The organism is Pseudomonas sp. PKS (assembly GCF_051913525.1).
Lineage (GTDB): Bacteria > Pseudomonadota > Gammaproteobacteria > Pseudomonadales > Pseudomonadaceae > Aquipseudomonas > Aquipseudomonas guariconensis_D.
Map to the genome: position 1 here is coordinate 57,672 of NZ_JBEGDO010000007.1, position 188,761 is coordinate 246,432.

Genomic DNA, 188,761 nt, shown 5'->3' on the forward strand with positions numbered 1-188,761 from the left:
ATGACGTTACGCCAGAAGGTATCGGCCATGGCGGAGCCAACAGGCAGCGAGAGCAGGGCGGCGGCTGCGATGGCGGTTTTGAGACGCATGGTGCATTCACCTCGAGTGGTGAGGGTTGTGGGAGTGGCCGTTTGGATCGTGTCTGAGTGACGCAAGTTCCCTGAATACAAGGGAATTTTCCTCAGGAGCAGACCCTGAGCACCTCCGCCAGGCTGGTCTGCCCGGCGCTGATTTTCACCTCACCGCAGTGGCGCAGGTCCTGTAACCCTTCCGCCAGAGCCATCCGACGCAGGGCGGCCAGATCACTGTTGGAGCCGATGCTGGCGCGTAGCCCTTCGCTTGGGACCAACAGCTCGAACAGCCCCGTGCGGCCATGAAACCCCGTCCCCCGGCATGCACGACAGGCAAGACCGTCGAGGGCTGCCGTGCCCTGGCAGTCGCAGCAGAAGGTACGCACCAGACGCTGAGCCATGACGCCGAGCAGCGTGGCTTTGAGCAGGTAGTCCGCCACACCCAGCTCCTGCAGGCGGGTGATCGCGCTGCAGGTGTCGTCGGTGTGAAGGGTGGAAAGCACCAGGTGCCCCGTCAGGGCTGCCTGCACCGCGACCTGGGCGGTCTCGCGATCACGTATCTCACCGATCATGATGATGTCCGGGTCCTGGCGCAGCAGGGCGCGTACGCCATTGGCAAACCCCAGGTCGAGGCTTGGCTGGACCTGCAGCTGGTTGAACGCAGGTTCCAGGCGCTCGATGGGGTCTTCGATGGTGCACAGGTTGACCTGGGGTGTAGCCAGTTGACGTAGGCTGGCATAGAGCGTGCTGGTCTTGCCCGAGCCTGTGGGGCCTGTGACCAGGACGATGCCTTGGCGGTGGTTCAGCAGCCCTTGCCATTGGCGTAGCAAGTCGCCTTCCAGGCCCAGGTGGTGAAAGTCCTGGTGCGATTGCTGGGAGTCGAACAGCCGCAGTACCAGTTTTTCGCCGAAAGGCGTGGGCAAGGTGGACAGTCGCAGTTCCACGTCGCCACCGCCCGGCAGGCGGCTTTTCAGCCGGCCGTCCTGGGGGCGGCGCTTCTCTGCGACATCCATGCGCCCCAGGTGCTTGAGGCGGCTGACCAACGCCAGGATGACACCTGCCGGGAATGCATAGACCGTATGCAGCAAGCCATCTATGCGGTATCGCAGCTGGCCCTGTTCCCGGCGCGGTTCGAGGTGGATATCGCTGGCACGCTGTTCGATGGCGTACTGCAGCAGCCAGTCGACGATGTGCACGATGTGGGCGTCGTCGGCGCTGGCCTCGGTGTGGCGCTGGCCGAGCTCCAGCAGATGCTCCAGTTCGCCCAGGCCAGTAGTCTGCTGGCGCTGTGCGCCCTTGACCGAGTGGGCCAGGCGAACGAAGGTCTGGGCCAATTGGCGAACCTGCACGGGGCTGGCCAGGACGCGGCGGATCGGCTTGCCCAGGCTGCGGGCCAAGTCGGCCTCCCATTCGCACTGGTAGGGCTGGGCGCTGGCCACTGTGACGCAACTGTCATCCACGGCCACGGCAAGGATGCCGTGGCGCTGGGCGAAGGCCGGCGACATCAGGCCGCTGACCTGCTGCAGGTCGACGTGCAGCGGGTCTATGCGCATGAACGGTTGGCCGGCCCGGTTGGCGAGCCATTGGCAGAGGGTGTCCAGGTCCAGGCGTCGGTCGGAGTGGCGACGGTCTTGGAGGTCGAGGCTGGCGATGGTCTCCAGCGGATGCTGGTCTGGGTGGCGATGGGCCTGTTCGAGGACGCGTAGGGTGTCGCTGGCGTCCAGGTGCTGTTCGATGAGCAGGGCGTCTAGCAATCGACTCAGGTCGAGGGCGTGGGTGTCGTCGGTGTACATGGCGGCTTCCTTGCCAGGGTGGATCGGTCCCGGGGAAGGCTAGCCGGCATCGGGTCAAGGCGTCGGGGCAAAGAGTGTCTGGATCTTGCTCAGGAAAAGCCGAACGAGGCCAACACCATCTGGCAGCCCTCAACTTGCAGCCACCTCGGCCATCCGCGGCATGTTCTCAAGGCGCACTTCACCGACACACACCAGGTTGCGCAATTTCTGTGCAATGACTTCGGCCCGATGCCAGCTCAGGCCGTCCACACCCACTTCGATGTCCAGCAGATCGTCCTGCTGCTCCACATGAACGCTGTGCGGGGTGAGGAACTGCAATGCGAACAGATTGAGCACCCGGCACAGGCTGTCCGGTTCGACCTCGGCCTGCAGACGATAGCGTGCGGTGCAGTGAGCGGCGCTGGCGGCCCAGGTGTCGGTGCGTTGCGGGGTGTCGGGGCGTTCGAGTGCGTTCATGCCGGTCTCCATCGTCGAGGGAGACATTCTGGCAGGTCGAGGGGGGTATTTTTTCGCTATGATTCCAACGAATGGCCCCTTATGCAGCTATTTCTATTCGAATACGTGCGAAATGGAGAATTGTTCATGCAAAGCGAACTTGACGCTTACGATCGCCGCATCCTGGAGCTGTTACAAGAGGATGCGTCGCTGTCCAGCGCGCAGATCGCCGAGCGCATCGGCCTTTCCCAATCGCCGTGCTGGCGGCGCATACAGCGCTTGAAGGAAGAGGGGATCATTCGTGGCCAGGTGACCTTGCTCGACCGCAAGAAGGTTGGCCTCAACACGCAGATCTTCGCCGAGGTGAAGCTCAACGCCCATGGGCGTTCGAACTTCACCGAGTTCACCGAGGCGATCCGGGGCTTTCCGCAGGTGCTGGAGTGTTATGTGCTGATGGGATCGGTTGATTTCCTGCTGCGCATCGTCACGCCGGACATCGAAGCCTACGAACGGTTCTTCTTCGAGAAGTTGTCCAACGTGCCGGGGATCCAGGAGGTCAATTCGATCGTGGCCTTGTCCGAAATCAAGTCCACGACCAGCCTGCCATTGTCGAGGTGACGCACTCGCGAGTGAACCCCTTCTCACAGGGCTGCGCACAGCCTGCGGCGCACCTGTAGGAGCGGGTCCACCTGCGAACCAGACGACTCGGTATCAGGCCTTGAGCAGATGCTTCCAGCCGCGGCTCTGATCGATGGCGCGAGCCTGCTCGATTCGAGCCTCCAGCAGTTCATCGCTGATCGGCAGTTCCGCCAGCTCATGCAGTTTCTTCAGGTCGCCATACAACCGGTCCATCTGCGGCGCCTCGAGCACGTGGCGAGCATGGTGCAGCCAGGCCAGCAATTGCTCGATGCGCGGCAGTTGCTCGGCAAGGTCTTCCGGACGTTGGGCATACAGGGGCAACTTCAGTGAACGGCCTTCCTCGCCCAGCAGGTGCGCCAGCCAGCTGGTCAGGTGCGCTTTGCCCTGGCGCTCGCCCCGGCCGGCGCGATCGACGGTCCAGGTACGGGCCAGCAGCCAGCGCGAGGTTTCCAGGGAGAACTGGCCCCAGCGGGTATCTTCGAGCTCGTCGGCGAACTGCTCGGGGGCGGCGCGGCGGACGTCTTCGTCGTCATTGCCGGCCTGTACCAGCGGACGCCAGTCTTCCAGCAGGGCGTCCAGGCGCAGACGCAGGTCACGTGTGGTCGCGCGGGGGGCGGCCTGGCCCAGGGTGCTGACCAGCGCGCGCAGTTCGACCAGGCACTGCACCCAGTCCTGCAGCAGACGCCAGTGACCGCTGTGACGGTACTGTTCGGCCAGGCGCTGGCTGCTGCCGAGCAACTGCCAGGCCAGCGCCGCGAAGGCGTCATCCACCGAGGTTTCGGCTTCAAGCTCGGTGTTTGGCAAGCTCAGCTCATAGCTGTCGGGCTCGAGCAGGCGGTAGCCACGCTCGGCTTTGCTGATGTCGCAGGGCATCAGCGGCAGGCTGGCGGCCAGTTCGGCGGCCAGTTCCAGCAGCGCTTCAGGGGCACCTTCGCGCAGCTCCAGCTCCAGCTCGCAGATTTCTTCCTTGCGCTTGCCAGCGATGACGAAGCCCTGGTCAAGGGCGGCTTCGATCACCACCTTGGCTTTGCCGCGACCCCAGGCGATTTCGGCGAACTCGCGGGTGAAATCGGTGGTGAACAGCGGCTTGATGGTCTTTTTGTCCAGCCCCGCCAGTTGCTCTGGCCAGCAGGTGTCGTCGAGCTTCTTGAGGTCCAGCTTGACCTTGTCCAGGTGCCATTCGTGTTCGTTGCGCTCGGACAGCCCGGCCACGCTCTGGCCGCGGCACTTGAGGGTCTGGATGATGAGCTCGCCGTCCCGGCGCAGGCGCAGGGCGACTCGGGCGGCCGCGAGGTCGCGGTCCGGGGTGTCGAAGTACTGGTTGAGCAGTTCGCGGGTCTGCCAGCCGGACTTGTTGCGCTTCTTCAGCAGGGGGTGCTCGCGCAGGGCGGCAAGGGTCTCGCGGCTGGCGCGGAGCTTGAGTTCGGTTTCTTTGTGCATCGCAGACTCGAAGGAGGGGGCATCGTTGCCGTGCAGTCTACAGGAGTCGGCTCCCGGCTGTTGGGTCACGGTAGGTTCTTCGCGGGTTTACCCACGAAGAGGTCACCACAAGGTTGTTCCGAGGTCGGGATGCATTGCTATGATGGGCCTCGAGCCCGAGGAGAGCGCCTATGCCCCTGCCGTCGCTGAAAGACCAGTTCGCCGCCCTGATCGCCGCACCGTCGGTCAGTTGCACCCAGGCTGCGCTGGATCAGTCCAACCGCCAGGTCATCGACTTGCTGGCCGGCTGGCTAGGCGACCTTGGCTTTGCCTGCGAGATCCGCCAGGTGACGCCTGGCAAGTTCAACCTGCTGGCCAGCCGTGGTACGGGCCCCGGCGGCCTGGTGTTGGCCGGACACAGCGATACCGTGCCCTATGATCCGCAACTGTGGGCCAGCGATCCGCTCAAGCTGACCGAGGTCGATGGCCGCTGGGTGGGCTTGGGCAGTTGCGACATGAAGGGTTTCTTTGCGCTGGTCATCGAGGCCGTGCTGCCGCTGTTGGAACACGATTTCAAGCAACCATTGCTGATTCTTGCGACCTGCGACGAGGAAAGCTCCATGTCCGGCGCCCGCGCCCTGGCCGAGGCCGGTCAGCCCCTGGGCCGCGCGGCGGTGATCGGTGAGCCCACGGGCCTGCGGCCAATCCGCATGCACAAGGGCATCCTCATGGACCGTATCGACATCCTGGGACGCAGCGGCCATTCCTCGGACCCAAGCCTTGGGCACAGTGCCCTGGAGGCGATGCACGCGGTGATGGGCGAGCTGATGGGCCTGCGCCAGCAATGGCAGCAGGCCTACCGCAACCCGCAGTTCAGCGTGCCGACCCCGACGATGAACTTCGGCTGCATCCATGGCGGCGACAACCCTAATCGTATCTGCGGCCAATGTGCCCTGGAGTTCGACCTGCGTCCGCTGCCTGGCATGGATGTCGAACAGCTGCGCGCGGCGATCCGGGAAAAACTCGTGCCGGTGGCCGAACGCCACGAAGTGCGCATCGACTATGCACCGTTGTTTCCGGAAGTCCCGCCGTTCGAGCAGGCCGCCGACGCCGAGCTGGTGCAATTGGCCGAACGTCTGACCGGCCATCGCGCCGAGGCAGTGGCCTTTGGCACCGAAGCGCCTTATCTTCAGCAACTGGGCTGCCAGACCATCGTGCTGGGCCCGGGCGACATTGCCTGTGCCCACCAGCCGGGCGAATACCTTGAAATGTCACGTATCGAGCCTACCGTGCGTCTATTGCGTGACCTGATCCGGCACTATTGCCTGAGCTAGGGTCTGTATGAAATGTGTTCGCGCGCGAGTACAAGCGCATTCGAGCCCTGTTTCAACGCAGCATGGGCGAGAGCGGATACATTTCGTACAGCGCCTAAACGTCCATTGACCTGATTCGTCCCTGCCTAGAGGAGACCGCGCGTGACCGCAAGCCTGTTCCGACGATGATTTTGAACGCCGCCGTTTGTTCGCCGTTCTCCGTTCACTTATCCACAGGCCTTGTCATGCCCGATTACGTCAACTGGCTGCGCCATGCTTCTCCCTACATCAACGCTCATCGCGACTGCACCTTCGTGGTCATGCTCCCAGGCGATGGCGTGGAACACCCCAATTTCGGCAACATCGTCCATGACCTGGTGCTGCTGCACAGCCTCGGCGTGCGGTTGGTGCTGGTCCATGGCTCGCGCCCGCAAATCGAGAGCCGCCTGGCCGATCGCGGCCTGACGCCTCACTATCATCGCGGCATGCGCGTCACCGACGCGGCGACCCTGGACTGCGTGATCGATGCCGTCGGCGCCCTGCGCCTGGCTATCGAGGCGCGCCTGTCGATGGATATCGCGGCCTCGCCGATGCAGGGCTCGCGCCTGCGGGTGGCGTCGGGCAACCTGGTCACCGCCCGGCCGATCGGGGTGCTCGAAGGGGTCGACTATCACCACACCGGCGAGGTGCGGCGGATCGACCGCAAGGGCATCAACCGCCTGCTCGACGAGCGCTCCATCGTGTTGCTGTCGCCCCTGGGCTATTCGCCTACCGGCGAGATCTTCAACCTGGCCTGCGAAGACGTGGCGACCCGCGCCGCCATCGAGCTTGGCGCCGACAAACTGCTGCTGTTCGGTGCCGAGCCTGGATTGCTGGACGAGCACGGCAAGCTGGTGCGTGAACTACGTCCGCAGCAGGTGCCTGCCCATCTGTTGCGTTTGGGCAGCGACTATCAGGGCGAACTGCTCGATGCCGCCGCCGAAGCCTGCAAGGGCGGTGTGGCGCGCAGTCACATCGTCAGCTATGCCGAAGACGGCGCGCTGCTGACCGAGCTCTTCACGCGTGGCGGCGGGGGCACGCTGGTGTCCCAGGAGCAGTTCGAGGTGGTGCGTGAGGCGACCATCGACGATGTGGGCGGTTTGCTGGAGCTGATCAGTCCGCTGGAGGAGCAGGGGATTCTGGTGCGGCGCTCGCGTGAAGTGTTGGAGCGAGAGATCGAGCAGTTCAGCGTCGTCGAGCGCGAGGGCATGATCATCGCCTGCGCGGCGCTGTATCCGATCGCCGATTCCGATGCAGGGGAGCTGGCGTGCCTGGCGGTGAACCCTGAGTATCGTCATGGCGGGCGTGGTGACGAGTTGCTGGAGCGGATCGAGAGCCGGGCACGCCAGCAGGGCCTGAGCACCTTGTTCGTGCTCACCACCCGTACCGCGCATTGGTTCCGCGAGCGAGGTTTTGCGCCCAGCGGCGTGGAGCGGCTACCGGCGGCGCGGGCGTCGCTGTACAACTACCAGCGTAACTCGAAGATTTTCGAGAAGCCGCTTTGAGTCTGTGCTGAGCTCTTCGCGGAAACCCGCCCCCACGGGGACCTGCGTGGAACTCGCGCGTTGCCTTCGAGGGGGTGGGAGGACGGCCCCCGGAATGAAAAACGCCGCCCATTGGGGCGGCGTTTTCGTTTACACGGTATGCAGGTACCAGTTGTACTCGAGGTCGGAGATCGAGTGTTCGAACTCCTCCAGCTCGCTCTCCTTGCACGCGACGAAGATGTCGATGTACTTCGGATCGATGTACTTGTTCAGGATTTCGCTGTCGTCCAGCTCGCGCAGGGCATCGCGCAGGTTGTTCGGCAGGCTCTGCTCCAGCTGTTCGTACGAGTTGCCTTCGATCGGCTCACCCGGCTCGACCTTGTTGGTCAGGCCATGGTGCACACCGGCCAGCACGGCGGCCATCATCAGGTACGGGTTGGCGTCGGCACCGGCCACGCGGTGTTCGATGCGCACGGCGTCCGGCGAGCCGGTCGGCACGCGCAGGGCCACGGTACGGTTGTCCAGGCCCCAGCTCGGCGCATTCGGCACATAGAACTGCGCGCCGAAGCGACGGTACGAGTTGACGTTCGGGCACAGGAACGCCATGGACGCGGGCAGGGTCTCGAGCACACCGCCGACAGCGTGACGTAGCGCGGCGTTCTGCTCGGGATCCTCGCTGGTGAAGATGTTGTTGCCATCTTTGTCCAGCACGGAGATGTGTACATGCAGGCCATTGCCCGCCTGGCCCGGGTAGGGCTTGGCCATGAAGGTGGTGTCCATCTCATGGTCGTAGGCGATGTTCTTGATCAGGCGCTTGAGCAGTACGGCGTAGTCACAGGCCTTGAGCGGGTCGGCGACGTGATGCAGGTTGACTTCGAACTGTGCCGGGGCGCTTTCCTTGACGATGGCGTCGGCGGGAATGCCTTGCTCCTTGGCGCCTTCGAGGATGTCCTGCAGGCAATCGGCGTACTCGTCCAGGTCGTCGATCAGGTACACCTGGGTCGATTGCGGACGCTTGCCGGAGATCGGCGAGCGCGGCGGTTGTGGACGGCCGTTCACGTTTTCCTGGTCGATCAGGTAGAACTCGAGCTCGAAGGCTGCGCAGATCGTCAGGCCCATCTCGGTGAACTTGTTCACCACTTGGCGCAGGACCTCGCGCGGGTCGGCGAAGAACGGCTCGCCTTCCAGTTCGTGCATGGTCATCAGCAGTTGGGCGGTGGGGCGCTTCTGCCAGGGTTCGTTGGAGAGGGTGCCGGGGATCGGGTAGCAGATGCGGTCGGCATCGCCGATGTCCAGGCCGAGGCCGGTGCTTTCGACGGTGGAACCGTTGATATCCAGGGCGAAGAGGGAGGCGGGCAGGTTGATGCCTTTCTCGTAAACCTTGTGGAGGCTGGTGCGCTCGATGCGCTTGCCACGCACCACACCATTCATATCTGCAATCAGAAGGTCAACGTAGAGAACCTCAGGATGTTCCTTAAGGAACGCGTTCGCTTCGTTAAGCTGAACGGCACGCGGGGGTACCGACATGATGCAACACCTTTGTTGTTAAAAATATCAATCAAGGGGGGCTTGCAAGCCCAGTCAATCGGAAAGACCTGGCGAAGTCAAGCCAACCCCATGATGCCCCGAAATGGCACAGCAACGGCAGAAATGCTGCATCTGGGGGCAACTCATTATCCGCTATTTTGGCCCCAAAGGGCTATCGCAGGCTGAGCGTGGTTTATTTTTTACGGAGTGGTTGTGTAAAAAAATGAACAAGGCTAAGCTCGGACTCAACCCAGAACACAATAATACGAGGGTCACATGGTCCGCCTGCCGAGACCTGAAAGCGCTGCCTGCGCCGCGCACACAGGTATTCCCAGCATTCGCCGCGAAGGCATCGCACGCATCGAGTCCTGCGCGCGTGCTCTGCTCGCAATAATTGACGGCTGGTCAGGTCCATCCTCCGTTCGTAGCAGTTTCCTGCACGTCTTTTCGCTTCTCTGCCCTTTGTTTGTATCGCGGACACGCTTGTTTCGAGTGTATCTGCTGTCGTCTTGCGCGTGGGTTTTTGCTTTAGCCAAGCACTGCATCCAGAATCAAGGCGCGGGTCTGCCATGGCATTTGCGGCCAGGCAGCGTCCGTCTTGATCGACGCCAGGCGTCAGCGGCGCCCGACTATCATCAGCCGGGCCACATTACCTCCTGAGGTATTTATGAGTACCAACCTCGACCAGCTCACCGATTGGTTGAAAGAGCACAAGATCACCGAAGTGGAATGCCTGATCAGCGACCTGACCGGCATCACCCGCGGCAAGATTTCGCCGACCAACAAGTTCATCGCCGAAAAGGGCATGCGCCTGCCCGAGAGTGTCCTGCTGCAGACCGTGACCGGCGACTACGTCGACGACGACATCTATTACCAGCTGCTGGACCCGGCCGACATCGACATGATCTGCCGCCCCGACGAGAGCGCCGTGTTCCTCGTGCCATGGGCCATCGAGCCGACTGCCCAGGTCATCCACGACACTTACGACAAGAAGGGCAACCCGGTCGAGCTGTCGCCGCGCAACGTGCTCAAGAAGGTGCTGAAGCTGTACGCCGACAAAGGCTGGCAGCCGATCGTGGCGCCTGAGATGGAGTTCTACCTGACCAAGCGCAGCGAAGACCCGGACTTCCCGCTGCAACCGCCAGTGGGCCGCTCCGGTCGTCCGGAGACCGGGCGCCAGTCGTTCTCCATCGAGGCCGCCAACGAGTTCGACCCGTTGTTCGAGGACGTCTATGACTGGTGCGAACTGCAGCAACTGGACCTCGACACACTGATCCACGAAGACGGCACGGCGCAGATGGAGATCAACTTCCGTCACGGCAACGCCCTGCACCTGGCCGACCAGATCCTGGTGTTCAAGCGCACCATGCGCGAGGCGGCGCTCAAGCACAACGTGGCCGCGACCTTCATGGCCAAGCCCATGACCGGCGAGCCGGGCAGCGCCATGCACCTGCACCAGAGCGTGGTGGACGTGGCCACCGGAAAGAACATCTTCTCCAACGAGGACGGCAGCATGAGCGAGCTGTTCCTCAACCACATCGGCGGCCTGCAGAAGTTCATCCCTGAAGCGCTGCCGCTGTTCGCCCCCAACGTCAACTCGTTCCGCCGTTTCCTGCCGGACACCTCGGCACCGGTGAACGTCGAATGGGGCGAGGAGAACCGCACCGTTGGCCTGCGTGTGCCTGATGCGGGCCCGCAGAACCGCCGTGTGGAAAACCGTCTGCCAGGCGCCGACGCCAACCCTTACCTGGCCATTGCCGCAAGCTTGTTGTGCGGCTACATCGGCATGGTCGAGGGCATCGGCGCCAGCGCGCCGGTCCAGGGCCGAGGCTACGAGCGGCGCAACCTGCGCCTGCCGTTGACCATCGAGGATGCCTTGGAACGCATGGAAAACTGCCGCGCGCTGGAGCAGTACCTGGGCAAGAAATTCATCAGCGGCTACGTGGCCACCAAGCGGGCCGAGCACGAGAACTTCAAACGGGTAATCAGCTCCTGGGAACGTGAGTTCCTGCTGTTTGCCGTCTGATCAAAGTTGGGGCCGCTGGAGCGCGGCTGTCGGATAACGGAGAAGCACATGAGCGTCAACAACCCGCAAACCCGTGAATGGCAAACCTTGAGCGGTGAGCACCACCTGGCGCCTTTCAGCGACTACAAGCAGCTGAAGGAAAAAGGACCGCGCATCATCACCAAGGCCCAGGGCGTGCATTTGTGGGACAGCGAGGGTCACAAGATTCTCGACGGCATGGCCGGCCTGTGGTGCGTGGCTGTCGGTTATGGCCGTGAAGAGCTGGTACAGGCGGCGGAAAAACAGATGCGGGAGCTGCCGTACTACAACCTGTTCTTCCAGACCGCTCACCCGCCAGCCCTGGAGCTGGCCAAGGCGATCACCGACGTGGCGCCCAAGGGCATGACCCATGTGTTCTTCACCGGCTCCGGCTCCGAAGGCAACGACACCGTGCTGCGCATGGTCCGTCACTACTGGGCGCTCAAGGGCAAGCCTGGCAAGCAGACCATCATCGGCCGCATCAATGGCTACCACGGCTCCACTGTCGCCGGCGCAAGCCTGGGTGGCATGAGCGGCATGCACGAGCAGGGCGGCCTGCCGATCCCGGGCATCGTGCACATTCCACAGCCGTACTGGTTCGGTGAAGGCGGCGACATGACCCCGGATGAGTTCGGTGTATGGGCTGCCGAACAACTGGAAAAGAAAATCCTGGAAGTGGGCGAAGACAATGTCGCGGCGTTCATCGCCGAGCCGATCCAGGGTGCCGGCGGGGTAATCATTCCACCGGACACCTACTGGCCGAAGATCAAGGAGATCCTCGCCAAGTACGACATCTTGTTCGTCGCCGACGAGGTGATCTGCGGCTTCGGCCGTACCGGCGAGTGGTTTGGCTCGGACTACTACGGTCTGGAACCCGACCTGATGACCATCGCCAAGGGCCTGACCTCCGGTTACATCCCCATGGGTGGTGTGATCGTGCGTGACACCGTGGCCCAGGTTCTCAGCGAAGGCGGTGACTTCAACCACGGCTTCACCTACTCAGGCCACCCGGTGGCCGCTGCCGTGGGCCTGGAAAACCTGCGCATCCTGCGCGATGAGAAGATCGTCGAGCGCGCCAGGACCGAAACGGCACCTTATTTGCAAAAGCGTTTGCGTGAGCTGCAAGACCACCCGCTGGTGGGCGAGGTACGCGGTCTTGGCCTGCTCGGTGCGATCGAGCTGGTCAAGGACAAGGCGACCCGCACCCGTCACGAGGGCAAGGGCGTCGGCATGATCTGCCGTACGCACTGCTTCGAGAACGGGCTGGTGATGCGTGCGGTGGGCGACACCATGATCATCGCGCCACCCCTGGTGATCAGCCACGCGGAGATCGACGAGTTGATTGAAAAGGCGCGCAAGTGCCTGGATTTGACGTACGAAGCGATCAAGTGACGGTCTGCTAGGCTGGCAAAGCGACATTAAGCGGTTACAGGGCCTTGCTTTCCTTGAAACAGCGCCTTGTAACTTGCCAGACTAGCGGCTGTTTCAGTCGCCCAGCGCTGTACCGTGGGATCTTGGCTGCTGAACAGATGGCTTGATAATAAATTCTGGAGCATTACGCATGAAGAAAATGGGCAAGACGTTGCTGGCCGCGGCCCTGATGGGTGCCATGGCTACCGCTGTTCAGGCTGACGACAAGACGCTGCACGTCTACAACTGGTCCGACTACATCGCGCCGGACACCATCGCCAACTTCGAGAAGCAGACCGGCATCAAGGTGGTCTACGACGTCTTCGACAGCAACGAGACCCTGGAAGCCAAGCTGCTGGCCGGCAAATCCGGCTACGACGTGGTCGTGCCGTCGAACAACTTCCTGGCCAAGCAGATCAAGGCGGGTGTCTACCAGGAGCTGGACCGCTCGAAGCTGCCGAACTGGAAGAACCTGGACGAAGACCTGCTCAAGGCCGTGGGTGATGCCAGCGACCCGGGCAACAAGCACGCCTTCCCGTACATGTGGGGCTCGATCGGCATCGGCTACAACCCTGAGAAGGTCAAGGCTGCGCTGGGCGTGGACAAGATCGATTCGTGGGACGCCGTGTTCAAGCCTGAGAACATCGCCAAGCTCAAGAGCTGCGGCGTGAGCTTCCTGGACGCGCCGACCGAAATGATCCCGGCGGCATTGCACTACCTGGGCAAACCGTCCAACAGCACCGACAAGAAAGACCTGAAGGCTGCCGAAGACCTGTTCCTGAGCATTCGTCCTTCGATCACCTACTTCCACTCTTCCAAGTACATCTCTGACCTGGCCAACGGCAACATCTGCGTGGCTGTCGGCTACTCGGGCGACCTGGAGCAATCCAAGGCCCGTGCCCACGAAGCCGGCGACAAGGTCAAGCTGAGCTACGTCATTCCGAAGGAAGGCGCCGGTACCTTCTACGACATGGTCGCCATTCCGAAGGATGCCGAAAACGTCGAAGCCGCCTACAAGTTCATGGACTTCCTGATGCAACCGGAAGTCATGGCGGGCATCACCAATGCCGTGCGCTTCCCGAACGGCAACAAGGCGGCGACTCCACTGGTGGACAAGGAAATCACCAGCGACCCAAGCATCTACCCGCCGGCTGACGTGAAGAAGAAGCTGTACGCGATCGCTGACCCGGGAGCCAAGGCCCAGCGTGAGATCACCCGCAGCTGGACCAAGATCAAGTCGGGCAAGTAAGCCCGTCTCGAAGCCCTCTGGGCCGGGGTTTCCCGGCCCGGAAGGCGTGTAAGGCAATTTTGTTTGCGGCATCGATGCAGCGAAGGTAAGTTGCGCGCCGGTTTTGCGTGTACGGCGGCGTCGCCGTCACCCAGAGGCACTGATTGTGAGGACCATCCACTTGTCTATTTCCGTATTTCGCAAGGCCATGATGGCTGGAGCGGGTCTGACGCTGGCATTCGGCGTCCAAGCAGCGCCCACGGTGCATATCTACAACTGGTCGGACTACATTGGCCCGACAACCCTCGCCGATTTCCAGAAGGCAACCGGCATCGAGGCCAAGTACGACGTCTTCGACTCCAACGAAACCTTGGAAGGCAAGCTGCTGGCCGGTCGCACCGGCTATGACGTGGTCGTGCCGTCCAACCATTTCCTGGGCAAGCAGATCAAGGCGGGCGCCTTCCAGAAGCTCGACCGCAGCCTGCTGCCGAATTATTCCAACCTGGACCCGGCACTGATGAAGCGCCTCGAGCGCAATGACCCGGGCAACCAGTACGCCGTGCCGTATCTGTGGGGCACCAACGGCATCGGTTACAACGTCGAGAAGGTCAAGGCGGTGCTGGGCACCGACAAGATCGACTCCTGGGCCGTGCTCTTCGAGCCCGAGAACATGAAGAAGCTCTCCCAGTGCGGCGTGGCCTTCCTGGACTCGGCCGACGAAATGCTGCCGGCCGTGCTCAACTACATGGGCCTGGACCCTAACAGCAGTAATCCCAGGGACTACCAGGCGGCTGAAAAGAAGCTCCTGGCCGTGCGTCCCTACGTGACCTACTTCCATTCCTCGAAATACATCACTGACCTGGCCAATGGCGATATCTGCGTCGCTGCCGGCTTCTCCGGTGATGTGTTCCAGGCCAAGGCCCGCGCCGAAGAGGCCGGCAAGGGCGTGAAACTGGCCTACGCCATTCCCAAGGAAGGCGGCAACCTCTGGTTCGATGTGCTGGCGATTCCCAAGGACGCCAGCAACGTCAAGGAGGCCCACGCCTTCATCAACTATCTGCTGAAACCTGAGGTCATCGCTCAGGTCAGCGATTATGTCGGTTACGCCAACCCGAACCCCAAGGCTGGCGACCTGATGGATCAGGCCGTGAGGACTGACGCTGCGGTCTACCCTCCGCAGGAAGTGCTGGACAAGATGTTCGTCAATGCTGAGTTGCCACCGAAGGTGCAACGTCTGATGACCCGTAGCTGGACCAAGGTCAAGTCGGGCAAGTAATCATCCAGACCCGCTACGTTCCCTGCCAAAACAGGTCGTGTGGGCATAAAAATCTTGTTGGGAGTTTCACTCATGGCAGTTGCCTCCGGTGCCTATAAAAAAGCCCTCGAGGGTGGCCAGCAACCCAAGCAGGTGCTGGTCAAAATCGACCGGGTCACAAAAAAGTTCGACGAAACGGTAGCCGTGGACGATGTGTCCCTGGAAATCCGCAAGGGTGAGATCTTCGCCTTGCTGGGTGGCTCCGGCTCCGGCAAGTCCACCTTGCTGCGTATGCTTGCCGGCTTCGAGCGTCCGACCGAAGGGCGGATCTTCCTCGATGGCGTCGACATCACCGACATGCCGCCCTACGAGCGGCCGATCAACATGATGTTCCAGTCCTACGCGCTGTTCCCGCACATGACCGTGGCGCAGAACATCGCCTTCGGCCTGCAGCAGGACAAGATGCCCAAGGCCGAGATCGACGCCCGCGTGGCCGAGATGCTCAAGCTGGTGCACATGACCCAGTACGCCAAGCGCAAGCCGCACCAGCTTTCCGGCGGCCAGCGCCAGCGTGTGGCCCTGGCCCGTTCGTTGGCCAAGCGTCCGAAGCTGCTGCTGCTGGACGAACCGATGGGCGCCCTGGACAAGAAACTGCGCTCGCAAATGCAGCTGGAGCTGGTTGAAATCATCGAGCGGGTCGGTGTGACCTGCGTGATGGTGACCCACGACCAGGAAGAGGCCATGACCATGGCCCAGCGCATCGCCATCATGCACCTGGGCTGGATCGCCCAGATCGGCAGCCCGGTGGACGTGTATGAGACCCCGACCAGCCGCCTGGTCTGCGAGTTCATCGGCAACGTCAACCTGTTCGACGGTGAAGTGGTCGAGGATGCCGAAGGCCATGCGCTGATCGCAAGCCATGAGCTCGAACGCAATATCTACGTGGGCCACGGTGTCACCACCTCGGTCGAAGACAAGCACATTACCTACGCCCTGCGTCCGGAAAAACTGCTGGTGACCTCCGAGCAGCCGACCTGCCAGTACAACTGGTCGCGTGGCAAGGTCCATGACATCGCCTACCTGGGTGGTCATTCGGTGTTCTACGTGGAGCTGCCGAGCGGGAAAGTGGTCCAGTCCTTCGTCGCCAACGCCGAGCGCCAGGGCACCCGCCCGACCTGGGGCGATGAAGTGTACGTCTGGTGGGAAGATGACAGCGGCGTGGTACTGCGCTCATGAACATTCGCAAGCTCAAGCGAGCATTCAACAAGGTCAAACCGGAGGGCCGCCATCTGGTGATCGGCGTCCCGTTCATCTGGCTGTTCCTGTTCTTCATGCTGCCGTTCTTCATCGTCCTGAAGATCAGCTTCGCTGAAGCCGACGTGGCGATCCCGCCCTACACGGAGATCTACAGCTACGTCGAGGACAAGATCCAGCTGGTGCTCAACCTGGCCAACTACGGCCTGTTGACCGAGGATGAACTGTACATCTCGGCCTACCTGGGCTCGCTGAAGATGGCCTTTTTCAGCACCCTTCTGTGCCTGTTGATCGGCTACCCGATGGCCTACGCCATTGCCAACGCCCGCAAGGAAACGCAGACGGTCCTGCTGCTGCTGATCATGATGCCGACCTGGACCGCGATCCTGATTCGCGTCTATGCGTGGATGGGCATCCTCAGCAACAACGGCCTGCTCAACAGCTTCTTGCTGTGGATCGGCTTGATCGACCAGCCGCTGCAGATCCTCAACACTAACCTGGCGGTATACATCGGTGTGGTCTATTCGTACCTGCCGTTCATGATCCTTCCGTTGTACGCGAACCTGGTCAAGCACGACCCGAGCCTGCTCGAGGCTGCAAGCGACCTGGGTTCGAGCACCTTCAACAGCTTCTGGAAGATCACCGTGCCGCTGTCGAAGAACGGCATCATCGCTGGCTGCATGCTGGTGTTCATCCCGGTGGTGGGTGAGTTCGTGATTCCTGAACTGCTCGGCGGCCCGGAAACCCTGATGATCGGCAAGGTGCTGTGGCAGGAATTCTTCAACAACCGTGACTGGCCGGTGGCATCCGCCCTGGCGGTGGTGATGCTGGCGATCCTGATCGTGCCCATCCTGCTGTTCAACCGCAGCCAGGCCAAAGAAATGGAGGGCAGAGCATGAAGCGCTTCGGTTTCTCCAAGCTGATGCTGGTGCTCGGCTTGCTGTTCATCTACCTGCCGATGCTGATCCTGGTGATCTACTCGTTCAACGCCTCCAAGCTGGTGACGGTCTGGGGCGGCTGGTCGGTGAAGTGGTACGTCGGCCTGCTCGACAACAGCCAGTTGATGGGCTCGGTGATGCGCTCGCTGGAGATCGCCTGCTACACCGCGATCGCCGCGGTGGCCCTGGGTACCCTGGCCGCCTTCGTGCTGACCCGGGTGACCCGCTTCAAGGGCCGTACCCTGTTCGGGGGCCTGGTAACAGCGCCCCTGGTGATGCCCGAGGTGATCACCGGTCTGTCGCTGCTGCTGCTGTTCGTGGCCATGGCGCAGATGATCGGCTGGCCGCAGGAGCGGGGCATCGTCACCATCTGGATCGCCCACACCACCTTCTGCGCAGCCTATGTGGCGGTGGTGGTGTCGGCGCGCCTGCGTGAGCTGGACCTGTCCATCGAAGAAGCTGCCATGGACCTGGGCGCCAAGCCGTGGAAGGTTTTCTTCCTGATCACCATCCCGATGATCGCGCCATCGCTGGCGGCGGGCGGCATGATGTCCTTCGCCCTGTCGCTGGATGACCTGGTACTGGCCAGCTTCGTGTCCGGCCCAGGCTCGACCACCTTGCCGATGGAAGTGTTCTCCGCCGTGCGCCTTGGCGTGAAGCCGGAGATCAACGCCGTGGCCAGCCTGATCCTGCTGTCGGTGTCGCTGGTGACCTTCCTGGTGTGGTACTTCAGCCGCCAGGCCGAAGAGCGTCGTCGCAAGGCTATCCAGCAAGCCATCGAAGAGGGCGCCGCGGCGAACGTTTCGCAGCCGCAGGTCAAGCGTCCGGTTCAGGCCACCGCGTCGGTCTGATCCACCCGGGGGCCGCTTTGCGGCCCTTCGCGGGTAAATCCGCTCCTACAGGGGCTGGCATGCCTCGATAGAGGCGAACGACTCAGTCTTGCGGGAGCGGGCTCGCCTGTGAACACCGGCGAAGCCGATGCCAGACATCGGTGCGCTCCGTGAGAGCGACCCGCTCAATCCGGCCAGTTCCAGGCCGGCTCATCGAGCATTCCCTGCCCAGCCATCAATATCAGCCCCGGATCTTTATCCAGGCGGATCGAGGGGCAGTTTTCGTCTTCCTCCAGTGTCGCCACCTGTCAGGGACAGGGCGAGTCATATCGATCTGCTCGGTTCTGGCAGACGAGGCAGATTGTTTTCCTTGTCCTGTGAGGGGGCAGTCTCCCTGACCTGTATGCCGAAGTTTTGATGGATCTGCGTCAGTGCCAGTTGCGCGAGCCTGATCTACGCTTTCACTCGCGTCCCTCAATCCACTTGGCACAAGCAAGGAGCCTGCATGACGTTAGCGCGTCCGCTCATGGTCGTTTGCCTGGGGCTGCTGTCCATGCTGTCGGGCTGTAGCAAGGAAGAGTCGAAAGCCGAACTCCCCAGGGTGGGTGTAATCCAGGTCAAACCTACCGATTTTGCCGCCAGGGTGACCCTGACCGGCGATGTCCAGGCACGGGTGCAGACCGACCTGTCGTTCAGGGTCGGGGGCAAGATCATTTCCCGGAGCGTGGATGTAGGCGATCACGTCAAGGCCAACCAAGTGTTGGCGCGCCTGGACCCCAAGGACCTGCAGAACAACGTCGATTCGGCCAAGGCCGAAGTGTTCGCTGCCCAGGCGCGGGTCACCCAGACCAGCGCGGCCTTCGTGCGTCAGCAAAAGCTGCTGCCCAAGGGCTATACCAGCCAGAGCGAGTACGACTCCGCCCAGGCGTCGCTGCGCAGCGACCAGAGTGCGCTCAAGGCTGCCCAGGCGCAGTTGGCCGATGCCCAGGAGCAGTTGAGTTATACCGCGCTGGTGTCAGAGGCCGACGGGGTGATCACCGAGCGTCAGGCCGAGGTCGGCCAGGTGGTGCAGGCGACCATGCCGATCTTCAGCCTCGCCCGCGATGGCGACCGCGATGCAGTGTTCAACGTGTATGAGTCCCTGCTGGTGGCGCCGCCGAGCGATGCAGGCGTCATCGTCAGTCTCCTGGACGATCCGAAGATCCAGGCGCAAGGGTTTGTCCGGGAAATCACGCCGACTGTCTCCGCGCAAAGTGGCACGGTGCAGGTCAAGGTGGGTTTGCGCAACGTACCTCCCGGTATGCAGCTGGGAGCGCCGGTCACCGCCACCACCAATGCCCAGGGACGGCCGAGTGTCGAACTGCCCTGGTCAGCCTTGACCAAGGCGTTGCACGAGCCGGCGGTCTGGGTGGTGGGCGAAGGGGACAAGGTCGAATTGCGCAAGATCGAGGTCACACGTTACCTGACCGGCAAGATCGTGGTCGCCAGCGGCCTGAAGAGTGGTGAAACCGTCGTGGTCAGTGGTGGGCAATTGCTGCACCCGAACATGCAGGTGCACAAGATCGATGCCAAGGACGGGGGAGGGGCGCCATGAAGCGCGTGCTGCTTTTGTTGCCGGCCGGCCTGCTGCTGGCCGCCTGCTCCAGCGAGGAGCAAGCCCCCGAGCCGATCCGGCCGGTGCTGTCGATGACCGTCGAACCCCAGGTGCAGTCGCAGTTGGGGCGCTTTGCGGGCAGCATCCAGGCCCGCTTCGAAAGCACGCTGGGGTTTCGTGTGTCCGGGCGTATCGCCCGACGCTGGCTGGACGTCGGCGCCCAGGTAAAGCCCGGCGATACGTTGGCCACCCTCGATCCGACCGATCAGCAGAACCAGCTGCGCGCTGCCGAAGGCGACCTGGCCAAGGTGCAAGCGCAGTGGATCAACGCCCAGGCTGACGCACGGCGGCAACAGCAACTGTTTGATCGAGGCGTAGGCGCCCAGGCGCAACTGGACATCGCCCAGACTAACCTCAAGACCACCGGCGCTGCGCTCGAACAAGCCCGTTCGGCAGTGAGCCAGGCCCGTGACCAGCTCGACTACAGCACGCTGCGCAGCGACCACGCCGCCGTCATCACCGCCTGGCAGGCCGAGGCCGGGCAGACCGTGACGGCCGGGCAGGCCGTGGTCACCCTGGCCCGACCGGACGTCAAGGAAGCGGTGATCGACCTGCCGATCGGTCTGGCCGAGCAACTGAACAAAGGCCTGACGTTCACCGTCGCCTCGCAACTGGACCCCACCATCAACACCACCGCTACCTTGCGCGAGCTGGAGCCCCAGGCCGATGCCACGACGCGTACCCGTCGTGCGCGGCTGACCCTGGCCAGCACGCCGGCCGCCTTCCACCTGGGCACTGCCATCAGCGTCACCCTGAGCTCCGCGGTTTCGCCGCGCAGCCAGTTGCCGCTGAGCGCTTTACTCGAACGTGATGGCAAGACCCAGGTGTGGGTGATCGACCCGAAACAGAAGACCGTGGCCATCCGTGACGTCGCCCTGATCGAGCGCACGCAGGACAGCATCGTCCTGACGTCCGGCGTTCAGCCAGGCGAGCGGGTGGTCACAGCCGGCGTGAACAGCCTCAAGCCGGGCCAGAAGGTCACATTCGACGAGGATGCGCAATGAAAGGAAGCTTCAACCTGTCCGAATGGGCTCTCCGGCATCAATCGTTCGTCTGGTACCTGATGTTCGTCGGGCTGCTGATGGGGATCTTTTCGTACTTCAACCTGGGGCGTGAGGAAGACCCGTCCTTCACTATCAAGACCATGGTGATCCAGACCCGCTGGCCAGGGGCGACCCAGGACGAGACGCTGTACCAGGTGACCGACCGGATCGAGAAGAAGCTCGAGGAGCTCGACTCGCTCGATTACACCAAGAGCTATACCCGCCCTGGCGAGTCCACGGTCTACGTCTACCTGCGCGACACCACCAAGGCCAAGGACATCCCGGAAATCTGGTACCAGGTGCGCAAGAAGATCCAGGACATCCGCGGCCAGTTCCCCTCGGGCATCCAGGGGCCTGCCTTCAACGACGAATTCGGCGATGTGTTCGGTTCCATCTATGCCTTCACCGCCGATGGCCTGACCTTGCGCCAGCTGCGCGACTACGTGGAAGTGGCGCGGGCCGAAGTGCGCGATGTGCCCAACATCGGCAAGATCGAGCTGATAGGCACCCAGGACGAAGTGCTCTACCTGAACTTCTCCACCCGCAAGCTGGCGGCCCTGGGCATCGACCAGCGCCAGGTGATGCAGGCTTTGCAATCGCAGAACGCAGTCACCCCGGCGGGCGTGATCGAAGCGGGCCCCGAGCGCATCTCGGTGCGTACGACCGGGCAATTCGCCTCGGAAAAGGACCTGCAGACCGTCAACCTGCGGATCAACGACCGCTTCTTCCGCCTCGCGGATATCGCCGATATCGAACGAGGCTATGTCGATCCGCCTTCGCCGATGTTCCGCTATAACGGCCAAACGGCCATCGGCCTTGCGATCGGCATGAAGGCCGGTGGCAACATCCAGGTGTTTGGCGCCGCGCTGAAGAAGAAGATGGACAGCGTCGTCGCCGACCTGCCGGTGGGCGTGGGCGTGCACACCGTGTCCGACCAGGCCGTGGTGGTCAAGCAGGCGGTAGGCGGCTTCACCAGCGCGCTGTTCGAGGCGGTTGTGATCGTGCTGGGGGTGAGCTTCGTGAGCCTGGGCGTGCGCGCAGGTCTGGTGGTGGCGTGCTCGATCCCGCTGGTGCTGGCCATGGTGTTCGTGTTCATGGAGTACAGCGGCATCACCATGCAGCGGATCTCCCTCGGGGCGCTGATCATCGCCCTGGGCCTGTTGGTGGATGATGCGATGATCACGGTGGAGGTCATGGTCACGCGGCTCGAGATGGGCGAGAGCAAGGAGCAGGCGGCGACATTCGCCTACACCTCCACGGCCTTCCCCATGCTCACCGGCACGCTGGTGACCGTGGCCGGCTTCGTGCCGATCGGGCTCAACGCCAGCTCCGCGGGTGAATACACCTACACCTTGTTCGCCGTGATCGCGGTGGCGTTGCTGGTGTCTTGGGTGGTGGCGGTGTTCTTCGCGCCTGTGCTGGGCGTGCATATCCTGAGCAGCAGCAAGCTCAAGGCCCACGAGGCCGAACCCGGCCGCGTGGGGCGAGCGTTCGAGCACAGCCTGCTGTGGTGCATGCGTCATCGCTGGCTGACCATCATCGGCACGGTGCTGCTGTTTGTCCTGGCGCTGATCTGCGAGCGCTTCGTGCAGAACCAGTTCTTTCCCTCGTCCGACCGTCCCGAGATCCTGGTCGACCTGAACTTGCCCCAGAACGCCTCGATCGAGGAAACCCGCAAGGTCGTCGACCGGTTCGAGGCCAGGATCAAGGACGACCCGGACCTGGTGCGCTGGAGCACCTACATCGGCCAGGGGGCGATTCGCTTCTACCTGCCGCTGGATGCGCAATTGCAGAACCCCTACTACGCGCAGCTGGTGATCGTCAGCAAGGGCTTCGAAGAGCGCCAGGGCATGATGAAGCGCCTGGAGAAGATCCTGCGCGAAGAGTTCGTGGGTATCGGTACCAACGTCCAGTCGCTGGAAATGGGCCCGCCGGTGGGACGTCCGATCCAGTACCGGGTCAGTGGCAAGGACATCGACCAGGTGCGCAAGCATGCAATCGAGCTTGCCACCCTGCTCGACGCCAACGAGCACATCGGCGAGATGATCTACGACTGGAACGAGCCCGGTAAGGTGCTGCGCGTGGAGATCGCCCAGGACAAGGCGCGCCAGTTGGGGCTGTCGTCCGAGGACGTGGCCAATGTGATGAACAGCATCGTCAGCGGCACGCCGATCACCCAGGTCAACGACAACATCTACCTGATCAACGTGGTCGCCCGCGCCGAAGACAGCGAACGTGGCTCGCCCGATACCCTGCAGAACCTGCAGATCCTCACCCCCAACGGCACCTCGATCCCGCTGCTGGCCTTCGCCACCGTGCGCTACGAGCTGGAACAGCCCCTGGTATGGCGCCGCGACCGCAAGCCGACCATCACCATCAAGGCCTCGGTCAACGGCGACATCCAGCCCACCGACCTGGTGGCCCAGCTCAAGCCTGAGATCGACCAGTTCATCGACAAGCTGCCGGTCGGCTATGAAGTGGCCACTGGCGGTACGGTGGAAGAGAGCGCCAAGGCCCAGGGGCCGATTCGCAAGGTCATTCCGCTGATGCTGTTCCTCATGGCGACCTTCCTGATGATCCAGCTGCACAGCGTGCAGAAGCTGTTCCTGGTGGTCAGCGTGGCGCCGCTGGGGCTGATCGGCGTGGTGCTGGCGCTGGTGCCTACCGGCACGCCCATGGGCTTCGTGGCCATTCTCGGTATCCTGGCCCTGGCCGGCATCATCATCCGCAACTCGGTGATCCTGGTGACCCAGATCGACGAATTCGAGGCGCAAGGGCTCTCGCCCTGGGATGCCGTCGTGGAGGCGACCAACCACCGTCGCCGGCCGATCCTGCTCACCGCCGCGGCGGCGAGCCTTGGCATGATCCCGATCGCCCGGGAGGTGTTCTGGGGGCCGATGGCCTACGCGATGATTGGCGGCATCATCAGTGCAACGCTGCTGACGCTGTTGTTCCTGCCGGCGCTCTACGTGGCCTGGTACAAGATCCGCGAGCCGCAGACACAACGTTAGGGCACGCAACGGGTCTGCGGGAGCGGGTAAACCCGCTCCCGCAGACCCGTTGCCACCTTCGGAATCGGCGCGGAATTTTAGTTATATAAAAATTCTTAAACAGTATTTTTCAGAATAAATGCGCGTCTCTAAGATTGCCCTCAAGCCAGGCGCAATCACCTTCCTCTGCCCGGCACTTCATACCCAAGGAGAACGAGCATGAGTGCATCTGTGCGTAGCATCGACGGTCAGGACGAAACCACCATTCTGCGTGAGATCCAGAGCGCGCTGCGCGATCTGCGCTTCGGTGCGGTGGAGATCACCGTGCACAACGCCCAAGTCGTGCAGATCGAGCGCAAGGAGAAATTCCGCCTCCAGCAGCCAGGCAACAAGTCCGGCTGATACCGCCCCCTCTAACAAACTAGAAAAATGCCAATCGGGAGCTTCACCATGTCCATCCGCCGTTATGCGCTTGCCGCTCTGGCCAGTGCCGTTTTTGCCGGTTCCGCGATCGCCAAGGACTACGAACTGCTGAACGTGTCCTACGACCCGACCCGCGAGCTGTACCAGCAGTACAACGCCGAGTTCATCAAGCACTGGCAGGCCGCTCATCCCGGCGACAAGGTGAAGATCCAGCAATCCCATGGCGGCTCGGGCAAGCAGGCCCGTGCGGTGATCGATGGCCTGCGCGCCGACGTGGTGACCCTGGCCCTGGCCGGCGACATCGATGAAGTGGCCAAGCTCGGCAAGAGCCTGCCGCAGGACTGGCAGAAACGCCTGCCTGAGGCCAGCACGCCCTACACGTCCACCATCGTGTTCCTGGTGCGCAAGGGTAACCCCAAGGGCATCAAGGACTGGGGCGACCTGATCAAGAAAGACGTCTCGGTCATCACCCCCAACCCCAAGACCTCCGGCGGCGCCCGCTGGAACTTCCTCGCCGCCTGGGCCTATGGCCTGAAGACCGGCGGTAGCGAAGACAAAGCCAAGGCGTACGTTCAGGAGCTGTTCAAGCATGTGCCGGTACTCGATACCGGCGCCCGTGGCTCGACCATCACCTTCGTCAACAACGGCCAGGGCGATGTGTTGCTGGCGTGGGAGAACGAAGCGTTCCTGGCCCTGAAGGAAGACGGTGGCAGCGACAAGTTCGAGATCGTCGTGCCGTCCCTGTCGATCCTTGCCGAGCCACCGGTGGCCGTGGTCGACAAGAACGCCGAGAAAAAGGGCAATACCGAGATCGCCACCGAGTACCTCAAGCACCTGTACAGCCCGGCCGGCCAGAAGATTGCCGCCGAGAACTTCTACCGCCCGCGTGACGAAAAAGTCGCTGCCGAGTTCGGCAAGCAGTTCCCGAAACTGGAGCTGGTGACCATCGACAAGGACTTCGGTGGCTGGAAGACTGCACAGCCCAAGTTCTTTAACGATGGTGGTGTGTTCGATCAGATTTATCAGGCACAGTGATCGGCCATGAAAACCAGCGGGGCTGCGGTGCGGCCCCGAGAAGCAACACCCTTCAGTAGCCTGCACCAGCCCGGGATCACGCCCGGGCTTCGTGCGTTCAACCAGGGAACTTTATGTCACGTCGTATTTCCCCCGTCATACCCGGCTTCGGGCTGACACTGGGCTACACCTTGGTGTATCTCAGCCTGATTGTGCTCATACCGCTGGCCGCCATGTTCGTGCATGCCGCGCAGCTCACCTGGGAACAGTTCTGGAGTATCGTCAGCGCGCCACGGGTTCTGGCCGCGCTCAAACTGAGCTTCGGCACCGCCCTGTTCGCCGCCCTCATCAACGGTGTGATCGGCACCCTGCTGGCCTGGGTGCTGGTGCGCTACAGCTTTCCCGGCCGCAAGATCATCGACGCGATGATCGACCTGCCGTTCGCCCTGCCCACCGCTGTGGCGGGTATCGCCTTGACCGCCCTGTATGCGCCGGCCGGCTGGGTCGGGCAGTTCGCGACCGACCTGGGCTTCAAGATCGCCTACACCCCACTGGGCATCACCCTGGCGCTGACCTTCGTCACCCTGCCGTTCGTGGTGCGCACGGTGCAGCCGGTGCTGGCCGATATCCCGCGTGAAGTCGAAGAGGCCGCTGCCTGCCTGGGTGCCAAGCCGCTGCAGGTGTTCCGCCACGTGCTGGCCCCGGCGTTGCTGCCGGCCTGGCTGACCGGCTTCGCCCTGGCGTTCGCCAGGGGCGTGGGCGAGTATGGGTCGGTGATCTTCATCGCCGGCAACATGCCGATGAAGACCGAGATCCTGCCGTTGCTGATCATGGTCAAGCTCGACCAGTACGATTACACCGGTGCCACCGCCATTGGCGTGCTGATGCTGGTGGTTTCCTTCATCCTGCTGCTGCTGATCAACCTGTTGCAGCGGCGCATCGAAACCCCTTGAAGGAGGCCCGGTAATGTCTTCGTCATCCCTTGGCGCAGCGGCCGCCGCCAACGCCGCCCGCCGTGGCAGCGCCACCTCAAGGCGTGTGCTGATCGGCCTGGCCTGGCTGGTGTTCGCGCTGTTCCTGTTGCTGCCGCTGTTCATCGTCGTGTCCCAGGCCCTGAAGAATGGCTTTGGCACGTTCTTCGAGGCCATCTTCGAGCCCGACGCCCTGTCGGCGCTGAAGCTCACCCTGTTCGCCGTGGTCATCTCGGTGCCGCTGAACCTGGTGTTCGGCGTCAGCGCCGCCTGGTGCGTGAGCAAGTACACCTTCCGCGGCAAGAGCCTGCTGGTGACCCTGATCGATCTGCCGTTCTCGGTCTCGCCGGTGATCGCCGGCCTGGTCTATGTGCTGATGTTCGGGGCCCAGGGCCTGTTCGGCCCCTGGCTGCAGGACCACGACATCCAGATCGTGTTCGCCCTGCCGGGCATTGTGCTGGCGACCATCTTCGTCACTGTGCCTTTCGTGGCCCGAGAGCTGATCCCGCTGATGCAGGAGCAGGGCACCCAGGAGGAGGAGGCCGCGCGCCTGCTAGGCGCCAACGGCTGGCAGATGTTCTGGCACGTGACGCTGCCGAACATCAAATGGGGCCTGATCTACGGCGTGGTGCTGTGCACCGCGCGGGCCATGGGTGAGTTCGGCGCCGTGTCGGTGGTGTCCGGGCATATCCGCGGCGTCACCAACACCTTGCCGCTGCACGTGGAGATCCTCTACAACGAGTACAACCATGTCGCGGCCTTCAGCGTGGCCAGCCTGCTGCTGATCCTGGCGCTCTTCATCCTGCTGCTCAAGCAGTGGAGCGAGAACCGTATTAACCGCCTGCGCCACAGCGCCGCGGAGGAATGATTCATGTCGATCGAAGTTCGTAACGTCAGCAAGCGCTTCAACGCCTTCCAGGCCCTGGACAACATCAACCTGGATATCAACAGCGGCGAGCTGGTGGCCCTGCTGGGCCCGTCCGGCTGCGGCAAGACCACCCTGCTGCGCATCATCGCCGGCCTGGAAACGCCCGACCAGGGCAATATCGTGTTCCATGGCGAGGACGTGTCCGGCCATGACGTGCGTGATCGCAACGTCGGTTTCGTATTCCAGCACTACGCGTTGTTCCGCCACATGAGTGTGTTCGACAACGTCGCCTTCGGCCTGCGCATGAAGCCCAAGGGTGAACGCCCGAGCGAGAGCAAGATCGCCGAGAAAGTGCATGAGCTGCTGAACATGGTGCAGCTGGACTGGTTGTCCGACCGCTACCCTGAGCAGCTGTCCGGCGGCCAGCGCCAGCGTATCGCCCTGGCCCGTGCCCTGGCCGTGGAGCCCAAGGTGCTGCTGCTCGATGAGCCTTTCGGTGCGCTGGACGCCAAGGTACGCAAGGAGCTGCGCCGTTGGTTGGCGCGCCTGCACGAGGACATCAACCTGACCTCGGTATTCGTCACCCACGACCAGGAAGAAGCCATGGAAGTGGCGGACCGCATCGTGGTGATGAACAAGGGTGTGATCGAGCAGATCGGCTCGCCGGGCGAGGTGTATGAACACCCTGCCAACGACTTCGTCTACCACTTCCTGGGCGACTCCAACCGCCTGAGCCTGAGCGAGGGGCAGCATGTGCTGTTCCGTCCGCACGAAGTGTCGCTGTCGCGCCATGAGACCGAAGGCCACCAGGCTGCCGAAGTGCGCGACATCCGGCCACTGGGGGCGACCACGCGTGTCACCTTGAAGGTGCCGGGGCAGAGCGAGTTGATCGAGGCGGAAGTGGTCAAGGATCATGACAGCCTGACGGGGCTGGCGCGAGGGGAGACGTTGTTCTTCCGGCCCAAGGTCTGGCAGAAGGTGGCGGACATCTGAGCCATCGCGCACACCAATAACCCGGGCATCGTCCCGGGTTTTTTTGGACTGCAGGAATCTGTGGGAGCGGGTTTACCCGCGGCTGCGAGGTGAATAGGCGAGCGTATTCGACGAGTGAACCCGCTCCCAGAGGGATTGTGCAGACCGGATCTGTGCGTCAGGTCCATGCCTTGTCGCTATATTTCGTATGCCGGGCAGGCATCGGTTTTTCGGAGCACTGCTGCAGCCCTTGAGCGACGCGGCCTGGGCGTAACCATAGGTTCTCTATATTCAAAAAAGATCTATTTTTAATTTTAAATATTACTTTCTGGGATAAGCCTTCGCGCCCGATGATTCAGCCATGAATCACGCCCCCAGGGAGTTCTATCGATGGGTAATGTCCAGACGGCCGTCAGGGCCTACGACCAGCCATGGCGTCCGGCATCGGGCGACCTGGTCGAGCTTGGACGCACGCTTCGCCTGCCATTGGGCAAACTGCGCCTGCAGCGCACGCCCGTCAGTGGCCTCAAGCGTCGCGACACGCTGGCGCTAGGGCTGCTGGTGTTGGCCCTGCATGGCGCTGCGGCCTACTGGATCAGCCAGGCGCCGACACCGGTGCTGCCCGTGGTACCCCCACAGATTCCGCCGATGACCATCGAGTTCGCCGCGCCCGCACCGCCTGCGGTCGAGCCTCCCCCACCGGCTCCGGCGCCGCCGGTGGTCGAGCCGCCACCCTCCCCAGTGGTGGATGAGCTGGCGGCTAAGCCTGCGCCAAAACCAGTACCCAAGCCCAAGCCGAAACCTGCGCCCAAGCCTGTGGCCAAGCCGCAGCCCAAGCCCGTCGAGACGCCGCCCGCGCCACCCGTGGCAGCTCCCGCGCCCGTGGCTCCACCGGCACCGGTGACGCCACCTTCGGCCAGCGCCGCCTACTTGAAGAACCCCGCGCCGCAATACCCACAAATGGCCCATCGCCGGGGCTGGGAGGGTTCGGTGCTGCTGCGTGTCGAGGTGCTCGCCAGCGGTAAGCCTGGGCAGATCCAGATCCAGAAGAGCAGCGGTCGCCAGGTGCTGGATGACGCGGCCCTCGCCGCAGTGAAGCGCTGGAGCTTCGTGCCGGCCAAGCAGGGCGAGGTGGCCCAGGTTGGCTGGGTCAGCGTGCCGATCGATTTCAAGCTTCGTTAATTTGCGCCCATCGACGTACATAGGAAGACTTCATCATGAGCCTGTTGGCATCCCCACTCGAATCCGTTGAAAGCGCCGTCATCTGGTTGCTGGTTGGTTTTTCCGTGGCCACCTGGGCGTTGGCCTTGGTCAAGGTCGTGCAGTTCGTGCGCCTGAAGCATCAGGACCGGCGCTTCCATGAGCAGTTCTGGGCGGCCTCGAGCCTCGATGCAGCGGCCCAGCCCAGCCACGATCTGCCCGGTCCCGCCGCCCGGGTGGCCCAGGCAGGCTACGCCGCGATTGCCGTCGGGGAGCCGGGCCAGGCCAATGACCTGAGCCATGCCATCAATCACCAGGACCGTCTGGAGCGCGCGCTGCGTCAGCAGATCGTGCGTGAACGCCGCTCCCTGGAAACGGGCCTGGCAGTGGTCGCCAGTATCGGCAGCACCTCGCCTTTCATCGGCCTGTTCGGCACCGTGTGGGGCATCATGGAGGCGCTCAAGGGCATCAGCGCGGCAGGTTCGGCGAGCCTTGAAACCGTGGCCGGGCCGATCGGCGCGGCGCTGGTGGCCACCGGTGTCGGTATCGCCGTCGCGGTGCCTGCGGTGCTGGTCTACAACTACTTCCTGCGCCGTCTCAAGCTGACCGCCGCCGACCTCGACGATTTCGCCCATGACTTCTACAGCCTGGCGCAGAAGAGTGCCTTCCGCGTACTGGTACACCCTGCGGTGCACAAAGCCCAGGCAGGATTCACCCAACCAGTGAAGGAGGCTTCCTGATATGGCCTTCTCGACCCAGGACAGCGACGAAGTCCTCAGTGAAATCAACGTCACGCCCTTGGTGGACGTCATGCTGGTGCTGTTGGTGGTGTTCATCGTCACCGCGCCGCTGCTGACCAACGCCATCCCCATCAACCTGCCCAAGACCGAGGCCGTGGCCCCGGTCGAGCAGAAGGACCCGCTGGTGGTGAGCATCGATGGCAGCGGCAAGCTGTTCATCAACAAGGACGAGATCCAGCCCGATCTGCTGGAAACCAACCTCAAGGACGCCAAGGCCAAGGACGCCGAGTTGCGCGTCCAGCTGCAGGCCGACGATGGCGTCAATTACGGCGAAGTGGCGCGGGCCATGGCTGCCATCGAACGCGCCGGGATCAGCAAGCTGGCGGTGATCACCGCGCGCTGACCGGCAACCCCTCTTCAGGCAAGTGCTTCAGGGCCATTTTCCTTGGCAGGGGATGGCCCTTTTTTTTTGGTTGCACGTTTTGAGCTTCAAGCGGCAAGAGGACACGAGTTAGCGACTTGAAGCTTGTCATTTAAAACTAAAGGATATTAATAAATAGCTTCTTATTCCTTTACTGATATAAACGTCTCCTCAATACTTGTCCCAAGCACGCAAACTTCCAGGAGGCGTCCCCATGCGCAATGAGTCGATCCGTTACCTGATTGTGCCGGGCTGGCAAGGATCGCCAGACAACCATTGGCAAAGTCACTGGCAGCGCAGTCTGCCCAACAGCGTCCGGGTCGAGCAGCGCGACTGGCTCACGCCACAGCGGCGCGACTGGGTCCAGGCGCTGGAGCAGGCGATCGCCGCCGAACGCTCGCCGGTGATCTTGATCGCCCATAGTCTGGGCTGCATCACCGTCGCTCATTGGGCCGCCCAGGCCCACCCGGCCTTGCTGCGCCAAGTGCGCGGCGCGTTGCTGGTGGCTCCGGCGGATGTCGAGCGGCCCACCTGCTCGCCCGCGCTGTGCAATTTCGCACCGATCCCGCTGCAGCCGCTGCCATTCCCGAGTCAGGTGGTCAGTTCGGACAACGACCCGGCTGTCAGTGTACCGCGTGCATTGCACCTGGCACGGGCCTGGGGCGCCGAGGCGGGGCTGCTGGCCAATGCCGGGCATATCAACGTCAAGTCCGGCCATGAACGCTGGGAGCAAGGCTTCGCCTACCTCTATCGCCTGCAAGGCCGTATCGAACAGCGGGCCTTGCGCCGCGCCTGATCCGCGAACCGTTCACGTACACCAAGTCGCCCGGCCGGCAACGGCCTCGGGCGGGAGCGCGTCATGACCCTTCACAACACTTTCGGTCAGCCTTTACTGACCTTCCCCGAGCAAGACAAAAGCCCATTGAGCATCCGCGCCAAGGCGCTGGTGTTCATCGACCCCCGTTCGCAACAGCTGCGCGATGCCCTGGAGCGCCTGGCACCGCAACCGGTGCCGGTGCTGATCCGCGGCGAGACCGGTACCGGCAAGGAACTGCTGGCCCGCCAGGTCCATCGGGCCAGCGACCGCAGTGGGCTGTTCGTCTCGGTGAGTTGCGCGGCGATCAGCCCGACCTATGCCGATGCCGAGTTGTTCGGCTACAGCGCCGGCACCCTGGGGGGGACCGCCAGCGGCCGGGCGGGCTGGTTCGGTTCGGCCAACGGCGGCACCTTGTATCTGGACGAGATCGCCGACCTGCCGCTGGCGATCCAGGGCAAGCTTCTGGCGGCGCTGGAAAACCGCGAAGTCACCCGCGTCGGCGCCCAGCGGCCACAGCCGGTGGATGTGCGCTTGGTCGCGGCGTCCAGCATCGACCTGGCCCAGGCCGTGCGTGCGGGGCGCTTCAACGAGCGACTCTACCTCTACCTGCGCGAAGGCCAGCTGGAGCTGCCGGCGCTGCGCGAGCGGGTGGGGGACATCCTGCCGCTGGCCGAATACTTCGTCGGAATCTACAGCGTACGCCTGGGCGTACCGGTGCCGCTGATCAGCGAAGCCGCCCAGCAGGCCCTTGAGGCCCATGCCTGGCCCGGCAATACCCGCGAGCTGGAAAACGTCATCCACTTTGCCCTGTTGGTGAGCGAGGCCGGGGAAATCCTCCCGCAGCACCTGGACCTGCCCGACACCACGCCGCTGGCCAGCCTGGCGCGTCAACTCGCGCAACTGGGCCAGAGCCAGGAGCTGCAAACGAAATCGGCGCTGCGCCAATTGCTGGCTTCGACGTTGGCGAGCCTGGGGTAAACCCTGTGCTAGAGCGGGTAACCGTTGGTCAGAAGCGAATGCGGTAATGGCAATTTGTTTTGGTTATAAGCGGCTAAGCAAAAGATATTGTTCCGGAATAAAAATTCCCGGTATCGTCCGCTTCACGCCCCCATTCAAAGGGTGGGCACCGACTTCGCCATCATCAATGGCTCCAGCTTGATAACAAGGATCACCATGAAAAAAACTCTGCTGACCACTGCCCTGGCCGCTGCCCTGTCGCTGGCCGGTTTCGCCAACGCCGCCGAGAAGCTGGTCGTGGCTGCTACCCCCGTACCCCACGCCGAGATCCTCGAACTGATCAAGCCAACCCTGGCCAAGGAAGGCGTGGACCTGCAGATCAAGGTCTTCACCGACTACGTCCAGCCTAACGTGCAGGTCGACCAGAAGCGTTTGGACGCCAACTACTTCCAGACCCTGCCGTACCTGAAGAACTTCAACGAAGGCAAGGGTACTCACCTGGAAACCGTGATCGGCGTACACGTCGAGCCGTTCGGTGGCTACTCCAAGAAGGTCAAGAGCCTGGCTGAGCTCAAGGACGGCGCCACTGTCGCCATCCCCAACGAAGGCAGCAACAGTGGCCGCGCGCTGATCCTGCTGCAGAAGGCAGGCCTGATCACCCTGAAAGATCCGAAGAATGCCCTGGCCACGCCCAAGGACATCGCCGAGAACCCTAAAAACCTGAAGTTCCGCGAGCTGGAATCGGCCATGCTGCCGCGCGTACTCGATCAGGTCGACCTGGACATGATCAACACCAACTACGCCCTGGAAGCCGGTCTGAACCCGGCCAAGGACGCCCTGGTGATCGAAGGCAGCGACTCGCCGTACGTGAACTTCCTGGTTGCCCGCCCGGACAACAAGGACAGCGAGGCCATCCAGAAGCTCGCCAAAGCCCTGACCAGCCCGCAGGTGAAGGAGTTCATCGCCATGAAGTACAGCGGTGCGGTGCTGCCGGCGTTCTGATCTTCACGCCTGGCAAAGAAAAAACGCCGACGCATATTTGCGTCGGCGTTTTCGTTTATGCCCCCGATTTGGCCAGCGCCCGACGCAAGGCCAGGAGCCATTGAAGTTGCTCGTTCGAAACGGGTGGGCAGGCGCTGTTCATCGGGGGAGTCCTGAAGGCTGTCTGAATGCCCTTTGAGAGGCCATCGACAGGAAAGATCCCAGGCCAGGACGAAATTTCCGGGCCCGCCGACGAAGGGTGCGCGTTGCGGCCGATCGCAGGCTTGGCCTGCGCCCATCGCCGCCTCGGCGATTTCAGCTGTTGCGCGGCAACCAGTTCAACAGAAACTCATTCACCACCTGCGGGTTCTCGAGGCTCGAGATGTGCCCTGCGAACGGAATCTGCGCTGCCAGGCAGCCGATCAGTCGGGCCATTTCGTTGGACTCTGCCGGTGGCCGGGGAATGTCCTGGTCGCCACACAGCACGATAGTACGTTCACCTGGCAGATCGCCCAGTCGCATCAGCAGGTCTGGCCGGCCGAAAATCACCCGGCCCATCGGCTCGAGGCTTTCCCGGATCACCTGGGCGCTGCTGGCCTTGAGCTGGGCGCGAAACTGCTCACGGATCTCGGGCACCGTCTGGCCGCCGGCATGGAAGAAGATCGGCACGACGATGTCGAGCAGGGCATCGCTGAACCCGCCCGCCGTGCTCGCGGCATCGAGCAGGCCGAAGTATTTCAGGCGGGTGGCGTCCGGCTCGGCGCCGAGGTAGGTGTCCATCAATACCAGGCGGTCGATGCGCTGGGGATGCTCGATGGCCAGTTGCGCGCCCCACATGCCGCCGACCGACAGGCCGACCAGATGGCATTTCGGGATATCCAGGGCATCGAGCAATGCCAGGTGCTGGCGGGCCAGCGCGCTCATGTCGGTGGTGGTGGACGGTGGCGCTGCGGAGTCGCCGTGGCCCCAAAGCTCGGGCACGATCACCCGGTAGTGTTTCGACAGCGCCTCGATCTGCGGCTGCCACATGGCCGCCGACCACAGGTAGCTGTGGCCCAGCAGTACGGGGAAACCTTGGCCGTGGTCGACATAGCTCATACGGGCGCCGTCGATTTCAATGAAGTGCTTGTGCATCGGGATCCTCGGGAGCGGATTGAAGGTCATGGCTCGGGCCGTCACTGTACCGGCAGCAATCGCAAGGTGCTTTGCGCTGGAATCACACCCATCTGCGCCCGTTGATAACGCCCATGGATGTAATCATCGGCCTGGTCGCCATAGTGCCGGTCGAACAGTACACCGCTCTGGCCTACCGGGTTGATGGTCAGGGCCGCGCCGGGATCTGCGAAATCGATCAGGCGCCGGGTTGAGGGGCCGTAGTTGACTGCCCAGGGCGCCGGACCGATCTTCGCCGAGAGGTTGTTGGGCACCTCATGGGTACCGGGCGCGGCGAAGGGGCCGACGTTGAACAGCAGGTTCAGTGGCTTCTTCACTCCCAGCGGGTGGTTGTGGGTCAGGGTGTGGGCCTTGCCCCATTGCCAGCGGGCCGGGTCCTTGCCGAACGTCTCGCGCAGGTGCGCGAGGCTGCGCTGCCAGGCCAGCTTGACGATGGCGGTGCGGTCGGTGTGTTCGCTGGCGCCGCGTAGCGCCCACCAAGGCGACTCGGGATCAGCGGCCAGGCGCGGCAGGGCTGCATCGATGACGCGGGTGTTGATCAGGACCGGGAACCAGGTATCTCCCAGTTCGTCGTGCAGGGCCGCGAAGGCCAGTTCGTACAGGAACTGGTTGAACAGGGTCGCACTGGTCGAGTCCAGCGGGTAGTCGCCCCGCCAGGCGGCCAATTGTTCCACCAGTTCCTTCTCCTGCTCGCCCTGAGCGATGGCGCGCAAAGTGCCCAGCAGCGGTGCCAAGGTGCGTGGGCCGTAGTCGGTGGCGGTATCGAGCTGCAAAGCTTGGGTGTTTTGGGTGTCCCACTGGATGCCTGGCGCGGCCAGGTGTCGGTCGAGCTGGCGACCGCGGTCGGGCAGGTTGTAGTAGCCAGGGACCGGCACGACGGCCGGAGGCTGGAAGTTGGCCGAGACGATGTAGCCGCTGGCAGGGTTCTCTTGCTGCGGGTTCACGCTGAACGGGTAGAAGCCGGGTTTGTCGGCCTGGGACGTGCTGCCATCGAGAATGAACGACGGATTGACCCCTTCTGGGCGCACCGGCAATTGCGCCGCTGCCCACCAGCCGATGTCGCCCCGGCCATTGGCCCAGACAAGGTTCAGGCCGGGGGCGTGGATCTTCGCTGCCGCGTCGCGCATCTTGACCAGGGTATCGGCGCGGTTGACCTGGTAGAAGCCGTCGAGCAGGGGGTTGTCGGTTTCCAGGAATGCCCACCACATGGCAATCGGCCTAGGCCCGGCGGTGGCGCCGATCACATCGTTGACGATCGGGCCGTGGGGCGAGCGACGCAGGGTGATGGAGGCAGGGGCCTGGCCTTTGACAGCGATCTGCTGCTCGACTTTTTCCAGCGGCTGCCACCTGCCATCGACCCTGACCTGTTCGGCGTTGTTCGGGTTGACCTGCTCGGCGATCAGGTCCACGTCGTCGTTCTGGAACATGGTCAGGCTCCAGCCGAAGTCGAGGTTGTGGCCGAGCAGGGCGAAGGGGTTGAGCGCCTGGAAGTAGCCATACAGGTTGAACCCCGGTGCCGACAGTTCGGCCTCGTACCACACTGCCGGGACGGCAAAGCCAATGTGTGGATCGCCGGCCAGCAATGGGCGGCCGCTGCGCGTGCGGGTGCCAGACACGGCCCAGGCGTTGCTGCCTTCGAACTGAGGGATGCCCGCCTCGCCCAAGGCGTCGTGACTCAAGCGTGCCAACTGCTCCAGGCTGCGCCAGTCCGCGGCGGCCAGGGGCGCGGCCAGGGCGCCGTCCGGTTGCCAGTCGAGGTCGAAGACCTTCAGGTACTGGGGGCCGAGCTGATCGCGGATGTAGGTCAGCGCAGGCTCGGTGCGAAAGGCGGCGGCGAAACTGTATGCCAGGTAGCCGGCGATGCTGAGCGTGTCCTCGGCGGTGAAGGGGCGTGGGTTGATGCCCAGCAGGTCGAACTCCATGGGCTTGGGGTGGCTGGCCTGCCATTGGTTGACCCCGTCCAGATAGGCCTGCAACGCCTGCCAGGCCGGCGACTGCTTGTCCTGGCGCTGGGCCATGCGTGTGGCCTGTTCGCGGATGCGCAGGCTACGGAACAGGGTGTCGGTGGGGATCAGGTCGGCGCCCAGCACTTCGGCCAGTTCTCCGCGGGCCAGGCGCCGCAGGATCTCCATCTGGAACAGCCGATCCTGGGCATGCACATAGCCCAGTGCTCGGTACAGGTCAGACTCGTTCTGCGCCTGCAGGTGAGGAACGCCCCGAGCGTCGTAGCGTACGCTGACCGGCGCCTCAAGGCCGGCAACACTCACCTGGCCCTCGCGCTGTGGCTGCTTGCCTTCCACGTACCAGTAACCGGCGCCCACAGCAGCGGCAATCACCACTGCCAGCAGGGTCAGGCTGCGCTTCATCAAGACTCCTTGTGCATTCGAGCGAAAAGTGTGGTCCGATCATCGACGGATTCGCGAACTGAGCATAGTCCCCTGGAAGGAGTCTCCATGTCCCTCAGCGAAAAACAGAAAATGCTGACTGGCCAGCTCTACCATGCTGGCTGCCCTGAACTGCAAGCCGAGCAGATCGCCAACAAGCACTGGATGCACCGCTACAACAGCAGTGTCGAGCTGCTCAACGACGCCCGCCACGCGCTGTTGGTCGAACACTTCGGTCATGCCGGCCAAGGCGCGGTGATTCGTCCGCCATTTTATTGCGACTATGGCTACAACATCAGCGTGGGTGCCAACACCTTCATGAACTTCAACTGCGTGATTCTCGATGTGTTGCCGGTCCATATCGGCGAGGACTGCCAGATTGGCCCTGCGGTGCAGATCTACACCGCTGACCATCCGCTGGACCCTGAGGTGCGTCGCAGCGGGCTGGAGAGCGGCAGGCCGGTGCGCATTGGCAACAACGTGTGGATCGGTGGCGGGGCGATCATCCTGCCGGGCGTGGATATCGGCGACAACGCCGTGGTGGGCGCCGGCAGTGTGGTCACCCGCGACGTGCCGGCCGGGACGATCGTGGTGGGCAACCCGGCGCGGGTGCGTCAGTCGGCCCAAGGGCAGTAGCAGCCCTGGGACAGGGTGTTGGACGCGTTGACCCTGCGACCCTCGACCAGTGCCTTGAGGACCGGCTCGATGAAGCTGTTGCTGGCATTGCACACGGCGCCCTCGCTGTAGGGGCCGAAATAGGCCAGGCGGCCTTCACGGTCCCAGATGGCCACCGCAGGAGATGCCGGCAGGTGCTCGCTGCCCGGCAGCGCGGTCAAGGGCTGGAGCGCTGCCAGATTACCGGGCAACTGACCTTGGCTACTGGGCTTTTGCACCACATGAAAGCGCACGCCTTGGGGGGCGAAATGTTCGATCAGCTCGCCCAGGTGCTGCTGGTTGCCGACGTTGCAGGGGCAGGCCGGGTCCCAGAAATGCACCACCCGGATCGGACCTGGGCCCGCCAGACCGGCGGGCAACTGCAACTGGCTGCCCTCGAACAGGGTCGTCTGGTCGTCGAACGTGCGCAGGTAACGCGCCTGGAAACTGGCGTAGGCCCACCACAGGACGACAGCGCAGAGCAGCAATGCGAGGGCGGTGAGCAGGGATTTTCGGGTGGGCATGGTGTGTCCGCAGGACTTGAAGCAGCGAAAACCCTGTGGGAGCGGTCTGTTCGTGGCAAAGGGTCTAGCTTGCCACGATGACGCCGAGAGCTGAATATCACAGGTCAATACTCGCTTCGCTGTGGATCCGTCCGATGCCCGCCACCTTTCACCCCGACCTTCTGCGCGCCAGCCTTGCGCCCTTGGCGGCCCGCCAACCTTTGTCGTCCCAAGGCCTGGACTACCAGCGTTTCTATGGCCTGGACCTGCCGGTGCGCCAAAGCTGGCTGGGCGGCTTCAAGGCGGCGGGCTTCGAGTTGGTGGGGCAGGTGTGGTTGCCGGAGCGGCCTGTGGCGACGCTGTTTCTGCTGCACGGCTACTACGACCACATGGGGTTGTACTGCCATGTGATTGAATGGGCGTTGGGTCAGGGGTTCGCGGTCATCAGTTGCGACCTGCCGGGCCATGGGCTGTCGAGTGGCGAGCGGGCCAGCATCGCTGATTTCGCCGTCTACCAGCAGGTGCTCGACGCCCTGTTCGAACAGGCCCGTCTGCTCGACTTGCCACGCCCGTGGCACCTGTGTGGGCAGAGCACCGGCGGGGCGATCGTGGTGGACCACGTGCTGTACCACGGCGAGCAGAGCCCGGCCGATGGCCAAGTGATCCTGCTGGCGCCTTTGGTGCGGCCACGCTCGTGGTATTGGTCGAAACTCAGCTATTGCGTGCTGCGCCACTTCGTCAACGGCATCGAGCGGCGCTTCAGCGAGAACAGCAACGATCCGGCGTTTCTGCCGTTCCTGGAGGCCGACCCGCTGCAACCGCGGCGGTTGCCGACGGCCTGGGTCGGGGCCCTGGTGGCCTGGGTCAAGCGTATCGAGGCCGCGCCGCGCAGCGTGCGGCGGCCCGTGATCGTGCAGGGGGAGGCCGACGCGACGGTGGATTGGCCCTACAACCTCAAGGTGCTCAAGGCCAAGTTCGCCGAGCCGCAGATTCTCATGCTGCCCGAGGCGCGTCATCACCTGGCCAACGAACTGCCGGACATTCGCCAGCGCTACTTCGCCTTCATCGACCAGCGCCTTGGCTGATCACTGCAGGTCCGCAGCGTTCTGCCCCACCGCCAGCCCGGCGCGCACCGCTTCCAGGGCGGCCTTGTAGTAGGCCTTGCCCTCGGCGGATTCGGCGAAGGTGGCGAATTCTTCGAGCTCGGCGTCGGACAGGTCCCGGTAGACGTATAGCAGGGTGTTGTTCAGGTCTTCGCCGATCTGCTGCATCAGGCGCTGGCGCTGGCCATCGAGCAGGCTGCTGGCCTGACCTGCTCCGAACAGGCCGGGGATCATGGAACTGAGGCTATCGGCCGCGACGCCGGCGATTGCCAGGCTCACCTCGGCACCGGCTTCCCGGGCAGGCAGGGCCTGGGCCAGGTGGCCGATGATCAGCATGCGGTTGTCGCTGGCCTGGATCTTCGGCAGACCCTTGGCGTTCTTGGCCAGTTGATCCTTGCGCGTGGCCAGCAGCTCGGCGGCCACGACCTTGCGCCCAAGCGGCGACTGGAAGAAGGCCAGCGCAGGCGTAGGGTTGGGCAGGTTGGCGCGCAATTGCGCCCGGGCCCGGCGGTCCATGGCCTGCGCCTGGAAGCGCTGGTTACTGTTGTTGACCAGCGCCTGGTAGACCGCAGGCGGCAAGCTGTTCTTGTAGCGCTGCTGGGCAGCACTCACGGCATCGGTGAAGTGGGCGCGCTGGTCGGGCCAGCCGGCGACCTTGTACAGCTGATCGAGACTGTCTGCCCAGACAGGCATGGTGCAGATCATCATCAGCAGCAGGGAAAACAAACGGCGCATTCAGGACTCCTGTCGGCAGGCCGCTATTGTCCTTGGGGCGGCGTGGCTTTGTCGAGACGCCGATGACGGTTGGCGGCCAAGTGGCGCTGTCGGTTTTCACGGCGAGTCGATACTATGCGCCATGCCCATCTCTCCTGAATATCCGATGCTTTCTACCATCGTCGACGACCTGGCCAACCGTGGTTGGTCCCGCCAGCCTTTTTTCCTGCCCGAAGCATTGATCAGTGTCTTGGCGGCCGAGTGCCGACAGCGTGCCGCCGAGGGCGAATTGAGCCCGGCCGGCGTGGGGCGCGGCACTGGACAAGAGGTGCGTGAAGCGATCCGTGGCGACCGCATCCAATGGCTGGAGCCGGGTGAGTCCGAGGCCTGTGACCGCTACCTGGCGGCCATGGACAGCCTGCGCCAAGCGTTGAACCAGGGCTTGTACCTGGGCCTTGAGGACTTCGAGTGTCATTTCGCCCTGTATCCACCAGGCGCTTTCTATCGCCGCCACGTGGACCGTTTCCGCGACGATGACCGACGCGCGGTTTCGGCCATCCTCTACCTCAACGAAAATTGGCAACCACAGGACGGTGGCCAGTTGCGCATGTTCCTTGCCGAGGATGCGGAGCTGGATGTGCAGCCGGAGGCGGGCAGCCTGGTGGTGTTCCTGTCTGGCGATATCCCCCATGAAGTCCTGCCGGCCAGGCGCGATCGCCTGTCTTTGACCGGCTGGTTCCGCCGTCGTGGCAATGAACCGTTCTGACTTGCCCAAGGTCCTGGTCAGCGCCTGTCTGCTGGGGCAGGCCGTGCGCTACGACGGACGTGACAGCGGGCACCCGGATCTTCTTCAGCGCTGGCAGGCCGAAGGCCGCGTAGTGCCGCTATGTCCAGAAGTGGCGGGCGGCCTGCCGACACCCCGCCCCCCAGCGGAAATTCCGGGCGGGCAGGGGGCGGCGGTGCTGGACGGGCAGGCCCAGGTGGTGACGGTGACCGGGTTGGACGTCAGCGAAGCCTTTCTTGCTGGCGCCCGGCAGGCCCTGGCGTTGGTGCGTGAACATGGCATCCGTGTGGCGGTCCTTAAGGCAGGCAGCCCCTCATGCGGCAACCGGTTGACCTACGACGGGACTTTCAGCGGCGTGAAGGTCCCGGGAGAAGGGGTGACCACAGCGCTGTTGCGCCGCGAAGGCGTGCAGGTGTTCAGCGAGCTGGAGCTCGAAGACGCACAGCGAGCGCTGGAGGGTATGAGCCACTAGTAAGGATTCGCCAGACGATAAAGGTCGATGCCCCCGGCAGCGTTTGGCAGGCCATCACTGGCTCGCTGCCTGGTTCTTGAGCCACTTCTGTTCCAGCGCCGTCAGACGGCCGTCGTCCTTGATGCGCTGCAGGGCATTGTTCACCGCGCTTTCGAACGCCGGGTTGTCCTTCTGGAACGTGATCACCCGTGCGTCGGCGCCATAGGGCTGGCTGACATCCAGTTGCCCGTCGAGTGTCTGCTTGGCATCGAGCTGATCGAGGGCGATGTCGAACTTGCCGCTCTGAACGCCAGGCAGCAACTGGTCCGCGGGGGCCTCGACGAATTGCGCACGCACGTCCAGTTCCTTGGCGATGGCCTGGCCCAGCTCGATTTCAAAGCCGGTCAGGTGTTCGTTTTCCTTGTAGGCGTAGGGCGGGGTATCGGATTGCACGGCAATGCGCAGCTCGCCCCGATCGTTGACGTCGTCTATCAGCTCGGCTTGGGCCAATGGACTGATCAAAAGTGCCAGCAGTACGCCAGTGCTCAAACGCATGAATGCCCCCATTCTTTTTGACAGTTGAATATGTTTCGCCGCGACTTTCTGACTTGTGACGGTCGAATGCAGGCTATGACCTTACCTGCGCTGCAATGTTTTGAGCGGCGATAATTTTTTTCTGGCCCTGTCCGGCAAGACCTTGGCGCTCAATTGAACTATGTTGATTTATCGCTGCGGTTCGTTAATGGACAGTAGTCAATGAAAGTGAAACACAGGAGATGTGAATGAACAGCCTATTTTCGCGTGCTGCCGTTGCTGGCTTGTTGATGGGGGTGTCGGTGTTTGCGGGCGCCGCGGACGCGCTGAAGAGCCAGGACCCCCCCCAGGGCGCCAAGGTCTTCATCGTTTCCCCCGCTGACGGTGCGACCGTCGACAAGACCTTCACGGTCAAGTTCGGCATCGAGGGCATGGGGCTCAAGCCTGCGGGCGATGCGACCCCGCACACGGGCCACCATCACCTGCTGGTCGATGTCGACAAGGAACCTGCGGCTGACCAGCCGCTGCCGACCACCTTGATGCCGGAGAACAACGCGCCACTGCCGGCCGGCCCGCAAGTGCTGCACTTCGGCAAGGCGCAGACCGAAGCCACCATCACCCTGGCGCCAGGCAAGCACACCCTGCAACTGGTCCTGGGGGACCGGTTCCATGTGCCGTTCAAGCCAAGCGTCGAGTCGCAGAAGATCACGGTGCAGGTGAAGTAAGTTTCGACTTGTTCGCGGGCCCTCTGGCACAGCGAGATGTTTGAGAGCGACACATGACCTGTGGGAGCCGCGGTTCGGCGCTCCGACTTACCCGCGAAACAGACACCGTCGATACACAGGCAAAAAAAAGGAGGCCACCCGGGCCTCCTTTTTTATGCAGCGCAGTAACTTAGAACAGCACGCGAGAGCGGATGGTGCCCTTGACCTGCTGAAGTTTTTCCTGCGCCAGGTCCGAGTATTCGGCATCGACGTCGATGACCACGTAACCCACTTTCTCGTCGGTCTGCAGGAACTGACCGGAGATGTTGATCCCGTTTTCGGCGAAGACTTTGTTGATCTCGCTGAGTACACCGGGGATGTTTTGGTGGATGTGCAGCAGGCGGTGCTTGCCTGGGTGCGCCGGGAGGGCAACTTCCGGGAAGTTGACCGACGATACGGACGTACCGTTGTCGCTGTACTTGACCAGCTTTTCGGCCACTTCCAGGCCGATGTTGGCCTGGGCTTCGGCGGTGGAACCACCGATGTGTGGGGTCAGGATCACGTTGTCCAGGCCGCGCAGCGGGCTTTCGAACTGCTCGTCGTTGGAGCGCGGCTCGACCGGGAAGACGTCGATGGCGGCGCCGATCAGGTGCTGGTCCTTGATCGCGGCGGCCAGGTGGTCCAGCTCGACCACGGTGCCACGGGCGGCGTTGATCAGGATCGAGCCCTTCTTCATCGCACGGATTTCCTTCTCGCCGATCATCCACTGGGTGGACGGCAGCTCAGGCACGTGCAGCGAGACGATGTCGGCCAGGCCCAGCAGCTCGTGCAGGCTGGTCACCTGGGTGGCGTTGCCCAGCGGCAGCTTGGTCAGCGGATCGTAGAAGTAGACCTGCATCCCCAGGCTTTCGGCCAGGACCGACAGCTGGGTGCCGATCGAGCCGTAGCCGACGATGCCCAGTTTCTTGCCACGGATCTCGAAGGAGTTGGCCGCGCTCTTGATCCAGCCGCCACGGTGGCAGGACGCGTTTTTCTCGGGGATGCCGCGTAGCAGCAGGATGGCTTCGGCCAGCACCAGTTCGGCAACGGAGCGGGTGTTGGAGAACGGTGCGTTGAACACGGCGATACCGCGCTCGCGGGCTGCGTTCAGGTCGACCTGGTTGGTACCGATGCAGAAGCAGCCGACAGCGACCAGCTTCTTCGCGCAGTCGAAGATCTCTTCGGTCAGCTGGGTGCGGGAGCGAATGCCGATGAAGTGGGCATCAGCGATCTTTTCCTTCAGCTCGGCTTCCGGCAAGGAACCAGTGAGGTACTCGATATTGGTGTACCCGGCAGCCTTGAGGGTATCGACCGCATTCTGGTGCACACCTTCAAGAAGAAGGAACTTGATCTTGCTCTTGTCGAGAGAAGTCTTGCTCATCTGCGTAAACCTGTATCCCGGAGAAAAAATGGCAGGGGGGTAAAGCGGCGCGGCGTCGGCCTTAGCACGAACGGCGGGAGCGCTATGCTAGCATACGCGACAGAATCTGAGCTTATCCCGACAGGTGAAGAGTGCTCAGGGTGACTATGAATAGTTCGAGAGTTCAGCCGATGACCAACACAGCGGTACTTGATGAGCTGATGACCCTGGTCGACCCGAGCAAGGTTCTTACCGACCCGGCTTCGCTGGAGGCCTACGGCAAGGACTGGACCAAGCACTATCCACCGGCGCCCTCGGCGATCGTCTTCCCTCGGTCCATCGAGCAGGTGCAGGCCATCGTCGCCTGGGCCAATCGCCACCAGGTTGCGTTGGTGCCGTCGGGCGGGCGCACCGGCCTTTCTGCCGCCGCGGTGGCCGCCAACGGCGAGGTGGTGGTGGCCTTCGACTACATGAACCAGATACTCGACTTCAACGCCTTCGACCGCACCGTGGTGTGCCAACCGGGCGTGGTCACTCGCCAGTTGCAGCAGTTCGCCGAGGACAACGGCCTTTATTACCCGGTGGACTTCGCCTCCTCTGGCTCCAGTCAGATCGGTGGCAACATCGGCACCAATGCCGGTGGTATCAAGGTCATTCGCTATGGCATGACCCGGAACTGGGTGGCGGGTCTGAAGGTGGTGACCGGCAAGGGTGAGCTGCTCGAGTTGAACAAGGGCCTGATCAAGAACGCTACCGGCTACGACCTGCGCCAGTTGTTCATCGGCGCCGAAGGCACCCTGGGCTTCGTGGTCGAAGCCACGCTGCGTCTGGACCGCACGCCGCGCAACCTGACCGCCATGGTGCTGGGCACGCCGGACTTCGACTCGATCATGCCGGTGTTGCATGCCTTCCAGGGTCGGCTCGATCTCACCGCGTTCGAATTTTTCTCCGACAAGGCCTTGGCCAAGGTCATGGGCCGGGGCGACGTGCCGCCGCCGTTCGAGACCGATTGCCCGTTCTATGCCCTGCTGGAGTTCGAAGCCAGCACCGAGGATGTGGCTAACGAAGCCCTGGCCACCTTCGAGCACTGCGTCGAGCAGGGCTGGGTGCTCGATGGCGTGATGAGCCAGAGCGAGACCCAACTCAAGAACCTGTGGAAATTGCGCGAGTACATCTCCGAGACCATTTCCCACTGGACCCCCTACAAGAACGACATTTCCGTCACCGTTTCGAAGGTGCCGGCGTTCTTGCGGGACATCGATGCCATCGTCGGTCAGCACTATCCGGACTTCGAAGTGGTCTGGTACGGCCATATCGGCGACGGCAACCTGCACCTGAACATCCTCAAGCCCGATGACATGGCCAAGGACGCGTTTTTCGCCACCTGCGCCAAGGTCAACAAATGGGTGTTCGAAATCGTACAGCGCTACAACGGTTCGATCTCCGCCGAGCATGGGGTGGGCATGACCAAGCGCGACTACCTGGGCTACAGCCGCTCGCCTGAGGAAATTGCCTGCATGAAGGCAATAAAGGGAGTGTTCGACCCGAACGGCATCATGAATCCGGGTAAGATCTTCGCTCCTGAATAAGTACGCAGTATCCAGAGGAGTCGGCCATGAGTTACCAGCACCAGTACCTAGACGGCACGCGCATCCACTTTCCCCTGGGCAAGGTGGTCTGCATAGGCCGTAACTACGCCGAACATGCCAAGGAGCTGGACAACCCAATCCCCAGCGAGCCCCTGCTGTTCATCAAGCCGGGCAGTTGTGTGGTGCCCTTGGAGGGTGGTTTCAAGATCCCGACCGAGCGGGGTGCCGTGCATTATGAAGCGGAGATCGCCGTGCTGGTCGGCAAGCCGCTGTCGACCCACCCCAGCGAGGAAGAAGTGCGCGATGCCATTTCCGGCTTTGCCCCGGCCTTGGACCTGACCCTGCGCGACGTGCAGGCCAAGCTCAAGGAGAAGGGCTTGCCGTGGGAGCTGGCCAAGAGCTTCGACGGTGCCTGCGTCCTGCCACCGTTCGTGGTCGCCGACAGCGTCGAGGACCTGACCGATATCGGCATTCGCCTGTCGATCAACGGCGAAGTCCGCCAGGACGGCAACAGCGCGATGATGCTCAACCCCATCGTGCCGATCATCCAGCATATCGCCGCCCACTTCTCCTTGCTCCCGGGTGATGTGATCCTCACCGGTACACCTGTGGGCGTTGGCCCTCTGAATGTGGGCGATGAGCTGGTGCTGGAACTTCCCGGCGCAAGCCGCTTCGAAAGCCGCGTGTTGTGAACCGCTGACGATGGCAGCCTTGCGGGGCTGTCATCGTATTCACCGCGATATTTACCGTTTTTTTCACAACTCATCCGGATAATGCCCCGGATATTTTCATTAGCCGAAGTTATGGAGAGCTCGGCGATACCAGGAAGCGCTCTTTTATGGCATTTACCTCCAGTGTTCCACGCCTACTTCGCAAGCGCGGTATTTTCCGGCGCTGGCAGGTATGGGTAGGGGTGGTTGCAGTGTTGGGCTATGCCCTGGCGGTGATCATGCACTGGGATGATCGCGCCGTGCTGTGGGTCAAGGAGCGCTTCGAGAGCAAGGCCGAGCGCGGCGAAAGCGTCTGGCTGCCGGACTACGTGGCGGACATCGATGCCAAGGTATTGCCGGGCATGTCGGACGACGAGCCATCGGACTTGGCATTCAATCCGTTTACCCGCACCCTGTTCGCGGTGATGGGGAACAACCCTTTCCTGGTCGAGCTGAACCTTGAGGGCGATGTGCTGCGCAAGATCCCGCTGCTGGGCTGGGCCAACCCCGAAGGGGTCGCGGTGTTGGCCGATGGCCAGATCGCGATCGTCGACGAGCGCAAGCATGACATGACCCTGGTGACCGTGGATGCCAGCACCTCCAGCTTGACCTATGCGGACCATCCGCACCACGACCTGGGCAAGTCAGCCAACCGCAACAAGGGTTTCGAGGCCATCGCCTGGGACCCGGTACGCCAGCGCCTGCTGTTGGGTGAAGAGCGTCCGCCCAAACTGTATGCCTGGAGCACCGATGGCAAAAGCCCGCTCAAGGGCGAAAAGCAGGTCCTGGCCAGCGACCAGCTCGATGTGCGCAATCTCTCCGCCTTGTGGGTCGACCCCCGCACCGGCCATTTGCTGGTCTTGTCGGCTGATTCCCACCTGCTGCTAGAACTGGGCGAAAAGGGCGAGCAGGTCAGCTTCATGACGCTGCTCGGCGGTTTCAACGGCTTGAAACACACCATTCCGCGCGCCGAGGGCGTGGCGACGGATGACCAGGGCAACCTGTACATGGTGAGCGAGCCAGACCTTTTCTATCGATTCAAAAAGAACTGACGGCATTTAGTTTTATTTCGGTCGACCCTGATTAGATTCCGGCCTTTCTTATCGGATCTATCTTCATGTGTCGTCGTTCACGCCTGTTCCTTGTTCTGGTGTTGTGCCTTGCGCTACCTCTTCAGGCAATGGACAGATTGAAGGCGGGTCGCGAGTAGGTCGGAACCTGAGGTCGCCAGTTTCCAGCGGAAACCGCTGGAAACTGGCGAGCCTGCGATGGGCTGCAAAGCAGCCCCAGAAGGGTTACTCGGCCTTGAGCGTCTTGACGCCTTCGGCGGTGCCGAGCAGCAGCAGGTCCGCCGGACGCGCCGCGAACAGGCCGTTGGTGACCACGCCGACAATGGCGTTGATCTGCGACTCCAGGCCGACCGGGTCGGTGATCTGCAGGTTGTGCACATCGAGAATGACGTTGCCGTTGTCGGTCACCACGCCTTCGCGATACACCGGGTCGCCGCCGAGCTTGACCAGCTGGCGAGCAACATGGCTGCGGGCCATGGGGATCACCTCGACCGGCAGCGGGAAGGCGCCCAGCACGGGCACCAGCTTGCTGGCGTCGGCAATGCAGATGAAGGTCTTGGCCACCGCCGCGACGATCTTCTCCCGGGTCAGGGCCGCACCGCCGCCCTTGATCAGGTTCAGATGCGCGTCGCTCTCGTCGGCACCGTCCACATAGAACTCCAGTTCGCTGACGCTGTTGAGTTCGTACACCGGGATGCCATGGGACTTCAGGCGCTCGGCGGTGGCTTCGGAGCTGGCGACGGCGCCGTCGAAGGCGGTCTTGTGCTTGGCCAGGGCATCGATGAAGAAGTTGGCGGTCGAACCGGTGCCGACGCCGACGACGCTTTTCTCATCCAGCTTGGGCAGAATGAAGTCGACGGCAGCCTGGGCGACGGCCTGTTTGAGTTGGTCCTGGGTCATGCGGGCTCCGAGAGGGGCGGGATTTCAAAGCTCAGTATTATAGACGCAAGCGCCGGTAAAACCTTGGTTTCGCTGTGGTCGCCCGACGTAGCGCTGCGGTAGACTCCCAGGCCTTGTCCCGCGGCCAGTGATGCTTTCCCGATGCTCGAACAGTACGTCAAGAAGATCCTCACCTCGCGCGTCTACGACGTCGCGGTCGAAACCCCGCTGCAGAGCGCTGGCCAGTTGAGCAAGCGGCTGGGCAACCAGGTCCTGCTCAAGCGCGAGGATCTGCAGCCGGTGTTCTCCTTCAAGATCCGCGGGGCGTACAACAAGCTGGCGCAGCTGAGCCCAGAAGAACTGGCTCGCGGCGTGGTCACCGCCTCGGCTGGCAACCATGCCCAAGGTGTGGCCCTGGCGGCGCGCGAACTGGGTATCAAGGCAACCATCGTGATGCCTAAGACCACCCCGGAGATCAAGGTCGAAGGCGTGCGCTCGCGCGGCGGCAAGGTGGTGCTGCACGGCGACTCCTTCCCCGAGGCGCTGGCGTATTCGCTCAAGCTGGTGGACGAAAAGGGCTTCGTTTACATCCACCCCTATGACGACCCTCACACCATTGCCGGTCAAGGCACAGTGGCCATGGAGATCTTGCGCCAGCACCCTGGGCGCCTGGACGCGATCTTCGTGCCCGTCGGCGGCGGTGGCCTGATCGCCGGCATTGCCGCCTACGTGAAGTACCTGCGTCCCGAGATCAAGGTGATCGGCGTCGAGCCGGACGATTCCAACTGCCTGCAGGCCGCGATGGCTGCCGGCGAGCGCGTGGTGCTGCCGCAGGTCGGCCTGTTCGCCGACGGCGTGGCAGTGGCACAGATCGGCCAGCATACCTTCGATATCTGCCGACACCATGTGGACGAGGTGGTGACGGTCAGTACCGACGAGATTTGCGCTGCAATCAAGGATATCTACGACGATACCCGCTCGATCACCGAACCTGCAGGCGCCTTGGGCGTAGCGGGTATCAAGAAGTACGTCGAGCTGTACGGCGTATCCGGCCAGACCCTGGTGGCGATCGACTCGGGCGCCAACGTCAACTTCGACCGCCTGCGCCATGTGGCCGAGCGCGCCGAGCTGGGTGAGAAGCGCGAAGCGATCATCGCCGTGACCATTCCGGAGCGTCCGGGCAGCTTCAAGGCATTCTGCGAGGCCATCGGCAAGCGCCAGATCACCGAGTTCAACTACCGTTACCACGCCGATAAGGAAGCGCACATCTTCGTGGGCGTGCAGACTCACCCCGAAACCGATCCGCGGGCGGTGCTGGTTCAGCAACTGACCGAGCAAGGCTTCCCCGTCACCGACCTGACCGACAACGAACTGGCCAAGCTGCATATCCGCCACATGGTCGGTGGGCACTCGGCGGGCGCCAGTGACGAAATGGTGCTGCGTTTCGAGTTCCCCGAGCGGCCAGGGGCGCTGTTCAATTTCCTCAACAAGCTCGGTGGTCGCTGGAACATCTCCATGTTCCACTATCGAAACCACGGTGCAGCCGATGGCCGAGTGGTCGCGGGCCTGCAAGTACCGGATGACGAACGTCACCTGGTACCGGCGGCACTGGCCAAGATCGGCTACCCGTACTGGGACGAGACCGATAACCCGGCCTACAAGCTGTTCCTGGGCTAAACGACTAAGCTTGCCCTATCGCTCAAGGACGTGAAGACATGGAATACCTGACCACCCTCAAGGCCCTGCACATCGGTGCCACCGTGTTGTTGCTGCTGGGCGCGCTGGGCCTGGCGACCTGGACCGTCGTCGCCCGCCGTCGTGGCGATGCCGAGGCCTACGGCAAGTTGCTGCGCCGGCCGCTGGTGTTCGTCTGGTTATTGATGGGGGTGTGTCTGGTGAGCATGCCGTTCACCGGTTGGTGGTTGGTGCACTTGATCGGGTGGCCCCTGGGGCAGACCTGGGTACTGGCTTCCAGCGTCATCTACACCGTGGGCGCGTTCAGTGTCTGGTGGTTGCTGGTACGCCTCAACCGGCTGCGCAAGGCCGAACCCACGGGGTTGCGCTTTACCCTGGCGCTGGCATTGATCAGTGGGGTCTGCTTCCTCTCCATCGCCGGGCTGATGGGCGCCAAGCCGATCTGACCCTCAGGGGCCGTTTCACGGCCCATCGCGGGCTTCACGCAGATCCACTTTCGACTGTAGGCGCTGGCGCCGCCCCGGTGCTTCGTCACCAACCCTTCATGAAACCGCGGTATATCGTTACCAGACTCTCGGCGGCGTTCATGCGCCGGGCCCCGGCAAGACCCCATCGAACACAGAGTTTTCACCTCGCCGCACATAAGCTTGGCGGGCGCGTTGCTGCGCTCGTGAGCTTTGTGGAACAATGCGTTGACATGCGTTTGCGAGGTTGCTGCCGTGATCGACCCGGATGGTTTTCGCCCCAATGTCGGGATCATTCTCACGAATGATGCCGGGCAGGTGCTATGGGCTCGGCGGATCAACCAGGATGCCTGGCAGTTTCCCCAGGGTGGCATCAACCCTGACGAGACGCCGGAAGATGCCCTGTACCGCGAGCTGAACGAAGAAGTAGGCCTGGAACGCGAGGATGTGGAAATTCTTGCCTGCACCCGTGGCTGGTTGCGTTATCGTTTACCCCAGCGCCTGGTGCGCACCCACAGCCAGCCCCTGTGCATTGGCCAGAAACAGAAGTGGTTCCTGCTGCGCCTTGTGAGCAATGAGCAGCGGGTACGCATGGACCTGACCGGCAAGCCGGAATTCGACGGCTGGCGTTGGGTCAGCTACTGGTATCCCTTGGGCCAGGTGGTGACATTCAAGCGTGAGGTCTATCGCCGCGCCTTGAAAGAGCTAGCCCCGCGCTTGTTGACGCGCGACTGACGACGGAGTCCGACCCCGAGCCATGCTCAATACGCTGCGCAAGATCGTCCAGGAAGTGAACTCCGCCAAAGATCTCAAGACGGCGTTGGGGATCATTGTCTTGCGCGTCAAGGAAGCCATGGGCAGCCAGGTCTGCTCGGTCTACCTGCTCGACCCGGATACCAACCGTTTCGTGCTCATGGCCACCGAGGGCTTGAACAAACGCTCCATCGGCAAGGTCAGCATGGCCCCCAACGAAGGCCTGGTCGGCCTGGTCGGTACCCGGGAAGAGCCGCTGAACCTCGAAGACGCCGCCGCCCACCCCCGTTATCGCTACTTCGCCGAAACCGGCGAGGAGCGCTTCGCCTCCTTCCTCGGTGCACCGATCATCCACCACCGTCGCGTGGTCGGGGTGTTGGTCATCCAGCAAAAGGAGCGCCGCCAGTTCGACGAAGGCGAAGAAGCCTTCCTGGTCACCATGAGCGCCCAGCTCGCGGGCGTTATCGCCCATGCCGAGGCGACCGGCTCCATCCGAGGCCTGGGCCGCCAGGGCAAGGGCATCCAGGAGGCGCGCTTCGTCGGTGTGCCGGGCTCGCCGGGCGCTGCCGTCGGCAAGGCCGTGGTGATGCTGCCGCCGGCCGACCTGGAAGTGGTCCCGGACAAGACCGTCGAGGACATCGACACCGAACTCAAGCTGTTCAACACCGCTCTGGAAGGTGTGCGCGCCGACATGCGCAAGTTGTCGGCCAAGCTCGCCACCCAGCTGCGCCCGGAAGAGCGCGCGCTGTTCGACGTCTACCTGATGATGCTCGAGGATGCGGCCCTGGGCGGCGAGGTGGCGCAGGTCATCAAGACCGGCCAATGGGCCCAGGGCGCCTTGCGCCAGGTGGTGGGCGAGCACGTCAGCCGCTTCGAACTGATGGACGACGATTACCTGCGTGAGCGGGCATCGGACGTCAAGGACCTGGGCCGGCGCCTGCTGGCCTATCTCCAGGAGGCGCGCTCGCAGACGTTGGTCTACCCGGACAACACCATTCTGGTCAGCGAGGAGCTGACCCCGGCGATGCTTGGCGAGGTCCCGGAGGGCAAGCTGGTCGGTCTGGTGTCGGTACTCGGTTCGGGCAACTCCCACGTGGCGATCCTGGCTCGGGCCATGGGCATCCCGACGGTCATGGGCCTGGTCGACCTGCCGTACTCGAAAGTCGACGGCATCGAGATGATCGTCGACGGCTACAAGGGTGAGGTGTTCACTAACCCTGGCGAGGTGCTGCGCAAGCAGTACAGCGACGTGGTCGAGGAGGAGCGCCAGCTGGCCCAGGGGCTGGATGCCCTGCGTGAGCTGCCGTGCGTGACCCCGGATGGCCACCGCATGCCGTTGTGGGTCAACACGGGGCTGCTGGCCGATGTCGCCCGTGCCCAGCAGCGTGGTGCCGAAGGCGTGGGCCTGTACCGCACCGAAGTGCCCTTCATGATCAACCAGCGCTTCCCCAGCGAGAAGGAACAGCTGACGATCTACCGTGAGCAGCTGCAGGCGTTCCATCCGCTGCCGGTGACCATGCGCAGCCTCGATATCGGCGGTGACAAGGCGCTGTCGTACTTCCCGATCAAAGAAGAAAACCCCTTCCTGGGCTGGCGTGGCATCCGTGTGACCCTCGACCACCCGGAAATCTTCCTGGTGCAGACCCGCGCCATGCTCAAGGCCAGCGAGGGCCTGAACAACCTGCGCATTCTGCTGCCGATGATCTCCGGCATCCATGAGCTGGAGGAGGCGCTGCACTTGATCCATCGCGCCTGGGGCGAGGTACGGGACGAAGGCACCGACGTGCCGATGCCGCCGGTCGGGGTGATGGTCGAGATTCCTGCCGCGGTGTACCAGACCCGCGAGCTTGCGCGCCAGGTGGACTTCCTGTCGGTCGGTTCCAACGACCTTACCCAGTACCTGTTGGCGGTCGATCGCAACAACCCGCGCGTCGCCGATCTCTACGACTACCTGCACCCAGCGGTGCTGCAGGCCTTGCAGACCGTGGTCAGCGTCGCCCATGAAGAAGGCAAACCGGTGAGCATTTGCGGTGAGATGGCCGGCGATCCGGCTGCCGCCGTGCTGCTGATGGCGATGGGCTTCGATAGCCTGTCGATGAACGCCACCAACCTGCCGAAGGTGAAGTGGATGCTGCGTCAGATCAACATGAGCAAGGCCAAGGAACTGCTGGTCGATGCCATGAGCCATGATAACCCGCAGGTTATCCACAGCTCGCTGCAATTGGCCCTGAAGAACCTGGGGCTGGCGCGGATGATCGGGCCTGGGGCCAACAAGACCCTCTGACATCACTCCTGACCTCTTCGCGGGTAAACCCGCGAAGAGGCCGATACACCAACGCCTTTCAGACCAGCAGCTCAACCTCTCCCAAGTGCCCGCCAAAGGGCCCGAAACTGCGCTCGATGATTCGCCGACGCCCTTGGTCATCGACCAGCAATACCGTACTCGCCCGTGTTCCATAGTTCTGGCTGGCAATGAACACGCTCGACAGCAGCTTCTCGGTCGCCAGCCCCACGCCAGTTTCCGGCAGGTCGCTGTCATGGGCCGGCGCTGCATCGGCGAGCAACGTCAGCAGATGCTCTGGCTGAGGATCCTCAAGTAACGCCTCCAGCCCACTACGCGCCTTGACCAGCTTGGGCCAGGGCGTATCCAGCCCGGCATTGGACAGCCCGTACACACCAGGCTCCAGCAGGCGCGGCGAGGTCTGGCGCGCATTCAGGTAACCCAGCTGCCCGGCATCGCCCACCAGTAGATTGAATCCTGAGTACTGGCTGCTGCGGTTGGCCACCTGGTCGAGGTAAGCCTCCACGCCGAGGTCCCCGCGCAGATACGCCGCCACCAGCTCGCCGCGTGAGCGTGGCCCGAGTGGCTGCTGTGGGTCACGGATGTTGGTCAGCGCCGCGAAGCGCCCCTGGGGGCCGATGCCCAGCCAGGTGCCGCCGGCTTCCAGGTCGCGACCGGCATACACGCCGGGGACGTCCTCCCAGACGGCCAGGGCCTGGGTCGGGCGGGCGTAGAACTCGTCACGGTTGGCCGCGACGATCAGCGGCAGGGCGTGCCCCGGCCGCCAGGCGAAAACGATCAGGCACATGTCAGGGCCTCGGTTGTTTTGGCCACTCTACCCACTAGGCCTGCGTCTATCCATCACCTGACAGAGAGTTCACTAGAGCCACGGGGCTGGCTTCCGCTACCATGGCGGATTGTTTCCATGGGGGGCGACGAATGGAATTCGTACTCTATCTGCTGTTGGGGGCCTGCGCCGGTGTGTTGGCCGGGCTGTTCGGTGTGGGCGGTGGCATCATCATCGTGCCGGTGCTGGTGTTCAGCTTCACCCTGCAGGGCTTCGACCCGTCGGTACTGACTCACTTGGCCGTCGGCACGTCGCTGGCGACCATCGTCTTCACGTCGATCAATGCCGTGCTCGAGCATCAGCGCAAGGGCGCGGTGCAGTGGCCGATTTTCGCCTGGATGACCCTGGGCATCCTGCTCGGCGCGCTGGTCGGGGCCAAGACCGCCTCGCTGATCCAAGGCCCGATGCTGCAGAAGATCATCGGCGTGTTCGCCTTGGTGATCGCCGCGCAGATGGCCCTGGACCTCAAGCCCAAGGCCAGCCGCGGTATCCCCGGCAAGCCTGGCCTGACCGCTGCGGGCAGCGTGATCGGCTGGGCCTCGGCGATCTTCGGTATTGGCGGCGGCTCGCTGACCGTGCCGTTCCTGACCTGGCGCAGCCTGCCGATGCAGCAAGCAGTGGCGACCTCGTCGGCCTGTGGTTTGCCGATTGCCGTGGCCAGTGCCCTGAGCTTCATGTGGCTGGGCTGGCACGAACAGCACCTGCCGGCTCACAGCGTCGGTTACGTCTATCTTCCCGCGCTGGTGGGCATCGCGGTCACCAGCATGTTCTTCGCCCGATTCGGTGCACGCCTGGCGCACAGGTTGTCGCCACGTTTGCTCAAGCGTCTGTTCGCCGCGCTGCTGTTTTGCGTCGGTCTGAGCTTTTTGATTTAACCCGAGAGGAATGACAATGCTGCCTTACCCGCAGATCGACCCCGTGGCCGTGGCCATCGGGCCGCTGAAAATCCACTGGTACGGCCTGATGTACCTGATCGGCATCGGCGGCGCTTGGCTGCTGGCCTCGCGCCGGTTGAACCGCTTCGACCCCACCTGGACCCGCGAGAAACTCTCCGACCTGGTGTTCTGGCTGTCCATGGGGGTGATCGTCGGGGGGCGCCTGGGCTATGTGCTGTTCTATGACCTGCACCAGTACCTGGCCAATCCGACGTTGATCTTCGAAGTCTGGAAGGGCGGCATGTCGTTCCACGGCGGCTTCATCGGCGTGATGCTGGCGGCACTGTGGTTCGGCAAGCGCAACAACAAGTCGTTCTTCGAGCTGATGGACTTCGTTGCCCCGCTGGTGCCGATCGGCCTGGGCGCCGGGCGCATCGGCAATTTCATCAATGCCGAGCTGTGGGGCAAGGCCACCGACCTGCCATGGGCGATGGTCTTCCCGCCGTTCAGCGACCCGGCCCAACTGCCGCGTCACCCGTCGCAGCTGTACCAGTTCGCCCTCGAAGGTGTGGCATTATTCGTCATCCTTTGGCTGTACTCGCGCAAGCCGCGTCCGACCATGGCCGTTTCCGGCATGTTCGCGCTGTTCTACGGGATTTTCCGCTTCATCGTGGAATTCGTGCGGGTACCCGACGCCCAGCTGGGCTACATCGCCTTCGGCTGGTTGACCATGGGTCAGTTGCTCTGCGTGCCGATGATCGCCGGCGGCATCTTCCTGATCTGGTGGGCCTACAACCGCAAACCTACGGCCAAGGCCACCGTTTGACACTCACGGCAGGGGCGATCCCCCTGCCGTTCTTGCTACAGGTAAGCCATGAAACAGTATCTAGACCTGGTCCGCGACGTCATCGAGAACGGTACGTTGCAGGAAAACCGCACCGGCATCCGCACCATCAGCCTGCCGGGCGCCATGCTGCGTTTCGACCTGCAGAAGGGCTTCCCGGCCATCACCACGCGCAAGCTGGCGTTCAAGTCGGCGATCGGCGAGATGGTGGGCTTTTTGCGCGGCGTAAAGAATGCCGGGCAGTTCCGTGAGTTGGGCTGCAAGGTCTGGGACCAGAACGCCAACGAGAACGCCCAGTGGCTGGCCAACCCCTTCCGCCAGGGCCACGACGACCTGGGTGAGATCTACGGGGTGCAATGGCGCCAATGGCCGGGCTACAAGCGCATCCCGCTGAGCAACCCGGCGGCCATCGAGATGGCCGAGAAGGCAGGCTTTCGTCGCATCGCCCAGGATGAGGAAGACGGCCAGGCGTTCGTCATCCTGTACAAGGCCATCGACCAGGTGCGCCAGTGCCTGGACACCATCGCCCACGACCCGGGCAGCCGCCGCATTCTGTTCCACGGCTGGAACTGCGCCCAGCTCGATGAAATGGCTTTGCCGCCGTGCCACCTGCTGTACCAGTTCCATCCCAATGTCGAGACCAAGGAAATTTCCCTGACGCTCTACATCCGTTCCAACGACCTGGGCCTGGGGACACCGTTCAACCTCACCGAAGGCGCCGCGCTGCTGTCGCTGTTCGGCCGCCTGACCGGCTATACCCCGCGCTGGTTCACCTACTTCATCGGCGATGCCCATGTGTATGAAAACCACCTGGACATGCTGAGCGAGCAGATGAAGCGCGAGCCATTGGCGGCGCCGAAACTGGTGATCAGCGACCGCGTGCCGGCGTTCGCAGAGACGGGCAAGTACGAGCCCGAGTGGCTGGAGAAGATCGAGCCGAGCGACTTCTGGCTGGAAGGGTACGAGCACCATGCGCCGATGACCGCGCCGATGGCGGTCTGACCCTTAGAGGGCTGGGGCTGCTTCGCAGCCCATCGCAGGCTTCTCCCACAGGTACAGCGGTGTTCTTGAGAGCGCCGGGAAACTGTGGGAGCGGGTTTACCCGCGAATGCGATTGCAGCGGCCCCCCTCAATGCCCGTGACTGCGGCCCACATGGGAATGCTCGGTTTCGGGTACTGATACCGCCCCGTTCGTCTCCAATTGCTGAAGGATTGCGCACTCCGATCCTTTGGCGTTGCACTGCTGGCGCAATTCCACCAACTGCGCTTGCAGCGCCATCAACCCGTCGATTCTCGCCTGCACATGCTCGATATGCTCGTCGATCAGCGCATTGACGCTGCCGCACGAGTCGTCGGGGCTGTCGCGCAGGCGCAACAGGCTGCGGATTTCGTCCAAGGTCATGTCCAGGGTGCGGCAGTTGCGGATGAAGGTCAGGCGCTCCACATGGGCCTGGGTGTATTGCCGGTAGTTGCCTTCGGTGCGGGCGGGTGCCGGTAGCAATTGCTCGCGCTCGTAGTAGCGGATGGTCTCCACGGCGCACTCGGTGGCCTTGGCCAGTTCTCCGATCTTCATGGCAATCTCCAGGAAAGGGGCTTGACCCTATAGTGGCTACAGGGTGTTCACTTGGCAACAACCCGCTCTGTGGATACCTGCAGAGGTCAGCGCTCACGTTAAGGATGATTCCATGAACCAGCCTGTCAGCCCCGAACATCAGCATGACCACGGCCATGATCACGATCATGGCGACAAGGCGCACAGCCATGCCTCCCATGGTCACGGTTGCTGCAGCTCCAGCGCCGCGCCAGCCAGGGTGCAACTGACCGAGAGGGCCAGTGGACAGGCACGGCTCAGCCGTTTCCGTATCGAGGCCATGGACTGCCCCACCGAGCAGAGCCTGATCCAGGACAAGCTCGGCAAGCTGGCGGGCATCGAACAACTGGAATTCAACCTGATCAACCGCGTGCTCGGCGTGCGCCACACGCTGGAAGGTACTGCCCAGATCGAGCAGGCCATCGACAGCCTGGGGATGAAGGCCGAGCCTATGAGTGCTGAGGGTGATGATGCCCCAGCCGCGCCCCAGGCCCACAAGCCCCGTTGGTGGCCGCTCGCGCTATCGGGTGTGGCGGCGATTGCCGCCGAGCTCGTGCACTTCTCCGGCAAGGCTCCGGAGTGGGTCGTGGCGGTGTTGGCGCTGGCGGCCATCCTCGGCTGTGGCCTGGGCACCTACAAGAAGGGCTGGATCGCCCTGAAGAACCGCAACCTCAACATCAATGCGTTGATGAGCATCGCCGTGACCGGTGCCGTGCTGATCGGCCAGTGGCCGGAAGCGGCCATGGTCATGGTGCTGTTCACGGTCGCCGAACTGATCGAGGCACGCTCGCTGGACCGTGCCCGTAATGCCATCGGTGGGCTGATGCAACTGAGCCCGGACCTGGCCACGGTGCAGCAGGCTGACGGCCAATGGCGTGAGGTCGAGGTGCGGGATGTGGCTATCGGCGCCTTGGTGCGCGTGCGTCCCGGTGAACGCATCGGCCTGGACGGCGAAGTGGTCAGTGGGCAATCGAGCGTCGATCAGGCGCCGATCACCGGCGAAAGCCTGCCGGTCGAAAAGGCTGTCGGCGACAAGCTGTTCGCCGGCACCATCAACCAGGCCGGTGCCCTGGAGTACCGGGTCACTGCCGCGGCAGGGCAGTCGACCTTGGCGCGCATCATCAAGGCCGTCGAAGAGGCCCAAGGCGCCCGGGCGCCTACCCAGCGCTTCGTCGACCAGTTCTCGCGCATCTACACCCCGGCGGTGTTCGCGGTGGCCCTGGCGGTGGCGATCATCCCGCCGTTGTTCATGGCCGGCGCCTGGTTCGACTGGATCTACCGCGCGCTGGTGTTACTGGTCGTGGCTTGCCCGTGCGCCCTGGTGATCTCCACCCCGGTGACTATCGTCAGTGGCCTGGCGGCAGCGGCGCGCAAGGGCATCCTGATCAAGGGCGGCGTGTACCTCGAAGGCGGGCGCAAGTTGGACTTCCTGGCCCTGGACAAGACCGGCACCATCACCTATGGCAAGCCGGTACAAACCGACAGCAAGGTGCTCGACCCGTTGTTCGAAGGCCGCGCCCAGGCGTTGGCGGCAAGCCTGGCGGCGCGTTCCGACCACCCGGTGTCGGGCGCAATCGCCCAGCATGCCCAGGCGCAGGCCCTGGAGCTGAGCGACGTGCGTGAGTTCACCGCCCTGGCTGGTCGCGGCGTGCGGGGCGAGATCGACGGCACCCTGTACCACCTGGGCAACCATCGCCTGGTCGAGGAGCTGGGCCTGTGCTCGCCGGCTCTGGAGGCCGAACTGGACCAGCTCGAGCGCCAGGGCAAGACCGTCGTGCTGCTGCTCGATGGCTCAGGACCGCTGGCGCTGTTCGCCGTGGCGGACACGGTCAAGGACAGTAGCCGCCAGGCCATCGCCGAGCTGCATGCGCTGGGTATCAAGACTGTCATGCTGACCGGCGATAATCCCCATACCGCACAGGCCATCGCCGCCCAGGTGGGCATCGACCGCGCCGAGGGCAACCTGTTGCCTGCGGACAAGCTTGGCAGCATCGAGGCGCTGTATGGCCAAGGGCATCGTGTCGGCATGGTCGGTGATGGCATCAACGACGCGCCGGCCCTGGCCCGCGCCGAGATCGGCTTTGCCATGGCGGCGGCTGGCACCGACACCGCCATCGAGACCGCCGACGTGGCGCTGATGGACGATGACTTGCGCAAAATTCCCGCCTTCGTCAGGCTGTCGCGCCAAAGTGCGGCGATCCTGACGCAGAACATCGTTCTGGCATTGGGCATCAAGGCGATTTTCCTGGCGATCACCTTCGCGGGCATGGCAACCATGTGGATGGCGGTGTTCGCAGATATGGGCGTAAGCCTGCTGGTGGTGTTCAACGGCTTGCGCCTGTTGCGCAAATAGAGGTAACCCGATGCTGAGCGCCGAGCTCAAAGCCTTCTACATGGTGGCCCGCCTGGGCAGTATCACCTTGGCCGCGAAGAAGCTCGGGCTCAGCCAGCCCACGGTGACCACGCAGATCCGCAACCTGGAGAGCCAGTACGCGGTGGAGCTGTTCTACCGGGGTGGGCGGCGCCTGGTGTTGAGCGAGGAGGGCGGGCGGCTGTTGCCGATGGTCAAGGCCCTGTTGCAACAGGAGGCCGAGATCGAGTTCGAGCTGCGCAACAGTGGCCAGGCCCAGGGTGGTTTGCGCATCGCCGCCACCGCACCCTACTACATCCTCGATCTGGTGAAGATCTTTCGCGAGCGTCTGCCACAGGTGGAGCTGACCGTGGAAATCGGCAATTCCCAACAGGTGCTGGAGATGCTCGAGGACTACCGGGTGGACATCGCTGCCTCGTCCCAACTGGTGGAGGACAACCGCTTGGTACGCCGTGCGCTGGGCAGCGACCCGCTGGTGGTGGCGGTGCACCGCAACCACCCGCTGGCCCATCGCCAGGCGGTTTCCATCGACGCCTTGGCCGGGCACTGCCTGTTGATGCGTGAACCCGGTTCGACCACCCGCAAGCTGACCGAGCGCATGCTCGAGGAGGCCGGGATCAACGGTGGGACGCTGCTGGAAATCGGCAGCCGCGAATCGATCCGCGAGGCGGTGCTGCGCAACATCGGCATCAGCATCATTGCCCGCCATGAAGTGCCGCATAACCCTGAGCTGCGCGTGCTGACACTGGAGAATGCACCGGTGATGCACGAGTACCTGTACTGCCTCAAGGAGCGGCGTCAGGCCAGGTTGCCGGCGGCCTTCCTGGGCGTGGCGCAAGAGGTGGTTGGGTCACAGTTCTAGATCGGTGTTGGCTTCTTCGCGGGTAAACCCGCGAAAGGGCCGTTGAGTTCACTACAAAAATTCGTGAATGGCACTATCGGCAGCTTTTGCTTACCAGCCACATAACCTTCGCATTGAGTTCCTAGCATGGCCCCATCTGTTCGATGAGGCCCTGTCATGAACAACGCTATCCCCGCTCCGGGCGCACAAATGAAAGTGCGCAATATCCACAAGCGTTTCGGCGCCTTCACGGCCCTCAACGATGTCTCCCTGGACATCGCCGCCGGTGAGCTGGTCTGTCTGCTGGGCCCTTCCGGCTGTGGCAAGACCACGCTGCTGCGCTGCATCGCCGGTCTAGAGCGCCAGGACCGTGGCGAGCTGTACATCGGCGAGCGCGATATCTCCCACTTGCCGCCCCAGGCCCGTGACTACGGCATCCTGTTCCAGTCCTATGCGCTGTTCCCCAATCTGACCGTCGAGGCCAACATCGCCTATGGCCTGACCGGCAGCAGCCGCGAACAGGCCCGCCATCGTGTGGCGCAGATGCTCGAACTGGTCGGTCTCTCGGGCAGCGAGAAGAAATACCCCGGCCAGCTGTCCGGCGGCCAGCAGCAACGCGTGGCCCTGGCCCGCGCCCTGGCTCCGTCGCCTTCGCTGTTGTTGCTCGACGAGCCCATGTCGGCGCTCGATGCGCGTGTTCGCGAGCACCTGTGCGCCGAGCTGCGCCAACTGCAGCGCCAGCTGGGCATCACTACCTTGATGGTGACCCACAACCAGGACGAAGCCATGTTGATGGCCGACCGCATCGCCGTGATGAACAACGGTCAGGTCGAGCAGTACGCCACCCCGCAGGAAATCTACGACCAGCCCGCCACGCCGTTCGTGGCCGAGTTCGTCGGTCAGGGCAACTGGCTGCCCTTCCAGCGCAGCGGCGACAGCCATGCCCAGGTGGGTGGCATGAACATGCGCCTGGCCCCTGGGGCGGTGCACAGCAGCAGCGGCCGACTGTTCTGCCGCCCTGAGGCGATCACCGTCAACCCGGTGGTGCATGAGGAGAACCTGTTCCCGGCCATGGTCCAGGAGATCACCTTCCTGGGTAACCGCTGCCGCATGAGCTTCGAGCTCAAGGCCCTGCCTGGCCATTCGCTGCTGGCGGAGCTGGCGCCAGAGGCCATGCCACGCCTGGGGTCCCAGGACATCTGGGTGGCCTTGCCGCCGCGCAGCCTGCAGGTCTTTGCCTGAGATGGCCGCGCCCCTGTCCGTCGCGATCCCCCAGGCCAAGGCGGCACCACGCACTGGTGTCGCCCTGGGCGATCGACTCTTCGTCGTCGGCGGCAAGTGCTTGCTGCTGCTCCTGCTCATCCTCGCCGTACTGATGCCGCTGCTGGCGATCTTCTGGCGTGGCTTCAGTGGTGAAGCCGGTCAGGGTGGTGGCCTGGTCGCCGCCCGTGAACTGTTCGCCAGCGAGAACTTCCACTGGCTGTTGGGCAACAGCCTGAAGGTGGCCTTCAGTGTCGCGGCCATTGTCGTGCCGCTGGCCTATCTGTTCGCCTATGCCTTGCAACGCACGCTGATCCCCGCCAAGGGGCTGTGGCGAGGCATCTCGCTGCTGCCGCTGCTGGCACCGTCGATGCTGCCGGCGATCGCGCTGGTCTACCTGTTCGGCAACCAGGGCCTGCTGCGCGGGCTGCTGACCGATAACGTCTATGGCTTCTGGGGCATCGTGCTGGGCGAGGCGATCTACACCTTCCCCCATGCTTTGATGATCCTGCTGTCGGCCTTGTCGTTGGCGGATGCACGTCTGTTCGATGCCGCGTCGAGCATGGGCGCCGGGCCCTGGCGCGCGTTTCGCAGCATCACCTGGCCCGGCACGCGCCAAGCGGTTTTCGCCGCGTTCTGCCTAGTGTTCACCCTGACCATCACTGATTTCGGCGTACCGGTCGTGGTAGGAGGCGACTATCAGGTGCTGGCACTGGAAGCCTACAAGGCGGTGGTTGGCCAGCAGCAGTTCGGTCGGGGGGCGCTGATCGGCATGGTACTGCTGGTGCCGGCGCTGCTGAGCTTTACCGTCGATGCCTGGCTGCGCCGACGCCAGGGCGATGCCATGAGTGGCCGTGCCCAGGTGTTCCAGCCCCAGCCGTCGCGCCGCCGTGATGCGTGCTTCCTGGCCATCGTGCTGCTGGTCTGCGCGGTGCTGCTGGTGGTCATCGGTATGGCGGTGTACTCGTCGCTGGTCACATTCTGGCCGTACAACCTGTCGCTGTCGTTCAAGCACTACCTGTTCGACGACACTGCCGGTGGCGGCTGGCTGGCCTACCGCAACAGTGTAACCATGGCCCTGGCCACGGCATTGATCGGCAGCCTGGTGATCTTCACCGGCGCCTACCTGATGGAGAAGACCCAGGGCCAGCGCCTGCTCAACCAGTCCCTGCGTCTGCTGAGCTTCATTCCCATGGCGGTGCCGGGCCTCGTCCTGGGCCTGGGCTATGTGTTTTTCTTCAACCTCAACGGCAACCCGTTGCACGTGCTCTATGGCGGCATGGCGCTGTTGGTGGTGTGCACCATCGCCCACTACCTGACCACGGCGCAGATGACCGCGACCACTGCTCTGCGCCAGCTCGACGGTGAGTTCGAAGCCGCCGCGCTATCGCTCAAGGCGCCGCTGTACAAGCACTTCATGCGGGTGACCGTGCCGATCTGCCTGCCGGCGCTGCTGGACATCATCCGCTACCTGTTCGTCTCGGCGATGACCACCGTGTCGGCAGCGATCTTCCTGTACAGCCCCGACACCATCCTCGCCGCCGTCGCCGTGTTGAACATGGACGACGCCGGCAATGTGGGCGGCGCCGCCGCCATGTCCACCTTGATCCTGCTGACCAGCGCGACCGCTTCGCTGCTGCTGGCCGGTGCTTCCCGCGGCCTGCTGCGCCGCTCCCAGGCCTGGCGCCAGCGCGCGCCCGGCCATTGACCGACTGCCAACCCTGTAAGGAACCGCATCATGTTCAAGCCCCTCGCACTTGTCGCTGCCGTATCCGCCGTGTTCAGCCTGCAGGCTTCGGCCGCCGGGACCCAACTGACCGTCTACACCGCCCTGGAAGCCGAGCAGCTCAAGAGCTACAAGCAGGCCTTCGAGAAGGCCAACCCGGACATCGAGATCAAGTGGGTGCGTGACTCCACCGGTATCATCACCGCCAAGCTGCTGGCCGAAAAAGACCGCCCGCAGGCTGACGCGGTCTGGGGCCTGGCTGCCTCCAGCCTGGCCATCCTCGATCAGAACGGCATGCTCGAAGCCTACGCGCCCAAAGACCTGGGCAAGATCTCCGCCAACTACCGCGACGCCGCCAACCCACCTGCCTGGGTTGGCATGGACGTCTGGGCCGCCACCCTCTGCTTCAACACCGTTGAGGCCGAAAAGCAGGGCCTGAGCAAGCCGGTGAGCTGGCAGGACCTGACCAAGCCTGAGTACAAGGGCAAGATCGTCATGCCGAACCCGGCCTCGTCCGGCACCGGCTTCCTGGATGTCAGTGCCTGGCTGCAGACCTTCGGCGAGCCCCAGGGCTGGGCCTACATGGACGCCTTGCACCAGAACATCGGTCAGTACGTCCACTCCGGGTCCAAGCCATGCAAGCTGGCTGCGGCCGGTGAGTTCCCGATCGGTATCTCCTTCGAGTACCCGGCCGTGCAGCTCAAGCGCCAGGGTGCGCCGCTGGATATCGTCCTGCCCAAGGAAGGCCTGGGCTGGGAAATCGAAGCCACCGCGGTCATCAAGGGCTCGCCGAAGGCCGAGGCCGCCAAGCGCCTGGCCGACTTCTCGGCAAGCCCCGCGGCCATGGAGCTGTACAAGGAAAACTTCGCCGTGCTTGCCGCCCCTGGCATCGCCAAGCCGCAGACCGAGCTACCGGCGGACTACGAGCAGCGCCTGATCAAAAACGATTTCGCCTGGGCCTCGAAGAACCGCGACGAGATCCTGAGCGAGTGGCGCAAGCGTTATGACGGCAAGTCGGAGAAAGTCGCTCAGCAGTAATCGCGGCTAGTCTCTTGCGAGGGCCGCTGGCCCTCATTCGCGGGTAAACCCGCTGCCACAGGGATCATGCTGAACCTTGTGGCAGCAGGTTTACCCGCGAATGTATTGGTACCTAATTCTGGAGATGAGCAATGCCCACCCCCGAACAGATCATCCATACCACTTTCACCCTCTACGAACGCCACGGCGCCGACGACTACATCGGCGAGGCGATCACCCAGATCGAGCACATGTCCCAGGCCGCCGAATTGGCCATGGCCGAGGGCTTCGACGATGAAGTGGTGTTGGCCGCGTTCTTCCATGACATCGGCCATCTGTGCGGGGAGGGCGAAGGTGACATGGGCGGCTATGGGGTGGTCAGCCACGAGCGGATCGGGGCCGAGTACCTGCGTCGCTGCGGTTTCGGCGAGCGCATGGCGCGGTTGGTGCAGTACCACGTCGAGGCCAAGCGCTACCTGACCTTGCGCCAGCCGGGTTACTACGACCGCCTGAGCGAGGCGAGCCGGCGCACGCTCGAATATCAGGGCGGGGTGATGAACGATGCCGAGGCCGATGCGTTCGAGCAGGACCCGTTGTTCAAGGTCAGTCTGCGCATGCGCGAGTGGGACGAAATGGCCAAGGAAGTCGGGGTACCGGTGATCGACCTGGCGCTGCTCAAGGAAAAGGCCCTGGCGTTGCTCTGACGGACCCCTTCGCGGGTAAACCCGCACCCACATGGACCTGCATGTATCGCCTTGTGCGAACGACTCAAGCCTGTGGGAGCGGGTTTACCCGCGAAGGGATCTAGAGGTCGTTCACCAAGGTTTCGAGTTGCTCCTGCCGCTCGGCCTGGTTGACCCGCGCCCCAGGGTTGAGCGTCGACCACTGGGGGTGTGCCCGGGCGCGCTTGAGGGCCTCGGGCAGCTTGCCCTCACGCCAGGTTTTTTCATCCGGCTCGCCTAGGCGGATGCTGTCTTGCGCGGCATGCCCGCGGCTGTCGAGCGCCACCCTCAACTGTTGTTGGCGCAGCGCCAGCAGGCGCAGCACTGTGTCGTCCACGGTCAGCTCGCGCTGGCCTTTGAGCTTGCCCATCAGGCGCGACCCGTAGTTGCGCGCCGTTTGCAGTGCGCCGCCGGCAATGGCCCCGGCCAGGGCGGCGGCGCCCAGGGTCAGGCCGCCCACCAGCAGGTCCACGCCGGCCCCGGCGGCAGCCCCGGCCGCCACGCCGCTGCCCAGGCGCACGCCTAGCAGCTTCAGGGTCTCCGGGTTGAACAGGTCATCCCCCCAGCGCCCGTCGAGCAAGGGCAGTTCGCCGGCATGGGCGTCGTCGCGACGGAAGGCATAGAGCTTGAGCAGCGCTTCGACGCAGCGTTGCTCGTGCTGGCGCACCTCATGACGCAGGGCTTCGATGGCTTGGGCTTCGGCGGCAGGTTCGGCTTCGACGCTGCGTCGGCAGGCGGCGCAGTCGAGCAGCAACTCGGCGATCAAGCGCTTGGCACTTTGCTGGCGTGCCTTGCGCTGGGCCTGCTGGTCGTCGATCAGGCGTTGCAGGGCGGGGCGGGCGTCCTCGAGCAGCAGGGCCAGGCTCTCGTACAGGCGCCGTTCGCCATCCTCGGGCGGCGCCACGCTGTCGAACCGCACCAGGGCGTGCAGACCAAGACGGGCGAGGGCTTCGCGCCACTGAGGCTCGCGATGCTGCTGGCTGGCGACGAAGTTGAGCACGGGCAGCAAGGGCTTGCCGCAACTGGCCAGGACTTCCAGCTCATCGCGGTACTTGGCCAGCACCGGCTCGCGGGCATCGATGACATAGAGCCCGGCATCGCTCGCCAGCAGTTGGCGCAGGACCTTGGCTTCCTGTTCGAAACGCTGGCGCGCCTCGCTGCCCTGGAGAAACCGCTCCAGCCGTGCCGGGCCGTCCAGGCGTTCGCCGGGGCGTTCCAGGCGTTCCAGGTAGTCGAGCAGGGCGATGGCATCTTCCAGGCCGGGCGTGTCGTACAGCTCCAGCAGCGGCACGCCATCCACCGACAGCCGCGCGCCCTCCACGTGGCGGGTGGTGCTCGGCCGGTGGGAGACCTCGCCGAAGCTGACGTCACGGGTCAGGGTGCGCAGCAGTGAGGTCTTGCCGACATTGGTGTGGCCGACCACGGCCAGCTTCAGGGGCTCAGTCATGGCCGTGCTCCAACCAGGTCATGGGCGAGGTGTCGGCGTGGGGCAGGCCGACGCGATCCAGGGCGTCATGCCAGTCACCCAGGCGATCGGCGTCCAGCGGCTCGCCTGGGAGGGCCTGGAGCAGCCAGATGCGTGTGGCCCCTGCGTTACGTGCCAGTTCGGCCAGCAGCGCGAGGCTGCCACGGTCAGGCGAGCGACGGGGGTCGCAGGCGATGGCCAGGCGGGCTGGCGGGAAGCGGCTCAGTTGCTCCAGCAGCTTGTTGCGCGATTCGCGGCTGTCCAGCACGCCTGCGTTGGCCACGCACTTGGGCAGGCTGGGCGGCCAGGGGCGCTGGTCATCCAGCTCCAGGCCGACCAGCACGGCGCCGCCATCCTGGACGTCCAATTGGGCGGCCTGGAACGCGTGCAGGGCATCAGGCGCGGCATCCTGCACGCCGAGCCGTTCGCTGCTGGGCATCAACACCTCGCGCAGGTGGCTGTAGCCGGGCAGGTTCAGGTCCAGGTTCAAGCGCGCGCGACCCTGGCGCCAGCGCCACAGGCAGAGCAGGGCGAGCAACAGGCGCGGCAGCAATCCGTACACCAGCACCACGCCGAGCAACCAGCTGGCCCAGGCCTGGCGTGCCAGGTCGAGCGCGGGCAGGGTGTCGCCGCTGGCGCGGATCAGGGTTTCGTCGGGCACGGCGAAGCCCAGCAGCGAGGGCAGAGCGCCGAGGGCCTGGGTCAGATGGATGAACGGTTCGGCGGCGAGCAGGGTGGTTTCCCAGACGAAGCCGTAGCGCCGGGTGGCCAGCAACGCCAGAAGCATGCCCACTGCGGCGACCATTGCCAGCAGCCACAGGCCATGCACCAGCGCGCCGAGCAGCCAGCGGTTGAGCCGTTGGCGTTGCAGCATCACCAGCAGGGCCGGGGCCAGGTGCGCGGCCTGAGCATCACGGGCCAGGCGTTCGCTGAGCCATAGCCACAGGCGCCCAAGGCCGGCGTCGTGCTCGCCTGCCAGCAACAGCCCGGCGGCCCAACCCAGCAGCATCAACAGGTTCAGCCCCAGCAGGCTGCCCAGGGCCCAGAACACATTCACCGGGCGCTGCCCGTCGCCCAGGGCCGCCAGCCCCAGGCTGGCGCCGCTGAGAGCGGCCAGTACCATCAGGGCCAGCAAGGCTAGGCGCGCGCCCTGTTTCCAGTGGCGCAGGGCCTGGGTCATACCATCGCGTTCGGCCAGCCACAGCGCGCGCGTTTCGATGCGCGCCGCCAGGTCGCCGCCTTGTTGGCGGGCGCGGCGGTTGGCTTCCTGATCCTCCAGGGTGCCGGCCTGTTCCTCGCGCAGGCGCACCGCTTCGGTGAGCCAGCGTTTGTCGAATAGGGTGGGTGCAGTCACGAGCTCTTCCATTGCACAAGTCAGGGCAAAGCATAACCCAGGCGTCGGGTGCTATCCTCGCCACCATGAATACATCACTCCCCCTCAGCCTGATCGCGGCGCTCGCCGAGAACCGTGTGATCGGCATCGACAACACCATGCCCTGGCACCTGCCGGGGGACTTCAAGTACTTCAAGGCCACCACCCTGGGCAAGCCCATCATCATGGGGCGCAAGACCTGGGATTCGCTGGGCCGCCCCTTGCCGGGTCGCCTGAACATCGTGGTCAGCCGCCAGCCGGGCCTGCAATTGCAGGGCGCCGAGGTGTTTCCCTCGCTGGAGGCAGCTCGGGTACGGGCCGAGCAGTGGGCGCGGGAACAGGGCGTCGGCGAACTTATGTTGATCGGCGGGGCGCAGTTGTACGGGCAGGCGCTGGAGAAGGGCTTGGTCAGCCGCATGTACCTGACCCGGGTGGAGCTGTCGCCGGAGGGGGATGCGTGGTTCCCTGAGTTCGACAAGGCTCACTGGCGTTTGGTGTCGAGTGAGCCGCAGGCCGAGGAAGACAAGCCTGCGTATCACTTCGAGGTGTGGGACAAGGTTTGAGATGGCTGGGCTGCATTGCAGCCCTTCGCAGGTGAACTCGCTTCCCAAGGATCACCGCCAACCTTGTGGGAGCGGGGTTGTCCGCGAAGCAGTCGCCCCTTCAGCGTTTTTCAGGAATGGCTCAGCTCGGCATGGGCATCATCGGCCAGCACCTGCTGGTCGGTCTGCTTGAGCAATTGGCTGGTGACCACGCCTGCGGTCATCGAGCCGTTCACGTTCAATGCAGTGCGGCCCATGTCGATCAGCGGCTCCACGGAAATCAGCAACGCCACCAGCTCCACCGGCAGGCCCATGGCGGGCAGCACGATCAGCGCAGCGAAGGTCGCGCCGCCGCCTACACCGGCCACACCTGCCGAGCTGAGGGTGACGATGGCCACCAAGGTGGCGATCCACAGCGGGTCGAAGGTATCGATGCCCACCGCCGGTGCGACCATCACCGCCAGCATGGCCGGGTACAGGCCGGCACAGCCGTTCTGGCCGATGGTGGCGCCGAACGAGGCGCTGAAGCTGGCGATGGACGGCGGCACGCCCAGGCGCCGGGTCTGCGCTTCGATGTTCAGCGGGATGCTCGCTGCGCTCGAGCGGCTGGTGAAGGCAAAGGTCAGTACAGGCCAGACCTTGCGCAGGAAGCGCAGCGGGCTGACGCCGGTCGCGGCCAGGATCACGCCATGCACCACGAACATCAGCCCCAGGCCGAGGTACGACACCACCACGAAGCTGCCCAGCTTGAGGATGTCCTCGAGGTTGGAGCTGGCGACCACCTTGGCCATCAGCGCCAGCACGCCATAAGGTGTGAGCTTCATCACCAGGCGCACCAGGCGCATCACCCAGGCCTGTAGGGTATCGATGGCCGCCAAGGCGCGGTTGCCCTTGTCGGCGTCATCCTTGATCAGTTGCAAGGCGGCCAGGCCCAGGAACACAGCGAAGATGACCACGCTGATGATCGAGGTCGGCTTGGCCCGCGCCAGGTCACCCACCGGGTTGGTGGGGATGAACGACAGCAGCAACTGCGGGATGTTGAGGTCGGCGACCTTGCCCGCGTAGTCGCTGTGGATGGTTTGCAGGCGCGCGGTTTCCTGGGCGCCGGCCACCAGGCCGTCGGCGCTCAGGCCGAAGAGGTTGGTCAGGGTGATGCCGATCAGCGCGGCGATCGCGGTGGTCAGCAATAGGGTGCCGATGCTCAGCACGCTGATCCGGCCAAGGGAGGATGCGTTGTGCAGGCGAGCCACGGCGCTGAGGATCGAGGCGAAGATCAGCGGCATCACGATCATCTGCAACAGGCCCACGTAACCGTTGCCGACCAGGTCGAGCCAGGCGATCGTCGCCTTGAGCACCGGATGGCCCGCGCCATAGAGCGTGTGCAGCACCAGGCCGAACGATACGCCCAGCACCAGGCCGAGCAGGACTTTCCGGGCCAGGCTCCAGTCGGTACGGCGGGTTTGCGAAAGGCCCAGCAGCAAGACCAGGAAGGCCAGCAGGTTGAGTGACAACGGCAGGTTCATTGAAGCTCCAGGGTAAAGCACAAGAGGCATCGCCTCTGATTGAGCGATTGCGAACGCAAATGCTAACAGCCTGAAAACAAACGAATTTATACCCAAATAGAATGTGCTTAGTCGTTTCTGGAATATAAAGGCGTCGCGCCTGGAACATCGCGTGGCGCGTGGAGAAGGTTCGACGTCGTTGTCGGGCCCTTGTGGTGGCGGGGGTTTGTCTAGCGTTGCAGGTCCACTGTTCAGGAGAACTTGCAATGAAGTCTGCTCCGAAAGTACTCGCGGCGGGCCTGGCCCTGCTGCTGAGCGTCGAGACCTGGGCCACCGAGCTCAAGCACTGGCCCGCAGAGGCCGCCAAGCAGTTGGACAGCATGATCGCCGCCAATGCCAACAAAGGTAACTACGCGGTGTTCGACATGGACAACACCAGTTACCGCTTTGACCTGGAAGAGTCCCTGCTGCCGTTCATGGAAAACAAAGGGCTGATCACCCGCGACAAGCTCGACCCCTCCCTGAAGCTGATCCCGTTCAAGGACACCGCTGATCACAAGGAGAGCCTGTTCAGTTACTACTACCGCCTCTGCGAAATCGACGACATGGTCTGCTACCCCTGGGTGGCCCAGGTGTTTTCGGGCTTCACCCTCAAGGAACTGAAGGTGCAGGTCGATGAGCTGATGGCCTCCGGCAAGCCGATCCCGACCACCTATTACGACGGCGACCAAGTCAAGCAGATGGAGGTGCAGCCGCCGAAGGTCTTCACCGGGCAGACCGAGCTGTACAACAAGCTGATGGAGAACGGGATCGACGTGTATGTGATCTCCGCAGCATCCGAGGACCTGGTGCGCATGGTCGCCTCCGATCCCAAGTACGGCTACAACGTCAAACCGCAGAACGTGATTGGCGTCAGCCTGTTGCTCAAGAACCGCACCACCGGGCAATTGACCACGCCTCGCAAGCAGATCAGCGAAGGCAACTACGACGCCAAGGCGAATCAGGACCTGGAGCTGACGCCCTACCTGTGGACCCCGGCCACCTGGATGGCAGGTAAACAGGCCGCCATCCTCACCTACATCGACGAATGGAAAAAACCCGTGCTAGTCGGTGGCGACACCCCCACCAGCGATGGCTACATGCAGTTTCACAGCGTCGATGTGAACAAGGGCGGCATCCATCTGTGGGTCAACCGCAAGGCCAAGTACATGGACCAGATGAACGGGATGATCGCCAAGAACGCAGCGGCCCAGGCCAAGGAAGGGCTGCCGGTGACGGCGGACAAGAACTGGGTGATCGTGACGCCGGAGCAGATTCAGTAGTGCTTGTCTTGCTTGTTCCGGTTCGCGGGTAAACCCGCTTCCACAAAGGTTCAATGGCTGTGGGGCGGGGTAGCCGCGAAGGGCTACCGCAGGCAAAAAAAACCGGCGCACGGGGCGCCGGTTTTTTATGCCTTCAGGCCTTACAGCCCTTCGAGCATCGCCTTGTTGCGCACAGCGCCTTTGTCGGCGCTGGTGGCCAACAGGGCGTAGGCCTTCAGGGCGGTGGTCACCTTGCGTGGGCGGGCTTCGGCAGGCTTCCAGCCTTTCTTGTCCTGCTCGATGCGACGGTGGGCCAGTTCCTCGTCGCTGACCAACAGGTTGATGGTGCGGTTAGGGATGTCGATGAGGATCTTGTCGCCGTCGCGCACCAGACCGATGGCGCCGCCTGCGGCAGCTTCCGGCGAGGCGTGGCCGATCGACAGGCCCGAGGTGCCGCCTGAGAAGCGGCCGTCGGTGAGCAGGGCGCACGCTTTGCCCAGACCTTTGGACTTCAGGTACGAAGTCGGGTAGAGCATCTCTTGCATGCCCGGGCCGCCTTTGGGGCCTTCGTAGCGAATGATCACCACATCGCCGGCCTTCACTTCGTCGGCCAGGATGCCGCGCACGGCGCTGTCCTGGCTTTCGAAGATCTTCGCGTTGCCTTCGAACACCAGGATCGAGTCATCGACACCGGCGGTCTTCACCACACAGCCGTCCAGGGCGATGTTGCCGTACAGCACGGCCAGGCCGCCTTCCTGGGAGTAGGCGTGCTCGACGCTGCGGATGCAGCCTTCGGCGCGGTCGGCGTCCAGGGTGTCCCAACGGGTCGATTGGCTGAAGGCGGTCTGGGTCGGGATGCCGGCAGGGCCTGCCTTGAAGAAGGTGTGTACCGCTTCGTCATCGGTCTGGGTGATGTCCCACTTGGCGATGGCTTCTTCCATGCTGCGGCTGTGCACGGTCGGCAGGTCGGTGTGCAGCAGGCCGCCACGGGCCAGTTCGCCGAGGATACTGATGATGCCGCCGGCGCGGTGCACGTCTTCCATGTGGTACTTCTGGATGTTCGGCGCCACCTTGCACAGCTGCGGGACTTTACGCGACAGGCGATCGATGTCGCGCAGGTCGAAGTCCACCTCCGCTTCCTGGGCGGCGGCCAGCAGGTGCAGGATGGTGTTGGTCGAACCGCCCATGGCGATGTCCAGGGTCATGGCGTTCTCGAACGCCTTGAAGCTGGCGATGCTGCGCGGCAGGACGGACGTGTCGTTCTCGCCGTAGTAGCGTTTGCACAGCTCCACGATGGTGCGGCCAGCGGTCAGGAACAGCTGTTCGCGGTCGGCGTGGGTGGCCAGGGTGGAGCCGTTGCCCGGCAGGGCCAGGCCCAGGGCTTCGGTCAGGCAGTTCATCGAGTTGGCGGTGAACATGCCGGAGCACGAACCGCAGGTCGGGCAGGCGCTGCGCTCGTACTCGGCGACTTTCTCGTCGCTGGCGGACGAGTCGGCGGCGATGACCATGGCGTCGACCAGGTCCAGGCCGTGGCTGGCCAGCTTGGTCTTGCCGGCTTCCATCGGGCCGCCGGAGACGAAGATCACCGGGATGTTCAGGCGCAGGGCGGCCATCAGCATGCCGGGGGTGATCTTGTCGCAGTTGGAGATGCACACGATGGCGTCGGCGCAGTGGGCGTTGACCATGTATTCCACGGCGTCGGCGATGATTTCGCGGCTCGGCAGGGAGTACAGCATGCCGTCATGGCCCATGGCGATGCCGTCGTCGACCGCGATGGTGTTGAATTCCTTGGCCACGCCACCGGCGCGTTCGATTTCGCGGGCGACCAGCTGGCCCAGGTCCTTCAGGTGCACGTGGCCTGGGACGAACTGGGTGAACGAGTTGGCGATGGCGATGATCGGTTTCTTGAAATCTTCGTCCTTCATCCCGGTGGCGCGCCACAGGGCACGGGCGCCGGCCATGTTGCGGCCCTGGGTGGAAGTCTTGGAACGATAATCAGGCATGAAGCACTCCTGGCGGCTTAATCAGGTCACAAAATGGGGAGTGAGCTTGTCTTTCCTTTGCGCCGAAGGCCGGTTGCCGCTGGCACGGATGAGGCCGAAAGCGTCACGGGATCGCCGTGTGCTCGACCAGAGCTCATAAACCCGCCGGGGATGTCTGGCGATGAATAGGCCGATTCTACACCGCTGGCGCGGCGAGGGAATGGTTCAGGTACAGGTGGTGCGTTTTGAGCTTGGAGCTAGAGCTTGGAGCTACAAGCTGCAAGACGGGGCGGTGGGGCTACCCTCTTGCAGCTTGCAGCTTGCAGCTTGCAGCGGTCAGCTGTTGGGCAGCAGGCGGCAGGTGATGCTCTTGATGTAGCGGGTCTCGGGGATCGCTGGGTGCACGGGGTGGTCTGGGCCTTGGCCGCCGCGTTCGAGCAACTGCAGGTTGCGGTCCAGGTGGCGGGCGCTGGTCAGCAGGATGTTGTGCAGGTCGTCCTCGGGCAGGTGCATCGAGCAGGAGGCGCTGACCAGGATGCCGTCCTTGGTGAGCATGCGCATGGCTTGCTCGTTGAGGCGACGATAGGCTGCCTCGCCGTTTTTCAGGTCCTTCTTGCGTTTGATGAAGGCGGGTGGGTCGGCGATGATCACGTCGAAGCGTTCCTCGGCGGCCTTGAGCTCGCGCAGGGCCTCGAACACGTCGCCTTCGATGCAGGTCAGCTTCTCGCTGATGCCGTTGAGTGCGGCGTTGCGCTCGACGCCGTCGAGGGCGAAGCCCGAGGCATCGACGCAGAACACTTCGCTGGCGCCGAACACACCGGCCTGCACGCCCCAGCCACCGATGTAGCTGAACAGGTCCAGTACACGCTTGCCCTTGACGTAGGGGGCCAGGCGCGCGCGGTTCATGCGGTGGTCGTAGAACCAGCCGGTCTTCTGGCCATCACGCACTGGCGCTTCGAACTTCACGCCGTTCTCCTGCAGCGGGACCCAGTCCGGGACTTCCCCGTAGACCGTCTCGACATAGCGCTCCAGGCCTTCGGCATCGCGGGCGGCGGAGTCGTTCTTGAACAGGATGCCGCTGGGCTTGAGCACCTGAACCAATGCGGCGATCACATCGTCCTTGTGCGCCTCCATGGTGGCCGAGGCCAGTTGGACCACCAGCCTGTCGTAGAAGCGGTCCACCACCAGGCCCGGCAGCAGGTCGGAGTCGCCGTAGACCAGACGGTAGCAGGGCTGGTCGAACAGGCGCTCGCGCAGGGACAGGGCGACATTGAGGCGGTGAACCAGCAGCGACTTGTCCAGGGGCAGCTTGGCGTCACGGGACAGCAGGCGCGCGCAGATGAGGTTGTTCGGGCTCATGGCCACCACGCCCAGGGGCTTGCCGTTGGCGGCTTCGAGGATGGCCTGCTGACCGGCCTTCAGGCCTTGCAGCGGGGTCGCGGCAACATCGACTTCATTGCTGTAGACCCACAGGTGGCCGGCGCGCAGGCGGCGGTCGGCATTGGCTTTGAGGCGAAGGCTGGGCAGGGACATGACGTCGCTCCGGGAAAAAAGAGCGGGATTATAGCGTGTTGGCCATGCGCTGAGCGTTGCCCCGTCGGTTTTCCGCTGCCCGGACAGGCGCTTTTTCGGGTCAACCCCTCCCACAGGGTTCAGTGGTGTCCAGCAACACCGCTTAGCCTGTGGGTACGGGGTTGCCCGCGCCTCAGGCCAGCGCCTTGACCAGCTGTTCGCTGAATGCCGGAATATCGTCGGGCTTGCGGCTGGTGATCAGGTTGCCATCCACCACTACGGCGTCGTCGACCCACTCGCCGCCAGCATTGCGGATGTCGTCCTGCAGGGTCTTGTAACTGGTCAGCCGGCGCCCCTTGGCCAGGCCACAGGAGACCAGCAGCCAGGCGCCATGACAGATTACGGCGAGCGGCCTGCGCGCCGAATCATGGCTTTTCACCAGATTCTGGGCGGCCGGGATGATTCGGATGGTGTCGGAGTTCTGCACACCGCCTGGCAGCACCAGGGCGTCGTACAGGTCCAGGCTGGCGCCTTCGAAGGTGGCGTCCACGGCGAACTCATCAGCGGGTTTGTCATGGTTCCAGCCGCGCACCGTGCCTTCCTTGTCGCTCAGGATATCGACCACCGCGCCGTTGCGTTCCAGGGCCTCGCGCGGGCCGGTCAATTCCACCTGCTCGAAGCCATCGGTGACCAGGAAAGCCACGCGCTTGCCGTTCAGTATTGCACTCATGGGAAGTTCTCCTTTGAGGGTGGGGCTTGAGAAAGGAGGCCGGTGGCGTGAGGTTAAAGTTCCGGCGCGATGCGCCAGTGGTGGATGCCCTGCCGGGCGGACGACGGTAGAATTCGCCGTCCTCAATGTATGTGTGCACCATGTCCCAGGAACTCAGCCCCGAACAGATCCAGCAGGTCCTGCAAGGAATCAGCATCGCGCCGCAACCGCAGATCATGGTCGATCTGCAGTTCGAGCAGTACATGCCTGACCCGGACCTGGACACCATCTGCCGGCTGATCGCCCAGGATCCGGGGCTCTCGGGGGCCTTGCTCAAACTGGTGAATTCCCCGCACTTCGGGCTGGCCGACAAGGTCGGTTCGATCCAGCGCGCCGTGGCGCTGTTGGGCAGCAGTTCGATCATCAACCTGATCAACGCCCTGTCGATCAAGGGCGAGATGAGCGATGAAACCATCGTCACGCTCAATCGCTTCTGGGACACCGCCCAGGACGTGGCCATGACCTGCCTGACCCTGGCCAGGCACGCTGACATTCCGGCCGTGGACGAAGCCTATACCCTGGGCCTGTTCCATGATTGCGGCGTGCCGCTGATGCTCAAGCGCTTCCCCGACTACATGAGCGTGCTGGAAACCGCCTATGCCCAGGCCAGCGAGCAGACACGGGTGGTGGACACCGAAAACCGCATGTTCAACACCAACCATTCGGTGGTGGGGTACTACACCGCCAAGTCCTGGCGCTTGCCGGAGCACATCACGGCGGCCATCGCCAACCATCACAATGCCCTGGCGGTGTTTCGCGACGACGCTTCGCGCGATACTCAACTGAAGAACCTGCTGGCGGTGTTGAAGATGGCCGAGCACATCTGCGCCTCTTACCGGGTGCTGGGCAACCAGGCCGAAGACCATGAGTGGCAGGCGGTCGGCCCCTTGGTGCTCGACTACATCGGCCTGTCGGAGTACGACTTCGAGCACCTCAAGCAAACCATTCGCGAATTGGGCGGACACTGAAAGACCATGCCGGAACTACCTGAAGTCGAGACTACCCGGCGCGGTATCGCGCCTTACCTGGAAGGTCAGCGGGTCAGCCGCGTGGTGGTGCGTGACCGGCGCCTGCGCTGGCCGATCCCGGAGGACCTGGATGTGCGTCTTTCCGGGCAGCGTATCGTTACCGTCCAGCGGCGCGCCAAGTACCTGTTGATCAATGCCGAGGTCGGCACCTTGATCAGCCACCTGGGCATGTCGGGCAACCTGCGCCTGGTGGAGCAGGGCTTGCCGGTGGCCAAGCACGAGCACGTAGACATCGAGCTGGAGTCGGGGCTGGCCCTGCGCTACACCGACCCGCGTCGTTTCGGCGCGATGCTCTGGAGCCTGGACCCGCTCAATCATGAGTTGCTCGTGCGTCTGGGGCCGGAGCCGCTGACCGACCTGTTCGATGGCGAGCGGTTGTTCCAGCTTTCCCGTGGGCGGAGCATGGCGATCAAGCCGTTCATCATGGACAACGCCGTAGTGGTGGGGGTGGGCAACATCTACGCTACCGAGGCGCTGTTCGCGGCCGGCATCGACCCGCGGCGCGAGGCCGGAGGCGTCTCCCGGGCGCGTTATGTGAGGTTGGCGATCGAGATCAAGCGGGTGCTGGCGGCGGCGATCGAGCAGGGCGGCACGACGCTGCGCGACTTCATCGGGGGCGACGGGCAGCCGGGTTACTTCCAGCAGGAGTTGTTCGTGTATGGGCGCGGGGAGCAGCCATGCAAGGTCTGCGGCACAACGCTCAGGGAGGTGAAGCTGGGGCAGCGGGCCAGTGTGTACTGCCCGCGCTGCCAGCGCTGATCATCCATGGGGCCGCCTTGCGGCCCTTCGCGGGTGAACCCGCTCCCACCTGTCTTGCACAGGGTCTCCAGAACTCTGCTGTGCTTGTGGGCGCGAGCTTCAGGCCTTGCCGGTGATCCGCTTGTACTTTTCCATCAGCTCGTCGTGGGTCTCCGGGTGAGCTTCATCCAGAGGGATGCAGTCGACCGGGCAGACCTGCTGGCACTGCGGCTCGTCGTAGTGACCTACGCACTGGGTGCACAGGTTCGGGTCGATCACGTAGATCTCTTCGCCTTGGGAGATGGCGGCGTTCGGGCACTCGGGTTCGCAGACGTCGCAGTTGATGCAATCGTCGGTGATGATCAGGGACATGGGGGCTCCGGCCGGGGCTCTTGGCCCGGGCATGTATCAAACCAGTGGGCACAATTGTGCCGCATTCGCGCCCGCAGTGCACGCCGGCGCGATGATCAGGCGGTGGGTGTCACTTCTTGAAGCGTAGGGTCAGCGCCTCGGCCACCACCGGGTGGACGAATTTGCTGATGTCGCCACCCAGGGCGGCGATTTCCCGGACCAAGGTCGAGGAAATGAACGAGTAGCGCTCCGAGGGCGTCAGGAACAGGCTTTCGACGTCCGGCGCCAGTTGCCGGTTCATGTTGGCCAGCTGGAACTCGTACTCGAAGTCCGAGACCGCACGCAGGCCGCGCAGGAAGACATTGGCACCCTGCTCCTTGGCGAAATGCGCCAGCAGGCTGGAGAAACCGATGACCTCGACATTGGGCAGGTGCTTGGTGACCTCACGGGCCAGCTCCACGCGTTGTTCCAGCGGGAACAGCGGGTTTTTCTTCGGGCTGGCGGCGACTGCGATGATCACGTGATCGAACAGACGCGAGGCGCGCTCGACCAGATCGCCGTGGCCTTTGGTAATGGGGTCGAAAGTACCCGGGTACAACACTCGGTTCATCGCGTCATCCTGGCTGGAGTGCGTTGGGGAGTCGGATGGTAGCGCAGCGACTGCTGCCCGGCCAAGTCGCACGGCCGAATGAGGGCACTATAGACAGCCCGGCCATGCATTGTCATGTGCCCCGTGCCAGGCGGGTGGCCAGGGCATCGCTGAGCTGGGCGGCGAGGGCGTAGACCGACAATTGCGGGTTGGCGCCAATGCTGGTGGGGAACAGCGAGCCGTCGTGGATCGACAGGTTCTCCAACTGGTGGTGCCGCCCCAGGCTGTCGCACACGGCCTGGCGTGGATCCTCGCCCAGGGCGCAGCCGCCCATCACGTGGGCACTGCCCAGGCGCGTGCGAAACGGCTCCAGGCGCAATTCGTCGATCAAGGCCTGCGCCTGGGGCAGGTCGGTGGTGTAGCGGGCATCGCTGTGCACCGGCATCACCTGGGTAGCGCCGGCGGCGAACTGGATGCGCGCCATGCTCAGGTAGGCCCGGCGCAGGCCATCGCGCAGGTAGTCGGTGACGGGGTAGTCGAGCACCGGCGAGCCGTCGCTGCGCAGCTCCACCTGGCCGCCCTGGCTCTGGGGGTGGAAACCATCGCGTAGCAACGCCAGCATGACATGGGTATGCGGCAGCCCAGCCATGCGTCGTGCGCTTTCCTGGCCATGGCCGCCCAGCAGCGTGCTCGCCAGCGCCGGGTGCAGCGGCGGCACTTCAAGTTTGTAGCCGATCGGCCCATCGACACCGTCGCGCCATTGGAAGTGGTCGCTGTAGATGGACTGAGGCGCGCCATAGAACGGATCGATGCGCTCGTCGAACAAGGCTGCGCTGAAATTGACCAGGTGCAGGAAGGTGCGCTTGCCCAGCCGTCGGTGCGGGTCGGGCGCCTCGGAGCGCAGCAGCAGGGCCGGGCTGTTGATGCCGCCGCCGGCCAGCACATAGTGTCGTGCGCGGACCCGTACCTGGTGCCCGGTCGGCGCCACGCCCTGGCGGTCCAGGGCCTGGCACAGCAGTTGGGTGATGCGCTTGCCGTCATGTTCGAATCGCTGCGCACGGGCCAGGTAGAGCAACTCGCCGTGATTGTCGAGGGTGGCCGGAATGCTGGTCACCAGCATCGATTGCTTGGCGTTGACCGGGCAACCCATGCCGCAGTAGCCCAGGTTCCAGCAGCCGCGCACATTGCGCGGGATCACTGCCCACCGGTAGCCGAGCACCTCGCAGCCCCGGCGCAGCACGTCGTTGTTGGGGTTAGGCGGCAGGGCCCAGGGGCTGATGCCCAGGCGTTGCTCGATGCGCTCGAACCAGGGGCGCAGGTCTTCGCTGGCGAGCCCTTTGACGCCGTGCTCCCGGGCCCAGTGCTCGAGGGTTTGCTCAGGCGTGCGGAAACTCGAGGTCCAGTTGACCAAGGTAGTACCGCCCACGGCGCGTCCCTGGAGGATGGTGATGGCGCCATCCTTGCTCATGCGCCCGAGCCCTTCCTGGTACAACTGGGCGTAGGCCTCGCTTTCCTGCAGATGGAAATCGCTGCTGGTCTTGAGCGGGCCTTCCTCGATCAGCAGCACCTTGAAACCTGCGGCGCTGAGCAGCTCCGCGCTGGTGGCGCCGCCAGCGCCACTGCCGATCACGGCGATGTCGGCCTCCAGCGTCAGGTCCTGGTCCAGACGCGAACCATCGTGGGTGATCCAGCCTCGGGCGAGGCCTTGGCGAAACGGGTCGGCGACAGGCATGGGCAAGACTCTTGGTCAGATCTTCGGTGGGCCGGGGTAGCCGCAGGCCGCCCAGGCCTCGGGGCGTTCGTACCAGGCCATGAGCAGCAGTTGCAGCAGCGAGGCGTGGCCCATGCGCAGCATGTCCAGCGAACTGTCGCGCCAGCGCCGCAAGAAGGTGTTCACCTGGGCACTGCTGGCGCTTTCCCACCCCCCCCAAATACCCGTCAACGGCCCACGGGTCAGCGGCAGGCTGAGCACGTCGAACAACTGGCGGGTGAGCTTGAGCATTTCAGGCGAGAGCGCTGCCAGCGTGTGATCCAAGCTGTGCAGCACCAGTGCTTCGCTGGCCTGGGTGCCGGCGAGCACCACCGGAATCACTGCAGCCAGCATCGGCAAGTCGTCTTCGCGCAGTACCGAGAAACCTGCGGCGGAGGTCTGCGGCGCACAGCCGATCAGGCTGGCGGTGCTCAGGAAAACGCTGGCGCCCAGGCTGAACCGAAGTAGGTCTCGGCGGTGCATGGCATCACCTCGCTCAACGGATGAACAGCTTGAAGATCAGGCGCTGCAAGGCTTTGCCATAAGGGGGATAGATCAGCCGGGCGGTGTTGAGGCGTTGCTTGGCCAGCACGGCCTTGGCCTTGCTGAAGGTCAGGAAGCCTTCATGACCATGGTAGTGGCCCATGCCCGAGGGGCCGATGCCGCCAAAGGGAAGGTCGTCCTGGGCCACATGCAGCAGCGTGTCGTTCAGGCACACGCCGCCGGAATGGGTGTTGCGCAGCACATGGGCTTGCTCGGCGCGGTCGTAGCCGAAGTAGTACAGCGCCAGGGGCCTCGGGCGCTGGTTGATGTAGGCCAGCGCCTGGTCGAGGCTGTCGTAGGGCACCAGGGGCAGCAAGGGGCCGAAGATCTCGTCCTGCATCACCTGCATGTCGTCATTCACCGCCATCAGCACGTGGGGCGGCAGGCGACGGCCCTGGCGGGGCTCGTCGGCATACAGGTCGAGCACCCGGGCGCCCTTGTCGCGGGCATCGGTGAGCAGCCGCTCCAGGCGTTGCAGTTGCCGGGAGTTGATGATGGCGCTGTAGTCGGAGTTGTCGGCGATGCGCGGGTACAGGCGGCGCATGGCGCATTGGTAGGCTTCGGCGAAAGCGTCGAGGCGCTCGCGAGGAACCAGCACATAGTCAGGGGCGACACAGGTCTGACCGGCATTGAGGCCTTTACCGAAAGCGATGCGCTCGGCGGCGGTTTCCAGCGGCACGCTGGGGGAGACAATGGCGGGCGACTTGCCGCCCAGTTCCAGGGTCACCGGGGTGAGGTTGGGGGCGGCGGCCAGCATGACTTGTCGGCCCACGCGGGTGGACCCGGTGAACAGTAGGTGGTCGAAGGGCAGGCGCGCGAAGGCCTGGCCGACTTCGACCTCGCCGAGCACGACGCTGACCAGGTCCGCCGGGAACACGCGCTCGAGCAGGGTCTTGAGGGCCAGCCCGCTGGCCGGTGTGGCCTCGCTGAGCTTGAGCATCACCCGGTTGCCGGCGGCCAGGGCGCAGGTCAACGGGCCGATGGCCAGTAACAAGGGGTAGTTCCACGGCACGATGACCCCGACCACGCCCAGTGGCTGATAGAGCACCTGGGCGCTGGCCGGCTGGAAGGCCAGGCCGACCGTGCGGCGCGAAGGTTTCATCCAGCGTTGCAGGTGACGCTCGGCGTGGCGCAGGCCCTGGATCGACGGCATCAGCTCGGCGAGCAGGGTTTCGTCGGCGCTGCGGCCATCGAAGTCCCGGTCGATCGCCTCGATCAGCGATTGCTGGTCTTGGAGCAGCGCTTCGCGCAGGCTCCTGAGCCATTGCCGACGTTGGGCCGCTGGCGGCATGGGATTGCTTGCGAAGGCTTGGCGCTGGGCGTCGAACAACGCGGCCAGGTCGAGGTCGGAATGCACAGGAAGCTGAGTGATCGGCGAGGTCATGGCTGCTCCGCTGGGGTGCTCGGTGACTAGAGCATATACTCTAATCCGTTGCCTGGACATTCAATAGGGTGCGCCAATTGGATAATTTATCGGCATTGCGGGCTCCTCTCCGTGTCATGCAGCGTGTCGAACTTTTTGCGGATAAACCCGTTCCCACCGACGTCGGCAGCTCGCTGCCTGTCTAGCGCCGCCCAAACCAACCGTGCATCGGCTGGTCGATACACCGTAAGATGACCCATCAACGAACCTGGAGCTGAGCATGGCCCCGCGCATGAAGACTCGCGAGCGCATCGTGCAGAACAGCCTGGAGCTGTTCAACCAACAGGGCGAACGGAGCGTCAGCACCAACCACATCGCCGCGCACATGGAAATTTCGCCCGGCAACCTCTACTACCACTTCCCCAACAAGCAGGCGATCATCGCCGTGCTCTTCAACCAATACGAAGAGCTGGTGGACAGCTTCCTGCGTCCGCCACAGGGGCGTGTCGCCACGGTCGAGGACAAACGCTTCTATCTCAAGGCCTTGCTGGCGGCCATGTGGAACTACCGATTCCTGCACCGGGACCTTGAGCACCTGCTCGACAGCGACCCGGAACTGGCTGCCCGTTACCGCCGTTTTTCCCAGCGTTGCCTGCAGCAGGGCCAGGCGATCTACCGGGGCTTCGTCGATGCTGGCATTCTTGCGATGGATGCCGCGCAGGTCGAGTCGTTGACCATCAACGCCTGGATCGTGCTGACATCCTGGGTACGTTTTCTCAGTACTACACGCGAACATTCCGCGCATCTGGGAGAAGAAGCCTTCAAGCGCGGTGTCTACCAGGTGCTGGTGCTCGAACTGGGCTTCGTCACTGCCAGCGCGCGTGCCGCCGTGGATGCCCTCTGCGAGGAGTTCCACGTTCCGTTCAACCAGGCCCTGGAGCAGTGACCCCGGGCTTTCGTGCTATCGATCAGGAGATTGTCATGCCTCTTGCGCAATTGATCACCCCAACGCAGCTGGCCGAGCGCCTGGGCGCGCCTGGGTTGGTGATCCTCGACTGTCGCTTTGCCCTGGAAGATGTGGACTACGGCCAACGCAGCTACGCCCTCGGGCATATCGCCGGCGCGCATTTCGCAGATCTGGAGCGAGACCTGAGCGGGCCGGTGATCAAGGGCGTGACGGGCCGTCACCCGTTGCCGGATCCGCAACGGCTGGTCGAGCGTCTGCGTGGCTGGGGTGTGGACAACGACAGCCAGGTGGTGCTGTACGACGACGGCCCGGGTGCCTTCGCTGCCCGCGCCTGGTGGCTGCTGGCCTGGCTGGGCAAGCGCGAGGGGGTGTCGATTCTCGACGGAGGCCTGAAGGCCTGGCACGCCGCGCATCAGCCGCTGAGCCTGGACCCTCCGGCCAAGCGTGAGGGCACCTTTACCGGCGCGCCGGACAACAAACTGCTGATTGACGCCGAGCACCTGGCCAAGGGGCTAGGCAATCCAGAAATGACCCTGATCGATGCCCGTGGCCTGCCGCGTTTTCGCGGTGAGGTCGAGCCGATCGACCCAGTGGCCGGGCATATTCCCGGGGCTCAGTGCGCGGCCTTCACCGACAACCTGGGGCCGGACGGGCACTTTTTGCCGGCCGAGCAGCTCAAGCAGCGTTTTGCCCAGACACTGGCAGGGCGGGCGCCAGAACAGTTGGTGGCCTACTGTGGGTCGGGCGTGACCGCCTGCCACAACTTGTTCGCCCTGGCATTGGCGGGGTACCCGCTAGGCAGACTCTACGCCGGCTCGTGGAGCGAGTGGATCAACGACCCTGGCCACGGTGTGGCGACCGGTGATTGACGCCACCTGAGGAAAGCCGGGGCGTGATACAGGCCAATCCCTTCGACGATCAAGCCCCTTGCACCAACCACTGCGGAATCCTGCGCTCCAGGTAATACCCTGGATTGCGCAGGCTCCCTTCCACGAAGCCCACATGCCCGCCCCTGCTGTGCAGTTCCAGATGCGTGTCGCGTGCCAGTTCACTCGCGGTCGGCAGGCTATGGTCGAAGACGAAAGGGTCGTCGCTGGATTGGATGATCAGCGTCGGGGTGCGGTTTTCGCCCAGGTAGTAGCGACTCGACGAGCGCCGGTAGTAGTCGTAGGCATCGCTGAAGCCGTTCAGGGGCGCGGTGACCTTGCCGTCGAAGTCCCAGAAGTTGCGTAGGTTGCGCAATGACCCGAGCCGTTCCAGTTCGGCCAGCCGCTCCACATGGCCGTTATCGCGAAAGTGCCGCTGTTTTCGTTGCACATAGGCCAGTAACTCGCGCATGAAATGCGCTTGGTAGACCTTCGAGAAACCCATCCCGATACGGTCGGCGCTTTGGTCCAGGCGAAATGGCACCGATACTGCGACCGCCGCTTGCAGTTGGCTGGCCGAGCCGCTTTCCCCCAGGTACTTGAGCAGCACATTGCCGCCCAGCGAATACCCCACCGCATAGAGCGGTGCCAACGGTCGCTGGGTACGCAGGTGGCGGATGGTCTCGGCCAGGTCCTCGCTGGCGCCGGAGTGGTAGCTGCGTGTCAGCAGGTTGGGTTCGCCCGAGCAGCCTCGCCAGTTCACTGCGACACTGGCCCAGCTATGGGCCTGCAAGGCCTGCTGCAAGCCTTTGACATAGGGGGAGTGGGACGAGCCGGTCAGGCCATGCAGCACCAGGACCACGGGGGCGTTGACTTGGTTGGGGCCGAGCCAGTCGAGGTCGAGAAAATCTCCGTCGGAAAGCCACATCCGCTCGCGGGTGCGATACAACTCAGGTGTTTTGCGCCAGAGCGGCCCCCACAAGGTTTGCAGATGTGGATTGGAGAGGCCGATGGCGGGCGTGAACTGGGCGGTAGGACTTGGCATGCTGGACAACTCGTCATGTGCTCGCCTAGCTTGCCATGAAGCGCCTCTTCAGGGGTTGCCCTATACGCCTATGGTCGGTGGCTCGGGCAACGGTTGCTGATCGACGGCAGGGCCAAGGGTGGCGAAGAAGGCCTTTTTTATATCGAGCCAGCCCCGAGCGGCTTGTCGAATGTCCTCGGGCGTCAAGGCTGCGAGTTTCTCCCGGTAGCTCGCCAGATGATTCGCTGGCAGCCCCTGATGGCTGAATGCCGCCAACCCCTTTGCCAGCACCGCATTGTCGGCCATGCCACGCATCAGCTTGCCCGCCAGCTGGTTCAGGGCCAGGTCGCATTCGGCCTGGGTGGGCCCATGGGCGATGAAGCATTCAAGCACGTTCGACACCAGGACCCTGGAGGCATCCCGGTGTTCAGGTGCGATATCCCAGCTCACCTGCCACAGGCATCCCGCATCCATCGGTTCTAATACAGCATAGATGCTGTAGGTCAGCGCGCGACGTGTGCGCAGCTCGGCGGTCAACCGGGACTCGAAGCCCGCACCCAGGATTTCATTGGCCATTAACAAGGCTGGGTAATCCTCGTCCTGTGGCCAGACATGCAGCGGGAGTGTCAGCAGCACTTGGGTGCTGGCGCCTGGACGCCCAAGATGCAGGGAGCCTGCGGTGGGCGCTGGCAGCGTCGGCGGGGGCACGGCGGCCCACTGTTGCGGCAGCGCTTGCACAAGATCATTCACCAGCGCTTCGGCCTCTTCACGGGACAGATCGCCAACCAGGCCGATGTCGAGATTGTTGGCGGAGTAGGCTTGTCGATGGAAGGCGCGCACATCGTCTGGCGCCAGGGAGCCCAGGCCATCGAGTGTTCCGGCCAGCGGGGTGGCATAGGGGTGACCTGCGAGCAGTTGCCCCATCGTGGCGTCGAATAAGCGTACATGGAGGGGCTGCAGGCTACCTTGCTGGGCACCGACAAGGCGTGCGCTGATCTTGGCGACATCGTCAGGGCGGAAGGCGGGGCGGGCGACCATCTCTGTGATCAACCGCAAGGCGCAGGTGCGCAGGTCCGGCGTGTTCAGGCTGCGTAGCGTGACGATGGCGCAGTCTTGGGTCACCTGCCGGCTCATGATCGCGCCCAGCCCCTCCAGTTGCTCGGTGAATTGGGTGGCGTTGAGCTGGGCGGTGCCTTGGTCCAGCGCGTAGAGGGCCAGGGCTGCCAGACCGGGCGTATCGCCGTCCAAGGCGCTGCCAGCCTTGAAGCGCAGCACCAGGTCGAACATCGGCCGTTCGTGGGAAGCCAGAAAACGCACGCGAGAGCCTTCTTTTGTATGCCAATGCTGTACGTCGTGCTTCACGAGCAGGAACGGGTCGAGGTCCAGGGCCTGCGCCGATGCGAGGTTGGCCAGCGTCTCGGTGAAGGTGTCCGGCGCAAGAGGGTTGCAGGTTTCGGCGTTCGCCGAGGGGGAAGAGAGATCGTTCATGCTGGCACTCCGTGCTGCAGGTAGGTTGTCGTCAGCCGCTCCCGGCTCAGGTATTCGCTGGCGACACGTTGCAGGGTGGCGCTGGTGAGGTCGCGGATGATTCGTGGCTCTTCAACGTGCCGTGCCGGATCCAGGCCGGCCGCGGCCGCATGGCCAATGAGCGTTGCCTGGTGCGCGAGGTCGTCGCGCTCGTAGAGCTGCCTGGCCAGCAGGCGCAGCTTTGCACCCTCGAGCTCTGCTTCTGGTAGTGCTGCGGTTCGAAGCGTGTCGATCAGTTGCCATACCTCGGTAGCCGCCTGCTGGACCGTGGCCCTGTCCGGGACCGTGGCGGTCGAAAGTGTCAACAGGGTGTCGCCCCGTACATGGTGGTCATAGGTGAGTTGAGTGCGTTTGAGGATGCGCTTGTCACGGACCAGTTGGCTGTACAGCCTGGCACTGTAGCCAGTGCCCAGAATTTGACAGAGCAAGCGCAGCGCCAGGTCGGTTTCCCGAGAAGGGGCGGTAGCCTGGCTCGGGACGTTGAATGACATGAACAGGCCATCCACAAGCGTGGGTTGAACGAGCGTCTGGCTGCGTTCTGCAAGCACGCCGCTGTGCCGAGGAGCGGTTTTTTCACGAAGGGGGGCGGGTGGCAGGGCCGCGAAGTAAGTCTCTACCGGGTGGCGCAGGGCTTGCGGATCGATCGCACCCGCGACCACCAAGGTCGCGTTGTTCGGTTGATACCACGTCTGGTACCACGTCCGTACCGATGCCAGGCTCATCTCTTGGAGGTCGATCGAATATCCGAAGCTGGGCGTGGCATAGGCGTTGTCCCCGTGGGCGAGCATTCGGTGCTGTTCAAATGCCAGCTGGATCGGTGAATTGTCCACCCTGAGGCGGCGTTCGTCGGCAACGGTTTTGGCTTCCTGCTCGAATGCTGCCGGGTCCAGGTTCGCGTTCTTCATGGCATCGGCCATGATCTCCAAGGCGACGGGTAGCCGTGTGGCAGGCAAGGTCATCTCGAACGAGGTGGCGTCGTCATGGGTGGTGGCATTGGCCACGCCGCCCAGGCGGGCGATCAATCGGGAGTATTGCCCAGCCGGGAGTTTGCTGCTGCCTTGGAAAATCAGGTGTTCGAGCAGGTGCGAGAGATTCGAATGCCCTGGCGGCTCATGGCTTGAGCCGACGTGGTACCACAACTGGACGACTGCCAATGGGGCGCTGTGGTCTTCATGCAGGTAGACCGAGAGGCCGTTGTCCAGCCTGAAATGATGCAAAGGGGCAGGCTTGGCTGATGCCAGTACGTCGAGACTGACGCAACCTGTGTGGGCCGGACTAGGTGGAGTTGGGGAAGGAATCATCGCTGAAGTGCTCCTCATGGGCGATAAGCCGGAGCAGCTTCAGCGAAAGAAAGGGCCCATCTGCGTTACATAAATAGGCAGACCGTCGGTTCAGCCCCGTTGCCAGAGCGCGTAATGCACCTGCCCGGTCTTTTTCTCCCGGTGCAAGCGCCAGTTGCCGGGCATCTGCAAGGTGGAAGGCGCCGCTTCGCTCTCGGTGTAGACCCAGGCGCTGTCGCTCAGCCACTGGCGATCTTCCAGCAGGTTGCAGGTGTCCGCCAGCAGGTCCTGATGGAAGGGCGGGTCGAGGAACACCACGTCGAACTGTTGTTTGGCCGGACCTTGCAGGTAGCGCAGGGCATCGGTCTGCAGGATCTGGCCACGCGGGCAGCGTAGCACTTCCAGATTGTCCTTGAGGTTGGCGATGGCCGCTGGGTTGCTGTCCAGGGCGACTGCATCCTTGGCACCGCGCGACAGGGCCTCGAGTACCAGGGCGCCACTGCCGGTGAAGGCATCCAGCACCAGGGCACCCTCGATATAGGGCGCCAACCAGTTGAACAGGGTTTCGCGGACCCGGTCCGGCGTCGGCCGCAGGCCTTCACCTTCCGGGACCGTCAGACGGCGGCTGCGCCACTCGCCGGCGATGATGCGCAGGTGTCCTGGGCCCTTGCTCTGGGCCTGGCCCGGACGGGTAGGGGTCGATGGCTTGGCCATTAGTGCTCCGGTATGCCGAGCTGCTGCTCGGCGGGTTTGTCAGTGGGCGGCGGCAGCGGTTTCTGCGCCACGGTCGGGCCGACAGTGACGATCACCAGCTTGTCCGCTGCCAGGTGCTTGTTCATGGCAGCCTTGACCTGCTTGACGGTCAAGGCCTGGGACTGCTGCATGAAGTCCTCGAGCCAGGTCAGCGGCAGGTTGTAGAAACCGATGGCGCCCAGTTGGCCGACGATGCTCGAGTTGCTGGCGTTCGACAGCGGGAAGCTGCCGGCCAGCTCGCGCTTGGCATCGTCCAGCTCTTGCTGGGTGGGGCCGGTCTCGAGGTAATCGGCGAGGATGTCCTGGACCAGCTTGAGCGTGCCTTCGCTCAGTTCGGCGCGTGTCTGCAGATTGATCATGAACGGTCCGCGCACCTGCATGGGGCTGAAGGCCGAGTACACGCCATAGGTCAGGCCGCGCTTCTCGCGCACTTCGCTCATCAGGCGGGTGCCGAAAGCGCCGCCGCCGAGGATCTGGTTGCCCAGGGACAACGCCGGCCAGTCCGGGTCCTGGCGGTCGATGCCCAGCTGCGCCAGCATCAGGTGGGTCTGCTTGGACGGGAAGTCGATGTGGGTCAGGCCCGGCTTGGGCTCTGTCGGCTGAGCAGGCTTGGCCAGCGCCGGCCCCTTGGGCAGCGCGCTGGAGACCTGGGCGGCGATGGCTTCAGCCTCGGCCCGGCTCAGGTCACCGACCAGGGCGATCACGGCATTGCCGGCAGCATAGGCCTTGGCGTGGAAGGCCCGCAGCTGCGCCAGGGTAATGCCAGGGATGCTTTCGGCGCTGCCATCGCTGGAGTGGGCGTAAGGGTGGTTGCCGTAGAGCTGGTTGAACAGGGTCTTGCCGGCGATCTTGCCCGGGTTCTGCTTTTCGTACTCGAAGCCGGCCAGCAGCTGGTTCTTGATGCGCTTGAGGGCGTCATCCGGGAACGTCGGCTTGCCCACCACTTCGGCGAACAGTTTCAGAGCCGGCTCGCGCTTGTCCGGGGTGCTCAGGCTGCGCAGGGTGGCCACGGCCATGTCGCGGTAGGAGCCGTTGCCAAAGTCTGCCCCCAGGCCTTCGAAGCCTTGGGCGATGGCGGTCACGTCCTTGCCGGCCACGCCTTCGTTGAGCATGGCGTTGGTCAGGGTCGCCAGGCCCGGCACATCGCCATCCTGGCTGCTGCCGGCCGCGAAGGTCAGGCGCAGGTCGAACATCGGCAGCTCACGCGCTTCGACGAACAGCACCCGCGCGCCCTCGGCGGTACTCCAGCTTTGGATGTTCAGTTGTCGCCGACTGGGCGCCTTGCCGTCCAGCTCGGCCAGCGACTGCAACGTATTGGCCGGGCGCGCCGCCGTGTCCTGGGCCTTTGCGGCGTTGTCCGACTGGGCCGGGCGGGCCAGCACGAGGGCCAGGGCCACGACCAGGGTGATGATCCCGAGGCCGAACAAGGTGTAGCGGGGGGCGCTGCGATCACTCATGAGCGGACTCCTCGGGCAGTACATGGGCAACGCTCAGGCGTTCGCGGGTGAAATAGGTGCGTGCGGCGTCCTGGATGTCCTGCGGGGTCACGCGCTTGAGCTCGTCCAGCTCGCTGTCGATCAGCTTCCAGGACAGGCCCACGGTTTCCAGCTGGCCGATGGTGGTGGCCTGGCTGCTGATGGAGTCACGGTCGTAGACCAGCCCGGCGATCACTTGGGCGCGCACGCGTTCGAGCTCTTCGGTGGTGGGCGGGGTGGTCTTGAGTTCGTCGAGCAGTTGCCAGACGCCTTTCTCGACGTCGGCCAGGGTTTTCTGTTTCTGCACGTTCGGCGTGGCCGAGATCATGAACAGGCTGTCGCCCCGGGTGAAGGCGTTGTAGCCCGACGAGGCGCCGGCCACCAGTTCCTGGCCGCGCTCCAGGCGCGACGGCATGCGCGCGCTGTAGCCGCCATCGAGCAGGGCCGAGATCAGTCGCAGGGCATTGACCGCGCGTGCATCCTTGGCGGTGGCCAGGCTGGGCACGTTGAAACCGTAGATCAGGCTTGGCAACTGGGTGCGTACGTGCAGGGTCAGCTGGCGCAGGCCAGGCTTGGCCAGTTCCAGGGGCAGCTTGGCGGGTGGAACGGCCCGCTTGGGGATGGCGCCGAAGTACTTCTGCGCCAGGCCCTTGACCTCGTCGAGGGTGACATCGCCGACGACTACCAGCGTGGCATTGTTCGGTGCGTACCAGGATTCATACCAGTGGCGCAGTTCCTCGACCTTCATGCGCTCGAGGTCGGCCATCCAGCCGATGGTCGGTGTGTGATAGCCACTGGCCGGATAGGCCATCGCGCGAAACAGCTCATAGGCCTTGGCATTGGGCTGGTCGTCCGTGCGCAGGCGGCGTTCTTCCTTGATGACTTCGATTTCGCGGGTGAACTCATCGGCCGGCAGGCGCAGGCTCGCCAGGCGGTCGGCTTCGAGCTCCAGGGCCACCGGCAGGCGGTCGCGGGCCAGCACTTGGTAGTAGGCGGTGTAGTCGTCGCTGGTGAAGGCGTTTTCTTCAGCGCCCAGGTCGCGCAGGATGCGTGAAGCTTCGCCCGGACCGATCTTGGCACTGCCCTTGAACATCATGTGCTCGAGAGCATGGGACAGGCCGGTCTGGCCTGGCGTCTCGTAGCTGGAGCCGACCTTGTACCAGATCTGCGAGACCACCACCGGTGCGCGATGGTCTTCGCGCACGACCACTTTCAGGCCGTTGTCGAGGATGAACTCGTGGGTGGGTTGCGGATCGGCGGCAAGGGCCGCGAACGGCAGGCAGAGCGTGCTGAGCAACAGGCCAGCGGCGCGGCGGGCTAGAGCATTCATACGTTGGATAACCTGTACGGCGGCCCGCAGGGTTTAGCGTCGGCGGGCCAGGAGGTGCTAGGATACTGATCCGGTTGCCTGGCGACCATGCCTGTCGCCGTTCTGGCCCGCAGGCCTGACGACAAAATATTGCGCATGAACCAGCCGGATTCAAAATAGTCTGTTCTGCGTTTAGAGAATTCCCGATGCGCCGCTGATGGCCCATCGCTACCCTGAGATAGCCGTCTTCCATGTTTGGTTCCAACGACGACAAAAAAGCGCCGGCCGAGGCTGGCGAAAAGAAAGGCCTGTTCAGCTGGTTTCGCAAGAAGCCGCAGCAACCTGTCGCCGAACAGCCGCAAACCCCTGAACCGCAAACCGTAGAACCGGCCGCGCCGCAGGCTTCCGTAGAGCAGCCCGAGGTTGTTCCGGCCGAGCCGGTGGCCCCGGTCATTACAGCACCGACCCCAGAGCCGGTCGCATCCGAGCCTTTGCAGGCCCCGCAGCCTGAGCCGGTCGCGTCCATGCCGCTGCAGGCGCCTGCTCCGGAGCCGGTCGCCTCCGCGCCTGTACAGGCCGTGCCGCCAGTGGTCGCGCCTGCGGCGCCGGTGAGCAACCTGGTGCTGCCGGTGGCCGAAGAGCCCGTGGCCCTGGTCCCGGACCTGGAGCCCAAGGCCCCGCCCGTCATTCCTGAGCGTCCAGTGGTCGAGGTGGCCCCGGTGGCCACTCCCGAGGCGCCCAAGGCACCCGTCGAGCCAGCACCGACACCGCGTGAGCCCGAACCAGAGCCGGCCGAGGCTCCCGCGCCGGCTGTCGCCGAACCCGCCAAACCCGGCTTCTTCGCCCGCCTCAAGCAGGGCCTGTCCAAGACCAGCGCCAGCATCGGCGAAGGCATGGCCAGCCTGTTCCTGGGCAAGAAGGCCATCGACGACGACCTGCTCGACGAGATCGAGACCCGTCTGCTGACCGCCGACGTCGGCGTCGAAGCCACTTCGGTCATCGTCCAGAACCTGACGCAGAAGGTCGCCCGCAAGCAGTTGGCCGACGCCGATGCCCTGTACAAGTCACTGCAGGAAGAACTGGCCGCCCTGCTGCGCCCGGTCGAGCAGCCGCTGAAAGTCCAGGTCCAGAACAAGCCGTACGTGATCCTGGTCGTGGGCGTCAACGGCGCCGGCAAGACCACCACCATCGGCAAGCTGGCCAAGAAGCTGCAGCTTGAAGGCAAGAAGGTCATGTTGGCCGCTGGCGATACCTTCCGCGCCGCGGCGGTGGAGCAGTTGCAGGTGTGGGGCGAGCGCAACCAGATTCCGGTCATTGCCCAGCACACCGGTGCGGATTCCGCCTCGGTGATCTTCGACGCCGTGCAGGCCGCCAAGGCACGGGGCGTCGATGTACTGATCGCTGATACCGCCGGTCGCCTGCACACCAAGGACAACCTGATGGAAGAGCTCAAGAAGGTCCGTCGGGTCATTGGCAAGCTCGACGCCGAGGCGCCCCACGAGGTGCTGCTGGTGCTCGATGCCGGCACCGGCCAGAACGCCATCAGCCAAGCCAAGTACTTCAACCAGAGCGTCGAGCTGACAGGCCTCGCCCTGACCAAGCTGGACGGCACCGCCAAGGGCGGGGTGATCTTCGCCCTGGCCAAGCAATTCAACCTGCCGATCCGCTTCATCGGTGTCGGCGAGGGCATCGACGACCTGCGCACCTTCGAGGCCGAGCCGTTCGTCAAAGCCCTGTTTGCCGAGCGGGAGCACCCATGATCCGATTCGAACAGGTTGCCAAGCGCTATCCCAATGGCCATGTCGGCTTGCATGAGCTGAGCTTCCGGGCGCGCCGGGGCGAGTTCCTGTTCGTCACCGGGCACTCGGGCGCGGGCAAGAGCACCTTGCTGCGTCTATTGCTGGCCATGGAGCGTCCGACCAGCGGCAAGCTGCTGCTGGCCGGGCAGGACCTGGGCCAGATCAGCAATGCGCAGATCCCGTTCCTGCGCCGGCAAATCGGCGTGGTGTTCCAGAACCACCAACTGCTGTTCGATCGCACCGTCTTCAACAACATCGCCCTGCCGCTGCAGATTCTCGGGCTGTCCAAACCCGAGATCGCCAAGCGCGTGGACTCGGCCCTGGAGCGTGTGTCCCTGAGCGACAAGGGCGAGCTGTTCCCGGCCGACCTGTCAACGGGCCAGCAGCAGCGGGTGGGTATCGCCCGTGCCATCGTTCACCAGCCGGCCTTGCTGCTGGCAGACGAACCTACCGGTAACCTGGACCCGCGCCTGGCCGCGGAAATCATGGGCGTGTTCGAGGACATCAACCGCCTGGGGACCACCGTATTGATCGCCAGTCACGACCTGGCGCTGATCGCGCGCATGCGGCACCGCATGCTGACTCTGCAGCGCGGTCGTCTGATCGGCGATGGGGAGGCCGGGCAATGACCACTACACGTACGCCTAAGGTATCCGAGCGTGTTGCGCCGAAGGCTGCCGATCCGCAGCCGTCCAAGCAGCGCGGCGGTCACGATGACGATGGCCCGGATTTTCGCAGCCTGCTGCACGCCTGGCTGGAGAGCCACCGCGCCAGCCTGATCGACAGCTTGCGCCGCCTGGGCAAGCAGCCGATCGGCAGTTTCTTCACCTGCCTGGTGATGGCCGTGGCCCTGAGCATGCCCATGGGGCTGTCGTTGCTGCTCAAGAACGTCGAGAAGCTCGGCGGCTCCTGGCAGCGCGCCGCGCAGATTTCCTTGTACCTCAAGCTCGATGCCGGCAGCCGTGAAGGCGAAGCGCTGCGCGACGAGATCAAAGGCATGCCCGGTGTGGCCGATGCCCAGTACGTCAGCCGCGAGCAGGCGCTGGAGGAATTCCAGCAGCAGTCCGGTTTGGGCGAGGCCCTGCGCGAGCTACCGGACAACCCGCTGCCTGGCGTTGTGGTGGTGACTCCGACAGAGGTCGACAAGCCGGCTCTGGAAGCCCTGCGCCAACGGCTGTCGGAATTACCGCGAGTCGAAGTGGCACAGCTGGATCTGGTCTGGGTCGAGCGTCTGGCGGCGATTCTCAAGTTGGGTGACCGGTTTGTCTTCGGCTTGGCTGTTCTGCTGATTTCGGCGCTGCTGTTAGTAATCGGTAACACAATTCGTCTACATATTGAGAACCGCCGCATCGAGATCGAAGTGATCAAGCTGGTGGGCGGCACCGACAGCTATGTGCGCCGGCCTTTCCTCTACATGGGTGCGCTCTACGGCCTGGGTGCCGGCGTGTTGGCGTGGGGGATCCTGGCGTTCTCGCTGGACTGGCTCAACGACGCGGTTGTTGACCTTTCCGGGCTGTACGGGAGTGATTTCGCACTGGCAGGTGTGCCGGGGTCAGATGGACTTTCGCTCTTGATCGGTGCTGTACTGTTGGGGTATATCGGTGCGTGGATCGCGGTCGCTCGTCACCTGAACGAGCTGGCACCACGATAATGTTTTTGCGCCAGCATTGACTTTTTTACCATTCTGGGAACTTTTTTTGTGGTTCCCGGTCAATGTTGGCAGTGCCCACAAGGCGCGAGTTTAGTAAGTCGGAGGTTCTTGAATGACCAATTCGTTGCAGCCTGCATATGCCCTGGTTCCCGGTGCAAACCTGGAAGCCTATGTGCACACGGTCAACAGCATTCCCCTGCTGACGGCCGAGCAGGAGCGTGAACTGGCCGAGCGTCTCTACTACGAGCAGGATCTCGAGGCCGCTCGGCAAATGGTGATGGCCCACCTGCGTTTCGTCGTACATATCGCTCGTAGCTATGCTGGCTACGGGCTGGCCCAGGCCGACCTGATCCAGGAAGGTAACGTCGGCCTGATGAAGGCGGTAAAGCGTTTCAACCCGGAAATGGGCGTGCGTCTGGTGTCCTTCGCGGTGCACTGGATCAAGGCCGAGATCCATGAGTTCATCCTGCGCAACTGGCGCATCGTCAAGGTGGCCACCACCAAGGCCCAGCGCAAGCTGTTCTTCAACCTGCGCAGCCAGAAGAAGCGTCTGGCCTGGCTGAACAATGAAGAAGTCCATCGCGTGGCCGAGAGCCTGGGTGTCGAACCCCGTGAAGTGCGCGAGATGGAAAGTCGCTTGAGTGGCCAGGACATGGCTTTCGACCCGGCGGCCGAGGCCGACGACGACAGCGCTTTCCAGTCGCCTGCGCATTATCTGGAAGACCACCGCTACGACCCGGCCGTACAGCTGGAAGATGCAGACTGGAGCGACAACTCCACCAGCAACCTGCACGTTGCGTTGCAGGGTCTTGATGAGCGCAGCCGTGACATCCTCTATCAGCGTTGGCTGGCCGAGGAAAAGGCAACGCTGCATGAGTTGGCGGACAAGTACAGTGTTTCGGCCGAGCGGATTCGCCAGCTGGAAAAGAACGCAATGAACAAGGTCAAGGCGCTGATCACAATCTGATCAAGTCCTGGCCGTACACGAAAAGCCGCTTGCCTTTGGGCATGCGGCTTTTTTTTGGCTTCATGAAAGGGGCGGGTGGTCTTCGCTGCGGATTCTCAAGGGCGCAGTTGCATCAGGTAGCTCGGCCCACCCAGTTGGCTCATCTGCCGGCGAATCCACCCAGCGCGGCTGGCGACATAGGCGCTGGGCCGGCTGGCGCTCCATTTCAGCGGGCTGGGCAGTACGGCAGCCAGTTGAGCGGCCTGCTGGCGGGAAAGACGGTTGGCATCGACGCCAAAGTGGTAGCGGGCAGCAGCCTGTGCCCCGAACACACCCTTGCCCCATTCGGCGCTGTTCAAATAGACCTCGAGAATCCGCTCCTTCGACCAGAACAGCTCGATCAGCCCGGTGAACCAGGCCTCCAGGCCTTTGCGCAGCCAGCTGCGGCCGGACCAGAGGAACAGGTTCTTGGCGACCTGCTGGGTCAGGGTGCTGGCACCCCGGATCTTGCCGCCGCGCTCGTTGTAGGCCAATGCAGCCTGGATCGCCGGCAGGTCGAAGCCCCAATGGCTGGCGAACTTCTGGTCCTCGCCAGCAATGACTGCGACTTTGAGGTCGTCGGAGATCCGTTCCCAAGGCGTCCATTCACGCTGCAGGTCGATCGGCTCGCCGTTGACCCAGGAATGCACCTTGCGCTCGACCATCAGCGCCGTGCCCGGTGGCGGTATCCAGCGCAGGGCCAGCACCACGACGATGCTGCCGGCGGCGAACCAGAGCAGGGCGCGGGCGAGGCGACGGATAAGGGATGACAGCATGGTGATGGCTTGGCCGGACCGTTGGAACCGGCCATTATACAGACCCCTTCCGAGGAGTCGTCCCATGCTTCGCAGCTTCCTGATGCTCGCCGCTTTCTTCGGCTTCACCGGGGTCGGTTTGGGTGCCTTCGCCGCCCATGGACTGAAGAGCCGCCTGACGGCTGACTACCTGGCGATCTTCCATACCGGCGTGACCTACCAGTTGGTGCATGCCCTGGCGTTGTTCGGCGTCGCGCTGCTGTCTGTGCACCTGCCAGGTCGGTTGGTCGGTTGGGCCGGTGGTCTGTTCGCCGTTGGAATCGTGCTGTTCTCCGGTAGTTTGTACGTGCTGACCCTCAGTGGCCTGGGCAAGCTTGGCATCATCACGCCCATCGGGGGTCTGTGCTTTCTGGCCGGTTGGTTGTGTCTGGGGCTGGCGGCCTGGCGCCTGAGCTGACCAAGTGGTCCACAATCGCGACTAATGGCGTCGGCTGGCCTTGGGTTGAAGTGCGGATCAGGGCTAGAATGCCGACCCCCAAAGCACAATGGTGGCCGTGCGCATGCGCATTCAACTGAACGGTGAACCTTACGAATTGCCCGATGGCGAGAGCGTCGCTGCCCTGCTGGGCCGGCTGGAGCTCGCTGGTCGCCGGGTGGCGGTGGAACTGAACCTGGATATCGTCCCGCGTAGCCAGCACGAAAGCACGCGGCTCAGTGAAGGCGACCAGGTCGAAGTGGTCCATGCCATCGGTGGCGGCTGATCCGACCGGTGATTCACCTGCAAGTCCCGTAACCTTTTCCCGAGGATCCACGATGAGCAACGTTCGTAGCGACAAGCCCTTTACCCTGGCCGGGCGCACTTTCCAGTCGCGCCTGCTGGTTGGCACCGGCAAGTACCGTGACATGGAAGAAACCCGCCTGGCCATCGAGGCCTCGGGTGCCGAAATCGTCACTGTCGCCGTGCGCCGTACCAACATCGGCCAGAACCCGGGCGAGCCGAACCTGCTCGACGTGCTGCCTCCCGATCGCTACACCATCCTGCCGAACACTGCCGGTTGTTACGACGCGGTCGAGGCAGTGCGCACCTGCCGCCTGGCCCGAGAACTGCTCGATGGCCACAACCTGGTGAAGCTGGAAGTCCTGGCCGACCAGAAAACCCTGTTCCCCAACGTGATCGAGACCCTCAAGGCCGCCGAAGTGCTGGTCAAAGACGGTTTCGATGTAATGGTCTATACCAGTGACGATCCGATCATCGCCCGCCAGTTGGCTGAAGCCGGCTGCATCGCGGTGATGCCGCTGGCAGGTCTGATCGGCACTGGCCTGGGTATCTGCAACCCCTACAACCTGCAAATCATCCTGGAAGAGTCCAAGGTACCGGTGCTGGTCGATGCGGGCGTCGGTACGGCCTCTGACGCGACCATCGCCATGGAGATGGGATGCGAGGCAGTGCTGATGAACTCGGCCATCGCTCATGCCCAGCAACCGGTGCTGATGGCCGAAGCCATGAAGCACGCAATCGTCGCTGGTCGCATGGCTTACCTGGCCGGGCGCATGCCGAAGAAACTCTATGCCAGCGCCTCGTCGCCGCTGGAAGGTCTGATCAAGTAAGAGCCTCTGATGACTGAATCGCAAGAAACGCCGATTACCACCGACGGCGAAGCGCGCCCACACCGCCGCATCAAGAGCTTCGTGATGCGCGCCGGGCGCATGACCGAAGGCCAGCAGCGTGGTCTGGAACAGGGCGGTCCGCTGTTCATCCTGCCCCTGGCCGATAGCCCGGTGGACTACGACCAGGTGTTCGGGCGTTCGGCGCCCCGTACCCTGGAGATCGGCTTCGGCATGGGTCATTCCCTGCTGGAAATGGCTGCTGCCTCGCCTGAGCTGGACTTCATCGGTGTCGAAGTACACCGTCCTGGTGTCGGCGCGCTGCTCAACGGTGTGCTCACCCAGGGCCTGAAGAACCTGCGCGTGTATGATTGCGATGCCATCGAAGTGCTCAACCGCTGCGTGGCCGACAACAGCCTCGACCGCTTGATGCTGTTCTTCCCTGACCCATGGCACAAGGCGCGCCACCACAAGCGTCGTATCGTCCAGCCGGAGTTCGCCGAGCTCGTGCGTCGCAAGCTCAAGGTGGGCGGTGTGTTCCATATGGCCACCGACTGGGAGCCCTATGCCGAGCATATGCTGGAGGTGATGAGCGTCGCCCCGGGCTACCGCAACCAGGCCGCCGACGGCACCTATGTCCCGCGCCCAGAGGAGCGCCCGATCACCAAGTTCGAGCGCCGTGGCGAGCGACTGGGGCATGGGGTGTGGGATTTGAAGTTCGAAAAGCTGGCCTGATCCTTCAGAGGAGGCGCTGCATGCCTCTTCTTGTATGTCTGTTTTGACATGTTCATAGCCCATGATATGTCACCACAGCCCATGCGCTATGTGAGCCTCCTGTGCTCGGGTAATGACGCCCGGAAAGGCCAGGAGGCTCAACATGTACACAAAGCATTATCTCTTGTCTCTACTGCGTTCGCTGTTGGTCGGTGCCCTGCTGGGTGCTCCGACGGTGGTCAGCGCTGAATCCACTTCCAGTGGGGGCGGGCTGGATACCTCCGCCCTTGCGATGTACCAGCGCCCGCTCAGCGACAGTGGCCTGGATTTCGGTTTGCACAAAGTCGAGAAGAGCACTGCATTTCTGATCGACAGCGGCAACGACGCCGCGCCTGCCTTGCTGGTGGGCAGCGGGCATGCAGTGCTCGACGTGTTCGATCAAGTCGCTACGCAACTGGCGGGGATCGGCCTGGTCAGGTTCAGGGGCCTTCCAGACGCAACCTTCGAGGTCGCCCATGTGCGATACGCATCACGTCGAGGTCTGGACTTCGCCATTTTCGAATTGCATCAGACCCAAGGCGCGCTCAAGGCATTGGGCGTAACGCCTTTGGCGCTGGCGGGACGCAAGGCAATCGATAACGAAACGGTCATTGCCGCGACGCGCCAGAACGGTGTCAGTCAAGGTGTCGCCAGTTGGCCGGAACAAGCACTGCCATGGATCGACATGCTGACCGGTGAGGGAACCTTGTTTCGACACCTGTTGATGTTGGACGACGTGAGCCTGCACGACGGGGACTCCGGTAGCCCGATCGTGGATGCCATCAATCATGGTGTCCTGGCGGTCGTGCATAGCAGTGTGGCAAGGGGTGCCCATGCAGCGGACCTGAGCTTCCTTCCAGCGTGCTTGCATCAAGGGCGTTTCAGCGCCGAGGCCCAGGGTTGTGGGTTGGGCAATGTCTTCAATGTCGAGGTGGAGAAAGACGAGGATGTTCGTCTGATCTACAAGCAATCCGATCAAGCGGCAATGCTCATCGACTCTTCGGTGTATTCGACGACTTCTCTGTACCAGGCAAAGCTCGCGCAGTGGCCGGAACAGTGCGAGGAATCGGATGGGTATGGCGCGCCGCAAGCATCAGGGGCTGCACTGAATCTCCCCTTGGAGGGATTCACCCTTTCGCCGACCAATCCGACGGTGCTGGCGTTATGCATTTGGGGACTTGAGCCCGGTGTTCTCGCGCCTGCCAACCGCAACGCCGTGGCTCTGCCGGTGGTAGTGCACCAGCCGGGGCCGGCTGCGCAGCCGAAGCTGAAGATCAGCACGCCCTACTACGACCCTTACGGAGGCAAGACTTACCGAGTGCGTTTTCCCTCTAAGCACCTCTTGTTCCGGGGGGTGGAATTCAAGCTGGGCCCTTGGCAGGGCACTGACTGCGCCAACCCTCGGAGTTACGGAGATTTACCCGCTACGGCGACGGGAAAGATCGTGGTCAGGCAGGATACACGGCTGTGTGCGGTGGGCATTGATCATGCCGGACAGCGTTCAGTCCCTGTAGAGGTACGGTTGCAACCCTGATTTGAATGAGGCGCAAGCAGCCATGCAGCCGCGCGCCCCTGCCTTTACCCCCGCCGATCAGCCACCACGCCGATCAATACCAGTACGACCAACAATACCGGCGCCAGAGCATAGTTGTTGAACTGGGCCAAGCCTTTCACCACCCACGGCGTTGCGTAGATCAGCGCCGCGCCGCTGCCGATCATCACCAGCAACGCCATGAAGGGGACGCGCAGGGCGCCGGCCAGGCCGCCCAGGCGTTGTTCCACCCAGCCCTTGATGTCGGTGCCAAACAGCACCAGCATGCAGCCTACCAAGGCCAGGGAAATCTCCGACAGGTTGCTGCGGCTCCAGCGGGAGACGGTCGCGAGCAGGTCAAGTACCAAATCCATGGGTCATCCTTAGGTCAAGAAATACTGCAACAGGTCATTGAGGAACAACTGGCCTCGTGGTGTGGCCACCAATCGATCCGGTTCGACCTGCAAAAGGCCCTTTCGTTCTGCCTCACGCCGGGCCTCTGCCAGCTGCGACAGGGGCAAGCCGGTACGCTGGGTGAATAGCTCGGCTTCCACGCCCTGGGTCAGGCGCAGGGCGTTCATCAGGAACTCGAACGGCAACTCCTGCGCTGGAAGCAGCTTTTCGCCGGCCTTGAACGGCTTGGCCAGGTTCAGGTAGTCCTTGGGTAGGCGGGTCTTCCAGGTGCGCAGGATGCGGCCGTCGGCAAAAGTCAGTTTGCCGTGGGCCCCGGCACCGATGCCGATGAAGTCGCCGAAGCGCCAATAGTTGAGGTTGTGGCGCGCGGCCCGGCCCGGCTGCGCATACGCCGAGACCTCGTACTGCTGGAAGCCGTTCGCCGCCATCAGGGCCTGGCCGGCCTCCTGGATGTCCCAGAGGATGTCGTCTTCGGGCAGTTCCGGCGGCTGGTTCCAGAACACCGTGTTCGGTTCCACCGTCAGCTGGTACCAGGACAGGTGCGTCGGCGCCAACTCGATGGCCTGGCGCAGGTCGGCCAAGGCGTCGTCCAGGGACTGGTCGGGCAGGCCGTGCATCAAGTCCATGTTGAAGTTGTCGAAGCCCGCTGCGCGTGCCATGTCCGCGGCGCGGATCGCCTCGTCGCCGTTGTGTATGCGCCCCAGGGCTTGGAGCTTGGCGGGCTGGAAGCTCTGTACGCCGATGGACAAGCGATTGATGCCGGTTTGCCGGTACTCCTTGAATTTCTCCTGCTCGAAGGTCCCTGGGTTGGCTTCCAAGGTAATTTCGATGTCGACGGCGAACGGGATGCGCTGCTCCACGCCGCGCAGCAAACGCCCCAAGGCCTTGGCGCTGAACAGGCTTGGAGTGCCGCCGCCGAAGAAGATCGAGCTGATGGGGCGCCCCTGGACCGCAGCCATCTCCTGATCGAGGTCGGTCAGCAGCGCATCGACGTAGGCCTCTTCCGGCAGATCAGGCCCGGCAGCGTGAGAATTGAAGTCGCAGTAAGGGCATTTGCGCACGCACCAGGGGATATGGATATACAACGCCAGGGGCGGGAGTGCGGCGAAACCTGCCGCGCCGCAATGGCGCAGCTGGGTGGACAGCGTTTCGGTCATGCCAGGCCCAGACGTTGACGCAGCAGGGCCATGGCGCGGGCGCGGTGGCTGAGCTGGTTTTTTTCGACAGGGCTGAGGTCGGCGCTGGAGCACTTGCGCTCCGGGACCCAGAACAACGGGTCGTAGCCAAACCCGTGCTCGCCGCTGGCCTCGAACAGAATGCTGCCATGCCACAACCCTTCGCACAGAATCGGCAGTGGGTCATCGGCGTGACGCACCAAGGCCAGCACGCAGACGAACTGCGCGCCGCGTTCTGCGGCGGGCACATCCTGGAGGGCTTCGAGCAGCTTGGCGTTGTTCGCCGCATCGCCCTTGCCGTCGGCATAGCGCGCCGAGTAGATACCCGGTGCTCCGCCAAGAGCGTCCACCGCCAGGCCCGAATCGTCGGCCAGGGCTGGCAGGCCGGAGATGCGAGAAGCGTTGCGTGCCTTGAGGATGGCGTTCTCGACGAACGACAGGCCGGTCTCCTCCGGCTCGACCTGGCTGAACTCACCGATCGAACGCAGTCGCACGGACTCGCCGAGCATGGCCTGGAGTTCCTTGAGTTTGCCGGCGTTGTGGCTGGCCAATACGAGTTGTTGGAAATTCATCATTCGCCTGGGAACACTTCCTGATTGAAGCTGAGTTTGTGGCTGACGCCGCCGGTCTCGACGTTCAGGTCGAAGGTCAGGGTTTCTGCCTGGTCGATCTTGAACTGGGCGATGTAGTAAACCGCGCCCTGGTCGGTGATCTGCTTGAACGACAGCGGGCTGCTCCGCCCGGTGAGGTCCTTCACGGTGCCGCTGACCACTGCCATGCCTGGCTTGCCGGCCTTGAGCACGGCGATGTTGAGCACGCCCTGGTTCTTGCTGCGGGTCAGGCCCGTGGCCGCGGCCACTTCCGGTTGCAGCATGCTTGAGGTAAAGGCGCTGTAGTGGACCGTCACGTCGCCGAAGACTTCCTTGCGTTCCGGCCTGGCGGGGTCTGCAGCCAGTACTGGCAAGGCCAGGCACAGGCTGATCAAGAAAAGTGCTAGGCGACGCATGGTGCGATCCTCCAGTGGGATGGGCTCGAGGTCAGACCGCGACCTGATGTTCCTGCAGGCCTCGGCTGCTGACGCGATAGATACCGATTTCTCCTAGAAGATTAGGCCAAAGCCGGCCTGCCCACCCATTACGGTGCAGACGGTCGACCGCCAGGCGGTCGATCACCTTGGCGTGACGCTCGTGGCACAGGTCCTCGAAGTCGGCGAAGGTGCAGAAGTGGATGTTTGGCGTGTTGTACCAGGTGTACGGCATGAAGTCCGAGACGGGCATGTGGCCCTTGGTCGCCAGGTACCAGCGGCAACGCCAGTGGCCGAAGTTGGGGAAGGTGATGATGCACTCGCGGCCCACGCGCAGCATTTCGTCGAGGATGCGGTCAGGGTACTCCACGGCCTGCAGGGCCTGGGTCATGACCACCACGTCGAAGCTGTTGCTGGCGAAGTTGCCCAGCCCTTTGTCCAGGTCCTGCTCGATGACGTTGACACCTTTGGCCACGCAGGCGGCGATGTTGTCGGCGTCGATCTCCAGCCCGTAGCCGGTGACGTTCTTGCGATCGCGCAACGAGGCCAGCAGCTCGCCGTTACCGCAGCCCAGGTCGAGTACCCGGCTGCCGGCGGGGATCCAGTCGTGGATGATTTCCAGGTCGGCTCTCATGCTGTCCTCAGATGACGATGCGGTTCATGTAGTTCGCGAAACCTTGCATGTAGCGAGGCGTGGGGATCAGGAAGGCATCGTGCCCGTAAGGTGAGTCGATCTCCAGGTAGCAGACGTTCTTGCGCGCGGCCATCAGGGCATCGACGATTTCCCGAGAACGTGCCGGCGAGAAGCGCCAGTCGGTGGTGAACGACATGATGCAGTAGTCCGCCGTGACATGCTCCAGCGTCGCCGCCAGATCCCCCCCATGGGTAGCGGCTGGGTCGAAGTAGTCCAGCGCCTTTGTCATCAGCAGGTAGGTGTTGGCATCGAAGCGACCGGAGAACTCCTCGCCCTGATAGCGCAGGTAGCTCTCGACTTGGAACTCGACGCTGTGGAAGTCGTAGTTGAGTTTGTCGCTCTTGAGCTCGCGACCGAACTTCTCACCCATGGAGTCATCGGACAGGTAGGTGATGTGACCCACCATGCGCGCCAGCATCAGGCCGCGCTTGGGCACCACGCCTTTGTCCTGGAACGAGCCACCGTGGAACTCGGGGTCCGTGAGGATGGCCTGGCGGGCGACTTCGTTGAAGGCGATGTTTTGTGCCGAGAGCTTGGGCGCCGAGGCGATGTCCACGCAGTGGCGTACTCGGTCCGGGTAGCTGATGGTCCATTGCAGGGCCTGCATGCCGCCCAGGCTGCCGCCGACCACCGCCGCCCACTGCTGGATGCCGAGGCGGTCGGCGAACCGCGCCTGGCTGTGCACCCAGTCTTCGACGGTCAGGACCGGGAAGTCGGCGCCATAGGGCTTGCCGGTGGCAGGGTTGACGCTGCTCGGCCCCGTGCTGCCGTTGCAACCGCCGAGGTTGTTCAGGCTGACCACGAAGAAGCGATTGGTATCGATCGGCTTGCCGGGGCCGATGCAGCTGTCCCACCAGCCGGGCTTTCGGTCGGTGGGGGCGTGATAGCCTGCGGCATGATGATGGCCGGAGAGCGCATGGCAGATCAGCACGGCATTGCTGGCGGTGCTGTTGAGGGTGCCATAGGTCTCGTAGATCAGCTCGTAGCCGGCCAGCGAACGGCCACAGGCCAGCGCCAGCGGCTCATCGAACCGGGCAATTTGCGGTGTTACCAGACCAACGGAATCTTCGGGAAAGACAGTGGACATCGACCCTGCTCACGCTTGACGGAGGCGTAAGTCTAAAGAGCGCTATCCCCAGCGGCAAGCAAAGGCTTGCCGCTGGAAACACCGGGGTCAGATCATGCGCCAGAGGATCTCCGGCATGCCGACATATTCGGCAAGTACAGGCATGGCGTAGGACTGGATGACCTGGATCGCCAGGAAGGCGAAGATCGGCGAAATATCCAGCCCGCCCAGGTTAGGGATGAGCTTGCGGAACGGCGCCAGCACCGGCTCGCTGATCTGGTAGGCCAGCTCGGCGGCAGGGTTGTGGCTGTTGGGCGCGACCCACGAGACGATCACCATGACGATCATCGCTACCCAGAAGATCTTCAGAAACAGCGAAGTCACGCCGATGATCGCCCAGATCACCAGTTGCAGCGGGCTGTAGCTGTAGAGCACGAACATCATCACGAAGGCCATCAGCAGCGCCTGGATGGCCACCGACAGCAGCAGGGACGAGGTGTCCAGGCCGCCAATGCTGGGGATGATGCGGCGCAGCGGCTTGAGCAGCGGCTGGGTGGCGCGCACCGCGAACTGGCTCAGGGGGTTGTAGAAGTCGGCCTTGACCAGTTGCAGCACGAAGCGCAGCAGGACGATCACCAGGTACAGGCTGACCAGGGTTTGCACCACGAAGATCATGGCGCCGGACAATGCATTCATCGACAGCTCCTTATTTGCCCAATTGCTCGGCCAGCTCGGCGGAACGTTTTGCCGCGGCCTCCAGTGCCTGCTCGACGAGCGCCTCGAAACCGTTGCCCTGGAACGACTTGATCGCCGCTTCCGTGGTGCCGGCCGGCGAGGTCACGCGCCGACGCAGCTCGGCGGCGTCCACGTCGCTGGAGACAGCCATGCGTGCGGCGCCCAGTGCGGTCTGCAAGGTCAACTGCGAGGCGGTTTCACGCGGCAGGCCAAGTTTTTCGCCGGCTGCGGTCATCGCTTCGATCAGCAGGAAGAAATAAGCCGGGCCACTGCCGGAGACGGCGGTGACGGCATCGAGTTGCTGCTCCTGGTCCAGCCACAGGGCGGTGCCCACGGCGCGCAGCAGTTGCTCGGCCTGTTGGCGTTGCTCGGCAGACACCTCGGCGGTGGCGTACAGGCCACTGGCGCCTTCGCGCAGCAGGGCCGGGGTGTTGGGCATGCAGCGAACCACCGGGCACGGGCCCAGCCAGGCTTGCAGGCTGGCGCAAGTGATGCCGGCGGCGATGGAGACGATCAGTTGCCCAGGCGCCAGATTGGGCTGCAGGGCCTGGCACACGGCTTTCATGACCTGCGGCTTGACCGACAGGACGATCACATCCGCGCCGGCGATGGCCTGGGCGTTGTCTTCGAAGGCTTCGATGCCGTGCTCGGCCTGGATCTTGGCCCGGGTCTCGGCGCCCGGGTCGCTGGCGCGGATCTGCGCGGCGTCCAGACCCTGGGCACGCAGGCCGCCGATCAGGCTGGCGGCCATGTTGCCGGCGCCGATAAAGGCAATACGTGTCTTGCTCATGTCAGGTCCTTGAAGGAAAGAGTGAGTAAAGCATGGAATCAGGGGCGTCCGTAGTCGCGGGCACCGAACAGGGCGGTACCGATGCGGACCCAGGTCGCTCCCTGTGCAATGGCCGCTTCCAGGTCATGGCTCATGCCCATGGACAAGGTGTCCAGGCCCAGTCCAAGGCCCTCCTGCAACTGGCGCAGGGTGGCGAAGGCCGCCTCTTGGGCGACATGGTCCTCGGTGGGTTCGGGAATCGCCATCAAGCCCCGCAGACGCAGGCCGGGCAGACTGGCAATGGCGCTGGCCAGGGCCGGCACATCGGCTGGCTGGCAGCCGGACTTGCTGGCCTCGCCGCTGACGTTCACCTGCAGGCAGACATTCAGCGGTGCCAGGTTGGCAGGGCGTTGTTCGGACAGGCGTTGGGCGATCTTCAGGCGGTCCACGGAGTGTACCCAGTCGAAATGTTCGGCGATTGCACGGGTCTTGTTCGACTGGATGGGGCCGATGAAGTGCCAGGTCAAGGGCAGGTCGCGCAATGCTTCCTGCTTGGCCAAGGCTTCCTGGAGGTAGTTCTCGCCAACGTGGAGCACGCCGGCGGCGTGGGCTTCACGCACGGCATTGGCGGGTTTGGTCTTGCTCACCGCCAGCAGCTGGATGCTGGCCGGGTCGCGTCCGGCAGCCTTGGCCGCGCTGTCGATGCGGGCGGCGAGGGCGGACAGGTTGTCTGCTATGGTGGACATGGAATCGATGCCGACGGCTCAGTGGTCTGCGGCATTCTACCTGCTTGATGGCCTTTGGGGAGTCTCATGGATGTGACCGACCTGTTGGCCCGGGCCGTGGCTGCGGGCGCTTGCGACCTGCACCTGGCGACGGGCGAAGTACCGGTGCTGCGCCTGGACGGCGAGCTGCAGCGCCTGGATCTGCCGCCACTGGCGGCTGCGACCCTGAGCGAAGGGTTTGCGCCGGTGCTCGATGAAACCCAGCGCCGCCAGTGGGCGCAGGGCGATGAGTTGGATATTGCGTTGACACTGCCAGGCGCCATGCGCGTGCGCGCGAACCTCTATCGCCAGCACCGTGGGCCAGGTGTGAGCCTGCGACTGCTGCCGGCCCGCATCCCCAGCCTCGACGAGTTGGACCTGGAGGAAGTGTTTCGAACTATTGCCCAGTGGCACGACGGCCTCGTGCTGGTCGGCGGGCCGACAGGCAGCGGTAAGTCATCGACCTTGGCAGCCCTGATCGATCAGCTCAATCGAACGCAGGCGCTGCACATCGTCACCCTCGAAGACCCCATCGAAGTTATCCACAGCGGCCAGCGCAGTTTGGTCAACCAGCGCGAGATCGGCCGCGATTGCCGGAATTTTGCCCAAGGCCTGCGCAGTGCATTGCGCCAGGACCCGGATGTGATCGTGATCGGCGAGCTGCGTGATCTGGAAACCATCCGCCTGGCCCTGCGCGCTGCGGAAACGGGGCACTTGGTGTTGGCGACGGTGCATACCCGCTCGGCGGTGAACAGCATCGATCGCCTGGTGGAGGTGTTTGCGCCGGAGGAAAAGGCTCTGGTGCGGGGCATGCTGGCGGAGTCGCTGCGCATGGTGGTAGCTCAGACATTGATCAGGCGATTGGATGGCGGGCGTGTGGCGGCCAGGGAAATGCTGGTGGCCACGCCAGCTGTGCGCAACCTGATCCGCGAAGGTCGCATGGCGCAGCTGCATTCAGTGATGCAGACCGGAGCGGCGGTGGGGATGAGGACGATGGAGATGGCGGTGCAGCAGTTGCAGGGGGCGGGGCTGATCGCGTCAGGCTGAGGTTGAATCTTTGGCCCATTCGCGGGTAAGCCCGCCTCCACCCACCGCGCGGAGCTGGGACTGGTGCGGTTTTTGTGGGAGCGGGTTTACCCGGGAATGGGCCGCGCAACAGCCCCGGCGATGTCAGGCAGTTCGAAGAGCCTGGCTCCACCGGGGGCAGGTCAGCGCTTGGCCAGGGCCAGGGTCTGCTGTTCTTTAGGCAGTACGCGCTTGGCGACCACGTAGTGCTTCTGCCAGTACGGCTTGCTCAGGGTGTCGATGCTCACCCGCTTGCCGGTGCGTGGCGCGTGGATGAAGCGGTCATTGCCCAGGTAGATGGCGACGTGGTTGACCCGGCGGCTCTTGATGTTGAAGAAGATCAGGTCGCCAGGCTTGAGGTCGCTTTTCGCCACTTTGACGCCATGCCCTTGGGCCATGGCATTGGAGGTGCGCGGTAGGTCGACGTCGGCGACATCGGTGAAGGCATACTTGACCAGGCCACTGCAGTCGAAGCCTTTGCTCGGGCTGCTGCCGCCCCAACGATAGGGCGTGCCAAGCACATTCACTGCGCGGCTGAGCACGTTGCTGCTCTGCTTGGCCGACATGGCCACGACGGGCAGGTTGCTCGTGGCCTTGGCGGCATTGCTCGGGCGGGCGCGCAAGGTGCTGTACTTGACCGGCGCGTGTTTCACCGAGGCGTTGGTGGTGTAGCCGGTGAAACCATTGGGAAGACGTTGCTCACGATTGGTGGCGTGGGCGGCCAGGGGCAACAATAGGCAGAGGGTCAGCCATGTCTTGAACAGAGGCGGCATAGTTGAAGCTCTTTTTAGGTATGTGTTGGCTGTGGCGCGCAACTCTATAACAGCTTCGGGTGGTTTTTTGCTCCGTTGGTCGATTGTGCGGGTACCATACGTCGGCTTCCCGCGGAAAAGTCACATTTTCCGTTAGAAAATTTTTTGCTAACCCACGGAGGACAAGCATGAACGGTTATCAACAGGGTGGGCTGCACGACACCCACAGCAAGGTCCTGGGCTACCTCTTGTGGATCTTCGGTTTCACCGGCTCCCACCGCTTTTACTACGGCAAACCCATCACCGGGACGATCTGGTTCTTCACCTTGGGCCTGCTCGGCATCGGCTGGTTGATCGACCTGTTCCTGATTCCGTCGATGGACCGTGAGGCGGACATGCGCTTCGAGTCCGGTCGCGTGGACTACAACCTGGCCTGGATCTTCCTGACGTTCCTCGGGATCTTCGGCGTACACCGGCTGTACCTGGGCAAGTGGATCAGTGCCCTGATCTATCTGCTCACTGGGGGCTTGTTCCTGATTGGCGTGCTGTACGATTTCTGGACCCTGAACAGCCAGATCTCCCAGGTCAACGCCCAGCGCCGCTGACAGAAAAAAGGCCTTGTCGCATCGTGCGGCAAGGCCTTTTTCGTTACTGGCGGGTCTGGCGCTGTTGCAGCAGCAGGTTGCTGAACCCTGCCCCGGCAAGCTGTTTCTGGGCCACCGTCAACTGTTCGCGGTTGCTGAACGGGCCGACCAGGACGCGGTACCAGGTTTCATCTTTCACCGTCCCTGACTCCACCTTGACCGCTTGGCCGAGCAGGATGATCTGCGCACGGACCTTGTCGGCATCGGCCTGTTTGCGGAACGAGCCGGCCTGCAGGAAGAAGGTGGTGGTCGCCGCAGGCTTGATCACTGGTGGGGCAGGCGGAGGCGTCTGCCCCATCAGGGCGGCCTGGGCGCGGGCGGTGTCGATCTTCGCGGCTTCCGCTGGCGTTACCGGCTTGACCGGCTGGGCCGGTACCGGTGGGGTTTTCTCCGGTACAGCCTCCGGTGGCACGATGACCTCCGACTCCGGCAGCAGGGTGTAGAAGTCGTATTTTGGCTTGACCGGCTGCTGTGTCGTCGGTGCAGTGGTCTTGCCGGCTTCGGCGACCTTGGCGGGTTTTTGCTGCTCAGGCTTGGCGCGCTTGATGTCTTCACTGCCCGGTTCGAGCTTCATCAGGAAGACAACGAAAGCGCCGACGGTCAGGCCGACCGCCAGCCAGACCCAACCTGGAATCGGCTGTTTGGCCGGCGCCTGGTTGCGGCTGGCGCCACGCTTGGGTGCAGGTTTTTTCTTGGCAGCCAACTTACATGCGCTCCAGGGTTTCCAGGCCGAGCAGTTCCAGACCTTGCTTGAGCGTACGGCCGGTCAGAGCGGCCAGACGCAGACGGCTTTGCTGCTGTTCGGCGGTTTCGGCGGCGAGGATCGGGCAGTTCTCGTAGAAGCTGGAGAACAGGCCCGCGATGTCGTACAGGTAGCTGCACAGCACATGTGGGGTGCCCTTCTCGGCGACATTGTTGAGTACTTCACCGAACTGCGCCAGGCGAGCGGCCAGATCCTGCTCATGGGCCGCCTGCAGGACGATGTTGCCCTCGACTTCCTCGAAGCCCTTGCCCAGCTTGCGGAATACGCTGGCCACGCGGGTGTAGGCGTACAGCAGGTAGGGTGCGGTGTTGCCGTCGAAGTTGAGCATCAGCTCGAAGTTGAAGCTGTAGTCGCTGGTGCGGTGCTTGGACAGGTCGGCGTACTTCACCGCCCCGATCCCGACCACTTCACCAATGTGGCGCAGTTCGTCTTCGGACAGGCTCGGGTTCTTGTCCTTGACCAGGGCGTAGGCGCGCTCCTTGGCCTCGGTCAGCAGGTCGATCAGTTTTACGGTGCCGCCGTCACGAGTCTTGAACGGACGGCCGTCAGCGCCGTTCATGGTGCCGAAGCCCATGTGTTCCATCTGCATTGGGTGGCCGACGAAGCCTGCGCGGCGCGCCACTTCGAACACCTGGTTGAAGTGCAGGGCCTGGCGCTGGTCGACGAAGTACAGGGCGCGGTCGGCCTTGAGGACGTTGCTGCGATAGCGCACTGCGGCCAGGTCGGTGGTGGCATAGAGGTAGCCGCCATCGGCCTTCTGCACGATCACCGGCAGCGGTTCGCCTTCGGCATTCTTGAATTCGTCGAGGAACACGCACTGGGCGCCCTGATCCTCGACCAGCAGGCCCTTGGCCTTGAGGTCTGCGACCACATTGGCCAGGTCGCCGTTGTAGGCGCTCTCGCCCATCACGTCGGCCATGGTCAGCTTGACGTTGAGCAGCTCGTAGGTCTTCTGGCAGTGGGACAGGGAGATGTCCTTGAAGCGGGTCCACAGGGCCATGCACTCAGGGTCGCCGGCTTGCAGCTTGACCACCAGGCCACGGGCGCGGGTGGCGAATTCCTCGGACTCGTCGAAGCGCTTTTTCGCCGCGCGGTAGAAGTTCTCGAGGTCCGACAGTTCGTCGCTGGTGATCGGGTTTTCTTCCAAGTAGGCCAGCAGCATGCCGAACTGGGTGCCCCAGTCACCCACGTGGTTCTGGCGGATCACCTGGTCGCCGAGAAACTCCAGCACGCGTGCGACGCTGTCGCCGATGATGGTCGAGCGCAGGTGGCCGACGTGCATCTCCTTGGCCAGGTTCGGTGCCGACATGTCGATCACCACTTTCTCGCTAGGGCCAGCCTTGCGCACGCCCAGGTGATCATCTGCCAGGGCTGCGTCCAGGCGGTTGGCCAGGGCCTGGGTGTTCTGGAAGAAGTTCAAAAAGCCTGGGCCTGCGATCTCGACCTTGGTGATGTCGGCGCTGGCCGGCAGGGCGTTGATGAGCTTTTCAGCCAGGTCGCGCGGCTTCATGCCGGCCGGCTTGGCCAGCATCATGGCGATGTTGCTGGCGAAGTCGCCGTGGGTCTTGTCCCGGGCGTTTTCCACCTGGATCGCCGGCGTCAGCCCTTCAGGCAGCACGCCGTCGGTGACGAGTTGGGTGAGGGCTTGCTGGATGAGCTGGCGAATGGTGTCTTTCATGGCGTTCTCTTTTCGACCGCAAGCGCGGTGGGGCGCTTCGATGCGCAGGTGGAAAAACTGAGCATTATCCGTTCCCGGGGGCGTGTTGCCAACCTTTGAGCGGCAAGCTGGGTATGGAGCGGCAAGCTTCAAGCTTCAAGCTGCAAGAAAAAGCGCCAGCGTGCACGGTCTGCCTTTGCTTGCAGCTCAATACAGGTCGACCGGATCCACATCCAGCGACCAGCGCACCTGGCGCCCCGATGGCACGTGCTCCAACACTAGCAACCAAGCGCTGATCAGTCGATGCAAGGGCGCCCGGGCATTGGCCTGGAGCAACAATTGCGCGCGGAAACGCCCTGCGCGGCGCTCCATGGGCGCAGGTACCGGGCCGAGCAGCTCGATACCCTGCAGGTCCTGCTCGGCCAACAGCCGTTCAGCGGCGCTGCAGGCCTCGTCCAGAAAACCCTCGGCCTGGCCTGGCTTGTGCGCCTCGGCCCGGAGCAGGGCGAGGTGGGAGAAGGGTGGCAGGCCGGCCGCGCGGCGTTCGCTCAGGGCCTGCTCGGCGAAGGCGAAGTACCCTTGCTCGGTCAATTGCACCAGCAGCGGATGTTCGGCCAGGTGGGTCTGGATGATCACCTTGCCGGGCTCCTCGGCGCGACCGGCGCGGCCGGCGACCTGGACGATCAACTGCGCCATGCGTTCGCTGGCGCGGAAGTCCCCGGAGAACAGGCCTCCATCGGCGTCGAGGATGGCCACCAGGGTCACCCGGGGGAAGTGGTGACCCTTGGCCAGCATCTGGGTGCCGACCAGGATGCTGGGCTGGCCGCGCTGAATAGTGGTGAACAGGTTGTGCATCGCATCCTTGCGCGACGTGCTGTCGCGGTCGACCCGCAGGATGGGGTAATCCGGGAAGAGCACTTTCAGGCGCTCTTCGGCACGCTCGGTGCCCGCGCCTACCGGGCGCAGGTCGACATGGGCGCATTGCGGGCACTGGTGGGGCAGGCGTTCGTCGTGGCCGCAGTGGTGGCAGCGCAGCACGCCGGAACGCTGGTGGACCGTCATCCGGGCATCGCAGCGCGGGCATTCGGACAGCCAGCCGCAGTCGTGGCACAGCAGGGTCGGCGCGAAGCCGCGGCGGTTGAGGAACACCAGCACTTGCTGGCCTGCTTCCAGGGTCTGGCGGATGGCCTGTTGCAGCGGGCCGCTGATGCCGCTGTCCAGCGGCAGGCTGCGCACGTCCAGACGCAGGAAGCGAGGTGCGCGGGCACCGCCGGCGCGTTGATTCATGCGCAGCAGGCCGTAGCGGCCGCTGTGGGCATTGTGCAGACTTTCCAGCGAGGGCGTGGCCGAGCCCAACAGGATCGGGACGTTCTCTTGGTGGGCACGGACTACGGCCAGGTCTCGGGCGTGGTAGCGCAAGCCTTCCTGCTGTTTATAGGAGCCGTCGTGCTCCTCGTCGATGATGATCAGCCCAGGGTTTTTCATCGGGGTGAACAACGCCGAGCGGGTGCCGATGATGATATCGGCCTCACCGTCGCGGGCGGCGAGCCAGGCGTCCAGGCGTTCGCGATCACCGACTGCCGAATGCAGCAGGGCGATGCGGGCGTTGAAGCGCTGCTCGAAGCGCGCCAAGGTCTGCGGGCCGAGGTTGATTTCCGGAATAAGGATCAGCGCCTGTTTGCCGGCCTCGAGGGTTTCACGGATCAGTTGCAGGTAAACCTCGGTCTTGCCGCTGCCAGTCACCCCCGCCAGCAAGAATGCATGGAAGGCGCCGAAGCCCGAGCGCACGGCGTCGAATGCGGCCAGTTGTTCTTCGTTCAGCGGCAGCTCCGGCTGCGCCAGCCAATGCTCGTGGCGGGGCTGGGGCAGATGGCGGCGGACCTCTACCTGAACCAGTTCCTTGGCCAGCAGCAGGTCGAGGCTGTCCTTGCTCAGGCCCAGCTTGGCCAGCACGCTGTGGGCGACACCGTGCGGATGCTGGGCCAGGGCCTTGAGGGCGTCACGCTGGCGGGGAGCGCGTGCGATACGCGGGTCTTCCAGGCGGGCGCCGGGAGCGACATGCCAAAAGCGTTCTTGGCGCATCTCGGCCGGCTCGCCCTGGCGCAACAAGGTGGGCAGGGCCCAGTTCAAGGTGTCGCCCAGGCTGTGCTGGTAGTACTGCGCGGTCCACAGGCACAGCTTGAACAGTGCTGGCGGCAGCGGTGAGACCGGATCGAGCAGGGCGCTGGCGGGCTTGAGCTTGTCGGCCGGCACTTCGCTCTTGTCGCAGACCTCCACCAGCACACCGATCATCTCCCTGCGGCCAAACGGCACGCGGATGCGCATGCCGGGCGTCAAGGCCTGGCGGGCCATGCTTGCTGGCGCCCTGTAGTCGAACAGGCGACGCAAAGGCGAGGGCAGGGCTAGGCGCAGAATGACGTCGGACACGCGGGAGGTCTCTGGATGGGAGGTTCACAAGTTTCGCGAGCCTAGCAGACGACAGTCGGTGATCGCGACAACTTGCGCTGGCGCCTTGCTCTGGTATTATTCGCCGCCTAATTACGTGCGGTATTCAACAATTGGTGTTGGGTGGCGGCACGCAGCTCGAGGAAGTGACCATGAAAGCAGATATTCATCCGAACTACGAAGTAGTTGCAGTCACCTGCAGCTGCGGCAACAAATTCGAAACCCGTTCGACCCTGGCCAAGCCGCTGGCGATCGACGTGTGCTCCCAGTGCCACCCGTTCTACACTGGTAAGCAGAAAGTCCTGGACACCGGTGGTCGCGTACAGAAGTTCGCCGATCGCTTCGGTATGTTCGGTACCAAGAAGTAATCATGCGCATGGCGAATCCCTCGGGTTTCGCGCTGCTGCAAAAAAAGGCGCCCCTTGTGGGCGCTTTTTTTGTGGGCGCGATCTGGCATTTTCCCGCGCTGGCCTTCTGCCCATTGCCCGACAAGCCACAGCAGGTGGCGGTACGTCAGGTGGTCGATGGCGACACCTTGCGTCTGAGTGATGGACGCAGCGTTCGCATGATCGGCATCAACACACCGGAAATCGGCCGTAAAGGTCGCACCAGCGAGCCCTATGCCGAGGCCGCCAGGCAGCGTTTGCAGGCGTTGGTCAAAGCCAGCGACGGACGGGTCGGGCTGGTGCCGGGGGTAGAGGGGAAGGACAAGTACGGCCGCACCTTGGCGCATATCTATGGCCGGGATGGCAACAATCTTGAAGCCACACTGCTCAGCGAGGGCTTGGGATATCGCGTCGCGGTGGCGCCCAACGTCAAGCTTTCCCGCTGCCAGCAACAGGCCGAGCAGGCGGCCAGGGCGGCGCGGGTCGGGTTATGGCGGCAGTCGCCAGTGCTGCGAGAGGGTGATGTCCGGCAGTCGGGCTTTGCTGTCATAAGCGGTAAAGTGCAGGCTATCGAGCGCAATCGTGGTGGTGTTTGGCTGGATCTTGGCAATGCGGTGGTGCTTCGCATTCCCGCTCGTCTGCAGCGCAACTTCCCCTCGAGCTTCTTCGATAACCTCAAGGGACGCCAGGTCGAGGCGCGCGGCTGGGTGCTGGATCGTTCCCGCAAGGGTGGGCTGAAGCCTGGGCAGCGACGCTGGGAATTGCCATTGACCGATCCGAGCATGCTCGAACGGATTTCAGGGTAAATAGTTGTAGACATTTCGCTATTGGATTGTACACACTTGATGGCGTATGCCCCCGTGGGTTATAGCGTAAAGTCGTAGGCTAAAGGCCTTGACACAAGTGACCGGGCAGTCTTGTGGCCCCCCGGCTCTTTGCGTATCCTCGGCGGTCCGTCAGAACAGTAAACAAGCGGAATGCCCACCATGTCAGACCTGAAAACCGCCGCTCTCGAATACCACGCTCAGCCTCGTCCGGGGAAACTGAGCGTCGAACTCACCAAGCCGACCGCAACCGCTCGTGACCTGGCCCTGGCCTACAGCCCGGGTGTCGCCGAGCCTGTGCGTGAGATCGGCCGTGATCCAGAGCTGGCCTACAAGTACACCGGCAAAGGCAACCTGGTCGCGGTGATTTCCGATGGTACCGCCATCCTCGGCCTGGGTGACCTGGGTCCGCTGGCGTCCAAGCCGGTCATGGAAGGCAAGGGTGTTCTGTTCAAGCGTTTCGCTGGTATCGACGTGTTCGACATCGAAGTCGACTCCGAAAGCCCGCAAGCCTTCATCGACACCGTCAAGCGTATTTCCATCACCTTCGGTGGCATCAACCTGGAAGACATCAAGGCGCCTGAGTGCTTCGAGATCGAGCGCACCCTGATCGAGCAGTGCGACATCCCGGTCTTCCACGATGACCAGCACGGCACCGCGATCGTCACCGCGGCCGGTATGATCAATGCCCTGGAAATCGCCGGTAAGAAGCTCGACGAAGCCAAGATCGTCTGCCTGGGCGCTGGCGCTGCCGCCATCTCTTGCATGAAGCTGCTGGTCAGCATGGGTGCCAAGGTCGAGAACATCTTCATGATCGACCGCACCGGCGTGATCCACGCGGGTCGTGACGATCTGAACCAGTACAAGGCGCAGTTCGCGCACGCAACCGACAAACGCACCCTGGCTGACGCACTGGAAGGTGCCGATGTGTTCGTGGGTCTGTCCGGCCCGAACCTGCTGAGCCCGGAAGGTCTGAAGAGCATGGCTGCGAACCCGATCGTGTTCGCGTGCTCGAACCCGGATCCGGAGATCAAGCCAGAGCTGGCCCACCAGACCCGCAGCGACGTGATCATGGCTACCGGTCGTTCCGACTACCCGAACCAGGTCAACAACGTGCTGGGCTTCCCGTTCATCTTCCGTGGCGCTCTGGACGTACGTGCCAAGCGCATCAACGAAGAAATGAAGATCGCCGCCGCCATCGCCCTGAAGGACCTGGCCAAGCTGCCGGTACCGCAGGAAGTCTGCGACGCCTACGGTGTACAGGCGCTGGAATTCGGCCGTGAGTACATCATTCCGAAGCCGATGGACCCACGCCTGATCACCGTCGTCTCCGACGCCGTGGCCAAGGCCGCCATCGAATCCGGCGTAGCGACCCTGCCGTATCCGAAGCACTACCCGCTGCAGAACGTGAACGACGTGTTCAACGGTTAATGCAGGACGCAAAAAAGAACCGGCTCATATGAGCCGGTTTTTTTGCTTCGAGTTTAGAGCTACGAGCGACAAGTTGTTCGACGTTGTCTGTAAGGGCGCGCCGGGGAGAGCCGGCGCGCCCTTCTTGCTGCTTGTCGCTTGTGCGGCTTAGAACAGATCCATCGGCGCCGCTTCATCGGCCGGCAGCGGACTGCCTGGTGCAGCACCGTTGCCCAGCTCGTCTACCGAAGGCGGGGAGTCCTCGGCCTTGAAGAGCTCGAAATAGGCATTCGGCGTGCTTGGCGTGGCGGCGCGGCCGCTGACCGGGTCGACTCGCAGGCTAAGGATGCCTTCCGGTTCGGCCGGGGCGTGCTCGGGCTTGCCTTTGAGCGCCGCGCCCATGAAGTTCATCCAGATCGGCAGCGCGGCGGTGCCGCCGTACTCGCGTCGGCCCAGGGTTTCCGGCTGGTCGAAGCCAACCCACACGGTCGTCACGTAGTCGGCGTTGTAGCCGGTGAACCAGGCGTCCTTGGACTCGTTGGTGGTGCCGGTCTTGCCTGCCAGATCGCTACGGCCAAGGGCCAGGGCGCGGCGGCCGGTGCCGCGCTTGATCACGTCCTGCAGCATGCTGGTGAGAATATAAGTGGTGCGACCGTCGACGATGCGCTCGGCCACGACCGGTGCCTGTGGCGTGGGGGCTACCTGGCCCAGTGCCGAGGGTGCTTCGCCTGGCAGCGACTGGATGCTGATCGGCTGTTCCGGTGCGGCGATGCCGGCTTGGTCCTGGTCCTCTTGAGGAACCCTCGCCGGATTGGCTGTGAACAGGGTTTCACCGTTGCGGCTCTCGATGCGTTCGATCAGGTAGGGGCTGATTTTGTAGCCGCCGTTGGCGAAGGTGCTCCAGCCCGTGGCGATTTCCATCGGCGTGAGGGTTGCGGTCCCCAGCGCCAGAGACAGGTTCGGCGGCAGGTCCTGCTTGTTGAAGCCAAACTTGGCGATGTAGTCGATGGTCTTGCCCACGCCCATCGATTGCAGCAGTCGGATCGAGACCAGGTTGCGCGACTTGTACAGGGCTTCGCGCATGCGGATCGGGCCGAGGAAGGTGTTGGTGTCGTTCTTCGGGCGCCAGACCTTGTCCAGGTACTCGTCGACGAACACGATCGGTGCGTCGTTGACCAGGCTGGCGGCGGTGTAGCCGCTGTCCAGCGCGGCGCTGTAGACGAAGGGCTTGAAGCTCGAACCTGGCTGACGCTTGGCCTGCATGGCGCGGTTGTAGTTGCTCTGTTCGAACGAGAAACCGCCGACCAGTGCGCGGATGGCGCCGCTGTAAGGATCCAGGGTGACCAGTGCACTCTGGGCGCCAGGCACCTGGCTGAACTTGAGCTTGCCGTCTTCCAGGCGCTGCACGCGGATCAGGTCACCGACCTGAGCCACGTCGGCGGGCGATTGTGGGGAGCGGCCCTGGGCATTGCTGTTGAGGAACGGCCGGGCCCATTTCATGGTGTCCCAGGCTACGTGCTCTTCTTCGCCGCTGCGAGTCAGCACTTTCAGGCCGCTCTTGTCGACCTGGGTGACGATGGCAGGCTCCAGGCCCCCGAGGGTGCGCTGCTTGCTCAGTTCCTGCAGCCAGGCGGCGTGGGTCTTGCCTGGGAAGCGCGACTCCGGTCCGCGATAGCCGTGGCGCTCGTCATAATCGGATAACCCATTGAGTACGGCCTTGTTGGCCATTTCCTGCATGTCGCTCGGCACTGTGGTGGTCACGCGGAAGCCTTCGGTATAGGCGTCGCTGCCATAGCGGCCGACCATTTCGGCACGAGCCATTTCGGCAATGTAAGGCGCGTTCACCTCAGGTGTCGGTACGTGGTAGCTGGCATTGAGCGGCTCGGCCAGGGCGGCTTCGTAGCTGGCTTGGTCGATCTTGCCCAGCTTGTACATGCGGCCCAGGATCCAGTCACGACGCTCCTTGGCGCGCACCGGGTTGGCCAGCGGGTTGAAGCGCGACGGCGCCTTGGGCAGGCCAGCGATCATGGCCATCTGGGCCAGGCTGATGTCGCGGATCGACTTGCCGTAGTACACCTGCGCGGCGGCCTCGATGCCGTAGGCGCGGTTGCCCAGGTAGATCTTGTTGACGTACAGCTCGAGGATCTCGTCCTTGGTCAGCTCGCGTTCGATCTGCAAGGCCAGGAGGATTTCATTGGTCTTGCGCGAGAAGCTGCGCTCGCTGGTGAGGAAGAAGTTCTTCGCCACTTGCATGGTGATCGTGCTGCCGCCGGTCTGGATGTGACCAGACTTCACCAGCTGGGTCGCGGCGCGCATCAGGCTGCTCGGGTCGACCCCATAGTGGTTGAGGAAATTGTCGTCCTCAGCTGACAGAAGCGCCTGGATGAACTGTGGGGGAATATCCGCGAAACGGATAGGCGAGCGGCGCATTTCGCCGAATTCCGCAATCAGCTTGCCGTCGCTGCTGTACACCCTCAAGGGGATCTGCAACTGGATGCTTCTGAGGGACTCGACCGAGGGGAGGCTGGGGCTAAGATACAGAAACGCACCGCTCACACCGAGTACGAGCGCGCAGATGACTGCGACGAAAGACCACCAGAAGAACTTCAGCAGACGTATCAAGGCTTTTGGGTGTCCAGGTTGGGAGTGGATTGCACGCGGTCCGGCGGACAGGAAAAAACGCTGGGCATTATAAGCATTTTTCGCTTTGCCGGGGCGACCGGCCGGCCTGGACGGTCGGCTCCTGTAGGGCGGCACTGTGACGATCTTTCAGGGAAGAACCATGCTTGGACGTTTCGGCAGGGATGCCGGTTCACTGCTGGGGGTGGAAATCGCCTCCGGTTCCGTTCGAATCATTCAACTGCAGCGGCGCCAGGGTGGCCACACGGTCTGCGCCTGGGCCGTGGAGCCTTTCGAGGCGCCCCCGGGGCACTGGACGGCACATCCTGATGTGGTGGCCAAGGCCTTGCAACGAGCCTGGCAGCGCAGTGGCTGTCGTCAGCGTCAGGCGGCGGTGGCGCTCCCGGGCTCAGAGGTGATCTGCAAAGTACATCGGCTGCCGGCGCGGTTGTCCGACAGTGAGATGGAGGCGCAGTTGCTGGCCGAGGCCGAGCGCCTGTTTCCGTTTCCGTTGCAGGACCTCGCGCTGGACTTCCAGAGGCTCGAGGCGGTGCCAGGCCCGGTTGACGAGGTGAGCGTGCTGGTGGGGGCTTGCCGTCACCGTCTGTTGGAGCCGCTGGAGCAGGTGTTCCACAGCGCGGGCTTGCAGGTCATGACGGTCGAAGTCGATAGCCTGGCCCTGGCCCGCACGCTCGTCGCCGACCGACTGACCGCAACGGCGGTACTGAGGATCGAGGCCGATTGCGCCACTGTGCATACCTGGCCGGAGCCTTTCATGTCTCAGCGCCTGGAGCTGCGTTTCGTACCAGAGCAGGACCAGGCGCAACGCTTCGAACGTATTGGGCACTGGCTGCGCAGTGCGCTGCCGGGAACATCCGCCGAATGCCTGCAGGTCGCGCTGGGCGAGGTGCCGGAAGACGGCTGGTTGGAAGGGCTCACGCAGCAACTGGCGATGCCGTGCGAGTCACTCTGGCCTTTCGCCGGGCTGGCGGTAGTGGGCCTGCCGGTGGATTGCGCGCTGTCGTGCCGAGAGGCTGGCGGCCTGGCGCTGGCCTATGGGCTGGCGTTGGGAGGGGGGCAATGATGCTGCGGCTGAACCTGCTTCCCTGGCGCGAACGGCAACGCCGCGCGGCAGTTCGGCGCTTCAAGCTGGCCGTGCTCGCCACTGTCCTGTTCGCCTTCTGTGGCGTAATGCTGCTGGATCATCTGGCCCGTCAGCGTTTGCAGAACCAGGTGTTGGCCATTGCGCAAAGTCAGGTCATGTTGCAAGGGCAGCAGGCGGAGCTCGCGCGCATCGATGCGCTGCGTGAGCGGCGCGAGGCCATACAGGCGCAATCTTCTGCCCTGGCCCGTCTGTGGGCTGATCAAGGGCTGCCCCTGGTGGTGTTCGCCGAGTTTGAGCGGGCCATGCCAGAAGGATTGAACTTGAGCGAGCTGACCTTGCAGGACAATCGCGTACAAGTACTCGGGCTGGCGGCGTCCCCCGCTGTCCTGGCGCAGCTCATGCGCGAGCTCGAGCAGTCTGCCGTCCTACAGGGGTTGGAGCTCAAACGCCTTCGCAATGTGCCGGCGGGGGAGGAGTTCCTGTTGTTGGCCCAGGTGCCGGTCACGTGGTCATGACGTGGGCCGAGATGACCGACTGGCGGGAGTGGGGTACCCGTTCGCGGGGCTTCATTGCCGTGATTCTGGTCGCGGTGATCGCCTTGGTACTGTTTGCCGGGTGGTTCGGGCTTCTTCAGGGGCGGTATCGGACCTATCAGGTGGGCAAGAGCCAGGAGCAATCATTGAACCAGGCGTTGTCGGGCAATTCGCAGGCGCTGAGCCTGCACGAGTCTGCCAGGCAGGCGCTGGACGATGCCATGCTGCAGTTGCGCGATGCACGTTGGCGCCTGGCTGCGGGTGTGAGCATGAGTGATCTGCTCGACGAATTGACCAGTTCGGGGCATGCCCATGGGTTGGTGTTCGAACAGCTCGATGTGGAGCAGGCCCGCATCGAGACCGGCTATCAGGTAGTGCCGCTGCGGATCGAGGTTGTGGGGCGCTATGCCGCGCTGCGGTTGTGGCTGGACGAATGGTTCGGCCAGGTTCGCCTCCTGCGGGCAACGAGCCTGCGGCTTGTCGACTTGCCTGAGCGGCCAGGCTTGCTGCGCCTGCAGCTGCAAGTCGCTTCGTATCACCCAGGTGAAGAGCTGGCGGCACCGGCCTCGCTGGCCCATGAGCCGGCGAGGCCGGCGGCTCGCCCTGTGCGCGTGGATCTGTTCGTCCCCTGGTCGACTCACACCGCCGTGACGGGGCTGGCTGGCGTGCCCCTGGATCAGTTGGAGATGGTCGGCAGCCTGTCGCAGGCTGGGCATCACCAGGCTCTGCTGTGGTCCGCTGGGCGTTTGTATCGGGTGCGTTCTGGGGATCGCCTGGGGCGCAATGAGGGTGTCGTGGTACGGATCGATCGACACCAGGTCGAGGTGCGCGAGCGCGTGTTCGTTGTGGGTGTGTGGCACGAGCGGTCGGTCTACCTGACCATGGGAAAGCGGGTGAACAACGAGGTCATGGATGACGCCGAACAAACTGAAGATCGGTATGGTGGTGGCGATGCTGTCGAGCCAGGCGGCGACAGCGATGCCCTATCGGGGTGAGCCGCTGTCCCTGAACTTCCAGGACATCGAAGTGCGCGCGGCGCTGCAGGTGCTGGCCGATCATGCCGGCATCAACCTGGTTGCCAGCGACACGGTGCAAGGCAGCCTTACCTTGCGCCTTGAGGACGTGCCTTGGGATCAGGCGCTGGACCTGGTATTGCGCAGCAAAGGGCTGGCCCGACGCGAGGAGGGCAATGTACTGGTGGTCGCGCCAACAGCGGAGCTGGCAGAACAGTTTCGTGAAGCCCGGTCTGGGCAGGCGCTGGATGCGCAATTGCAACCCATGCGGCGTGAGCTGCTGCCGATCCATCACGCCAAGGCGGCGGACATGGCCGAGCTGCTGTTGGCTGCGCTTGCCGACGAGGGCATTCTCACCGGGCGCGGCAGCCTGAGTGTCGACCCGCGGACCAACACCTTGGTGGCGTATCAGCCGGCCGACCGTCTCGCCGAGTTGCGGCGACTGGTGGGGCAGTTGGACGTGCCGGTACGCCAAGTGCTGATCGAGGCGCGGATCGTTGAGGCCAACGTCGATTACGAAAAAAGCCTGGGTGTGCGCTGGGGGGCGCCGCTGGAAGGCGATACCGCCCGTCTGGGTAAAGAGCTGTTCGTCGACCTGGGCCTGGAACGAGGGACGTCCGGCATCGGATTGGGAGTGCTGCGTGGCGGGACGCTGCTGGACTTGGAGCTCAGTGCCATGGAAAAGAGCGGAAACGGCGAGATCATCTCCCAGCCCAAGGTGGTCACGGCTGACAAGGAGACCGCGCGGATCATCAAGGGTACCGAGGTGCCTTACCAGGAAACCAGCAAGAGTGGCGCAACCTCCATTTCGTTTCGCGAGGCATCGTTATCGCTTGAGGTGACGCCGCAGATCACGCCCGATGGCAAGGTCGTGATGGCTGTCAGGGTGACCAAGGACGAGCCTGACTACGTCAATGCACTGAACAACGTCCCGCCCATCCGCAAAAATGAGGTCAACGCCAAAGTGCGGGTGGCGGACGGTGAGACGATCGTAATCGGTGGCGTTTACTCGACCACGCAAAACAATGTGGTCGACAAGGTGCCATTTTTAGGCGATCTGCCGTATGTTGGCAGGCTGTTTCGACGCGATGTATTACAAGAGAAAAAATCCGAGCTGCTGGTCTTCCTGACTCCGCGTATCATGAGTGACCAGGCGATTGCTGTGAGTCGTTGATTCTGTGCGAAATTTGATACTTGTGGGACCCATGGGCGCTGGTAAAAGCACCATCGGACGCCTATTGGCCAAAGAGCTGCGCCTGCTGTTCAAGGATTCCGACAAGGAAATCGAGCTGCGAACCGGCGCCAACATCCCGTGGATCTTCGATAAAGAAGGCGAGCCGGGCTTTCGTGACCGTGAGCAGGCCATGATCGCCGAGCTCAGTAGCCTCGATGGAGTCGTCCTGGCGACCGGTGGCGGCGCGGTGATGCGTGAAGCCAATCGCAGAGCGCTGCGCGAGGGCGGGAGGGTGATCTACCTGCACGCCTCGGTGGAGCAGCAGGTCGGGCGCACCGCGCGCGATCGCAACCGGCCACTGTTGCGCACTGCCAACCCGGAGGCGACCCTGCGCGCCCTGCTGGAAACCCGCGACCCGCTCTATCGTGAGATCGCTGACCTGGTGGTGGAAACCGACGAGCGGCCGCCGCGCATGGTGGTGCTCGACATCCTTGAGCGCTTGCAGAAGTTGCCGCCCCGGTAAGCCGGGACTATTCTCGGCGACCAACGCCGAGGCGGGTTGAACGTTACCGCGCGGGGTCGCCTGGACGATGCCGCGCCCTAGTACATTGTGGGGATACATGCAGACATTAAAGGTCGACCTGGGCGAACGCAGCTACCCGATCTACATTGGCGAAGGCCTGCTGGACCAGCCTGAACTGCTGGCGCCGCACATTGCCGGACGGCAGGTCGCCATTGTCTCGAACGAAACCGTTGCTCCCCTGTATCTCGAACGTCTGAGTCGCACCCTCGGTGCCTACGCGGTGTTGCCCGTGGTGTTGCCCGATGGCGAGGCCCACAAGAACTGGGAAACCTTGCAACTGATCTTCGATGCCCTGCTCACCGCCCGGCATGATCGCCGGACCACCGTAGTGGCCCTGGGTGGTGGTGTCATCGGGGACATGGCCGGCTTCGCCGCTGCCTGCTACCAGCGCGGCGTCGACTTCATCCAGATACCGACTACCTTGTTGTCCCAGGTCGATTCCTCGGTGGGCGGCAAGACCGGCATCAATCATCCCTTGGGCAAGAACATGGTCGGCGCGTTCTATCAGCCCAACGCCGTGCTGATCGACACCGCCAGCCTAAAGACCCTGCCTGCACGCGAACTGTCGGCGGGCCTGGCCGAGGTCATCAAGTACGGCCTGATCTGCGACGAGCCGTTCCTGACTTGGCTCGAAGCCCGCATCCATGACCTGCGCGAGCTGGAGCCCGTCGCGCTCACCGAAGCCATCCGCCGCTCGTGCGCGGCCAAGGCTGCAGTGGTCGGCGCCGACGAACGCGAATCCGGCGTGCGGGCCACCCTGAACCTCGGTCATACCTTCGGTCATGCCATCGAGACCCACATGGGCTATGGCGTCTGGCTGCATGGCGAAGCCGTGGCGGCCGGTACCGTGATGGCACTGGAAATGTCCATGCGCCTGGGTTGGATCGACCAGGCTGCGCGAGATCGCGGCATCCGTCTGCTGCAGGCGGCCGGCTTGCCGGTGGTGCCTCCCCAGGAGATGACCCCTGAGCATTTCATGGAACACATGGCGGTCGACAAGAAGGTCCTCGACGGTCGCTTGCGCCTGGTGCTGCTGCGCCAGATGGGCGAGGCCGTGGTGACCGACGACTATCCGAAAGAGATTCTTCAGGCCACGTTGGCAGCGGATTACCGCGCAATCGTGGCCCAGCTTTGAGGTTGTGACAGCGCAATGACCAGTTTGCATGCCGATGAGGCGTTTCTCGACCACTATCAGTTGAGCCATGATCCGTTCGCGCCACGCGTGCCCGGTTTCAAGTTCTTCCCCGCCCAGCGCAAGCCGGTGCTGGGCCAGCTGCATCATCTGGCGCGTTACAGCCAGCTGATGCTGGTGGTCACAGGTCCCGTGGGCAGCGGCAAGACCCTGCTGCGCCAGGCCTTGGTGGCTAGCACCAACAAGCAGTCGGTGCAGAGCGTGGTGGTCTCGGCCCGTGGCGCGGGCGATGCGGCCAGCGTCCTGGCCCAGGTAGCACAGGCACTCAATGTCGCCAATGCCGAAGTGCAGACCATCCTCGCCCAAGTCGTGCAGCTGGCGTTGACCGGGCAGGAAGTCTATTTGCTGGTGGACGATGCGGAACAACTCGACGAGTCGGCACTCCAAGCGTTGCTGGAGCTGGCGGCGGGTGTTCCGGAGGGGCGTCCGCATGTGTTCCTGTTCGGTGAGCCGTCACTGATCGCCGCACTGGAAGGGCTCGATGCCGACGGGGAGCGATTCCATGTCATCGAGCTTGCGCCCTACAGCGAGGAGGAAACCCGCGAGTACCTGGAGCAGCGTCTGGATGGCGCAGGCCGGGGCATCGAGGTGTTCACCCGTGAACAGATCGTCGACATCCATGAAAACTCCGACGGCTGGCCTGGCAACATCAACCAGGTCGCCCGCGATACCTTGATCGAAGCCATGATCGCCAGCCGCAGTACGGTGAAGCGACCATCCATGGGGTTCAATATGCCTAAGAAACACGTGCTCGCGCTGTCCGCTGTCGTCGTGGTCGCGGTTGCCGCGGCGGTCCTGATGCCCAAGAAGGGCGGTGACAAGCCTGCCGAAGCGCCTGCCGCCCAGGCCCAGTTGCCGCTGGGTGAAGGCCAGCCGGCCAATGCCCAGTCCAACAACGGTGGTCCAGCCATCGAGTTCTCCGGCTCTTCCCAGCCAATGCCGCTGCCGCTGGTTGGGCAGTCGCAGCCGGTGATGCGCGAGCCGCTGGCCCAGGCAGCCGGCATGGGGGATGGCGAGGAGGGCGGCCCGGCCGGCAATACCGCGCTGCAGCCAGCCAGCCCGCCGACCGTCACGACCATCGCGCCGCCGCAAGGTGCCACTGCGGGCCCAGCCCCGACACCGGCTCAGCCCGTCACCAGTGCGCCGGTCCAGAATGTCGCCACCGCACCGGCCCAACCTGTTGCGCCTGCGCCCAAGCCCGTTGCAACCCAGCCGGCTAAGGCGGTTGCACCTGCCAAGCCTGCTCCGGCGCCGACCCAAGTCGCCACTGCCAAGCCAGTCGCCAAGCCAACCGCTGGTGGCGCGGGCAACAGCGGCTGGTACAGCGGTCAGAAGCCGGGCAACTACGTGGTGCAGATCTTCGGCACCAGCTCCGAGGCCTCGGCCCAGTCCTTCGTCAAGGCCCAGGGTGGCGACTATCGCTACTTCAAGAAGACCCTACAGGGCAAACCCCTGTACGTGGTGACCTACGGCAACTTCGCCAGTCGCGATGCAGCGGTTGCGGCAATCAAGAACTTGCCAGCCAAGGTCCAGGCTGGTAAACCTTGGCCACGAACCGTCGGCAGCGTCCAACAAGAGCTGGCCACGGCCCGCTGACACCTTCCGGGCGGCACCACCCCGCTGCCCAGTTGCCTGAGTTTCGATAAGCCTGCTGCGCCTGAGCGCGGCAGGCTTTTCTGTCCCGGACTGCCGGCCACAAGCCCTTTCTTGCAGTCATGGCTGAAACGCTTCAGACTCGAGTCAAGCCGTTACCACGGCTAATGGCGCAAAAACATTCAAAAATGCGACATAAGTTTTCAGTGATGCGTCATGAAAATTTGTGGGCGTTGCTGTCCCTGTGCAACAATGGTTTCCCATTGCCCACCGCAAAAAGCTGGCATTCGATCGGCGTGGATGGTAAGTGGTTGTACTAAAAAGAGATTTGCCTTGGTTGAGAGGCGAACCTGGTGAGAAAGTGTCTATGAAAACAGGTCTGTACCATCCCGAAGAATTCAAGGACAACTGTGGTTTCGGCCTGATCGCCCATATGACGGGCGAGGCGAGCCACCATCTTCTGCAAACCGCCATGCAGGCGCTGACCTGCATGACCCACCGCGGCGGGATCAACGCCGACGGCAAGACCGGCGACGGTTGCGGTCTGCTCATGCAGAAGCCCGATCAATTCCTGCGTGCCGTGGCCCAGGAACATTTCGCCGTCGAGCTGCCCAAGCAGTACGCCGTCGGCATGGTGTTCTTCAATCAGGACCCGGTGAAGGCCGAAGCGGCCCGCGCCAACATGGACCGTGAGATCATCAATGCCGGCCTGAAGCTGGTCGGCTGGCGCAAGGTCCCGATCGACACCAGCGTGCTTGGGCGTCTGGCCCTGGAGCGCCTGCCGCAGATCGAGCAGGTCTTCATCGGCGGCGAAGGCCTGAGCGACCAGGAATTCGCCATCAAGCTGTTCAGTGCCCGTCGTCGCTCGTCCGTGTCCAATGCCCACGACGCCGACCACTACATCTGCAGCTTCTCGCACAAGACCATCATCTACAAAGGCCTGATGATGCCGGCGGATCTTTCCGCCTTCTATCCGGACCTGGGCGATGAGCGCCTGAAAACCGCGATCTGCGTGTTCCACCAGCGCTTCTCCACCAACACCCTGCCGAAGTGGCCGCTGGCGCAGCCCTTCCGCTTCCTCGCTCACAATGGCGAGATCAACACCATCACCGGCAACCGCAACTGGGCTATCGCCCGTCGCACCAAGTTCGCCAACGATCTGATCCCCGACCTCGAAGAGCTCGGCCCGCTGGTCAACCGCGTGGGTTCCGACTCCTCGAGCATGGACAACATGCTCGAGCTGATGGTCACCGGCGGCATCGACCTGTTCCGCGGCGTGCGCATGCTGGTACCGCCAGCCTGGCAGAACGTCGAGACCATGGACGCCGACCTGCGCGCGTTCTATGAGTACAACTCCATGCACATGGAGCCGTGGGACGGCCCGGCCGGTATCGTCATGACCGAGGGCCGCCACGCGGTCTGCCTGCTGGACCGCAACGGCCTGCGTCCGGCGCGCTGGGTGACCACCAAGAACGGCTACATCACCCTGGCCTCGGAAATCGGCGTCTGGGACTACAAGCCCGAGGACGTGCTGGCCAAGGGACGCGTTGGTCCGGGCCAGATCTTCGCCGTGGACACCGAGACTGGCCAGATTCTCGACACGGACGCTATCGACAATCGTCTGAAATCGCGCCATCCCTACAAGCGCTGGCTGCGTCAGCATGCCCTGCGCATCCAGGCGACCCTGACCGACGACCAAGGCGTGGCCAGCTATGACGCTGACCAGCTCAAGCAATACATGAAGATGTTCCAGGTCACCTTCGAGGAGCGTGACCAGGTGCTGCGTCCGCTCGGCGAGCAGGGCCAGGAAGCGGTCGGCTCGATGGGCGACGACACGCCGATGGCAGTGCTGTCCCAGCGCGTGCGCTCGCCTTACGACTTCTTCCGCCAGCAGTTCGCCCAGGTGACCAACCCGCCGATCGACCCGCTGCGCGAGGCGATCGTCATGTCCCTGGAAATCTGCCTGGGCGCCGAGCGCAACATCTTCCAGGAGTCTCCCGAGCACGCCTCGCGGGTAATCCTCAGCTCCCCGGTCATCTCGCCCGCCAAGTGGCGTTCGCTGATGAACCTGGAGCGTGAAGGCTTCGACCGCCAGCTGATCGACCTCAACTATGAAGAGAGCGTTGGCCTGGAAGCGGCCATCCGCAATATCGCCGACCAGGCCGAGGAAGCCGTGCGCAGCGGCAAGACCCAGCTGGTGCTGAGCGACCGCTACATCGCCCCGGGCAAGCTGCCGGTGCATGCTTCCCTGGCCGTTGGCGCGGTGCACCACCGCCTGACCGAGCAGGGGCTGCGCTGCGACAGCAACATCCTGGTCGAGACCGCCACCGCCCGTGACCCGCACCACTTCGCCGTGCTGCTGGGCTTCGGTGCCTCGGCTGTCTACCCGTACCTGTCCTACGAAGTGCTGGCCGACCTGATCCGCACCGGCGAGGTGCTGGGCGACCTGGACGAAGTGTTCAAGTACTACCGCAAAGGTATCTCCAAAGGCCTGCTGAAGATCCTGTCGAAGATGGGCATCTCCACCATCGCCTCCTACCGCGGCGCCCAGCTGTTCGAAGCCGTGGGCCTGGCCGAGGAAGTGGTCGGCCTGAGCTTCAAGGGCGTGGCCAGCCGCATCAAGGGCGCACGCTTCGTGGACCTTGAGAACGACCAGAAGCTGCTGGCGGCCGAAGCCTGGAGCGCGCGCAAGCCGATCCAGCAGGGCGGCCTGCTCAAGTTCGTCCACGGCGGCGAGTACCACGCCTACAACCCGGATGTGGTCAACACCCTGCAGGCAGCAGTGCAGAAGGGCGACTACGCCAAGTTCAAGGAATACACCACGCTGGTCGACCAGCGTCCGGTGTCGATGATTCGCGACCTGCTCAAGGTCAAGCTGGCCGACCAGTCGTTGGCGCTGGATCAGGTCGAGCCGCTGGAGGACATCCTCAAGCGTTTCGACTCCGCGGGCATCTCCCTCGGCGCCCTGTCGCCGGAAGCCCACGAGGCCCTGGCCGAGGCGATGAACCGCCTGGGCGCGCGCTCCAACTCCGGCGAGGGCGGCGAAGACCCGGCCCGCTACGGCACCATCAAGAGCTCGAAGATCAAGCAGGTGGCCACCGGCCGCTTCGGCGTCACCCCGGAATACCTGGTCAACGCCGAAGTGCTGCAGATCAAGGTGGCCCAGGGCGCCAAGCCCGGCGAGGGCGGCCAGCTGCCTGGCGGCAAGGTCAACGGCCTGATCGCACGGCTGCGCTATGCCGTGCCGGGCGTGACCCTGATTTCGCCACCCCCGCACCATGACATCTACTCGATCGAAGACCTGGCCCAGCTGATCTACGACCTCAAGCAGGTCAATCCGCAGGCGCTGGTGTCGGTCAAGCTGGTGGCCGAGGCCGGCGTGGGCACCATCGCCGCCGGTGTGGCCAAGGCCTACGCAGACCTGATCACCATCTCCGGCTACGACGGTGGCACCGGTGCCTCGCCGCTGACCTCCATCAAGTACGCCGGTGCACCGTGGGAGCTGGGCCTGGCCGAGACCCACCAGACCCTGCGCGGCAACGACCTGCGTGGCAAGGTGCGGGTACAGACCGACGGTGGCCTGAAGACCGGCCTGGACGTGATCAAGGCGGCCATCCTCGGCGCCGAGAGCTTCGGTTTCGGCACCGCGCCGATGATCGCCCTGGGCTGCAAATACCTGCGTATCTGCCACTTGAACAACTGCGCTACCGGCGTTGCCACCCAGAACGACAAGCTGCGCAAGGACCACTACATCGGTACCGTCGACATGGTGGTGAACTTCTTCACCTTCGTCGCCGAGGAAACCCGTGAGTGGCTGGCCAAGCTGGGCGTGCGTAGCCTGGGCGAGCTGATCGGGCGTACCGATCTGCTCGACATCCTGCCAGGCGATACCGAGCGCCAGCAGTACCTGGACCTGTCGCCGCTGCTGGGCAGCTCGCACATTCCGGCCGACAAGCCGCAGTTCTGCGAAGTCGACAAGAACCCGCCGTTCGACAAAGGCGAGCTGGCCGAGAAAATGGTCGAGATGGCCCTGCCGGCGATTCGCGATCTTTCCGGTGGCGAATTCAGCCTGGACATCTGCAACTGCGACCGTTCCATCGGTGCGCGTATCTCCGGCGAGATCGCCCGCCTGCACGGCAACCAGGGCATGGCCGGTGCGCCAATCACCTTCCGCTTCAAGGGCACTGCCGGCCAGAGCTTTGGCGTGTGGAACGCCGGTGGCCTGAACCTGCACCTGGAAGGGGATGCCAACGACTACGTGGGCAAGGGCATGACCGGCGGCAAGCTGACCATCGTGCCGCCTGCCGGCAGCCCGTTCGAAACCCAGCACAGCGCCATCGTCGGCAACACCTGCCTGTATGGCGCCACAGGCGGCAAGCTGTTCGCCGCTGGCACTGCGGGCGAACGCTTCGCTGTACGTAACTCCGGCGCCCACGCTGTGGTCGAGGGTACCGGCGATCACTGCTGTGAATACATGACCGGCGGCTTTGTCTGCGTCCTGGGCAAGACCGGTTACAACTTCGGTTCTGGCATGACTGGCGGCTTCGCCTATGTGCTCGACATGGACAACACCTTCGTCGACAAACTCAACCACGAACTGGTGGAAATCCAGCGTATCAGTGGTGAGGCGATGGAGGCCTACCGCAGCCATCTGGCGCGGGTCCTTGGCGAATACGTGGAAGAGACCGGCAGCGAGTGGGGGCGCGAGCTCTCGGAGAACCTGGACGACTACGTGCGTCGCTTCTGGTTGGTCAAGCCCAAGGCCGCCAACCTCAAGCAACTGTTGTCCAGCACCCGTGCCAACCCGCAGTAAAAGCAGCTGCAAGTGGCGAGCCTCGAACTGCAAGTTGAAGCGGTTCCAGGTTCGCCCGGCTTAAGTGATCGTCTTGCGGCTTGCAGCGCTTAGCTTGCAGCTGCTGTTAAGAGGTTTTGAAAAATGGCTGAACGTCTGAACAACGACTTCCAGTTCATCGAAGTGGGCCGTAAAGACCCGAAGAAGAAGCTGCTGCGCCAGCGCAAGAAGGAGTTCGTAGAGATCTACGAACCCTTCAAGCCCCAGCAGTCGGTCGAACAGGCACACCGCTGCCTGGGTTGCGGTAACCCGTATTGCGAGTGGAAGTGCCCGGTGCACAACTTCATCCCCAACTGGCTGAAGCTGGTCTCCGAAGGCAACATCCTGGCGGCGGCGGAACTGTCGCACCAGACCAACACCCTGCCAGAAGTGTGCGGCCGTGTGTGCCCGCAGGACCGCCTGTGCGAGGGTGCCTGCACCCTCAACGACGGCTTCGGCGCGGTGACCATCGGCTCGGTGGAGAAGTACATCACCGACACTGCCTTCGCCATGGGCTGGCGCCCGGACATGTCCAAGGTCAAGCCGACTGGCAAGCGTGTCGCGGTCATCGGTGCAGGCCCTGCGGGCCTGGGCTGCGCCGACGTGCTGGTGCGCGCGGGCGTGACCCCGGTGGTGTTCGACCGCAACCCTGAAATCGGTGGCCTGCTGACCTTCGGTATTCCCGAGTTCAAGCTGGAAAAGACCGTGCTGAGCAATCGCCGCGAAGTCTTCACCGGCATGGGCATCGAGTTCCGCCTGAACACCGAGGTGGGCAAGGACATCACCATGGAACAGCTGCTCGCTGAGTACGATGCGGTGTTCATGGGCATGGGTACCTACACCTACATGAAGGGCGGCTTCCCAGGCGAGGACCTGCCGGGCGTGCATGACGCGCTGGACTTCCTGATCGCCAACGTCAATCGCAACCTGGGCTTCGAGAAGTCGCCGGAAGACTTCGTCGACATGCAGGGCAAGAAGGTGGTGGTGCTCGGCGGTGGCGATACCGCGATGGACTGCAACCGCACCTCGATCCGCCAAGGCGCCAAGTCGGTGACCTGCGCCTATCGCCGCGACGAGGCCAACATGCCGGGTTCGCGCCGCGAGGTGAAAAACGCCAAGGAAGAGGGCGTGAAGTTCCTCTACAACCGTCAGCCCATCGCCATCGTCGGCGAGGACAAGGTCGAAGGCGTGAAGGTGGTCGAGACCCGTCTGGGCGAGCCGGATGCCCGTGGCCGTCGCAGCCCCGAGCCGATTCCAGGTTCCGAGGAGATCTTGCCGGCCGATGCCGTCGTGATCGCGTTCGGCTTCCGTCCGAGCCCGGCGCCGTGGTTCGAGCAGTTCGACATCCAGACCGACAGCCAGGGCCGCGTCGTGGCACCGGAGAAGGCCAAGTTCAAGCACCAGACCAGCAACCCGAAAGTGTTCGCCGGTGGCGACATGGTGCGCGGTTCGGACCTGGTGGTGACAGCGATCTTCGAAGGCCGTACTGCGGCAGAAGGCATTCTCGACTATCTCGGCGTCTGATCCGTCAGTGGGGCTGCTTTGCAGCCCTATTGCGGCTAAAGCCGCTCCCACAGGCACAGCGCAAGTCTCGAGAATGGCGTGAGACGTGCGGGGCTGGGCGAAGGAAGGCCGCCCCGAAGCATTTTTGTATACAAAAATGCTTGATCTACGGCACTCAATAGACAAAACGCATGGCCTTGGCCGTGCCTTTTGTGTCGGCGTCTGAGAAAATGCCCGCACTTTTTTGCTGGATGCCGACATGACTGCCCTGAAGAACGATCGTTTCCTGCGTGCACTGCTCAAGCAACCCGTAGACGTCACCCCGGTCTGGATGATGCGCCAGGCCGGTCGCTACCTCCCGGAGTACCGCGCCAGCCGCGCCAAGGCCGGTGACTTCATGAGCCTGTGCATGAACCCGCAGTTCGCCTGCGAGGTCACCTTGCAGCCGCTGGACCGCTACCCGCTGGACGCGGCGATCCTCTTCTCGGACATCCTCACCATTCCCGATGCCATGGGCCAAGGCCTGTACTTCGAGACCGGCGAAGGCCCGCGCTTCAAGAAGGTCATCAGCACCCCGGCCGACATCGAAGCGCTGCCGATCCCTGATCCGCACAAAGACCTTGGCTACGTGATGGACGCCGTCAGCACCATCCGCCGCGAACTCAACGGCCGCGTACCGCTGATCGGCTTCTCCGGCAGCCCTTGGACCTTGGCCACCTACATGGTCGAAGGCGGTTCGTCCAAGGACTTCCGCAAGACCAAGGCCATGCTCTACGACAATCCCCAGGCCCTGCATCTGCTGCTGGACAAGCTCGCCCAGTCGGTCACCAGCTATCTCAACGGTCAGATCCAGGCCGGTGCCCAGGCCGTGCAGATCTTCGACACCTGGGGCGGCAACCTGTCGGCGGCGGCCTACCAGGAATTCTCCCTGGCCTACATGCGCAAGATCGTCAGCGGCCTGATCCGCGAGCACGAAGGGCGCAAGGTGCCCGTTATCCTGTTCACCAAGAACGGCGGCCTGTGGCTGGAAAGCATCGCCGAGGCCGGCGCCGACGCCTTGGGCCTGGACTGGACCTGCGAGATCGGCGATGCCCGTCGCCGGGTCGGTGACAAGGTCGCTCTGCAGGGCAACATGGACCCGACTGTGCTGTATGCCAAGCCCGAAGCCATCCGCAAGGAGGTGGCGCGGATCCTGGCAAGCTATGGCCATGGCAGCGGTCATGTGTTCAACCTGGGCCATGGCATCACGCCTGAGGTCGACCCGGAACACGCTGGTGCGTTCATCAACGCTGTGCACGAGCTGTCGGCGCAATACCACGTTTGAGTTTCGAGAAAGGCCACCTGCATCTGCTGATGCAGGTGTGCCAGCGGCTACCTTGCAGCCCATTGCGAGACCAAACAGCTCCAGGCCAGGGTCGAATTGGCGCTGGAGCCGGTTTGCGCGGTTTCAGGCAGGGGTCTTGGAAGGCAACCGGCTCAAATGCAGGGCCACCAGCAACGCCACGGCCAGCAGGCTGCCGATGAACAGGCCAATGCCGTTCCAGCCGACCTGGTGCCAGAACACACCACCGGCGGTGCCGGCGATGCTCGAACCTGCGTAGTAGCAGAACAGGTACAGCGACGAAGCCTGGCCCTTGGCCTTGAGCGCCCGGCGTCCTATCCAGCTGCTGGCCACCGAGTGGGCGCCGAAGAAGCCGAAAGTGAACACCAGCATGCCCAGGATGACCGCCACCAGTGGGCTGGTCAGGGTCATCAGCAGCCCTGCGGCCATCACCACGATACTGGCCCAGAACACCTTGCGCCGGCCCAACCTGTCGGCCAGGGCGCCGACCTGCGCGGAGCTGTAGATACCCGAGAGGTACACCACCGAGAGCAGGCCGACCAAGGCCTGGTTCATGTGGTAGGGCTCGGCCAGCAGGCGATAGCCGATGTAGTTGAACAGCGTGACGAACGCGCCCATCAGCAGGAAGGCTTCGAGGAACAGCCAAGGCAGCCCGGCGTCCTTGAAGTGCATGACGAAGCCGTCCACCAGGCTGCGCGGATTCAGCGGCTGGGGGCGGAAGTTGCGCGACTCGGGCAGTACCTTCCAGAACACCAGCGCCGCCATCAACGCCAAGCTGCCGATGGTCAGCATTGCCGTGTGCCAGCTGACGAAGTCGATCAGCACGCCCGTGATCAACCGACCGCTCATGCCGCCAATGGCATTGCCGCCGATGTACAAGCCCATGGCCAGTCCGATGTGTTGCGGGTGGATCTCTTCGCTCAGGTAGGTCATCGCCACGGCCGCCAGGCCGCTCAGCGACAGGCCGACCAGGGCGCGGGTAGCGAGCACCAGCTCCCAGCTTGGCATCACTGCGCTGGCGAGTGTCGCAAGCGCCGCGCACAGCAGGGCGAAGACCATGACCGGCTTGCGCCCGATGCGGTCCGAGATCGGCCCTGTGACCAGCAAGCCGAAGGCCAGCGTGGCGGTGGAGACCGAGAGCACCAGGCTGCTTTGCGCCGCATTGATGGAAAACTCCCGCGACAACAACGGCATCATCGGCTGCACGCAGTAAAGCAGGGCAAAGGTGGCGAAGCCGCCGCTGAACAAGGCCAGCACGGTCTTCATGAAGGCGGGGCTGCCTTTTTCTATCCAGGCGTCGTTCAGGACGGGGTCAGGGTCAAGGGATAGCGGGGCGACGGCGGATTTCACGGCAGGGTACCTCGGGGCGCGGGGGCCGGCGTTGCGATGGAAAAAAGCATATAGCTGGCTAACGATTAGATCCAATATATTGTTCGACCTGTTTGATAGGTTTTACGACTTATTTGGAGGCTTCATGGAACTGCGCCATTTGCGGTATTTCATTGCCGTGGCTGAAGAACTGCACTTTGGACGTGCGGCCCAGCAACTGGGGATTTCCCAGCCGCCCTTGAGCCAGCAGATCCAGGCTCTGGAGCAGGAATTGGGCGCGCGCCTGTTCGAGCGCACCAATCGGCGGGTGGAACTGAGCGAGGCTGGTCGCTTGTTTCTCGAAGAAGCGCGTCAGGTCCTGGCCCAGGTGGAGAAGGCTGCCGACGTCGCCCGACGGGCGCAGTTGGGCGAGTTGGGCGAAATGAAGATCGGCTTCACCTCATCGGCGCCCTTTACGTCAAAAATCCCCAAGGCATTGCATGCGTTCCGCCAGCGTTTTCCGGCGGTACACCTGAACCTTCGGGAGATGAGCAGCCGGGATGTGGCCGAGGCGGTGTTCGACGAGTCCATCGAAGTCGGCCTGATGCGGCCGATGCCCTTGCCAGAGGGGTTGGTGGCCACCGAGCTGTTCAGCGAGCCGCTGGTGGCGGTGATCAATGCCTCTCATCCGCTTGCCCAGGGCAGCGAGCAAGGGCTGTACATGCAAGCCTTGGCCCATGAGCCCTTTGTGTTCTTTCCGCGCAGCTACGGCAGTGGCCTGCATGCGCAGTTGCTGAGCCTGGCGCGACAGGCTGGGTTCAACCCGCATTTTGCCCAGGAGGCGGGGGAGGCGATGACGATCATCGGGTTGGTGTCGGCGGGGTTGGGGGTGTCGGTACTGCCGGCGTCGTTCCAGCGCATGCGCATCGACGGGGTGGTCTATCGCACGTTGCTGGACGAGGGCGCGATCACGGCGGTATGGCTTATCCAGCGCCAGGTCGGCGGATCGGCCATGGCCCGTGCCTTTGCCGAGTTGTTGACGCAGCAGGTGCTGGATTGAGGATGGACGTGGTCTGCGGCACTGTTCGCGGGTAAAACCCGCTCCCAGAGGAATCAGTGCAGGCCTCAGCGCCAGCGCCGGAAGATCAACGAGGTGTTCACGCCGCCGAAGGCGAAGTTGTTGTTCATCACATACTCGTGGCTCATGGTGCGCATGCCTGCGCGCAGGTAGTCCAGTTCGGCGCAGCGAGGGTCGATGTCATCGAGGTTCAGGGTGTGCACGTACTGGTCGCGATTCATCATCTCGATGCTGAACCAGGACTCCAGCGCGCCGCAGGCGCCCAGGGTGTGGCCGAGGAAACTCTTCTGGGAACTGATCGGCATGCGCGGGCCGAACAGCGCATGGGTGGCCAGGGTTTCGGCGATGTCGCCCTGTTCGGTGGCAGTGCCATGGCCGTTGACGTAGCCAATGGCCTCGGCGGGCAGGCCGGCGTCTTCGAGCGCCAGCTCCATCGCCCGGCGCATGGTGACCTGCTCCGGACGGGTGATGTGCTGGCCGTCGGCGTTGCTGCCAAACCCGACGATCTCGGCGTGGATATGCGCGCCTCGGGCCAACGCATGCTCCAGCTCCTCCAGTACCAGCATGCCGGCGCCTTCACCCACCACCAGCCCATCGCGTGCGCGGTCATAGGGGCGCGGGGTCAGGGTGGGGGTGTCGTTCTTCAGGCTGGTCGCGTACAGGGCATCGAACACCATCGCCTCGCTGGGGCACAGCTCCTCGGCACCGCCTGCCAGCATCAGCGGCAGGCGCCCGAACTTGATTGCTTCATAGGCATAGCCGATACCCTGGCTGCCGCTGGTGCAGGCGCTGGATGTCGGGATCAGGCGTCCGGTCAGTCCGAAGAAAATGCTGATGTTGGCGGCAGTGGTGTGCGGCATCATGCGCACGTAGGAGTTGGCATTGAGCCCGTCGGCCTTTGAATTGAGCAACATGTTGCCGAAGGCCTTGATCTCTTCGGTGCTGCCGATCGATGACCCGCAAGCCACGCCCATGCGTCCGTCGCGGATGCTCGGGTCGTCCAGCAGCCCGGCATCGGCCAGGGCGCGCTCGGCTGCGGCGACCGCCAGCCGTGACACGCGCCCCATGCTGCGCAGTTGCTTGCGCGTCCAGTGCCCTGGCACCTGGAAGTCATCCACAGGGCCGGCCAGGCGAGTGTTGAGTTCTTCGAAGCGGTCCCACTCGTCCATGCGCCGGATACCACTGCGATTGGCGGCGAATTGCCCGGCAATGCTGGCCCAGTCGCTGCCCAGGGCAGTGATGCCGGCCATGCCGGTGACCACGACGCGACGCATCAGCATAGCCCTCCGTTGACGGCCAACACCTGACGGGTGATGTAGGCCGCTTCGTCCGACATCAGGAAATTGACCGCGCCGGCCACTTCCTCCGGGGTCCCCATACGTTGGGCAGGAATCATCTTGAGCAGTTCATCGACCGGTACCTGTTCATCGAGCATGTCGGTGTCGATCAGCCCCGGGGCCACGCAGTTGACCGTGATGCGGCGCTTGCCCAGCTCGATGGCCAGGGCTTTGGCGGCACCGATCAGGCCCGCCTTGGAGGCGCTGTAGTTGACCTGGCCGCGATTGCCGATCAGTCCGGACACTGAAGTGATGCACACGATGCGACCAGGCGCGCGGCGACGGATCATGGGCATCATGAGCGGGTGCAGGACGTTGTAGAAGCCGTCCAGGTTGGTCCGCATGACCTGGTCCCAGTCGTCTTCGCTCAAGGCTGGGAAGGCGCCGTCGCGGGTCAGCCCTGCGTTGCACACCACTCCATAGTAGGCCCCGTGAGCTTCGACGTCCTCGCCCAGGATACGGGCGCAGGCCGCCCGGTCGGCGACGTCGAACTGCAGGATCCGCGCCTGACGCCCCAGCCCACGCACCTGTTCTGCGACCGCCTCGGCCGCGTTGCGGCCGCTGCGGCAATGCAGCACCAGGTCGAAGCCTGCGCGTGCCAGGCGCAGGGCAATGGCGCGGCCGATACCGCGGCTGGAGCCGGTGACCAGGATGGTGTCAGTCATGGGGTGTTTCCTCGGGGGCCGCTTCGGCCAGGTAGCCAGTGGCCTGGGGCGGACGGTAGACGTTCAGGCGCGCGCTGGCATGGATGCCCTCACCGCGCAGGTGACATTCGAACACGCCCATGCCGCTCTCGTCTTCAAGCGAGCGCAGGGCATGGATGCGCAGCTCGGTGCCGGCGGGGAACTGCGCCACATCGCATTCGAAGCGACGGGTGCCCAACAGAAAGCCCATTTCCACCGCACGCCCTGCGCGGCGAGCCTGATACCCAGCATAGGCGGCCACGCTCTGGGCCATCAACTCCAGGCCCAGCCAGGCGGGCAAGCTGCCGTCGGCGCGGTTGAACTGCCCCCCCGGGCGGACCGTTGCACGGGTATGGATCTCTTCGTCGTCGCAGCTGTCGATGCGGTCGATGAGGATCATGTCTGCGGCATGCGGCAGCAGTTCGGCCAGTGGCCAGGTGTTCATGGGGCGTCTCCGAGAATCAGGCTGACATTGTTGCCACCGAAGGCGAACGAGTTGCTCATCAGGCGGCGCGGCCCCTGCGAGCGCAGGCGCTGGCTGCCATTGACCAGGTTCAGCGTTGGCAACTGAGGGTCGCGCTGGGCATCCCAGACATGAGGCGGCAACAGGCCCTGTGGGTTGTGCCGGCTCAGGGCAAGCCAGCAGAACGCCGCTTCCAGGGCGCCGGCGGCCCCCAGGGTGTGGCCGGTCATGGGCTTGCTGGAGGAGCAGGGCACGCGATCGCCGAACAGCCCGTGCACGGCGAGGCTCTCCATGGCGTCGTTGTGGACGGTGGCAGTGCCGTGCAGGTTCAGGTAGTCGATCTGTGCAGGCGTGAGGCCGGCATTGTCCAGTGCTTTGCCCATGGCCTGCAAGGCGCCCTTGCCGGTGGGCTCTGGCGCGGAGATATGAAACGCATCGCAGCTTGCACCTGCGCCGAGCAAGGCGATGCTTGGCCCGTCGCCTGCGCGTTGGCGGGTCATGAGAAACAGGGCCGCGCCCTCGCCGATGTTGATGCCGTCGCGGTTGACCGAGAAGGGATTGCAGCGCTCTGCGCTGACGGCCTCCAGCGCGCTGAAACCGTTGAGGGTCAGGCCGCACAGGGTGTCCACGCCCCCGCACAGCACGGCATCGCACAGGTCCAGGTCGAGCAGGCGGCGGGCACTGAGCAGGGCTCGGGCACTGGAGGTGCATGCGGTCGACAACACATAGGCCGGGCCTGACAGTCGCAGCCACGCGGCCAGGAATGTGGCCGGTGCGCCGAGCGCTTGTTGATCGTAGTCGTAGCTATCCGGGATGCGGCCGGTCTGCATGTACTGGGCGACGCCGTCGCTGCCTTCGGCGATACCCGAGGTGCTGGTGCCCAGCACTACGCCCACCCGATGTGGGCCGTGGCGTTCGATGGCGTGGCGAATGGCCGGCTCGATTTGCAGTGCCGCGCCATACAGCAACTGGTTGTTGCGGCTTTGGTGACCGGGCAATGGTAACTCGGGCAGAGGGCCCGGCACGGCCCCGACGGGCAGGCGGCGTCCGGCTACCCAGCCCTCTTGCGGCTGCATGCCGCCGCAGTCGCCAGCAAAGAGTGCGCGGGCAACCTGGGCTTGGCCGTGGCCGAGGGCGCAGACCAGGCCCAGGGCGTCGAGGAAGGCGGTCATGGGGTGTTCTCGCTGGGCAAGGGGCTGACTAGATAGCGCAGGCCCTGGCCGAGGTTCAAGGTGAAATGATCCGGGTCGTGGTAGTCCACCTGCCAACGCGTCTGTAGCGAACGCTGCTGTCCGCGCTGGAGGGCACTGGGATAGAGCTGCCTCAGTTGGGCCTCTGGGGTAAGCGCGAAGAGCACGGCGGCGAACAGTTCGCGGGCGGCCGGGTTGGGGGGCAGCAGGCCGTCTGCGTGCCATTGGCGGCCATCGAGCAGTTGGCGCGCCTGGGGAACGCCCATCAGATCGAGCAACGACCAGCGCAAACGGCCCTCCTCACGCTGGATCACCAGCAGCCAGTCCTGGCGCTGGCCATCCTGTTCGCGTTGTACATGCAACTGACGAGGCAACTGCAGCTCCGGCAACTGCTCAGGCAGGGGAGCTCGCCCGGTGCAGGCGCCGAGCAGCAGGCAGGCCAGCAGAATCCACAGGTGTTTCATGGTTGCCGATGCCCTCTATCATTGGCGCCGGCCCAGGGCGCCAGGAGAAAACTGAACACCAGGCCCAGGCTCACGGCCAGGCCGAAGTTACTCACTGCCGGGGTGCTGGAAAGCGCCAGCAAACCGAACGACAGCCACGTGGTGAGTGCTGCCAGCAAGGTACCCAGCAGGCTGACGGCACTGCCGCCGATGCGCTCATGCATCAGGATCGCATAGTCCACGCCGATGGCAGTCACCAGCAGCAGGCCGAACAGGCTGAACAGGGTCAGCGGTTGTCCCAGCCAGCCGAGACTGGCCAAGCTGCACAACGCCGCAAGCAGCGGCAGGGCGACGATGCGCAGGGCGCTGCGCAGGCCGAACGGCAGCATCAGCACCATCCCTATCAACGCGCAGGACAGCAGTTTGAGTTCAGCGGCACTGACCTGAGTGGCGGTGAACAGCTGGTTGAGCTCGCCGAGGCGATCGATCAATTTTACGCCGGGCAGGTCCTGGGCCTGCAGGCGCAACAGCGAGACATCCCCGTGGCCCTGTAGGCTGACGATCGCCGCCACGCCCTGGCCATCCTGGCCCAGCCACAAGGGGCGCCAGGCCTCGCCCAGCGGCCCCTGCAGGGCATCGTCGATCGACAGGGGTGCCAATGCCTGCAGTTGCGCAAGCTCCGCGTGCAAGACCTGCTCGGGCACACCAAGGGCCAGCAATGGCTGCCAATGCCCAGGCAACTGCAGCAGGGCGTGCCGCACTTGCTGCTGCGCTGCCGTGCTGCTTACCAACTGGCTGAGGGACAGGTAGCCCTTGAGCTTGCCCAGGTCGACCAACTCATCGAGCTTGCCGCTGAGCGTCTGCAAGCGGTCGAGCAATTGGCTCTGGTCATCGGCACGCACCAGGAAGAACTGGCTGGTCGGCTGGTAGCCGGTGATGCGCGCCACGGCCTGGGCCTGTTCGAGCAGTTGCGGTGGGGCGCTGATCCACTGGCGGATGTCGTTGCGGCTTTGCAACTGCCACAACCCGGCCACACAGAACACCAGCAACAGACCGAGCAGCATGACGCTGGGCACTTTGCGCAGCAGGCGCTCACGCAGGTCGGTCAAGGCCTGGGCCACGCGCAGCGGCCAGGGGGAAGGACGCAGGTCCATGTGCTGCAACAGCGCAGGCAACAGGCAAACGGCGCACAGGTAGGCACCCAGCAAGCCTGCAGCGGAAAACGCCGCGATCTGGGTCAATGCCGGGAACGGCGTGAAGGCCAGGGCCAGGTAGCCGATGCAACTGGTCGCAAGGCTCAAGGTCATGCCGGGCAATGTCAGGCGCAGCGCCGTCCAGCTGTGCCAGGGGCGCAGGCTCCAGCCCTTGGACAGGTAGTGCAGCGGGTAGTCCACCGCCACGCCGATCAGGCTGGCCCCGAGCACCAGGGTCATCACGTGCATCTGGCCGAACAGCGCGACGCAGGCCACCGAGCCGAACAGCATGCCGACCGCCACCGGTAGGAATGCCAGCAGCGCGCGCCAGCGCCGCAGTGCCAGCAACAGCAACAGGAGAATGCCCACGGTTGCGCCGCCGCCCACCCAGGTGATCTCCCGGCTGGCCTGGCGTTGACCGGCGGCGGCGTGCAGCAGGCCACTGGCCGCCAGCAGCTGGGCGCCTGCCTGGTCGGCCTGCCGGCGGGCCTGGGCGAGCAACGCCTCTACTTGCAAGGGCAGGTTCAGGTCGAAGGCGTTGCCCACGGTGCGCGCGCGCAGCAACACCCAATGCTTGCCGTCCGCCTCGGCCACCAGCGCGCCGCTGGCGGTGTCGAGCTGAACATTGGCGGGCCTGGGCTGGCTGGCCTGGATGCGTCCGCTCAGGCCCAGCCAGTCGTCCTGGCTCGAGACCAGGCTCAAGCCCGCAAAGGGGTCGACCAGGCTCTGGACGCGTTGCTCGATGAAGGCGTCGGGCTGTTCGGCCAGTTGCTGGCGGTCAGTGGCCGAGAGCATCGCCAGGCGGCCTCGCAGGAGCTGCGTACGCACTGCCTGCAGGTCGGTGTGCAGGTTCCACTGCACCTTCTCGAACAGGCCACTGGCCTGCCAGCGGGTGGCCAGGCCCTCGGCCAGGGCAAGGGCCTGCTGGCGATCGGCATGGCCCACCAGCACCAGCATTTCGCGGTTCAGCGGCGCCTGCATGCGCTGTTCGGCGCGCTGCACCAGCGGGTCCTGGGTCGCGCCTGGCACCAGGGTCATCAGGTCGGAGGACAGGGGCGCACCGCGGTGCCATTGCCAGGCCGCGAGCGCGAGCATGGCCAGCAACAGGGCGAGGAACAGGCGCGGTAACAGGCGTTCAATCGGCAAAGTCACGACGCTCCGAGTCGCTCAAGGCGGTGGCACCGTGGCTGTCCTGCATGCGCAGGACCGTGCTGTCGCCCTGGGTTTCGGCCAGCACGATGCGTTCGACGAAACGCCCGCCGGTGATATCGATGCGGGTGAAGATCTGCTTGAGCAACATCGAGCGTGGCGTCAGGCGCAGTTGCCAGTGCTCGGCGTCACCGCTCAGGCTCAGCTCGAAGTCCCGTTGCAGGCCGCTGCTGTCGCCTTGCAGGACCGCGAAGAACAAACGGTTCTGCTGTGCCCCGGCGCTCTGGCTGGGCAGCGGCTGCCAGCCACCCGGATCACGACGGGCGATGCCGCTTGCGTCGATGCGGTAGTCCTGGCGCAGCGGGGTGCGTAATAGCCAGAGCAAGCCATGGTCGCGTGCCAGGACGAAGCGGCCCTGGCTCGTCAGCGGTTGCGCCAGGGCGCGCAGGTGTTTCTCCTGCACGAAGTTTCCGCTGACCACCGCTGGCGCGCTCAACTGTTTTTGCAAATCGGCCAGGTCGAAGGCCATCGCCAGGGGGCTTGAAAGCAACACCAGCAATGCCGCCAGCAGGTGATGCAAGCGGCTCATGGCAGCACCTTGGCTACGGCATCGAGCATCACCTGGGGCGAGGCCAACTGCATTTCGCCGCTCTCGATGTGCACCGCGACCTGTACGGTGCTGGCGCGGGTCATGCGTTCGCCGGTGTCTGCGTCGCTGATCAGGTAGTGGATTTTCAGGCGGCTTTCCCATTCCACCAGGCTGGCGCGGACCTTCAGGCGTTGGCCGAACGTGGCGCCACGGATATAGCGCAACTGCAGGTCGATCACCGGCCACATGTAGCCGCTGGCCTGCATGCGCCGATAGTCCTGCCCGAGGCGTTCGAGCAGCGCGCAGCGGGCGACTTCCAGGTATTTCACATAATGGCCGTGCCAGACCACGTGCATGCTGTCCACGTCGAAGAAGGGCACGACGATCTCGCTGTCGACATGGAACACGCCGGGGTTACGCATGCAGCCTCCAATGGCGTTCGCCGATACGCGTCAGGCACAGCCGCAGTTCGTGCTCCAGGGCGCGGTCTTCGGTGACCGGGGCGAAGTCCGCCAGCAGCGCTTGGTGCATCTGCGCAAGGGCAGGCGGCAGCGGGGCGGCACCGGCTTGGCGACCGCGCAGCCAGACGCCCTGGTTGGCGGCCAGCAGGGTGGCGGCGGCGACCTGTTCGGTCAGTTGCAGAACGCGCAGCGCATCCCGGGCAGCGATGGTGCCCATGCTGACTTTGTCCTGATTGTGGCATTCGGTGGAGCGCGAGAACACGCTGGCCGGCATCGTTTGCTTTAGCGCCTCGGCGGTCCAGGCGCTGGCGCCGATCTGCACGGCCTTGAAACCATGGTTGAGCATGGCCCGGTCGGCTTGGGCCCCGGACAAGTTGCTGGGCAGGCCATGGTTGTAGCGGGTGTCCACCAGCAGGGCGAGCTGGCGATCGAGCAGGTCGGCGACGTTGGCCACCAGAGTCTTGAGGCTGTCCATGGCAAAGGCGATGTGCCCGCCATAGAAATGCCCGCCGTGCAGCACCCGCTCGGCATCGCCATCGATGATGGGGTTGTCGTTGGCGCTGTTGAGTTCGGTCTCGATGAAGCCGCGCAGCCAGCCCAGGCTGTCGGCCAGAACACCCAGCACATGCGGCGCGCAACGCAGCGAATAGCGGTCCTGCAGGCGGTGCAGGGGGGCGGCGGGGGCGTCGAGGGCCAGGTCCTGGCGCAGCCAGGCCGCGACCTGATTCTGGCCTGGGTGCGGCTTGGCGGCGAACAGGCGTTCGTCGAAGTGCTCGGGGTTGCCTTGCAGGGCGATGACGTTCAGCGCGGTGATGCGTGTTGCCAGGTGCAGCAGATAGTCGGCGCGGGCGTAGGCCAGGCAAGCCAGGCCAGTCATCACGGCAGTGCCGTTCATCAGCGCCAGGGCTTCCTTGGGGCGTAGCACCAAAGGCTGCCAGCCCAGTTCGCGGTGCACGTCTGCGCTGCTGCGGCGCACGCCCTGGTACATCACGTCACGCTCGCCCGAGAGGGCGGCGGCGACGTAGGAGAGCGGCGTCAGATCGCCACTGGCGCCCACCGAGCCTTCTTCGGGAATCAGCGGCAGGATGTCGTGGGCGAGAAAATCGCGCAGGCGCTGCAGCAGTTCCAGGCGCACGCCGGACATGCCATGGCACAGCGAGCGCAGGCGCGCCGCCAACACCGCACGGGTGGCGGGCGCATCGAGCAACTGCCCCAGGCCGCAGCCATGGAAGGTGTACAGGTGGCGCGGCAGGGCCTCGACATGTTCCAGGGGTACGGCCACCACGCAGGAGTCGCCGTAGCCGGTGGTGACGCCGTAGATCACCCCTTCCTTGTGCAGCAGGGTGTCGAGAAAACGTGCGCCGCGGGCGATGCGCTCCCGGTACTCGGCATCGGCCTGCAGCAAGGGGCTGGCATGGCGTTGGCTGAGGGCAAGGATGTCCTCGATGGCCAGCGGCGCTTCGCCGAAGGTCACGGACTCATGCGGATGCGTCGTCATCGTCGCTCCAGAAAGGGTAGAAGTTGAACCATTGGTCCGGTGCCTGCTGGCAATAATGGCCCAGGCGGGCGGCATAGCGACCGGCCCATTGGGCGATCACCTGCTGGCGCTGCTCGCGGCGCCAGTGCAGTTGCTCGGCAAAGGGCTCCAGGGTGATCCGGTAGCGCCCGTCCTGCTTGAGACAGAACAGCAGGTTGACGGGACACTTCAAAAGGCCCGCCAGCAGCCAAGGGCCCTGGGGAAAGGCCGCCGGATAGCCGAGGAAGTCCACCTCGACTGTACGGGCGCCATGCAAGGGGATGCGGTCACCGGCAATTGCGAGCCATTCGCCGCGCTCCAGGCGCTCGGAGAGCTGCAGCATGATCGCCGGGTCCAGCTCGCTGACCTGGATCAGCCGCAGGTGGCTGGCGCCGGCCTCGCCGAGCAGGCGGTTGAAGCGCTCGGCATGACGGGTGTGCACCAGCACGTTCATGCGCACCTGCTCACCCAGTTCGGCAAGGGCTCGGCACACCTCCAGGTTGCCCAGGTGCGCGCCCACCAGCAATTGCCCACGTGTGCCGCGCAGCTGCTGGCGCAATTGGCTGGGGTCGTGGATCTCGATGTCTTCCAGGCGTAGCCTGCCGTTCCAGGCATCAAGCTTGTCCAGCAGGGCATCGGCAAAGGCCATGAACTGGCGAAACACCCGCCAGTGACTGGGCGGCGGAGTTCGGCCGCCACTGCATTGCGACAAGCGCTGCTGGTACTGCCAGGCACTGCGCCGAGCCGTGCGACCGAACAGGAAGAAGTACAGCACGATGGCATGGATCAAGGGGCTGAGCAGACGACGACCGAGCAGGCGCGCCAGCCCGGCGGTGAGTTTCATCAACCAGAAACTGCCGCGTTCGCGTTGCGCCGCCCAATGCTGCGACCGGTCGCTCATCGACGCCACCTACGCCAGAGGATCATCGGCGCGCGCAGGAGCATGCCGACGCACAATCTGGCGTGCATGCGCGAAATCAGTGCGTTGTCATGGAACAGACGAAAATGCGAAACACCGTCAGCGGGGTAGTGCACCCGGGTCGGCAGCCAGCGCATCGGTTGTCCACGCCACGACAGGCGCACCAGGATTTCGGTGTCGAAATCCATGCGCCGCCCCAGGCGCACCGAGTCGATCAGCGCCAGGGTCGGCGGCAGGGGATAGACACGAAAGCCGCACATGGAGTCCGGAATGGCCAGGGACAAGGTGTTGATCCAGACCCACACGTGGGTCAGGTAGCGGGCGTAGAGCCGCCCCTTGGGAACACTGGCGTCATACTGTGGATAACCGCACACCAGCGCCTGGGGCTGGGCACGCGACAGGGCCAGGAAGTCCCCGACCGCCGTCAGGTCATGCTGGCCATCGGCGTCCACTTGCAGGGCATGGCTGAACCCCAGTCGGGCTGCCTCGCGCAAGCCGGCCATCACCGCGCCGCCCTTGCCCTGGTTCAGGTCCAGGCGCACGAGGAACGTCTGCGGCTGCTGCGCCAGCTCGCGCAGCACCTGGGCGCACCCTGGGTGGCTGGCGTCGTCGACGAGGATGCAGGGAAGCCCGGCACGCAACAACTCGGCGACCACCGTGGGCACGGCGCGCTCATGGTTGTAGACCGGAATCACCGCGCAGGGATTATGCACAGGCGGGCTCCAGGAGGATGCGGCCACTGGAACAGGCCTGTTCGCCGTTGGTGTAGGAGAAATAGAGCTTGCCGCGCTCGGCGTCGAAACGAAGCGTCAGCTCGATCTCGTCCCCGGGGCGGACCAGTTGCTGGAACTTCAGCACTTCCATGCCGGCAAACCGATGCCCGATGGGAATCAGCGGCGCGGCGAGGGCCATGGCCCAGTCGATCTGCACTACACCCGGCAGGATCGGGGTGCTCGGAAAGTGGCCGGTGAAGCAGGCCAGATCCGCCGGGACTGCCAGTTTCACGCGCAACTGATGGGCGTCCTGCTGGGTATCGAGGACCTCCGGCGCATTACTCCGCGGCGCTGCCAGCAGGGTCTGAACCTGCGTCTGGGGCAGCTTGCCCTGGGCATTGAGCGGCAGCTGGCGCACCAGGCGCCAGCGCCGGGGCAGGGCCAAGGCCTCGCAGTGCTGGGCCAGGTGCTCGCGCAGTGCCTCGAGCAGGGCGCGCCGCCCATGGTTGCGCAGTTGGTGCAGCCCCAGAGGGCTGAGTACCAGCAAGGCGCCGAGGAAGGCCCGCCCTTGCTCGACCCTGCCCAGACGCGCCTCGCTGACCCAGGCATGGGTGCACAAGGCTTGTTCCAGCTGGGGCAGGGCGATGCGTTTCTCTTCGAGCTTGACGATCCGGTCCAGCCGCCCGAGCAGGCGCATGCGTCCGTCGGCCTCGATGTGCGCTGCATCGGCGGTGTGTTCCACGTGTCCCTTGGGCAGGTAGGGTGAGCGTACGCACAGGGCACCCTCGGCCGACAGGCTCAAGACCACGCCTGCGAAGGGCGACCAGCGCTGCTCCCCTTGGCGCCAGGCGATGCCGCCGGTCTCGGAACTGCCGAGGATTTCCACCGGCCATTGCCCCAGGCGCTGCTGCAGGCGCTGCGCGGCATCGCCGGGCAGTTCGCCGCCCGATGAGAACACGCGGCGTACCTTGGCCAGGGCCGGCCAGTCCAGGTTGTCGCCCATGCGCTTGAGCAGGGCGGGGCTGGCGACCCAGGCAAAGGCTGGCAGGGCCAGGCTGGCGCGTTGCAGGTCTTCGGGGAATGGCACCTGGCGCCGCAGGAACCCGCGCCCGGCGCACAGCGGCCAGAGCACGCGGAACAGCAACCCGTAGATGTGCTGCGAGGCGACACTGCCGATGATCCAGGCGTCGCCCAACGTGGTGCCCCATTGCTGTTCCAGGGCACGTACCTCGTTGGCCAGCTGGCGCAGGGTCTTGCCGATGAGCTTGGGTTCGCCGCTCGAGCCCGAGGTGCACAGGCCGATGTGGCATTGGTCCGGATCGAGGTCGGCCGGGGCCAGCGGGGAAGTTTGCAGCGACGCCAGGTCGAGGTCGCCGGGCTGGTCACTGAGCCACAGGTCGACCTGGTCGTTCCAGCGCAGCCGGGTCTGGGGCTGCAGGTCGGCGGGCAGCAGGACCTGAACGCTTGCGCGCCAGGCGCCAAATAGCGCGATGGCCAGTTCGGCGGCGTCCTCCAGATGCACCGCCAGGCGGCGCACACCCCGCTGCTGCAGGCCGGCTGCCAGGCGCAGGGCGGCATTTCGCAGTCCTTCGTGGTCCAGGGGCGGCTCCAGGGTCACTGGGCGTGCGGCCGTCAGTGGGCGCAACAGGTGCTCGGGATCGATCCAATTCATGAGCGTCCTCGCACATGGTGTCGTGTCAGCCATTCCGCGGCGAACAGTACGCCCATCGCCAGGTATGCGATCAGGCCGTTGTACAGGGTCCACCAGCTCAGTGGCGCCCATAGGGTGAGCCCGGCGGCGATCACGCCATTGATCACGAAAAACAGGCTCCAGACCTGGGTCACGCGCCGCGTGTAGGCGACGGCCGTAGGTGGCAGGTCAGGCTCGCGCAGGCGTGCCATGCGCTCGACGAGGGGCGGGCCGTACTTCAGGCTCGAGGCGAACAGGGCCAACATGAACGCATTGACCAGTACCGGGTACCAGCGCAGCAACTGCGCGCTGTCACTCAAGGCCAGCACAGCGCAGAACGCCAGGGCCACGGCGGTCATCCCCAGGTTGCCCGGCCTGCGCGCCGTACCCACGGCGCGGGCCAGCCAAAGGGCGGCGAGCAGCAAGGCGAACTGCCAGGGCGCGAACCGGGCCAGGCCGAAGTACACGGCGAAGGGATAAAGCACCCCGGCGATGACCAGCGCGAGGCCGAACAGGCGTTTCATGCTGCGGTGTTGACCAGGCGGAAGACCGCTTCGACCACGTCGTTGACGGTACGCACTGACTTGAAGTCCTCGGCGGTGATCTTCTTGCCGGTCTGGCGCTTGATGTGATCGATCAGGTCGATGGCGTCGATGCTGTCGATCTCCAGTTCCTGGTACAGGTGGGACTCCAGGCTGATGCTGGCCGGGTCTAGCTCGAACAGCTCGACGAGGGCGTTGCGCAGGAGGTTGAAGATGTCTTCGCGGTTTTGCATGGTGCGGTCTCAGGCGGCCTGACGGGCAGTGACGAATGCTGCCAGGGTGGCGATATTGGTGAAATGGGAGCGGGTGTCCTTGGCGTCGGCGTCGATCTTGATCCCGAAACGTTTCTGCAAGGCCAGGCCGAGCTCCAGGGCGTCCACCGAGTCCAGGCCCAGGCCCTCGCCGAACAGGGGTTGCTGGTCATCGATGTCCTGAACGTCGATGTCTTCCAGCCCCAGGGCGTCGATGATCAATTGCTTGATATCACGGTGCAGGTCTTGCTGTGGATCGCTCATCTTCGGCGAGCTCCTTGATGAAATACTGATGCAGGTAATCGTTGAGGCGTCGAGAGGCCACCGGTGCCGGGCCCAGCGCTGCGAACGAGGCGGGGTCGATATCGGCACCGACATGTAGACGAAAATGCACGCGTCGGCGCGGAATGCGGTACCAGGGCTCATGTTTGGTCAGGGTGCTGGGGCTGACGCTGATGGTCACGGGTGTAATGATTTTCGCACCGCGCAAGGCGATCGCGGCGGCACCGCGATGAAAGGCCGGGGCCTGGCCGGGCGGCGTGCGGGTGCCCTCGGGGAAGATGATCAGCGGTTGCCCCTGGCGCAGGGTGTCGGCGGCGGTTTCGAGCATCTGCAGGCTGCCGTCGTTGCCGATGTAGCGTGCCTCGCGCACCGGGCCGCGGGTGAAGGGGTTGTCGAACAGGCTCTGCTTGACCACGCAGTTGGCGTTGCGGGCCAGGCCGATAAGAAACACCACGTCGATCAGCGATGGATGATTGGCGATGATGAGTTGCCCCGGACGCCCCAGACGCTCGGCACCGATCACCTCGTAGGTGAGCACGCCGCTGACCCGCATGAACCGTATGAACCGCCAGAACAGCCAGCCGATGGTTCGGCGGGCGCGTCGCTGGTGGCGTTCGACGCCACCGGGCAGGCAGGCGAGCAGCGGAAACACCAACACGCGCAGGCACAGGCTGCCCACACCGAACAGGGCAAAGCTCAGTGCGGTCGCCACCAGGCGCCAGGGGTAGGCATCCCGTGGCTTGTTCACGCGAGCCGTTGCCAGTTCCATGAGCGATGCTTTCCTGGGTGGGTGAGCCTGGCCTGGTCGGTGAGCAGGGCACGCAGCCAGCTCAGGGCGTGGGGCAGGTTGCCAGGGGCGGCTTCGTTGCCTGGGGTCAGCTCCAGCTGCCATTGCTCGCCAGGGGTCAACAGCAGGCCCAGGGCATAGGAGAACGGCACGTCGCTGATCCAGGGTGCATAGGCCGCTGGCGGCAGTTCTTCGGTAACGATCAGCAACACGGCCGGTGCGCCTTCATGGAGCAGGCCGGCCGCCTCGACGAGGCCATGTTCGAAACCGTCGACGGCCGCGGCCAGGGCGGTCATTTCGCAGGTCTGCCCGCGCAGGATCGACCACAGGCCGATCACCGCATTGTGCACCGAGAGGCTGAACTGGGTGGGTGAGAGCGGCTCGCCCTGGGCGAGGTCGCTGAGGATGGAGAAAGTGCGCGGGGTTTCACCGTGGCGCGAGACGTACACCAGCGGCAGCGATTCGTACCCCTCGGCAAGCGGCCAGCCGACAGCGAACGCCATGCGTGCCAAGGGGCTCAGGCGCCGGCGCTGCATGGCCGGAAGGAAGGACACGTCCGGCACCTGGCTTTCGCCTGGCGACACGGACTCACCGTCGGCCCAGGCACGCCAGTCGACAGGCGTGTGCAGGCCGGGGGCCCAGGCGCGCCATTGGCTGATGTTGAAAGTGATCACGATGTGCTTGTTTCCCGCCCTGCGGGCGTCCTTGGCGTCGGAGTGGCTCGGAGCGGCCTGAGGGATTCACACTCGCCGAGTGGCGCGCATTATCCCGGTGCAGGCGACCGCTAGCAAATACGCCTTGGACAATGACGGATGGCACAACGCTCTGGCCAGTCGACCCGCTCCCATCGATTACCCGCGGTTTCCGATGAACGGTTACGAAGGTTATCGGCACCGGGGTAGGAAAGGTTGAGCGGGCGGTACTGGTCATTGTCGCTCGCCGGACACATACTCGGGCATTCGTTGATACACGGAGGTCTTCCATGCGGCGCGTGGTGTTCAATCAGAAAGGTGGCGTGGGCAAGTCGAGCATCGCCTGCAACCTGGCGGCGGTCAGTGCCAGTGAAGGCTATCGGACCCTGTTGATCGACCTGGATGCCCAGGCCAACTCCACCCAGTACCTCACCGGGCTGACCGGCGAGGACATTCCCATGGGCATCGCCGACTTCTTCAAGCAAACCCTCTCCAGCGGGCCCTTTGCCAAGAAGAACAAGGTCGATATCTACGAAACGCCGTTCGACAACCTGCACGTGGTCACCGCGACCCCGGAACTGGCCGACCTGCAGCCCAAGCTGGAGGCCAAGCACAAGATCAACAAGCTGCGCAAACTGCTCGATGAGCTGGACGATGACTATGAGCGTATCTACATCGATACGCCACCTGCGCTCAATTTCTACGCGGTTTCTGCGTTGATCGCCGCCGATCGGGTGCTAATCCCATTCGACTGCGACAGCTTCTCGCGCCAGGCGCTGTATGGCCTGCTCGCGGAAATCGACGAACTCAAGGACGACCACAACGAAGACCTGATGGTCGAAGGCATCGTCGTCAACCAGTTCCAGTCACGCGCCAGCCTGCCGCAGCAGATGCTCGACGAGTTGCTGGCCGAGGGCTTGCCGGTCCTGCCGGTGTACCTGGCCAGTTCGGTGAAGATGCGTGAATCCCACCATGCGAGCTTGCCGCTGATCCACCTGGAGCCTCGGCACAAGCTGACCCAGCAGTTCGTCGAGCTGCACGCGTTGCTCGAAGAGAACGCTTAGACCCCCTGGCTGCGCAACCACTCCAGCAAGGACTGGAGTGGAAACGCGCCTGCTTGACGGGCGACTTCACGACCATTCTTGAACAGGATCAGACTGGGGATCGAGCGGATGCCCAGCTGACCGGCGAGGTTGCGGTTGGCCTCGCTGTCCAGTTTGGCCAGACGGCAGCGCCCGGCAAGCTGGCGGGCGGCTTGTTCGAAGACCGGGGCGAACGACTTGCACGGCCCGCACCAATCCGCCCAGACGTCCAGCAGCAGGGGCAGGTCGCCCTTGACCTGGCTGGCATAGCTGCGCTCGTCGAGGTCGAATGGCGTGGCCAGCAGTACCTCTTGCTTGCAGCGTCCGCACTTGGGATGGTCCCCCAGGCGTTCGGCGGGCAGGCGGTTGAGGCCGTTGCAATGGGGGCAGGGGATTACCAGAGGTTCGGACATTTCGTCTCCTGTTCGGGTTTATCGCAGGCTGTCGCAGCGCCCACGGGGCCTATCCTGTGGACGCCGGCGACAGCCCTCGCTGGGCATTCATGAGGAGCAGCTGATTTCCAGATGCTTGCCCCACTCGGGCGGACGCTCGGCGTACGCCTGCATGGCGGATTGTTCTTCGAATGGATTGCTCAGCACCTGATGCAACCGCCGCACTTCGCTGTAATCCCCCGCTTCGGCCGCTTCAATGGCTTTTTGCGCTAGGTAATTGCGCAGGATGTAGAGCGGGTTGACCGCATGCATGCGGTCGCGCCGGCCTTCGGCGTTGGCGGGTTCGCGTTGGCAGCGGGCCAGGTAATCCTCGCTCCAGGCATCGAAACCCGCCAGGTCGATGAAGTCGTCGCGCACCCCCTTGAGGGCGTCGGCCACGGGTTGGTCGCCGAGCCTGCGGAAGAACAGGGTGTAGTCCACGCCGCCGCTCTGCATGCGTTGCAGCAGGCGCTCCACCAAGGCCATGTCGCCGTCCTCGGCTGTCGTGAAGCCCAGGCGCCTACGCATCAGATCCAGGTAGTGAGCTTGGTACAGCGGCAGGAACAGGCCCAGCGCCTCCTTGAGCGGCTCCACCTCGATCACCGTGGTCAGGGCCTGGGCCAGGGCACTCAGGTTCCAGTGGGCGATGGGCACCTGGTTGGCATAGCTGTAGCGACCGCGGTCGTCGGAATGGTTGCAGATGAAGTTGGCGTCGAAGTCGTCGAGGAAGGCGTAGGGGCCGAAGTCGAAGGTGATGCCCAGGATCGACATGTTGTCGGTGTTCATCACGCCATGGCAGAAGCCGTAGGCCTGCCACCGGGCGATCAGCTCGGCGTTGCGTTCGACGATGGTGCGGAACATGGCCAGGTAGGGCTGTTCTGCCTCCCGGCACTCGGGGTAATGCTGCTCCAGGACATGGTCGATGAGCTGGCGCTGCTGCTCTGGCTGGCGGGTGTAGTAGAAGTACTCGAAGTGACCGAAGCGCACATGGCTCTGGGCCAGGCGCAGGAGCATCGCGGCGCTTTCACGGGTCTCACGCCACACCGGAGTGCTCGAGCCGATCACGCACAATGCGCGGCTGCTGGGGATGCCCAGGGCGTGGAGGGCCTCGGAGGCGAGGAACTCGCGGATTGAGGAGCGCAGTACGGCACGGCCATCGCCCATGCGCGAATAGGGGGTCTGGCCGGCGCCCTTGAGGTGCAGGTCCCAGTGCTCGCCGGCGTCATTGAGCACTTCGCCCAGCAGCAGGCCACGGCCGTCGCCCAGGCGTGGGTTGTAGGAGCCGAACTGGTGCCCGGAATAGACCATCGCCCGCGGCTCGGCTTCTTCCCACAGTTTGTGGCCGCTGAACAGTTCGGCAAACACCGGCAGTTCGGCCTGGGCCGGGTCGAGGTCGAGCAGGGCCATGGCCGATTCGCTGGCCACCACCAGGCGTGGCTCGGCGATCGGGTCGGGCAGGACCTCGGTGGAAAAGGCATCGCCCAGGCGGGCGAAGCGGTTGTCGAAGGTCAGTTGGTCGAGGGCTTTCACAGGCCAGCTCCTGGAATCGGGGGGCAGGGGCCGCTTTGCGGCCCTTCGCGGGTTTACCCGCGAACGAGGGCGTAGCCCTCGCAAGGGTTGTGCACAGAATAAAGTATTCGAGTGCACTCAGGCCGGTGCAGTGCCATCCGGTTTCGGGTTCTCCACCGGAATCAACTGCTGTTTGCCGCCTTGCATGTCCATCAGGAACACCTCGACCTGGCGCACCGAGATCTTGATGTTGTGTGCCTTGAACTCGCGGTTGATGTAGCGGTTGATCTCGTCCAGCGTCGGGTTGCGGTCGCCCAGGTCGCGTACATGCATGCGCAGTTCGTGGTCCAGCGAGCTTTCACCGAAGTTGAGGAAGTACACGATCGGCTCAGGATCCTTGAGCACCCGCGGGTTTTCGTGGGCGCCCTTGAGCAGCAGTTCGCGCACCAGATCCAAATCCGAGCCGTAGTCGATGCCCAGCTTGAGCGTGACGCGGGTGACGGTGTCGGTCAGCGACCAGTTGATCAATTGGCCAGTGATGAAGGTCTTGTTGGGGACGATGATGTCCTTGCGGTCGAAGTCGGTGATGGTGGTGGCGCGGATGCGGATCTTGCTCACCGTGCCGGACAGATTGCCGATGGTGATGGTGTCGCCGATGCGTACCGGGCGCTCGAACAGAATCATGATGCCGGAGATGAAGTTGGCGAAGATCTCCTGCATGCCGAAGCCCAGGCCCACCGACAGGGCCGCCACCAGCCATTGCAGCTTGTCCCAGCTTACCCCGAGGGTCGACAGGGTGCTCACGATGCCCACACCCACGATGGTGTAAGAGAGCAGCGTGGTGGTGGCGTAGGCGCTGCCTTGGGCCAGGTTCAGGCGCGACAGCACCAGCACCTCCAGCAGGCCCGGCAAGTTGCCGGCCAGGGCGAAGGTGATGCCGACGATCACCAGCGCACCGAGCAGGTCGCCCAGGCTGATCGGCACCATGCTGGCTGCCGCGCCCGTGCCGCTGGTGTACTCGTATAAGGTGAAGTTGTTGAGGTAGGCGAAGACCGAGATCAGGTCCGACCAGACCCAGTACAGGCCGGCAATGAAGCCGCCAAGCAGGGCCAGGCGGATCAGACGCAGCGATTGTTGGTTGACCTGTTCGATATCCAAGGTTGGTTCTTCGACGATCACCTCGCCGTCCAGCCCTTCCTTGGCAGCCTGGCGTTTGCTCAGGGCGCGCTGGTAGGCCAGGCGCCGGGCCGCAACCGAGAGCCCGCGTACGAACGCGGCCTCGATCACCAGCCAGAACAACAGCAGGTAAAGGGTATAGATGAGTCGGTCGGTGAGCTTGAGTGCGGTGTAGTAGTAGCCGAAGCACACGGCCAAGAACAGGGCGATGGGCAGCGCGGTGAAGGCCACCCCGACCGCTTTGCGGAACAGCGAGGTGTCCCGGTGCGCGGGGCTGCTCAGCAGCAGGCGGCTGAGCAACCAGGCCATCAGGGCATAGCAGGTGAGCACCACACCGATGCCCAGCACGTCATCGGCCAGGGCCGACGGCTGATGCTCGGCCACCGCCACCACGCCTACCAGGGCCAGCACCACGGTGCCCAGCCGGCGCACCCAGCCGCGCAGGAACTCGACCTGCGGCTTGTGCCAGCGGAAGTGGATCTCGGCTACGCCGCCCGGCGCGAGGATGCGGTAGGCGGTGTAGAACACCAGCCAGGCCTGGGCGATCTGCCACAGTGCGGCGCCCAGGTTGGCGTTCTGGCCGCGGGCGTCGATCTGCAGGGCGTAGCTGCCCAGGGCCAGGGCCAGGGCGACCGGCATAGCCAGGAGGATATTGATCAGGATCGCCTGGGGCGTATGCCACTGGCTATCGCGACGGAAATGGCCAATGTCCTGGTGAACCTTGCCCAGGCGCTGATAGAGGTATTTACGCCGCCACAGCAGTGCGCCGATCACCAGCAGCAGCGGCAGGAACAACAGCGGGCGCTGCGCCAGGCCGTCGGTCAGTTCCTTGAGGCCCGAGCCCCACGGCAGGTTGGCGACCTGGTCGGCAAACCGCTCGGGCACATAGCTCAGCCACTCCCAGTCCAGCGGCTTGTTGCTGGGAATCCAGAACATCTGCTCTTCCAGGGTGGTGCGCAGGCTCTGGGCGGTGCTGAGCAATTGCTTCTGGTTCAGTTGCAGGGTGATGGACTCATTGAGCAGCGCGGACAGCTCGCGGTTCAGGCGCTCGAGCAGGTCGCTGCGGGTGATCACCACCTCCAGCAAGGCCTTGCGCAGCTGTGGCGTGGCCTCTTCTTCGGGCTGGGCGGCCAGCAGCTTGTCGACATAGGTCGAGGGGCTGCTCATCTGCTCGCGCTGCTGATTGATCTCGAACTGATAGAGGCGAATGTCGGCGATCTGGTCGGCCAGGTTGCGATCGACTTTCAGGTGCGGCAGGGCCTGCTTTTGCTTGTAGAGGATCTTGGACAGCAGCAGGCTGCCCTTGAGCACGTCGATCTGTTCGTCCAGCGCCTGGTCGGCCTGGGTGAGGCTGTCGAGTTGCTGCTTGGTGCGCAGGTTCTGCTGGGTAACCTCGTTGAGCCGGTCGGTGCTCTTGAGCAGGTAGTCCGAAAGCTTGACGTTGGCGGTGCTCTCGGTGGCCAGCAAGGTGCTGCTGCCGGCCTTCTGGGCTTCGAGTGATTGCTGGGTGACGGTCTGCTGGGACTGGGCCAGGCGCTTGTCATTGATCAGCGTCTGCAGCTCCTGGATTTCCTGCTCCAGGCGCGTGACGCGCTCGATCAGCAGGTCATGGCGGGCATTGCCCAGATCCTGCAGTTGGCTGTTGCTGGTCATTTCCTGGCGGCGCAGGGCCATGCGCGCATTGAGCGAGGCTAGCTCGGCGTTAAGCTGGTTGCGCTGGTCCGCGGAGAGCGGTTTGCCGCCGTCCTTGCCCGCTTTGAGACTGCTGTTGATCTGCTGGATGCGGGTCTGGCTGCTGCTGATTTCGGCCTGGGCTCGCTCAGGGCGGGTCTGGGAGTTGATGATCAGGCTGTTGGCTTCGGAGAGCGCTTTTTGCAGTTCGCCCTGCTGGGTGCTGCGTTCGCTGAGCATCTGCTCGAGCTGGGGGACGGGCAGGGTGGCGTAGCGCTCGGCCACTGGCACGCTCTTGGTTTGCTTGAGCTTGGTCAGTTCGCGTTGACCGTCACGGATCTCGTTGGGCGCACCGGCCAGTTGCTGCTTGAGCTCGGCGAGTTTCTTTTCGCTGTCTTCCTTGCTGGCGAGCAGGACCAGGGTCTGCTCGAGCACTTGCTGCAGGGCCTTCTGCTCGGCTTCCGGGAGTTTGCGCTCAGCGATCTTGTCGAGGCTGTGCTGGACGCTGGCGGCGGTCGGGATCTCAGCCGCCATGACGGCAAACGAGAGGGACAGGCACAGCCCGAGCAGGGCTGCGCGGAGGGACACACGCAGGGACATAGGCAGAATTCTTGCGAACCGAGGCAAATCGAAGTTTAGAGGAACAACCCAGGGCCGGGTCGAGTACCTTCCGGGAATCTGACGCCCACTTTCTGGATCTTGTTCCCGTCCATGGTCGCCACGGTCCAGATCGTGCTGTTCCATTCGACCTGGTCGCCCACTACTGGAGCGCCTCCGACCTTCTGTCGGATGAACTGCGCCAGCGGCATTTTCGCGTCCAATCCGTCGAGTTTCAGGCCATAAAGCGCCGCCACCGCGCCGAGCTCGGCATCGCCTTCGAGCACGAAGTCGCCGAAGAAGCGCAGGTCCAGGCCACGCTGTGGGGCCTGGCTGAACAGTTTGCCCAGCGCCGGCAGGTTGTGCTCGTGGCCGATCACACACAGCATGTCGCCCACTTCCAGCACGGTGCTGCCTGAGGGGTGCAGCAGTTGCTCGCCGCGGAACAGTGCGGCGATACGGGTGCCTTCGGGCATCTTCAGCTCGCGCAGGGCGGCGCCGATGCACCATTTTTCAGCACCCAGGCGATAGACGAACAGCTCCCACTCGCTGGTGATGTGCACCTCCAAGGCGGAGCGGGAAATCGGGGCCGGGTCCGGCGGAACGGTGACTTTCAACAGCTTGGCCATCCACGGCAGGCTGGTGCCTTGCACCAACAGCGATACCAGGACGATGAAGAAGGCCAGGTTGAAGAACAGCTGGGCATCGGGCAGGCCCGCCATCAGCGGGAACACGGCAAGAATGATCGGCACCGCGCCGCGCAGACCAACCCAGCTGATGAAGGCTTTCTCGCGGCCGTGGAAGGCCTTGAACGGCAGCAGGCTGGCCACTACCGACAGGGGGCGTGCGAACAGGATCATCCACAGCGCAAGGCCCAGCGCTGGCAAGGCGATCGGCAGCAGATCGTGAGGCGTGACCAGCAGGCCCAGCACCAGGAACATGCCGATCTGCGCCAGCCACGCCATGCCATCGAGCATGTGCAAAATGCCGTGGCGGCTGCGGATGGGGCGGTTGCCCAGCACCAGGCCACATAGGTAGACCGCCAGGAAGCCGCTACCGTGCAGGGCGTTGGTCAGGGAGAACACCACCAGGCCGCCGGCGATCACCAGGATCGGATACAGCCCGCCGGCCAGGTTGATGCGATTGACCAGTTGCAACATCAGCCAGCCGCCGCCCAGGCCCAGCAGGCTGCCGATGCCGAACTCGCGCACCAGGTGGGTCAGCAGGCTCCAGTGCAGGCCTGTCTGGCCGCTGGCGATCATGTCGATCAGGGTGACGGTGAGAAATACCGCCATGGGGTCGTTGCTGCCCGACTCGATCTCGAGCGTCGCGGTGACCCGCTCGTTCAGGCCCTTGCCACCGAGCAGGGAGAACACCGCCGCGGCGTCGGTGGAGCCGACGATGGCGCCGATCAGAAGGCCCTGGATGAGGCTCAGGTCGAACAGCCAGGCGGCGACCATGCCGGTCAGCCCGGTAGTGATCAGCACGCCGACCGTGGCCAGCGACAACGCGGGCCACAGCGCCACGCGAAAGCTCGCCACCCGGGTGCGCAGGCCGCCGTCCAGCAGGATCACGGCCAAGGCCAGGTTGCCCACCAGGTAGGCGGTCGGATAGTTGTTGAAGATGATGCCGCCACCATCGACCCCAGCGACCATGCCGACGGCGAGGATGATGACCAGGATAGGGATGCCAAGACGCGATGACAGCGAGCTGACCAAGATACTTGCCCCGACCAGCAGTGCGCCGATCAGAAACAGGCTGTTGATGGTGCTCGCATCCAAAGGCAGTACTCCGGTACATCGCGGGGAAAAAAGGACTTGATAGCGTTGACTAGCAGGTCGCGTGCCAATCGATTCTAACCTGATGAATTGGCAGCCTGTAAAGCGTTTCTGAAAATGAAAAAGGCACCCCGGAGGGTGCCTTTTTCGGTGTTGCCAGTACGGACGCTATCGCGGGACAAGCCCGCTCCTACAGGTACTGCGCTGCCCTTGTGGGCGGTGATATCCCTGGGGGAGCGTCGAACAGGTTCAGCCCTGCTTGACCTCACGCATAGGTTTGCCCTTGACCGGTGCGCCATTGGCCACGTAGTACTTGGCGGTGCTGCGCGGCAGCGGCTTGCGGCCACGGATCTTGTCCGAGATTTTCTCGGCGATCATGATCGTGGTGGCGTTGAGGTTGCCGGTGATGATGATCGGCATGATCGAGGCGTCGACCACACGCAGGCCCTGCATGCCATGCACGCGGCCTTCGCCATCGACCACCGCCATGTCGTCGGTGCCCATCTTGCACGAGCAGGACGGGTGGAAGGCGGTTTCGGCGTGCTCGCGGATGAACTTGTCCAGTTCCTCGTCGGTCTGCACGTGGGCGCCCGGGCTGATCTCGCGACCACGGTACGGGTCCAGCGCCGGCTGGGCCATGATCTCGCGGGTCAGGCGGATGCCGTCGCGGAACTCCTGCCAGTCCTGCTCGGTGGCCATGTAGTTGAACAGGATGCTTGGGTGCTGGCGCGGATCCTTGGACTTCAGCTTGATGCGGCCACGGCTAGGCGAACGCATCGAACCCATGTGGGCCTGGAAGCCGTGTTCCTTCACGCCGTTGGAGCCGTTGTAGTTGATGGCCACCGGCAGGAAGTGGTACTGGATGTTCGGCCATTCGAACTCAGGACGGGTGCGGATGAAACCGCCGGCCTCGAACTGGTTGCTGGCGCCGATGCCGGTGCCGTTGAACATCCATTCGGCGCCAATGGCTGGCTGGTTCCACCACAGCAGCGACGGATACAGCGAAACCGGCTGGGTGCACGCGTATTGCAGGTACAGCTCCAGGTGGTCCTGCAGGTTCTCGCCGACGCCCGGCAGGTCGTGGACGACCGGGATGTCGAGGCTTTCGAGCAGTTCGCGCGGACCGACGCCGGAGCGTTGCAGCAACTGCGGCGAGGCGATGGCGCCGGAGCTGACGATGACTTCCTTGCGGGCGCGGGCTTCGACGCGCTCTTCGCTGTCGCCGACCAGGTAGGTCACACCGATGGCACGTTTGCCGTCGAACAGCACGCGGTCGGTCAGGGCGTGGGTGACGATGGTCAGGTTCGGACGCTTCTTGGCCTGGTCCAGGTAGCCGCGTGCGGTGCTGGAGCGACGACCATTCTTGGTCACGGTACGGTCCATCGGACCGAAGCCTTCCTGCTGGTAGCCGTTGAGGTCTTCGGTACGCGGGTAACCCGCCTGCACGCCGGCTTCGACCATGGCGTGGAACAGTGGGTTGTTGCCGGCTTTAGGCGTGGTCACGCTGACCGGGCCTTCACCGCCGTGGTAGTCGTTCGGGCCGATGTCGCGGGTTTCGGCCTTGCGGAAGTACGGCAGGCAGTCCAGGTAGGTCCAGTCTTCCAGGCCTGGCAGTTTCGCCCAGCCGTCGAAGTCCATCGCGTTGCCGCGGATGTAGCACATGCCGTTGATCAGCGAAGAGCCACCCAGGCCCTTGCCACGGCCACATTCCATGCGGCGGCCGTCCATGTGCGGCTCAGGATCGGTCTCGTACGCCCAGTTGTAGCGACGACCCTGCAGCGGGAAGGCCAGGGCGGCTGGCATTTGGGTGCGGAAGTCGAAACGGTAGTCCGGGCCGCCGGCTTCGAGCAGCAGGACGGTGACGCCGGCGTCTTCGGTCAGGCGAGTGGCCAGGGTGTTACCGGCGGAGCCTGCTCCGACGATGATGTAATCGTATTCCATGGCATTTCTCCGAAATGCAGCGGCAAGCTTCTAGTGACAAGCTGCAAGGAAAAGCAGTCGTGCGAAGCTCGCGAATGGATGGGGTCTGCAAGGGCCGGTGGTGAGACACCGACCGGCTCTTTCTTGCAGCTTGGCGCTAGCGACGTGCGGCTGTCGGTCAGAAGACCGAGTTGTAGCCGCCCAGCTCGACCTGGACCGACTTGATGCGAGTGTACTGGGCCAGCGAGCTGACACCGTTCTCACGGCCGACGCCCGACTGCTTGTAACCGCCGACCGGCATTTCGGCCGGCGACTCGCCCCAGGCGTTGATCCAGCAGATGCCTGCTTCGAGCTTGTGGATGATGCGGTGGGCACGGCTGATGTCGTTGGTGCAGACGCCGGCGGCCAGGCCGTACTCGGTGTCGTTGGCACGACGGATGACTTCTTCTTCGGTTTCGTAGGTCAGGATGCTCATGACCGGGCCGAAGATCTCTTCCTTGACGATGGTCATGTCGTCGGTGCAGTCGGTGAAGACGGTCGGGGCAACGAACGCGCCCTTGGCGAAGTCACCGGCCATCAGACGCTCGCCGCCGCACAGGACGCGGGCACCTTCTTCCTTGCCCTTGGCGATGTAGCCCAGGACGCTTTCCATGTGCGCGAAGCTGACCAGCGGACCGAAGTTGGTGTTCTCGTCTTCCGGGTTGCCGGCACGGATGCGGGCGACGCGCTCGGCGATCTTGGCCTCGAAGGCCGCTTTCATCGACGACGGGATGAATACGCGGGTGCCGTTGGTGCAGACCTGACCGGAGCTGTAGAAGTTGGCCATCATGGCGATGTCGGCGGCCTTGTCCAGGTCGGCGTCGTCGCAGATGATCAGCGGCGACTTGCCGCCCAGTTCCATGGTGACTTCCTTGAGCGTGGAGCTCGAGGCGCTGGCCATGACTTTCTTGCCGGTGGTGGTGCCGCCGGTGAACGAGACTTTCTCGATGCGCGGGTGCTCGGTCAGCCAGGTGCCGACTTCGCGGCCGCTGCCGGTCAGGACGTTGAACACGCCGTCCGGCAGGCCGGCTTCGGTGTAGATCTCGGCCAGCTTCAGGGTGGTCAGCGAGGTGACTTCCGAAGGCTTGAAGATCATGGCGTTGCCGGCGGCCAGGGCCGGGGCGGATTTCCACAGGGCGATCTGGATCGGGTAGTTCCAGGCACCGATACCGGCGGTCACGCCCAGCGGCTCGCGGCGGGTGTAGACGAAGGAGCTCTCGCGCAGCGGGATCTGCTCGCCTTCGATGGCAGGAACCAGGCCTGCGTAGTATTCCAGGACGTCGGCGCCGGTGACGATGTCGACGTAACGGGTTTCGGAGTAGGACTTGCCGGTGTCCAGGGTTTCCAGCATGGCCAGCTCGTCGTTGCGCTCGCGCAAAATCTCGACGGCGCGGCGCAGGATGCGCGAACGCTGCATGGCGGTCATTGCGGCCCAGACTTTCTGGCCGCGCTCGGCGCTTTCGACGGCGCGCTCGACGTCAGCCTGGGTGGCACGTTGCACGTGGGCGAGGACTTCGCCGGTGGCCGGGTTGATGGCTTCGAAAGTGGCGTCGGTGCTAGCGTCGACGTAACCACCATCAATGTAGAGTTTTTGCGTTCCGAAACGGGCCATAGTGTCCTCGCAAGTGCAGTGTGTGGTTGGCTACCGCGTCACGCTCCTGCCTGGTTGGCAATCGCCGCGCGCGGTTGTTCAGAGGCCTGGTCGGTAGTGTCCAGACTCTGCTGTTTAGCCAGTTGTAGATCCATGTATTCGTAAGCAATCCGTATTGCCTGGTCGGTGTCGAATGCATCACCGGACAGCGCGCCACGCAGCCACAGGCCATCGATCAGGGCCGCCAGCCCGCGGGCAGCCTTGCGCGCATGGTAGAGCGGCAGGACGCGGCGGAACTGGCAGCACAGGTTGGAATACAAGCGGTGGTCGTTGATCCGCTGCAACCTGTGCAGGTCTGGCTGGTGCATGCTGGAGGCCCAGAAGGCCAACCAGGTTTTCATTGCCGGGCCGTTCACCTGGCTCGCATCGAAGTTGCCCTCGATGATCACTTTCAGGTGGGCGCGCGGGCTGTCATCCGTCAGTGCCTGGCGACGCGCCGCAACGCCTTCGTTGAGCATGCTCATGATGTAACCCATCGTCGCTGCGATCAGGCCGTTCTTGTCCCGAAAGTAGTGACTGATGATGCCGTTCGACACGCCGGCCAAACGGGCAATCAGCGCAATGCTGGCATCTCCCAGACCCACCTGATCGACCGCCTGCAACGTGGCTTCGATCAACTGCTGGCGGCGGATGGGTTGCATACCGACCTTGGGCATGTTGCATATCTCCTCAGGCCTGCGAGCAGACGACGAGCGGCTGCCTCGGCGAAGGCCAGTCTATTTTGTTTTGATTGAACGTTCAATCAATAAAGAATAAGCTCTGCGACAATTTGTGCCATTGACAGTTTTTCAGCTGGTCGAGAAGGCACGGATTGACACCCCAGGAAATCGCGTAACCCCCGGAATACAAGGCGTTGACGGGCAAGAGCGATGCGAAATGCAGATTCCGCCGAGCGGTCATGGGCCGCGAGGGCAGCCACTGGAGCGGGCTTGGATCTGTTTTTTTTTGCAACGATTCGATTCGGGATCGCGATTTCCTAGGTGCTTTTATAACACCTGATGCTGTGGGGCTATTGCACCATTTGCTCGGGAAGACTGATTAGCCTCCACTCCCGCACTGCCCGGAGCATTCGTGCAATGAGTTCTGCCTCCCTAACCAACCCTCCCGCCGAACGGGTACGGGTCAACCGCGTTGTGTTCTATACCTCCGCGCTGCTGGTCCTCGTGTTGACCGCCCTGCTTATCGCTGTCCCTGAAACCGCCGGCCGTGTGCTGAGCGTGGCGCAGGCCTGGCTGACCCGTACCTTCGGTTGGTACTACATGCTGGTGATCTGCGGATACCTGCTGTTCGTCGTCTATCTGGCCTTCTCCGACTTCGGCAAGCTCAAGCTTGGCGGCAAGGATGACCAACCTGATTTCAGCTACGGCGCCTGGGCCGGCATGCTGTTCTCCTCCGGTATCGGTATCTCGCTGCTGTACTTCGGCGCCTCCGAGCCGCTGGACCACTATTTCAACCCGCCAGAAGGTGCCGCCGCGAGTCATGAAGCCGCGCGCCAGGCGCTGCAGTTGACCTTCCTGCACTGGGGCCTGCATGGCTGGGCGATCTACGCCCTGGTTGGCCTGGCCGTGGGTTACTTCGCCTATCGCCACAACCAGCCGTTGGCCCTGCGTTCGGCTCTGTACCCGCTGGTCGGTGAGCGCTGGGTCAAGGGCGCTGCAGGCAATGCCGTCGACATCTTCGGCATGTTCGTTACCCTGCTGGGCCTGGTGACCAACCTGGGTATCGGTTCGATGCAGGTGGCGTCGGGCCTCGAGTACCTGTTCGGTATCGACCACAGCAAGACCAACCTGCTGGCGGTGATCCTGGTCATGGCCGGCGTGGCGACCGTGGCAGCGGTGTCGGGCGTGGAAAACGGCATCCGTCGTCTGTCCAACCTGAACATCATGCTGTTCAGCGGCCTGCTGATCTTCGTCCTGCTGGGCGGCAACACCCTGCACCTGCTCAATGGCTTCGTGCAGAACATCGGTGACTACCTCAACGGCATCGTGCTCAAGACGTTCGACCTGTACGTCTATGAAGGCGACGGCGCCAAGTCCGAGCGCTGGCTGGGCCTGTGGACCGTGTTCTACTGGGCCTGGTGGATCTCCTGGGGCCCATTCGTCGGTATGTTCATTGCCCGTATCTCCAAGGGCCGTACCGTGCGCCAGCTGGTCAGCGGCGTGCTGTTGATCCCGCTGGGCTTCACCCTGGCGTGGCTGTCGATCTTCGGCAATACCGCGCTGGACCTGGTGGTCAACCAGGGCGCCGTGGAGTTGGGCAAGACCGCGTTGGAACAGCCGTCGATGTCGATCTACCAGTTGCTGGAGTTCTTCCCGGCAGCCAAGTTCGTCATTGGTGTGGCGGTATTCGTCGGCTTCGTGCTGTTCCTCACCCCGGCCGACTCCGGCGCGGTGATGATGGCCAACCTGTCGTGCAAAGGCGGCAAGGTGGACGAAGACGCCCCGCACTGGATGGTGGTGTTCTGGTCCGTCGTCATTACCCTGGTGACCATCGGCCTGCTGTTCGCCGGTAACTTCGAAGCCATGCAGACCATGGTGGTACTGGCTGGCCTGCCGTTCTCGGTGGTGCTGGTGCTGTTCATGTTCGGCCTGTACAAGGCCATGAAGCAGGACGTTGCGGTCGAGCAGGAGCGTGCCGAACTGGCTGCCCGTGGCCGTCGTGGCTTCAGCGAGCGTCTGAGCCAGATGGACTTGCAGCCGAGCCAGGCCGTGGTCCAGCGCTTCATGGACAAGTACGTCAGCCCGGCGCTCAAGGAAGCTGCTGCGCAGATGCGTACCCAGGGCTTCGATGTCGAGGCGCGTGCCGGTCACTCCCGCTCGCTGATGGGCCTGCGCGTGATGATGGAAGAGGGCAACCCCTTCGTCTACGAAGTGAGCCTGGATGGCTACCAGGCCGCGCCGAACGAGGCAGCGGCAGAAGGTGAGGCGGAAGTGCGTCAGCGTTTCTACCGCGCTGAGGTCTACCTGCATGATGGCAGCCAGGAATACGACCTGATGGGCTTCACGCCGGAGCAGATCGTGCGCGACGTGCTGGATCAGTTCGAAAGCCACCGCCAGTTGCTGGGGCGTGTCTATAGCTGATAGCGCCTGAGCTTGTCACGACAAAGGCCCGACTCGCGAGAGTCGGGCCTTTGTCGTTTCAGGGGGCCTGCAGGAGCAACAGGTCTTCGCGCGGCGCCGAGTGGTGCTTGGCGATGTCTTCGGCTTTGGTGCAGAGCTTCAGGGGCAAGTCCTGCCATCTGAATTCCTGGCTGGCATGACGAAGCATTTCGTAGCCAGCCGGCTCGTTGCAGTCGAGGGCCTCGGGTGGGCCGTGCTTGATCCGGTAGCACTGAAGGTCCGGCGGGGCGATCTTCCAGGTGACCTTCATGTCGCCGTTGTCGAGGCGCTCGAGGGTCATGTCCGGATCGGGAACAGACGTTGGCCAGAGTATCCGCGCAGAGTGCCAGGCCTGCATTCCGGGCGCTGAGCCGGCCAAGGCAGGCGAGGCAATCCAGGTGAATGCCAGCCCTAGGCAGATCGAATGTCGTGCGAGCATGGTGACCCTCCTTGTTTATGTAGGAGGGGCACTGTGCGTGCTGAAAGAGGGTGCAGCGCGGTACATCTTTAGTGAAGCATGATGGCTTCAGCGGTTGCTGTAACGGCCATGCTTGCCATGTGCGGGCATGGCCTGGTTGCTCCGTTCGGCGATCATCTGGTGAAGGCCGATCAGCTCTATGCCCTGCTGCTTGAGTCGGGGAAGTTCTCGTTCCAGCACGTCCAGGGTCTGAGGGTAGGGATGGCCGATGAGCACCGCCGAGCCTTGTCTACGGGCCAGGGCCACGCCCTGCTGCAGCTGCGCGGAGATGGCCTCGGTGGTGCGGGTATCGTCCAGGAAGACGTCTCGCGAGACATGCGCCAGCCCAAGGGCCTGGGCCTTGGCCGCGGCCACGGTGGCGGCACTGGTGCGGCTGTCGACGAAGAAGAGGTGACGCCGCTGCAACTCTCCCATCAGCCAGGCCATGGGCTCGGCCTGGGAGGTCATGCGGCTGCCCATGTGGTTGTTGATGCCAGCGGCGAAGGGCACTTTGGCCAAGGCGGCATCCAGGCGGCGGGCGAGCTCTTCGATAGGGGTGCCTGGGTGCCAGGCGTACGGGCCGGTGGCAGGGTCCATGGGCATGTGCAGGATCACCGTGCGCCCGGCTTTGTGGGCCTGGCGGGCGAAGTCGGTGGCATGGGGCGTATCGGGCATGATCGCCATCGTGATCGGGCCCGGCAGGGCGAGGGTACGGCTGTCGCGCTCGCTGCTCTGGCCCAGGTCGTCGATGATGATGCTCATGTAGGCCTTGGCCGGCGCCGCATGGGCGGTGCCGGCCAACAGGCAGAACAGCGTCAACAGCAGGTAACGCATGAGACGGGTCAGTCGCCCTTGGTGATGTTCAGGCCTTTGAGCAGGCTGAGGGCTTGGCTGAGCTGGAAGTCACCATCCTGCGGCCGCTCCTTGCGCTTGCTGCTGCCAGTAGGACGGTCGGCACCGCCGTTGCCGTTGCCCAGGTGGCCCTGCAGGTCGGCTTCCTTGAAGTTCTCGGTGTCCGCTTCGGCGGTGAGCTTGGCTGGGCGTACCTCGATGTCCGGGACAATGCCCTGGGCCTGGATCGAGCGGCCGTTGGGCGTGAAGTACAGCGCGGTGGTGAGCTTGAGCGCACGGTCGTTGTTCAGCGGCAGCACGGTCTGCACCGAGCCCTTGCCGAAGCTGTCGGTGCCCATCAGCACTGCGCGCTTCTGGTCCTGCAGGGCGCCAGCGACGATCTCCGAAGCCGAGGCGCTGCCGCCGTTGATCAGTACCACCAGTGGCACGCCTTCGCTGGCGTCGGCACGGTCGGCGGAGAAGCGCAGCTCGGAGTTGGCGATGCGTCCCTTGGTGTAGACGATCAGGCCTTTGGTGAGGAAGTGGTCGGCCACTTCCACCGCCGATTGCAGCACGCCGCCGGGGTTGTTGCGCAGGTCCAGGACCACGCCGCGCAGTTTCTTGCCGTTGTCCTTGCGCAGCTTGGCCAGTGCCTTGCCGACTTCCTCGCCGGTCTTGACCTGGAACTGGGTGATACGGATGTAGCCGTAGTCGTTCTCCAGCAGCTGACTCTTGACGCTCTTGACCTGGATCACCGCGCGGGCGAGGGTCACGTCGAAGGGCGTGCCGCCGTCGCGGACCAGGGTCAGGGTGATCTTCTCGCCCACCTTGCCGCGCATCTTGTCCACGGCTTCGGTCATGGTCTGGCCGCGGGTCGGGGCACCGTTGATCTTGACGATCAGATCGCCCGCCTCGATGCCGGCGCGCGAGGCCGGGGTGTCGTCGATCGGCGAGACTACCTTGACGAAGCCGTCCTCCATGCCCACTTCGATCCCCAGGCCGCCGAACTCGCCGCTGGTGCTTTCCTGCAGCTCCTGGAAGTCCTCTGGCCCCAGATAGGCCGAGTGAGGGTCGAGGTTGCTCAGCATGCCCTTGATGGCGTTTTCCAGCAGGGTCTTGTCGTCCACCGGCTCGACGTAGGCGGCCTTGATGCGATCAAGGACCTCGGCGAAGGTGCGCAGCTCATCCAGCGGTAGTGGCGCCTTGGCGGTCACCTCGGTGGCCGGTACCGTCGCGCGATTGGCCGGTGCGGCCGGCTCAGCGGCGGAAGCCAGGGGCGCGCCGACCACCAGGGCGATGGTCAGGGCCAGCTGGGTGAGGCGAGACGAGTGCAGCATGTCGAACGAACTCCTGATCCTGTTGGTGCTCCCTCGAAGGAGCATCGGCGCAGCTGTGGCTATGCCGTAAAAAAGGTGACTAACCGCGGCACCACTGCGAAGGGTCTGTGGGGCGACCCTGCTGGCGAATGGCGAAATACAGGCCCGAGCTGTCCTGTCCACCACTGTCGCCAACGGTGGAAATGGCCTCTCCGGCCTTGACGATGTCGCCGGCGCGCTTGAGCAGGCTCTGGTTGTGGCCGTACAGGCTCAGGTAACCATTACCATGGTCGAGAATGACCAGAAGTCCAGCGCCACGCAACCAGTCGGCGAACACCACGCGCCCGCCGTGTACGGCGCGCACCTGGGTGCCCGGGTTGGCGCCGATCATCACACCGTCCCACTTGGCCCGGTCATCGCCACCGCGTGCATCGCCGAAGCGTGCCAGCAATCGACCATTGACCGGCCAGGGAAGTTTTCCGCGGGCGGCAGAAAAAGCGCCGCCGTAGCTTGCGCCATCGCTGGAGACGAGGGGGCCGAGGGTGGTGCGGGCTTTTTTCGGGGCTTCTTCTTCATTGGCAGCGAGGGCCTGCTGCTGGCGGCGCTGCTCTTCGGCCTGCTGCTGGGCCAGCAAGGCTTTCTTGCGGGCCTCTTCGGCTTCGCGGGCCTGGCGGGCCAGGGTTTCCTCGATGGTCTTGAGGACCTTGGTCAGGTCGGCCTGATCCTGCTGGCGGGCCTGCAGTTTCTGATCGCGGGCCTGCATGTCGGTGTTGAGCTTGGCCAGGACTTGCCGGCGCTCGTTGCGCACGGCCTCGAGCTCTTGGCGGCGGCTGTCGAGGTTGCCGCGCTGGGCCAGCAATTGTGCCTGCTGGCTGTTGATGTCCTGCTCGACATTGGCCAGCTGGCGCAGGGTCTCGTTGAAGGCGCGCAGTTGCTCCAGGCGCGCCTTGCTCAGGTAGTCGTAATAGGTGAGGGTGCGAGCGAATTTCTCGGGGTTCTGCTGGTTGAGCAGCAGCTTGAGGTATTCCTCACGACCGCTCTGGTAGGCGGAGCGGGCCTGGATGGCGATCAGTCGCTGTTGTTCAACGCGGGCGCTCTGGAGTTTTTTTTTCTCGGTATCAAGGCGCTCCAGCTCGCCCTCGGTCTTTTTTAGTTCTTGTTGCAGAGCCTCCACCTGCTTTTCCAGGTCGCCGATTTCGGTTTCGGTGGACTTGAGGTCTTTCTGCACGCCGGACTTTTCCTCCTGGAGCTTGCCCAGCATCTTCTTCAGCTCGGCGATGTCCTGGCGGGTGGCTTCCAGTTGTTGCTGGGTCTGCACGCGCTCGTCGGCAAAGGCCGGGCTGAGCAGGCAGGACAAGGCGAGTAGGATCAGGGCGCGAAGCATGGGGTTGGGCGTACCAAGGATGGAGACTGGCCTAGTATGCCCGCCTGGGCCTGCAAAAAAAACGCCTCGCAGTGTCAGCGGTCAGCTTCAAGCTGCAAGCGGCAAGAAACAGCGAGCACCGGCCCGCTTTTTTCTTGCTGCTTGAGGCTTTTGGCTTGTGACTGGTCGATCACTCCTCGACGAGGATCGACGTGCCGGTCATTTCGGCAGGCTTTTCCAGGCCCAGCAGCTTGAGCATGGTCGGCGCCACGTCCGCCAGCACGCCGCCTTCGCGAACCTTGAGGTTGCGCTTGCCGACATAGATGAACGGCACAGGCTCGGTGGTATGGGCCGTGTGTGCCTGGCCAGTGCAGGCATCTTCCATCTGCTCGACGTTGCCATGGTCGGCGGTGATCAGCGCTTCGCCGCCCACCTTGTCCAGTGCCTGGACGATACGCCCAACGCAGCCGTCCAGCGCCTCGACCGCCTTGACCGCGGCTTCGAACACGCCGGTGTGGCCGACCATGTCGCCGTTGGCGTAGTTGACCACGATCACGTCATAGCGCTGTTGCTCGATGGCCTCGACGATACGGTCGGTGACTTCCGGTGCGCTCATTTCCGGCTGCAGGTCGTAGGTGGCGACCTTCGGCGATGGGATCAGGATGCGTTCCTCGCCTTCGAACGGCTCCTCACGACCCCCCGAGAAGAAGAAGGTGACGTGGGCGTACTTCTCGGTCTCGGCGATGCGCAGTTGGGTCTTGCCCTTCTTGGCCAGGTACTCGCCGAGCACATTGTCCAGGCTGGCTGGGGCGAACGCGGCCGGGGCCGGGATCTTGGCCGAGTACTGGGTCAGGCCAATGTAGGCGGCCAACTTGGGCAGGCGGGCGCGGGGGAACTCGTTGAAGTCTGTCTCGACGAATGCGCGGGACAGCTCGCGGGCACGGTCGGCGCGGAAGTTCATGAAGATGACGGCATCGCCGTCCTCGACCTTGACGGCTTCACCGATGCGGGTGGCTTTGACGAACTCGTCGCTCTCGTCACGGGCGTAGGCCGCTTCCAGGCCGGCCAGGGCCGATGGCGCGGTGTGGTCGGCGACGCTGTCGACAATCAGGTTGTAGGCGGCGCTGACGCGGTCCCAGCGGTTGTCGCGGTCCATGGCGTAGTAGCGACCGATGAGGCTGGCGATGCGGCCCTTGCCCAGCTTGGCGAAGGTGGTATCGAGCAGTTCGATGGACGACTGCGCGCTGCGCGGCGGGGTGTCGCGGCCATCGAGGAAGGCGTGCAGGTAGATCTTGTCGGCGCCACGCTGCGCGGCCAGTTCGGCCATCGCGATGAGGTGATCCTGGTGGCTGTGTACGCCACCGTCGGACAGCAGGCCGAGAATGTGCACGGCCTTGCCGGCGCCCACGGCCTTGTCCACCGCGCCGGTGAGCACCGGGTTGCTGAAGAACTCGCCATCGCGGATGGCCTTGGTGACCCGGGTGAAGTCCTGGTACACCACTCGCCCGGCACCGAGGTTCATGTGACCGACCTCGGAGTTGCCCATCTGGCCGTCAGGCAGGCCGACATCCATGCCGGAACCGGAGATCAACCCGTTGGGCTGGCTGGCGCGCAGGCGATCGTAGACCGGGGTATTGGCGGCGAAGATGGCGTTGTACTCGGGGCTTTCGCTATGCCCGAAACCATCCAGGATAATCAGGACCAAGGGTTTTGGCGTGTTCGTCATCAATCCTACTCACGGTTGCAAGATGATAAAGACACGCATTTTAGGGCAAATCGGCCAGCGGCGGCCAATTTCCTCCAAATGAACGGGCAATGCCCGACAGGCTGTCGATGCGGGCGATTTTCCAGCGGGCCTGCCGGGCTTTGGCGGGCCTGGGGGGCTGTGTATACTGGCCGGCATTTTCAATCGCGTGGAACACCCTCAGATGGTTGCTAACCTGATTCAATTTGCGACAAACCACTACATCCTGGTGGCGATCTTCGTTGTTCTGCTGGTCCTGCTGCTCATCAACGAAATCCGCCGCGGCGGCCAGAGCCTGAGCAACGGCCAACTGACCGCGCTGGTCAACGCCGACAAAGGCGTGGTGATCGACATCCGTCCGAGCAAGGAATACTCGTCGGGCCACATCGTCGGCGCCCTGAACATCCCGCAGGACAAACTGGTCAACCGTATGGCCGAGCTGGACAAGCACAAGGGCAAGACCCTGATCGTTGTGGACAGCATGGGCCAGCAGTCCGGCACCATCTGCCGCGAGCTGCTCAAGGCTGGTTACACTGCCGCCAAGCTCAGCGGTGGCGTTTCCAGCTGGAAAGCCGATAACCTGCCCCTGGTGAAGTGATCATGAAGCCTGTCATCGTCTACTCCAGCGACTATTGCCCCTATTGCATGCGTGCCAAGTACCTGCTCGAGAGCAAGGGCGTGGCCTTCGAGGAAATCAAGGTCGACGGCAAGCCGCAGGTGCGCGCCGAGATGAGCCAGAAGGCGGGCCGCACCTCGGTACCGCAGATCTGGATCGGCACCACCCACGTTGGCGGATGCGATGACCTCTATGCACTGGAGCGGGCGGGCAAGCTCGATGCCCTGCTCGAGGCCTGAATCACAGCTCGTACATAACCATTAGGAAAAGATCTGCCATGACTGACCAGCAGAACAACGGCGCCGCCGACGACAATTCCCCGCAATTCTCCCTGCAACGCATCTACGTGCGTGACCTGTCCTTCGAGGCGCCGAAGAGCCCGCAGATCTTCCGCCAACAGTGGGAACCGAGCGTCTCGCTGGACCTCAACACCCGTCAGAAAGCCCTGGAAAGCGATTTCCACGAAGTGGTACTGACCCTGTCGGTGACCGTCAAGAACGGTGAAGAAGTGGCCTTCATCGCCGAAGTGCAACAGGCCGGTATCTTCCTGATCAAGAACCTCGACGCGGCCTCCATGAGCCATACCCTCGGTGCGTTCTGCCCGAACATTCTGTTCCCGTATGCTCGCGAGACCCTGGACAGCCTGGTGACCCGTGGTTCGTTCCCGGCGCTGATGCTCTCCCCGGTCAACTTCGATGCCTTGTACGCGCAGGAAATGCAACGCATGCAGGAAGCCGGCGAAGCGCCGACCATGCAGTAATCGCTGCAACAGATACAAAGGGCGACTTCGGTCGCCCTTTTTTTGTCCATGAGGCCCTGTTCGCGGGTAAACCAGCTGCGAACAGGCAGTGCATCAACTGCCGGCAAAACCCTGCTGACGCCACGCCTCATAGACGGTTACCGCCACGGTGTTGGACAGGTTCAGGCTACGGCAGCCGGGCCGCATGGGCAGGCGCAGGCGTTGCTGCGCAGGCAGGCTGTCCAGCACCTCGGTTGGCAAGCCCCGGCTCTCAGGTCCGAACAGGAAGGCGTCGCCCGGCTGGTAATCGACCTCATGGAAGGCATGCGAGCCTTTGGTGGTAAAGGCGAACAGTCGCGGCTGGCCGAGGCTCTCCAGGCAGTCAGCCAGGCTCTGGTAGCGCTTGAGCGTGGCATACTCGTGGTAATCCAGCCCTGCCCGGCGCAAGCGCTTGTCGTCCAGCTCGAAGCCCAGCGGCTCGATCAGGTGCAGGGCGCAGCCGCTGTTGGCGCAGAGGCGGATAATGTTGCCGGTATTCGGCGGAATCTCTGGTTGAAAGAGGATGACGTGAAACATGCACGGCTCCAGGCGTGAAGATGACGAGCATTCTACCCTCGAACCCGACCTGCGTTCGAAGGCTTGGCCGCGGGTGCTGTTGTCCCTGGCAATCGTCGGCATGATGGTGGGGTTGATGATCGGACGCCTGACTGCGCCCGAGGAGCGGGTGCTGGAACAGGTGGAAGTGGTGCAGGACGGTCTGGATTTGTGGTTCAACGACGAACCCAAGCTGCACGGCGAGACGGTGCAGGGCACCGTGGCCTTGGTGTTCCAGGCCGAGGGCCAACCCCAGCGAGGCCAGTTGCAGGTGCAAGGAAAGCCGGCTGGCTGGCGGTTACAGAACAGCGAGGAAGGTTTGTTACTGACGGTGGTCGCCGCGCGCCCTCTGCGCGGCGAATGGAGCGGTGCACAGGACGCTGGGCGCTGGCGGGTGCAGGTGAGGCTGCACGAATAAAAGAGGGGATATCCCGGCCTGCCTGTACCGAGGTCCCCGAAACTGGAGATATCTGTCTTATTGCAGAAGCCGTGCCAGTTTCGGGATGTCCGGAAACGCTGGGTTTTGAGCGGTTTTGGCGGGATTTTTCGAGGTTTTGTGCCTCGGCGCGGTGCAGAGGGCACAGGATCGGTGCAGGGGGCTTTTAGGGCTGCGTTGCGGCCCGTCGCCAGCGCAAGGGAGGCATAAAACCTGTGGGCGTTGGCGACAGCCTGCGATGGGCTGCAAAGCAGCCCCAAGAATCGCGGTTTCAGCGAGGATCAATGATCGTCGCCATCCTCCTCATCCCCGCCGTCGACGCGCATCCCCAGCTCCTTGATCTTGCGTGTCAGGGTATTGCGTCCCCAGCCCAGCAGTACGGCGGCATCCCGGCGGCGGCCTGCGGTGTGCTTGAGGGCGGTCTCGATCATGATGCGCTCGAAGCTCGGCACGGCGCTGTCGAGCAGGTTCGACTGGCCGCGGGCCAGGGCCTGGTCGGCCCACTGGCGCAGGGCCTGTTCCCAGTTGGTGACCGGCGCCGAGTCCTGCGGCAGGTTGAGCAACTCCGGTGGCAGGTCGCCGATCAGCACTTCGCGGCTGGAGGCCATGACGGTGATCCAGCGGCAGGTGTTCTCCAACTGGCGGACGTTGCCCGGCCAGGGCAGATTGCGCATGAACTCTTCGGTTTCCGGCTTGAGCAGCTTGGGCTCGACGGCCAGTTCCTTGGCGGCGCGGCCAAGGAAGTGCCGCGCCAGGGCAGGGATGTCTTCGCGCCGATCGGCCAGGCGCGGAATATGGATGCGGATCACGTTCAGGCGGTGGAACAAGTCTTCGCGAAACTTGCCGGCTTGCACCAGCGACTCCAGGTTCTGGTGGGTCGCGGCGATGATGCGTACGTCCACCTTGACCGGCACATGACCACCCACTCGGTAGAACTCGCCGTCGGCCAGGACGCGCAGCAGGCGGGTCTGGGTGTCGGCGGGCATGTCGCCGATCTCGTCGAGAAACAACGTACCGCCGTCGGCCTGCTCGAAGCGGCCGCGGCGCAGGTTGGCGGCCCCGGTGAAGGCGCCTTTCTCGTGGCCGAACAGTTCGGATTCCATCAAATCCTTCGGAATGGCCGCCATGTTCAGAGCAATGAAGGGGGATGCCGCCCGTGGGCTGTGGCGGTGCAGGGCGTGGGCCACCAACTCCTTGCCGGTACCGGACTCGCCGTTGATCAGCACGGTGATGTTGGAATGGCTGAGGCGACCGATCGCGCGGAACACCTCCTGCATCGCCGGCGCCTCGCCGATGATTTCCGGCGTGCGGGCCAGGCTTGTCGGCACGTCGAGTGCTTGTTGCTCCTGGGCGTGCTGATTGGCGCGCTTGACCAGCGAGACCGCATCGTCCACGTCGAACGGCTTGGGCAGGTATTCAAAGGCGCCGCCTTGGTAGGAGGCGACGGCGCTGTCCAGGTCCGAATGGGCGGTCATGATGATGACCGGCAGGCGTGGGTGCTGCTCGCGGATCTGTGCAAGCAGGTCCAGGCCGCTGGTGCCGGGCATGCGAATGTCGGAGATGATCACGTCCGGTTGCTGGCGGGCCAGGCGGCCCATGACGCCATCGGCGCTGTCGAAGCTCTGGGTGGTCATGCCTTCTTGCTGCAGGGCTTTTTCCAGGACCCAGCGGATGGAGCGATCATCATCGACGATCCAGACGGTTTCACTTCGGCTCATGAGGCGGTGGCTCCTTGTTCCAGGGGCAGGTAGATCGAGAAGGTGGTGTGGCCGGGGTGGCTGTCACATTCGATCAGGCCCTGGTGCTGGCTGATGATGTTCTGAGTGATGGCCAGGCCCAGCCCGGTGCCGTCCGGGCGGCCGCTGACCATGGGGTAGAAGAGGGTGTCCTGCAGTTGCGCAGGGATGCCCGGGCCGTTGTCGGTGATCTCGACCCGCGCTACCAGGCGATGGCGCACATGGCCAATGGTGAACTGGCGCACCGCGCGGCTGCGCAGGGTGATGCGGCCCAGGCGCAGGTCGTTCTGGCTGGCGATCGCTTGCATGGCGTTGCGCACGATGTTGAGCACCGCCTGGATCATCTGTTCGCGGTCGACCAACACATCCGGCAGGCTCGGGTCGTAGTCGCGCACCAACGTGATGCCGCCCTGGCTTTCGGCTTCCACCAGGCTGCAGACCCGCTCCAGCACTTCGTGGATGTTGGTCATGGCCAGCGATGGCAGCTTGTTGGAGCCGAGCATGCGGTCGACGAGGTTTCGCAGGCGGTCGGCCTCCTCGATGATCACATTGGTGTAGTCGCGAAGGTCGTCATGCGGTAGCTCCCGGGCCAGCAGTTGCGCCGCACCACGGATGCCGCCGAGGGGGTTCTTGATTTCGTGAGCCAGGCCGCGTACCAGCAGCTTGGTGGTTTCCTGCTTGCTTAGCTGGGCTTCTTCCTTGGTGATACGTAGCAGGCGGTCACGGGGGTGGACCTCCAGCAGCAGCAGGGTCTGGCCCTGGTGCAGGATCGGCGTCACGGCGTAGTCGACGGTGATGCTCTGGCCGGTCAGCGAGGTCAGTTGCGCTTCGCGCTTGGTGAACGGGTGCGCCTGCTCCACGGCCAGGCGCAGAGAGTTGAGCGCTTCGACCGACTCGGTGAACAGCTCGCTGATGAACTGGCCGTGACTGCGCTGACCACTGACCGCCAGCAGCATTTCGGCGGCAGGGTTCATGTACTCCAGGCGCAACTCGGCATTGAGCAAGAGCGTGGCCGTGGTCAGGTTGTCCAGGAGCAGTCGGTGCTGTGCATCGCTGATGGTCATAAGGCGTCGTCGACCTCTTTTGGCGCTTGCCAGGCACTGTTTTGGAAGGGCCGGGCGCGGGATGGAGCCGCTGGTGCGGTTCCGTCCTTTACAAAATGCAAGAAACAAACCAAAGCTCTGAAAAGAAGCGGGATTTACCGATAAAGGCCTGAATTTGCGCACATTCGGATCAGAAACTCTGGATGAAACGTTTCATTTGAACCAGATTGGGGAGCAGGCTGAAGCTCGGCGCACTGGCGTGCACCAAGATAGAGCATAGCGTGGTGAGGGAGGTTTCTGCGTGGGCAGAAACGAAAACGGCCTCCCGAGGGAGGCCGTCTTTGATCATGTCATCGGCGCGAGGCGCCGATCAGATCAGCAGCTGTAGTACAGCTCGTATTCCAGCGGGTGCACGAAGGTACGGACCTTGATCTCTTCTTCGCTCTTCAGCTCGATGAAGGCATCGATGAAGTCGTCGGAGAACACGCCGCCCTTGGTCAGGAACGCACGACCTTTGTCCAGCTCTTCCAGGGCTTCTTTCAGGCTGCCGCAAACCTGTGGGATGTCCTTGGCCTCTTCAGGCGGCAGGTCGTACAGGTTCTTGTCGGCAGCATCGCCTGGGTGGATCTTGTTCTGGATGCCGTCCAGGCCAGCCATCAGCAGGGCTGCGAAGGCCAAGTACGGGTTGGCCGATGGGTCCGGGAAGCGCGCTTCGATACGGCGGGCTTTAGGGCTGCCGACGTAAGGAATACGGATCGAGGCGGAACGGTTGCGAGCCGAGTAGGCCAGCATGACCGGGGCTTCGAAACCTGGGACCAGACGCTTGTAGGAGTTGGTCGACGGGTTGGTGAAGCCGTTCAGGGCCTTGCCGTGCTTGATGATGCCGCCGATGAAGTACAGGGCGGTGTCGGACAGGCCGGCATAGCCTTCGCCGGCGAAGGTGTTCTTGCCGTCTTTCCAGATCGACATGTGCACGTGCATGCCCGAGCCGTTGTCGCCGTACAGTGGCTTCGGCATGAAGGTGGCAGTGCGGCCGTAGGCGTCGGCAACGTTGTGCACGACATACTTCAGGGCCTGTACTTCGTCAGCCTTCTTCACCAGGGTGTTGAACTTGACGCCGATTTCGTTCTGGCCGGCAGTCGCCACTTCGTGGTGGTGAACTTCGACGGTCTGACCCATTTCTTCCAGTGCGTTGCACATGGCAGTACGGATTTCGTGGTCGTGGTCGAACGGCGGAACCGGGAAGTAGCCGCCTTTGACGCCTGGACGGTGGCCTTTGTTGCCGCCTTCCACGTCAGCGTCGGTCATCCACGAGCCTTGCTCGGAGAAGATCTTGAACATCGAACCGGAGATGTCCGACTTGAATTTCACTTCGTCGAAGATGAAGAACTCAGGCTCTGGACCGGCGAATACGGTGTCACCGATGCCGGTGCTCTTGAGGTACTCTTCGGCGCGCTTGGCGATCGCACGTGGGTCGCGATCGTAGCCCTGCATGCTCGACGGGTCGACGATGTCGCAGGTCAGGATCAGGGTTGGCTCTTCGGTGAACGGGTCCAGTACGGCGGTTTCGTCGACCGGCATCAGGATCATGTCGGAGGCTTCGATGCCTTTCCAGCCAGCGATGGAGGAACCGTCGAACATCTTGCCGACTTCGAAGAAGTCGTCTTCCAGCGCATCGCGCGCCGGCATGGTCACGTGGTGCTGAGTGCCTTTGGTGTCCGTGAAACGCAGATCAATCCACTTGACGTCATGATCTTTGATGAGTTGAACCGACTTCGACATAGTGTCCTCCGGATGGTCTAGGGCGCGGTGGGCCGCTGCCCTGGAAAAAGGGTGTCGCCGGGCGCGGATAGTCGGCCAAGCTTGCCTGCCTCACAAGGGAGCAAATTGCATGCCAGTGCCCGAAAATGGCGAAGGCGGGACAAAAGGGGGCGGTTACAGGCAATTGGGGGCCCCAGCACAGTGAGAAATGCACTCTTGCGAGGCATGTTTTCAAGTGTGCGCACCAAATGTGTGCGTTCTTTGGGAGGTGTGTTTCCCTTGAGGTTCGTTCGCGAGTAAAAAGCGCTCCTGCAAGGGGCGCACACCGGCTGGAAACTTATGCTGACCCTTGCGGCCGCGGCTTTACCCGCGAATGGGGCGGTACAGGCAGCGTAAAACGCGCCTTCGGCATTTATCTAAAAGCTTCTGATCAAAAGTTGCTCAAAGCTTGAGCAATTTCCGCTATAATTCGCGCCCCTCATTTTCGGCAGGCCCTGTGCGCGCTGTTAAACCAATGAAACTTATCGTCAAAGTCTTCCCAGAGATCACCATCAAAAGCCGGCCGGTGCGCAAGCGTTTCATCCGCCAGCTCGGCAAGAACATCCGCGTCGTGCTCAAGGATCTGGATCCTGAGCTCGCGGTCGATGGCGTCTGGGACAATCTCGAGGTGGTCACCCGCGTCGAGGACGAGAAGATCCAGCGCGAAATGATCGAACGCCTGACCTGCACGCCCGGGATCACCCACTTCCTGCAGGTGGAGGAGTATCCGCTGGGCGACTTCGACGACATCGTCGCCAAGTGCAAGCACCACTTCGGCCACCTGCTGGCCGGCAAGCGCTTCGCCGTGCGCTGCAAGCGCGGCGGTCACCACGACTTCACCTCGATGGATGTCGACCGTTATGTCGGCAGCCAACTGCGCCAGCAGTGCGGCGCCACCGGAATCGACCTCAAGACCCCGGAAGTCCTGGTCCGCATCGAGATCCGTGATCAGCGCCTGTACGTGATCCATAACCAGCATCAGGGCATCGGCGGCTACCCGCTGGGCGCCCTGGAGCAGACCCTGGTGCTGATGTCCGGTGGCTTCGACTCCACCGTGGCGGCCTACCAGATGATGCGCCGCGGTCTGATGACCCACTTCTGCTTCTTCAACCTTGGCGGCCGTGCCCACGAGCTGGGCGTGATGGAAGTCGCCCACTACCTGTGGAAGAAGTTTGGCAGCAGCCAGCGCGTGCTGTTCATCAGCGTACCGTTCGAGGAAGTGGTCGGCGAGATCCTGAACAAGGTCGACAACAGCTACATGGGCGTGACCCTCAAGCGCATGATGCTGCGCGCCGCCGCACGCATGGCCGATCGCCTGGAAATCGAGGCACTGGTCACCGGCGAGGCGATCTCCCAGGTTTCCAGCCAGACCCTGCCGAACCTGTCGATCATCGACTCGGCTACCGACAAGCTGGTGCTGCGCCCGCTGCTCGCCAGCCACAAGCAGGACATCATCGACACCGCTTACCAGATCGGCACTGCCGAGTTCGCCAAGCACATGCCTGAATATTGCGGCGTGATCTCGGTGAACCCGACCACCCATGCCAAGCGCCACCGCATGGAGCACGAAGAGAAGCAGTTCGACATGGCGGTGCTCGAGCGTGCCCTGGAGCGCGCCAAGTTCATCTCGATCGACCACGTCATCGACGAGCTGGGCAAGGACATCGAGATCGAGGAGGTGGCCGAGGCCTTGCCAGGCCAGATCGTTCTCGACATTCGTCATCCCGATGCCCAGGAAGACGAACCCCTGGTGATCGACGGCGTCGAAGTCCAGGCCATGCCGTTCTACGCGATCAACAGCAAGTTCAAGCACCTGGATGCCAACCGCCAGTACTTGCTGTATTGCGACAAGGGTGTGATGAGCCGTCTGCACGCACACCACCTGCTCAGTGAGGGACATGCCAATGTGCGTGTTTATCGTCCGGCATAAGACGCCAGGGCTGTATGGCGGCAGCATCCGCCATCGCCCTCCCGACCATCGGGCCCGCTGAGCCTCAAACCGTACATATTCGCCGCCTACACTGGCGGCAACCGAATCCTCTGATCGAGATACAGTTGTGATCGAAAATCTGCGTAACATCGCCATCATCGCCCACGTTGACCATGGCAAAACCACCCTGGTCGACAAACTCCTGCGCCAGTCCGGCACCCTGGAGCGTAACGAGCTCAACGACGAGCGCGTTATGGACTCCAACGACCAGGAAAAAGAGCGCGGCATTACCATCCTGGCGAAGAACACCGCCATCCGCTGGAACGACTACCGCATCAACATCGTCGACACCCCCGGCCACGCCGACTTCGGTGGCGAGGTCGAGCGCGTGATGTCGATGGTCGACTCCGTGCTGCTGCTGGTCGACGCCCAGGACGGCCCGATGCCGCAAACCCGCTTCGTGACCAAGAAAGCCTTCGAAGCCGGTCTGAAGCCGATCGTCGTGATCAACAAAGTCGACCGTCCGGGCGCGCGTCCTGACTGGGTTCTGGACCAGATCTTCGACCTGTTCGACAACCTGGGCGCCACCGACGACCAGTTGGACTTCCAAGTGGTCTACGCTTCGGCCCTGAACGGCATTGCCGGTCTCGACCACACCGACATGGCCGAAGACATGACCCCGCTGTACCAGGCCATCGTCGACCACGTGCCGGCACCGACCGTCGACGTCGACGGCCCGTTCCAGATGCAGATCTCCGCACTGGACTACAACAGCTTCCTGGGCGTAATCGGCGTTGGTCGTATCGCCCGTGGCCGCGTCAAGCCGAACACCCCGGTCGTCGCCATCGACACCGAAGGCAAGAAGCGCAACGGCCGTATCCTCAAGCTGATGGGCCACCACGGCCTGCACCGCGTTGACGTCGAAGAAGCCACCGCTGGCGATATCGTCTGCATCAGCGGCTTCGACGAGCTGTTCATCTCCGACACCCTGTGCGACATGAACCACGTCGAAGCGATGAAGCCGCTGACCGTCGACGAGCCGACCGTTTCGATGACCTTCCAGGTCAACGACTCGCCGTTCTGCGGCAAGGAAGGCAAGTTCGTCACCAGCCGTAACATCAAAGAGCGTCTGGACAAAGAGCTGCTGTACAACGTTGCCCTGCGCGTTGAAGAAGGCGACTCGGCTGACAAGTTCAAGGTTTCCGGTCGTGGTGAGCTGCACCTGTCGGTTCTGATCGAAACCATGCGTCGCGAAGGCTTCGAAATGGCCGTGGGCCGTCCTGAAGTGATCATCCGCGAAGTCAACGGCGTCAAGCAGGAGCCGTTCGAAAACGTCACCATCGACATCCCTGAAGAGTCCCAGGGCAAGGTCATGGAAGAAATGGGTCTGCGTAAAGGCGACCTGACCAACATGGCGCCGGATGGCAAAGGCCGTGTGCGTCTGGAGTACAACGTTCCGGCCCGTGGCCTGATCGGTTTCCGTAACCAGTTCCTGACCCTGACCAACGGTGCGGGCATCCTGACCTCGATCTTCGATCGCTACGACACCATGAAGCCAGGCACCATGTCGGGTCGTCTGAACGGTGTTCTGGTTTCGATCGAGACCGGCAAGGCCCTGACCTACTCGCTGGAAACCCTGCAGGCTCGCGGCAAGCTGTTCATCGAGCACGGCCAGGACATCTACAACGGTCAGATCATCGGCCTGAACAGCCGTGACAACGACCTGGGCGTGAACCCGACCAAAGGCAAGAAGCTCGACAACATGCGTGCTTCGGGCAAAGACGAAGTCATCGCTCTGGTTCCACCGGTTCGCCACACCCTCGAACAGGCCCTGGAATTCATCCAGGACGACGAGCTGTGCGAAGTCACGCCGAAGTCGATCCGTCTGCGCAAGAAGATCCTCGACGAAGGCGAGCGTACCCGCGCTGCCAAGAAAGCCAAGGCTTGATGTACTAGCCTGAGCTGAACGAAAACGCCCCCGGTCGAAAGGCCGGGGGCGTTTTTGTTTGTCTGATGTTCTTGCGTGGCCCGCGCTGTCGGCAAGCCCGCGCCCACAAGAATTTCAATGAGCGCTGTGGGGGCGGGTTCAGCCGCGAACAGGTCGTTACAGGCAAACGATCAACGGGTGGTCGCCTTGGGTTTGTAAGCGCAATACCCTGGGCGCGGCCCGATTTTCGGATGATTGCGGCAGGTGTCCGGGCGCTTGTCATAGATGGTGCATAGCCGGCTCTTGCGATCCAGGTACAGGCAGTCATCGTTGCTCATCCGGGTCAGGGTGAAGATTCCCGACTTCTGGTTAAAGCGCTCGATGATGCCGTCCTTCTGCAGGCGCTTGGCGATGTTCTTCGGGGGTTCGTCCTTTTCGAACTCGTCCACCACGCCGATGCGGATCAGGTCCTTGATCTTGACCTCCACCGGCAAGGTGCAGCAGGTCGAGTGGCAGCCCCCGCACATGTGGCTGGAATAGCGTTGCCAGGTTTCCAGGCGGTCGACTTCGGCGGCGGCGATCAGGGTCGGTTTCATCGTTATGTGGGCGTATCACAGTTGGGGCGCGCGATGATACCGGAGTTGTTCAAATTGTGAACAACCTTTCGCCCGAATCGCCGAGTGGATGTGAAAACCGCGAACCCGCGCTGTCGCTCTGTGTCGAAGCGTCTAGGCTGAACAACCTGTGCTTTCGTCAAACTTGCCCGAGGATGCCGCATGTCCCAGGAACCCAAAGCGCGTGATGCAGAAGTGGCTGAGTTCCGCGCCGCTGTATTGGCCAAGCTGACCTACGCGGTCGGCAAGGACCCGGAGCATGCCTTCGATCACGATTGGTTCGAAGCCATTGCCCTGGCTGCCCGCGACCACATGGTCGATCATTGGATGGACCACACCCGCCAGGCGTATCGACGCAGCCAGAAGCGGGTCTATTACCTCTCGCTGGAATTTCTCATCGGCCGGCTGCTCTACGACAGCCTGAGCAACCTCGGGCTGCTGGACATCGCCCGTGAGGCCCTCGAAGGCCTGGACGTAGACCTCGAACGAATCCGCCTGCTCGAGCCGGATGCCGCGCTGGGCAATGGCGGCCTGGGGCGGCTGGCGGCATGCTTCATGGAGAGCATGTCGACCTTGGGGATTGCCGCCCATGGTTACGGCATCCGCTACGAACATGGTCTGTTCCGCCAGGCCATGGTCGATGGTTGGCAGCAGGAGCAGACCGAGAACTGGCTGGATTTCGGCAACCCTTGGGAGTTCGAGCGGGCCGAGGTGATCTACCCGATCAGCTTCGGCGGCAGCGTCGAGACGGTGCAGGACATCCACGGCCAGCCGCGCCAGGTCTGGTGGCCGGGCGAGACGGTGCGGGCGGTGGCGTACGACACGCCGGTGGTCGGCTGGCGCGGGGCCAGCGTCAACACGCTGCGCTTGTGGCGCGCCCGGGCACTCGAAGAGCTGCACTTGGAGCGCTTCAATGCCGGTGACCATTTGGGCGCGGTGGCCGAGGTGGCACGGGCCGAGAGTATCTCGCGGGTGCTTTACCCGGCTGACAGCACCGAGGCGGGCCAGGAACTGCGCCTGCGCCAGGAGTACTTCTTCGTGTCGGCCTCCCTGCAGGATCTGTTGCGCCGCCACTTGAACATGCATGACAACCTCCTCAACCTGCCGGATGCGGCGGCCATCCAGCTCAACGACACGCACCCGTCCATAGCCGTGGCCGAGCTGATGCGCCTGTTGGTGGACCAGCACGAGATCCCTTGGGACACCGCCTGGGAACTGACCGTCAACACCCTGGCCTACACCAACCACACGCTGCTGCCCGAAGCCCTGGAAACCTGGCCGGTGGCGCTGATGGAGCGCATGCTGCCGCGGCACATGCAGATCATCTACCTGATCAACGCCTACCACATCGATGCCCTGCGGGCCAAAGGCCTGCACGACTTCGACGTGCTGCGGGCGGTGTCGCTGATCGAAGAGGACAACGGCCGTCGAGTGCGCATGGGCAACCTGGCCTTCCTCGGTTCGCACAGCGTCAACGGGGTGTCGGCCCTGCACAGCCGGCTGATGCGCAGTACGGTGTTCGCCGAGCTGCACAAGCTCTACCCGCAACGGATCAACAACAAGACCAACGGCATCACCTTCCGCCGCTGGCTGTACCAGGCCAACCCGCAGCTCACCGCGATGCTGGTCGAGGCGCTGGGCGCCGAGGTGCTGGACGACCCGGAGCGCAGGCTCAAGGCGTTGGTGCCGTTTGCCGAGAAGGCGAGCTTCCGCAAGCAGTTCGCTGCCCAGCGCCTGCACAGCAAGCGGGCGCTGGCCAGCATCATCCAGGACCGGGTCGGGGTCACGGTCGACCCGCAGGCGCTGTTCGACGTGCAGGTCAAGCGCATCCACGAGTACAAGCGCCAATTGCTCAACCTGCTGCACACCGTGGCCCTGTACCAGGCCATGCGCGCCGAGCCCGGGACCGACTGGGTGCCGCGGGTGAAGATCTTCGCGGGCAAGGCCGCGGCCAGCTATCACCAGGCCAAGCTGATCATCAAGCTGGCCAACGACATCGCCCGGGTGGTCAACAACGACCCGACCGTGCGTGGCCTGCTCAAGGTGGTGTTCCTGCCCAACTACAACGTGAGCCTTGCCGAGAGCATCATTCCGGCGGCCGATCTTTCCGAGCAGATTTCCACGGCTGGCTATGAGGCCTCCGGCACCAGCAACATGAAGTTCGCCCTCAACGGCGCGCTGACCATCGGCACACTCGACGGCGCCAACGTGGAGATGTGCGAGCAGGTGGGGGGCGAGAATATGTTCATTTTCGGCCTGACCGCCCAGCAGGTGGAGGAGCGGCGGCGCTCCGGTGACTTTGGCGCCGGCGCTGCGGTCGCGGCGTCCAGCCGCCTGGCCGATGTGCTGCAGGCAATCCGCAGCGGGGTGTTCTCGCCGGATGATCCGGCGCGCTACACCGGGCTTGTGGACACGCTGGTGGCCTACGACCGCTTCCTGGTGTGCGCCGATTTCGATGCGTACTGGGACGCCCAGCGGCGGGTCGAGGCGCTGTGGCATGCGCCGCAGGACTGGTGGCGCATGGCGGTGCTCAACACGGCGCGCATGGGCTGGTTCTCTTCGGACCGGACCATTCGCGAATATGCCAGCGAGATCTGGAAGGCATTGGACTGAGGTGACGCCATTCGCGGGTAAACCCCACAGGATCGTCGAAGGCTTGGAGGGCTATGCCGTCCTGTGGGAGCCGGCTCATCCGCGAATGGACCCTAACGCCGACCACCGGCCTGGCGAGGGCTGAACTACCCACCTATTGTGCCGTCTGAGAGCCGTGGCGAGTCTCATCGCTCGCTAGCCCGCAACTCTCCCTGTAAACTGCGGGGGTTTTTCTCCCCCTTTCCATTTCGGAGCCATACATGTCCCGCGTTACCCTGAGTCGCTATCTGATTGAGCAGACCCGCAGCAACAATACCCCTGCCGATCTGCGCTTCCTGATCGAAGTGGTGGCGCGTGCGTGCAAGGAAATCAGCCACCACGTTTCCAAGGGCGCCCTGGGTGGTGTCCTGGGCAGCATGGGCACCGAAAACGTGCAGGGCGAAGTGCAGAAGAAGCTGGACGTCATCTCCAACGACATCCTGCTCGAAGCCAACGAATGGGGCGGCCACCTGGCCGGCATGGCCTCCGAGGAAATGGACAACGCCTACCAGATCCCGGGCAAGTACCCTAAAGGCGCCTACCTGCTGGTCTTCGACCCGCTGGACGGTTCGTCGAACATCGACGTCAACGTTTCGGTCGGCACCATCTTCTCGGTACTGCGTTGCCCTAACGAATACCTGAGCCAGAACGAAACCCTCAACGAAAAAGCCTTCCTGCAGCCCGGCACCCAGCAGGTCGCCGCCGGTTATGCCATCTATGGCCCGCAGACCATGCTGATCCTGACCCTGGGCAATGGCGTCAAGGGCTTCACCCTGGATCGCGAACTGGGCAGCTTCGTCCTGACCCACGAAAACATCCGCGTACCGGAAGCCACCGCCGAGTTCGCCATCAACATGTCCAACCAGCGTCACTGGGAAGCCCCGGTCCAGCGCTACGTGGGCGAGCTGCTGGCCGGTGAGACCGGTCCGCTGAAGAAAAACTACAACATGCGCTGGATCGCCTCGATGGTGGCCGATGTGCACCGCATCCTGACCCGTGGCGGCCTGTTCATGTACCCACGCGATGCCCGCGAGCCGAGCAAGCCGGGCAAGCTGCGCCTGATGTACGAGGCCAACCCGATGTCGTTCATCATCGAGCAGGCTGGCGGCGCGTCCACCAACGGTTACGATCGCATCCTCGACATCCAGCCAGAGAGCCTGCACCAGCGTGTGTCGGTGATTCTCGGCTCGAAGGAAGAGGTCGAGCGCGTCACCGCCTACCACAAGGAGTAAGTCATGCTCGCACCTTGGCAGCCGTTACTGGAATGGTGGTTCGGATGGGGTAGCAGCCCCCAGGCCGTGGCTGACGAGAAGAGCTCGCTGTGGTTCGGCAAGCACCATGACGATGAGGCCCGCGAGTACTTCGGCGAGCTGGTCGAGCATGCCCTGGCCGGTGGCCTGGACGAGTGGCAGCAGAGCCCCCAGGGCTGGCTTGGCCTGCTCCTGCTGCTCGATCAGCTGCCGCGCATGATCTACCGTGACACGCCGCGCGCCTTCGATGGCGACCGTCGTGCCCAAGTGGTCGCCATGCAGGGCCTGCAGAAGGGCTGGGACTACCAGTTGCTGCCGATTCAGCGCGTGTTCGTGCTGCTGGTGCTGGAGCATGCCGAGGTGCTGGACTGGCAAAACCTGTGTGTCGAGCGCTACCAGATGCTGCTCGACGAACAGCCTGAGGCCAATGCCCGGTTGTTCGAAGGTTTCCTCGATTATGCCGAGCAGCACCAACGGGTGATCGCTCGCTTCGGTCGCTTCCCGCACCGCAACCTGGTGCTGGGCCGGCCGAGCACCAGCGAAGAAATGGACTTTCTGCTGGAGCCGGGTTCGCGCTTCTGAGCATTTGAATCGATTGCGGGGCAGTTTCGCTCCCACGCTTGTCGTGGACGTGAACTGCCCCGCAATCGTTTCCGCGCTGTGATCAGCGTCTCACGCCGCACACCAGCCGACCAATGGCGTAGGGTGAAAACCAGGGGAGCAGGGAACCGAGGCGGCTTTTTGTCTTCTAAGCTGTCTGCAGGCCACCATGCCTGTGCCTTCATCTCCAGGAGTGTCCCTTCATGTCGTTGCGTTCCCTCGCCCTGTTGTCCTTGTGCGTCGTCCTGACCGCTTGCAGCAAGATCAACCAGGAAAACTATTCCAAGCTCAAGACGGGCATGAGCAAGGCTGAAGTGGAGCAACTGCTCGGCACGCCGGCCGAGTGTTCGGGCGCGCTGGGCATGAGCAGCTGCACCTGGGGTGACGAAAAGAGCTTCATCAGCGTGCAGTATGCGGCCGACAAAGTCCTTATCTATTCCGGGCAGGGTCTCAAATGAAGCGTTTGCACCTGCTGTTGGCGTTCTGCGCGGTGATCGTCTTGGGTGGCTGCGCCACCTCCGCGACCGATCCACTGGTGCCGAAGACTGCCGGAAACATCGACCTCAAACGCTATGAAGGCAAGTGGTTCGAGCTGGCACGTTTGCCGATGACGTTCCAGCGTGACTGTGCCCAGTCCGAAGCTCACTACAACCTGCGGCCCGATGGCACGATGGGTGTACTCAACCGCTGCCGCATGTTCGATGGCGAGTGGCTGCGCGCCGAAGGTTCGGCCTGGCCGCAGGAGCCGGGGCACAACGACCGGCTGTGGGTAGAGTTCAACAATTGGTTCACGAACCTGGTGCCGGGCGTGGCCAGAGGCGAGTACTGGGTGTTGTATGTGGACGAGCGCTACCGCACGGCGATTGTCGGCAGCCCGGACCGCAAATACCTGTGGCTGCTCTCGCGGACCCAGACTCTTCCGGCGGTGGAGCGCGAAAGCCTGCTGGCCAAGGCGCGTCAGCAAGGCTATGACACCACCCGCCTGATCTGGCGTGCATCGGACAAGCAGATAGTCGCTTCGCACTGATTCAGGCAGGTTGAACGCAATCGCGGGGGGGGGGAGAAA

Annotated in this window: 170 protein-coding genes (1 of these 170 running past the window's edge); 89 read left to right on the forward strand and 81 right to left on the reverse strand. The window is 63.7% G+C overall.

Annotated elements, in window-relative coordinates:
- The 3 genes from ABOA88_RS09615 to ABOA88_RS09625 form a co-directional block, all read right to left on the reverse strand.
- A protein-coding gene (locus tag ABOA88_RS09615; RefSeq protein WP_196170690.1) for a DUF2388 domain-containing protein crosses the window boundary here: on the reverse strand, nt 1-89 show its 5' portion. It extends 226 nt beyond the left edge of the window; only the first 89 of its 315 coding nucleotides appear in the window; the start codon lies at nt 87-89; its stop codon lies off the left edge, out of view.
- A 92-nt stretch (nt 90-181) separates the two neighbouring features.
- Nucleotides 182-1,864 (reverse strand): GspE/PulE family protein, encoded by a 1,683-nt coding sequence (locus ABOA88_RS09620; protein WP_367851492.1) that lies wholly within the window; start codon nt 1,862-1,864, stop codon nt 182-184.
- Between the two features lie 129 nt (nt 1,865-1,993).
- Nucleotides 1,994-2,320: a hypothetical protein gene (locus ABOA88_RS09625; protein ID WP_367851493.1), complete on the reverse strand. Its 327-nt coding sequence runs from the start codon at nt 2,318-2,320 to the stop codon at nt 1,994-1,996.
- Between the two features lie 126 nt (nt 2,321-2,446).
- On the opposite strand from ABOA88_RS09625, the gene ABOA88_RS09630 reads away from it, so the two are divergent.
- On the forward strand, nt 2,447-2,917 hold the full coding sequence (locus ABOA88_RS09630) for an Lrp/AsnC family transcriptional regulator (protein WP_196170687.1): 471 nt from the start codon (nt 2,447-2,449) through the stop codon (nt 2,915-2,917).
- A gap of 93 nt (nt 2,918-3,010) precedes the next feature.
- On the opposite strand, the gene ABOA88_RS09635 is transcribed toward ABOA88_RS09630, so the two are convergent.
- A complete protein-coding gene (locus tag ABOA88_RS09635; RefSeq protein WP_367851494.1) occupies nt 3,011-4,378 on the reverse strand; it encodes a CYTH domain-containing protein in 1,368 nt (455 codons plus the stop codon).
- Nucleotides 4,379-4,548: 170 nt separating this feature from the next.
- Here ABOA88_RS09635 and argE point away from each other — a divergent pair, with 170 nt between their 5' ends.
- Together argE and argA are read left to right on the forward strand one after the other, a co-directional pair.
- Nucleotides 4,549-5,691: an acetylornithine deacetylase gene (gene argE, locus ABOA88_RS09640; protein WP_196170685.1), complete on the forward strand. Its 1,143-nt coding sequence runs from the start codon at nt 4,549-4,551 to the stop codon at nt 5,689-5,691.
- A 224-nt stretch (nt 5,692-5,915) separates the two neighbouring features.
- The gene (argA, locus tag ABOA88_RS09645) at nt 5,916-7,214 is read left to right on the forward strand and encodes an amino-acid N-acetyltransferase (RefSeq protein ID WP_196170684.1); all 1,299 of its coding nucleotides are present in this window, start codon (nt 5,916-5,918) and stop codon (nt 7,212-7,214) included.
- A gap of 129 nt (nt 7,215-7,343) precedes the next feature.
- On the opposite strand, the gene ABOA88_RS09650 is transcribed toward argA, so the two are convergent.
- The gene (locus ABOA88_RS09650) at nt 7,344-8,720 is read right to left on the reverse strand and encodes a glutamine synthetase family protein (RefSeq protein WP_196170683.1); all 1,377 of its coding nucleotides are present in this window, start codon (nt 8,718-8,720) and stop codon (nt 7,344-7,346) included.
- Nucleotides 8,721-9,387: 667 nt separating this feature from the next.
- On the opposite strand from ABOA88_RS09650, the gene ABOA88_RS09655 reads away from it, so the two are divergent.
- From ABOA88_RS09655 to ABOA88_RS09755, 21 genes are all read left to right on the forward strand, one after another.
- Nucleotides 9,388-10,746, forward strand: a complete 1,359-nt coding sequence (locus tag ABOA88_RS09655) for a glutamine synthetase family protein (RefSeq protein ID WP_043211541.1) — start codon at nt 9,388-9,390, stop codon at nt 10,744-10,746.
- A gap of 48 nt (nt 10,747-10,794) precedes the next feature.
- Nucleotides 10,795-12,156 carry an aspartate aminotransferase family protein gene (locus ABOA88_RS09660; RefSeq protein ID WP_196170682.1) on the forward strand — a complete coding sequence of 454 codons (1,362 nt, stop codon included), beginning with the start codon at nt 10,795-10,797 and terminating at the stop codon, nt 12,154-12,156.
- A 169-nt stretch (nt 12,157-12,325) separates the two neighbouring features.
- Nucleotides 12,326-13,423: a polyamine ABC transporter substrate-binding protein gene (locus ABOA88_RS09665; RefSeq protein WP_196170681.1), complete on the forward strand. Its 1,098-nt coding sequence runs from the start codon at nt 12,326-12,328 to the stop codon at nt 13,421-13,423.
- Nucleotides 13,424-13,583: 160 nt separating this feature from the next.
- Entirely contained in the window at nt 13,584-14,678 is a 1,095-nt protein-coding gene (locus ABOA88_RS09670) for a polyamine ABC transporter substrate-binding protein (protein WP_196170680.1), read from the forward strand.
- Nucleotides 14,679-14,750: 72 nt separating this feature from the next.
- Nucleotides 14,751-15,893, forward strand: a complete 1,143-nt coding sequence (locus ABOA88_RS09675) for an ABC transporter ATP-binding protein (protein ID WP_196170679.1) — start codon at nt 14,751-14,753, stop codon at nt 15,891-15,893.
- The gene (locus ABOA88_RS09680; protein WP_070571777.1) at nt 15,890-16,810 is read left to right on the forward strand and encodes an ABC transporter permease subunit; all 921 of its coding nucleotides are present in this window, start codon (nt 15,890-15,892) and stop codon (nt 16,808-16,810) included. The genes ABOA88_RS09675 and ABOA88_RS09680 overlap by 4 nt, the downstream gene beginning before the upstream one ends.
- Nucleotides 16,807-17,700, forward strand: a complete 894-nt coding sequence (locus ABOA88_RS09685) for an ABC transporter permease subunit (protein WP_043211529.1) — start codon at nt 16,807-16,809, stop codon at nt 17,698-17,700. Before ABOA88_RS09680 ends, ABOA88_RS09685 begins: the two co-directional genes overlap by 4 nt.
- Nucleotides 17,701-18,184: 484 nt before the next feature.
- Nucleotides 18,185-19,273, forward strand: coding sequence for an efflux RND transporter periplasmic adaptor subunit (locus tag ABOA88_RS09690; protein WP_070571774.1), 1,089 nt, complete (start codon nt 18,185-18,187; stop codon nt 19,271-19,273).
- Nucleotides 19,270-20,337 carry an efflux RND transporter periplasmic adaptor subunit gene (locus ABOA88_RS09695; protein ID WP_196170678.1) on the forward strand — a complete coding sequence of 356 codons (1,068 nt, stop codon included), beginning with the start codon at nt 19,270-19,272 and terminating at the stop codon, nt 20,335-20,337. Before ABOA88_RS09690 ends, ABOA88_RS09695 begins: the two co-directional genes overlap by 4 nt.
- Complete coding sequence (locus tag ABOA88_RS09700) at nt 20,334-23,387, forward strand: efflux RND transporter permease subunit (RefSeq protein ID WP_070571772.1); 3,054 nt, start codon at nt 20,334-20,336, stop codon at nt 23,385-23,387. Before ABOA88_RS09695 ends, ABOA88_RS09700 begins: the two co-directional genes overlap by 4 nt.
- Nucleotides 23,388-23,585: 198 nt before the next feature.
- The gene (gene oscA, locus ABOA88_RS09705) at nt 23,586-23,768 is read left to right on the forward strand and encodes a sulfur starvation response protein OscA (RefSeq protein WP_043211521.1); all 183 of its coding nucleotides are present in this window, start codon (nt 23,586-23,588) and stop codon (nt 23,766-23,768) included.
- A gap of 48 nt (nt 23,769-23,816) precedes the next feature.
- A complete protein-coding gene (locus tag ABOA88_RS09710) occupies nt 23,817-24,824 on the forward strand; it encodes a sulfate ABC transporter substrate-binding protein (protein WP_043211519.1) in 1,008 nt (335 codons plus the stop codon).
- Between the two features lie 113 nt (nt 24,825-24,937).
- On the forward strand, nt 24,938-25,756 hold the full coding sequence (gene cysT / locus ABOA88_RS09715; RefSeq protein ID WP_043211517.1) for a sulfate ABC transporter permease subunit CysT: 819 nt from the start codon (nt 24,938-24,940) through the stop codon (nt 25,754-25,756).
- A 13-nt stretch (nt 25,757-25,769) separates the two neighbouring features.
- Nucleotides 25,770-26,642: a sulfate ABC transporter permease subunit CysW gene (cysW, locus tag ABOA88_RS09720; protein ID WP_196162340.1), complete on the forward strand. Its 873-nt coding sequence runs from the start codon at nt 25,770-25,772 to the stop codon at nt 26,640-26,642.
- A 3-nt stretch (nt 26,643-26,645) separates the two neighbouring features.
- A complete protein-coding gene (locus ABOA88_RS09725) occupies nt 26,646-27,635 on the forward strand; it encodes a sulfate/molybdate ABC transporter ATP-binding protein (protein WP_196170676.1) in 990 nt (329 codons plus the stop codon).
- A 369-nt stretch (nt 27,636-28,004) separates the two neighbouring features.
- Nucleotides 28,005-28,796 (forward strand): energy transducer TonB, encoded by a 792-nt coding sequence (locus ABOA88_RS09730; protein ID WP_196170675.1) that lies wholly within the window; start codon nt 28,005-28,007, stop codon nt 28,794-28,796.
- Between the two features lie 35 nt (nt 28,797-28,831).
- Nucleotides 28,832-29,554, forward strand: a complete 723-nt coding sequence (locus ABOA88_RS09735) for a MotA/TolQ/ExbB proton channel family protein (RefSeq protein WP_196170674.1) — start codon at nt 28,832-28,834, stop codon at nt 29,552-29,554.
- Nucleotide 29,555: 1 nt separating this feature from the next.
- Complete coding sequence (locus ABOA88_RS09740) at nt 29,556-29,957, forward strand: ExbD/TolR family protein (RefSeq protein ID WP_043211507.1); 402 nt, start codon at nt 29,556-29,558, stop codon at nt 29,955-29,957.
- Nucleotides 29,958-30,189: 232 nt separating this feature from the next.
- A complete protein-coding gene (locus ABOA88_RS09745) occupies nt 30,190-30,771 on the forward strand; it encodes an alpha/beta hydrolase (RefSeq protein ID WP_196170673.1) in 582 nt (193 codons plus the stop codon).
- 63 nt (nt 30,772-30,834) lie between these two features.
- Nucleotides 30,835-31,770, forward strand: a complete 936-nt coding sequence (locus ABOA88_RS09750; RefSeq protein WP_196170672.1) for a sigma 54-interacting transcriptional regulator — start codon at nt 30,835-30,837, stop codon at nt 31,768-31,770.
- A 195-nt stretch (nt 31,771-31,965) separates the two neighbouring features.
- Complete coding sequence (locus ABOA88_RS09755; protein ID WP_367851495.1) at nt 31,966-32,751, forward strand: MetQ/NlpA family ABC transporter substrate-binding protein; 786 nt, start codon at nt 31,966-31,968, stop codon at nt 32,749-32,751.
- 294 nt (nt 32,752-33,045) lie between these two features.
- On the opposite strand, the gene ABOA88_RS09760 is transcribed toward ABOA88_RS09755, so the two are convergent.
- Together ABOA88_RS09760 and ABOA88_RS09765 are read right to left on the reverse strand one after the other, a co-directional pair.
- A complete protein-coding gene (locus ABOA88_RS09760) occupies nt 33,046-33,864 on the reverse strand; it encodes an alpha/beta fold hydrolase (RefSeq protein ID WP_367851496.1) in 819 nt (272 codons plus the stop codon).
- Between the two features lie 41 nt (nt 33,865-33,905).
- Nucleotides 33,906-36,269 (reverse strand): penicillin acylase family protein, encoded by a 2,364-nt coding sequence (locus ABOA88_RS09765; protein WP_367851497.1) that lies wholly within the window; start codon nt 36,267-36,269, stop codon nt 33,906-33,908.
- 87 nt (nt 36,270-36,356) lie between these two features.
- On the opposite strand from ABOA88_RS09765, the gene ABOA88_RS09770 reads away from it, so the two are divergent.
- Nucleotides 36,357-36,923 (forward strand): sugar O-acetyltransferase, encoded by a 567-nt coding sequence (locus ABOA88_RS09770; protein ID WP_367851498.1) that lies wholly within the window; start codon nt 36,357-36,359, stop codon nt 36,921-36,923.
- Here ABOA88_RS09770 and ABOA88_RS09775 read toward each other — a convergent pair.
- Nucleotides 36,902-37,465 (reverse strand): DUF6436 domain-containing protein, encoded by a 564-nt coding sequence (locus ABOA88_RS09775; protein WP_367851499.1) that lies wholly within the window; start codon nt 37,463-37,465, stop codon nt 36,902-36,904. The genes ABOA88_RS09770 and ABOA88_RS09775 overlap by 22 nt on opposite strands.
- Nucleotides 37,466-37,599: 134 nt before the next feature.
- On the opposite strand from ABOA88_RS09775, the gene ABOA88_RS09780 reads away from it, so the two are divergent.
- Nucleotides 37,600-38,529, forward strand: coding sequence for an alpha/beta hydrolase (locus ABOA88_RS09780; RefSeq protein ID WP_367851500.1), 930 nt, complete (start codon nt 37,600-37,602; stop codon nt 38,527-38,529).
- Here ABOA88_RS09780 and ABOA88_RS09785 read toward each other — a convergent pair whose 3' ends face one another.
- Complete coding sequence (locus ABOA88_RS09785) at nt 38,530-39,282, reverse strand: DUF2059 domain-containing protein (protein ID WP_367851501.1); 753 nt, start codon at nt 39,280-39,282, stop codon at nt 38,530-38,532. It abuts the gene before it with no gap.
- A 121-nt stretch (nt 39,283-39,403) separates the two neighbouring features.
- Between ABOA88_RS09785 and ABOA88_RS09790 the strand changes: the two genes are divergently transcribed.
- Both ABOA88_RS09790 and ABOA88_RS09795 read left to right on the forward strand, forming a co-directional pair.
- Nucleotides 39,404-40,027, forward strand: a complete 624-nt coding sequence (locus ABOA88_RS09790) for a 2OG-Fe(II) oxygenase (RefSeq protein WP_196170665.1) — start codon at nt 39,404-39,406, stop codon at nt 40,025-40,027.
- Nucleotides 40,014-40,517 (forward strand): DUF523 domain-containing protein, encoded by a 504-nt coding sequence (locus ABOA88_RS09795; RefSeq protein WP_196170664.1) that lies wholly within the window; start codon nt 40,014-40,016, stop codon nt 40,515-40,517. The genes ABOA88_RS09790 and ABOA88_RS09795 overlap by 14 nt, the downstream gene beginning before the upstream one ends.
- Nucleotides 40,518-40,571: 54 nt before the next feature.
- On the opposite strand, the gene ABOA88_RS09800 is transcribed toward ABOA88_RS09795, so the two are convergent.
- A complete protein-coding gene (locus ABOA88_RS09800) occupies nt 40,572-41,051 on the reverse strand; it encodes a substrate-binding periplasmic protein (RefSeq protein ID WP_196170663.1) in 480 nt (159 codons plus the stop codon).
- A gap of 227 nt (nt 41,052-41,278) precedes the next feature.
- On the opposite strand from ABOA88_RS09800, the gene ABOA88_RS09805 reads away from it, so the two are divergent.
- Nucleotides 41,279-41,755 carry a DUF4399 domain-containing protein gene (locus ABOA88_RS09805; RefSeq protein WP_367851502.1) on the forward strand — a complete coding sequence of 159 codons (477 nt, stop codon included), beginning with the start codon at nt 41,279-41,281 and terminating at the stop codon, nt 41,753-41,755.
- A gap of 169 nt (nt 41,756-41,924) precedes the next feature.
- Here the strand turns inward: ABOA88_RS09805 and serA are convergent, their stop codons facing one another.
- Nucleotides 41,925-43,154 carry a phosphoglycerate dehydrogenase gene (gene serA, locus ABOA88_RS09810; RefSeq protein WP_043211478.1) on the reverse strand — a complete coding sequence of 410 codons (1,230 nt, stop codon included), beginning with the start codon at nt 43,152-43,154 and terminating at the stop codon, nt 41,925-41,927.
- Nucleotides 43,155-43,324: 170 nt separating this feature from the next.
- Between serA and ABOA88_RS09815 the strand changes: the two genes are divergently transcribed.
- From ABOA88_RS09815 to ABOA88_RS09825, 3 genes are all read left to right on the forward strand, one after another.
- Nucleotides 43,325-44,722 (forward strand): FAD-binding oxidoreductase, encoded by a 1,398-nt coding sequence (locus ABOA88_RS09815; RefSeq protein WP_196170661.1) that lies wholly within the window; start codon nt 43,325-43,327, stop codon nt 44,720-44,722.
- Between the two features lie 26 nt (nt 44,723-44,748).
- On the forward strand, nt 44,749-45,414 hold the full coding sequence (locus tag ABOA88_RS09820; RefSeq protein ID WP_196170660.1) for a fumarylacetoacetate hydrolase family protein: 666 nt from the start codon (nt 44,749-44,751) through the stop codon (nt 45,412-45,414).
- Nucleotides 45,415-45,560: 146 nt separating this feature from the next.
- The gene (locus tag ABOA88_RS09825; RefSeq protein WP_367851503.1) at nt 45,561-46,484 is read left to right on the forward strand and encodes an SdiA-regulated domain-containing protein; all 924 of its coding nucleotides are present in this window, start codon (nt 45,561-45,563) and stop codon (nt 46,482-46,484) included.
- 243 nt (nt 46,485-46,727) lie between these two features.
- Here the strand turns inward: ABOA88_RS09825 and rpiA are convergent, their stop codons facing one another.
- Nucleotides 46,728-47,402: a ribose-5-phosphate isomerase RpiA gene (gene rpiA / locus ABOA88_RS09830; protein ID WP_043211467.1), complete on the reverse strand. Its 675-nt coding sequence runs from the start codon at nt 47,400-47,402 to the stop codon at nt 46,728-46,730.
- 141 nt (nt 47,403-47,543) lie between these two features.
- Here rpiA and ilvA point away from each other — a divergent pair, with 141 nt between their 5' ends.
- The 4 genes from ilvA to ptsP all read left to right on the forward strand — a co-directional run bounded on the left by ilvA (nt 47,544) and on the right by ptsP (nt 52,577).
- Nucleotides 47,544-49,058 (forward strand): threonine ammonia-lyase, biosynthetic, encoded by a 1,515-nt coding sequence (gene ilvA, locus ABOA88_RS09835; RefSeq protein WP_196171055.1) that lies wholly within the window; start codon nt 47,544-47,546, stop codon nt 49,056-49,058.
- Nucleotides 49,059-49,096: 38 nt separating this feature from the next.
- Entirely contained in the window at nt 49,097-49,522 is a 426-nt protein-coding gene (locus tag ABOA88_RS09840) for a DUF2269 family protein (RefSeq protein ID WP_196171054.1), read from the forward strand.
- A gap of 273 nt (nt 49,523-49,795) precedes the next feature.
- Nucleotides 49,796-50,275 (forward strand): RNA pyrophosphohydrolase, encoded by a 480-nt coding sequence (locus tag ABOA88_RS09845; RefSeq protein WP_029614755.1) that lies wholly within the window; start codon nt 49,796-49,798, stop codon nt 50,273-50,275.
- A gap of 22 nt (nt 50,276-50,297) precedes the next feature.
- Complete coding sequence (gene ptsP, locus ABOA88_RS09850; protein ID WP_070571747.1) at nt 50,298-52,577, forward strand: phosphoenolpyruvate--protein phosphotransferase; 2,280 nt, start codon at nt 50,298-50,300, stop codon at nt 52,575-52,577.
- Between the two features lie 58 nt (nt 52,578-52,635).
- Here the strand turns inward: ptsP and ABOA88_RS09855 are convergent, their stop codons facing one another.
- Entirely contained in the window at nt 52,636-53,382 is a 747-nt protein-coding gene (locus ABOA88_RS09855) for an NRDE family protein (RefSeq protein ID WP_196171053.1), read from the reverse strand.
- A 131-nt stretch (nt 53,383-53,513) separates the two neighbouring features.
- On the opposite strand from ABOA88_RS09855, the gene ABOA88_RS09860 reads away from it, so the two are divergent.
- From ABOA88_RS09860 to ABOA88_RS09870, 3 genes are read left to right on the forward strand one after another with little or no spacing between them, the layout of a single operon-like run.
- Nucleotides 53,514-54,296 carry a sulfite exporter TauE/SafE family protein gene (locus ABOA88_RS09860; RefSeq protein WP_196171052.1) on the forward strand — a complete coding sequence of 261 codons (783 nt, stop codon included), beginning with the start codon at nt 53,514-53,516 and terminating at the stop codon, nt 54,294-54,296.
- 16 nt (nt 54,297-54,312) lie between these two features.
- Nucleotides 54,313-55,122: a prolipoprotein diacylglyceryl transferase gene (gene lgt, locus ABOA88_RS09865; protein ID WP_043208691.1), complete on the forward strand. Its 810-nt coding sequence runs from the start codon at nt 54,313-54,315 to the stop codon at nt 55,120-55,122.
- 48 nt (nt 55,123-55,170) lie between these two features.
- Entirely contained in the window at nt 55,171-56,142 is a 972-nt protein-coding gene (locus ABOA88_RS09870; protein WP_196171051.1) for a thymidylate synthase, read from the forward strand.
- Between the two features lie 127 nt (nt 56,143-56,269).
- On the opposite strand, the gene cadR is transcribed toward ABOA88_RS09870, so the two are convergent.
- A complete protein-coding gene (gene cadR / locus ABOA88_RS09875; protein WP_043208688.1) occupies nt 56,270-56,713 on the reverse strand; it encodes a cadmium resistance transcriptional regulator CadR in 444 nt (147 codons plus the stop codon).
- Between the two features lie 112 nt (nt 56,714-56,825).
- Between cadR and ABOA88_RS09880 the strand changes: the two genes are divergently transcribed.
- The 6 genes from ABOA88_RS09880 to ABOA88_RS09905 all read left to right on the forward strand — a co-directional run bounded on the left by ABOA88_RS09880 (nt 56,826) and on the right by ABOA88_RS09905 (nt 64,650).
- A complete protein-coding gene (locus ABOA88_RS09880; RefSeq protein ID WP_196171050.1) occupies nt 56,826-59,084 on the forward strand; it encodes a heavy metal translocating P-type ATPase in 2,259 nt (752 codons plus the stop codon).
- 10 nt (nt 59,085-59,094) lie between these two features.
- Complete coding sequence (locus tag ABOA88_RS09885; protein WP_196171049.1) at nt 59,095-59,964, forward strand: LysR family transcriptional regulator; 870 nt, start codon at nt 59,095-59,097, stop codon at nt 59,962-59,964.
- 156 nt (nt 59,965-60,120) lie between these two features.
- Nucleotides 60,121-61,185 carry a putative 2-aminoethylphosphonate ABC transporter ATP-binding protein gene (locus ABOA88_RS09890; RefSeq protein ID WP_367851504.1) on the forward strand — a complete coding sequence of 355 codons (1,065 nt, stop codon included), beginning with the start codon at nt 60,121-60,123 and terminating at the stop codon, nt 61,183-61,185.
- A 1-nt stretch (nt 61,186) separates the two neighbouring features.
- Nucleotides 61,187-62,911 carry a putative 2-aminoethylphosphonate ABC transporter permease subunit gene (locus ABOA88_RS09895; RefSeq protein ID WP_196171047.1) on the forward strand — a complete coding sequence of 575 codons (1,725 nt, stop codon included), beginning with the start codon at nt 61,187-61,189 and terminating at the stop codon, nt 62,909-62,911.
- Nucleotides 62,912-62,941: 30 nt separating this feature from the next.
- Nucleotides 62,942-63,967, forward strand: a complete 1,026-nt coding sequence (locus tag ABOA88_RS09900) for a putative 2-aminoethylphosphonate ABC transporter substrate-binding protein (RefSeq protein ID WP_070571742.1) — start codon at nt 62,942-62,944, stop codon at nt 63,965-63,967.
- A gap of 131 nt (nt 63,968-64,098) precedes the next feature.
- Entirely contained in the window at nt 64,099-64,650 is a 552-nt protein-coding gene (locus tag ABOA88_RS09905; protein WP_196171046.1) for a phosphonate degradation HD-domain oxygenase, read from the forward strand.
- A gap of 100 nt (nt 64,651-64,750) precedes the next feature.
- On the opposite strand, the gene ABOA88_RS09910 is transcribed toward ABOA88_RS09905, so the two are convergent.
- Both ABOA88_RS09910 and ABOA88_RS09915 read right to left on the reverse strand, forming a co-directional pair.
- Nucleotides 64,751-66,115 carry a GTPase/DUF3482 domain-containing protein gene (locus tag ABOA88_RS09910; protein ID WP_367851505.1) on the reverse strand — a complete coding sequence of 455 codons (1,365 nt, stop codon included), beginning with the start codon at nt 66,113-66,115 and terminating at the stop codon, nt 64,751-64,753.
- Entirely contained in the window at nt 66,108-67,499 is a 1,392-nt protein-coding gene (locus tag ABOA88_RS09915) for a DUF2868 domain-containing protein (protein WP_367851506.1), read from the reverse strand. Before ABOA88_RS09915 ends, ABOA88_RS09910 begins: the two co-directional genes overlap by 8 nt.
- Nucleotides 67,500-67,552: 53 nt before the next feature.
- Between ABOA88_RS09915 and ABOA88_RS09920 the strand changes: the two genes are divergently transcribed.
- Complete coding sequence (locus ABOA88_RS09920) at nt 67,553-68,068, forward strand: dihydrofolate reductase (protein ID WP_196171043.1); 516 nt, start codon at nt 67,553-67,555, stop codon at nt 68,066-68,068.
- A 110-nt stretch (nt 68,069-68,178) separates the two neighbouring features.
- Here ABOA88_RS09920 and ABOA88_RS09925 read toward each other — a convergent pair whose 3' ends face one another.
- On the reverse strand, nt 68,179-69,570 hold the full coding sequence (locus ABOA88_RS09925; RefSeq protein ID WP_196171042.1) for an L-cystine transporter: 1,392 nt from the start codon (nt 69,568-69,570) through the stop codon (nt 68,179-68,181).
- A gap of 245 nt (nt 69,571-69,815) precedes the next feature.
- On the opposite strand from ABOA88_RS09925, the gene ABOA88_RS09930 reads away from it, so the two are divergent.
- Nucleotides 69,816-70,871, forward strand: a complete 1,056-nt coding sequence (locus tag ABOA88_RS09930) for a haloacid dehalogenase-like hydrolase (protein ID WP_196171041.1) — start codon at nt 69,816-69,818, stop codon at nt 70,869-70,871.
- Nucleotides 70,872-71,011: 140 nt separating this feature from the next.
- On the opposite strand, the gene ilvD is transcribed toward ABOA88_RS09930, so the two are convergent.
- From ilvD to ABOA88_RS09945, 3 genes are all read right to left on the reverse strand, one after another.
- Complete coding sequence (gene ilvD, locus ABOA88_RS09935; RefSeq protein WP_070571736.1) at nt 71,012-72,853, reverse strand: dihydroxy-acid dehydratase; 1,842 nt, start codon at nt 72,851-72,853, stop codon at nt 71,012-71,014.
- A 315-nt stretch (nt 72,854-73,168) separates the two neighbouring features.
- Nucleotides 73,169-74,365: a class I SAM-dependent rRNA methyltransferase gene (locus ABOA88_RS09940; protein ID WP_196171040.1), complete on the reverse strand. Its 1,197-nt coding sequence runs from the start codon at nt 74,363-74,365 to the stop codon at nt 73,169-73,171.
- Nucleotides 74,366-74,537: 172 nt separating this feature from the next.
- Nucleotides 74,538-75,074, reverse strand: a complete 537-nt coding sequence (locus ABOA88_RS09945) for a type 1 glutamine amidotransferase domain-containing protein (protein ID WP_367851507.1) — start codon at nt 75,072-75,074, stop codon at nt 74,538-74,540.
- 194 nt (nt 75,075-75,268) lie between these two features.
- Here ABOA88_RS09945 and ABOA88_RS09950 point away from each other — a divergent pair, with 194 nt between their 5' ends.
- On the forward strand, nt 75,269-76,081 hold the full coding sequence (locus ABOA88_RS09950) for an HDOD domain-containing protein (RefSeq protein WP_196171057.1): 813 nt from the start codon (nt 75,269-75,271) through the stop codon (nt 76,079-76,081).
- A 6-nt stretch (nt 76,082-76,087) separates the two neighbouring features.
- Nucleotides 76,088-76,900 (forward strand): bifunctional DNA-formamidopyrimidine glycosylase/DNA-(apurinic or apyrimidinic site) lyase, encoded by an 813-nt coding sequence (mutM, locus tag ABOA88_RS09955; RefSeq protein WP_337156891.1) that lies wholly within the window; start codon nt 76,088-76,090, stop codon nt 76,898-76,900.
- A 99-nt stretch (nt 76,901-76,999) separates the two neighbouring features.
- Here the strand turns inward: mutM and ABOA88_RS09960 are convergent, their stop codons facing one another.
- From ABOA88_RS09960 to ABOA88_RS09980, 5 genes are all read right to left on the reverse strand, one after another.
- Nucleotides 77,000-77,251 (reverse strand): YfhL family 4Fe-4S dicluster ferredoxin, encoded by a 252-nt coding sequence (locus tag ABOA88_RS09960; RefSeq protein WP_043208655.1) that lies wholly within the window; start codon nt 77,249-77,251, stop codon nt 77,000-77,002.
- 109 nt (nt 77,252-77,360) lie between these two features.
- A complete protein-coding gene (coaD, locus tag ABOA88_RS09965; RefSeq protein WP_043208653.1) occupies nt 77,361-77,840 on the reverse strand; it encodes a pantetheine-phosphate adenylyltransferase in 480 nt (159 codons plus the stop codon).
- Nucleotides 77,841-77,952: 112 nt separating this feature from the next.
- Nucleotides 77,953-79,551, reverse strand: a complete 1,599-nt coding sequence (locus ABOA88_RS09970) for a GMC family oxidoreductase (RefSeq protein WP_196171037.1) — start codon at nt 79,549-79,551, stop codon at nt 77,953-77,955.
- 15 nt (nt 79,552-79,566) lie between these two features.
- The gene (locus ABOA88_RS09975; protein ID WP_196171036.1) at nt 79,567-80,052 is read right to left on the reverse strand and encodes a twin-arginine translocation pathway signal protein; all 486 of its coding nucleotides are present in this window, start codon (nt 80,050-80,052) and stop codon (nt 79,567-79,569) included.
- A gap of 13 nt (nt 80,053-80,065) precedes the next feature.
- Nucleotides 80,066-81,496 carry a coniferyl aldehyde dehydrogenase gene (locus ABOA88_RS09980; protein ID WP_367851508.1) on the reverse strand — a complete coding sequence of 477 codons (1,431 nt, stop codon included), beginning with the start codon at nt 81,494-81,496 and terminating at the stop codon, nt 80,066-80,068.
- 259 nt (nt 81,497-81,755) lie between these two features.
- On the opposite strand from ABOA88_RS09980, the gene ABOA88_RS09985 reads away from it, so the two are divergent.
- On the forward strand, nt 81,756-82,421 hold the full coding sequence (locus ABOA88_RS09985) for a TetR/AcrR family transcriptional regulator (RefSeq protein ID WP_043208646.1): 666 nt from the start codon (nt 81,756-81,758) through the stop codon (nt 82,419-82,421).
- 35 nt (nt 82,422-82,456) lie between these two features.
- On the forward strand, nt 82,457-83,311 hold the full coding sequence (locus ABOA88_RS09990; RefSeq protein ID WP_196171034.1) for a sulfurtransferase: 855 nt from the start codon (nt 82,457-82,459) through the stop codon (nt 83,309-83,311).
- Nucleotides 83,312-83,360: 49 nt separating this feature from the next.
- Here ABOA88_RS09990 and ABOA88_RS09995 read toward each other — a convergent pair whose 3' ends face one another.
- The 6 genes from ABOA88_RS09995 to ABOA88_RS10020 form a co-directional block, all read right to left on the reverse strand.
- A complete protein-coding gene (locus tag ABOA88_RS09995; RefSeq protein ID WP_196171033.1) occupies nt 83,361-84,353 on the reverse strand; it encodes a hydrolase in 993 nt (330 codons plus the stop codon).
- A 60-nt stretch (nt 84,354-84,413) separates the two neighbouring features.
- Nucleotides 84,414-85,820: a M16 family metallopeptidase gene (locus ABOA88_RS10000; RefSeq protein ID WP_367851509.1), complete on the reverse strand. Its 1,407-nt coding sequence runs from the start codon at nt 85,818-85,820 to the stop codon at nt 84,414-84,416.
- Nucleotides 85,817-87,076, reverse strand: a complete 1,260-nt coding sequence (locus ABOA88_RS10005; RefSeq protein ID WP_367851510.1) for a M16 family metallopeptidase — start codon at nt 87,074-87,076, stop codon at nt 85,817-85,819. Before ABOA88_RS10005 ends, ABOA88_RS10000 begins: the two co-directional genes overlap by 4 nt.
- Nucleotides 87,077-87,250: 174 nt before the next feature.
- Nucleotides 87,251-87,853: a 16S rRNA (guanine(966)-N(2))-methyltransferase RsmD gene (gene rsmD, locus ABOA88_RS10010; protein ID WP_196171030.1), complete on the reverse strand. Its 603-nt coding sequence runs from the start codon at nt 87,851-87,853 to the stop codon at nt 87,251-87,253.
- Nucleotides 87,853-89,349: a M16 family metallopeptidase gene (locus tag ABOA88_RS10015; RefSeq protein WP_196171029.1), complete on the reverse strand. Its 1,497-nt coding sequence runs from the start codon at nt 89,347-89,349 to the stop codon at nt 87,853-87,855. Before ABOA88_RS10015 ends, rsmD begins: the two co-directional genes overlap by 1 nt.
- The gene (locus ABOA88_RS10020; protein WP_196171028.1) at nt 89,342-90,697 is read right to left on the reverse strand and encodes a M16 family metallopeptidase; all 1,356 of its coding nucleotides are present in this window, start codon (nt 90,695-90,697) and stop codon (nt 89,342-89,344) included. The genes ABOA88_RS10015 and ABOA88_RS10020 overlap by 8 nt, the downstream gene beginning before the upstream one ends.
- Before the next feature lie 230 nt (nt 90,698-90,927).
- Between ABOA88_RS10020 and ftsY the strand changes: the two genes are divergently transcribed.
- The 4 genes from ftsY to rpoH all read left to right on the forward strand — a co-directional run bounded on the left by ftsY (nt 90,928) and on the right by rpoH (nt 95,093).
- On the forward strand, nt 90,928-92,436 hold the full coding sequence (gene ftsY / locus ABOA88_RS10025) for a signal recognition particle-docking protein FtsY (RefSeq protein WP_367851511.1): 1,509 nt from the start codon (nt 90,928-90,930) through the stop codon (nt 92,434-92,436).
- The gene (gene ftsE / locus ABOA88_RS10030; RefSeq protein WP_043208636.1) at nt 92,433-93,104 is read left to right on the forward strand and encodes a cell division ATP-binding protein FtsE; all 672 of its coding nucleotides are present in this window, start codon (nt 92,433-92,435) and stop codon (nt 93,102-93,104) included. The genes ftsY and ftsE overlap by 4 nt, the downstream gene beginning before the upstream one ends.
- Complete coding sequence (ftsX, locus tag ABOA88_RS10035; RefSeq protein ID WP_043208634.1) at nt 93,101-94,126, forward strand: permease-like cell division protein FtsX; 1,026 nt, start codon at nt 93,101-93,103, stop codon at nt 94,124-94,126. Before ftsE ends, ftsX begins: the two co-directional genes overlap by 4 nt.
- Before the next feature lie 112 nt (nt 94,127-94,238).
- Complete coding sequence (rpoH, locus tag ABOA88_RS10040; protein WP_043208632.1) at nt 94,239-95,093, forward strand: RNA polymerase sigma factor RpoH; 855 nt, start codon at nt 94,239-94,241, stop codon at nt 95,091-95,093.
- 95 nt (nt 95,094-95,188) lie between these two features.
- Here rpoH and mtgA read toward each other — a convergent pair whose 3' ends face one another.
- Entirely contained in the window at nt 95,189-95,887 is a 699-nt protein-coding gene (gene mtgA / locus ABOA88_RS10045; RefSeq protein WP_196171026.1) for a monofunctional biosynthetic peptidoglycan transglycosylase, read from the reverse strand.
- A gap of 64 nt (nt 95,888-95,951) precedes the next feature.
- On the opposite strand from mtgA, the gene ABOA88_RS10050 reads away from it, so the two are divergent.
- From ABOA88_RS10050 to ABOA88_RS10070, 5 genes are all read left to right on the forward strand, one after another.
- Complete coding sequence (locus tag ABOA88_RS10050) at nt 95,952-96,323, forward strand: DUF423 domain-containing protein (RefSeq protein WP_196171025.1); 372 nt, start codon at nt 95,952-95,954, stop codon at nt 96,321-96,323.
- Nucleotides 96,324-96,426: 103 nt separating this feature from the next.
- Entirely contained in the window at nt 96,427-96,627 is a 201-nt protein-coding gene (gene thiS / locus ABOA88_RS10055) for a sulfur carrier protein ThiS (protein WP_028689131.1), read from the forward strand.
- 52 nt (nt 96,628-96,679) lie between these two features.
- Nucleotides 96,680-97,474: a thiazole synthase gene (locus tag ABOA88_RS10060; RefSeq protein WP_043208630.1), complete on the forward strand. Its 795-nt coding sequence runs from the start codon at nt 96,680-96,682 to the stop codon at nt 97,472-97,474.
- A 9-nt stretch (nt 97,475-97,483) separates the two neighbouring features.
- A complete protein-coding gene (gene trmB, locus ABOA88_RS10065; RefSeq protein WP_196171024.1) occupies nt 97,484-98,206 on the forward strand; it encodes a tRNA (guanosine(46)-N7)-methyltransferase TrmB in 723 nt (240 codons plus the stop codon).
- A gap of 142 nt (nt 98,207-98,348) precedes the next feature.
- On the forward strand, nt 98,349-99,758 hold the full coding sequence (locus ABOA88_RS10070) for a hypothetical protein (RefSeq protein ID WP_367851512.1): 1,410 nt from the start codon (nt 98,349-98,351) through the stop codon (nt 99,756-99,758).
- 44 nt (nt 99,759-99,802) lie between these two features.
- Here the strand turns inward: ABOA88_RS10070 and ABOA88_RS10075 are convergent, their stop codons facing one another.
- The 9 genes from ABOA88_RS10075 to ABOA88_RS10115 all read right to left on the reverse strand — a co-directional run bounded on the left by ABOA88_RS10075 (nt 99,803) and on the right by ABOA88_RS10115 (nt 106,378).
- Nucleotides 99,803-100,129 carry a DUF3392 family protein gene (locus ABOA88_RS10075; protein ID WP_043208627.1) on the reverse strand — a complete coding sequence of 109 codons (327 nt, stop codon included), beginning with the start codon at nt 100,127-100,129 and terminating at the stop codon, nt 99,803-99,805.
- 9 nt (nt 100,130-100,138) lie between these two features.
- Entirely contained in the window at nt 100,139-101,326 is a 1,188-nt protein-coding gene (hemW, locus tag ABOA88_RS10080) for a radical SAM family heme chaperone HemW (protein ID WP_196171022.1), read from the reverse strand.
- Nucleotides 101,323-101,919 carry an RdgB/HAM1 family non-canonical purine NTP pyrophosphatase gene (rdgB, locus tag ABOA88_RS10085; RefSeq protein ID WP_196171021.1) on the reverse strand — a complete coding sequence of 199 codons (597 nt, stop codon included), beginning with the start codon at nt 101,917-101,919 and terminating at the stop codon, nt 101,323-101,325. Before rdgB ends, hemW begins: the two co-directional genes overlap by 4 nt.
- Entirely contained in the window at nt 101,916-102,350 is a 435-nt protein-coding gene (locus ABOA88_RS10090) for a DUF4426 domain-containing protein (RefSeq protein ID WP_196171020.1), read from the reverse strand. The genes rdgB and ABOA88_RS10090 overlap by 4 nt, the downstream gene beginning before the upstream one ends.
- A 31-nt stretch (nt 102,351-102,381) precedes the next feature.
- Nucleotides 102,382-103,002, reverse strand: coding sequence for a methionine biosynthesis protein MetW (gene metW, locus ABOA88_RS10095; RefSeq protein ID WP_196171019.1), 621 nt, complete (start codon nt 103,000-103,002; stop codon nt 102,382-102,384).
- A gap of 7 nt (nt 103,003-103,009) precedes the next feature.
- The gene (gene metX, locus ABOA88_RS10100; RefSeq protein WP_367851513.1) at nt 103,010-104,149 is read right to left on the reverse strand and encodes a homoserine O-succinyltransferase MetX; all 1,140 of its coding nucleotides are present in this window, start codon (nt 104,147-104,149) and stop codon (nt 103,010-103,012) included.
- A gap of 87 nt (nt 104,150-104,236) precedes the next feature.
- Entirely contained in the window at nt 104,237-104,824 is a 588-nt protein-coding gene (locus tag ABOA88_RS10105) for a YggT family protein (RefSeq protein ID WP_043208615.1), read from the reverse strand.
- Between the two features lie 10 nt (nt 104,825-104,834).
- A complete protein-coding gene (proC, locus tag ABOA88_RS10110; RefSeq protein ID WP_367851514.1) occupies nt 104,835-105,653 on the reverse strand; it encodes a pyrroline-5-carboxylate reductase in 819 nt (272 codons plus the stop codon).
- Nucleotides 105,654-105,691: 38 nt separating this feature from the next.
- Nucleotides 105,692-106,378 carry a YggS family pyridoxal phosphate-dependent enzyme gene (locus tag ABOA88_RS10115; protein ID WP_196171017.1) on the reverse strand — a complete coding sequence of 229 codons (687 nt, stop codon included), beginning with the start codon at nt 106,376-106,378 and terminating at the stop codon, nt 105,692-105,694.
- A gap of 66 nt (nt 106,379-106,444) precedes the next feature.
- Here ABOA88_RS10115 and ABOA88_RS10120 point away from each other — a divergent pair, with 66 nt between their 5' ends.
- Nucleotides 106,445-107,443 (forward strand): type IV pilus twitching motility protein PilT, encoded by a 999-nt coding sequence (locus tag ABOA88_RS10120; RefSeq protein WP_367851515.1) that lies wholly within the window; start codon nt 106,445-106,447, stop codon nt 107,441-107,443.
- A 161-nt stretch (nt 107,444-107,604) separates the two neighbouring features.
- Here the strand turns inward: ABOA88_RS10120 and ABOA88_RS10125 are convergent, their stop codons facing one another.
- Nucleotides 107,605-108,234: a C40 family peptidase gene (locus ABOA88_RS10125; protein ID WP_367851516.1), complete on the reverse strand. Its 630-nt coding sequence runs from the start codon at nt 108,232-108,234 to the stop codon at nt 107,605-107,607.
- Between the two features lie 167 nt (nt 108,235-108,401).
- On the opposite strand from ABOA88_RS10125, the gene ABOA88_RS10130 reads away from it, so the two are divergent.
- On the forward strand, nt 108,402-108,818 hold the full coding sequence (locus ABOA88_RS10130; RefSeq protein ID WP_196162409.1) for an NINE protein: 417 nt from the start codon (nt 108,402-108,404) through the stop codon (nt 108,816-108,818).
- Nucleotides 108,819-108,861: 43 nt separating this feature from the next.
- Here ABOA88_RS10130 and ABOA88_RS10135 read toward each other — a convergent pair whose 3' ends face one another.
- The 3 genes from ABOA88_RS10135 to ABOA88_RS10145 all read right to left on the reverse strand — a co-directional run bounded on the left by ABOA88_RS10135 (nt 108,862) and on the right by ABOA88_RS10145 (nt 113,704).
- Nucleotides 108,862-109,560: an SPOR domain-containing protein gene (locus ABOA88_RS10135; protein WP_196171014.1), complete on the reverse strand. Its 699-nt coding sequence runs from the start codon at nt 109,558-109,560 to the stop codon at nt 108,862-108,864.
- A gap of 1 nt (nt 109,561) precedes the next feature.
- Entirely contained in the window at nt 109,562-111,298 is a 1,737-nt protein-coding gene (gene argS, locus ABOA88_RS10140; protein ID WP_196171013.1) for an arginine--tRNA ligase, read from the reverse strand.
- A 186-nt stretch (nt 111,299-111,484) separates the two neighbouring features.
- The gene (locus ABOA88_RS10145) at nt 111,485-113,704 is read right to left on the reverse strand and encodes a primosomal protein N' (protein ID WP_367851517.1); all 2,220 of its coding nucleotides are present in this window, start codon (nt 113,702-113,704) and stop codon (nt 111,485-111,487) included.
- 170 nt (nt 113,705-113,874) lie between these two features.
- Between ABOA88_RS10145 and rpmE the strand changes: the two genes are divergently transcribed.
- The 3 genes from rpmE to ABOA88_RS10160 all read left to right on the forward strand — a co-directional run bounded on the left by rpmE (nt 113,875) and on the right by ABOA88_RS10160 (nt 116,363).
- Complete coding sequence (rpmE, locus tag ABOA88_RS10150) at nt 113,875-114,090, forward strand: 50S ribosomal protein L31 (protein ID WP_023378219.1); 216 nt, start codon at nt 113,875-113,877, stop codon at nt 114,088-114,090.
- Nucleotides 114,091-114,092: 2 nt separating this feature from the next.
- Entirely contained in the window at nt 114,093-114,914 is an 822-nt protein-coding gene (locus tag ABOA88_RS10155) for a thermonuclease family protein (protein WP_367851518.1), read from the forward strand.
- A gap of 180 nt (nt 114,915-115,094) precedes the next feature.
- Nucleotides 115,095-116,363, forward strand: a complete 1,269-nt coding sequence (locus tag ABOA88_RS10160; protein WP_043208592.1) for a malic enzyme-like NAD(P)-binding protein — start codon at nt 115,095-115,097, stop codon at nt 116,361-116,363.
- Between the two features lie 147 nt (nt 116,364-116,510).
- On the opposite strand, the gene ABOA88_RS10165 is transcribed toward ABOA88_RS10160, so the two are convergent.
- Nucleotides 116,511-118,964 carry a penicillin-binding protein 1A gene (locus ABOA88_RS10165; protein WP_367851519.1) on the reverse strand — a complete coding sequence of 818 codons (2,454 nt, stop codon included), beginning with the start codon at nt 118,962-118,964 and terminating at the stop codon, nt 116,511-116,513.
- Nucleotides 118,965-119,124: 160 nt separating this feature from the next.
- Here ABOA88_RS10165 and pilM point away from each other — a divergent pair, with 160 nt between their 5' ends.
- The 10 genes from pilM (at nt 119,125) to hemE (ending at nt 133,812) form a co-directional block, all read left to right on the forward strand.
- On the forward strand, nt 119,125-120,045 hold the full coding sequence (pilM, locus tag ABOA88_RS10170) for a type IV pilus biogenesis protein PilM (RefSeq protein WP_367851520.1): 921 nt from the start codon (nt 119,125-119,127) through the stop codon (nt 120,043-120,045).
- Entirely contained in the window at nt 120,042-120,581 is a 540-nt protein-coding gene (locus ABOA88_RS10175; RefSeq protein ID WP_367851521.1) for a PilN domain-containing protein, read from the forward strand. Before pilM ends, ABOA88_RS10175 begins: the two co-directional genes overlap by 4 nt.
- Nucleotides 120,578-121,594 carry a pilus assembly protein PilP gene (locus ABOA88_RS10180; RefSeq protein WP_367851539.1) on the forward strand — a complete coding sequence of 339 codons (1,017 nt, stop codon included), beginning with the start codon at nt 120,578-120,580 and terminating at the stop codon, nt 121,592-121,594. Before ABOA88_RS10175 ends, ABOA88_RS10180 begins: the two co-directional genes overlap by 4 nt.
- The gene (locus ABOA88_RS10185; protein ID WP_419183398.1) at nt 121,551-122,786 is read left to right on the forward strand and encodes a type IV pilus secretin PilQ; all 1,236 of its coding nucleotides are present in this window, start codon (nt 121,551-121,553) and stop codon (nt 122,784-122,786) included. The genes ABOA88_RS10180 and ABOA88_RS10185 overlap by 44 nt, the downstream gene beginning before the upstream one ends.
- Nucleotides 122,787-122,790: 4 nt before the next feature.
- Nucleotides 122,791-123,309 (forward strand): shikimate kinase AroK, encoded by a 519-nt coding sequence (gene aroK / locus ABOA88_RS10190; protein ID WP_367851522.1) that lies wholly within the window; start codon nt 122,791-122,793, stop codon nt 123,307-123,309.
- 97 nt (nt 123,310-123,406) lie between these two features.
- Entirely contained in the window at nt 123,407-124,504 is a 1,098-nt protein-coding gene (gene aroB / locus ABOA88_RS10195) for a 3-dehydroquinate synthase (RefSeq protein ID WP_196170960.1), read from the forward strand.
- Between the two features lie 15 nt (nt 124,505-124,519).
- On the forward strand, nt 124,520-126,157 hold the full coding sequence (locus ABOA88_RS10200) for an AAA family ATPase (protein WP_196170959.1): 1,638 nt from the start codon (nt 124,520-124,522) through the stop codon (nt 126,155-126,157).
- Between the two features lie 364 nt (nt 126,158-126,521).
- Nucleotides 126,522-130,967: a glutamate synthase large subunit gene (gene gltB / locus ABOA88_RS10205; protein WP_367851523.1), complete on the forward strand. Its 4,446-nt coding sequence runs from the start codon at nt 126,522-126,524 to the stop codon at nt 130,965-130,967.
- Between the two features lie 123 nt (nt 130,968-131,090).
- Complete coding sequence (locus ABOA88_RS10210) at nt 131,091-132,509, forward strand: FAD-dependent oxidoreductase (protein ID WP_043208574.1); 1,419 nt, start codon at nt 131,091-131,093, stop codon at nt 132,507-132,509.
- A gap of 238 nt (nt 132,510-132,747) precedes the next feature.
- The gene (hemE, locus tag ABOA88_RS10215) at nt 132,748-133,812 is read left to right on the forward strand and encodes a uroporphyrinogen decarboxylase (RefSeq protein ID WP_196170958.1); all 1,065 of its coding nucleotides are present in this window, start codon (nt 132,748-132,750) and stop codon (nt 133,810-133,812) included.
- Between the two features lie 123 nt (nt 133,813-133,935).
- Here the strand turns inward: hemE and ABOA88_RS10220 are convergent, their stop codons facing one another.
- Nucleotides 133,936-135,180: an MFS transporter gene (locus ABOA88_RS10220; RefSeq protein WP_196170957.1), complete on the reverse strand. Its 1,245-nt coding sequence runs from the start codon at nt 135,178-135,180 to the stop codon at nt 133,936-133,938.
- 124 nt (nt 135,181-135,304) lie between these two features.
- Here ABOA88_RS10220 and ABOA88_RS10225 point away from each other — a divergent pair, with 124 nt between their 5' ends.
- Nucleotides 135,305-136,198: a LysR family transcriptional regulator gene (locus ABOA88_RS10225; protein ID WP_196170956.1), complete on the forward strand. Its 894-nt coding sequence runs from the start codon at nt 135,305-135,307 to the stop codon at nt 136,196-136,198.
- 65 nt (nt 136,199-136,263) lie between these two features.
- Here the strand turns inward: ABOA88_RS10225 and ABOA88_RS10230 are convergent, their stop codons facing one another.
- Genes ABOA88_RS10230 through ABOA88_RS10310 form a run of 17 tightly spaced genes read right to left on the reverse strand, consistent with a single transcriptional unit; the run spans nt 136,264 to nt 151,098 of the window.
- The gene (locus tag ABOA88_RS10230) at nt 136,264-137,490 is read right to left on the reverse strand and encodes a beta-ketoacyl-ACP synthase (protein WP_367851524.1); all 1,227 of its coding nucleotides are present in this window, start codon (nt 137,488-137,490) and stop codon (nt 136,264-136,266) included.
- On the reverse strand, nt 137,490-138,218 hold the full coding sequence (fabG, locus tag ABOA88_RS10235) for a 3-oxoacyl-ACP reductase FabG (RefSeq protein ID WP_196170954.1): 729 nt from the start codon (nt 138,216-138,218) through the stop codon (nt 137,490-137,492). The genes ABOA88_RS10230 and fabG overlap by 1 nt, the downstream gene beginning before the upstream one ends.
- Nucleotides 138,211-138,681: a hotdog family protein gene (locus ABOA88_RS10240; protein ID WP_367851525.1), complete on the reverse strand. Its 471-nt coding sequence runs from the start codon at nt 138,679-138,681 to the stop codon at nt 138,211-138,213. The genes fabG and ABOA88_RS10240 overlap by 8 nt, the downstream gene beginning before the upstream one ends.
- The gene (locus ABOA88_RS10245) at nt 138,678-139,871 is read right to left on the reverse strand and encodes a beta-ketoacyl-[acyl-carrier-protein] synthase family protein (protein ID WP_367851526.1); all 1,194 of its coding nucleotides are present in this window, start codon (nt 139,869-139,871) and stop codon (nt 138,678-138,680) included. The genes ABOA88_RS10240 and ABOA88_RS10245 overlap by 4 nt, the downstream gene beginning before the upstream one ends.
- Nucleotides 139,868-140,353 carry a hypothetical protein gene (locus tag ABOA88_RS10250; protein ID WP_196170951.1) on the reverse strand — a complete coding sequence of 162 codons (486 nt, stop codon included), beginning with the start codon at nt 140,351-140,353 and terminating at the stop codon, nt 139,868-139,870. Before ABOA88_RS10250 ends, ABOA88_RS10245 begins: the two co-directional genes overlap by 4 nt.
- A complete protein-coding gene (locus tag ABOA88_RS10255) occupies nt 140,350-142,671 on the reverse strand; it encodes an MMPL family transporter (RefSeq protein WP_367851540.1) in 2,322 nt (773 codons plus the stop codon). The genes ABOA88_RS10250 and ABOA88_RS10255 overlap by 4 nt, the downstream gene beginning before the upstream one ends.
- Nucleotides 142,661-143,263 (reverse strand): outer membrane lipoprotein carrier protein LolA, encoded by a 603-nt coding sequence (locus ABOA88_RS10260; RefSeq protein ID WP_367851527.1) that lies wholly within the window; start codon nt 143,261-143,263, stop codon nt 142,661-142,663. The genes ABOA88_RS10255 and ABOA88_RS10260 overlap by 11 nt, the downstream gene beginning before the upstream one ends.
- Nucleotides 143,260-143,685 (reverse strand): acyl-CoA thioesterase, encoded by a 426-nt coding sequence (locus ABOA88_RS10265; protein ID WP_043208556.1) that lies wholly within the window; start codon nt 143,683-143,685, stop codon nt 143,260-143,262. Before ABOA88_RS10265 ends, ABOA88_RS10260 begins: the two co-directional genes overlap by 4 nt.
- Nucleotides 143,678-145,222, reverse strand: coding sequence for an HAL/PAL/TAL family ammonia-lyase (locus ABOA88_RS10270; protein ID WP_196170948.1), 1,545 nt, complete (start codon nt 145,220-145,222; stop codon nt 143,678-143,680). Before ABOA88_RS10270 ends, ABOA88_RS10265 begins: the two co-directional genes overlap by 8 nt.
- Nucleotides 145,203-146,141, reverse strand: a complete 939-nt coding sequence (locus ABOA88_RS10275; protein ID WP_196170947.1) for an LpxL/LpxP family acyltransferase — start codon at nt 146,139-146,141, stop codon at nt 145,203-145,205. The genes ABOA88_RS10270 and ABOA88_RS10275 overlap by 20 nt, the downstream gene beginning before the upstream one ends.
- Nucleotides 146,138-146,872, reverse strand: a complete 735-nt coding sequence (locus tag ABOA88_RS10280) for a glycosyltransferase family 2 protein (RefSeq protein ID WP_367851528.1) — start codon at nt 146,870-146,872, stop codon at nt 146,138-146,140. The genes ABOA88_RS10275 and ABOA88_RS10280 overlap by 4 nt, the downstream gene beginning before the upstream one ends.
- A complete protein-coding gene (locus ABOA88_RS10285; protein WP_367851529.1) occupies nt 146,865-148,544 on the reverse strand; it encodes an AMP-binding protein in 1,680 nt (559 codons plus the stop codon). The genes ABOA88_RS10280 and ABOA88_RS10285 overlap by 8 nt, the downstream gene beginning before the upstream one ends.
- Nucleotides 148,541-149,086 carry a hypothetical protein gene (locus tag ABOA88_RS10290; protein ID WP_367851530.1) on the reverse strand — a complete coding sequence of 182 codons (546 nt, stop codon included), beginning with the start codon at nt 149,084-149,086 and terminating at the stop codon, nt 148,541-148,543. The genes ABOA88_RS10285 and ABOA88_RS10290 overlap by 4 nt, the downstream gene beginning before the upstream one ends.
- The gene (locus tag ABOA88_RS10295; protein ID WP_196170943.1) at nt 149,083-149,337 is read right to left on the reverse strand and encodes an acyl carrier protein; all 255 of its coding nucleotides are present in this window, start codon (nt 149,335-149,337) and stop codon (nt 149,083-149,085) included. Before ABOA88_RS10295 ends, ABOA88_RS10290 begins: the two co-directional genes overlap by 4 nt.
- Nucleotides 149,338-149,346: 9 nt before the next feature.
- Nucleotides 149,347-149,619, reverse strand: coding sequence for a phosphopantetheine-binding protein (locus ABOA88_RS10300; RefSeq protein WP_043212500.1), 273 nt, complete (start codon nt 149,617-149,619; stop codon nt 149,347-149,349).
- The gene (locus ABOA88_RS10305; RefSeq protein WP_196170942.1) at nt 149,588-150,406 is read right to left on the reverse strand and encodes a lysophospholipid acyltransferase family protein; all 819 of its coding nucleotides are present in this window, start codon (nt 150,404-150,406) and stop codon (nt 149,588-149,590) included. Before ABOA88_RS10305 ends, ABOA88_RS10300 begins: the two co-directional genes overlap by 32 nt.
- The gene (locus ABOA88_RS10310; RefSeq protein ID WP_367851531.1) at nt 150,382-151,098 is read right to left on the reverse strand and encodes a beta-ketoacyl synthase chain length factor; all 717 of its coding nucleotides are present in this window, start codon (nt 151,096-151,098) and stop codon (nt 150,382-150,384) included. The genes ABOA88_RS10305 and ABOA88_RS10310 overlap by 25 nt, the downstream gene beginning before the upstream one ends.
- A gap of 308 nt (nt 151,099-151,406) precedes the next feature.
- Here ABOA88_RS10310 and ABOA88_RS10315 point away from each other — a divergent pair, with 308 nt between their 5' ends.
- Nucleotides 151,407-152,180 (forward strand): ParA family protein, encoded by a 774-nt coding sequence (locus ABOA88_RS10315; RefSeq protein ID WP_196170940.1) that lies wholly within the window; start codon nt 151,407-151,409, stop codon nt 152,178-152,180.
- On the opposite strand, the gene trxC is transcribed toward ABOA88_RS10315, so the two are convergent.
- The 7 genes from trxC to betI form a co-directional block, all read right to left on the reverse strand.
- A complete protein-coding gene (trxC, locus tag ABOA88_RS10320; RefSeq protein WP_196170939.1) occupies nt 152,177-152,611 on the reverse strand; it encodes a thioredoxin TrxC in 435 nt (144 codons plus the stop codon). The genes ABOA88_RS10315 and trxC overlap by 4 nt on opposite strands.
- Nucleotides 152,612-152,698: 87 nt before the next feature.
- Nucleotides 152,699-154,159: a protein adenylyltransferase SelO gene (gene selO, locus ABOA88_RS10325; RefSeq protein ID WP_196170938.1), complete on the reverse strand. Its 1,461-nt coding sequence runs from the start codon at nt 154,157-154,159 to the stop codon at nt 152,699-152,701.
- 117 nt (nt 154,160-154,276) lie between these two features.
- Complete coding sequence (mscK, locus tag ABOA88_RS10330) at nt 154,277-157,585, reverse strand: mechanosensitive channel MscK (RefSeq protein WP_196170937.1); 3,309 nt, start codon at nt 157,583-157,585, stop codon at nt 154,277-154,279.
- A 35-nt stretch (nt 157,586-157,620) separates the two neighbouring features.
- Nucleotides 157,621-159,363: a potassium/proton antiporter gene (locus ABOA88_RS10335; protein ID WP_043212513.1), complete on the reverse strand. Its 1,743-nt coding sequence runs from the start codon at nt 159,361-159,363 to the stop codon at nt 157,621-157,623.
- A gap of 246 nt (nt 159,364-159,609) precedes the next feature.
- Nucleotides 159,610-161,301, reverse strand: a complete 1,692-nt coding sequence (betA, locus tag ABOA88_RS10340) for a choline dehydrogenase (protein WP_196170936.1) — start codon at nt 161,299-161,301, stop codon at nt 159,610-159,612.
- A gap of 157 nt (nt 161,302-161,458) precedes the next feature.
- Entirely contained in the window at nt 161,459-162,931 is a 1,473-nt protein-coding gene (betB, locus tag ABOA88_RS10345) for a betaine-aldehyde dehydrogenase (RefSeq protein ID WP_043212517.1), read from the reverse strand.
- 38 nt (nt 162,932-162,969) lie between these two features.
- Nucleotides 162,970-163,626 (reverse strand): transcriptional regulator BetI, encoded by a 657-nt coding sequence (gene betI / locus ABOA88_RS10350; RefSeq protein WP_070571690.1) that lies wholly within the window; start codon nt 163,624-163,626, stop codon nt 162,970-162,972.
- A gap of 420 nt (nt 163,627-164,046) precedes the next feature.
- Between betI and ABOA88_RS10355 the strand changes: the two genes are divergently transcribed.
- Nucleotides 164,047-166,050, forward strand: coding sequence for a BCCT family transporter (locus ABOA88_RS10355; protein ID WP_437437090.1), 2,004 nt, complete (start codon nt 164,047-164,049; stop codon nt 166,048-166,050).
- 58 nt (nt 166,051-166,108) lie between these two features.
- Here ABOA88_RS10355 and ABOA88_RS10360 read toward each other — a convergent pair whose 3' ends face one another.
- The 5 genes from ABOA88_RS10360 to gpmI all read right to left on the reverse strand — a co-directional run bounded on the left by ABOA88_RS10360 (nt 166,109) and on the right by gpmI (nt 171,761).
- Entirely contained in the window at nt 166,109-166,507 is a 399-nt protein-coding gene (locus ABOA88_RS10360; protein WP_367851532.1) for a hypothetical protein, read from the reverse strand.
- 87 nt (nt 166,508-166,594) lie between these two features.
- Nucleotides 166,595-167,359: a divergent polysaccharide deacetylase family protein gene (locus ABOA88_RS10365; protein WP_070571687.1), complete on the reverse strand. Its 765-nt coding sequence runs from the start codon at nt 167,357-167,359 to the stop codon at nt 166,595-166,597.
- Between the two features lie 8 nt (nt 167,360-167,367).
- On the reverse strand, nt 167,368-168,693 hold the full coding sequence (locus ABOA88_RS10370) for a S41 family peptidase (protein ID WP_196170933.1): 1,326 nt from the start codon (nt 168,691-168,693) through the stop codon (nt 167,368-167,370).
- A 79-nt stretch (nt 168,694-168,772) separates the two neighbouring features.
- Nucleotides 168,773-170,056: a murein hydrolase activator EnvC family protein gene (locus ABOA88_RS10375; protein ID WP_196170932.1), complete on the reverse strand. Its 1,284-nt coding sequence runs from the start codon at nt 170,054-170,056 to the stop codon at nt 168,773-168,775.
- A 169-nt stretch (nt 170,057-170,225) separates the two neighbouring features.
- The gene (gene gpmI / locus ABOA88_RS10380; RefSeq protein ID WP_196170931.1) at nt 170,226-171,761 is read right to left on the reverse strand and encodes a 2,3-bisphosphoglycerate-independent phosphoglycerate mutase; all 1,536 of its coding nucleotides are present in this window, start codon (nt 171,759-171,761) and stop codon (nt 170,226-170,228) included.
- A gap of 202 nt (nt 171,762-171,963) precedes the next feature.
- Here gpmI and ABOA88_RS10385 point away from each other — a divergent pair, with 202 nt between their 5' ends.
- Genes ABOA88_RS10385 through secB form a run of 3 tightly spaced genes read left to right on the forward strand, consistent with a single transcriptional unit; the run spans nt 171,964 to nt 173,155 of the window.
- Entirely contained in the window at nt 171,964-172,377 is a 414-nt protein-coding gene (locus tag ABOA88_RS10385; RefSeq protein ID WP_043212541.1) for a rhodanese-like domain-containing protein, read from the forward strand.
- Nucleotides 172,378-172,379: 2 nt separating this feature from the next.
- Nucleotides 172,380-172,634, forward strand: a complete 255-nt coding sequence (gene grxC / locus ABOA88_RS10390; protein ID WP_043212544.1) for a glutaredoxin 3 — start codon at nt 172,380-172,382, stop codon at nt 172,632-172,634.
- Between the two features lie 38 nt (nt 172,635-172,672).
- On the forward strand, nt 172,673-173,155 hold the full coding sequence (gene secB, locus ABOA88_RS10395; protein ID WP_043212546.1) for a protein-export chaperone SecB: 483 nt from the start codon (nt 172,673-172,675) through the stop codon (nt 173,153-173,155).
- Nucleotides 173,156-173,248: 93 nt separating this feature from the next.
- On the opposite strand, the gene trmL is transcribed toward secB, so the two are convergent.
- Nucleotides 173,249-173,710, reverse strand: coding sequence for a tRNA (uridine(34)/cytosine(34)/5-carboxymethylaminomethyluridine(34)-2'-O)-methyltransferase TrmL (trmL, locus tag ABOA88_RS10400; protein ID WP_043212548.1), 462 nt, complete (start codon nt 173,708-173,710; stop codon nt 173,249-173,251).
- Here trmL and ABOA88_RS10405 point away from each other — a divergent pair.
- Nucleotides 173,709-174,146 carry a hypothetical protein gene (locus ABOA88_RS10405; protein ID WP_196170929.1) on the forward strand — a complete coding sequence of 146 codons (438 nt, stop codon included), beginning with the start codon at nt 173,709-173,711 and terminating at the stop codon, nt 174,144-174,146. The two genes, trmL and ABOA88_RS10405, sit on opposite strands and share 2 nt — an antisense overlap.
- Before the next feature lie 299 nt (nt 174,147-174,445).
- Here the strand turns inward: ABOA88_RS10405 and ntrC are convergent, their stop codons facing one another.
- The 3 genes from ntrC to glnA form a co-directional block, all read right to left on the reverse strand.
- Nucleotides 174,446-175,882: a nitrogen regulation protein NR(I) gene (gene ntrC, locus ABOA88_RS10410; protein WP_043212552.1), complete on the reverse strand. Its 1,437-nt coding sequence runs from the start codon at nt 175,880-175,882 to the stop codon at nt 174,446-174,448.
- On the reverse strand, nt 175,879-176,964 hold the full coding sequence (glnL, locus tag ABOA88_RS10415) for a nitrogen regulation protein NR(II) (protein ID WP_090343303.1): 1,086 nt from the start codon (nt 176,962-176,964) through the stop codon (nt 175,879-175,881). Before glnL ends, ntrC begins: the two co-directional genes overlap by 4 nt.
- 354 nt (nt 176,965-177,318) lie before the next feature.
- On the reverse strand, nt 177,319-178,725 hold the full coding sequence (glnA, locus tag ABOA88_RS10420; protein WP_043212556.1) for a type I glutamate--ammonia ligase: 1,407 nt from the start codon (nt 178,723-178,725) through the stop codon (nt 177,319-177,321).
- Nucleotides 178,726-179,218: 493 nt separating this feature from the next.
- Here glnA and thiI point away from each other — a divergent pair, with 493 nt between their 5' ends.
- Together thiI and typA are read left to right on the forward strand one after the other, a co-directional pair.
- Nucleotides 179,219-180,673 carry a tRNA uracil 4-sulfurtransferase ThiI gene (thiI, locus tag ABOA88_RS10425; RefSeq protein ID WP_043212559.1) on the forward strand — a complete coding sequence of 485 codons (1,455 nt, stop codon included), beginning with the start codon at nt 179,219-179,221 and terminating at the stop codon, nt 180,671-180,673.
- A 127-nt stretch (nt 180,674-180,800) separates the two neighbouring features.
- Nucleotides 180,801-182,621 (forward strand): translational GTPase TypA, encoded by a 1,821-nt coding sequence (gene typA / locus ABOA88_RS10430; RefSeq protein ID WP_196144028.1) that lies wholly within the window; start codon nt 180,801-180,803, stop codon nt 182,619-182,621.
- 170 nt (nt 182,622-182,791) lie between these two features.
- Here the strand turns inward: typA and ABOA88_RS10435 are convergent, their stop codons facing one another.
- Nucleotides 182,792-183,196, reverse strand: coding sequence for a YkgJ family cysteine cluster protein (locus tag ABOA88_RS10435; RefSeq protein ID WP_196170928.1), 405 nt, complete (start codon nt 183,194-183,196; stop codon nt 182,792-182,794).
- A gap of 180 nt (nt 183,197-183,376) precedes the next feature.
- Here ABOA88_RS10435 and ABOA88_RS10440 point away from each other — a divergent pair, with 180 nt between their 5' ends.
- The 5 genes from ABOA88_RS10440 (at nt 183,377) to ABOA88_RS10460 (ending at nt 188,722) form a co-directional block, all read left to right on the forward strand.
- Nucleotides 183,377-185,827, forward strand: a complete 2,451-nt coding sequence (locus ABOA88_RS10440) for a glycogen/starch/alpha-glucan phosphorylase (protein WP_367851533.1) — start codon at nt 183,377-183,379, stop codon at nt 185,825-185,827.
- 239 nt (nt 185,828-186,066) lie between these two features.
- A complete protein-coding gene (locus ABOA88_RS10445) occupies nt 186,067-187,077 on the forward strand; it encodes a class 1 fructose-bisphosphatase (RefSeq protein WP_196162462.1) in 1,011 nt (336 codons plus the stop codon).
- A gap of 3 nt (nt 187,078-187,080) precedes the next feature.
- Entirely contained in the window at nt 187,081-187,677 is a 597-nt protein-coding gene (locus ABOA88_RS10450; protein WP_070571680.1) for a DUF924 family protein, read from the forward strand.
- Between the two features lie 221 nt (nt 187,678-187,898).
- Nucleotides 187,899-188,153 (forward strand): outer membrane protein assembly factor BamE domain-containing protein, encoded by a 255-nt coding sequence (gene bamE, locus ABOA88_RS10455; protein ID WP_043212571.1) that lies wholly within the window; start codon nt 187,899-187,901, stop codon nt 188,151-188,153.
- Entirely contained in the window at nt 188,150-188,722 is a 573-nt protein-coding gene (locus ABOA88_RS10460) for a lipocalin family protein (protein ID WP_196170926.1), read from the forward strand. Before bamE ends, ABOA88_RS10460 begins: the two co-directional genes overlap by 4 nt.
- Nucleotides 188,723-188,761: the final 39 nt, after the last annotated feature.

Bases quoted from the DNA above. Each gene is read 5' to 3' on its own strand.
- ABOA88_RS09725 (WP_196170676.1), top strand. From the start codon at position 26,646: ATGTCGATCGAAGTTCGTAACGTCAGCAAGCGCTTCAACGCCTTCCAG.
- glnL (WP_090343303.1), bottom strand. From the start codon at position 176,964: ATGACCATCAGCGATGCACAGCACCGACTGCTCCTGGACAACCTGACC.
- ABOA88_RS09785 (WP_367851501.1), bottom strand. From the start codon at position 39,282: ATGCGCCGTTTGTTTTCCCTGCTGCTGATGATGATCTGCACCATGCCT.
- metX (WP_367851513.1), bottom strand. From the start codon at position 104,149: ATGTCCACTGTCTTTCCCGAAGATTCCGTTGGTCTGGTAACACCGCAA.
- gpmI (WP_196170931.1), bottom strand. From the start codon at position 171,761: ATGACGAACACGCCAAAACCCTTGGTCCTGATTATCCTGGATGGTTTC.
- ABOA88_RS09695 (WP_196170678.1), top strand. From the start codon at position 19,270: ATGAAGCGCGTGCTGCTTTTGTTGCCGGCCGGCCTGCTGCTGGCCGCC.
- ABOA88_RS10180 (WP_367851539.1), top strand. From the start codon at position 120,578: ATGACGTGGGCCGAGATGACCGACTGGCGGGAGTGGGGTACCCGTTCG.
- ABOA88_RS09700 (WP_070571772.1), top strand. From the start codon at position 20,334: ATGAAAGGAAGCTTCAACCTGTCCGAATGGGCTCTCCGGCATCAATCG.
- lgt (WP_043208691.1), top strand. From the start codon at position 54,313: ATGCTGCCTTACCCGCAGATCGACCCCGTGGCCGTGGCCATCGGGCCG.
- ABOA88_RS10375 (WP_196170932.1), bottom strand. From the start codon at position 170,056: ATGCTTCGCGCCCTGATCCTACTCGCCTTGTCCTGCCTGCTCAGCCCG.
- ABOA88_RS10185 (WP_419183398.1), top strand. From the start codon at position 121,551: ATGCTGTCGAGCCAGGCGGCGACAGCGATGCCCTATCGGGGTGAGCCG.
- ABOA88_RS09870 (WP_196171051.1), top strand. From the start codon at position 55,171: ATGAAACAGTATCTAGACCTGGTCCGCGACGTCATCGAGAACGGTACG.
- ABOA88_RS10060 (WP_043208630.1), top strand. From the start codon at position 96,680: ATGAGCAACGTTCGTAGCGACAAGCCCTTTACCCTGGCCGGGCGCACT.
- ABOA88_RS09710 (WP_043211519.1), top strand. From the start codon at position 23,817: ATGTCCATCCGCCGTTATGCGCTTGCCGCTCTGGCCAGTGCCGTTTTT.
- mtgA (WP_196171026.1), bottom strand. From the start codon at position 95,887: ATGCTGTCATCCCTTATCCGTCGCCTCGCCCGCGCCCTGCTCTGGTTC.
- ABOA88_RS09790 (WP_196170665.1), top strand. From the start codon at position 39,404: ATGCCCATCTCTCCTGAATATCCGATGCTTTCTACCATCGTCGACGAC.
- ABOA88_RS10160 (WP_043208592.1), top strand. From the start codon at position 115,095: ATGTCAGACCTGAAAACCGCCGCTCTCGAATACCACGCTCAGCCTCGT.
- ABOA88_RS09665 (WP_196170681.1), top strand. From the start codon at position 12,326: ATGAAGAAAATGGGCAAGACGTTGCTGGCCGCGGCCCTGATGGGTGCC.
- ABOA88_RS10000 (WP_367851509.1), bottom strand. From the start codon at position 85,820: ATGAACGATCTCTCTTCCCCCTCGGCGAACGCCGAAACCTGCAACCCT.
- rsmD (WP_196171030.1), bottom strand. From the start codon at position 87,853: ATGGCCAAGCCATCGACCCCTACCCGTCCGGGCCAGGCCCAGAGCAAG.
- argS (WP_196171013.1), bottom strand. From the start codon at position 111,298: ATGAAAGACACCATTCGCCAGCTCATCCAGCAAGCCCTCACCCAACTC.
- trxC (WP_196170939.1), bottom strand. From the start codon at position 152,611: ATGTCCGAACCTCTGGTAATCCCCTGCCCCCATTGCAACGGCCTCAAC.
- bamE (WP_043212571.1), top strand. From the start codon at position 187,899: ATGTCGTTGCGTTCCCTCGCCCTGTTGTCCTTGTGCGTCGTCCTGACC.
- hemE (WP_196170958.1), top strand. From the start codon at position 132,748: ATGACTGCCCTGAAGAACGATCGTTTCCTGCGTGCACTGCTCAAGCAA.
- ABOA88_RS10070 (WP_367851512.1), top strand. From the start codon at position 98,349: ATGTACACAAAGCATTATCTCTTGTCTCTACTGCGTTCGCTGTTGGTC.
- ABOA88_RS09910 (WP_367851505.1), bottom strand. From the start codon at position 66,115: ATGACTGAGCCCCTGAAGCTGGCCGTGGTCGGCCACACCAATGTCGGC.
- ABOA88_RS10275 (WP_196170947.1), bottom strand. From the start codon at position 146,141: ATGAGCGACCGGTCGCAGCATTGGGCGGCGCAACGCGAACGCGGCAGT.
- mscK (WP_196170937.1), bottom strand. From the start codon at position 157,585: ATGTCCCTGCGTGTGTCCCTCCGCGCAGCCCTGCTCGGGCTGTGCCTG.
- ABOA88_RS09795 (WP_196170664.1), top strand. From the start codon at position 40,014: ATGAACCGTTCTGACTTGCCCAAGGTCCTGGTCAGCGCCTGTCTGCTG.
- serA (WP_043211478.1), bottom strand. From the start codon at position 43,154: ATGAGCAAGACTTCTCTCGACAAGAGCAAGATCAAGTTCCTTCTTCTT.
- ABOA88_RS10115 (WP_196171017.1), bottom strand. From the start codon at position 106,378: ATGTCCACCATAGCAGACAACCTGTCCGCCCTCGCCGCCCGCATCGAC.
- ABOA88_RS10385 (WP_043212541.1), top strand. From the start codon at position 171,964: ATGGTTGCTAACCTGATTCAATTTGCGACAAACCACTACATCCTGGTG.
- ABOA88_RS09880 (WP_196171050.1), top strand. From the start codon at position 56,826: ATGAACCAGCCTGTCAGCCCCGAACATCAGCATGACCACGGCCATGAT.
- ftsY (WP_367851511.1), top strand. From the start codon at position 90,928: ATGTTTGGTTCCAACGACGACAAAAAAGCGCCGGCCGAGGCTGGCGAA.
- ABOA88_RS09815 (WP_196170661.1), top strand. From the start codon at position 43,325: ATGACCAACACAGCGGTACTTGATGAGCTGATGACCCTGGTCGACCCG.
- ABOA88_RS09690 (WP_070571774.1), top strand. From the start codon at position 18,185: ATGACGTTAGCGCGTCCGCTCATGGTCGTTTGCCTGGGGCTGCTGTCC.
- ABOA88_RS09825 (WP_367851503.1), top strand. From the start codon at position 45,561: ATGGCATTTACCTCCAGTGTTCCACGCCTACTTCGCAAGCGCGGTATT.
- ABOA88_RS09675 (WP_196170679.1), top strand. From the start codon at position 14,751: ATGGCAGTTGCCTCCGGTGCCTATAAAAAAGCCCTCGAGGGTGGCCAG.
- ABOA88_RS10290 (WP_367851530.1), bottom strand. From the start codon at position 149,086: ATGAAACGCCTGTTCGGCCTCGCGCTGGTCATCGCCGGGGTGCTTTAT.
- argA (WP_196170684.1), top strand. From the start codon at position 5,916: ATGCCCGATTACGTCAACTGGCTGCGCCATGCTTCTCCCTACATCAAC.
- argE (WP_196170685.1), top strand. From the start codon at position 4,549: ATGCCCCTGCCGTCGCTGAAAGACCAGTTCGCCGCCCTGATCGCCGCA.
- ABOA88_RS09755 (WP_367851495.1), top strand. From the start codon at position 31,966: ATGAAAAAAACTCTGCTGACCACTGCCCTGGCCGCTGCCCTGTCGCTG.
- ABOA88_RS10360 (WP_367851532.1), bottom strand. From the start codon at position 166,507: ATGCTCGCACGACATTCGATCTGCCTAGGGCTGGCATTCACCTGGATT.
- ABOA88_RS10315 (WP_196170940.1), top strand. From the start codon at position 151,407: ATGCGGCGCGTGGTGTTCAATCAGAAAGGTGGCGTGGGCAAGTCGAGC.
- ABOA88_RS09760 (WP_367851496.1), bottom strand. From the start codon at position 33,864: ATGCACAAGCACTTCATTGAAATCGACGGCGCCCGTATGAGCTATGTC.
- ABOA88_RS09990 (WP_196171034.1), top strand. From the start codon at position 82,457: ATGCCTCTTGCGCAATTGATCACCCCAACGCAGCTGGCCGAGCGCCTG.
- ABOA88_RS09925 (WP_196171042.1), bottom strand. From the start codon at position 69,570: ATGAACCTGCCGTTGTCACTCAACCTGCTGGCCTTCCTGGTCTTGCTG.
- betA (WP_196170936.1), bottom strand. From the start codon at position 161,301: ATGGAATACGATTACATCATCGTCGGAGCAGGCTCCGCCGGTAACACC.
- glnA (WP_043212556.1), bottom strand. From the start codon at position 178,725: ATGTCGAAGTCGGTTCAACTCATCAAAGATCATGACGTCAAGTGGATT.
- ABOA88_RS10440 (WP_367851533.1), top strand. From the start codon at position 183,377: ATGTCCCAGGAACCCAAAGCGCGTGATGCAGAAGTGGCTGAGTTCCGC.
- ABOA88_RS10230 (WP_367851524.1), bottom strand. From the start codon at position 137,490: ATGCGTCGCGTCGTGGTCACCGGCATGGCCGGCATCACTGCCCTGGGC.
- ABOA88_RS10295 (WP_196170943.1), bottom strand. From the start codon at position 149,337: ATGCAAAACCGCGAAGACATCTTCAACCTCCTGCGCAACGCCCTCGTC.
- ABOA88_RS10435 (WP_196170928.1), bottom strand. From the start codon at position 183,196: ATGAAACCGACCCTGATCGCCGCCGCCGAAGTCGACCGCCTGGAAACC.
- proC (WP_367851514.1), bottom strand. From the start codon at position 105,653: ATGAGCAAGACACGTATTGCCTTTATCGGCGCCGGCAACATGGCCGCC.
- ABOA88_RS09655 (WP_043211541.1), top strand. From the start codon at position 9,388: ATGAGTACCAACCTCGACCAGCTCACCGATTGGTTGAAAGAGCACAAG.
- ABOA88_RS10285 (WP_367851529.1), bottom strand. From the start codon at position 148,544: ATGAATTGGATCGATCCCGAGCACCTGTTGCGCCCACTGACGGCCGCA.
- betB (WP_043212517.1), bottom strand. From the start codon at position 162,931: ATGGCCCGTTTCGGAACGCAAAAACTCTACATTGATGGTGGTTACGTC.
- ntrC (WP_043212552.1), bottom strand. From the start codon at position 175,882: ATGAGCCGAAGTGAAACCGTCTGGATCGTCGATGATGATCGCTCCATC.
- ABOA88_RS09650 (WP_196170683.1), bottom strand. From the start codon at position 8,720: ATGTCGGTACCCCCGCGTGCCGTTCAGCTTAACGAAGCGAACGCGTTC.
- ABOA88_RS09920 (WP_196171043.1), top strand. From the start codon at position 67,553: ATGAATACATCACTCCCCCTCAGCCTGATCGCGGCGCTCGCCGAGAAC.
- ptsP (WP_070571747.1), top strand. From the start codon at position 50,298: ATGCTCAATACGCTGCGCAAGATCGTCCAGGAAGTGAACTCCGCCAAA.
- ABOA88_RS09975 (WP_196171036.1), bottom strand. From the start codon at position 80,052: ATGCACCGCCGAGACCTACTTCGGTTCAGCCTGGGCGCCAGCGTTTTC.
- ABOA88_RS10210 (WP_043208574.1), top strand. From the start codon at position 131,091: ATGGCTGAACGTCTGAACAACGACTTCCAGTTCATCGAAGTGGGCCGT.
- ABOA88_RS09820 (WP_196170660.1), top strand. From the start codon at position 44,749: ATGAGTTACCAGCACCAGTACCTAGACGGCACGCGCATCCACTTTCCC.
- ABOA88_RS10445 (WP_196162462.1), top strand. From the start codon at position 186,067: ATGTCCCGCGTTACCCTGAGTCGCTATCTGATTGAGCAGACCCGCAGC.
- ABOA88_RS09620 (WP_367851492.1), bottom strand. From the start codon at position 1,864: ATGTACACCGACGACACCCACGCCCTCGACCTGAGTCGATTGCTAGAC.
- thiI (WP_043212559.1), top strand. From the start codon at position 179,219: ATGAAACTTATCGTCAAAGTCTTCCCAGAGATCACCATCAAAAGCCGG.
- ABOA88_RS10120 (WP_367851515.1), top strand. From the start codon at position 106,445: ATGGATGTGACCGACCTGTTGGCCCGGGCCGTGGCTGCGGGCGCTTGC.
- ABOA88_RS09660 (WP_196170682.1), top strand. From the start codon at position 10,795: ATGAGCGTCAACAACCCGCAAACCCGTGAATGGCAAACCTTGAGCGGT.
- ABOA88_RS09895 (WP_196171047.1), top strand. From the start codon at position 61,187: ATGGCCGCGCCCCTGTCCGTCGCGATCCCCCAGGCCAAGGCGGCACCA.
- ABOA88_RS09840 (WP_196171054.1), top strand. From the start codon at position 49,097: ATGGAATACCTGACCACCCTCAAGGCCCTGCACATCGGTGCCACCGTG.
- ABOA88_RS09970 (WP_196171037.1), bottom strand. From the start codon at position 79,551: ATGCCTGTCGCCGACCCGTTTCGCCAAGGCCTCGCCCGAGGCTGGATC.
- ABOA88_RS09780 (WP_367851500.1), top strand. From the start codon at position 37,600: ATGCCCGCCACCTTTCACCCCGACCTTCTGCGCGCCAGCCTTGCGCCC.
- ABOA88_RS09945 (WP_367851507.1), bottom strand. From the start codon at position 75,074: ATGAGTGCAATACTGAACGGCAAGCGCGTGGCTTTCCTGGTCACCGAT.
- ABOA88_RS10355 (WP_437437090.1), top strand. From the start codon at position 164,047: ATGAGTTCTGCCTCCCTAACCAACCCTCCCGCCGAACGGGTACGGGTC.
- ABOA88_RS10300 (WP_043212500.1), bottom strand. From the start codon at position 149,619: ATGAGCGATCCACAGCAAGACCTGCACCGTGATATCAAGCAATTGATC.
- ABOA88_RS09890 (WP_367851504.1), top strand. From the start codon at position 60,121: ATGAACAACGCTATCCCCGCTCCGGGCGCACAAATGAAAGTGCGCAAT.
- ABOA88_RS10365 (WP_070571687.1), bottom strand. From the start codon at position 167,359: ATGCGTTACCTGCTGTTGACGCTGTTCTGCCTGTTGGCCGGCACCGCC.
- trmL (WP_043212548.1), bottom strand. From the start codon at position 173,710: ATGTTTCACGTCATCCTCTTTCAACCAGAGATTCCGCCGAATACCGGC.
- ABOA88_RS09855 (WP_196171053.1), bottom strand. From the start codon at position 53,382: ATGTGCCTGATCGTTTTCGCCTGGCGGCCGGGGCACGCCCTGCCGCTG.
- ABOA88_RS09635 (WP_367851494.1), bottom strand. From the start codon at position 4,378: ATGCACAAAGAAACCGAACTCAAGCTCCGCGCCAGCCGCGAGACCCTT.
- secB (WP_043212546.1), top strand. From the start codon at position 172,673: ATGACTGACCAGCAGAACAACGGCGCCGCCGACGACAATTCCCCGCAA.
- ABOA88_RS10090 (WP_196171020.1), bottom strand. From the start codon at position 102,350: ATGCGTCGCCTAGCACTTTTCTTGATCAGCCTGTGCCTGGCCTTGCCA.
- metW (WP_196171019.1), bottom strand. From the start codon at position 103,002: ATGAGAGCCGACCTGGAAATCATCCACGACTGGATCCCCGCCGGCAGC.
- ABOA88_RS10175 (WP_367851521.1), top strand. From the start codon at position 120,042: ATGATGCTGCGGCTGAACCTGCTTCCCTGGCGCGAACGGCAACGCCGC.
- ABOA88_RS10460 (WP_196170926.1), top strand. From the start codon at position 188,150: ATGAAGCGTTTGCACCTGCTGTTGGCGTTCTGCGCGGTGATCGTCTTG.
- cysT (WP_043211517.1), top strand. From the start codon at position 24,938: ATGTCACGTCGTATTTCCCCCGTCATACCCGGCTTCGGGCTGACACTG.
- ABOA88_RS09885 (WP_196171049.1), top strand. From the start codon at position 59,095: ATGCTGAGCGCCGAGCTCAAAGCCTTCTACATGGTGGCCCGCCTGGGC.
- ABOA88_RS09905 (WP_196171046.1), top strand. From the start codon at position 64,099: ATGCCCACCCCCGAACAGATCATCCATACCACTTTCACCCTCTACGAA.
- ABOA88_RS10125 (WP_367851516.1), bottom strand. From the start codon at position 108,234: ATGCCGCCTCTGTTCAAGACATGGCTGACCCTCTGCCTATTGTTGCCC.
- ABOA88_RS09685 (WP_043211529.1), top strand. From the start codon at position 16,807: ATGAAGCGCTTCGGTTTCTCCAAGCTGATGCTGGTGCTCGGCTTGCTG.
- ABOA88_RS09730 (WP_196170675.1), top strand. From the start codon at position 28,005: ATGGGTAATGTCCAGACGGCCGTCAGGGCCTACGACCAGCCATGGCGT.
- ABOA88_RS09995 (WP_196171033.1), bottom strand. From the start codon at position 84,353: ATGCCAAGTCCTACCGCCCAGTTCACGCCCGCCATCGGCCTCTCCAAT.
- ABOA88_RS09625 (WP_367851493.1), bottom strand. From the start codon at position 2,320: ATGAACGCACTCGAACGCCCCGACACCCCGCAACGCACCGACACCTGG.
- ABOA88_RS09740 (WP_043211507.1), top strand. From the start codon at position 29,556: ATGGCCTTCTCGACCCAGGACAGCGACGAAGTCCTCAGTGAAATCAAC.
- ABOA88_RS09940 (WP_196171040.1), bottom strand. From the start codon at position 74,365: ATGTCCCTGCCCAGCCTTCGCCTCAAAGCCAATGCCGACCGCCGCCTG.
- ABOA88_RS10075 (WP_043208627.1), bottom strand. From the start codon at position 100,129: ATGGATTTGGTACTTGACCTGCTCGCGACCGTCTCCCGCTGGAGCCGC.
- rpoH (WP_043208632.1), top strand. From the start codon at position 94,239: ATGACCAATTCGTTGCAGCCTGCATATGCCCTGGTTCCCGGTGCAAAC.
- trmB (WP_196171024.1), top strand. From the start codon at position 97,484: ATGACTGAATCGCAAGAAACGCCGATTACCACCGACGGCGAAGCGCGC.
- cysW (WP_196162340.1), top strand. From the start codon at position 25,770: ATGTCTTCGTCATCCCTTGGCGCAGCGGCCGCCGCCAACGCCGCCCGC.
- betI (WP_070571690.1), bottom strand. From the start codon at position 163,626: ATGCCCAAGGTCGGTATGCAACCCATCCGCCGCCAGCAGTTGATCGAA.
- ABOA88_RS09900 (WP_070571742.1), top strand. From the start codon at position 62,942: ATGTTCAAGCCCCTCGCACTTGTCGCTGCCGTATCCGCCGTGTTCAGC.
- ABOA88_RS10050 (WP_196171025.1), top strand. From the start codon at position 95,952: ATGCTTCGCAGCTTCCTGATGCTCGCCGCTTTCTTCGGCTTCACCGGG.
- ABOA88_RS09750 (WP_196170672.1), top strand. From the start codon at position 30,835: ATGACCCTTCACAACACTTTCGGTCAGCCTTTACTGACCTTCCCCGAG.
- ABOA88_RS09735 (WP_196170674.1), top strand. From the start codon at position 28,832: ATGAGCCTGTTGGCATCCCCACTCGAATCCGTTGAAAGCGCCGTCATC.
- ABOA88_RS10370 (WP_196170933.1), bottom strand. From the start codon at position 168,693: ATGCTGCACTCGTCTCGCCTCACCCAGCTGGCCCTGACCATCGCCCTG.
- ABOA88_RS10305 (WP_196170942.1), bottom strand. From the start codon at position 150,406: ATGGAACTGGCAACGGCTCGCGTGAACAAGCCACGGGATGCCTACCCC.
- ABOA88_RS09980 (WP_367851508.1), bottom strand. From the start codon at position 81,496: ATGACCTCGCCGATCACTCAGCTTCCTGTGCATTCCGACCTCGACCTG.
- ABOA88_RS09765 (WP_367851497.1), bottom strand. From the start codon at position 36,269: ATGAAGCGCAGCCTGACCCTGCTGGCAGTGGTGATTGCCGCTGCTGTG.
- ilvD (WP_070571736.1), bottom strand. From the start codon at position 72,853: ATGCCTGATTATCGTTCCAAGACTTCCACCCAGGGCCGCAACATGGCC.
- ABOA88_RS09775 (WP_367851499.1), bottom strand. From the start codon at position 37,465: ATGCCCACCCGAAAATCCCTGCTCACCGCCCTCGCATTGCTGCTCTGC.
- ABOA88_RS10015 (WP_196171029.1), bottom strand. From the start codon at position 89,349: ATGAGTGATCGCAGCGCCCCCCGCTACACCTTGTTCGGCCTCGGGATC.
- ABOA88_RS10155 (WP_367851518.1), top strand. From the start codon at position 114,093: ATGCGCATGGCGAATCCCTCGGGTTTCGCGCTGCTGCAAAAAAAGGCG.
- ABOA88_RS10405 (WP_196170929.1), top strand. From the start codon at position 173,709: ATGCACGGCTCCAGGCGTGAAGATGACGAGCATTCTACCCTCGAACCC.
- ABOA88_RS09630 (WP_196170687.1), top strand. From the start codon at position 2,447: ATGCAAAGCGAACTTGACGCTTACGATCGCCGCATCCTGGAGCTGTTA.
- ABOA88_RS09860 (WP_196171052.1), top strand. From the start codon at position 53,514: ATGGAATTCGTACTCTATCTGCTGTTGGGGGCCTGCGCCGGTGTGTTG.
- ABOA88_RS09915 (WP_367851506.1), bottom strand. From the start codon at position 67,499: ATGGAAGAGCTCGTGACTGCACCCACCCTATTCGACAAACGCTGGCTC.
- ABOA88_RS10225 (WP_196170956.1), top strand. From the start codon at position 135,305: ATGGAACTGCGCCATTTGCGGTATTTCATTGCCGTGGCTGAAGAACTG.
- rpmE (WP_023378219.1), top strand. From the start codon at position 113,875: ATGAAAGCAGATATTCATCCGAACTACGAAGTAGTTGCAGTCACCTGC.
- ABOA88_RS10105 (WP_043208615.1), bottom strand. From the start codon at position 104,824: ATGAATGCATTGTCCGGCGCCATGATCTTCGTGGTGCAAACCCTGGTC.
- ABOA88_RS10240 (WP_367851525.1), bottom strand. From the start codon at position 138,681: ATGAACACCTGGCCACTGGCCGAACTGCTGCCGCATGCCGCAGACATG.
- hemW (WP_196171022.1), bottom strand. From the start codon at position 101,326: ATGACCGAAACGCTGTCCACCCAGCTGCGCCATTGCGGCGCGGCAGGT.
- gltB (WP_367851523.1), top strand. From the start codon at position 126,522: ATGAAAACAGGTCTGTACCATCCCGAAGAATTCAAGGACAACTGTGGT.
- ftsX (WP_043208634.1), top strand. From the start codon at position 93,101: ATGACCACTACACGTACGCCTAAGGTATCCGAGCGTGTTGCGCCGAAG.
- ABOA88_RS09805 (WP_367851502.1), top strand. From the start codon at position 41,279: ATGAACAGCCTATTTTCGCGTGCTGCCGTTGCTGGCTTGTTGATGGGG.
- aroB (WP_196170960.1), top strand. From the start codon at position 123,407: ATGCAGACATTAAAGGTCGACCTGGGCGAACGCAGCTACCCGATCTAC.
- ABOA88_RS09960 (WP_043208655.1), bottom strand. From the start codon at position 77,251: ATGTCCCTGATCATCACCGACGATTGCATCAACTGCGACGTCTGCGAA.
- ftsE (WP_043208636.1), top strand. From the start codon at position 92,433: ATGATCCGATTCGAACAGGTTGCCAAGCGCTATCCCAATGGCCATGTC.
- ABOA88_RS10020 (WP_196171028.1), bottom strand. From the start codon at position 90,697: ATGAATGCTCTAGCCCGCCGCGCCGCTGGCCTGTTGCTCAGCACGCTC.
- ilvA (WP_196171055.1), top strand. From the start codon at position 47,544: ATGCTCGAACAGTACGTCAAGAAGATCCTCACCTCGCGCGTCTACGAC.
- ABOA88_RS09680 (WP_070571777.1), top strand. From the start codon at position 15,890: ATGAACATTCGCAAGCTCAAGCGAGCATTCAACAAGGTCAAACCGGAG.
- rdgB (WP_196171021.1), bottom strand. From the start codon at position 101,919: ATGATGAATTTCCAACAACTCGTATTGGCCAGCCACAACGCCGGCAAA.
- ABOA88_RS09930 (WP_196171041.1), top strand. From the start codon at position 69,816: ATGAAGTCTGCTCCGAAAGTACTCGCGGCGGGCCTGGCCCTGCTGCTG.
- fabG (WP_196170954.1), bottom strand. From the start codon at position 138,218: ATGACTGACACCATCCTGGTCACCGGCTCCAGCCGCGGTATCGGCCGC.
- ABOA88_RS10260 (WP_367851527.1), bottom strand. From the start codon at position 143,263: ATGAGCCGCTTGCATCACCTGCTGGCGGCATTGCTGGTGTTGCTTTCA.
- thiS (WP_028689131.1), top strand. From the start codon at position 96,427: ATGCGCATTCAACTGAACGGTGAACCTTACGAATTGCCCGATGGCGAG.
- ABOA88_RS09800 (WP_196170663.1), bottom strand. From the start codon at position 41,051: ATGCGTTTGAGCACTGGCGTACTGCTGGCACTTTTGATCAGTCCATTG.
- oscA (WP_043211521.1), top strand. From the start codon at position 23,586: ATGAGTGCATCTGTGCGTAGCATCGACGGTCAGGACGAAACCACCATT.
- ABOA88_RS09985 (WP_043208646.1), top strand. From the start codon at position 81,756: ATGGCCCCGCGCATGAAGACTCGCGAGCGCATCGTGCAGAACAGCCTG.
- coaD (WP_043208653.1), bottom strand. From the start codon at position 77,840: ATGAACCGAGTGTTGTACCCGGGTACTTTCGACCCCATTACCAAAGGC.
- pilM (WP_367851520.1), top strand. From the start codon at position 119,125: ATGCTTGGACGTTTCGGCAGGGATGCCGGTTCACTGCTGGGGGTGGAA.
- ABOA88_RS09770 (WP_367851498.1), top strand. From the start codon at position 36,357: ATGTCCCTCAGCGAAAAACAGAAAATGCTGACTGGCCAGCTCTACCAT.
- rpiA (WP_043211467.1), bottom strand. From the start codon at position 47,402: ATGACCCAGGACCAACTCAAACAGGCCGTCGCCCAGGCTGCCGTCGAC.
- ABOA88_RS10245 (WP_367851526.1), bottom strand. From the start codon at position 139,871: ATGACCGCCTTCCTCGACGCCCTGGGCCTGGTCTGCGCCCTCGGCCAC.
- ABOA88_RS10130 (WP_196162409.1), top strand. From the start codon at position 108,402: ATGAACGGTTATCAACAGGGTGGGCTGCACGACACCCACAGCAAGGTC.
- ABOA88_RS10265 (WP_043208556.1), bottom strand. From the start codon at position 143,685: ATGCGTAACCCCGGCGTGTTCCATGTCGACAGCGAGATCGTCGTGCCC.
- ABOA88_RS10450 (WP_070571680.1), top strand. From the start codon at position 187,081: ATGCTCGCACCTTGGCAGCCGTTACTGGAATGGTGGTTCGGATGGGGT.
- mutM (WP_337156891.1), top strand. From the start codon at position 76,088: ATGCCGGAACTACCTGAAGTCGAGACTACCCGGCGCGGTATCGCGCCT.
- grxC (WP_043212544.1), top strand. From the start codon at position 172,380: ATGAAGCCTGTCATCGTCTACTCCAGCGACTATTGCCCCTATTGCATG.
- ABOA88_RS10250 (WP_196170951.1), bottom strand. From the start codon at position 140,353: ATGAAACACCTGTGGATTCTGCTGGCCTGCCTGCTGCTCGGCGCCTGC.
- ABOA88_RS10270 (WP_196170948.1), bottom strand. From the start codon at position 145,222: ATGACGACGCATCCGCATGAGTCCGTGACCTTCGGCGAAGCGCCGCTG.
- cadR (WP_043208688.1), bottom strand. From the start codon at position 56,713: ATGAAGATCGGAGAACTGGCCAAGGCCACCGAGTGCGCCGTGGAGACC.
- ABOA88_RS09745 (WP_196170673.1), top strand. From the start codon at position 30,190: ATGCGCAATGAGTCGATCCGTTACCTGATTGTGCCGGGCTGGCAAGGA.
- ABOA88_RS10200 (WP_196170959.1), top strand. From the start codon at position 124,520: ATGACCAGTTTGCATGCCGATGAGGCGTTTCTCGACCACTATCAGTTG.